Genomic DNA, 230686 nt, shown 5'->3' on the forward strand with positions numbered 1-230686 from the left:
AACCACGTGATGGTCTCGGCCGGTCAGCGGCATCGGAAACTCAATCCGTGCTTCCGCGCACCTTCTCGCCATCCTCCATCCGACCTCGGGATCCATTTCCAGCACGAAGGCACTCGCGAGGCTCTTCCCTGTCAGTTGGAGGCAGTATTTCACCAGCAAGGAAACCGTGCGGGAGGTCATGTTGTCGTTCTACCCAAAATAGCCTCGCCGCTCAATCCGGACTTTAGGGCACTCCTAAGAATGGCGTTGCCCGACATTCAATGAGCGGATTCAACAGTTTTCCGATCCTTGGTGATCCGTGGGCAAATTAGCCATCGACCCGCGCAGAGAAAGGATCGGAAACCTCTATATTTCTTGAAATCAAGAAGTAGCAATGAATCACCGCCACCTTGTTCAACTGAAAGTGCAGGGTAATTCCCCGCGACCTTTTCCGCTTCCGGGAGAGCCGGGCCTCCGATAGACCCATTCCCGTCACATGGCTCTCAAGAAATCCGACCTCTACTCCTCCATCTGGGCCTCCTGCGACGCGTTGCGCGGAGGCATGGATGCCAGCCAATACAAGGACTACGTCCTCTTCCTGCTGTTCATCAAATACATCACCGACAAATACGGGAACAGTGACGACTTCGCGCCTGCGGTGGTGATCCCCAAGGGGGCAATACCAAGGGCAAGACCAGCGCTTACGATCCCACCTGCGGCTCCGGGTCCCTGCTGCTGAAGGTGGCGGCGGAGGCTGGCAGGCGCATCACCCTAGAGGGCCAGGAGAAGGATGTTACCACCGCCGGTCTCGCCCGGATGAACATGATCCTGCACGACTTCCTCACCGCCACAATCCTCTCCGGCAACACGCTCGCGGACCCGAAGTTCAAGGACGGCGAGAACCTCCGTGCTTATGACTACGTGGTGGCGAATCCACCCTTCTCGGACAAGGCTTGGCTGACCGGTCTCACGCCCGCCACGGACCCCTACCAGCGCTTCGCGTGGGGCGAGCCTCCCGGGAAACAGGGAGACTATGCCTACCTCCTTCACATCCTCCGCAGCATGAAAGCCACCGGAAAGGGAGCCTGCATCCTGCCCCACGGCGTCCTCTTCCGGGGAAATGCGGAGGCTGCCATCCGCACTCACCTCGTGCGCTCCGGCATCCTCAAGGGCATCATCGGCCTGCCGGCGAATCTCTTCTACGGCACCGGCATCCCCGCCTGCATCCTCGTGCTGGACAAGGAGAACGCCGCCGCGCGCAAGGGCATCTTCATGGTGGATGCCAGCAAGGGCTTCGCCAAGGACGGGCCGAAGAACCGCCTCCGCGAGCGGGACATCCACAAGATTGTCGATGTCTTCACCCGCATGGATGAGGGGGGTGACCGCTACGCCCGCCTCGTGCCGCATGACGAGATCGCGAAGAACGACTTCAACCTTAACCTTCCTCGCTACATCGACAGCAGCGAGCCGGAAGACCTCCAGGACATCGCCGGGCACCTCTACGGCGGCATCCCCAACCGGGACATCGATGCCTTCGCAGCGGATTGGCAGGAGTATCCCGGCGTGCGCAAGGCCCTGTTCAAGCGCGGGGAGCGTTCCGGCTACTCTGCCCTGCGGGTGCCCGCAGCGGACATCGCCGCCACCATCCGACAGCACCCGGAGTTCATCACCTACCGGGACAAGGCAGTCTCCCAGTTCGACCAATGGAAAAAGGCCTTCCGCCCAAAGCTGGTGGGATTCGGCCAAGTCGATCACCCTAAGGAGCTGGCCCACCTCATCGGGGAAGGGCTGCTGCTCACCATGCAGTCCGTCTCCATCCTGGATCCTTACGCGATTTACCAGCACCTCACGGACTACTGGACCGCCACCATGCAGGATGACTGCTACCTCATCTCCGCTGATGGTTGGGTGGCGGAGCCCACCCGCATCATCGAGACGGGCAAGAACGGTAAGGTGAAGGACAAGGGCTGGACCTGCGACCTAGTGCCGAAGGCCCTCATCGTCGCCCGCTATTACGCGAAGGAACAAGCCGCCATCGAGACGCTCCAGGCAGAATTGGAATCCGCCACCGCTAGCCTCACCGATTTGGAAGAGGAGCACTGTGGCGAGGAAGGCGTGCTGGGTCAGCTTGAGAAAATCGCCAAGAGCGAGATCAACGCCCGCTTGAAGGAGATCAAGAGCGACAAGGAAGCAAAGGAAGATGCTGCCATCCTCGTTCAATGGCTCCAGCTCAATAACACCGAGTCCGAGACCAGGAAGGCCATCAGGGAAGCTGAGGCAGCGCTCGATCAACTGGCCCACGACCACTACGCGAATCTCACGCCAAAGGAGATTCATACGCTGGTCGTGGATGATAAGTGGCTGGCAACCCTTACCACCTCCGTCCACGGTGAACTTGACCGCATCTCGGAGACACTTACCGCTCGCATCCGCACCCTGGCCGAACGCTACGCCACTCCGCTCCCGGAACTGGAGGCGGAAGTCGCCACGCTTGCCGCCAAGGTGCAGAACGTCACCAAGAACGGATATTCCGTAAGTCCCAAAAAGATTTCTCCAACAACAAGCATCCAAAACTATTCTTTTGAACACTTTAAGATTTCTGATATGATGGAGTTGTGCCGAGCCCCTTGGGTCGAAGATTTGCGCCGCCAGCTAGGGGAGAAATGTCCCTTCGTCCATGGCATGCACCCTGCCCCCCCGACAAAAGACGCCCCCTTTCCGGAAGCCTCCGCCATCCACTCCTTCCATCTCATCCCCGCCACCGAGGAAGCAGCGCGCCTCTTCTGGAAGCTGGAGATCCGCGAGCAGATCCGCTCCACCCGTTCCCCGGACGGTCTCCCTCCACCCGTGTGTTTATCGGTGACAAATATATTGGAGGCTCTGATGCGCTCCGCAGCATTCTGGGGAAGGTGTCCGCACACCCACTCCTTCGGTGTTCTTTTTATGAGGCAACACGCCCGAAATACCTCGACTACCAATTATCAAATGATACGCTCCATGGATCTCCCCCAGATTGTGCAGGTTGGTTGAATCTGCCGCAAAATCCCCCCTTTATTGATGAGAATCGTAACATCATATCACGTGACCGGACATTTTGCGGCGATCTTGGTCACTGCCCATCTTGGTTGTTCGTCCGTCCACGCCGGAGCGAAAAACCCCATCAGCATGCCGGAGTCCACCAACCCGTGGAGTTTTGGTACGGGCTACGCTCCATGGTTCAATCTCAAGGCTTCCTTCTCAGGACTCGGGGGGCTGCCAGCCGCGCGCCCGTTTCCCCTGCCAGGTGCCGCCGTCCGCGAGTATGACGACGGCTTCGTCCGTCCGGACATAAGCGGCAGCGCCACCACCACCACGAACTGGAGCTACCAGAATGCCTCACAGTATGATCCGGCCGGTGGCGGCTCGCTTACCTTCTCCATCACGGATGTTCCGGGCACCGCTTCCACGCGGGAAACGGATGACGCTCTGGCCGCTTTCGAAATGTTCGCCTCACGTGACATGGGCACATTCCAACTGGGCGGCCAGGCGGTGAGCTGGGGGCTCATCGCCCGGATGAACTATGCCAATATAGGCATCCGGAGCGGCTCGACGCTGGCCCTCGATGGCCGGCGGATGACGGACACCTTCCAGCTCAATGGGGTCGTTCCGCCGCTGGCCCCCTATACCGGCAGTTTCAACGGTCCCGGCCCGCTTCTGGGAACCACTCCCGTGCAGGACACGCTGCTGGTACCGGACGGTGCGACGGTTTCCGGTTTCCGGGAGCTGGAGGCCAACCTGTTCGCCTTCAGTGCGGGACCATGGATATCATTCACCCCGTTCGAGAAATTCCACTTCCAACTGGAGGCGGGCGTGACCCTCGCCGTGATCGATGGCGATTACCGCCAGCGTTCCACCACGGCATTTGGAGGTGCCACCGCAACGTCCACCGCCCGCGGCGGGGACCGTGACGTGCTGCCCGGGTTCTATGCCGGCGGCACCGCCAGCTATGACTTCAACAGCCAGTGGTCCGGATTCGCCGGACTCCGCTACCAATACCTGGACGCCTTCGAATTGAATGCCGGTGGCTCAAGGGCATCCCTTTCGTTTTCCCAATCTTTCATCGGCGTCATCGGCGTCCGTTTCCGGTTCTGATCCCCCTTCCCTCCCATGAGACTGCTTTCCCTGATCTTTCTGCTCGCGTGGTCGTCCTGCGTCCTACAGGCGCAGAACCTGATCGCCAACGGCGACTTTGAACTCGGCAACCAGGGCTTCACCTCCGCCTACACCTATTCCGCGACCAACCTCACACCTGCGGAAACCTACGGCGTCCTGAAACTCCCGAGAGAGGCGCACTCGCTTTTCGCCAATCCCGGTGACCACACCACAGGCAACGGGTTCATGATGGTGGTGAATGGCTCCGACACCCCGCCCCAGCCCGTCGTCTGGGCCCAGGAAGTGAATGTCACTCCCGGGACGGACTACACTTTCTCCATCTGGGCCTCCAACCTCTACGGTGCGAACCCCTCCCAACTGGAGATGAGGGTCAACGGCGTGGTGCTGCCCCCCCTCGCCAATGTCCCGATCCCACTGGGCGACTGGACGAATTTCTCGCGCATCTGGAATTCGGGGGCCGCCACGACCGCCCGGCTGGAGATCGCCTTTGCCACCACCAGTTACGCGGGAAATGACACGGCGCTGGACGACTTCTCATTCTCCGCAGCTGATGGTCCCTGCCTGCAGGATGCAGATATCCCGGTCGGCTTCGAGTATCAGAAACTGTCCGCAGATGTGACGGTTCCCGGACGATCCAACCCGTTCCTCGCCGGGCATCCGGACGGCACGTACGCGAAAGCCGACAGCGCCCCGGACCATAGCCCGGTCCTCGCCACCGCGGTGACCTCCGGCGACATCCTGTCCTTTTCCGCCACAGGATCCGTCTCATATGGTGGGTCATCCAACCCCACCGCGCCCCCTGACGGAGGGGCGGTGGGGAGCAGCGCCTCGGAAGTCGGCATCGCCGGCTATACGGGAGCGAACTCGCTCCCCATCGATGCGCTGGTAGGTGTGTTCCTGACGGACGCCATCCCGGCGAATCCCGCCCCGTCCGTGATGGAGTATCCGGATGGACTGGATTTCGAGGTTCTCGCCCCTGGCAACAACCAGATCTTTTACATCGGTGATGGCCTCACCGGAAGGGGCACCGGCACGCGCCAGCAGTTCGTCGTTCCCAGCGGGGCGACGCGCCTGTTCCTCGGCACGACGGATGGCTTCGGGTGGTATAACAACAGCGGCGCGTTCGAGGTGAAGATCTGCCGCTTGCGCAATGTCGCCGCGGGATCCCGCCTGGTGCCGACGGAGATCCGTTTCGACAAACCCGCCTACACCGCCGACCAGGGCGTCCCCATCAATGGCAGCATCATCATCGATCCGGTGCCCGTGGGCGGCCTCTACAGCCAGGGCATGATCATCAATGTGAGCAACCGGGAGGGAACCGTGGCCGGTGTCATCACCCCGGTGACCAATGCGACGCTGGATCACCACGGACTCATCCTCAACTCCCCGGCGGACACCAGCACTTCCACCGGGACAGGCGGACTGAAAGGCTCCGGTCTCTTTTCCCCCGCTCTGCCCGTACTCAGCCGCAATGAGCTGGCGACCTTCACCCTGACCGGGCTACCGGCCGGACTCTACGATCTGCGGATCTCGCCGTGGAACCAACTGGGACCCACGGAGGATATCTTTGTCACAGCCTACAGTGAAACCCTGGACCCTTTCATCACCTTCGTACCTTCCACCGTGGAAATCACCGGCATGACATCCGTCCCGGAGGTCACCGTCACGGGCAACGTCACGCTCAATCCGCAGACCGGCCTGCTGGAGCAGAACCTCACGCTCACCAACACCACGGGGCAAACGCTGCACGGCTTCCGCCTGCAAGTGACCGGCCTGCCGGAAGGCGTCATCCTCTGGAACCGCCACGGCTACGAGAACGGCATCCCCTACATCGATATCTTCGGCGACATCCTTCCGGGAGCCAGCATCAACATCCTGCTGGAATACTACCGCCCCAGCCGCATCGCGGATTTCACCCCCGGATTCAACCTGTCCCCGCAGGAGGCGGAGCCCGAGCAACCCGGAGATGTCCCACCGCTCGCGCTCGACCTGCGCATCCTCCGGATCGACTCCCGCGGTCTGCTCGTGGAGTTCAAGACCCTGGCGGAGAAGCGCTACACCGTCCAATACAGCGATGATCTCAGCGTGTGGAAGGTCAGCCAGCCCTCGATCGCAGGCACCGGCGAGCGCGTCCAATGGCTCGACGCCGGGCCTCCGAAAACCGCCACCTTTCCGAACGGAACCCGCTTCTACCGCATCGTCGAATCCGACTGAGCCGCCCGTCCACCCGCCATTTTTCTGCCATGCACGCCAAATCCCTCCTCGCCTGCCTAGGCCTCACCCTCTTTCCGCTTTCCCACGGCTCAGCCCAGGATGACTCACCGCCGGCGGTCACCGCCTCCTGGATCAATGCGGGCACCCCGCAGCGTTCGATGATCCAGTCCATCGGCGTCAGGTTCGACCGGAACGTTTCCCGGATGGTCAATGCCGGCAGCCTCAAGGTGCGCAACATCGCCACCGGCAATCTGGTCGATCTTTCCGGGACCACCCTGATCTATGACCCGCGCAACAACTCCGCCAACTGGATGGTGGAGAAAGACCGCAGCGCGCTGCTTCCCGATGGCAACTACATCGCGTGGATCGAGATCGACACCATGCTGGATGGACACCGGCGGGACATGAATGCCGCCGGGGGCATCCCGGTGGATGACCATACCTTCGGCTTCCACCAATACTCCGGCGACACCGACGGGGACCGGGACGTTGATTTCCGGGATGCCTCGGTGCTGCGGGAAACCTGGCAGCAGTCGCTCGGCCAGCAGCGTTTCAAGTCATTCCTCGATTTCGACCTCACGGACTACGTCAACGAGGGTGACCGCGGCACGGTCAGCGGCAACTATTTCACGGTCCTCCCCCCCGCGCCCGCCATCCATCTTTTCCTCCGCAACGACACGGGGGACAGCACCACGGACAACAACACCGGACTCTATGCCTCCGCCTTCGGCAGCGTGGGGGCCTCGGAGGCGGTGTCCTGGCGGGCACGTCTCGGGAATGGCACTCCGGCGGATATCACCGCTCTGGTATCCATGGGGGCGGCGGCACTGGACAAAGCCTTCATCGACCAGTTGAACGGAGCCGCCCTGGTTCCCGGCTCCTACTCGCTCACCGTCGAGGCGCTCGATGCCGGAGGCGGCGTCATCGCCGCGGACACGCTGGCATTCGACTACTCCGGCCCTCCGGCTTTCCACCCCCACTTCATCACCACTCCACCTCCGGGCGTTTCGCTGGGGCAGGTCCAGGCCGCCGCGCCGCTGAACCTGTCCACCTGGAGCGTGCAACGCTGGCCGGGCAGCCAGGGAGCCGCCAACTGGGTGATCGAACCGGACGGTCTCTCCGTGGAGCAAAGGATCAACTCCGCACCATCCGCCCTCATCAGCGACCAATCGTTCCTCAACCTCCGCATCACCGGATCCTTCCGGGTGGACACCACCGGGGACGATGACTTCATGGGATTCATCTTCGGCTACCAGAACAGCAAGCAGTTCTATGTATTCGACTGGAAACAGGCGACCCAGGGATCGCTGGGCGGCACGGCGCTGCGCGGCATGTGCATCAAGCGCTTCGATGCGGGCGCCGGGAATTTCACCGAAGCGGATTTCTGGTGGTCGAATGAGAACCGCCCGAACATGACCATCCTGTCGCCTCCGAATGACATCCCGTGGGTGGACTTCCAGGAATACAGGATCACCCTGGACTTCACGCCAGGCCGCATCGTGGTGGAAGTGCGGAAAGATGACGGAACCCTGCTGGACCGCATGGAAGTGAACGACAACACGTTCACCGGCGGCAGCTTCGGCTTCTACAACTATTCCCAGGACAGTGTGATCTACAAAGGCTTCACCCAGGAAGCGCTCAACAACATCTATTTCTACGATTCCGAAGCGGTGGATCCGGATGGAGGTTCGGTCACCTATTCCATCGGCCAGGGTCCGCCGGGAGCGACCATCAATGCAACCTCCGGCTCCCTCCTGTGGCAGCCCACCACCCCCGGAACCTTTCCGTTCCGCATCGTGGCCACGGATGAAGAGGGACTCACCGGCACCCAGGAGTTCGATGTCAATGTCACGCCGGTGGACGAACCTCCCACCGTCTATATCTCAAAGACCGCGCCATCAGTCCTGCCCGGCGAGGACATTTCATTCCGGGTCATCGCCACGGATGACCAGGAAGTCCGCCGCATGCGGCTGTTCATCGACGACTTCGAAGTCCCGCTCGATGATCAGGGGGTTCACACCACCAAGTTCAGCGCCATCGGGTCCGTGGAGCTGAAGGCGGTGGCCATTGATTCCGCGGGCCAGACCTCCTCCATCACCTCCTACATCAGGGTATTGGATCCGAATGCCCCGCCGACGGAGAATCCCAATGTCGTGGTCATCTCCCCACCGGGACAGACCACCGGCAATCCATCCGATCTGCGGCCGCTGGTGTCCTTCCAGTCGCCTCTCCGCCCCGGGGACAACCCCGCCGCATTCACCGGAACCGTCACGCCGAATGGCGGCACGCTCCAGCGCTGGGTGTTCGAATGGGCCCCCGCCCGCACCGTGGATTTCTCGAACCTCAATTCGCCCGCCGTTCTCTGGCAGACGATCCAGCAAGGGACATCCCCGCTCGCGGCGCAATCCGTGGCGGTCATCACGCCTGCGAACTATCCTGACGAATTGATCGCCTTCCGCCTGCGGGCGGAAAACACCAATGGTCTGGGAGCCATGACCAGCGTGGTCCTCAACCCGCGCTCCAACAACATCTCCGGCCCCGGCAGCACCACCGGCACCGGCAACGGTGCGACGCCACTCGCCAGCTTCACCTCACCACTCTCCGTTTCCAATGATCCCACCCTCATCCGCGGGACCATCTCCGCGAATGGCGGCACCCTGCAGAGCTGGGTGCTGGACCACGCCCCGCGGAATGTGGTGGATACCGCCAATCTGCAGGACCCGGCCGTCACCTGGACCATCCTGGCGCAGGGCACCACCCCCGCCACCAACGCCCTGCTGACCACCATCGATCCCGCCAACTTCCCGAACCAGACCCAGGTGTTCCGGCTCACAGCCATCAACACCAACGGCAAAGGTCGCATCGCCACGCTGATCTACAACCCGGTGGCCAGCGGCTATGCTGGTCCGGACGGCTCCACGGGCGTGATCCCCGCGAACGCCAACCGCCCGGTGACACGCATCACCTCCCCCGTCAAAGCGGGTGATGACAGGACCACGCTGGCAGGAACCGTCAGCGCGAATGGCGGCACCCTCCTGAACTGGATCGTGGACTATGTGCCGCGCACCCTGGTCAATCCGGAGGATCTCAATGATCCCTCCGTCTCATGGACGGAACTGGCCACCGGCACCACGGAGAAAACGCAGGAAAGCCTCGCCCCACTCACCAATCCCTTGTTCCAGACCGGTCTCTGGATCATCCGCCTGCGGGCTTTCAACACGAACGGCCTGGGGTCCCTTGCCACCATCCAACTGGATACCGGTGACACCAGCATGCCCTCGGTCGCCTTCACCGCGCCCGCCGCGGAATCCAGCGTAGACTACATCACGGATGTCCGTGGCACCGTGGTGGCGGGCACCGGTAGCCTGGCATCATGGAAGCTGGAGATTGCCCCCTCCGAGGAGGTTCCCCTCACCAATCTGAACGCCAGCGCCAACTGGGTGGAGCTGGGCTCCGGGACCACGGCCACCAACGACCAGCTTCTCGGGAAGATCGATCCCACCTCCCTCCGCAACGGCTCCTACGTCCTGCGTCTGAAGGCGACGAACACGAATGGCAGGGGCATCGCGGACGGAATGATGGTCCACGTTTCCGGTGAAGCGAAGCTGGGTAACTTCCGCCTGGAGTTCGACGATCTCGTCCTTCCGCTGGCCGGCATCCCCATCCGCATCAACCGCATCTACGATACGCTGAATTCAAACCGCTCCGGCGACTTCGGCTATGGCTGGAGCCTCGGCATCGGTGACCCGGACATCCGTGAAACCGTGCCGGACACCGGAGACAGCTACTTCTTTGCCACCCCCTTCGAGATCGGCACCCGGGTATTCCTGACCACACCGGAAGGCAGGCGGGTGGGGTTCACCTTCAACGCCCGCAACCCGCGCAACCGGTTCCTGTATGTGGACTACGAGCCTTACTTCGAGCCGGATCCCGGAGTCTATGAGACGCTCACCATCGCACCCGTCGACTACGAGCGGATCGAGCTGGATGCGTCGGGCGCCGCCTACACTCCGCTCCTCCCCTTCGGATACAATCCGGAGAACTACCGGCTCACCACCAAGGACGGCCTCGTTTACGACTACAACCAGCGCACCGGACTCAAAAAGATCACCGACCGCAACAACCAGTCGGTCACGGTGTCACGGAACGCGATCACCCACAGTTCCGGCGAAAGCGTCGCCATCGCCCGCGACTCGCGCGGCAGGGTAACCTCCATCACCGCTCCCGGCGGCGCGGTCCATACCTACCGCTACGATGCCAACGGCGACCTCGTCGCCATCGACGATCCGGTCGGCGGAACCACCACCCTGACCTATCTCCGCAACCCCGCCCACTTCCTCTCCACGGTCGCCAATCCCGTGGACACGGAGCGTGGGCGCTTTACCCGCCGGGTGATCTATGAGAACGGCCGCTTCGTCCGCGTCGAAGATGCAGACGGAAATACGATCTCCAGCAACTCCGTCGCCATCAATCAGTTCGAAGGCACCCGCACCGATGCCTTGGGAAATGTCACCACCCTCCGCTATGACACCCGCGGAAATGTCGTCCAGGAAACAGACCCCGATGGCGGAACATCCTTCTTCGAATACGCCGATTCTGCGAACCCTGACAAGGAAACCGCCATCACTGACGCCAACGGCAACCGAACCGAAATCACCTACGACCCCCGTGGAAATCCGGTCTCGATTCTCGACGCCGGAGGGAACCGAAGGAACGTCGCCTACAATGATCGCAGTCAACCCACCTCGCTGACCCTGAATGACAAAGACGGGATCCAACTCTACACCATTCTCGCGGAATACGACGCGAGAGGGAACCTCGTCAAATTCGTCAACTGCTCCGGACAGACACGGACCGTCGCATACGACACCGCAGGCAGACCCATGGAAATTGTCAATTTCGATGGCTCCACCACCTTGCTCACATACGCCTCGGCCGGAGCAAGCAAACCCTCCTCGGTCATCAACGCCGAAGGGGAAACCAAACAATTCCGGTTCGATTCCGCCGGACGCATCATCGGTGCAGAAGTCGAGCCTGGCAGCGAACTCGCTTTCCGATACAATTCAAAAGGCCAACTCATCGAGCAGATCGATGGCCAGGGCGAGTCCGGCACCTTCACCTACGATGCAAACGGGAACCCCACCCGCGTCATCGACCGCTTGGGGAAAATCACCGAAATGGTTTATGACTCATCAAATCGCGTCATCAGAGAAACCAAAATCATCACCGACAACGGCAACGACTCGGACGACCTTGTCACCGCCATCGCATACGACGCCGCCGGACGCATCACCTCCGTTACCGATCCCGCCGGAAAGACCACCACCTACGACTACACCCCAGGTGGCCGCGTCTACAAAACTACCGACTCGATCGGCAGGGACACCCTCTGCTCTTACGATGGAAACGGAAATGTCACGACGATCACGGATCGCATGGGTCGCAGACGCACCTTTGAATACGATTTCCAGAATCGTGTCACCAAAGAGGAGTGGTTTGCCCCCGGAGGCACCGCGCCCATTGAAACCTTCACCTACGAATTCAATTCTTTGGGCCGTCCCCTTCGCCTCGCGGACAGCCGCACCGTCCTCAATTACGAATACAACTGCGGGAGGCTCAGCCGCCAGCACAACGCCGGCTCCATTGGGATTCCCTCGTTCGATTTTTCCCTTACCCATGGCACCGACGGACGGGTGCAAAGCATCACCGATCAGTCCGGGGCCAGCGTTTGGCGGGAATATGACTCGGAAGGCGGCTTGACCAAGCTCATCTGGTCCGGCGGCACCCTCCCCGGCAGCGCCGTTACCTACGGCCGTGACTCTCACGGATTCGTCACGGAAATCGCCCGCTTTACAGACGGACTCGCAAGCATTCCCGTATCCCGCAGCATTGTGGAGCGGGATCCTTTCGAAGGCACCGTCACCCGCATCCAGCACCTGCGCCCGGACGGAGGACTCGTCGCTCCCGGATCAAATTTCGAATTCGATCACGGTCCGGACAAACGCCTCCTGCAGCAAAACCATCAGGGGATCTCCTCCCAATACCAATATGACAACCTGGGACAACTGACCGGAGCCACCCACGGCCCTTCGGCGCTCCCGGACGAGTCCTACACCCACGACCGTCTGGGGAACCGCACGAATTCCCACAAAGGCGGCGCCACCACCGTCAACGCCCTCGGATTGGTCACCGGAAATGCATCCCGCACCTATGCCCATGATGCGGAAAACAACCTCATCACCGAGACGGACCTCACCACCGGAAACATCCGCAGATTCACCTATGATCACCGGAACCGCATCCTCTCCATCGCGTCCGAAAACAGCGGCGGCACGGTGGTTTCGTCCACCCTTTTCCGCTACGATCCCCTCGATCGCCTCATCAGCCGCACCGTCAATGGTGTGAACACCTTCACCACCTATTGGGAAAACAACCCCTGGGCGGAAACCACCCCCGACGGCACCGTCACCGCAAGGTATCTCTACGATGACACCATCGATGGCCTCCTCGCCCGCTGGACACCCGGAGAGGGCGTCGAATGGATGCTCACGGATCACCTCCGCTCCGTCCGCTACGCCACCGATGACAACGCCAACGTCACCGCCACCATCACCTACGACTCCTTCGGAAATCCGGTCACCGGAGAGGCCGATCTCATCCGCCTCCGCCACGGCTTCACCGGGCGGGAATACCTCGGTGGCGGCCTTCACCACTACCGCCGCCGGGTGCTGGACTCCTTCACCGGCCGCTTCCTCTCGGATGATCCACTCGGCTTCACCGCTCAGGATTTCAACTTCCAACGTTACGTTTTCAACGATCCCCTCGGCCTCATCGATCCCTCCGGAACGATCTCCGTATCCCTTCCCGAAGTTGGATTCGCAAGCTCCCTTCAAGTCTCGCTCGGCTCTCGAGTCCTGTTCACCATCAGCTTCAAGGCCGTCGCGGTCAACGCCGCTGTCGGTGCTGTCGCCGCACCGCTCTTGGACATCCTTTGCCTCAGCCTCACAGACGAAGGCCTCGATGGATACACCGCCGGCCGTTTCCTCAGGCAAGCCGCCATTGGAACATTCACCGGAGGAGCCGGCGGCGCATTCGGAAGCGCTATTGGCAGCGTCGCCGCCACTCCCGCGGTCTTGGGCGCTGTCAATACGATTGAAAGAATCTCCCCCACCGCCCTCAGTCTGCTTGGCAACTGGTTGATCAATATCGAATCCATGGGTGCCGCCGCCATCGCCGGACGGGTCGGCCTTCGCGCCGCCTTCACCACCCCCATGACCGTGGAAGCCGGCCTGAGTGGAGAAGGCTGCGACTCATTCTTCTACAACCTCATCGGAGGCGAATAATAACAACTCCTCACAAAACAAACAGCAAAGGTCTGGCGTGCGGCTTAAACGTCTGTAAGTGTTACGGGCTGAGCTTTCATCGTACCTCGTTGCCGAATTGTGATCGTAGGATTCCGGACGGATTTCCTCGGCCCAGCGGGTGAAGGCTTCGTTGAGCTGGCGCAGCGAGGTGATGGCGCTGAGATCGCGGACCAGGAACTGCTCGCGCACGGTGCGGAAGAACGTAAGCGTGGTCCGCAGCACCTCCTGAACACTGTTGCAGGAGCAGTATCGTTGTCGTCATAGGCATAGTGGCTATGACGACAACGAAAGAGGAAGGCGGGAAGCTGATCAGGATGGACGCCATCGGCAGGGTGAGGACCAGCGCCTCGCAGCGGGAGGCTCTGCTCGATGCTTATGGATCGAGTGGCTTGAGCGGCCCCGAGTTCGCTGCCCGGCATGGGGTCAAATACCAGACCTTCGCCACCTGGCTCCAGAAGCGGAAGCGGCGGACCGGAGGGTATCCCTCAATGGCTGCTCCTGATGGAGGATCCTTCCCCTTGCTGCTGGCGGAGGTGGAGTGCGCGGAAGGACCACCAGCATCCACCACGCCCCTTGAGGTGCGGTTGCCGGGAGGAGCCTCCATCGCCATTCATGGCGGTGCCCAGCTCGGTCTCGCCGTGGAACTCCTCCGCCAGCTCGCCCGGCCATGCTGACCTTCTCCGGCAGCCTGAAGGTATTCGTCGCCGTGGAGCCTTGTGACATGCGCCGCAGCTTCAACGGTCTGCACGACCTCGTTGCCAACAAGCTGCGGGAAGATCCGAGGAACGGAGCCATCTTCGCCTTCACCAACAAGCGCCGGACCTTGCTCAAGATCTTGTATTTCGACGGGAGCGGGCTGTGGGTTCTGGCGAAACGGCTGGAACGCGGTACGTTCTGTTGGCCGAAGGGAACCGATGTCCGCGACGGCAAACTGCGTCTCAATTCCACCGCACTGGGGTTCCTGCTGGATGGCATCGACATGCGGGACGGCTGCAAGCGCCCGTGGTATGAACTTGGATGAAGCGGATGCTTGTCATCAGCTACGACATCTGGCGTAGTAGGCGGCATCTTCATGGAACCGGACCGGGAGAAGCAGCTGCTTGATGAGATCGCCCGCAAGGACGAACAGATCGCCCTGCAGGAGCAGCGCATCATCCTTCTGGAGCAGAAGCTCGATGCCTTGGTCAAAAGGATCTTTGGCTCGAAGAGCGAGGTTCTCGACTCCGCGCAGCTCGAACTGCTGCTGGATCCCGATGCGGCAAAAAAGCCCGTGGCCGCCGAGTCCGCAGACCCAGGACCGGCGGCTGAACCAACTCCTTCCCGCCCACGGAAAGGCCCGCATTCGCCCCGCATCCCGGAGCATCTTCCCGTGGAGGAGGAGACCCTTGAGCCCGACTTCGTGCTGGCCGATCCCACCGCATGGCGGCGCATCGGCGAGGAAGTCACCGAACGGCTCGACTACCGTCCCGGCAGGTTCCTCCGCCATCGTCTGGTGCGTCCCAAATACGTCCGCAGGGGAGATCCTTTGGGGAAGCCTGTCATCGCCGCGTTGCCCCCATCCTTGCAGGACCGCTGCACCGCCACCCCGCGGCTCATCGCGGAGGTTGTCGCCAACCGCTTCGCCCACCACCTTCCGTATTACCGGCAGGCGGAGATCTTCACCCGCCAGGGAGTTGCGTTCCATCGCCGGACACTTTGCGACTGGGCGGATCTGGCGGCCCACTGGCTCGGCGGCATTTACCGGGAGATCCGGGATGAACACCGCGGAAGCGGCTACCTACAGATTGACGAAACTCCCATCAAATACCTCGTCCCCGGCCAAGGCAAGGCGGCCACCGGCTATCTCTGGACCAGCCATCTGCCCGGAGGAAGCGTCTTCTACCACTGGCGCGAGGGCCGCGACCAGGGCGGCATCACAGATGTCCTCGGGAATGATCCCGTCACGCGGATCCTCCAGTGCGATGGCTACAGCGCCTACCTCGCGTGGGCGAAGGGCAAGCCCCACATCCGGCTGATGGGCTGCCATGCCCACGTGAGGAGGAAGTTTTTCGAAGCCAAGGATCAATCGCCCAAACTCACCGCATGGCTTCTGCGCCAGCTCGGCCACCTTTACCGCATCGAGAAGGAGCTGCGGGACCAACGCGCCGGACCCGCGCTGCGCGAGGCGATCCGGGCATCCCAAAGCCGTCCCATCCACCAACGGCTCCGGCAAGCCATCGACCGGCTCTCCCGCCGCCGTTCCATCCTGCCGCAGAGCCTGCTCGGCAAGGCCATTCGCTACGCACTCAACCAGTGGGAGCACCTCATGGTGTATCTCGGCGACGGCCGGGTGGAGATCGACAACAACGGGACGGAGAACGCCATCAGGCCGACCAAGCTGGGTGCGAAGAACTGGATGTTCATCGGCAGCGGGGAAGCCGGACAAAAGACCGCGGTCCTCTACACCATCGTGGAGAACTGCCGCCGCCTGGGCATTGCTCCGGCGGACTACCTCACCGATGTCCTGGAACGGTTGCCCGGCATGACCGCCCGTGAAGGAAACCGCCTCACGCCCGCAGCCTGGCTAGCGGAATGCCTGGGGAAGCACAGGACTGCCGCGTGAAGTCGTTGTCGTCATACAACCTCTCACTATGACGACAACGATACTGCCGGAGCAACGGTGATCGCACGGTGGCAGGGAACACGCTTACGGAAGAACCGCTCGATCTTTCCCTTTGCCGCCCCATCGCGGACCGGGGTGTGGATGAGAACGGTTCCGAGGCGGGAGCAGATGGTGGCGAATTCCCCGGAGGAATAGTTCGTAAGCGGTAAATCCGGCACCCACTAGGCGGTCGTGCCTAAGTATCGTATTTTATACGGCTATGGCGTATGCGCTCCTCGCAGCACCCGTTCCATAAGCGGTCATAGAGGTGATAGGTAGGTATGAATGACCTCTATGACCGATACCGATGGTGGATCTGATTTGATCCGGGCTGATTCCAGGGGACGGGTGCTGGTGCCCGCCGCGCACCGCGAGGTCCTGCTGGACGCCTTCGAGCGGAGTGGCCAATCGGCGATGGCTTTCAGCCGCCTGCATGGAATCAAGTATCCCACCTTCGCGAACTGGGTTCAGTGCCGGCGGAAAAAAGCGGAAGGACTTCACCAGGATGATGGCCCCGCATTCGCCGAGGTCATCATGGAGGCTTTGCCGGGATCGGGCGATGCCACCCCGCTTCCGGAACCGCTTCGGATTTCCCTCGGGAATGGATTCCATGTCGACGTGGCTTCCCGCAAGCATCTTCCCTGGGTGGCCGAGCTGCTGCGCCATCTTTCCTCCTCCCGCCCATGCTGACGCTCTCCGGCAGCCTTCGCGTGTTCCTCGCGCTGGAACCCTGCGACATGCGCAAGAGCTTCGACAGCCTCCATGCACTGGTCGTCACCCATCTGGGCGAGGATCCGCGCGGAGGTGCGGTCTTCGCCTTCACCAACAAAAGCCGCACCCTCATCAAGTTGCTTCACTGGGATGGCACCGGTCTGTGGGTCCACGCCAAACGTTTGGAAAAAGGCACCTTCTCCTGGCCGAAGCCCTCCGGGGAAGGACAGACAAAGCTCAAGCTCGCCCCGGAAGTGCTGGCCATGCTCACCGATGGCATCGACCTGAAGGGTGCGAGCATGCGTCCGTGGTATGAACGGGGGTGATCCATCCTTGCCATCACTACGCCATTCATCGTAGCTCATGGTCATCAGGATGACGCCCGAACGCGAACAACAGCTGCTGGACCGCATCGCCCATCTTGAGCGCGAGAACGAACTGCTGCGCCGCAAGCTCGACCTCGTACTGCGGAAACTCTTCGGCAAAAGCAGCGAGACGCTCGATCCCGCCCAGCTCGAACTCCTGTTGGGCGGCGAAGAAGGCACGCCGCCGGGAAAATCTCCGGCCTCCCTGGACGCGGGCGCACCGGAGGAGGCCGCATCAAGCGCCGCAAACCCTGATCCGCCTGCCTGCAAGCCGAGGCGGCAGCGGCTTCCCGACCACCTTCCCATCGTCGAGGAAGTGCTTCTGCCCGAGCCAGTCAAAGCCTGTCCGGATGCCTGGCGCAGGATCGGCGAGGAACACAGCGACCGGCTCGACTACCAGCCCGGGAAGATCTTCATCCACCGGCTCGTGCGCCCTGTCTTCGTCCGCGTGGCGGATCGTGACGCCGCTCCCGTCACCGCGGCGCTTCCGCCACGGCTGCAGGATGGGCTGAGCGCCACTCCCGCGCTCATCGCCCACACCCTCGTCTCCAAATACTGCGACCATCTGCCGTTTTACCGGCAGGAGAAGATCCTCGCCAGCCGCCACGGCGTCCCCATCGGCCGCAACACCTTGTGCCGCTGGGCGGAGCTCGCCGCCTTCTGGCTCCAACCGCTCTACCAGCACATCCATCGGGACTTGCTGGCCGGGAGCTACCTCCAGGCCGACGAGACTCCCGTCAAATACCTCGCCCCCGGCACCGGCAAAACAGGCCAGGGCTACCTCTGGACCCTGCACCGCCCCGGCGGTGGAGATGTCCTCCACCAATGGCATGCCAGCCGTGGCAGCGCCTGCCTGGATGATCTGCTCGGCGGCTTCCGGGGCATCCTCCAGAGCGATGGCTACCAGGCCTACAACGTCCACGCCGCGAAGCATCCCGGCATCCAGCAGGCCGCCTGCTGGGCGCATGTGAGGAGGAAATTCCACGAAGCCCTGCAAACCGGACAGCACTCCGCTGCCGGACCGCTCAGGGCCATCGCCCGGCTTTACCTCGTCGAGAAGGATCTGCGCCAGAGCCGTGCCGGACCGGAACAGCGCACGCTCATCCGCCAGCGGGACAGCCAACCCGTCATCGAACGCCTGCGGGAGGATCTCCTCCGGCTCCGTTCGGATGTATCGGTTTTGCCGAAAAGCCCGCTGGGCCGTGCCATCGACTACACTCTGACGCTTTGGCCGAAGCTTGTAACCTACCTCATCCACGGGGAGGTCGAGATCGATACCAACCTGACGGAGAACGCCATCCGTCCGACAGCGGTGGGCAAGAAGAACTGGCTCTTCGTGGGAGGCGAAGGTACCGGGCAGACCAGCGCGATCCTCTACACGTTGCTCGAAAGCGCGAAACGGCACGGTCACGAACCCTATGCCTACCTGCGGGATGTGCTGGAACGCCTGCCCGCGATGAAGAATTTGGAGATTGATCTTCTTCTGCCCCGGAACTGGAAGCCCGCAGGAGAACCGGCCATCCTGAACCACATGGCCTGAACTCTCAACTGGGGCTGCAAGGAGCGCTTACGCTATGGCACTTACGACTACGGTCTTGAAGACCGACGCGCTGGGACGGATCACGCTGTCAAAGGAGCATCGCAAAGCCTTGCTGGATGCGTTCGATGAAAGCGGGCTCAAGGGATTGGAATTCGCCCGCCTGCACGGCGTCAACTACCAGACCTTCGCCAGCTGGGTTCAGAAGCGTCGGCGTGAACGGGGTCTCTATCCTGTGGAAAAGCCGGCCATCAACGAGACGCTGAAACTCACCCTGGCGGAGGTAGATCTGCCGGCTGCCATCGAGCCACCGGGCGCGAAAGACAGAACTCCGGCAGCCCTGGTGGAAATCCTGTTGCCCGGAGGCCTGTCCATCCGCGTCACCGGCAGCGGTTCGGTTCCGCTGGCAGTTGAACTCGCCAACGCCCTGCGGCCGTGCTGAGTTTCGCCGGCAATCTCCGTGTCTTCGTGGCGTTGGAGCCATGCGACATGCGAAAGTCATTCAACGGATTGCAATCGCTGGTGAGCGAAAGGCTTGCCGAGGATCCGATGCAGGGTGCGGTCTTCGCCTTCACCAACAAAAACCGCACCCGTCTGAAGCTGCTCTATTGGGATGGAACGGGCCTATGGGTCATGGCCAAGCGGCTTGAGAAAGGCAGCTTCAGTTGGCCGAAGGTTGCTGATCCGAAGAAATCCAAACTCAAGCTCGCCCCCGAAGCATTGTCTTTGCTCATGGATGGAATCGACATGAAAGACGGCTGCCTTCGCCCATGGTATGAACGTGCATGACGGCTGCTTCATGGCATGCCGGATGCCACCAGGATACAGCAAATGGACGGAACGACGATTGCGAGACTGCTGGAGGAAAACGCCCGGCTGCGGCAGGAGAACGAACTCCTGCGACAGAAGCTTGATCTCGTATTGAGGAAGCTCTTCGGCAGCAGCAGCGAGAAGTTCGATCCCACGCAACTGGAACTTCTGCTGGATCCCGATGCTTCAAAAAAGCCCGTGGTCGCCGGAAACGCATCGGCGGTTGAAGTTCCATCCGTCCGCACTTCCAAAGGTGTACCCCGCAAAGCGCGCCTGCCCGAACACCTTCCCGTTGAGGAAATCATCCTCGATCCCGAGCCCGTAAAAGCATGCCCCGAGGCATGGCGTTGTATTGGGGAGGAAGTCAGCGAGCAACTCGACTACCAGCCGGGGAAATTTTCGCGCCGCCGCCTCGTCCGCAGGAAATATATCCGTCTGGCCGACAAAGCCGCCGCTCCCATCATCGCCCCGCTACCCGCCCGGTTGCAGGACGGCTGCCTCGCCACTCCCGGTCTCATCGCCGAGATCCTCGTCAACAAACATGCCTGGCACCAGCCCCTCCACCGTCAGGAAGCCATGTTCCGCCAGCGTCACGGCGTCACCATCCCACGGCAGACCATGATGAACTGGGAAACTCTCGCCGCCGACCGGCTCACACCGCTCTACCAGCTCATCCGGAAAAGTCTGCTTGGGGTCGATTATCTGCAGATCGACGAAACGCCCGTCCGTTACCTCGAGCCCGGCAACGGCAAGGCGAAGACCGGCTACTACAGGGTTTACCGCAGTGCCGGAGGAACCGTGCTTTACGACTGGCGTCCCGGTCGTTCGCACGCCCACCTCCACGAAATCCTCCGGGACGGACAAAACGCCTTCCAGGGCATCCTCCAAAGCGATGGCTACGCCGCCTACGACACCTATCGCCGGAGCGCCGCCGCACAGGGCCAGGTGATCGGGCTCGCCGCCTGCTGGGCCCATGCCCGGAGAAAGTTCCATGACGCCCGGGATCAATCGCCGCGCCTTGTCGGATGGATCCTGCACCAGATCGGCCACCTCTACATCGTCGAAAGCCGCCTGAGGCAGGTTCGCGCCGGTCCCGCTTTGCGCACGGCCATTCGCTCCGCCGAAAGCCTTCCCATCTACCAGCGGCTTGGAAAAGCCTTCCGCATGCTTTTGGGACGCCATGGCATCCTTCCCAAAAGCGCGCTGGGCATCGCCCTTCGTTACACCCTCGGACTTTGGGCCCGGCTCGGCGTGTATCTTGGCCACGGACAGGTCGAGATCGACAACAACGGGGTGGAGAACGCCATCCGTCCCAGTGCCGTCGGCAAGAAGAACTGGCTGTTCATCGGCAGGGAGGACAGCGGCTGGAAGTCGGCGGTCTTCTACACCCTCATCGCCAACTGCCGCCTCCACGGCATTGATCCGCACACATGGTTCAAGGATGTCCTGGAACGGCTGCCAGCCACCACCAACCACAATCTTGGCGAACTGCTTCCGGTGAATTTGAACCGGCAAGGACAGCCCAAATGGGTTGCGGCATCATAAATGCCATAACCGATACGCCTACGGCGCTTATGACCTCAGCGGGGTGGTTCGCTTACCGCTTACTCAAGATCGCAGAGCTATTCAGAACATGGATATTTGAACGTTTCGCGCCGTATCGGCCTGGCGGACAAAGTAGGAATAGAGCCGGGATGTGTTCGGGCCGCAGGTCGTAGCAATGAAAACCGCAATGTGAATGACTTTGATTCTTGTACCACCGTTCAACCATACACCTCCGCTCCCCTGCTATGAAGGCGTGCCACTCCGTTCAGCATCACGATCCACCCATCGGTTTCCGATCACGGTGAATGACTTAGAAAGGTATCTACCACCGGGCAATCCTCCAAGACTTGGCTTTCCCGGTTGCCAATCTCAGTCCATGTGTCATTTCAACCGAATGTGAAGCGATATGCTGGACATGGACATAAATCGGCGGGATTCTTCGTGATGCCGAATCGTTATTTCACATTGAACAATGTCGTCGGCGAATTCGTGCAAATCCAGCAAGGCAACCGGACAATTTTCGGTCGGGTGATTCAGACCGGACGTATCGCTCAAGGTGGGGCGCGGAAAATTTATCTGCGCCTGATCGTCGATGACCCCATGGACCGTAGCGGATATTCAATCGCACTGGCCGGCGAATCCAATCCATGCGTGGTCACACGTAGGGTTGCCTTGGATCGAGGCCGTTATGAGACCCGAATTGAACTGTTCGTTCCTGCCGCCTTCATCAATGGAAAATAAAAGCGGAGACGTTGATTGCAGCATGTGGAACTTCCATCGGCATTGAAGCCCCACATGAATACCTAGGAACGGCGCCTGCGAAGCGTGATGCCGATGGAGGCCCCGGCCAGGAGGAGCGTGATGGAAGGCTCTGGGATGAAGGCGACGATCTCACCGGTATTCAGAATGGAGGCCCCGAAGGTGCCGGTCTGGAGGATGCCGTCCACCTCGGGATTGACGAAGAAAATCTTCGACAACTGGTCCCCGGTGATGCCGCTTTCATCGGAGCCGATGAAGAACTGGTCAGGCCCGCCGCCCGCGGCGTTGCCGTTCCAGTTGCGGATGGTAAGGGTGCTGCCCCAGACCTGGTCTGCGGAGGAAGCCATGCGGATGACGTTGGCCAGCCCGACAAGATCAAGCGTATTGTCTCCCATGAGAATGAGGCGGCCCATGTTTTCCGTCTGGTTGCCGACGGTGGTGATGACACCGTTTTCCAGCGTGATATCGGCATTGTCGTTGATGACCTCGGTGGTTCCCAGGCCGAGGGTGGAGTTGATCACATGGACGGCGGTGGTGGCAGTCAGCCCGGCACCACCTAGAAGCAGCCTGCCTCCCTCGACGCGGGTGGTGCCCTGGTAGTCGTTGATGCCTGTGAGTTCAAGGGTGCCGGAGCCGGTTTTCACGAAGCGGGAGGCGATGCCGGAGCCGGTGAGGCCGCCGGAAAGGCGGGCGTCCACATCCGCAGAGCCATCCGCCACATCGACGGTACGGGATTTGCCGTTGAGGTTGATCTTGGACTGGAAGTCGATGGTCGCATCTGACTTCGTGGAGGAAAGGCGGAAGGTGAAGTCACCGTCCCCGCCGGAGGTGTCAGTGAGGAAGTTGGCAGCCCCCCATACGACTCCATCTCCGTCCGTGACCGTCAGGGAAACGGTGCGGTCCGCGCCATGGGCGCTGAAACCAGCGTCTCCAGTGAGGCGGAAGCGCGAAGTGTTCTGGTTAAGGTCCGCCGCGGCACTACCGGAAAGGTCAGCCCCCACCTCGAACACGGCGTTGTTGATGCGGTAGATCCCGGCGAGATTCTGGTTGGTGCCGATGCGGAACAGGCCGCCGTTGAGGACGAACTCATTCGCCGCAAGGGTTGACCCGGTGAAGTTGGTGAAGCCGGTGCCGCCCACCAGGAGATAGTCGCTCGTGCCCAGAGGGTTGCTGATGTTGAGCTGGGCTCCGCCTTCCAGGTAGTTGTGCAGCCAGACGGATCCGACGATGTCCCCGCCCGCGCCGCTGAAGTTCACATCATGGGTTCCGGTGAGCAGAATGCCGCGACCGTTGCCGTTGGGACCGAGGTTGTTGCTGGTGGTGGCAAAGTTCAGGTTGATGACATCATCCGTGGAATCGAACGTCAGGCTCTGGAAGTTGAGGTTACCTGTGCCGGAAGTGGTGTAATCGCCAGCTTTGAAAAGATAGTTCGTGGTGTTGATGTTGACGTTGCTGAAGGTACCGGGGGCGATCTCGACTTGGTCGCTGAGTGTTCCGATCACTCCGGTGCCGTCGTCATAAGCGGCGAGGCCGTAAGTGCCGTCGTTCGTCCTCACCACGACATTGGCGCGGTTGGCGCCCGTCATGAGCAGGCCGCCGCTGCCAGTGGTGACAGGAGCGGTGATGGCGGTGGCGGTGAGGGAGTTCCCCGCCCCGAGGAGGTCGATGAGGATGTGTCGCTGGCTCTGGGTGGTGCTGGTCAGAGTGTTGGCGGTGAGGGCCATGCCCCCGGAAACACGGATGATGCCGAAGCCGTTCTCCGTCTCCGACAGGGCGAGGGTGCCGATGGTGGCGGAACTGGCGCCATAGAACTCCACCGTGCCATTCTGGATGGCGACGCGACCGGTGGTGTCTGAAACGGGCTTTTTCCCGTTGGAGAAGTCCAGCCCGAGGGTGCCGCCGCGCACGATCGTGCCACCGGTGTGGGTGTTGTTCCCGGAAAGGATCCACTTGCCGGAACCGCTCTTGATGACGGTGGTGGTGTTGGTGCCGCCGGTCACGTTCGCCAGGTTCACGTTCATCCGGTTGTCCGCGCCGCTGTAGCCGGTCAGAGTGAGCGTGCGGGCACCGCCTTCCGCGCCCATGGTCGCGGCCCGATCGAAGACCAGTGCGCCGGTGCCGGAGGCCTCGATGGCGGAGGTGGCGGTGAGATTGAAGAGGCGGTCCGTGGTATCCCCCGCTCCGGTGTACTGGAGGCGACCGCCAGCGAGGATGAGGCCGTTGACCACGTTCGGAGAAGCGCCCATCTGGCTGACCTCCCCGCCGTTCTTGATTTCGGAGACGGAGAGTATGCCACCTGCGATCTGGGTGCCGTAGGTGTAGGTATTCTGCGCGGTGAGGAAGAGTGTGTTGGCCTCCGCCTTGGTGAACCGCACGGGCCCGGCGTCCGGAAGAACATTTCCGTAGCTGAAGTCCCCGTGGAAGGTGCTGATGCCGAAGTAACTGGCGTTGGCGAAGGTGAGCGAGGGGGATGTGCGGAAGGCGGCAATCTCCGCTGCGGTGAAGCCGGAGCCGCCCGCTCGGACGGTGAGCGCCGCGTTGCTCTCCACGCTGATATTTCCCGTGACAAGAGAGGGTGCCGCCAGAATGAGACCACCTTCACTGATTCCCACGCCGGCGCTCGCATTGATGGTCCCGGTGAGGACAAGGTTGTTGCCGCCGGTCTTCAGCAGGCGCACGGGCGAGTCATAATTGCCATCATAGGTACCCCCTCCGCTGGAGGTATCCAGGGCGACGAACGCGCCGGTGGCGAAGTTCGCGCCAGCGATGTAAGTGTTCATCTCGGCAGAGGTCATCCCTCCATTAACCCGGAAACTCAGGATTGCATCGGTCGCCACGGAGATGGAGGAGGGCGCGACGCCCACCGCGCCAAGACGGAGGGTGCCTTCGTCGATCTGGGTGGTGCCGGAGTAGGTATTCGCGCCGTTAAGGGTCCAGACGCCGCTGCCGGTCTTCAGGAGGTTGAGGGTGCTTCCGGTCCCGTTACCTACGATGCCATTGATGTAGCTCCCCGTGTTGTTTCCGGATAGTTCAAGCGTCTGCGTGCCGAGTCCCGCCGCAAGGGTGACGCTGTTGTTGATGAAGAGGGCCTGGGCACTCCCGCTGCCGCCGCCGCGGGCGCTGTTCCATATTTGGCCAGCGGCCAGCACGACATCCACCTTCTGTCCCTCCGCACCGGAGCCGATGGTGAGGCCGCCACTGTAGTGGTTGATGCCCAGCGAACCGATGGTGAGCGTTCGGTTCACGGTATTTCCGAGCAGATTGTGGACATTGGTTGCCGCTCCCGAAAGGGTTTCCAGCCCGGCGACGGTCTGGTCTCCATCCAGCCTGACGTTGATCACGCTGGCGGACTGCGAGAAGGTCGCCACATCCCAGCTGCCGGGAACCGTTCCTCCCGCCCAGTTGGTGCCTAGGGACCAAGCCCCCTCGCTGGCACCGGTCCAGTTGATGGGATCGGCGTGGACATTCATGGCCGCCACCGAGAAAACAAGCGGCATAAGGAGGGACGGGAACAGAGGAATTCGGCAGGGTTTCATGGGATTTTGGAAAAGGCTCACCGGGCGATGCACCTTTCGCCACTACAAGAAAGTCGACGACGCTTACAAGAGAATTCCCTCAGATGAAGGGGGATCTCCGAATCGCTGGAAAGCGATACCTCTGGATTCCACCCGATTCAAGATGCTCAGGGGCAACCATCAGACTTATCCAGTTGCTCGACAACCACAGCCGAGACACCGCCGGAGCGAAGAACGACATGAGATTCGATGCAATGAGCGGTTTTCCGCCGTCGCGGCGACAATCTGCCGATTGCGATAGCCGCTTGAATTCGCCGTGAAAATAGCTTGAAGCATTTGAGCTGTGCTTGGCAGCGTGGGCGCTGTAGAACTTTCGATGCGCGATCATTCAAGCTCCCAAGAACACGAAGCGGCGCCTCTCGCCCTAACCGTACTGACAGTCATTGGAATGGTGTTGGCTATAGGAGCCTACTTGCCCTTGGGAGACTCGAGTTCCCGGTTTTTTATTATTTCGGGATCATCGCTCGTGTATCTCGCAGGAGGGTTGCCGACCGCTTGGAGGGCTCTTTCCACCTTATGGAAGGAGCGCGTCCTGGACATCGATCTTCTGATGGTGTCGGCGGCAGCGGCGGCGCTCGCGGTAGGCGCTCCTTTTGAGGGAGCGGTTCTGCTAACGCTATTCAGCATCTCGACCACCTTGGAGCAACGAGCATTGGGACGGGCACGCCGGGCCATCGAGGCTTTGATGGCGCTCCGCCCGGAAACCGCCTTGCGTAAGTTCGAAGACGGGACCATTACGGAGGTCCCGGCGGCCGATCTGCGATTGGGGGATGTGGTGGTGCTTCGCCCGGGCGCGCGGGTACCTGCGGATGGAACGATCCTGAACGGACACAGCTCGATCGACGAGGCGAGCATCACGGGCGAATCCATGCCTGTGAGCAAATCTCCCGGTGCCCCCGTTTTTGAAGCAACGGTAAACCTTGATGGGGTGCTGGATATCCAGATCACCAAGGGCTTGGCGGAAAGCACCATCGCACGGATGATCGCGCTGGTGACGGAGGCGCAGGCGACCAAGGCTCCGTCCGAGCGATTCAGCGCATGGTTCGGGCAACGCTATACCATAGGCGTTTTTATCGGGGTGGTTCTGGCCTTCGTCGGCTTCTACTGGGCGGGGCGTAATTGGGACGATGCACTTTACCGGGCTGCCACTCTTCTTGTGGCCGCAAGCCCTTGCGCGATCGTAATCTCCGTCCCGGCAGCGATTTTGTCGGCTCTCTCTGCAGCAGCCCGGGGGGGAGTCCTGTTCAAAGGGGGAGGTGCTCTGGAAACCCTGGCTGCCATCGACACCTTCGCGTTCGATAAAACTGGAACACTCACCACCGGGAAAGCTTCCGTAAAAGGCATCGTGGCGCTCGACGGGGACGAACGGCAATTTTTATCGCTTTTGGCGGGCGTTGAAGCGCAATCCGAGCATCACAGTGCCGAAGCCATACGCCGGGAGGCGGTTTCGCGCGACATTCCTTTCGCGCGAGTGGAGAACGTTAGCAACCGCCCAAGTGCAGGCATCGTCGGAACTTGGGCAAATGGACAGATATGGGCTGGCAACCCCCGACTTGCCGCGCAGATGAACGCACCGATCGATCATCCTGCTCTTGCCAGTCTATCCGACACCTCACAGACCGTTATTTATCTGGGAGTGGATCGCCGTGTATTGGGAGCCGTCAGCATCGCCGATCAACTACGCCCCACTTCCAGAGCGGCCCTTACAGCACTTCGGGAAAGTGGCGTAAAAAAGATTGTGATGATGACTGGTGACCGCCTTCCTGTCGCCCTGAGAATAGGGGAAGAACTTGGGCTGCCAACCGACGCGATCCATGCCGACATGCTACCCCAAGACAAAGTCCAAATGGTAGGGTTGCTCACCAACAACGGAAAAGTCGCGTTCGTTGGCGATGGAGTGAACGACGCAGCGGCACTCGCTCGCGCTGATGTTGGCATCGCCATGGGGGCGGCGGGTTCGGAAGTGGCACTCCAGGCAGCTGACGTCGCCCTGCTATCGGAAGACATGGAACGCCTCGCGGCAGCGCATAAACTGGCACGCAGAACGGCGACGATTATCCGCCAAAACCTTACTTTCGCGATTGGGGCGATGGTGGTTCTTGTCATCGGCGGGTTGTTTATGAATTTTCCGCTGCCCCTGGTGGTGATCGGGCATGAAGGCGGAACCGTGCTAGTGGTTCTGAATGGCTTGCGCCTGCTCGTTTCGCCGCCACGTTGAACTTGCTTGGATCAGTTTCAGCCAACGCCCACGGCAGGAAAAAACTTCTAAAAAGTCGTCTGAAATGGCGCCTAATATCCATTCCGGTCGGTTCCCATCTGTCAGGACTGCGTGCTAAAGATATGCCCTATCCCCTGAACAAATCCGAATTTCTTTCCGGTTGGCTCGCCTTCCCAGGCATTTTCGAAACCACTTCTAAACCCGATTGTCCGATGTGAACAGATACAATACCCTCCAGCGGGCAAAAGAGTTATAATTATTGATCCATGCAAATTAAAGTGAGTTCCAGCTTCCTTTCTGCTTGTATCGCGCATGCTCACCGGTCCTGTTGATCAAACCGAACTCCAGAAGCGCAGGATGAAGGCCGTCCGCCTCTTCGAAAAGGACATCTCCGCGGCAACCTCCGGCCTTTCCGCCGGGGCCATCCTCGATTTCTGGTTGGCCTACCGGACCATCAACTGATTCACGGCCTGCTTGTTCATCTGGGGAGCCCGCATCCGGCAACGGGTGCGGGCTTTTTCTTTCCATCCACCATCATGCCTTCCTCACCCACCGACATCTGCAACATGGCGCTCGCGCGGATCGCCGCGGCGCGCATCTCCATCCGGCCCTGCGCCGCGCCGAACCCCCTTATCCTCGAGCTTGGCCTCCTGCGCTTTCTTGCTTCATCGGTCGCAAAGGAATTGGCGATCCGCCTGCTCAATGAACCCCATCTGTTCGGCAACCGCCATCACGGTGCTTCACCCTCATGAGCCGCCCCATGGAAACCATCACCCTTGAGCAGATCATCCAGCCGGAGCTCATATCGGCCGCATTTGAAAGGCTCAGGCGCAACGACGGTTCGCCCGGCGAAGACGCCCTTACCATCCGCGACCTTGGAGAGGCAATGCCCACCCTCTGGCCCGCTACTGTGGAAGCGCTTCGCAACGGCACCTATCAGCCCGCCCCATTACGTCCCGTTTCCATACCCAAGCCTACCGGCGGCACCCGCAAGCTTGCCATACCTTCCGTTCTGGACCGCCTCATCCAGCACGCCATCACCGCCGCTCTGACACCCCCTTGGGAAGCCCGCTTCCCCCCTGCTCCTATGCTTACCGCCCGGGTACCGGTGCACAAGCCGGAATAGACGGCATCCTCGCATCCGCTCCCAGGTTCGCATCACCTGTCGCCCTCCGCTTCGACATCCGGGACTTTTTCAACAGCATTCCCCGTTCTGCCATAGCTGAGGTTCTGCACTCTACCCCCTGCGATCACGTCCTCACAAATCTCGTCCTCCGCTCGCTGTCGGCTCCCGTCGCTTCTCCGCTGGGTCCCATGCCGACCACAATGGGCATCCCCCAAGGCAGCCCACTTTCACCTCTCCTGTCGAATGCAGTGCTTATCCCGTTCGATCAGGTCATGTCCACCAACATCGGCCAATTCTTCCGCTATGCGGATGACATTCTCATCCTGTGTCGGGATGAAATTACAGCGGGATCATTTCTACAGTATGCCTCGGATGCGCTATCTTCTATCAGGCTCTCGATCAATCCCACGAAAACCAGCATCCAGCCTTTCGGTGACTGCTCGTTCCTGGGCTTCGGTTTCACCCATCGAAAGGAAGGATGGGTCCGAGACTTACACGTAAATACCCGGGAAGGTTGCATCTCCCATCTCCGCCGCATGGAGGATTCCGGAAAATCCCCGCCGGAGATGGCGGTATTTCTCCGTCAATGGACTGCCTACTTCCTACCCTATGCGGACGACCGGGCTCGTCACGCCGCATTCCTTTCGGAAACTGCCTCTACCTTCAGGTTGGTGCTCCCTGGCGCCACCCGCACCCGACAGCAGCGCCCACCTCCGGGATACACCTACGATGCGAAGACACCGGAATGTTCCTACCGACGCTTTCCTTGGATTCTCCGCTACTTCCTGCGGCGCGTGCGCTTTGGCCTGCACTTCCGGCGGAAAGGATTCATCCCAATTCCTTCCGGGTTCCACATTACCATCGCGGGCCATCGCATCCACCTCCGCTTCTGACCCGCCATGCTTGTTGCCGTCCACACTCCGCAGACCAGGATCCACCTGCGCCGCCGCTGTTTGTTGATCGTCCTGCCGGACGGCCAGGAAACCCGTGTTCCTCTCGAAGAAACGGAACGCCTGCTGGTCGGCTCACGGGTTTACCTCAGTTCCGCCGCACTTACCACCCTCATGGGCCGCGATGTTCCGGTGGTCATCATATCATCATCGGGACGCCATCTGGGGTCATTTGAACCTCCGTCGCCGCCACGCGGAGCGACACGCCGCCTCGTGCACCTGGCGACATCGGACGCCGGTTTCCGCGCCGTGATTGCCGGACGGATAATCATCGCCAAGATTCTTAACGGACGCCGCGCTTTACAACGCCTCAATAACCGAAGACCTGCATCCGAAAAATCCGTCCTTGCGCAATTCAAGCACTTGGCCCGTGAGGCTGAACGCGCTGCGTCTGTTGAATCTCTTCGCGGCATCGAGGGAGCCGCCGCCGCACGTTATTTCCCGTTATGGGCACGTTTCCTTCCTCCGGCATTTCCATTTGTCTCCCGATCGAAACGTCCGCCACGCAACCCAGTCAACGCCGTCCTGTCCTTCATCTCCGCATTGGTACATGGCGAGATCCTGTCCGCAACCCTCAACCGCGGGTTCGATCCTACCGTCGGCTGCCTCCATGAAACCACCGACGACCGGCACTCCCTCGTCCTCGATCTCATGGAACCCTTTCGTCCGGCCCTCATCGAGCCTCTAACCCTCCGTTTGTTTTCGCTCGGCATCCTGTCGGAGAAGCATTTTAGGCCTCACGGACACGGGATTTACCTCAATGATCAGGGCCGCTCCCTTTTGCTCGAACAATATGAAGATCGTCTATCCCGCAGGTTCACCGACCCCCGCTCAGGATACCGAACCACGCTTCGAGCCTGTCTCCATGCCGCCCCGTTGGAGTTCAAGCTCTCGTTGGCGAATCCCGCCTGCCTCAACCCCTTTCTCCTCCCATGATTTCCGCCCGCCTCCCCCCGCCCCCGGATGACGCTTGGTGGGAGGAATTCTTTCCGGACACGCCTCACCCCAAGCCTCCCGGCGACCCTCTCATGCTGCGCCTCATCGTCTATGACATCACCGCCCCCAGGCGTCTCCGCCGCGTCGCAAAGGTTTGCGAAGATTATGGAATCCGCGTCCAGAAATCCATCTTCGAATGCTGGCTGGAGAACGAACCGTTTGAGAGCTTGTGGGATGCCCTCCTGGCTGAAATTGATGAACAGACTGATTCACTCGTCGCCTATACTTTGGATCGTGCTACTGCACGCTGCCGTCGCTCCGCGGGAAACCTGACCAGAATTACGGAGAAACGCACCCGGGTCATTCTTTAAGGAATTTGACCGACCGGGAGTGCGGCAAAAACACCGGGACATCGGCCAACAATCCAAAGTGACCTACTGCCAGTCGCTTGAGATAAATCCCGTTGGTATGTCAGCTCTTCCTCCGAAGATTTTTCCCTCGATCTCAGGATGGTAGATCAAACACCTCGGCTTGCCTTTTAACTGTCAGCACCATACACTGACCGTACTCCCCCACGGGAATCCGCCGAAAGGCATTGGAGACTTCTGGGATGCGAAGACGGTCAGGGCGGTAAGGGTAAGCTCCCGCACCGGGAATCCGCCGAAAGGCATTGGAGACTCATCGACGTGCGGTGCAAGATGCGTAACGACTTCGGTAATCTCCCGCACCGGGAATCCGCCGGAAAGCATTGGAGACTTAGCCGTGGGATTGCATTCCGAAGTGCCAAAAGCGCGCCTCCCATACTGGGAGTCCGCGTCCTGCCCGAAACCGCCGAGAAATTAAAGTTGCAGACGGTGCCTTTTCGCAGGTCCACATGCATCAGGATCAACCCGCGAAATTGGATCAGCCAGCTTGTGATTCACTCAAGGAAACAATGTTGTGCAGAGCTTCTAATCCCTCCGTGTCCTATCAGTTTGTTTGACAATCTCCAGATCGATCTGCCGGTGAAGTGGCAAGTTCGCAACCTCACCCACCAGATTCTCTGTGCAGCTCTGCCCTCCCATATTTTATTGAGCCACCCATTTCGGGCCTTGGAGGCTCCCATCATCAATTTTCCGAGCTGATCTCGACCTTTCTCAGATCAAGGATCCTCGACTTGCTGAAATCCCCCATGAGGGCCTTAATGTCCGCTTGGGTGCCGATGGCCAATCCACGGTACGATTCGTCATACCACGCGATTATTCCTCCTTGAGTGGAAAGGGACGACATGTCCGCCCACACACGGTATCCCTTCGCCACATCGTTTGGGTCCATTTCCAACCACTCCGCGTCAGGTATCTTTCCAAACCCACGCAACGCCCCGACAATCTCCGGTTCGGTCCACCTGCGGGGATTCGAGACATTTCCCTCGGGATGTTTCAACAATGCGAGAGCCTTGACGGTTTCATCCCTGACCCCGGCGAACATCGTAAGTTCTGAAGTGAGGGCGAAACCGAAATACCTGAATGCGGTGTCTGTGCCCTTCGGCGGCAACAACACATAGATGAACTTGTCGTCCCCGAATTTCTCGACGAACTGTGAAATATCCGAGCCAATCGTGACCGGTGTTGATTCGGTCGTTTGAGAATTCCATTTCTTTCCACGATCCGGATCTTTGTTCCGCGCGGGGCGATCTTGCCCGCCTCCTCGTCCGGCGAAATAAGCCGTGGATATGATCCAGACCATCCCAGCCAAGAGAAACGGTGCCAGAAGCACCGCAACCAATGCGACGGGTGGGACCTTGTTAATTTTCTTCATCAAGCTCATGATATCCGGCGGCGGAATTCAGGAAGGGCGGTTCCCGGGCAGGGGCGGCGGACCGTTCTGCGGAATTGGCGGAGGCACCGGGGTTCTCATGCTTCGCGCGGCGATGTTCCGCTGCTCGACTTGTGATCTGTGGCGCGGTTTGCCCGTGATCCAGACGACGAAGCTGCAGATCGACCAGACCAGCGAGCCAAGGAATACGAGCAGGAGCAGCAGCACGATCACACCTGGGAGGCTCTGAAGGCGGGTCAGAGCCATCGCACTGACGCAGAGAACGACGTAGGGGGCTTTCATAGGGATATCGGGAAAACTAGAAATGCTCCGTTTCTGGAGCATTGAACAAATCCGCCGCAAATCCGGCAAGCTCCGATTTCGGAACAATCAAGACCTTTGGCTTCCCTGCGCAATTCCCCCACTCCCGGTGTCATAAGAATATGAAGACGACAGGTTGTCGTCCTGCGGGTCGCCCTGTGGCATTCCCGCTCCCCCACCCGGCCGGTCCTTTTTGGACCGGCCGTTTCCGTTTCAACCTCATTCCATCATGGCCATCAAACTGATCGCAAACTACAGCAAGCGCCTCGGTCTCCCCGGCTACTCGTCCCACCAGTTCTCCATCTCGGTCGAAACCGAGCTGATGACCACGGACGACATCCCGGGCGAGTCCGAGCGCCTCTACCTGCTCCTCCAGTCCAACGTGGACGAGCAGATCCAATCCACCGGCTTCGTCCCTCCCGCCGACTACGGCATAGAGGACACATCTCCGGAGGATTCCCGTCCGGCAAACTCCTCCTCCGCTACCGCCAACGTCACCCAGTGGCAGCGCGGCCCGGCGTGGAAGTGTTCCGACAAGCAGCGGGATCTCATCCTCAAGGTCGTCGATGAGCACCAACTCGACAAAGCCCATATCGAATCGCTATCCAACGAGCGCTTCGGCAAGGGCGTGCGCCTCCTCAACAAGGTGGAGGCGTCGGGCCTGATCGACGAACTGCTCGACACCCACGGCGGCGGCCAACGCCAGTCCTCCGGCCAACGCCGCAACAACGGCGCGGCTTACGGTGGAAGGAGGAACGCCGCATGATCGCTCCCGCCTCCCCCGGGCGGTTCGAGACAGGTCTCGCCCCGTATGCAGGGACGCTCCCGGACCACATCAGCCCGACCGCCGCGAAGTCCTACCTCGCCTGCTCCCTGATGTTCTGGTTCGAGCGCGTTGCCTGCCTGCGGAAGAAGACCACCGTTTCCCTCCATCTGGGGAAATCCATCCACGCCGCGCTCCAGGCATTCCACCTCGCCCGCTGGCGCGGTGGTGACGATTCCCCGGAAGCCGTCGCCGCCGCCTTCGAGGATTCCTTCCTCCGACTCGAACGGGACGAGGGACCGGTGAACTTCAAGTCGGACGACGATCGCACCAAGGCCCGCGAGGACGGGCTACGGGTGATCGCCGCCTACCTGGACAGTCCGGAAGCACTGAAGGAGAGACCGCGTGCCGTGGAAGTGATGCTCCGGGAGGAGTTGCCCGGGCTGTCCGTTCCGCTCACCGGCGCAATGGATCTGGTCGAAGGCAATTTCACGCCGGTGGACTTCAAATCGGCTGCCGCCAAGCCCGACACGGCCCATGCGGCGTTCGATCATGAAATCCAGCTCGTCTCCTACCAGCTCCTGCTGGAAGCGGCGACCGGCGAAACTCCCCCGTCGCTGGATCTGGTGTTCCTCGTGAAGACCAAAACTCCGCAGGTGATCCGGGTCAAATCCCCGCCCGCCGGCGAGCACCGGAAACGGCGGGTAACCGCACTCTTGGAAACCGCCGTCGACGGTATCGCCTCGAACCGGTTCCACCCGCAGCCAGGCATGCAATGCTCCTGGTGCCAGTTCCGCAACGGATGCGCGGCCTGGCTTCCGGAGCGGTTGGTGGAAAGGAGAATCGCCGCATGAACCGCAGCCTTCTCCTTCCGCTCGCCGCCGTCCTCTTCGCCGCTTCGTCCTGCAAGGACGAGCCGGTGAAGGTGGCACCTCCCCCGGTCACCGACGTCCGTCCCCTCGGGGACGGACTCAAGGTGATCGGTTTCGCGCTCCTCGGCGCATCCGTCGTCCTGACGTTGGGACGGCTCCTCCGTTGAACACCCCATGAACCCCAACCCGTACATCCACGTCTTCGCTCTCATCGCCATCGTCGCCCTGGGTTTCCATGTTTTCAGCGACTTCTGGCTGCCCATGGCCCTCGGTGCGGTGGCGATGTTCCTCATCGCCCTGATGCTGCGGAGATAAACCCCGAACCACTCCGGAAAACACCCGCCCCGGCATCCGTGCCCCGGCGGGTGTTTCCGTTTCCAAACCTCAATGCAAACCAACCATACATCCATGACCCCATCATCCCAGAATTCCCTCCTCGACGCCGTGTGCCGCCGGGGAGTCCTCATCGCCACCTCCGTCCGCTACTGGCGCGGGTGCAAGAAACTCGCTCCAGAGGACCTCGGACTCGATCCGGCCACCGTCAGCGACCGCCTCATCCAGCTCGGCCACAAGCGGCTCATCCCGCGCGAAGCCCTGTCGAAGTTCGCCCTGATCGAATCCCGCGCCCACTCGCTGGTCGAAGGATCGAGCTTTCCTTTCCTCGGCGGCATCGCCCGCTACGTCCCCAATCCGCGGCTGGCCGATCTCACCGACAGGCTCGAAAAGCTGCAGGACGAGTTCCGCGAGGAAACCCTCGACTTCGTCGCCAACTACGGCCCGATGCGCGAGGCAGCCCTCCTCGAATGGCGGCAGGCCGCCCGCATGCTGGGCGGACGATCCGGCCTGCTGCTCGACACCATCGAACAATCGTTCCCGCCCGCCGGGAACATCGCCGGTCGCTTCGCCTTCGAGTTCCGCCTGTTCCAGGTGGCCGCACCGGACAGCATCCGGCTGGAAGTCGTCGAGGGTGTCGAACAGATGGAAGTCGCCGAAGACCGCCGCCGCATCGCCGATGATTCGGCGCGTCGGCTGCGCGGTGACCTTGACGCCTTCATCCGTGAGAGCGTCGCCGCCCTGCGCGAGCAAACCGCTCTCCTGGCCGGTGAGGTGCTCGCCACCATCAACGGCGCGGAAAATGGCGTCCACCAGCGGACCCTCAACCGGCTCACCACCTTCATCGACGAGTTCCGTTCGCTCAACTTCGCGGGCGACCAACAGTTGGAGGCGACGCTGGAGAAGTTCCGCCGGGACCTGCTGACCCGCAGCGCGGAGGAATACCGCAACAACGCCGGGGCGATGCAGGATCTGACCACCGGTCTCGACCGCCTGCGTGAATCCGCCGTCCAGCTCGCCAAGGGGGACGCCAGGGATCTGGTCGCCCGCTTCGGCCAGATGGGCGTGCGCCGGTTCGCCGCGGTGGGTTGACAAAACAACCCTGTCCGCTCCTCTATTGGAGCATTCACCCATGCCCTACACCCGCCGCACACCCCGTCGTCCGCTCCGGCATGTCATCACGTTGCCGGAGCTGGACTCCGCCAACGGGAAGGTGACCGACGAGTTGTGGCGGCTCGGGTTCTGGGCGGGTCAGGTGCCGGAGATCGGGGTGTATCTCGTGTCCTTCTCCGCCTACGGCCTGAAGTGCTACGGCTGGTACGAGGGATCGATCCACATCCCACGGGTGTCCGGAGCGCAGTTGTTCGACCTGGTGTCCGGCCACCACACCCGGCTCACCGACATCCTGCGCCACGAGTGGGCGCACGGTGTCGCTGACGCCTTCCCCGGACTGATTGATTCGAGGAGGTTCAGGGAAGCCTTTGGCGGCCCCTATGAGGAGTCGGAACGAATCCACGATTACGATCCGGTGCTCCATGTGACCCGCTATGCCTCCACCATGCCGTGCGAGGACTTTTCCGAAGTCTTCCACCACTACCTCCGCCACAAGGGACGCATTCCCGCCCACCTCACAAAGAAGCCCGTCATCGTCCGCAAATGGGATTTCATCCGGCGCATGGCGGAGCGCACCGCGAAGAATCGTCACCACTGGTGACGCCCCCTTCATCACTCCTTCCTCCCGCACAGGCGGTCCGGTTCTCCGGACCGCCTTTTTCATTTTCCTCACCGAGCACTTCCCCACACCCCGACCGCCAGATCCGTCCCATCAGCCCGAATGCCCCAACCAACTCCACTGCCAATCCTGAAAACCGAACACTGAAAACCAACAAACTCCACACCATGTCCCACTTCACCTCCATCCGAACCGAAGTCCGCGATCTGGAGGCCCTCAACGACGCCTGCGTCGAGATGGGCCTCCGGCTGCTCAAGGAAACCCCATGCCGCGGCTACGCGGGCGCCACCCGCATGGCCGGTCATGTCATCCAGCTCAAAGGCCCCTACGACATCGCGGTCGATCCCGTCGAGGGTGGCCGCTACGGCTTCACCACCGACTGGTGGGCGGGCCATGTCGAACAGGAGGTCGGTCCCGCCTATGGACGGCTCCTCCAGTCCTACGGTGTCCACAAGACAATCCGCGCCGCCCGCTCCCGGGGGCTGCGGACGACCCGCAGGCTCCAAGCCGACGGCTCCGTCGTCCTCACCTTGGAAGGAGGCTCCCTATGAAACGCCAGATCATCGTCCAGGTCTACCCCGATGGCAGAACCACCATCGAAGCCAAGGGCTTCAGCGGCCGGAAATGCCTCGATGCCACGAAATTCCTGGAAGACGGACTGGCTGCGCCCCCCTCCGGTGTTGTCGCCCGCTCATACCGGGGGTCAATACCTGTCCCAAATCCTCAGAAACTGGGAGGTGGCCAGTGAATCACCGTCTCCGTTTCGATCCCACGGGATGGGTCGGGTGTCTCTACACCGAAGCCATCGACCTGCGGGAACTCGGGACACTTCAGATTACCCGGGCCACCTCCATCGAGTTCAACCCGGACTCCCAGCAATGGGAGGTGAGGGCCGCCGGTGAGGGCAAGCTCCTCCATTCCCATCCCTCCCGGGACGCCTGTCTCCGCTGGGAAAGGGAAAACCTCCACCCCGGCTGAGTCAGGCGTTGGTATCGCCGTGGCGGGCAACCTCCACGGCTTTCTTCACCGAAAACCCTCCCAGAAGATCCGCCAGGTCGCACTTGAGCGCCTTCGCCAGCACGATGACCTCCGCGTCGTTCACGCGCCGGAGGCCCGCCTCAATCTTGGCGAAGGTGCCCCGGGTGATGTCCCAGCCCTGTCGCTGGCATTCACCCGCCAACGCGTCCTGCGAAAGGTCGGCTGCGACCCTCAGCTTGCGGACCCGTTCGCCCACCAAATTCTGACTACCGGCTGCCATTGCTCCAAAAACAGAGCTTGACGCTAACCGGCGGAAGGAATCCGAATGCTCCCATATCGGAGCAAAACACATCATCCTCCAATACCCCTCCAAACCAATCCATGAAAACCAATCCCATCCTGATCGTCCTCCTGTCTCTCGGGCTTGTCTGCTGCGGCCCGAACGAAGCGGATCTCCGAGCGGAGCTCCAATCGATCGACGCCGAACTCGTCCAGCTGCGGACCGCTGCCTACCGTTACCAATCCCAGATGAACCAGGCGGAGTTCGCCTCGTTCATCGGCTCCTTCGCCGCCGGTTATGGAGCGACCTCAGGCGACTACGGCCTGGCTGGTGACGGCGCGGGTACCGTCATCGAGGCCGCAGGCAACCACGAAGTCGCCAGCTACTCGCTGGAACAGATCAAGCAACGGCACTCCCAGTTGATCTCCCGCCGCAACGAGGTTGTGAGACAGCTGAACTGAGCTAGTCCGGCATCATCCCCCCAACCCGCACCGCCCCGGTTCTCCCCATGGAGGACCGGGGCTTTCCACTTCCAACCCACAACACAAATCCATCATGCAACACCAGCTCACCACTTATCTCCGCGCCGGGCATCCCGGCATGGTCATCGTCACCGCCGAGGAGGCGCGGGCGGAAGCGGAAATCACCGCCGCCTGCGCCTCCCAAAACCGCCACCTGTCCGCCTGGTCCTCGTCCGACGGCCTGGTCGATACCATGGCATCCACCTCCCAGCCCTGCCCCGACCCGCTGGAAGCCCTCCAGTTCATCGAGGGGAAGTTCGGCCGGACCGATCCGCGTCATGTGGTCGTCATGCGCGATCTCCAGCTCCATCTGGACCAGAGCGACCCCATGCTCACCCGCCGGATGAAGGATCTGCTCCGCCTGGCCAAGTCCGGAGGGCATTGCCTGATCCTGCTCGGCTGTCGCTCGAAACTCCCCGCCGAACTCGAACATGAATTCGTCCGGCTCGACCTGGAACTCCCGGGCCCGGAGCAACTGGCCGCCGTTCTCGATGGGATCATCACTTCCGCCGGGAAGGAAGCTCCCGCAGCGGATGTCCGGAATGCCCTCCTCTCCTCCGCCCTCGGACTGACCACGATGGAAGCTGAGAATGCCTTCGCCCTCTCCCTGGTGGAGGCCGGTGAACTGGCTCCCGCGGTCATCGCCCGGGAAAAGGCCCGCACCCTGAAAACGAACGGCTTGGTGGAGGTCATCGAAACCGCTCCTTCGCTCGACGCGGTGGGTGGTCTCGACCAGCTCAAGCAGTGGCTCCTTTCCCGCAAGGAGGCGTTTTCGCCGGAGGCACGCGCTTTCGGCCTGCCCCTTCCAAAGGGGCTTCTCATGGCCGGCGTGCCCGGGACCGGCAAAAGCCTCACGGCCAAGGCGACCGCCATGGTCTTTGGGATGCCGCTGCTGCGTCTGGACATGGGAAAGGTCTTCGGCGGCATCGTCGGCCAGAGCGAGGCGAACCTGCGTTCCGTCATCGGGACGGCGGAGGCCATCGCTCCCTGCGTGCTATGGATCGACGAGATCGAGAAGGGATTTTCCGGCAACCAATCGTCCGGATCGGCGGATGGCGGAACATCGTCCCGGGTCTTCGGCAGTTTCCTGTCCTGGATGCAGGAGAAGGAAAAACCCGTGTTCGTCGTCGCCACCGCGAATGACGTGTCGAAGCTCCCGCCGGAGTTCCTCCGAAAGGGCCGCTTCGACGAGTTGTTCTTCGTCGATCTGCCCAACCAGGCCGAACGCGCCGCCATCTGGGACATCGTGATCCGGAAATACGGACGCTCCATCGTCCGTTTCGATCAGGTCACCCTCGCCCGTGCCACCGAACAGTACACCGGAGCTGAGATCGAGGCGATCTTCGTCGAGGCGCTGCACGAGGCGTTTTCGGGATCGCGGGATGTCACCGAGAAGGACGTTTTCGCCGCCATCGGTGACATCATCCCGATGGCGACGCTGATGGACGGAGAGATCGGACGGCTCCGCCATTGGGCGAAGGGCCGCGCCCGCGAGGCCGCCGCACCATCACCGAAACGCCCGAGGACGTCCCGGAACCTTTCGGAAAACTGAACCCCTTTTGAGGACAGGCATCGCCTGAGGCAAGCCCGGCCGCACGACACGCCCAAGCGCGGCCGGGGCAACACACGGGTCGGCCCCGCGGGAATGCGTTCCCCGCCGGGTCGGCCCGATTCCTTTTCCCCCTGAACCAACCACACAAACACCATGACCCAAACGACCCTGTATTACCGCGAAGGCTCCTCGGACAAAATCTACCAGGCCTTCATCGAAACCACTGCCGAAGGGTGCCATGTCCGCTTCGCCTATGGGCGGCGGGGATCGACACTCAACACTGGCACCAAGACAACCCACCCCGTGACGCTGGGCGAAGCGGCGAAGATCCTCGAAAAGCTGGTCCGCTCGAAGCTCGCCAAGGGCTACACCCCGGGCGAAGATGAAAAGGTCCATTCATCGTCCGGTAATGACGGCAAGGACAGCGGCATCCGCTGCCAGCTCCTCAACCCGGTGGAGGAAGGCCGCCTCGCCACCCTTCTCCGCGACGACCGCTGGTGCCTCCAGGAGAAATTCGACGGACGGAGGATGATGATCCGGAAAACCGGCGACACGGTCACCGGCATCAACCGCCGGGGGCTCGTCATTGCCGTCCCGGAACCCATCGAACGCACCGCCCGGGAAATCCCATTCGATTTCCTGATCGACGGGGAAGCCGTCGGGGATGTTCTCCACGTCTTCGATCTCCTCGGACTCCGCGGCACCGATCTGCGTCCGATGCCTTACCGCGAACGCCTCGCCCGCTTGGTCCGCTGGATAAACCCCGGCGAAGGTATCCAGCCCGTCCGCACGACCATGGACACCGCCGGCAAACAGGCGATGTTCCACGCCCTGCGGAGGGAAGGACGCGAAGGAGCGGTCATCAAGGATCTGCATGCCTCCGCCAGCGCCGGCCGCCCAGCCAGCTCTGGCAGCCAACTGAAGTTCAAGTTCACCGAAACCGCCAGCTTCATCGTAGCCTCAGTCCACCCGAAGAAACGCAGCGTCGCTCTCGAACTCGCCGATGGAAACGGAAAGCCGGTCCCCGCCGGGAACGTCACCATCCCACCGAACCACGACATCCCGGCACCCGGGACGATCATCGAAGCCCGTTACTTATACACATACGAAGAAAGCGGCTCGATCTACCAACCCGTATTCCTCGGCGTCCGGGACGACATCGCCCCCTCCGAATGCACCACCTCCCAGCTGAAGTTCAAGCGAGCTCCCCAAGAGGAGGCCGCTTGAACCAAAGCCGGATGAGGGAAAAATCCACTCCTTCACAGGTGTGGATTTTTTTACCCACCACTGCCAATCTCTGCCTGTGCGCATTCGTTTCCAGGAGAGCACGAAAAAAGGTATCCTCATCCCATAGACAGCTCAGCCCCTTTATTGTGAACGTAAAGTTCCATCCTCGGCACTGTTGTTGATTCTTAATAGGTTAGAATGGGTAGATGTCCCGAAAGACGCCCTAGCCCACCCGTTCTAATCCCCTGATACAATCTAATTCATTGATGGTAAGAGATTCCCGTAGAGTTCGTTAGCGATTCATGCGGGCGTTCTTCGTTGTAGCTGATGAGCGTGTTCCCGCACTTCGTCGAGGGAGGCGAATACGTGGGCATCGAGCACTTCGTTGAAGAAAGCGTTCGACGTATCCATTCTGCAGGGGGCGGCGTGGTTGGATATGAAGCAGTTGAGCGTGGTGCTCTTCGCACCAGTTAATGATTTTGACGGATATGAGCTAGGGGCCGTTGTTGACGCGGATCTGCTTTGGCAGCGGATGGCTGCCCTTGAGTTGTTCAAGCAGACGGATGGCCTTGCTGCCCGAGGTCAAGACGAATGGCACCTTCGCGAAGGAGTCCGGTTGAGCTTGAATGACTGCTCACTTCCGATCATCGAAGTTTGAGTGGAGTGGCGGCGCTTCTCGCTCGGGAGGGGGGAGAGACATAGAGCACCCGAGGCGGATTAGGACGCAAAATCGTGCCGACACTCCCGACAACGCCGACAACGCCGACAACGCCGACAACGCCGACAACGCCGACAACGCCGACAACGCCGACAACGCCGACAACGCCGACAACGCCGACAACGCCGACAACGCCGACAACGCCGACAACGCCGACATCGTGCCAACAGCAGGCGGAATCCGTGTGACTTTCAGGTGACATCCGGGTGACAGGGATCGGTTTCCGGAGGATAACAGCAGCCCGGATAATAAGTGCAAAATAAATACACATCACAGGGCTCCAACAAAAAATCCCGAGGCTTCTCAGCTTCGGGACTCTTTGATTTCCAACGAATGGTGCTCGAAAGAGGACTCGAACCTCCACGGGTCTCCCCACTAGATCCTTAGGCCGGTAAAAAGCGATTTTTCAATGATCGTGGATGAGTGCGGATGAGCGCGCTTAATATCTCGTAACTCTCTTATTATTAGAGTATAGTAAGGATGAAATGACCATCAAACGCAGTCATCCGAACTCATCCATGGACGCGACAACTGGCAGCAAACTGGCAGCAGAAACTCCGAAGCGGTCCTATTCAAAGAGCGATGCGCGTTACTGGCTCACTCCGGGAAGACTCTTCAAAAATCACGGTGCTGCGGACTATTCGTGCCGGATCTCGTTCAATGGTCGTCGAAGCCACGTCAGCCTCAACACCCCGAATCACCGTGATGCGGCAAAAAAAGCTGCGGAGCTCTATTCGAAGATCGTCAGCGAGGGTTGGGAGGTCGGGTTAGCCGACTATCGTCCCGAAGCGAATCCGGGAAGTTCAACCTGCGCCACCGTCGGCGAACTGATCGGAGCGGTTTCCCGACTTTCCTCCGTGCGTCCCCAAACGCTCAAAGTCTATGCCCAAGCATTCCGCTGCCTCGTGGCAGAAATCCACAAGATCACTTCCCCCAACAAAAATGATTTCGGAAAAGGTGGAAACGAGGCGTGGCGGCAGGAGGTGGATGCCGTAAAATTGGATTCCTTCACTGCTGCGGACATCGTTGCTTGGAAGATTGAACGTATCCGCACCAAGGGAGAAGACCCTCTCACAAAGAAGAACGCGACGACAACGGCGAATTCCATCATCCGCAATGCCAGAGGTTTGTTCGGCAGGAAGATCCTTCCTTTTCTCAGCCAAAGCATCACCCTGCCTCATCCGCTGCCATTTGAAGGCATCACACTGGAGAAATCAGGGTCAACCCGCTACATCTCAAAAATTGATCCGTTCGCCATCCTAGGCAGGGCCAAAGAGGAACTCGCAGTATCCGAGCCGGAGGCCTTCAAAATCCTTGTTTTGGCCCTCGTCTGCGGACTCAGGCGCGGCGAAATCGACAGCCTTCTATGGAGGGCGCTGGATTTCGGCAACTCCGTGTTGAAAATAGAGACGTCGGAATATCACCAGTTGAAAAGCGAGGACAGCTCGGGAGTCATCGACCTTGACGCTGACACAAAAGCTCTCTTCCAACGGTATCGCAACGAGAACCCTACCGCATTGTTCGTCATCAACAGCCCAGTTGACCCCGGGCAGGTGGGAACCGGGAAAGGCCCGCGCTATCGGTGCAATCGCGAGTTTGCGGTCTTGATCAAGTGGTTGAAGCAGCAAGGAGTGACCACCCAGAAGCCCATCCATACTCTCAGGAAGGAGATCGGAAGCATCATCGCCTCGGAACATGGAATCTTCGCGGCCAGCCGCTACCTTCGTCATTCGGACATTCAAATTACGGCCGCCGTCTATGCGGATAAGAAAGCAGTGGTGACGCCAAAATCGCTAGGAAGCATTCTTGGTAACGGAAGAACGTCCCCGATGCCCCAAGATGAAATCCGCCCGATCAGCACGGAGAAAGCGGGCGAGTCTCCCTTCAAGTTCACAATCTCCCTCGGCTGATGGACAGCCAAGGGATCGCTACGACTCAGACACTTCGGTGAGCGCCCCTTTTCCCCTCCCCTCTTTTATTGGAATGATCCACCGCATCGGCCATTTTACGCAGCGTTTCCGCGTCCACCTGGGTAGGCGGATAGACTACTGGTAGGCGCTCGGGCGTCCCACACTCGATTTCATCGAAACGGCGGAATTCGCCGGATGCTCGAAGAATTTCCCGCAAGACCGGTTCCACTTCTGGGCCTAGGATGAGTCGGGCGGAAATCGCCACAGCGAGAGCTTCCGCGAGCCGTGGATCTAGACCTGAACAAGCGTCACCCAAATTGACCAGATGACTGCATGTGTAGAGGCTCCACAAGATGTGCCTGACGCGGGTTCCCTGCCCAGTGCTCCAGTGGAGCGTCAGCGTTTCCACAAGGAAGGGCGCGACCTTTGTAAGCGCTTCGCCGATATGTCCTTCGAACGGCGGGCCTCCGATCAGGCCATTTGAGAATAAGGTGGTTAGATCGAGATCGCCTCCGCATGCGGCGTGAATGTTAGAATTAGACATGGTGTTCAGGTTCTAGTTGCCGTGCATGCTGGATGGCTCGTCCCCTAATCCTGTTCCCATATGGGTGCGTCTTTTAGAGTGACTGATAATCAGAAACTACGTGCTTTTTGCGGATGTTTGAGCTATTGTTCCCAATGAATCTAATCGGAAATTTATTCGGACCGATTCCCGGAGTTCTAATCCGGTCGCCGACCCGCTTTCCCCACGGGTTGAATAAAGTTCGCGTAATCAATCAGGCCAGACCGGTGGGCCATCGTGCATGGAGTCCACGGCAGCCAGCCAGACAGGTAGCGGGCCAAGCCGTCCCCACGGATCAAAGCTACCGGGATCTTGCACCCAAAACAGAACAGGAAGCCCCCCTAAATAACATACCACTCATGATGAACGGCCCCCGTCATGAGACATCTCAATCTCATAGGACCCCAAGTGAGGAAACTGCGCAGCCAACGGGGCTGGACGCAGGAAGACTTGGCGGGTGCCTTGCAGAGGGCCGGGCTGGATATTTCCCGGAGTGGACTGGCCAAGGTCGAGTCCCGGATGATCCTGGTGCGGGACCACCACCTGCACTTTTTCATGAAGGCGCTGCGAGCGTCACTCGACGACCTGTATCCCCCGATCAACACGGACGACCCGAACATGTATGACGTGATGAACAAGTTGATGGAGAGCCGATTCTAACCAGAAAAGAAAACAACGGTTTTTCGGTAACGAAAAAACCGATACCGGCAAATCTTCCCAAGGCGGAGCGGGGGCAAGGAGAAAACGGAATAAGTGCCGAAGGCCGAGCGGTGCGTCTAGCAACGCGAGTTATGCCGGATTTCTCCTTGCCGCCGCGAGCACATGGGGAAACGCGACCTCCCACCCCGGCGGGCGGTCAGGGGCGGATGGCGCGGGGCTTGGCATTCACCTTCTTCCGCACCGCAACCGTTTCGGTATCGGCGATTTCATCAACCTGCGCGGCCGCCTGATTTTTGGTGATGTCGAGAGCCTCGACGATTTCCCGCTGGCGGTTAAGAGTGGTGACGAGTTTCTCCTCATGCTCGAAAGGTTGCTGAGCTTGCGTTTCGAGTTGCTGGCGCTGCTTCTGAAATCGAGGCAAACTTTCCCGAGCTTCCTCCAGATGTTTTTCGAGACCTCCCAAGGCGTGTTCGATGGAGGCTATCGATCCCTGAGGGCTGTCTGTAACGGTCGCTTCGTAATCGTTTCTGCCGTGGATCTGCAATTGGATCCGCGCCCCGACGTTTCGTACGGAGATATTGAATCCGGCGATGGAGCCGATTTTCTTGCTGTCTTCGTATATTTTCAGGGCGGCACCTATGAAAACCAATTTCCGGCCCGCGTCGATGCGGTCCGTGAAAGTTTCTTTCCCGATGGTGATGGAAAACAGATCCCCACGGGTCGGCCTGCGAGTGGAAATATCGTGCTCAAGGTTTTCGATGTATCGAAGGGTTCGCTTTGCCTGATCGTCGATTCCCCGGATACGTGAGCGGATGGAGTGGGAGCTGTCCATGTGCTGGCGTTTGAGCCGGGTGAGGCGGATCACCTCCGCGTCCACTTGTGCTTTTTCAAGCACCATCGGATTGCCGGAGGCGATGGCCTTCACCTCCGCATAGCTCAATGCCGTCGAGTCCACGTCCTCGGCCTTCCGCATCGTTGCATCCCCCACCATGACCTGGGAGATGAACCGCGCCTTGGTTTCGAGGGTCTGCCACATGTACGCGTCGAAGGAGCCTTCCGTGACGTAACGGAAGATGTTGACGTATTCGTTGGTATTACCCTGCCGGAGAATGCGGCCCTCGCGCTGCTCGATGTCGGAGGGACGCCATGGAGCATCCAGATGGTGAAGGGCAACCAGCCGTTCCTGAACATTGGTGCCTTCGCCCATTTTGAGCGTGCTTCCCAGCAGGACCCTGACCCGCCCCTCGCGGACGGCCTTGAACAGGGCGGCCTTTGCCGTGTCGGTGTCATGGCTCTGGATGAAGGCAATTTGATCGACAGGTATCCCCCGTTCGGTGAGTTTGTCGCGGATGTCGTGATAAACGGAAAAGCCGCCGCCCTTGCCTTTCCGCGGAGTGGAAAGATCGCAGAAAACAAGCTGAGCGCCGCGGTGCGGAGTGGAATCCTTCCAAATGTGGTGAATCCGATCAACGGCAAGATTGACCTTGGAATCCGGGTGATCACCGGATGCACCTCTCATGAGACGCATGTCCAAGGCGGCAAGCCGTCCCTCCGACGTGATCTTGAGCATGTTGTCCAGCTTTGGATCAACACGAGTGCCTTTCAGCTTCGCCGCACGCTCCACAAGGTGCGCTACGAAATCCTTGAGCATGGGAGTACACGGGGCGCTTACGGTGATGGGCTTGCCGGTTTCAAGTTTCGGAATCGGAAGCTTGAGCATTTCAGCGGTTTGAACGTCGGCGCTCCGGCGAAACTCCTGCATCAATTCGGGGACGTTGACGAAGCGGGCGAAGCGGTGGTTAAGGCGATAGCCCGCGCCATCGGGGCTTAGTTCCATCGCGGTAACGGTTTCACCAAAGGTTCCGGCCCATGAGTCGAAGTGCTGGAGTCCGTGGCGGCGGAGCGAGTTCATTTGCAGGTAACGCTGCATGGTGAACATCTCGGCCATCGTGTTGGAGATTGGCGTACCTGTGGCAAAGACCACTCCTCCGCCATCGTTGAGGTTCTGAATGTGCTGGACCTTTAGAAACAGATCAAAGGCACGTTCGGATGCGGTTTGCGGGAGGCCAGCCACTCGGGTCATTTTGGTGACGTAGAAGAGGTTTTTGAACTTGTGGGCTTCATCCACAAACAACCTATCCACGCCAAGTTCCTCGAATGTCAGTGTCGCATCTTTCTTGTCGCTGGCCGAAAGGGTTTCCAGCTTCACCTCCAACCGCTTCTGGACCCTCTCCAGTTCCTTGACCAGCCGCGTTCCGCTCCTGTCGCCTTTCTGCTCGCGGATAGCGTCTTTGATCTCCTGGATCTGATCTTCGATGAAGGCTTTGCGGGTGTCTGAATCCAGAGAGATTTTCTCAAAGGAGGAATGGGTGACAATCACCGCATCCCAATTTCCGGTTGCGATCCGGCTGAACAGCTCGGAACGCCGATCCTTCGCAAAGTCGGCTTTTCCTGCGGCGAGAATATTGGCATTGGGATAGAGCGCGAGAAGCTCGGTGGCGAACTGGTCGAGCATGTGGTTGGGGACGACGAACATGGGTTTCTTCGCCAGCCCGAGACGTTTCATTTCGATACCCGCCGCGACCATCGTGTAGGTCTTTCCCGCACCGACGGCATGGGCGAGCAGGGTATTCTTGCTCTGGATAATGCGCCAGACGGCGGCTTTCTGATGGGGCCGGAGGGTGATCTGTCGGCTGCTGCCGGGGAGGGTCAGGTGATCGCCGTTGAAGGCGGGGAGACGGACGGAATTGAAATCGTCGTTGTATTTGCGGGCGAGGCGTTCCCGGCGTTCGTCGTCTTCCCAGATCCACGACTTGAACCGCTCCTTGATTTTCTCCTGCCGTTCGCGGGCACCTTCGGTCTCGGTGACGTTGACGTACGGATTTCCATTTTCGTCCCGGTTATAGACGGTTGGCGTTTTGAGGTTGAGGGAATCCTGGACGAGATCGAGGGCGGAATAACGGTTGGTACCCCATTCGTCGGTGTTGGCGACGGATGACTTGGCGCGTTCGCTGGCGCGGACAAACCAAGTTCCGACCGCCGGAGAGTGGCTGACTTCGACCTGTTCGCCGCCTAGCAACGCGGAAGCGAACGCGGAGACATCGCCGGCGGGAATCCACGCAGCTCCCAAACGGGCTTCAATCTCCGATGGCCGGAGGTCGTCCGGTTGGACGGCTTCGAGAGCATCGACGTTTTCCTGAAAGCGTGGATCTTTGGCGGCGGCTTGTCGTGCTGCCGCGAGTTTTTCGCGCACCTCACCGAAAAGATACCGGTCTTCGGTTTCCCACCGAAGGTTCTCGGGATTGAAGTAGAGCAACCCTTTCAATTCGGGGAGGAAATTCTCTTCAGTCCGTTGGAGGAGTTCCGCCATCCGGGGCAAATCCACCACGCCACGCTCATTGAGCGTCACCACGAGGGCATCCTTGGGCGATTCGGCGTGGCGAACGGGTGTGGCGGAATGAATCGTGCGCTCACGGAAGATTGCAGTCTTGGATGCCCGTTTGGTGTCGTGGCGGTAGTCCTCCAGCGAGCAAAGCAACGGAAAGTCGGGATCGCTCCGGAATGCCCTGCGGTTGGCGGTGGCATTGATGGGTCCGGAACGGGAAACGAAGCGATCGTAGCAAAGGTTGAGTCGCTGCCGTGCGGCGACAATGGCGGGTTCGCCGAGTTCCTCCAGTTGGGTGCGGATGGTTTCGCGGGCGGCATCCCGGACTTCGATAAGGCCACGGATGCGGCGGGAGGCTTCGCCGGAGAGTTTTTTTACGAGGATCAATTCGGCTTTCTGGCAACGGGCGATCTGGCTTTCATGCAAGACGAAAGATCCTTCCTTGGTGTCCTGCGGGGCGGCGATGATGTCCGGCTCGTCGTGTTCCGCCGGATGATCCAGGCGGACGGAGCGAAAGACGCCCTGCGGGAGTGCATTGACGGCTTGGCGGAGGGCGTCCGCCAAATCCCGGTTGTCTGGTATCAATGCGGGTTCACCCTGACTGTACATGCTGTTTTCCGAAGCCATCGTGCCGCACATCATCTCCGGTCGGTGGGCGAAATACCGGTTGATCCGGAACTTTTCCCCGTCGGGGTTGACATGCTCCGCCAGCTCGCGCCAGACATGGCCGCAAGGCTGCTCGCCGACTTCAAGCCGTCGTAGAAAGATAACGTCAGTCGTGACTTCGGTGTTCGCACTCCGCTTGAAGGCGGTATTCGGCAGTCGGATGGCCCCGAGCAATTCAGCCCGTTCGCCAAGGTAGTTGCGCAAGCGGCTGTCCGTCTTGTCCATCGTGCCCATCGAGGTGACGAAGGCCACCAGTCCACCGGGTCGCACCTTGTCCAGCGCCTTGGCAAAGAAGTAATCGTGGATCAGGAAATGGTGCCGGTTGAATGCGGGATCGAATACGGTGTAGTTTCCGAACGGGACGTTGGAAATCGCCAGGTCGAAATGTCCATCGGGAAATGTGGTGTTCTCAAATCCCTGCTGGCTGATTTGAGTATCAGGATAAAGCGCCCGCGCAATGGCGGCGGATATTGGATCGAGCTCCACTCCGGCAAGCGTGGAGTCCGTCCGCATTTCTTCGGGCATCAGGCCGAAGAAATGTCCGATGCCAAGGGCTGGTTCTAAAATTCGTCCGTGGGTGAATCCGAGGCGCTGCACGCCGTGGTAGATCGCGGAAATGACGGTGGGCGAAGTGTAGTGCGCGTTGAGCGTGGATGCTTGGGCAGCGCGGATCTCCTCGGAACCTAGCAACTCGCGGAGGCGGTCGCGTTCCGCCTGCCAGTTTGGATCGTCATGGGCGGCGAAAACCTGCGGCAAGCCGCCCCATCCGACATAACGGACCAAGATGCTTTGTTCTTCAGGCGTCGCCGGGCGGTGTTCCGTCTGCAGCCGTTGAATCAGTTCGATGGCGGCGAAGTTCGCCCGGCATTTGTCCTTGAGCGAACCACTTCCAAGATTGTCTCCGGCATGAATGCGGAAATCGCCGCCGATTATTCGTGATCTTCCTCGGGCAGGAGGATATAGCGTTCCCGGACGATCTCCCATGCTTGATCGTGGGCCTGCTGGACCGTCAGCCCCTGCTCCGTTTCCAGCCGTTCCGTGATGGCCTCCATTTCGTCCAAGGTCCGTTCCTGGGCGTCGTATAGCATCTCCTCCAGTTTGCCCTGTGCCTCCAGTTCGCGGACCATTTTCGGGCGATGTTCCCTCCAATGGCTTTCCGCCATCATGCCGTAGCCGGTGATCGAGTATTCTTCCGTCTTCATGGGATTCAAAGAGGTCAAAGAAGCTGAGTTGTTCGGCGGGTGGTTTCGAAGGAGGTCTGCCGTTTCGTTTGATCATACCATTTTTGGGCAGGATCGTAAAACCAAAGATGGATTGCCCTTGCTCCGGTTCCGGTGCGAACGGCATCGGACATGCGAGAACTCAAATGACTCTGCTCTTTTCATGTTCGGGCAGAAAAGCCGGCAAATTCCTCTGCGGTCCGCTCATTGTATTGGCAGGTGCCTGACAGGGCATTGCCTCCCTGAAATCAGCTCCCCCAGAACCCCCACTCCCGACCCTCCCCGAATGCGCCTGATAGACGTCCCCGTCACCGAAAAATCCTTGCCGAATCAACGCTTTAGGACCCAGACTCTAGAAAAGTGGGCGGTGGATATCGCCTCCTGACCCGCTACCTATTCAACTGTTGTGCCAAAAATGTTCATTCTCTACATTCTCGGAGTCCTGCTTTGCTTCATTGTCGTTTCGTCGCTGCTTGCCGTCACACGTGCCGGAACCCGGGCAGAGATCGGGGCGCGTGGTTTCGCGAAGGAGAATTAACATGGTATTCCAGACCTTAAAGAGCTTCGACAAGCCCGCGCTGGTGGAAGTCCGGGACAACGATCAACTGCGCATATCCGAGCGGATCTTGATCCTTATGATCAAGGCTTTCGAGAAGCCGATCCTTTGGGCAGCATGGATTGCTCTTAAGATCCGATGGAGTGACTTTCAGGAGACCCAGCAGGCCGATCCTTTTTCCAGATGTTCCAGAGTTCGTATCCATCTCGACGAACATCATTCAGCGCTCGGACACTGGGGTTTCTCATTGGGCTGGGATCCAGATCATGATGACTATGGCGGCATGGAGATTGAATACACCTACTTCTTGGTTTTCCCCATCTCCTGTGAACCTGTTTTCTAGCAACCGAACGAATTGCATATATCCGAAGCCAGCCAAGCCGCCATGCCTATCGGGTAACCTTGACGAAGTTCGGATTTCAGAAGCTCCAATTGTTCAATTTTAGCCTGAGTCACATATTGACAAGATATATCCAGCTCCTCGTCTCAGCGAGGGTCCTCGTCCTTCTCATAATCAAGAAGGGTTTCACACGCCTTTGTGAATTCCACGGTCCTGTAAGTGGAGCAAACCGCAGCCGCCATCAATGCTCCCTAATCCCGTGTCGATGCGCCGTCGATCACCGCATCGGCCACCCTTTGGAGTGTCCTGGCCCAGCAATAGATCGGGGGATGCAGCTCACAATCCCAATCGGGTTCCTTTAGCTCACGCTCGTGTTCCTCCGCGGTCATTCCTTTTGGGGTGGTTGGGCGAATCATAATCATTTGATGGAAAAAATCAGACGCGGCCACCGGCGAGTTTTCCCGGTGGCGGCGTCGAGGCAGGGTGGAGGAACCAAGTCTTCGGCCCGGTTAGCGGAGGTGTGCGAAGCGAAAACCGCAGCGGTCCGGGCCGATGTCTTGGGCGGCAGGGCGGTCAGACTTTCAGGCTCCCTTGAGCGGGTGCCTGCTGTTGCCTGGAGTTGATTCCACCCATCGTGCGGGCGATGCTGACTATGGCTTTTTCCCGCTCGTTCTCGGGCAAGTGGGAAACAAGGTTTTCGTAGGTTTTCTTGAGTTCTGGATCGGCTTCCAGTTTCTTCATCACACCGTTTGCCATCTTCTGCTGGCGTTCGGCTTTCTGAACGTCGCTGAGAATCACGGCTCGCTCCAGCCGCTCTCTGGGCATGGCTCGGACGTATTCCCAACGCTTGGGATTTTTCGCAATATGGTCGTCGATCTTGGCGTTGATCTCCGCGTTGTCGCGATAGGCGGGAGCCTGGGTGTCACCGGCGTTGGCGGTGCCATCGTTTGCTTTCTGTTTTTTTATCATCGTTTTGGGGGTTCCTGATCGGAACGGTTTGTTGTTTTGGTTTCTGATATCGGGCAACTGGTCATGGTGGTTCACCACGGCTCGTCATCCGACAACGAAGGGATTTCAGGAGCGGCGGGCTCGTTGACCTTTTTCTCCAGTGATTCGAGTCGCTCGCGGGTGGTTTTGAGTTCATGGCGGATACCGCTGTTCTGTTCCGCCAACGCCTGCTGGTTCTTGTGAAGTGAAGTCGCGAGGTCGGTCAGCTTCGACGAAACGTCCTGTCCGCTCCGCATCACGGCTTTGGTGGCTTCGCGCTGGCGGGTGAGTTCCACCAGCAACTCGTTCCGGGAAAGATCTGCCGATGGCGGATGCTGCGGGACGGGAACGGATGGTTTCCCCTGTCGGGCGAGATTCCATTTCGGAGTGGTTTCGACCCTGTAGATAGTATGGGCTTCGTGCATCACGCCGCGATGATGTGGGTCCACATAGCGGCCCAACGGATACGCTTTGAGCGATTCGGGAACGCGGACGCCACGAGCTTCCTCGCGGCTGAGGTTTCGACCCGGCGGGCCGGGTTCGACTTTGACGACCGGGGGCGTCTTGCTCGCGCAAGACATGACTAAAACTGAAAGAAGCAGAGGAAGTGGTTTCATGGACGATAGCGGGTTGAATATTCAGGGTGACGATGGATTCGGGGCTGGCGTTGGGATCGCAGAGCCGCCAAGGGATGCCTTGGCGACATCGACGGTTTCGGTGACGTAGAGATAAAATTGCTTGCCCGCCGGAACCCGAACGAAGAAGCCTTCGCGCTCGATGGTGTCCATGATCTGCTTGGCATAAGTGTTGAGAACCTGCTGGGTGCCGGTGAGAGCCGCATTCTGTGCCGAAGCCATCGGTTGCGATCCGAGCAAGGTGGCTTCGCGTTGGGTGAACGCGCCCGCCGCCCCGCTAAGGAAGGTGGCGGCGAACAGCTTCACTTCGGCGTAGTCGTCGCTTTTGAGAAGCTGGCCGCGCAGTCCCGCACTGCCATCGGTAATGGCCCATCCGGTACCGTCGGATTCTTTCTCGCGATCCAGAGCAATACCCGAAACGCGAAGTTCCCTGCCGTCCTGCCAGACAAGTGTCCAATTTCCCTGGCTTGCGATGCGCTCACGCATGCGGTCCGATTGGGCGGAGCCATGGACTTCGGTACCGGCGGGTATGATCAGACGGCCATCGTGCCAAATGTCTTCCGTGACCAATCCTACGACTGGAGTATCCAGACTGGAGGAATCGACGGTGATCACCAACTGGCAGGAAATGAGCCGACCGAACGGTGCGTAGTCTGCGCTCAAGGGGCTATCGGTGGATGGCGAAGCCGGTGCCTGGGCAAACAGGGTCAAGGGTGGCAATGGCTTGGGCGCGGGCGGAGCTTCCTTGGGCGCGGGCGGTTCAGCGGCTGGTGGCCGCTCTTTCGCCGGACGGAATGGAGTCATGTCGCGCGTGACGGATTGCACCGTCTGCGGCTGCGGAGCCGTTGGGACAGGCTCGGAGGACTTGGCCGTCGTTCCGAAGCCGACTGGCTGAAATCCCCGGACAAGGATGTAACCAACCACACACAAGACGGCGAAGATTAGGAATGCGCCGGTGCGCGTTTTGAAGAACTGGACTGCCTGACGCGGATTCATTTTGAGCCTCCTTTAAATGGTGATTCGAGTTCCGGCAGCACTCCGGGAGAATCCATCTCCTCAAGGACGATGACGAAATCGTTCTCTAGCGACAGGTCGTTGCGTCCGCCTGTGGGTGTGCCGGTAACGGCAAAGTAAGCGGCGGCATCCTGCTTGGCCGGGATGATTCCACTCGCATCAGTGATTGATGCGTCAAAACGGTTCTGGCCAACCCGCAGCACGAAGCCGCCCGCGTTGTATTGCAATTCCTGATCCGTGGCGTTTCGCAGGACCACGCGGAACACCAGCGTGTCCTGGGCATCGAAGCGAAACGCTTCTTCCAGACGAATCTGGAAATCACCATGATCCATGACGGGCGGTTCGGCGCGGAAGTCCTTGTAGCCGATTTCTTCCACCACATCAGACTTCGCCTCTTTCAGCACCGGATAGGCTTTGGCCAGGTCAAGCGCACTGAGCAATGTCACCGCAGTGACGGGGGCCTGCCTTTTGGCTGCGGCAAGCCGGGGATCGGGCGGAGATTGGAAGATGAGCGACAGGACAGGAGCGGGGCTGTCTTGTAGTTCCAATACATAGGTCTTGTTGTTGAAGCGGACGTTGACGTTCGTGGAAACATTCTTATCGAGGCTTCGGACGGAGAAGAACGAGGTTCCGGGCTGGTGCGCCAACTGGAACAGCCCTTGGGTCTCGTCGTCGGTGGAGACGAGCGCGGCGTCAATGGCGGCGATGGGTCCCGGAAACGAGATGGTCGAAACACGGGCGACGGAGACGGGAACGGAGTACACCCGGTGTTCATCGAGCTGGATCTCATGGATGGCTTTCGGCGCTTCACTGTCTTCTGCAACCGCCATTGCGGACAGCGGAAGAACAAAGGCGAAGCCATGTCTGGTGATGATGTTATTGAGCGGGTTCATATTTGAAGTCGGTTACTGCGGTTGGAAATCTGCCGTTCTGCACCATGTCGGGATTGCGGCGCATTTTGAGGGCGAGCTTGAAAGGGATGGCTTCGTTAAATGTTCTTCCCTCGAACACACCAGTACGGATCAACTGGCCGGTGACCTGGGTGAGGATGAAATCCTCGCGGGTTTCGAGGATGTCGATGCGGGCTATCTCCGGCTTCTGGTGTTGGCGCTTCGCGGTGAACTCCGGGGCTTCGGCGGCGATCTGCCGCTGCGCCTTGTCGTTGGCAGGTTTGAGGAGAAGCTGATTGAGAAGCTCGGGATGGTCCGGCCCCTTCGGATTGCGGTTGAGGAATGCCATCACGACCAACGTGCTTTGCTGCGCGTGGAATTCGCGCGCGTCCTGAAAGCGCAAAAGCGGGGCGACATGATACGTGCCAGCGGGATCGAGGATCACCACGCGCTCACTTTCCTTGAGTTTGCGGATGAGGAAATGCGGCTGGATTACCGCCACCGCGACGGCGGCGGAGGCAACGCAGAACCAAAGGAACGCGGTGCGGTCCTTGTCCACGAAGATGCGGGTTGGCTGGAGCGGTCGTTTCGGAAGCCGGATGCGTTCGCCCGGCACGGGAGTTTCTCGTAATGATTCAGTGGAGGTCATGTTTTAGTTGCGGTTGGATCTGCGTGATTTGCCAATGGCGGCGCTTGCCTGCCGGTCATTGGCCGGATCGGATGAATTGAAAGTGGATTTGCCCCAGTGGGCGGCATTGGACGCCAAACCGCCGATACTGGAATGTGGGGATCCCGATACCGAAGACGAAGCGGCGGCCATCGCACTGGCTGCTGCGGCTCCGGCGGCTGCCATTGGCGCTCCCACACCGGTTCCGGCTATAGCGGCTCCGGCTGTGGCTGCGCTTTGGATGCCAGCCTTCGCGGCATTGTATCCTCCCTGAAGAAAGGCGGCTCCGGCGTTGGTGCCTTCGGTGATCATTTTCTGGATGACCAGTGGAGCGGCAATGGTGCTGAACACGATCCACAAGCCAGCGGCTGCCACGGCGAGAAGGTTTTCCATTCCTTCCATGCCGGAGGCGGCAACAAAGCTCTCTTCGGCCATCACGTCGAGAAAGGTATCGGTGACGAGCGATGCGAAACCCCAGCCCAGCGGCCAGAGGAGAATGCCGACGGTGCCGAGCATGAATCTCATGCCGACGCTGTTGAGCGAGCGCACACTTAGAAAGCCGATGAAGATCGGGCTGGCCGCGATGGCGAAAGCCAGCACGACCTTGTAAATGACATAGGCGATGAAAACAACGAGCTTGGCGATGAACTGGGCGATCCAGAGAACGGCGGCGACGAATGCCTTGAAAAGTCCGTCTTCGGAAAAAATCCTGTGCCAGAATCCGCCGCTCGCCTCATCCGAGGACGAGGCGGTCATGGATTTGTATTTCTCGTAAACCTCGTCGGGTCTCGCTTGGAGCGTATCGCGGACGAGCGAGTCAACGATCCGCTCGCCCATCGAGAGCCACTCCGAGAATTGCGAGAGCAATGCCACTACGACAATCGCATGGACCAGAGCACGAAGATACATCGTGGCGGAGCGGTTGCCGTTGCTGACGCTGCTCCACAAGGACAGAACGATCAGCACGAAGGCGATGGGTGCCAGGATCGTGAACAGCAGTTCGGCCTTTTCATAGAGCCGTGTGTAGAACTCATTCATCTTCGTGTATTCCTTGGATCGTCAGCGGGCGGTGCTGCTGGGAATCGTCAGCACCTTATCGAACTCCTTGTTGGTGACTCCCCATTCGGCGGCGTCCTTTTCCCGCCGCGCCTCTTCCTGCTTCAGGGCGTCGTTGCGGTTCATGGCATCCTGAACCAGCACTTGGGTTGCGGCGTTCTGGACATCTCCTTGAAGAGAGGCGAGCTGGGCGTTCTGACTGGCCAGCGTGCCCTGAAGTTTCTGCACCTCGGCATCCGTGGTGGCCGTTTGGAGGGCGGCGGTGGTTTCGCTGATGTTTTCCTTGAGCGTGACGATGCGTTCGGCGGATTCTTCGTGTACGGTCTGATAGTTAGCGGTGGTATTCTCAAGCGCTCCGTATTTTCGATAGAGTTCGTCGTTACGCGGAACCTCGACTCCGCTGAACGAGATGCTTTCAATCGGACGGAAAAGACCGTTGGCGTGGTTGGTTAGCGATGTCGCCCCTGATGCTGATTGCTGGAGATTCCCGAGAAGCTGACCGCTTGAGGGAAGTTTGAGCTGGTTGATGACCTGATCGGCACCGGTGATGTTCAGGAGCGATGAGGGATCTCCGAAGGCGTCGGTGTAGGCGGTGACCTGCTCCAATTGCGAAGTCAGCAAACCGATCTGCTCGACCTGGTTGCTGACCATTTCGACGTACTGCGCGAGTTCGGTGGCATGTTGCACCGCTCCCTGGGCTACGGCGATGGGATCGTTGACGATGAATTGGGCGTGCGCGGAAAACGGCACGATCGCCGCTCCGAAGATAATGGTATGTACTGCTTTCATAGTATTTGTTATGGTTGATGTGGGATGGTGTTTTAGGGTAGGTTGAACCGGCGTTGTTGTTCCTGCAAAAGGCGAAGGCGTTCATCCTCCTGCCTGCGTATGCGTTCCTGTTCCTGTTGGCGGACTTGCTGCTGTTGTTGGCGAAGCTGTTCTTCGCGTTCCCGGCGCATCTGCTCCGAGTCGTTGATCCGGTCCAGATGCGGTTCGTAAGGATTGTAGGGATTTGACATGGCGTTATTGGTCGATGCGAAGGGTTCGGGTTGCTCCGTGATGAAAAAGGGTTCCATCCGGCATTTGATCGGGCAGCGGAAAGTCGAAGAGGCCGACATCAGCGCCCATCGGACCGGCATCGATGCGCTGGCGATCCACAAGCAGCCAGTATTGCTGTTTCACCGCGTCGCTGCGGCCTTTGTTGTAGCCTTCGTCATGGATTTTCCGGGCCTCCTTGTCCTGCGCGTGATTGAGGGCTTCTCCGGCGAGCAAGCCCCCCGCCGCTCCAGCGGCGGTCATCAAAGGGTCTCCGTCGCTAAGTCCATGGCCGAGGGCGGCACCGCCGGCCGCTCCGAAGGCATTGTTGAAGAGACGGGACGACGACGCGCAATTTGTTAGAAGCAGCGCCAGGGCAATGGATGGGAATGTGAATTTCATGATGGTTCTGGTTTGGATTGGGCGTGAAACGCGATGCCCTCGATGATGTTGCCGTGGCCTTTGAGTTCCTGTGCCCGGCGCTCGAAGTGATCGCCGCTGGAACTGCTGCAATACAGCATCTCGGGAGATGCGATGTTGTGGACCGTGCCGCAGACGGGTCGGGGCGTATCGAGGTGAAAGTAGGTGAACGCGGAAAACTTCTGACCCGGTTGCTGGTCGGGTAACGGATAGTTCATGATCCGCTGCCTGGTGATATCCGGCAGCTCGATGTCCTGGGAAATGTCTTCCAGATCGGCGCGATCATTCTGACGCATCAGGATGAACTGGCGGCTGTTACCGAACACCGTGGAGCGAATCCTGCTTTCCTTGAACCGCGAGTATTGCTGCACAATGGAAACCGCCCAACAGTTGAACTTGCGCATCTGCGCGTAGGTCTCCCGAACGATCTTTTCGCCTTCGGGAATGTCGAGGAAGCGGGCCACCTCCTCATACACGATTCGCTTCCGCTGAGACCGGGGCAATGTAACGAGATGCTGCCGGGTGTAGTGGGAGATGAGGAATCCCGCTGCCGCCTTGAGTTCCGGCGCGGATTCTGGGATGCAACCCAGCTCGAAGTGGGCGATCCGTCCGGTAAGGGAAAGATTGGTTTCGCCGTCGAAAAGCGGGCCGTAAAGCCCGTTGCGGCACCATGGCAGCAACAGGGTGGCGATCTGGCGGATGGAATCCTTTTCCGGCCCGTGCGACTCCAAATGCATCAGCTCCTGAAGCATCTGGTGGGTCGGTTGCTCCGCTGGCGTGAAATAGGAAAAGGCGAGATTGCGTACTTCGCGGCTTGTCTTGGGGTCTTTAAGAAACCGGAGGATGTCCCCCTCCCCCATTGTGCTAATGTAATCGCTGGATTCGTCCGGATTGGCTTTCGACCAATCGCGGAAATCCGCGAACCCTTCCAGAAAAGAAGCACCCGGCGGCATTCGATTCCTTCGGTAGTCAGCCAAGGCGAAGGCATGTCGCGCCACTTCCACGATCTTGTCGGGATGGCGTTGCATCCAGTCGCTGAAGGCGTCTTCGTAAAGCTGGTTGAGGTAGCGCGAGATTTGCGCCTGTTGCAGGCGTTGCCGGTCTTCGTCGGACGGAAGACCGGCCATCCGTGCCACCAGCGCGGTGGCGGTGGAAAGGTGCAGCGGAGTGAGGGGCAGGCCGGTCGTATCCAGATAGTTCAGCGTGTGCGTGCCATCTGGCTGGAGAATGATCGGCTCCGCTCCGGGTTCCACGGTTCTCGTATAGATGCCGTAGGAAAGCCCTTCCTCGATCAGGACCGTGTAATCGTAGTAGAGTTCGGTCTGGGAAAGCAGGTCGCACATTGTAACCGACTTTCCCGCCCCGCTCATGCCCAGCAATACCGCGTGCTGCGGCGTTCCTCCGATGAACGTGCGAAGCCCGACGAGATTGTCGGCACCTCCATCGTAGAGGGCTTCCGCTCCGTTCAAGTGTCCGGTGAACGTGGCGCTGATCGGAAGCATGTCGGCGAGATAAGCGTGCTCCGCATAGAGATTGCGGCACTCGTAGCGGCTCCAGAGCCACCCTGGCCAGGTTTGGAAGAACAGCTTGCGCGTCGTACCCGGCAGGCTGCTCTCGACATACTGAGCGCCGTTCATGGAATTGATGGCGTTCTTGATCGCGGTCGTTTTGGCGGAGAGTCCGGCTTGGGTTTTATCCCAAGCCCGGATGACGAACAGGGCTTGGAACGGTAGCGTGTGTCCTTCGGATAGCGCGGCGATCTTGCGTTCCTTCTTCTGCAACGCTGTCAGCAGAGAAACTTTCTTTTCACTCGCATAGTCTCCTGCGATCCGGTCGTGGGCTTTTTCCTCACGGGTGATCTCATTACGGACGGAAAGCGGAGCGACGTTGACGGTGATGGAATAATCCAGAAGCCGCAAATGGGTCAGGCGGTGCGTGATGCCGGGAAACGTCGCTCTCGGCCAACGACTGATCGTGAGTATCGAATGGTAATGCCCGTCCATCCAAAATCCGGAATCGGACAACCCGTTGCCTTCGCTGTGCCAGCAATTTTCCTGTATGGATCGCTGGGGATCGAAGGTTTCCAGCGGATCATAGTCGAAGCGATCCGCGAACGAGGGATTGAGGAAGCGGGCGTAGTGGCGATAGTGGTCTGCATCGGTCATTGGGAGGAGACGTGCCCCCTGACCTGCGAAAATTCCGCCCAACATCTCCCGCACTTGGACAAACTCCTGTTCAAGCTGGTCGAGCATGTGATCGTAATGCCTGGCAAGCGAGGAGCTGGTCGAAGCGGGTGGCGGCGAAACGTCGATGCGCCGTGAAATCCAAAGCACCAGCCGTTGCCTTCTGAGCTTGCGGTTCGCCATCGCCTCCCAATATCGCGTGAAGCGTTCGTTGCGAACCCGGCGGGTCCAGATGTTGTCGGCCTTCTGCGTTTCGTCGTGATAGGCCAGCAACTCGTGGCGGTAGTCGGAATCGCAAAACCACTGGACTTGCAGCCGCTGGTGGTCACCGAGCGAAGCAAGCAAAACCGTGAGCTGATTCTGAAAAGTATTGAGGTCGGAGATGGCCGCATTGGCCAAATCGGGAGGCTCGAAGATGAAGCCCTTAGCAACCGAATCGCCCGCACGCAGACCGCCGAAGACGATCATGTCGCGGATGAAATGGCCGTTGGGCGCGGTTTCGGAAAGAATGTCAAACAGTGCCATGGTGATGAAGCGGGTGCTCAGGTTGGTGTTCAGGGTTGGGGGCGAAGCCGGTGCCGTTGATCCAGCCGTCCAGCAGGTCGCGGTCGTAGCCTGGCGGTTTTCCCTGCCGGAAACCGAAGACGTAGGTGAGGGAGAGCGTCAGCGGGATGGCCGCCAAGAAGGCCGATGTCGCGAAGCTCCAGCGCAACGCGCTGAAGCAAAGTAGAAGGGTGAGGACCGCGACGAATACTCCGGCCACGACGTGCCAGAACAGGTTCCCTTCCAATCCCCACGTGCGCCCGGAAGAATCCTCGGCGCTATTGGTCTCGGTCAGGCGAAGGTCTGAAGAGGTGTCGTTCATCAGAATGCACCGGGGTCAACGGTTGAGCCGTCCAGACCGAAGGCAGCGAACAGCGCCTTCACGATGGCGGGTGCTCCCGCGATGATGAGCCCGCCGATGATGGAGAGCTTTCCTGCATCGGTGTCGCCACGCCGGATGGCGAAACCGCCACCGACAACGCAGATGGTTCCAAAAATGAAACCTATCAGCATGACGATTCCCATTGCCTGGCTTGCCCCTTCGGACAGGCCGTTGATTTGCGCCAGGTAAGGCACGGACTTGGAGACGAGATATGTGTTATTCATGACGCCGATGGATTTACCAAGGGCATCGCCGTTTCTTGTTCAGGTTTGGGTGCAGGATTCACCGGGAAGCCTGAAAGGCTGGAAATCAATCTAGCCATGAACACATCAACCGATTCTCCGGGTATGCCGGATCACAGCCGCGCCCTTCTCCAGAACCTCGAAAGTCATTTGAAAGCCACGATTCGCGGGCAGGACTTGACATTGGAGCGGATGGCATCCGTTCTCCGCCGTGGCGAGCTTGGTTTGAGCGCGCCCAACCGTCCGAAGGGAAGTTTTCTGCTGCTCGGACCCACCGGAGTTGGAAAGACGGAATCGATCGTGGTCTTCACCCGCTATCTGGCGGGAGACGAGCGGCTGTTCCGCTTCGACATGTCGGAATACCAGACGCAGGAGAGCCTTGGGTTGCTGCTGGGAACGAAATCCGGCGAACGGGGAAATCTAGGGCAGGCGGCGGCGCGGGCGTCCGGAGGCACGCTGCTTTTCGATGAGATCGAAAAAGCGCATCCCCGCATCATGGACGTGTTCCTTCAAATTCTGGATGCCGCCCGCCTCACCGTCGCCGACGGCACGACGCTGGATCTGAGCGGATTTTATGTGGTCTTCACCTCCAACATCGCATCTGGCGAACTGCTGGACTGGCAACATTCCTCGTTCGCCACGATGGAGCGCCACGTGCTCGCCCGCGCGCAACAGTGGCTGCGACCCGAACTTTACGCCCGGATCACCGAAAAGCTGGTGTTCCAACGTTTGGACTATGACACCCAAGTGGAGATCGCCCGGCTCATGCTTGAGCGTCAGCTTTCCGAACTGGCGGCTAAAGGCCATCACCTCACTGCGGACCCGGAATTACTGCCTTTTCTGGTACGGATGGGTTTTCATCCAAAGCTTGGGGCGCGACCGTTGCGGGATGCACTTGAAAAACTTATCGGAGACGCGGTGGCCCGCAAAATACTGATGGATGGCGACTGCGAAGGCATTCTGGTTGTGTCGAAGAACATTGTCGAAATTGAAGCGAGGTATTCTCCCATCCATTCTTCGACGGCGGCGCTGAAGGAAGTGCACATTCCGAACAATTGAAGGGAGCCTGAGCCGGCAACCAAGCACGCATAAAATCGGCCGATGATAGGATCGCCAGTTACAAGCGGTCGGTGACATAGACCATCGCGCAGAGCATAGCGACAATTACGATCAGGATCACTAGCAGTTTCATCAACGACCGGATCAAGCGACTTCGCCTGAGCTGGCGTCGCTGCTCCAGGGTGATCCTGCCTTCGCCCTCACAGAAATGGCATTCTGTCTCCCACGTCGTGACTGGCTTGCCACGGCAATCACGACATGCATGGATCTCCCGATGTAAAATGGTTTTTTCTTGGCTTCCACGGCCTCCGCAGCCCAAGCAGGATTCGCCGTAAGGTCCCAATGCGCGACCGCTGCCACCGCATCCTCCACAAGCCGCTTGGACCCGTTCATGGGTCACGGTTTCGAGGGTTCCTCTACCGTAACATTTGCTGCAATCCGAGCGATGACCAATGCTGCCGCTTCCCCGGCAGAACGGACACTTCACCAATGAACCGCGGGCAGTCACCATTATAGGAACAATACAAAAAATCATTCGTTGTTCAAGGGTTCAACGATCAGAAGAATTTTCGCCGAAACCAAGGCGACACCTTTCCATCCGGTTCCAGGGGCGGAAGCAGGGTGCGCTTGAATCCCTGGTTGCCGTGGACAAGCACCGCCGTGTGCTTCGGCAGTTCGCGAAGGAGGTGCGCCTTGATCTTGTGCTCCTCCTGCTCGGTAAAGTTTCGCGACATCCTCCCGCCGGAGTATCCCCACGATTTCTTGACCACCCTCTTCTTTCCGAGGAAATCCGCGCTCTCGTTCGCCCCTTCTTCGTCGGCGGCGCGGAAGATCATCCGGTTTCGGAGGTTCAGAGAGAGTACTCGGGCCTTCTCACGTCCCAGCGGCGGGATGAACGAACTGGAGGATTGCGCAGCGGCAACGATGGTCGCTCGTGCCTCGCGGATCACATCAACACAGTTGTAATCGCTCATTCCGTCCTCACTGGCGGTGACGAAGCGCTGTGCCTCGTCCGCCCACATGATTAGAAGGTTGTCGTCCTTCCTCTCTTCCTTAGACTTGTCAAACCGGCGTAAAACGTGGGTGTAGAAGAGCATCTTGAGGAAGGTGCAGGCATACCGGCGTTCGGTCTGAAATTTCTGTGGCATCGCCACACAGATAATCTTGCCACGGTCGATGTCCGCGAAGTCGAAGGTGTTTTCGGTTGGGCAGAATACTTCCGCAATCTCTGGCGTGAGAAAGTATTGAAGGTAGTTGGCGATGGTCTCCTTAACCCCGCCGATCTGTTCGGGCGGCTGGGAAAGGAAGCGGTGGCGGAAATGCTCGTCCAGCAATCGGCGACGTTCCGTGGGTTCCGCTTCGGCGATTTCATCCAAGGCTTCCTCCATGTCCGTCTGGTTGAGGAGGAAGTGATAGACGTTTTCCAGCGTCACGTCCGCACCGATCTCGTAAAGAAGTTCAAGCCCGGCGGCGATGTGGGTCTGTGCCTGGTTCTTGAAAAAACCCTTGTCACCCTGCTGACCGAGGCTTGATGCAGTGTCCACGACGAACTTGGCATAGGTTCCGAACGGAATGCCCCGGTCGGAAGTGAGGTTGAAGGTATGAGTAGGCGTCCAGCCGGAGGTCGGTGAGTCGGGGCGGACCTGCAACAAAATCAGGTCGTTCTCCCGGTTGAAGTGACGGGCCATTTCCGAGAGAGTTTCCCAATAGAGACCTTTGTCGTCGATGCAAAGGCCACCCCAGCCGGGCGAGTTCTTGAAGACCTGATAAAGAAGCGGCGTGATGCCGCTGCGAGTCTTGCCGGAGCCTGTGTCGCCTGTAATCAACCAGCCACGGCAGAAGTCTTCTATCGTCCATGTCATGCCACCGAGCTTGGCGACGACCGGTGAACGCCGGTCTTTCGTGGCGGAGGTCGTCAGAATGACCGCAAGCGCAATGGCCACTCCCCCGCCGACGGCGGCAAGGTTCCACGGCTCCGACAGGACGGTATAACCGTACCAGCCTGCGGCGACTACGAAGGCGGCGATAAGCGGGCGGAGGATCACCATACAAAGATCCCGGTGAGGAGTCCGACGGCGAAGGTTGCAATGGCGGTCAACACTACGGAAAGCAGACTGACTCGGCGCAGTTGCCGTTGCGCTTGCGTTGCTTGACGAAGCTCCTGGATCAGCTCGGAAGCGTGCTTGGCAAAGCCTTTGCTGCGGCTATCCAGCAATTCCATTGTCGAGCGGAATTCTTCGAAGCGAAGCGGCGGGCCGTCCGGAGTGCGTTGGCGGAGGGATGAGACGTACAGATCAAAGAGTTCCAGACAGGCCAGTGCCGGATCGCCGTCGGCGATGTGGTACTTCTTCTGCCATCGGGCGATGTCAGCGCGGAGGTCGGTATCCGGTGGATCTTCACTCATCCTGTGCGACCGGTTCGGTGGGAGCTAGGAGCACGTCTCGATGTTCATCCACTTGTGTGAAAAACATCTTTTGCCAATTCTTCAACCGCTGCCGGTCCACGATGTTGAATGCCTCGTGCTTCAAGGCGTCGGTGGCAGTGAGGTTGTGCTGGTTCAACGAAGCAACAAGCCAGTCATACATGCGCGGCATGACCATTTCCCCGGCTTTCAATTCGTCGTTCAGGCGGCTGCGTGTCCGGCTTTTCTCGTAAATGGAGAAGTGCTCGCTGTGCGCCTGATTCTTGACGATGAGGTATTGGCAGCGGTCGCCGAGTGTGTCGGAAATCAGCTTTGCCTGGGTGACGCTGTCCGCCTCGTGATTGATCGGGATGGCGAGAGTGAGGCTGCCATCCATCCCTTCCAACAGTTCGAAGGCCGACACTTCGGCGAAGTAGTCCAATATCAGGTCGGTGGACGCCGCCCGGCCATCCATGACAACCAGCGGGGATTCTGCCACGGCGGCGAACAGGATATCAAGCCCCCGGGGATCGTTCAGGTCGACGAAATCCGCCTCCCGGTGGTATCGCTTCAAAGTGGAGTTCTCGTTGTCGGTGTCGATGGCATGATGTGGGTGCTGCCGGTCCTTGAGGTATTGGACGAAATTGGTGGCAAAGAAGCTTTTTCCGACGCCTCCCTTGCCGTTGAGAATAATGACGAGTCGCTTGGACATGGGGCTGGTGTTTGTGAGGATTCAGCGCGGGATCAGATATTGTCGGGATCGGCGATGCGTGGGCCTTTGCCGCGTGGCGTAGCTACCGATTCCGCTACCTTCGCAGTCTTGGCGGAGGCCGGAATGTCCTGCACTACAGGAGGCGGTGCGGGTTCGGACAGCGGAGCTTCCGCGCGCCTGGATGCTGGCTGGATGCCGGAGCGTCGGCGGCTCCCGCGTTCGGGCTTGTGTTCGATGGTTTCCCGGCAGAACCGCGAGAGGGTGTCGAGCGAAACACGGATGTCCACCTTCCCGAGAATCTTTACGATTGCCCGATAGGACGCTCCCTTGCTTCGGAGTGTGGCAATGCTTTCACGGTGCGGCATCAGCATCGTATGGCTTTGCGGTTCCGGCGGTGTGTAGCTCGCGGCTTCTTCCGCGATGACACGTTGTTGTTCGGCGGTAGTCGGATCGGTGTTCATGGCTTGTTTTGTCGCTGTCTGATGCGGAGCTTTTTCCAAACGCCAGTTCGGGGTAGGGCGTCTGTGATTGAAAGCGATGCCTACGTTGCATCGCTTCCCCCGATTTAGAGTTCCCGAATGGGTGCAAACTTTCAGGCCAATGAGCTGATGCGATTTTCCCTTCGATGCGAATTTTCGGATGATCATTCGGTTCGCTGGGACCAACCAAGCGGGATGGTTCTCCGTGTGGAGTCGCTTCAAGCAAGGTTGTTGCTCGAGCGCTTCACGACCTTCGCGGGGACTTCGATGCCGCAAGTCCGCCCGGCGCAACGTCCACGAACAAACTTGTAATTCCGGCTTGCTACGTTATTGACGGTCGCTAGCCTTTCTGGTGAAGGCGCGTGGGAGTGGCTCCAGTCTCCCCGAACCTTGTGAAAAAGGAATGAAATCCATCTTACAGAGTCTCCTCGCCATCGTCGTAGCGTTCGTCTACGGGGCTGGTCCTAATTTGACTTTCGAGATGGAGCACACGCACGAAGTGACCGATCACCACGGACACCAGCATTCGGGACATGATCATGATCATTCCCATCATCCTTGTGATGAAGATTCTGTTCCGTCCTCGGAAAGTCCGGATCCACCGGATTCGGACGGAAGCAGCCACTCGCACACGCACATTGTTTCCTTAGGCGCGGATACTCCTTTCGCCCCTGTCTCGCACAGGAGTGCCTTCATGGCAAACCCGATGGGTTACTGCCATCTTGTGGCCGTCTCGGATTTCGTCCCCGACGGGCCGTGCTTTGCTTTGATCAAGCCTCCCCAATTGGGTTGAGGCTCCTTGCGCTGACGGATTGCCCGCTCTGAGTTGAGCGGTTTTCTCGCTCAATTCTCGATTCGGGAATCCCGTCACGCGTCATTTGTGACCCATCGCGGATCGGGCACATGCCTGCTTGGAACCGCATTCCCCATTCTTTCAAGGGGGAAGTAGTCCCCGCTCATTTGGACGCGGAGAGTCATCCGGGTCATTTCAAATCAACTTTCCACCGTCATTTTCCATGCTTTCATTTTCCAACGATACTTCACCTGAAAACGTCTGTCGCCTTTTGCGAACGGGCGCAAACTTCATCATTTCCGCATCGGTGGCAGCGCTCACCGGTTGCCAGTTCTATCAACCCTCACCCCTTGACGCTTCCGGCCAAGCAGGAGCTTGGCGGCAGCGCGGCCCGGCGGACGAAAAAGTCCGCGACTTCGCACGGCAGCTCGAAACCAGTGCGCCCCGGACGGTTATTTTCGATCCCAGCGATGGTCTGACTATGGCTGAGGGCGAGGTCGTCGCCCTCGTTTACAATCCCGATCTGCGCGTCGCCCGCCTCAGGGCCGGGGTCGCCCAGGCCACCGCCGAACACGCGGGACGCTGGGACGATCCCGAACTCAGCATCGACGTGCTCAAGGTCACCCGAAGCGTGCCCAGCCCGTGGATCGTCGGCTCCGCCTTGTCGCTGACCATCCCGATCTCGGGCCGCCTGGCGGTGGAGAAATCCCGTGCCAATGCCGAGCACCACGCCGCTCTCGCCCGCGTCGCCGAAGAGGAATGGAGAACTCTGCGCGAACTGCGCAAGGCATGGTTCACATGGTCGGCGGATCGGCTACGGCTTGAGCAGGCGGAACGCATCGTCGGTTCGCTGGATTCGGTCGTCGAAACCACCGGCAAGCTGGCGGAGGCGGGAGAACTCCCGCGCACCGAATCCGCGCTCTTCAAGATCGAGCAGGAAAGCCGCAAGGCCGACATCGCCCGACTTCGCGGACGGGTGAAGGAGGGCGAGCAGGAAATTCGCTCGCTGATGGGAATTTCTCCAAACGCGGCAGCTTCAATCACACCGACGCTCGCCGCGCCCGGCGGGAAAGACCTTGGAAATCTTTCGGAAAGCAACCCTTCACTCATCCGTTTCCGCAGCGAATACGAAGTGTCCGAACTCACCTTGCTCCGGGAAATCCGCAAGCAATACCCCGACCTCGAACTGGGCCCTAATTTCGAGGACGACCAAGGCCAGTCGAAGATCGGCGTGATCGGCGCAATTCCGATTCCCATTTTCAACTCGAACAAGGGAGGCATTGCCGCGGCCCGCGCCGAACGCGAGGTCGCCCGAGCCGCTTATGAAACGGAGCTGGAGCGAACCGAAGGCCGATTGGCCGCCATGCGCGCCCGTCTCGGAGGTGCCCGCTCCCGCCGCCAGTCACTCGACTCGAACGTCGTGCCGCTTGTGGATCGCCAGATCGAAGACGCTGGCAAGGTGCTTGAACTCGGCGAAGGCGACAGCCTCGTGCTGTTGGAAAGTCTCGTCCGCGCGCACGAAGCCAAGCTCGACCTGATCGAAGCCCGTCTCGAAGAGAGCGATACCCAAAATGAAATCCGTTATCTGCTAGGCCCCGACCGCATCGCAGCCAGCACCAAATGATTCACAACCGCCCCATTTTCCAACAGATATGAAATCACCAATTTACCGATGGATTCCGCTCGCCGCCTTGATCGCGGCATCCACCTCGTGCGACAGCGGGAAGAAAGCCGAAAAAGCCCCAGCCATGGAGGAAGGCGAGGCCGCCACCAACCGCATTGAAATCCCGGCCACTGTCCGCAGCAATCTGGGCATCACCTTTGCCAAGGTCGAGCGCCGTCAAGTGGCCGACACCCTGCGCGTTCCTGGCTCGTTCGAACTCAAGCCCCTCGCCAAACACGAATACCGGATGTCACTGCCCGGGCACGTGCGTTTCGAAATCGACCAGTTTGCCGAAGTGAAACCCGGAACCTTGCTTTACCGCTTCCAGTCGCCCCAGTGGCTGGATCTCCAGTCGCGAATCGATCAAGCCGTCGCAGCTTACAACCAGGCCACGCTGAAGAGCGCGGCTATGGATGACCGGCTGGAAGCTCTTGAGAATGCGGACTTCAAACGTGCCGATCTCAAAACCGAGGCTTCCGATCTCCATGCCGAGCTGTTCGGTCGTAAAGCGGAACTTGATGCCGCACTCAGCAGTGCGCTGAACGTCGTCAATGCCCCCAGCGGCCCGGAGGAAACCGCGCTGAGCGCCGACGATCTGCTCGCACCCGTCCAACGGGAGGGAAGTTCGGTTCCCCGCTACCGCAGTATCTCCTGGATCGAAGTGAGAGCCATCAAGGCGGGCATCGTCAAATCTCTCTCCGTCACCGACGGCGGATTTGTGGATGGAACCACCCTGGTTCTCACCACCATCGACCCGACACAGGTTCGGTTCCGCGCACTTGCCCTGCAAAGCGATCTCGCAAAGCTTGCGAAAGCACCCGCCGCGAACATTGTCCCGCATCAAGGCAGCGGCGGTGATTTGAATGATTCTTTGCCCGCCGAGCTGACCATCGGCATCAATGGCGATCCCAGCCAGCGCACCATCCCGCTATATGCCAACCCAAAGGAGCTGCGCCCATGGTCCAGCCCGGGGGTTTCCGCGTTCCTTGAAGTGGTGACCGCCACAACCGGCGGCCCGGCACTCGCCATCCCTCGCTCCGCCGTGGTCAAAGACGGGATTGTTCATGTTTTCTTCAAACGCGATCCGCTGGACCCCAACAAAGCGATCCGCATCGAGGCCGACCTCGGGGTTGATGACGGACGCTGGGTCGAAATCAAAAGCGACCTCGGCCCCAACGACGAGGTGGTGCTCGAAGGAGCCTATGAACTCAAGCTCTCCTCCTCCCAAAGTGGAACGAGCCAAAAAGGCGGACACTTCCACGCGGACGGAACCTATCACGGGGAACATTAAGACCATGTTATCACGTCTCATCAAATTTTCGCTCGACCATGCCTCGCTGGTCTTGCTCGCCGCAGGACTGATGCTGGCCATCGTCGCCGTGCGTATTTCGGAAACCTCGGTCGATGTGTTTCCTGAACTCAACGCCCCGACCGTCGTCATCATGACCGAAGCTCCCGGCCTCGCCGCGGACGAGGTCGAGCAATATGTCACCTTCCCCATTGAAAGCTCGGTCAACGGCATGCCGGGTGTGCGCCGCGTGCGCACCTCCAGCGCCATCGGTTTGTCCATCGCCTATGTCGAGTTCGACTGGGAAATGGATATCATGACCGCCCGCCAGCTCGTGTCCGAGCGGATCGATTCGGTCCGCGAGGACCTGCCGCCGGATGCCCATGCGGAGATGACGCCCATCACTTCGATCACCGGAGAAATCATGCTGCTTGCTGCTTCTTCACCCGGCGGGGAACTCAGCGACATGGAACTACGCGCCTACGCCGAGTATGACCTTCGCAACAAGCTGCTCGCTCTCCCGGGCGTTTCCCAAATCTCAGTGATCGGTGGCGAGTTACCCGAATACCAGGTGCTCGTCCGGCAGGAAGACCTGCGTCTCTATGATCTAACCATTGAAGATGTGGCCACGGCCGCAGGCGCATCGCACAGCACGCTGAGCGCGGGCTACCTTGCCAACGTTGATTCGCTGGAACTGCCGGTCCGCCAAAGCGGGCGGGTGCGTTCCGTCGCAGACATCGCCGGCACGGTCATCAAATACCACGACCAGTTCCCCGTCACCATTGGCAACGTGGCAGAAGTCCGCATGGGGCCAGCTCCGAAGCGTGGCACCGGCGCGGATGGTGGCCTGCCTGCGGTCGTCATGACCGTCCAGAAGGCACCCGGCACCAACACGCTCGCGATCACCGAGCAGATCGACGCGATGCTTGATGAGCTGGAACCGACCCTTCCCGAAGGACTCAAAATCAATCGCCAGATCTTTCGCCAGGCAGACTTCATCGACCTATCTGTCGGCAACGTCGTCACTGCCCTGCGCGATGCCGCGATCATCGTCGCGGTCATCCTCATTCTGTTCCTGCTCAATGTCCGCACCACCATCATTACCCTAACCGCCATTCCGCTCTCGCTCGCGGCAGGCATCCTAGTGCTCGAATGGTTGAACGTTTCGATCAACGTCATGTCCCTCGGCGGACTCGCCATCGCCGTCGGCAGTCTTGTCGATGACGCGATCATCGACGTGGAAAACGTTTTCCGAAGGCTCAATGAAAACTCAGCGAAACCAACCGCGGAGCGACGACCGCGCCTCGACGTAATTCTCGATGCCAGCAACGAAATTCGTCCGGCGATGGTCTTCGCGACCGTCATCATCGTTCTGGTGTTTCTTCCGCTGATGTTCATGGAAGGCATCGAAGGCCGCTTTTTCCGTCCACTTGGAATTGCCTTCGGAGTCTCGATCATCGCCTCGCTGGTGGTCGCTCTAACAGTAACCCCCGCAATGTGCCGTTTCCTGATGAAAGGCAAAGCCGAAGGAGCCGAGGAAAAGGATACCCCGGTCGTCCGCTGGCTGAAAGGTTTCTACGTGCCAGCAGTGCGCCATGCGGTGCGGTATCGCAAAATTGTCGTCGGAGCCGCACTCGTCGCGACGCTGATGTCGCTATGGCTGGCATCCAGCTTCGGTCGATCTTTCCTCCCGGAGTTCAACGAAGGCACCTTTACCGTCGGCCTTTTTGCTCCGCCCGGAACTTCCTTGGAAGCCAGCGACCGCATGGCCAGCGCGATTGAAAAACAACTGCTCGCTCTCGAAGGAGTACGCAGCGTAACCCGCCGCACCGGACGCGCCGAACGCGACGAACACGCCGAGCCGGTCAGCAACTCAGAGATCGACGTAACGCTCAAAACCGGCTTCGACAAAGACGAAGTGCGGACGCAAGTCAGCGAAATCCTTGAAAGGGTGCCGGGCATCACCACCAACATCGGTCAGCCCATCGAGCACCGCCTCAGCCACATTCTCTCGGGAACACCTGCGGCCATCGCCATCAACGTCTATGGAGACGATCTCTCAACACTCCGCATCATTTCCAAGGAAATCGAAGGCGCGCTCAGGCCCTTGCCCGGCACACGTGATGTCGCCGCCAACCGCGAGGTGATGATCCAGTCCCTGCCTGTTGATTATCGCCCTGCCGATCTCGCCGCCTACGGCCTCACTCCCCAAAGTGCGGCCAAACAGGTGCGCGACTCGATCTATGGCGTGTCAGTTGCGGAGATTAACGAAGGATTGAAACGCTACGACCTTTCCGTCAGGCTTGCCGATGAAGAACGCGACGATCTGCGAGATCTCAAAAACCTCGTCCTCCGTGGCAAAGACGGCGCCCTTGTGCGCCTTCACGAAGTCGCCGACATCGGCCCCGAGATGACCTCCAACCTGATCGCCCGGGAAAACGCACAGCGCAAAGGAGTGGTCACGCTCAACGTGGCGGAAGGCTATAACCTCGGCGACCTTGTCGAGGAAGTCCGCCTGCTCGTCGATCCCATCGTGCAAAAGCATGGCTACACCGTGACTTATGGCGGCCAGTTCGAGGCGCAGCAATCCGCCAGCCGCACGATCCTCGTTTTCAGCGGCCTGGTGGTCATCATCATGCTCATCCTTCTCCAACTCGCCATCGGCTCGCTCCGTGTCGCGCTGCTGGTGATGGTGAACCTGCCCCTTGCCCTCATCGGCGGGATCGTCGCGATCTATCTCGCGGAATCACCCGGCGTGTTCAGCAACACCTGGGCCTTGTTCGGCCTCGGAGGGCACTACACCGCGCCGGTCATCTCGATTGCCAGCATGGTAGGTTTCATCACCCTTTTCGGCATCGCCGTGCGCAACGGAATCCTGCTGGTGAACCACTACCAACACCTTGTCCAACACGAGGGATACACCATGTTCGACGCGATCATCCAAGGATCGGCCGAACGCCTCGTCCCCATCCTGATGACAGCCCTCACCGCCGCGCTCGCAGTCGTTCCCATCATCTTGCACGGCGACCAGCCGGGCAACGAGATCCTGGCTCCATTGTCCGTAGTCATCCTCGGAGGCCTGCTATCCTCTACCTTCCTCAATCTTGTCGTCGTCCCCGCCGGGTATGCACTGCTGCACCGCGTGTCCGCCAAGAACCCCAATCCCCAAACCTAAACAACAAATAATAAAAGTATGAAAATGAGATACCTAATGATACCCGCCATCGCCCTCTCCACACTCGCCGCTAGCGGCCAGATGGAAGCGCAGGCGAAACCAAAAACGGAACAAAAAGCCCAAGGAGGCCACGACCACGACGAAGTCTCACTCGGCAAATTCAAAGCCGGTGATATGGAAATCGAGGTCTCCCAAGGTCACGGCAAAGTGAAGGCAGGCAAGGAAAGCCACTTGGTCATCAAGCTTCCCTACAAGGACAAAGGAGCCACCATCGTCCGCGCTTGGCTCGGCACGGAGGACCGTACCCTGTCTACTGTCGGCAAAGGCGCGTATACGGCATCGCACGACGATTATGACATCCATGCGACGGCACCCGACCCGCTGCCCAAAGGCACCAAGTGGTGGGTTGAGATCGAGAAACCAGACGGCACCAAAGTTGTTGGCTCCATTGAACCCAAGATGTGACCTTCATCGCCGCGAGCGTGGAGACTCCGCGCTCGCGACCGATTGAGCCGCCTCTCGGAATTTTCTCCCTGAGAACCTTAATTCTGAAACACATGCTAACATGAGAAAAATATACATAATGATACCCGTCATCGCCTTGCTGGTCAGCTGCGGTGAAAAGAAAACAACAGCCGGAGACGACCACGGCCATCCCCACGATGAAGGAGAAGCCCACGGTCATCCTCACGACAATGAACCAGACGATGACCACACTCACGATGAAGTGGCGCTTGGCAGTTTCAAGGCAGGCGAACTGGAAATTGAGGCCGCCCAGGGTCACGGCATTGTTGAGGCCGGAAAGGAAGGGCATCTCGTTATCAAACTGCCTTACAAGGACGACGGGGCCACGATTGTCCGGGCATGGATTGGCACCGAGGATCGGACGCTTTCAGCCGTCGGCAAAGGAGACTACGCTGCGTCGCACGATGACTATGACATTCATGCAACGGCACCATCCCCACTCCCGGCGGATGTGAAATGGTGGGTTGAAATCGAAAAACCGGATGGTACCAAGCTAGTCGGATACATCGCGCCGAAGATGTGACCTTCATGGCCGCGGGCGCGAAAATTTTCGCGACCCGCGGTCAGCTCCCGCGCCCCCTCAAACGCCTCTTTCACGGCATTTTCCGGGAACGACCCGGCTTCAACTCATGACTCACCGCACTCCGGCCAAGTGCAACGCAAGCCCGACCGCCGCGCCCAAACCGACGACGGTGAGAACGTCCCATTTCATCTTCCGCAGGAGGAAAAGGAACACCGCGCCGAGCGCGAGCGGGACCCAATCGAAGGCCCCCGGCTCCGGGCGGATGACGTGCCAAGAAAACCAAACCGCGAGGTTCAAGATCACGCCCGCCACTGCGGCGGTCACCGCGGAAAGCGCCGTTTCGAAACTCAGATTTCCCCGGCTGCGCTCCATAAAGGGCGCACCGACGAAAATGAAGAGATAGCCCGGAATAAACGTCACCCACGTCGTCATCCCGGAGGCGAGCGCCGCCATCGCCAGCGGTGACAGCCCGCCCGGATCATTCCACCCGCCGACGAATCCGACGAATTGCAGCACCAGAATCAGCGGCCCCGGCGTCGTTTCCGCGAGGCCTAGCCCGTCCATCATCTGCGTCGCGCTGAGCCAGCCTTGAACTTCCACCGCTTGCTGGGCGACATACGGCAGCACCGCGTAAGCTCCGCCGAAGGTTACCATCGCTGCCTTCCCGAAAAACAAGCCTTCCTCCGTCAACACATGCCCGCGTCCCAACAGGCCGAGGCAAAACACGACGGGCAGAATCCACAGTACCAGCCAGAAAGCCGTCTTCAGCAGCGTGCGGCCCAGCGTCGGGATGCCGATCCGGTCGGGAACGCTGTCGGAAATCACATAATGCGCCGTAGTTTCCGCCGCCGCGCCGTGGCCGCCACCGGTTTTGAAATACTGGGGAAACCGCCGCCCCAGTGTCAGCCCGAGCACCAGCGCCGAAATGATGATCAGCGGAAACGGAACGCCAAACTGGAAAATCGCAATGAAGGAAACCGCCGCGATCGCCCACATCACCGGATTTTTGAGCACCTTCCCGCCGATCCGCCACACCGCCGCCGCAACGATGGCCATGACCGCCGCTTTCAGCCCGTAGAAAATTGCCTCAAACCACGGCACTTGGCCGAACATCATGTAAGCCACGCTGATCCCCAGCATGAACAGCGCCCCCGGCAGCACGAAAAGCGCTCCCGCCACAAGTCCGCCTCGCACCCCGTGCAGCAGCCAGCCGGTGTAGACCGCCAGTTGCTGGGCTTCCGGCCCGGGCAGCAGCATGCAGTAATTCAACGCGTGCAGGAACCGCTTGTCGCTCACCCATTTCCGCCGGTCCACCAGCTCCCGGTGCATCAACGCGATCTGCCCTGCGGGGCCGCCAAAACTCAGCAGGCCGATTTTCACCCACACCAGAAGCGCTTGGAGAAAGGTCGGGTGGGCGGGCGGCGCGGGAGTCGGCGAGGTCGTATCCATTTTCATTTCAATCATTTGAAGGAGTCTTGAAGACGGCATACAGCGCGTCGAAACACGGGAAACCGCGGGCGAAAATCTCATCATCCGCCACACCCAGCTTGGCCCAGCCTTTGAAAATCCGGTCCAGCCCGAACGCTTCCACCGTCTGGAATTTCCCGTCCTCCAGGTCCGCGTCGTGGACCCTCTCGGCGAGCTTTCGCAGGCCGGGATCCACAAGGCCGAAGCGCTTCAACAGCGTTTCAAATGTGCAGTCATCGCCGTGGTGGGTGAACTCGACGCCCATCATGTCGTAAGGAATCGCCGCGGGCTGGCTGCCCGGATCATTCGCGAAAACGAACTCCGCTTGAGGATCGATGAAGTTCCGGATCAACCACGCGGAACCCACCCGGTCGATCGCGGGCTGCGGCCGGGTCAGCCAGGTTTTCGAGGAAAATTCTTTGGTCGAAAAGACCTGTAAAGCCGCTTCCGGATCGCGGTTTCCGATCAAAGAAGCGGCGCGGTCGAGCTGAATTTCGATGTTCCCGCCCTGCGCGGAATCGAAAAAATCCACTTGGCGGATCTCGCGGTAGCGCCGCCGCAGTTTCTCAACTTCCGCCTGCACCGCGTCATCCGCCGATTCCCGCTGGCGGGAGACCAGTGCGCTGAGGGCCGTCGAGAGCGGCTCGTAATCGGCAGCGCGGGCCTCGTTGAACTGGCGAATCATGTCTTCCCGGCTCAATCCCTCCAACTCGGAGACGATGGCCAAGGTCGCTTCTCCGCCGGCCTCGTTCACCTCCTGCGCCAGCCACTGAAAACGTTCCAGCAACTCCGGGCGGTTGGGTAACAGGTAGGCCGATGTCTTGAATGGCAGGGCGCCGGATTTCCTCAACTTCCGCCATACCGCAACCCGCGCACTGCCACGGCCGGTCGGCAGGCTGTAAAGAAGCAGGATCCACGGGCTCTCGGACATCTGTCATAGATATTACATTTGTGAACTTCCTGTTTCAAGAAATCATTTGCGCGCACCTGCGCGTGTGCCATTCTTAATCCGTGATGAAAGCCTTCCAACTCATTCCCGCACTGCTCGCCTGCCTGCCGCTGTCTCTCGCCGCGCTGGACAATCCGAAGATCGAGGAACTCACCGGTCTCAAAGGCACCTTCAACGAAGACGAACAAGTCTTCAAAGTTACGTGGCCGCGCGGCGACCTCGGAATCACCGTGGACGGGTGGAAAATGCCCGCATTCATGGGACTCACCACTTGGGCAGCCTTCACGGAGGGGAAAAAGGAATCCGCCATGGTGATGGGCGATCTGGTGCTGCTTCAGGACGAGGTCAACCCGGTGATGAGCGCGCTCCTGGATGCGGGGCTGGACGTCACCGCGCTGCACAACCACTTTTTCCATGACGATCCCAAAGTTTATTTCATGCACATCGCGGGCGAGGGCAGCGTGGACAAACTCGCGACGGGAGTCCGCGCCGGACTCGATAAGGTGAAGGAAATTCGTGCCGCCTCGGCCCAGCCCGCCACCTCGTTCGGCGGGGGTATTCCACAGGAAAGCGCGATCACCGCCGCGCCGCTGGCTGAAATCATGGGCAGCCAGCCGCAGGAGAAGGACGGCATGGTGAAATTCGTGATCGGCCGCACCGCGAAAATGGACTGTGGCTGTGAGATCGGGAAAGAGATGGGGGTCAACACCTGGGCCGCCTTCGCCGGAAACGATGACAACGCGGTGGTTGACGGGGATTTCGCCTGCCTCGAAAGCGAGCTTCAAGGCGTTCTCAAATCCCTTCGCAGCGGTGGCATCCACATCGTCGCCATTCACCATCACATGACCTCGGAAAATCCCCGCTACATTTTCCTCCACTACTGGGGCCGTGGGAAAGCCACCGATCTTGCCGCCAAACTCAAATTGGCTCTCGACACACAAAGCAAATGAAGTGGATCACCCGTCCGGGCTCCGCTCTCCCTTTCCTCCATCACGCGTAGTGTCCTCGGACGTGATGGGTTGCAGTGTGCTCATCGGGTTCTATTTCGCGGATGAGGTCTGGCAGATGTATGCACTCGCCGGCTGATGATCTCCGTTCCGTAATTTTCACGCCGATCGATCGCGCCGTGATCCCGCCCGAAAGGCCGATTCCTCGCCGAATTTCGTCGACCCCTGATGCATAACGCCACCTGAGCAAACTGATTGCGTTTATTCTCTATCATGTTGCTGCACCCGATTGGGAACAGCGACGAAACGGAGCGGTGCCATGCTCCGCGAATGTTGACGTTGAAACACCACTTTCCTTCTGCGGCCACATCGACTTTATTCGAGAACCATTTGCCTACCGCCGCCTCCGATGGTTGCCGGTGGTTTGGAATCGGCATCAAAACCCTGTCCCTCAAGAATCGTGTCACGGTGGAGGCGCTTCGGACGCTCCTCGCAAACCGTCATCCGATCGGCAACGAACTGTTGGCAACCTATCCAGAGGCAGCAATTGAGAAGCCTTTGCCGTTGTTGACCGAGGTCATGATGACAATGCCCCGAAAGCTCAGTAAGCTTGTTGCGACGGATGAAAGGATCTTCGCCGCGCATTGCCGGGCTTCCTCTGCTGCCATGAGGGATCTCGAATTGTTTGCTGCGACTCCCGTGTGGGACGGCAGGTTTCCACTTTGCGAAGTTACTTTCAACGTCGTGGCTGCGGCGTTCGATTATTCCTTCATCCACCTCGGTACGGAGATTCTGCAAAGCCGTTACCTTCTGTTCAATCTCACGTTCCACGAGAACGAGGAGGAATGGAGGTTCCTGGATACGGCTGAAATGGTCGATGTCAGTTGGCGCGTTAACGAAAACTACCTCTCGTATCTTGCCGCCGAATTGCGTGGCCTGGGACACGAGGTTACCGAAAAAATTCTTTACGCGTTCGAGTCTTCCGACCGGAGCCTCATCAAGCGTCTGAGCTGATTTCGATTCGTGTCATGCTCGCCCCTCAACACCATACGAATGTCCGGAAGGCTGAGGAGTATTTCGAGGAACATCTTGCCGTCGGCGACTACTACAGCGAGGGGCAAGCGGTTCGCGGCGAGTGGCTCGGTGAAGGAGCAAACTTGCTCGGCTTGTCCGGCGTGGTTCAGAAAAAAAACTTCCTCGCGCTCTGCGAGAACCTTCATCCGTCTACCGGAGAGCGGCTGACGGCCCGCACGAAAACCAAACGACGCAAAGACCCCGAGAACGAAGCGAACTCAAAGGTAGCGAACCGGCGGTTGTTCTACGATTTCACGATCTCACCGCCAAAGTCGGTTTCCATCGCGGCGCTCGTAGCCGGAGATAATCGCCTTGTCGATGCCCATGACCGGGCGGTGCGTATCGCAATGGGCGAACTGGAGCGTTTCGCCGCGACGCGGGTGCGCCGGGGTGGTAGGAATGACGACCGGCCTACGGGCAACACCGTCACCGCCGTCTTCAGGCATGACAGTTCGCGTGCGCTTGATCCCCATCTGCACAGCCATTGCCTCGTTTTCAACGCCACTTTCGATGCGGCGGAGAACCGCTGGAAGGCCCTGCAAACCTTCGAGATGTTTCAGGCGGGAAAATACGTGGAGAACGTCTATTACCACGAACTTGCACGCGACCTGCGCCGTTTGGGATATCGCATCAGGAACCTGGCGCGGGGCGATTTCGAGCTGGAAGGAGTGTCGGCGGCACTGGATAGCAAGTTTTCCAAACGGCACCGGCAGATTGCCGAGCAAGTCCGCGAGCTGCTGGCACAATCCCCGCAACTGGCCACAAAAAATCTCGCAGCGGTGCGCGAGCACGTCGCGCATACCCAGCGCCCTTGGAAATCCCCCGAGGTGAACCGGGACCGGCTGCGGCAATGGTGGGATGAACAACTGAGCGGCGATGAAAGGCAGGGATTGGAAAAACTTTCTACGGGAGCTACGGCAACGGTGGATCCGCTCGAAGCCGATCCGGTGCGGAAAGTGGATGCCGCTTTGCGCTGGGCGGAGGAGCATCTGTTCGAGCGCAAATCGCTCGTCAGGGAACATGAATTGTGGCGATTCGCGTTGGAAAGGGGGCGCGGAGAATCCTTCACGCTCGATCAGCTCCATGAGGCGACCGGACGGACGGATTACGTGCGGGACAAGGTCAATCCGAAGCGACTGACATCCCATTCCGTGATTCAACGCGAGTGGGACATTGTCTGTTTGGCCCGTGCGGGAGTGAACAAGCACGCTTCCCTCATTCCCGGATGGGAAGGAAACGCCGCATTGGATGAGGGGCAGCAAGTTGCAGCCCGTAGCATGATGAGCTGCTTGGACTGGCTGATTCTGTTCCGGGGCGGTGCGGGCACCGGCAAAAGTTTCACCCTGCGTGCGGTGCATGACGCCTTAAAGGAACGTGGCAGAAAAGTGCAGGTTCTCGCCCCCCAGCGCCAGCAGGTCGAGGGCTTGACATCGGACGGCATGACCGGCTCTCAGACCGTCAGCTCGTTTCTCACGCGGCAAAAAATGGAACCTGGCACGGTGGTGATCGTCGATGAGGCGGGCCAAATCGGTGCGAAGGACATGCTCGATCTGATGACGTTGGTTTGGAACCGCAAGGGTCGCCTGATTCTCTCAGGCGACACCCGCCAGCATGGGGCGGTACAGGCGTCGGACGCCTTGTGGGCCATTGAAAAATATGCAGGTCTGAAATTGGCCGAACTCAACGAAATCAGGAGGCAGAATCCGGCCAAGGGTCGCAACAAGGCGGAACGGAAATGGATTGGTGAATACAAGAAAGCGGTCGAGGAAGCGGCTCAGGGCAGGATCGAGGAATCGTTTGACCGGCTGGATCAAGCCGGCGCTCTGGTGGAATGCACTCCAACCGATCAACAGGAAAGGCTTGCCGGATGTTATCTGGAATTGTCGAAATCCGGCCAGTCTACGCTCGTTGTTTCACCGACATGGGACGAGATCGACCGCGTCAATGACGAGGTGCGCCGTGGTTTACAGCTTGAAAGGCTGATTGGCGGCGAGGACTGGAAGGTCTCCACCCTACAGGCGCGTGACTTGTCCAACGCCCAGAAGCGAGATCCCCGCTACCACACCGCCGATACGGTGATTGTCTTCAACCAAACGGCGCGGGGCGCTCCGAAGGGAACCACCGGCAACTTGGTCGCCATTGTTGATGACAGCCTGATCGTGGAGGCGGCTGACAAGATCCGCTCCATTCCCTTCAAGTATCTGGACAAGCTCACGCTCTGCCAGCCGAAGGAATTGCTTCTTTCCCGTGGCGACAGACTTCAGCTCAAAAGCAATGCAAAGGCCGTCACGGGTGAACGTCTCGACAATGGTGAACTTGTCACCGTGAAACGGGTCAAAGCGAATGGCTGCATCCAACTGGAAGACGGGCGCGAACTGCCCCCGAGCTACCGGCAATTCGTGCGCGGATACGCCGTCACCTCGTATGCTTCCCAAGGCAAGACCGTGGATCAGGTTTTGTTCTCGGACTCGTGCATCAAAGCGGCCATCAATGCGCGCCAGTGGTATGTGACCATCTCACGGGGTGCGCGGGGAGTGAGGATTTTCACCACGGACAAGAAGCAGTTGCGCGAGAACGTCAAACGGTCGGGCACACGCGAACTAGCGTTGGATCTGACGGGTGGGACGCTCCCCGATGCAGCCACACAATCCATCGCCCCGCCATCCCTGCGGAAAAAGACGCTGATGGACCGGATTCTGGAAATGGGCCGCTCGTTCACAACCTTCGTCGGAATCCGCGACCGAACCGGCAACAGCCGTCAAATTCAACACCACCAAATGACACCATGATCAAATCCGAAGAAACCACCGCCGCTGACCGCACTGGAACCAGAATCTCCAAGTGCTACCTCCGCAATCCCGACGCCCGAACAATCAAGTTTGAGCCGCTGAACGCTGACACCTTTGTTTTTCCATACCAACATCTGATCTACGCTTCGCTGGGTTCTGCCGATGAAACCGAGGTCCTCACGGTGGTGTTCGTCTCCCATGAGGTGACAATCCGCGGGAGACAGCTCCAGTCGTTGCTGAAAGTCTTCCAGGAACTGGCAGTGGAATCGGTCTGCGTTATTCCAGCCCGCTACTCGGAGACGCATCAGGAAAGTTCCGCCACGATTGAACAGATCGCGATTCGTTCCAAGGAAGAGCCACAAGGCATCGAGACATGATCTCAGGCTGTTCTTGGAACGTCGGCCTCAACTGGTCGAATTCGAATCCAATCAAGTTCGTTTTTGCAGATTCTGAAGTGTTTCGCAAATTTTAGTGGACGTTTTACAGAAAACGCAATACACAGTTGCGCGTGACTCCACTTCCACCTTCTCCAGACGAGGCCCTGAAAATCGTTCCCCCGCTGATTCAGGCATCACTCGTTCAGTGCATTCGAACCGCCTACTCAATCACCGAGCAAATCGCAGCGGACTTCCCGATTCTAAATGGACCTTTGGAAGCAACAATTTTAGGTCAGATCCGCTATGGGCTAGTCAACAACGTCGTAGCGAAAAGCGTCGAAGATGGCTTGGTCATGGGTGGGGCCAACTGGCATCCTATTGCCAACGGTTCAGGGTTCTTCATGGAGTATGCGTTCGGGATTGCCCGTATAACGTTCGCCTCTTCGCACGCGATGTATAAATGCCCAAAGAAATCGAACTTCCGGTTGAGCAGAGCGAATGAAAACCAGCTCAGCCTTTTCCCTTCTGATGTCAGCGATAAAAGCGACGAGGGACCAGCCCTCCTGATGTTGCACGGTTACAAATCGTTGAATTTTGCTCAGTTGATGGTTCCTGGAGATCGCGATGGCACCATAGTTGGCCTCGCTTGGTCACCCAATATTATTTCACCCGGCGCTGAGGGCGAGGGCTTCGGTGATGATCCTACTACGTGTCCAGTCGATCCTATTCCCGCAGAACCACTGGCAGAGATAGCACTTCGACTGAGGTCGACTGAAATTGAAAAGCTCAAAAATTCCGAGCACTGATGAATGAAGCTCCTATTTTTCATCCCCGCAGATTGACTGAAGCGCGCATCGCAAAAGGGCTGACCATGTCAGCGCTAGCAGCCCATTCCAATCTATCGCCGCAAATGGTGTCGGCTCTCGAGAATGGAACTCGCAAACCGACAGCCGAAGCGCTCTCGGCACTGGCACAAGTTCTTGGTATTAAAATTGCCTACCTCAAAGAAGAACGGCCATTTCCCGTAACTGCGGATAGCGCTGTATTTTTTCGATCTTCAGCTTCGGCACGCAATCGACGAAATCAAGAAATGAGAAAGCAGCAGGCGACGTGGGCTTACGAGATTGCAGCTTGGTTAGACCAATATGTGACCCTTCCGTCGTTTGATGCCGCAAATTTCTGGAACGAATCTTCCGAACCTCAGGAACATACTGAAGAATCAATTGAGGAGGCAGCAAGCAATCTCCGATCTGCATGGTTGATGGGAACAGGCCCTATTCCGGACATGGTGGCATTGCTCGAAAGCAAAGGTATCCGCGTTATAAGGCAGTCCAGTGGATCGGCCAAGCTCGATGCATTCTCGCGAGTAGTGAACGCGCAACCCATGATTTTTCTCTCAAGCGACAAGGCGTCGGGAACTCGATCCAGATTCGATGCCGCCCATGAGTTGGGACATTTGCTTTTGCACCCCCATTTATCATCGGAAGAGATCACAGATCCGGTTACATTGAAGAGAATTGAGAACGAGGCCAATCTCTTTGCCGGAGCATTTCTTTTACCTGAAACTTCATTTAGCCGAGAAATACATGGAGTTACTCTGGGGTCATTCTTAGCGATGAAGCTTCGTTGGAAAGTTTCCGCTCAGGCTCTGATCCGAAGAACGTTTAACCTAGGGGCGATTGATGCATTCCAATACCAAAGATTGGCGGTAGACATATCGGCACGAGGGATGAGGAGAAAGGAACCCCACGATGATGCAATTCAAGTAGAAAATCCCGTCGTGCTTCGGCGCTCCTGGGAGCTTCTCATCAAGCATGAAGTGATTAGTCGTCATCAAATTTCTGACGAACTGCTGCTTCCCCCAGATTTCATCTCGGCCACTTTGGGTATTCCACCTGGCTCTTTCGACACTGATAACATTATTAATCTTCAATTTCGGGACACGCGGAACCCAGCGGGCAGCTAGGCTCCCCTTCCCTATGAACATCGCAGAAAAAATCGCAAATCTTCAAGTCGATATCGCCCGTGCAAGCGGCGAGCATTTCAGGCTGGTTTGGTTGGCGGGCGGGACGCCTTCGGAGCGCTCCGCCTTGCTACGCGGGTTAGCCGAGGCGGAAGACGGCGTCGTCGTCGATGTCGGCAAAATACTGTCGAGTTCCTTTATCGAAGTTCCGGTGTCGCTCCGCAGCGCGTCAGTCGAGGACTGCTTTACCGCATGCTTGGGCGAATCGCCTTCTGCTCTCACCTGTCTCGATCATCTTGAAATCCTTTTCGAGCCCAGCCTGCGGGTCAACCCGGTCGCGCTGATCAAAGGAGCATCGCGGCACGCCGTCTTGGTGGCGTCATGGCCTGGCACGACATCCACCGGTCACCTATTCTTTGGTGCCGCTGATCATCCTTCACACATGGATATGTCTGAACACGAACTTGAGTCGGTGCTTCATCTCCTATAACACTCATCAATCACCCCATGCGATACGCCGACCTCATCCAATTTGATCCCATCGAGTCCATCGTCCAGCTTCGCGAGAGCGACAAGCGGGACAAAGCTCTGGAACTGGTGCGCTCCTACGTCATTTCTAAGGATATGGCACAACGGCTTTCGAGTGTCTTTTTCCCAAACCTCGCCTTGGAGGGAAACCCGGATACCAAGGGTGTGATGGTCGTCGGTAACTATGGTTCGGGTAAAAGTCACTTGATGTCGGTGGTTTCCGCGTTGGCGGAAGATGCCTCCGCGTTGGACAGCCTGGAGAATACCGACGTGCGCAAGGCCGCGGCTGTCTTCGCCGGACGTTTCAAGGTCATCCGCATGGAAATCGGTTCCACGACGATGGGGCTGAGGGAGATTCTAACTACTTCGTTGACGAAAGGACTCGCGGCACTCGGGATCGAGTATGTCTTTCCCGAAGCGCATGTGATTACCGAAAACAAAACCTCGCTGGAGGACATGATGTCCGCCTTTCACGCAAAATATCCTAACCTCGGACTGCTTCTGGTCGTTGACGAGTTGCTAGACTACCTCCGCAGTCGCAAGGAGCAGGCTCTCGTCTTGGATCTTGGCTTCCTGCGGGAAGTCGGTGAGGTCTGCAAGGGCCTGCGCTTCCGCTTTATGGCCGGGGTGCAGGAAGCGATCTTCGATTCCGGACGCTTCCAATTCGCGGCGGACAGCCTAGGTCGCGTTAAGGATCGCTTCGAGCAGGTCCACATCGCCACCTCCGACGTGAAGTTTGTCGTCGCCAATCGCCTTCTCAGAAAAACACCAGCCCAGAAGCAGCAGATTCGCGCCTATCTGGAAGGCTTCGCCAAGTTCTATGGCGACTGGAACGAGCGCATGGATGATCTCGTCGATTTGTTCCCGGTTCATCCCGAGTACATAGAAACTTTCCAGAAAGTCCCCATCGTGGAAAAGCGCGGTGTGCTCCAGGTGCTTTCCAGGACGATTTCGGCCATGGCCGCATCCGATGTTCCCGAAGACGTGCCTGGCATACTCGCGTTTGACGGCTTTTGGGCACACCTGATGGACAACCCCGCTTTCCGCGCCATTCCAGAGGTGAAGACGGTCATGGAATGCACGAATGTCCTGGAGGATAAGGTGAAAAGCGCTTTCCCTAAGAAGCAATACAAGGCATTGGCGATCCGCATCATCGAAGGCCTATCAGTCCACCGCCTGACCACGAATGACGTCCATCTGCCGCTCGGCCTAACACCCGAGGAGCTGCGGGACAAATTGTGCCTCTTCCACCCGATGGCCGCGCAACTTGGCGGCGCTCCCGCCGACGATCTTCTCGGCTTGATCGAAGTGACCTTGAAGGAAATTCGGACGACGGTCAGTGGTCAGTTCGTCTCCCAGAACATCGACAACCGGCAGGTCTATCTCGATCTCAAGAAAACCGACGACTACGATGCCTTGGTCGAAAAGAAGGCAGAAACCCTGTCGAAGGATTCACTCGACCGCGCCTATTACCAAGCGTTGGTTGAAATTCTTGGATGCAGCGATCCTTCGAGTTACGGCGGATTCCGCATCTGGGAACGCTCAATCCAGTGGACGGAACGGAAAGTTTCCAAACTGGGTTGGCTGTTTTTCGGAACGCCAAGCGAGCGTTCGACGGCACAACCGCCACGCGACTTCTATCTGTTTTTCCCACAGCCGTTCGATGCCCCGAACTACATCGACGAGAAGAAGGCCGATGAAGTGTTCTTCAAATTGGACTCCCGCGACGTGGCGTTCACGGAACCGCTCAAACTCTACGCCGCAGCGTTGGATTTAGCCAACACCTCCACTGGGCAGAAAAAACAGGCATATGGCGACAAGGCGAATATTCACTTCAAGACCCTGACCAAGTGGCTCAGAGAAAAATTTCTAACTGCCCTTGAGGTGATTCATGAGGGAAAGAAAAAAAGTCTTGGCCAAGCATTGGCCGGAGCCAACGCAGGCGGCATGACGCCGGCCGAGCAGGTTTTCACTGCGGCATCCCGCCAGCTCAGCGGTCATTTCGCCAGTGTATGCGGCGATTACCCGACGTTCTCCCGCCTGATCACCTTCGGGCGGGATGGAAATGCCATCGCCGCCACCCAGGATGCCCTCCGTGGGCTTTCGGCGAATGCCACCCAGACGGGGATCGCTGTTCTCGACGGTCTCGGACTGATGAACGGTGAGAAAATCGACCCATACGTCAGCCCATACGCCAGGTATGTTCTCGATCTGCTCAACCAGAAGGGCCACGGGCAAGTGCTCAACCGCTCGGAACTCGTGCAGGACATCTACGGAGTGCCCTACTTTTCCGCTCCGGGCAAATTCCGTCTGGAGCCTGAGCTTCTTGTCGTGGTTTTGGGTGCCTTGGTGCATTCCGGCGACATCATGTTCTGCCTTCCCGGCAAGGAGTTCGCCGCCACCGATCTCAAAGAAATGGCGACCCGATCCTTGGACGATTTGGTCGAGTTCAAACACATCAAGAAACCAAAGGACTGGAATCTCCCGGCCATTAAGGCGCTGTTTGATCTTCTGGGGCTACCGTCGGGGTTGGCTGTCCAAGTCACACAGAATGATCCCGAGCCTGTTACTCAACTCTATTCGGAAGTGGTGAAGCGTGTCGAGAAACTGGTCGTTTCGAAACAGGAGTTCGGGCACGGCATCCCATTTTGGGGCCAACGCCTTCTGCCCGACGACGAAATCACCCGTCTGGTGAAGGACATCGACCAGGCCAAGGAATTCCTCGAAAGCCTGCAAGCCTACAAGACTCCGGGGCAGATCAAGAATTTCCGTTATTCCGTGGACGAGGTGAAAGCGCTGGAGCCGGTTCTCGCGAGCGTCAGGGAAGTCACCGAGTTGAAGGTCTTTGCGGACACACTTTCGGAATACACCGCTTATCTAACATCGGCGGAGTCCATTCTCCCCGATTCCCATCCGTGGCGGGTGAAATGCCAGGACACAAAGAAACAACTCCGGATCGACGTGATGGCCACGGCAAACCGGAACTCGGAGCCCTTCCGGAAAAAGGCCATCCAGTCGCTCAAGGAACTCAAGACATCCTATGTCGCCGCCTATCTTGAACTCTATCGACGGGCGCGGCTCGACACCAAACAGGACAAGAAGAAGGCGGAACTTCTCGGCGACTACCGGATGAACCACCTCAACCAGTTGGCCGGCATCCCCAGCATCAACCGCAGTCAACTCCTGGAAATCCAGGAAGAGTTCGGCCAGCTCAAGACCGGAGAGACCATCACCGCAGCCGACTTGGAAGCCAATCCCACGACCGGCGATTTCTTCCCGGCCATGGAACGCTCCCCGGAAATCTCCGCCGAACAGCGTCTTGCCAATCTGGCGCAGAGGCTGGATCAGACCTATCAGACGTGGGTCTCCGCGTTGCTAACCGATCTCGACGACCCGGTGGTAGAAGAACACCTCGGTCTTCTTAAACCCGCGGAGAGGAAACTGGTGGACACATTCCGCGAGGAAAAATCCCTTCCCGATCCGCTTTCAGCAAAACTGGTAACCGCCCTCCAGCAGGCGTTGAGCGGCTTGACTCGCGTCCCCTTGGTTCCCGGAAAGCTCTTTGCCGCCATCTTCCCCGGTGGTGCCCCCGCGACGGTCGAAGAGGTGAAGGAACGCTTCGCCCAATTCACGGACGATCTCACCAAGGGACAGGACCGCAACAAGGTGCGCATCGTCCTTGAAACCGAGTCCACCAATCCCGAAAGCTGAAACCGATGACCCTCGACGATCTCAAGGCACGCCTGAATGGGCTGGAATGGAACGACATTGAGTTCAAGGAAGCCGCCGGTGGGATTCCCCAGAAGATTTGGCGATCCGTCTCGGCTTTTTCGAACACTCGCGGCGGCTGGATCGTCTTTGGCGTTCGGGAATCGGGTGGCGGCTACACGATCCAAGGCATCGTGAATGCCGACGAGGTGCAGAACGGCTTCATCGGGACACTGCGGCAAAGGGGCAAGTTCAGTTGCGGGATCGCGTTCCAAGAGACCCTCCTGGATGCCGAGGGGCAGAACATCTTGGTATTTTACATTCCTGAAGTCTCCCGCACCGACAAGCCCGTTCACATTGACGGTGACCTTGGCGAATCGTATGTCCGGCGCGGAGGAACGACCCAGAAATGCAATCGGGCGGAGTTGGAGGCATTCCTGCGGGACGCTTCCGGCAGCCACTACGAGGACGAAGTGATTGATAGCCTCGATCCCGCGACTTGTTTCGATGCCGATTCGCTCCGTTGGTATCGCGGCCTATTCGCCCAAAAGAATCCGGGCCATGAAACCGAAGGAGCCACCGACACAGGTTTCTTGGAACACTTCGGTCTGATTGTGCCGCAGGGGGGCGTGCCTCATCCGACGCGTGCCGCCATCCTGCTCTTTGGGACCGCAGCGGCCTACCATCGCGCGTTCTCCCGGCAACAGGTCGATTTCTTCCGCTTCCTCACCCGGAAGGAAGATTGCCTGCCGGAAACCCGCTGGGACGACCGGATCGAGACGCTCAACGAAGGGAACCTGATTCGCTCATGGCGCAGGATCATCGAGTATTTCCGGGAAAACTTCCACTCCGGGGGAAGATTTGAGCTGGATGCCACCACCATGGAGCGGACTGGCAGTCCACCGGATTACTTGGCCTTCCGTGAGGCGGTGCTCAATCTCCTCATCCACCAAGACTATGGCGATCAGAGCCGCAAGGCCACCATTCACGCATATACCGACACCTTTGAGTTCTGGAATCCGGGTTCATCTTTCGTCTGCGGCGACGAGTTCTTCCGGGCGGGCGACAAGCCGGTGCGGAATACCAAACTGCGGAACATGCTCACGCGGGTCGGCATCGGCGAGCAGGCCAATACAGGCATCAAGAATATGTTCGCCCACCAACGCAGCCTGGGCAGGGTGGCCCCCGAAATCGAGAATGATCCGGCGGATCACTCGTTCCACTTGGTACTGTCGAAGGAACAGAGTCTCAGCGAGCGGCAGCAGGCATTGCTGACCCGGTTAAGCGTACGGCTCACCGATTCCCAGGCTACCATCTTCTTGCACTGCTGGTCCCGCGAAACCGTCACCTTGCTCGAAGCACAGGCCGTCACAGGCACTGGTATCGCCGAAACCAGCCGGGATCTCGTCCACTTGGAAACCCAAGTTCTGCTTCAAAAAGTGGAGCCCCACCCCGGCCACGCCGTTTACAGGATTCCGGATCACCTCCGGGAGGCTCACCCCGTCGCGGACTTGATTCCCACGATCACCCGGCAAGTCACCCGGCAAGTCACCCCGCAAGTCACCCCGCAAGTCACCCCGCAAGTCACCCCGCAAGTCACCCCGCAAGTCACCCCGCAAGTCACCCCGGAAGTCACCCCGGAAGTCACCCCGGAAGTCGCTCGCTTGATCCGCGCCTTTCGCGGCACGCATTCCAGGCGCGAACTACAGGACTTTATGGCACTTCGGGATGATGATCACATGCGGGTCGCCTACATGCAGCCCGCCCTGGAAGGTGAATGGATTGAAATGACCATCCCCGACAAACCAAAAAGCCGCCTTCAAAAATATCGCCTTACCGCCAAGGCCCACCTCTTCCTCGACCCAGAATCCATTCCGCCTTCAACAACAATCTAACCAATATGTCCATGACTCTCCGCGAAGCAAAAGCTGCATCTGATCTGGCAAGGCTGTTTTACAACTTCCTGCCCGGTTCTGGCGGACGCTCGTGGAAGGGCCATGTGACCTTCGAGACAGTCGCGATCCGGACAGGCGTTGGCGATTTGTGGCTGGGCGGAAGCAAAGAGCCGACACTTGCGCGATTGCTAGAACAAACGCTGAAGTCCAGGCGGGATCGATTCGAGCCTCTGGTTCTGGCGATTGTTTCCGAAGGGATCAAGTACCGCAGGAGCAAAAGCAATGAGGTCGTAGAGTCTGAGATACTTGCCATCAATCGAATCATTAAAGAAATCGGCTTCAAGTTCCCCGATCTCTGGGATCCAGCCTTTCTTGCATCTTTGGGAAGAGATCCTTTCCCAATACCCGTGGAAAAATCTACAACCCAAAGCTTCGCGCCAACTCCGATTGGGATCATACAATCCGAGCTTCCATCCCTGCGCGCCGAGTTCTATCGACTGGCGACCTTACCTGACAGACAGGCCGCTGGCTTCGCATTCGAACGCCTGTTGAATCGCTTGTTCGACCTGTTCGGATTGAAGCCACGAACTTCATACCGGATACAGGGAGAGCAGATCGATGGCTCTTTTGAGCTGGATAGCGAGACCTATCTTCTGGAGGCGAAATGGGTGTCCACTCCAGTGAACGAAGCCCCGTTGCTTGCGTTTCGCGGAAAGATTGAAGGCAAGTCGGTTTTCACTCGTGGTCTTTTTCTTTCCGCAAATGGTTTTACCCCTGACGCATTAGCCGCGATTACTCGCGGCAAACAACCCACCTTTATCTTGGCCGACGGATACGATCTCAGCCAGGTGTTCGAACAAGCGATTCGTCTCGACGATCTGCTCCGCAAAAAAGTGAGAAGCCTGGCAGAATGCGGCGAGATGCTTACCAGATCACAACCATTTTGATTATGTCCACCCAATCCAGCCTCAACCTCAAATCCAAGGAATCTGGCCCGGTCGAATGCCTCGGGCAGACGTTTGCCTCCGACGAAGCCCGCCGTGAGCATTATCTGAATCTGCTGGCCGAGAAGCTCAAGGATCCGGAGTTCCGGCAGGCCGAAGGTTTTCCAATCGGTGAGGACGAGGACATTCTGGCGCTTTCTGATCCACCCTACTATACCGCTTGCCCGAATCCGTGGGTCGGCGACTTCATCAATCACTATGGTCGGCCATACGACAATAAGGAAAAATACCACCGAGAGCCCTTTGCCGCCGATGTGAGCGAGGGGAAAAACCACCCGATTTACAACGCCCACTCCTACCACACCAAGGTGCCGCATCGCGCCATCATGCGATACATCCTGCATTACACGGAGCCGGGTGACATGGTGTTCGATGGATTCTGTGGGACAGGAATGACCGGCGTGGCGGCCCAACTATGCGGCGACCGAAGGGAAGTCCAGGAACTCGGCTACCGGGTGGATGCCAGCGGTGTGATCTTCGATGAGAGCGGGAAAGCCGTTTCGAAACTGGGAGCGCGACGGGCAATCATTAACGATTTGTCTCCAGCCGCAACTTTCATCGCTTGCAACTACAACCTTCCCGTTGATGCGCACCGCTTTCAACAAGCTGCCGAAACCATTCTCAAGCAGCTTAAAGAGGAAATCGGCTGGATGTATCAGACCCGCCACACCGACGGCTCGAAGAAGTTTATCGACTACACGGTCTGGAGCGAGGTTTACACCTGCCCTGAATGTGGCGGTGAAATCAATTTCTTGGAAGAGGCACTGGACAAGGACACCAAAACCGTCAGGGATGAATTTCCTTGCCCCCATTGTTCCTTGACGTTGACGAAGCGCAAGGTGGAACGGGTTTTTGAGTCCAGCATTGATCCCAAATTGGGAACTGTTTGGAAGCGGGTAAAATTCATGCCGTGCTTGATTCAATACCGCGTAGGAAAAACCAAATGCGAAAAAGTGCCTGATGCCGAAGACCTTGAAGTATTGAAAAAGATCGAAAGCATGGAATGGCCGGATTCGATCCCGTCGAATGCTTGGCCTATCGGCAAAATGACACATGGATCGAGGATAGAGCCGAAAGGTTTCACTCATACTCACCAATTTTTCCTTTCGCGGCCCGCGATGGCAATGGGCAGACTCTGGGAGTTAGCACATCAGGAATCAGATTTTCGGATTCGTTCGATGCTTTTATTTTTCGCAGAACAGGCAGTACTGGGGTTATCTCGGATGAATCGATATAGCCCAACCCATTTTTCCCAAGTAAACCGTATGCTCTCCGGCGTATACTATATCGCGGCTCAGCATTCTGAATGCAGCCCGTGGTATAATCTTGGGGGGAAGCTGGCACGTCTGACGAAAGCGTTCGAGATGAATTGGGGGCAGGAGGGAATGTCAATGTTGACAACAGATTCCGTTAGCAACGTTCCGCTTCTTGATGATTCATTGGACTACGTCTTTACTGATCCTCCATTCGGTGCCAATATTCCGTATGCTGACCTAAATCTTGTCATCGAGTCGTGGCATAAGGTGCGAACAGATACTGATCCAGAGGCTATTATTGATATAAAGAAGAAAAAAGGACTTGGAGAATATCAGCAACTCATGCTCCAAAGTTTCCAAACCTATTTTCGGGCGCTGAAACCGGGTCGATGGATCACGGTCGAATTTTCAAACTCTCAAGCCTCGGTATGGAACGCGATTCAATCGACGATGCAACAGGCAGGTTTTGTCGTGGCGAATGTGGCGGCTTTGGACAAGATCCAGCGCAGTTTCCGGTCCGTCACCAGTCCAACAGCCGTCAAACAAGATCTTGTCATCAGCGCCTACAAACCCAATGGGGGCTTGGAGGAACGCTTCAGCAAAACCGGCACCACCCCAGAGGGGATTTGGGACTTCATGCGCACACACCTTCGCAACCTCCCGGTGGTCAAGCCCCGTGCCGGAGAACTTGAGTTCATCGCCGAGCGCGATCCTCGCATTCTCCACGACAGGATGGTGGCGTTCTACATCGGCCACGGTGTTCCCGTCCCGCTGAGTTCAGCCGAGTTTCAAGCGGATCTGGCCGAGAAGTTTCCCGAGCGAGAAGGCATGTTCTTCCTATCCGAGCAAGTCGCCGAGTGGGACAAGAAACGTGCCCAGATGCAGGGTGTCGGCCAGATGAGTATCTTTGTCGAAGACGAGAAGAGCGCCATCGACTGGCTGCGGAACCATCTCAAGTCCCGTCCCTCAAGCTATCAGGATATTCAGCCTGCGTTCTTGCAGCAACTTGGCGCGAGTTGGAAGAAATTCGAGACCCGTCCCGAACTCAACCTGCTTCTGGAACAGAACTTCCTGAAATACGAAGGCAAAGGGCAGGTACCCAGCCAGATCCACAGCTACCTCTCGACCCAAAACAAGGATTTGCGAAATCTGCCTAAAGACGATTCCAGGCTCCAGTTTCGGGCTAAGGACCGTTGGTATGTCCCGGACCCGAGCAAGGCAATGGACGTCGAGAAGATCCGGAACAAGCGGCTTATCCAGGAATTCTGGGAACTTTGCGACCAGGCTGGCATCGCCCGCCCCAAACCGGGCGATCCGAACCAGCCAAGCCTGCCGATTTCAACCCCGGTCACCGCCAAAAAGACCGGTCGCAAGAAGCTCAAGGAAGTCCGCTCCGAAGCGGTGCGTCTTGGCTTCAGGGAATGCTTCGCCGCCAAGGACTACGGCACCATCCTCGCCATCGCCCACCACCTGCCGGACAATGTCATCGAAGAAGACGAACAACTCCAGATGATGCACGATATGGCCGTCATGCGGACGGAGGGATGATCCTTACTCCATCTATGCAATCATGACACTCGAAGAACTCAGAAACTACGTCGCCAGACATCCGGGAGAAAATCTCCCGACGGTGGCCAGCCTTACGACATTCAAGGTTTCTGAAAAGGGAAACGCTTTTGTCTTTGCACTCACAAGCGGAAAGGCGCGCAATGAGTCCTTCGAGTGGATCAGAACGAGCCTTGAAATCTTCAATCGCACCGGATCGCTCAGCGTGAGGGACTATGGCCATAGCCAGAACACTTCCTACGTGCTGGGGCTCATCAAGGCGGTCGGCAAGGTCACCCGGGAAAGCGAACTGTTGGACGATCTTGACGCGATCAACCGTGAGTCCGGCCACACCCCAACCACCAAACAAGCACTCGTCGATGCGCGGATCGGGCAAGGTCAATTTCGAACCATTCTCCTCTCCACATGGGAGAGCGGTTGTGCGGTGACGGGTGCCACAACGCTACACGCAATTCGCGCATCTCACATCAAACCCTGGAGACTGAGTTCGCACAGTGAAAGGCTGGATTCTGCCAACGGTCTTCCTCTGATTGCGAATCTCGATGCGCTCTTTGACTCCGGGCTGATCACATTTTCCGACGACGGCGCCTTGATGACTTCTCCGTGCATGCCTGAGAATGAAAAAGCGATCTTCGGACTGCACGGGCTTCGACTTCGCAAGCCTCCATTGGAGAGAACTGCCGCTTATCTGGACTTCCACAGATCCCACTTGTTCCTCGATCACGAATCCACCCTCCCCCAGGAGGGTGCCGCCTAGCCATATCCTTCATGAAACTTTTCATCAGCCACGCATCCGAGGACAAAGCCGATTTCGTCGAGCCGCTGGTCGAGGCCCTTGGCTCCGCTGGTTTCGAGGTTTGGTATGACAAATACGAACTCACCTTGGGTGACAGCCTGCTGCAAAAAATCAGCCAAGGGCTGCGGGAATGCGATTATGGAGTGGTGGTGTTGAGTCCGGATTTTTTCCTGAAAAAGTGGACTAAGGCGGAGCTGGACGGCTTGTTCGCGATCGAATCGAACGAACGAAAAGTGATCCTTCCGATCTGGAAGGACGTTACCGTCGAAGATGTGACGGCATTCTCGCCCATTCTTGCCGGACGCTTGGGTGCCCCAACTTCGGGTGGAGTTGATACAGTAGTGGCCGAAATTCAACGCGCCGTGCAGGCGGCGGAGAGGATGGCGACGTTTTCGAGCGTCGATAATGCCATTTCCCTCTTCAAGGCACTTGATGACGAGGTGGGAGGAACCAAGCGAGCGGTCGCTCTGGCTGCTAGTGAAGAAGGCTTGCGTGTGGCGGAAGAATCTGCCGCCAATCTGGTCAATTCTCTGCGGGGCAGTTTTGAAAAACTCGCTTCGGTCTCAAAGCATCTCGGGATCAGAATCGACAAGGAAGAACAACATGTAGTCGGTTTCACAGGACCCTATTCGCTTCGGTTTGTTCTGGGTTTCTACAAAACATTCACGAACTCAATTCAGGGTTCGGCGCTGCGCTTGATGATTTACAGGAATACCGACCCTTGGGGACAGGATCAAAAAAAGAGAGAAACCTTCGTGCAGGAAGACTTCGTTCCCGTATTCCACCACACCGGGAAGTTGCTGTGGAAATCCGAAAAATCGTCCCGGCAATTCACCAGCGAGCAACTTGATGTCCGAATGGTTGAGGATGCAGTAGGTGCCATGAAGAAGCTTCACGAACGGCAAGCCAAACGGAATTCATAAATGTGCGATGCGCCTCCAAATTCCTGGATCTGGTCCCGGACGCATCACGCGCCTGGACGGATCATTGAGGTGGACGAACTTTGGGGACAGCAGCGATACCGGGTTTGGATACCTTCGCTGAATTCCGTGCTGCTTCACCGACCGGAGGAGATCGACACCGCGGATACCACCACCCGCTCCGACAACAATGCCGGAGCACGGGTGAAATTTGCGGCGGTGGCCGGACGCGTGCTCGACCTTCTCAACGACGACAAGCTGCTCTCCCCTCTCGACGCGGCGGTGATTCCGCTGCCTCACCAGATCCGGGCCTTGCGCCGAGTGGTAGCGAATCCCGGGAAGGTGCGTTACCTGATGGCCGATGAAGTGGGCCTTGGAAAAACCATCGAAGCCGGTCTGGCGATTCGTGAGTTAAAACTCAGGGGAATGATCAAGCGGGTGTTGGTGGTAGCTCCGAAGGGGCTGATTCCTCAATGGATCGTGGAAATGAGAGACCGCTTCGGTGAGGATTTTCGCCACTTCGATCCCGGTCAATTCGACGCCTATCGGCAAATCTCGCAAGAGGAAAACGTGTGGCGCAGCCACGACCGGGTGATTTGTTCGATGGATGGAGTGAAGCCGCTCGACACCCGCAAAGGGTGGGACCAGGAGCGGATCAATGCCTTCAACCGCGACCGTATCCTCGGACTGGCATCCGCCGGTTGGGACATGATCGTGATCGACGAAGCCCATCGCGTGGCCGGCAGTTCCGACACTGTGGCACGCCACGCCATGGCCCGCATGATGGCAGAGGCCGCTCCCTATCTGCTCCTGCTCTCCGCCACACCTCACCAGGGAAAGACGGATGCGTTCCAACGCCTGATGTCATTACTCGATGCAGAGGCATTCCCGGACGCTGCATCCGTGAGTCGTGACCGGGTGGCACCCTTCATCGTCCGCACGGAGAAACGGCAAGCCATCAACCATGACGGGAGCGCCTTGTTCAAACCCCGCATCACGAAACTGGTTGGCGTGTCATGGGATGGCCATGAAGCGCAGCGGGAACTTTACGACGCAGTCACGGAATACGTGCGCCAAGGCTACAACCAGGCGATGCTAGAAAAGAAGACCTACATCGGCTTCCTGATGGTGCTGATGCAGCGTTTGGTTAGCAGCTCGACCCGCGCCATTGCTGCGACCTTGGAGCGCAGGCTTGCGGTCCTGAATGAACCGACCGAACAGATGGAGTTTTTCCCGGAGGTGGCCGAGTGGAATGAAATGGACGGTCAGGAGCAGCTCGACACGGTCTTGCGCCAGCGCATGAAGGCGATGGACAATGAAAAGGATGAGGTGCGGCTCCTGCTCGACGCGGCGCGCAAGGTGGAAGCCAATGGCCCGGATGCGAAAGCCCGGACTCTGTTGGAATGGATCTATCGACTGCAGGAAGAGGAGCAGGACCCGCAACTCAAAGTGCTCATCTTCACCGAGTTCGTTCCCTCCCAGTCGATGTTGGCAGAATTCCTCCAAGCGCGGGGGATGTCCGTGGTATGCCTGAATGGCAGTATGGGATTGGAAGAGCGGAAGACGGTGCAGAAGCGTTTCTTGGAAGATGTGCGCATCATGATTTCCACCGATGCCGGTGGCGAAGGACTCAACCTCCAGTTCTGCCACGTCATCATCAACTTCGATCTCGGTTGGCGACCGATGGCGTTGGAACAACGGATCGGCAGGCTCGACCGCATCGGCCAGAAGCATATCGTCAAAGCGCTGAATTTTCTGTTGGAAGACTCGGTAGAGTTCCGGATTCAGGAAGTGCTGGAAGCGAAGTTGCAAACGATTCTGGAAGAGTTCGGAGTCGATAAAACCAGCGACCTCCTCGATTCCGTGGAGGGCAATCGCATGTTCGACCGCTTGTTTATCGAAGCTCTGCTTCACCCCGAACGTGTGAACGAAGAAGCCGACATCATCGCCGATTCCCTGCGGAAGGAATCCGACGAACACCACCACGGGCGGGTGCTTCAGGCGGACGGGGAAATCTCCGGCGCTGAGATTGGCGCGATTTCAAGTCAGCCGGTGGGTGACCTTCTGGAAATGCTCGTGCGATTCCACGTCGAATCGTCTGGGGGCGAGTTCCGGCGAGGAAGCGGAGGCGAAACGCTGGTCCGCTGGCCGGACGAAGATCAGGTCGAGCAGGTGAGGTTTCCAGGTGCTCGCGAGGAGGCTGACGGTATCCTCCTCACACTGGATCATCCACGGATTCGCGGGCTTCTCGGTCGTGCTCCGATCCACGGCAAGGGCGAGCCGATACCCCGTATGAATCTTGCCGCACTACCGCGAACCATCGACGGCTTTTGGTCGCTCTGGGTATTGAAAATGACATCGTTCGACTTCCGGCGTGCAAAGGTTTTTCCCGTATTCATCAGCCGGGATGGCCGCACTTTCGCGCAAACCGCACGCCACGTCTGGGAACGACTCGCTTCGCTGGACGTCTCACAAACCGGATGGATCACTGGAACGGATGCCATGGCCTTCCATGACCACTGCTACCGCGCGGCATCCGAGGAGGGAAAATCTCTCTGGCAGGAGATGGAGCGCCAACACCGGCAACGATGGGAAGACGAAAAAAACCGTGCCCAATATCACTTCATTGCCCGCCGCCGAATGCTCGGCCAGGTCGGGCTGGCGGAAGTCCGCGGCTACCGCCTGCGACAACTGGAAGCTGAGGAAACCGCACGCATGGCGCAGATCGAAAGCCAGCGGATTCTGCTCCCCGAGCTTGAGCCTTTGACCATTCTATCCATTGAACCGACGTGAGTAGTTTTGAGGAATATCTGATAGCGAAGATCCACCCCGAGGTTTCCCCCTTGTGGGCGGTGGCTGATGGTGACGGATTGTTCCGGAACGACGAGGTGGATCGCCTGCTGGTTCACCGCGGGGCTGAAGTCATTGTCTATGATGACCCGATGGCGTTCCGCTTCCGCTACGAGCACCAGATTCGCCCGCGGCTGGAATCCGGCGATCCCGGCTGTCATGTGATCGTGGTTGATCCCGGAACCGATGGCCTGCGTTGCCTGCCAGCCGACATCTACTCTGCCACCCGACACATCGAGATCGCGCTCGGGGATGTTTTTCCAACTCTTTCCCGCAAGGTGTTGCGGGAACTCGAACCGGCGGTTCTATCAAACCTTTGGGAAAAGAAAGCGCAGTTTCCCAGCACCGTTCTCGGTGACCGCGATACTGCGGACCTGGTTCTGCGAATCGCCTACCGCATTGAAACAACTTTCCTCAGCAGTTTTCAGGATTTGGTTCAAGTCCTGGTGATCCTTCACTTTGAAGGGAAACGGATTCCAGAAAGTCTCGCCGCACGCCTCGAACAAGCTGCGGGGCCGTTATACGCCAATCCATCCGGCCTGCACGATTTGATCCGAAACCCTGGGGTGTTCTGGCAGTTCATGCAATCACGATGGGAGGGATGGCTCATGCCACGGCCCGACAGTCATGTCGAGGATTTGGCGACGGCGGACTTCACCTTCGAAGATCAGCGGCTTCGCGTTTGGATGGATAACCTTTTCCTCGAAGGATTTATGATACCTGTTCCGGCAACAGGGGAGAAACTACCACAAGCATGGTGCAAGGTGGGAGTGGCGTCCGGGAAGCGGGAAATCGAGACATCGGAATTGGAGAATCAACGGAGAAAATTGTTCGCGGAGATGCCGCAGCAGGATGCCGGTTATCAGGATTGGCTCCGCTTTGCGATGCGCTATTCGACGCACATTGCCTCAACCTTCTCCAGAGACAACACTGTTGAAGAAGCATCAGCATTTTGGAATGAGTTTTGGGAACCTGTGGACGGTCGATTCAGCGAGTTTATCCATTCCAGACTTGAGAGCCTTTGCAATCTTCCCCCATCGCGACCTGTGCTGGCGCATCATGTCGCCCAGTTCCTTGCTCGTCGTGTCAAAGCGGGCAAGAAAGTTGCCTTGCTTATTCTCGACGGCTTATCGTTGGCTCAATGGAAAATCCTTCGCCGTGAGATCGAACTCACGGTACCGGATCTCTGTTTTTCGGACGACGCCTGTTTCACAATGATTCCCAGCGTCACGAACGTCGGGCGGCAGACTCTTCACGCTGGGGAGCTGCCCGTGTTTTTTCAATCGACCATCGACAGGACAGATCTCGACGCAAAGCGTTGGAAGACTTTCTGGGACGGCGCATGTAGCCGGCCGATGCGCTCAGCGCATTTGAATATTGAGGGTAGCGACTCCGATTTGGCGGCTGCGGTGGATGTAATCGAAAGCGGAGCCGTGGCGGTTGCAATCACCGTGAGGATGCCTGACGACATCGTCCATGGCGCAACTATTGGCTGGAGGGGAATCACCGAACAACTCAAAATCTGGAGCCGCCAGCAGTTCTTGATCAAAACCATCCAAACGATACTCGATTCCGGCTACGAACTCCATCTGACATCCGATCACGGAAATCTTGAGGCACGCGGCGAGGGATCACTGTCTCAGGGCGTGCTGGTGGATCGTTCCGGGCAACGAGTGAGAATCTACAGAGATGCGACGATATTTTCACATTCCGCCGCCCAGCTCGTTGGCAGGACGCAAGCGATTCACACCAACATGCTGCCACCTGATTACTTGCCATTGCTTCACACCGGGCGCGGTGCTTTCGTTCCTGTCGGCCAGACCATCGTTTGCCACGGTGGCACAAGCTTAGATGAAATGGTCATACCGTTCATTGAAATCTCACGCACGAAAACCTCATGAGCCTGCCATCCGCCCGCCCCATAGCTTTCAATCGACGGCTTCGAGCATCTTGGCTCGAAGAGGGCCTGCGCTTGCGTTCCGATGGTTTGGACGGCCCGGTATGGGTCGAGAGGATGGAAGAACTGATCAAAGTCGATATTTCAGGCAAGGACAGCATCGCCAAGTCAATGCGCTACCTGCGACACGTTTGGGCAGATTCCGGCGAAGACGAAGCGATGAGGTCAGAAGCAATCGCGATTTTCCGATCCAGCCCCACAAGTGAAACGGCGATTATTCTATCTTGGGGCATGGTTATCGCGACCTATCCTTTTCTCAACGACGTCGCCGCCACTGTCGGCAGGATGATCCGTGTGCAACCGGAAGTGAAGTTGGAGCAAATTCTAAGAAAATTGTCCGAGACGTATGGAGAGAGGGAAACCGTGCGCCGATCCGGTCGCTACGCATTGGGGCTAATTACGGATTTTGGTTTCGTAAAACGAGCATCGTCGCCCGGGTGTTACGTCCTCGGAAATCCAATCAAGATCGATCCAACGCTATCTGGGTGGTTCGTCCGCTCTTGGTTCAAGGCGCTGGGAAGCACTGGAGTGATTGACCGTGTGGGGATGGCTGGAGCTCCTAGTCTGGTATTTTTCGATTCCGCTTCCCTGATCTCGGATGCCATCGAACGCCGTATTCTAGTGCCAGAGCGGCTCTCTTTCTCTCAAGAAGTTCTCCGGCTCAATTAATCTGTAGTTGGAAAATCGAATAACCACGAGGGAAACTCAACCGGCTACTGAAAGCGAACGGTGAGTTCGCAAAGTTGGATATTTCTCCTCGAAAGTAAGCGAGGAAACGTGCCACCCATGGGGTCGCGTACACTGAAAGAAGAATGCCTCGCAACGCACGAAATCGGATCACCCATTCAAGCCGATGTAACGAATGCCGACCACAGTGGAATCGACTGTCAGCACCCCGCCCTATTCCGTGCGGCTACTGAAGCGGTCTGGCTGGAAGCGCTTACCTCAGGATAAGAACCGCGTGGATGGGGAAAATACTTCCATTCATTTGGAAGACGGGTTTGCACCCAAACTGGAACACGTGGCTGGCTGCGATGTGAAAGGCTGATCACATGCAATCACCAGACGCTTCGCCAAAGGGCCACCTGAATACGTCGGCGGAAAATCCAGAGGAACCGTGGATCAATTCCTACGATGCGTGCCACCATCTCGGGATCTCCATTGCCACCCTCCATCGTTGGGTGAAAAGCGGAAGGCTAAAACCCAAGCGGACACCCGGGGGGGTGTATCGCTTCCGGCGGTCGGACCTGAACGCCCTCCTACGGTGAATCTCCGATTTCCAATCCGGGAAAGAACGCGCCCCGTGAGCACGGATGAAATCGGCTGCCAGCGAAAGCCTGTCGACGCGGAGGTGAGGTTCAAAACTGGCAGCAAACTGGCAGCGGACCTAAAAAAGCCTTCTTCAGAGCAAGAAAAAAGGAGGCTTTAAAAGCCTCCTAATTCCTTTATTCCCAACGAAAAGTGCTCGAAAGAGGACTCGAACCTCCACAGGTTTCCCTACTAGATCCTTAGTCTAGCGCGTCTACCAATTCCGCCATCCGAGCGTTTCCGGTTGGGTGGGCGGGCACTTGGTAAGTGCCTGCCGGAGCCTTTGCAAGAGAATCTTTGGGTTATTTCCGAAAAAATTCCGATCCTGATTTGGCACCGTTACGGCTTGCTTACCAACGCTTCTGCGGAAGCATGGTCCCACCCTTGTATCCATGGACTCCATCCGCGCTGAATCCATCGTAAAAACCTTCGGAAAGGTGCAGGCCCTTGATGGCGTCAGCCTCACGGTCCGGCCGGGCGAGCTGTTTTTCCTTCTGGGAGCCTCCGGTTGTGGGAAGACCACCCTTCTCCGCTGCATCGCCGGTCTGGAAACACCCACCAGCGGAAGGATCTTCTTCGGCGACCGGGAGGTCACGACGATGCCACCACACAAGCGGGAGGCGGCCCTCGTTTTCCAATCCTACGCATTGTGGCCGCATCTCACCGTGGCCCAGAACATCGCCTTCGGGCTGGAGGAGAGGAAGGTGCCGAAGGCGGAGATCAAACGGCGGGTGGAGGAAGCACTGGAAATGGTGAAGCTGCCGGGCTTTGGCGGGCGTTCCATCGACCAGATGTCTGGTGGGCAGCAGCAGCGGGTGTCCCTCGCCCGTGCGTTGGTGGTGAAACCCAAATGCCTGTTGCTTGATGAGCCATTATCGAATCTGGATGCCCAGCTCCGGATCGAGATGCGGCGCGAGATCCGCAGGATCGTGAAAGAGAATGGCCTGACCGGGATCTATGTCACACACGATCAGGAAGAGGCACTGGCGATGGCGGACCGGATGGCGGTGCTGGACCACGGGAGGATCTGCCAGATTGGCACGCCGGAAGAGATCTACCGCTCACCCCATACGGCCCATGTCGCGGGTTTCATCGGTGAGACGAATATCATCGACGGAGTGGTGGTGGAACAGCGGGCCGGCCACTGCATCGCGAAGACGGATGGCGGGGCCTTGATCGGCAGGATGGGAGATGCCTCATGGAGTCCCGCCACGGGTGACAGGGTGAGCATTTCCATCCGTCCGGAAGCCTGGCGGCTGAAGCAGGCGGAAGGGGAAAACGTGCTCGCAGGCACGGTGATCGACCGGACCTATCTGGGCCAGCGCATCCAATACCTGATCGGCACGGCCGTGGGACGGCAAGAGGTGGTGGAGATGAATCCGCAGGTCATGCATGAACCTGGCGCGAATGTCTCCATCTCCTGCCGCCATGCGGATGTGATGATCCTGAAACCCTGATGTCACCACGGTGAAAACGCGCGCGCTGCTGATCCTGGGCCTGCTGGCGGTCATCGTGGCCCTGCCGGTGGTCATGCGACGCGAGACAGCGACGGTATCCCCTGCCGAGGCGGATGACCGGCTGGTGATCATCACCCCGCACCATGAGTCCATCCGCCTGGAGTTCGAGGAAGCGTTCGCCGCATGGTGGAAGCGCTCCACCGGGAGGACGATCTATCTGGACTGGCGGAAGCCGGGCGGCACCTCGGAAATCAGGATGGTGCTGGACGCCGGATTCGAGGCGGCGGCGGACGGAAGGCGCGAGGGTATTGGCATCGATATCTTTTTCGGCGGCGGCGAGCCGGATTTCTCAGGCCAGGCAAGGCTCGGACGGCTGGCACCGCTCGATGTTTTCACGAAGCATCCGGAATGGTTCGGTGAAGGCGGCGTGATCCCGGAAACCTTCACCGGGGAGCGATACTACGCCGCCGACCACACCTGGGTGGCCACATGCATGTCCCAGTTCGGCATTTGCTACAATCCGGACGCGATCAAACGCATGGGCCTGCCTGAGCCGGCACAGTGGGATGACTTGGGCGATCCAGGCTATGCGGGTTCGCTGGCACTAGCGGACCCCACCAAAAGCGGCTCCGTTGCGCGTGCGTTCGAACTGATCCTGCAAACCCATATGCAGCGCGAGCCGGCATCCTCACAGGGAGACGCGGATGCGGCGATTGCCAGAGGATGGGACAACGGGCTCCGGCTCATCCAGCGGATGGCGGCGAATGCCCGTTATTTCACGGACAGCGCACCGAAGCCCCCGCAGGATGTGGTCCAGGGAAATGCCGCGGCGGGTATGTGCATCGACTTTTACGGCAGATCCTATGAGGGCGAATTCACCACCGCCGATGGCCGCCCGCGCCTGAAGTGGATCGCCCCCCATGCGGGCACCACGCTGAGCGGGGATCCCATTGCCGTATTGAAAGGCGCGCCCCATCCGGAGATCGCGCAGGCGTTCGTCGAATTCTGCCTGACACCGGAGGCCCAGCGGATCTGGTTCGGAAAACCGGGCACACCCCACGGCCCCATCGCCCGTTCGCTGCACCGCATGCCGGTGAGAAAGGACGTCTATACGCCGGAGAATCTGGCAGCCTCCAGCATGCCCGGCGTCCACCCTTACACGGATGAGGGGAACTTCACCTACCGTCCGGAACTCACCGGCAGCAAGGCCTTCAACACCATCCGGAATCTGGTGAAGGTGATGTGCATCGACTCCCATGAGGAAATGAAGGATGCCTGGCAGGCACTCCGCGATGCCGGCATGCCGGCGGATGCCCTGGCCGTGTTCGCTGATGTGTCCATGGTCCCCTACTCCGCAGTGGGCAAGGGAGATGCCCGGCTGGATTCCAAAGACCCCATGGTGGCCGCCGCACGGGCAGCGGAGTTGGGCGAATGGTTCCGGGAAAACTACCGCCGCGCCGCCGCCATGGCGCGGGCGAAAACCACCACCGCCCGATGAAACGGGGCACCGCCATCTTCCTCACGGCCATCGTCACGCTGCTGTTCGCGGTGTTCTTCCTCTATCCGGCGGGGATGGTGGTGAAGCAGGCCTTCGAGTTGAAGGGGCCGGATGGCTCCACCCGCTACACGCTCGAGTTCATCATCGCCGTGTTCCGGAACCCGATCTACCGGGAGGGCCTGTGGAATGCCTTTGCCCTCGGCATCACCAGCACCATCGCCACGCTGGCGATCGCCTTTCCCCTCGCCCTCATCGGGCACCGCTATGATTTCATGGGGCGAAGGGTGCTCGGCGTGCTGGTGCTGGCCCCACTGATCGTCCCGCCCTTCGTCGGAGCGGTGGGGGTGAAGCAGATGCTGGGGGTGAATGGAGCGCTGAACGCCCTGCTCATCGACCTGGGGATGATGGACCCGGCATTGCCCTACGACTGGCTAGCGCACGGACGGTTCACAGGCATCGTCGTGATGAACGCGCTGCATCTCTACCCCATCCTCTACATGAACATCGCCGCCGCGTTGTCCAATCTGGATCCGGCGATGGAACAAGCGGCGGAAAACCTGGGCTGCCCGCCATGGAAACGGTTCCTCCGCATCACCCTGCCACTCTCCATGCCCGGTGTTTTCGCGGGTTCCTCCATCGTCTTCATCTGGGCCTTCACGGAGCTGGGGGTGCCGCTGGTCTTCGACTACTCCAGGGTGGCCCCGGTGCAGATCTTCGATGGCATCAAGGGGCTGGACAAAAACCCCACCCCCTATGCCCTCACGGCCATCCTCCTGGTCGTCGCAGCGGTGGTGTTTTCCCTTTCGAAGTTGGTGATGGGGCGTTCCCCCCTGGGCACCGCACCGCGCCCGAAGGGACGGTCCGACCTGAAACGCATCGGCGGCATCCGCTCGGCCGCGTGCGCCCTGTTGTTCCTCGGGGTGTTCCTCCTCGCCTCAGTCCCGCATCTCGGGGTGATCCTCCTTTCGCTGGCCGGTCGATGGTATGGCACGGTGGTGCCGGATGAATTCACCGCCCGGCACTACACCGAAGCGCTGGGGAACGGTCTGGTCGTTCCGTCGATCCAGAACAGCCTCATGTATGCCGGGTGTGCCACGTTGGTCGCGCTCGCCATCGGACTGGCGGTGGCGTGGGTGGTGGTCCGGTCAAATCTGCGGTCACGCGGGTGGTTGGACGCCCTGGTGATGCTGCCGCTCGCGGTGCCCGGGCTGGTGATGGCCTTCGGCTATCTCGCCCTATCCCAGGAGGACAAGCCGTTCCACTTCCTCATCGGCGCGGACGGGAGTCCTTTCCTCCTGCTGGTGATCGCCTACGCCTTCCGCCGACTGCCCTACGTCGTCAGGTCCGCGGTGGCGGGCCTCCAGCAAAGCAACCCGGCGCTGGAGGAAGCCGCCCGCTCGCTGGGCGCCACACCGTCACGCACCCTGCGGAGGATCGCCATCCCGCTCATCGGGGCGAATCTCATGGCCGGGTCCATCTTCGCCTTCGCCTTTGCGATGCTGGAGGTGAGCGACAGTCTCATCCTTGCCCAGCAAACCCAGCACTACCCCATCACCAAGGCGATCTACACCCTGCTCAGCACACTGGGCAACGGGACCGAGCTGGCCGCCGCACTGGGCGTATGGGCGATGGTATTCCTTTCCGTAGCCATCATGGGTGCGGCCATCCTGGCGGGAAAACGCGGAGGACTGTTCCGGGTCTGAACCGCGGATTTGCCTCGCCAAAGCCCCCGCCCCGATTTCCAGTGTCGGGCAAAGCCATGAGACGCGCCTCGTTCCTCCGCCTGCTTGCCCTTTCCATCCTCTCCGCCATGTCCTCCACCGCGGCTGAAAGTTCCACCAACACCTGCTTCGAACTCCGCACCTACTATGCCGCGGAAGGAAAACTGGACGCGCTGAACTCGCGCTTCCGCGACCATACCACCAAGCTTTTCGCCAAGCATGGAATGACCAACGTCGGCTATTGGGTGCCACTGGAAAACACGGAGAACAAGCTGGTCTACCTGCTTTCCTATCCGGACAAGGCCTCCCGTGACAAATCATGGGCCGCTTTCCAGGCGGATCCGGAATGGGTGGCCGCCAAGGCGAAATCCGAAGAAGGGGGAAAGCTGGTCGCCAAGGCCGACAACCGCTTCCTCTCCCCCACGGATTTCTCCACCATCACCTACGCCGCGGCTGACGCACCGCAGACCTTCGAACTGCGGACCTACACGACCGGCCCGGGAAATCTGGATCACCTGCTGAAACGCTTCCGCGAGCACACCGTCGCGCTGTTCACGAAACATGGCATGCGCCACTTCCACTACTTCACCCCATCGAAAGGTGAGCCGGGCGCGGAAAACACCCTCATCTACTTCCTCGCCCACGCGTCTCCTGAAGCGGGCAAGGCATCTTTCACCGCCTTCCGCGCGGACCCGGAGTGGATCAAGGCACGCGCCGCCTCCGAAGCCGCCGCGGGTGGCTCACTGACCGTGGAGGACGGCGTGAAATCCGAGCTTCTCAAGGCAACGGATTATTCCCCGGTGAAATGATGGCGGACTGTTGTCCGTCCGGTGCCACCATATTCCAATCCCGTCACACGAATTCCGGTTGACCATGGCCGGAGCGCGTCTATTGCACCCATCCGCGTGCATCGTTCCATGAAGCTCCTCATCCTTTCCCGCAACCCGCAGCTCTACAGCACCGATGCGCTCGTCAAGGCCGCCGAAAAGCGCGGCCACGATGTCCGGGTGGTGGACTACCTGCGCTGCTACATGAACATCACCTCCCGCAAGCCGCGCATCTACGTGGACGGGGAGGAACTCCAGGCGGACGCCGTCATTCCCCGCATCGCGGCGAGGCACACGTTCTACGGCAACGCCGTCGTCCGCCAGTTCGAGATGATGAACGTCTTCACCCTCAACGATTCCGTCGCCATCGCCCGCTCCCGGGACAAGCTGCGCTCGATGCAGATCCTCGCGAAACGCGGCGTCGGCCTGCCGGTCACCGGCTTCGCCCACCACACGGACGCCACCGGGAAACTCATCGAAATGTGCGGCGGCGCACCACTGGTCATCAAACTGCTGGAAGGCACGCAGGGCGTCGGCGTCGTGCTGGCTGAAACGGCGAACGCCGCCAGCTCCGTGATCGAGGCGTTCAAGGACCTGAACGCGAACATTCTGGTGCAGGAATTCATCAAGGAAGCGAAAGGTTCCGACATCCGCTGCATCGTGGTCGGAGGAAAGGTCGTCGCCTCCATGAAACGTCAGGCTCCCGAGGGCGAGTTCCGCTCGAACCTCCATCGCGGCGGCTCCGCCGAAAAGGTGAAAATCACCCCGGAGGAACGCGCCACCGCCATCCGTGCGGCGAAGGCCATGGGACTCAACGTCGCCGGTGTCGATCTGCTCCGCTCGAACCACGGCCCCGTGGTCATGGAGGTGAACTCCTCCCCCGGTCTGGAAGGCATCGAGCAATCATCCAAAAAGGACGTGGCGGGCGGCATCATCGAGTTCATCGAGCGGACCCTTGCTAACCCCGCCAAGGCCTCCAAGTCAGGTGACAAGTAAGATCCGGCGGCTGGAGCCATAACTCCTTGCCGCCAGGATGATTCCCGGAGCATGCTTATCAGCGATGATTGCTCGTATCCTGGTGTCCCTCATAATTTTTTCCGGATTCACGGCAGCATCAGCGGAAGTTCTCTTCCCCCCTGGCACCACAGGCTGGCATCGGCTGGGTGACTCCCTGTCAGCGGATGGTGACCACATGGCCGTCAGTGCTTCCGGCAACGGGCAGGTGATCATCAGGATCCGGCATGAGGAGGGATGGAGAACATCGAAAGTCATTCCGGCGGTGGATGATGTGGAGTCCGTCCACCTGTCAGGCAGCCACCTATGTATCAGATCCGCCCAATCCATCCGGATGTATGGCCGGAACAGCGGAGGGACGGATAACTGGGGACTCACCGCGGAGATGGCGATGAGATCCGGGGGAGTCGCCCTTTCCGGCACCCGGATGCTCATTGCCGGGAACAACCGCACCGATGAATATGGCTACAGTCCGGAAACCGGCACATGGGCCATGCTGCAGACCGTCGCCACCGGAGCAAGAACTCCGCAGGCACTCTCCGGCGATTTTGCCATCTTGGTCGCTGAAAACTCGTTCGCTTCGTTCACCGGCACTCCCCAGCTCTTCAAACGCGGTGAATCCGGAAGCTGGGAACCCGGAATGGCTCTCGCCCCGATCCATCATACGGGAGTACGTTCCGGCGTCGCCATGCATGGAGACCGGATCATCCTGGGGATTCCTGCCCGTTTCACGACGGGAAACACGGGTGAAGTCCGTGTCCTGGGACGGAACGTGGGTGGCACGGATGCCTGGGGCGAAGAGCAGATCATCCTCCCTGAAGGAACAGCCCAGGCATTCGGAGCCAGCATCTCCTTCACCGGAGATACCATCGCAGTGGGCATGGAGGGTTCCGATCAGACAATCCACCTTTACCGGCGGGCCGGGGATTCCTTCGACTTTTTCGCCCGGTTGCTTCCAGGCGGATACGCCTCCGAGGGATTCGGGCGGGAGCTGGGGTTGTCCACCGACCGCGTGGTCGCAGCGGACCTATGGGGAGGCACCCCCAACAACTACGCTGGAGCTGTGTTCAGTTTCACTATCCCCCAGGCCCCTTCTGGCTCCATTCTCCATGAGGACGAAGTCTTCAGGACTTCTCCCGAAGCCGCAGGCGATCACTTCGGCGAAAGCCTCGCCATGGATGGCGACCTCCTTGCCGTAGGTACCCCTTTCGCGGATGACCCGTATGAAAACGGCGGCATTGTCTATCTCTACCAAAAGACCCTGGAGGGTTCCTGGGAAAACGTGAAGACCATCACCCCCGGCAACGATTCACTGTATTCCCATTTCGGTTCCGCTGTCGCCCTCCGCAACGGCACACTGGCTGTCGCCGCACCCGGCTCACGCGAAATCCACCTGTTCGGCCGCGACCATGGCGGCATCGGCCAATGGGGGAAAATCCTCACCATTACGGACTGTCTCGCCCACCGCCTCTCTCTGGATGGAGACGTCCTGGCGGCCATCTCCACCTGGGACCATCTGAATGTCTTCGAACGCAATCAGGGAGGAGCCGGAAAATGGGGGAAGGTTCCCGCATCCGGCTCCGGGAATCATGTCACGGTCTCCGGAGGGATTCTGATCAGCTCAGGCAATTCCAACTGGGCTTCGGTGATGGAACGTGGAGCCAGCGGCTGGGAATATGCGTCCGGCCTCACCACGTCCAATCCATACGTCATGCTCGGAGCATGCTCCCTGTCCGGAGACACCGTAGCCATCAGCGCAGCACCAGGCTTCGGCCAGCCTCCCGGAGAATGGGTGTCGATCTTCAAAAAGAACACCGCTTCGCCAGGCGAATGGGTGGAAATATCCCGTATCCAGCCACCTGACCGACAAAACACCATCCGCTTTGGCCACAGCATCCAACTCATGGGTAACATGCTTGTCATTGGCGCTCCCGGAGACGTTACCGGAGGAGTTGAATCAGGCTCTGTCTATGTTTTCCGTGGGAACGAAGATCTGACTTCATGGACTCTCGTCCGGAAGATCCGGATGCCGGGAAACGCGGCGGAGGATGCCTACGGTTCAACTGTCGCGACCAATGGCGATGATGTCGCTGCAGGTGCTCCTGAAAAATCATCGGTCTGGCCGGAAGGTGGCGCGGTGCATGTCGATGCATCCTCCACCCACCTGGCGAAATGGGTGGATTTGCACTCCCTCGCCGGCCACGACGAACAGGAGGTATTGCTCGGTTATGCGATGGGGGTTGATCCCAGGAACCATCCGGGGCGGACCATCCGCCTGGTTGCCGGAGGAAATGGCAGCCACTCCATCTTCTATCCCCGCGCCAAGGATGCGCCGGGGGTGGATTTCAGGATGGAGTGGTCGGAAGATCTCAACTTGTGGAAAGATACCGGGACTGATCCCGGCATTTCCCGATCAGTGGATGCCGAATCCCCAGATGCGTGGGAGCACCGCCTGGTGATTCCGCCAACCACACATGGCAGGGCGTTCTTCCGTGCAAGGGCGATCCGCCGTTGAATCCCCTACTTCTCCATCTGCGAACGCCAGTAGTCCAGGCGTTCCTTGATCCGCTTCTCCATCCCCTGCTCCCCCGGTTGGTAGTAGGTGCGGCCCTCCGGCAGGTAGGCCTGCGGGATGTAGGCCCCCTCGTAGTCGTGGGAGTAAAGGTAGCGCAGATTTTCTTCGGTTTCTCCGGAGGCACTGGCGAGCTTTTTGCGGGTTCTGGTCCGGAGATGCGGAGGAACTGCCAGCGTGCGGCCACTTTCCACATCGGACATCGCCTTTCCTAGAGCGGCGTAGGCGGTGTTCGATTTCGGTGCGGTCGCCAGATAGACGGTGGCATGGGCCAGCGGGATCCTGCCCTCCGGCATGCCGACGAACTCCAGCGCGCCGTGGGCATCCAAGGCCACGCGCAGGGCACCGGAGTCCGCCAGGCCGATGTCCTCCGAAGCTGAGATCACCAGCCGCCGGGAGATGAAACGCGGATCCTCCCCGGCATGCAGCATCTTCGCCAGCCAGTAGAGCGCGGCGTCCGGATCACTGCCGCGGATGGATTTGATGAACGCGGAGGCGGTATCGTAGTGGGCGTCACCATCCGCATCATAGACCACGGCTTTCCGCTGGATGGACTCCTCCGCCACTTCCAGGGTCAGGTGGACGGAACCATCCTCGCCCGGATGGGTGGTCAGGATGGCCAGTTCCAGTGCGGTGAGCGCTTTCCTCACATCCCCATCGGACTTTTCCGCCAGATGCTGCAACGCTTCCGGATCCGCAGCCACCCGGTAGGTTCCAAGGCCGCGCTCTTCATCGGAGATGGCCCGTTCCAGAACCGCGACCACATCCTCCACGGGCACTGCCTCCAGTTGGAAGATCTGCGACCGGGAGACGAGCGGCGAGTTCACATGGAAATACGGATTGTGCGTCGTCGCGCCGATGAACCGCACCACTCCGCGCTCGATGTGCGGCAGCAAGACGTCCTGCTGCGCCTTGTTGAAGCGGTGAATTTCATCGATGAAAAGGATCGTCGTTTCCCCCCGCAGCTCCCGCCAGGTGCGGGCCTGGTCGATCTTGGCGCGGATCTCCGCCACGTTCGACTCGACGCCGTTCAGAGACTCGAAGCGTGAACCGGTCGTCCGCGCGATCACGCTGGCCAGCGTCGTCTTTCCGGTCCCCGGAGGTCCGTAAAAAATGAGGGACGTGAAGCGGTCGGACTCGATGGCCCGGCGGAGCAGTTTCCCCTCCGCGAGGATGTGTTTCTGTCCCGCGACCTCGTCGAGCGACCTGGGCCGCATCCTGGCGGCCAGCGGCTCGGAAGGGTTCGGCTTGTCTTTGAGGGCGGCGGGAGTGGTGAAAAGATCGGACACGTCTGCTTGGTGGGAGCATCCCATCACTTGCCCTCCGCCGCCAGTCGATTTAAGGAGCGCCCGCTGATGCAGAAGTCCCGGATCCTCGAAATCGTCGCCGCTTATCTTTCCCGCCATCCCGGAGAGGCGGAACGGCTGCGGGTTTTCACCGACTATCTGGCGGTGAACGAGGAGCTTTTCAGCAGGAAGAATTTCAACGGCCACATCACCACCAGCGCGATCGTCTTCAATGCGGAGCGGGACAACCTCCTGCTCATCGTCCACAAGACACTCGGCCGCGTCCTCCAGCCCGGCGGACATTTCGAGGGTGACGATTCACTAGCCGCCAGTGCCGCCCGGGAGGTTCTGGAGGAAACAGGCGTGACCGTGGAGCCACACCCAGCCGCCTCCGGAGACCACCCGGTGGACATCGATGCCCATTGGATGCCCGCTAATCCAAAGAAGCAGGAGGACGGCCACTGGCACTTCGATTTCCGCTACCTGTTCACCTCCGCCCACGCGCATGACTTCTCCCTTCAGGAAGAGGAAGTCAGCGGCTGCGGATGGCACGCGGTGGGTTCACAAGAGGCCCAGTCGTGCTTCGGGTCTTACTGCTGGCCAAAGTTGGGACAGGCCCCATAGGACGATGGTCCCTCCGCTCACACACCCTAGCTCTCCGTCGTCGCCGGCTGGGCGGGGTGTTCGATGATATGGTAGTCCACCTGGGGATAGGGCAGTGATATTTTTTCCTCATCAAAGGCTTTTTTGGCCTGTTCGCGGATGTCGCAGGAGGCTTTGAAATGATCGTTGGTGGACACCCAGAAGCGTGCCTGCAGATCCACGGTGCTGTCTCCCAGATTTTTCACCACCACCGTTGGGGCGGGATTTTCCAGCACCCTTCCGTCCTTTTTGACGAGGTCCAGCAACACCTGCCGCGCTTGGTCGATGCTGTCGTCATAACCGATGCCGAAGGTGAGATCCACCCGCCGGGTGCCGGCCGTGGTGAAGTTGAGGATCGATTCGTTCACCAGTTTTCCGTTCGGGATGAAGACGGTGAGGTTGTCCGCCGTGAGCAGGATCGTGTGGAAGATCTGGATCTCCTTCACCTTGCCCTCGAAGCTCTGGGCCTTCACGGAATCCCCCACCCGGAATGGGCGTATGATCAGCAGCACCACACCACCGGCGAAATTCTGCAACGTGCCGGAAAGGGCAAGACCCACCGCCAGACCGGCCGCACCGATGACGGCGACGAACGAAGCCGTCGGTATGCCCAGATAGTTGATCAGCGTGACCGCCAGCGCCACCTTGAACGCCGCGTCCAGCAGGCTGCCCAGGAACGGTCGGAGCGATGGATCCACCCGCTTGTTCGCCAGCAGCTTGTGCAGCCACTTGCTGAGCAGATTCGCCAGTTTCCAGCCGATCAGGCCGATCACCAGCGCGATGCCGATCTTCGGTGCGAAAGCGACGGCGGAATCCAAGGCCTTCTGGCCGTAGCGCGTCACCTGCTCCGTCCATGTCAGCGGCTCCGCAGCCACCATCTGCTCCGTCACCACTGTCTGCGCTAAAATCGTCCACATATCGCCCTAACATGCCACAATCCCCGCAATGGCAAAAAAAACATTACGGCGCATCATCGCCGGTCCGTTGCGTTCTTTGAATCATTGGAAATTCCCTCTTCCCCTTGGCTTTTCCGGCCCTTTAGACTCCCGCCGTCATGCTGGAAACCCAATCCAATCCCGGAAAACTGATGGCCGCCAACCGCGGCGAGATCGCCATCCGCATCTTCCGCGCCGCCAACGAACTTGGTCTCCGGACCGTCTCGATTTTCGCCGAAGAAGACCGCTTCTCCATCCACCGTTTCAAGGCCGACGAGGCCTACCAACTGGACTCCTCCAAGGGGCCGGTCGGTGCCTACCTGGATGTCGAGGGGATCGTGAAGCTGGCCAAGGCAAAAGGGGTCACGATGATCCATCCGGGCTATGGCTTCCTGTCTGAGAACGCCGCCTTCGCCCGCGCCTGCGCACGGGAGGGCATCACCTTCATCGGGCCGTCCCCGGAGCTGCTGGAAAACATGGGCGACAAGACCGCCGCCCGCCAGCTCGCGGAAAAATTCAACGTCCCCACCCTGCCCGGCACCGAAGAGCCGATCACCGACCCGGACCAGGCGCTGACCGTGGCCCATGAAATCGGCTTTCCCCTCATCATCAAGGCTGCCTTCGGCGGCGGTGGCCGGGGCATGCGCGTGGTGGAGAAACCTTCCCAACTTCCCGGCCTGCTCGCGGAGGCACAGAATGAGGCGCTCAACGCGTTCGGAAACGCCGCCGTCTTCCTGGAGCGGTACATTTCCCGGGCAAAGCACATCGAGGTCCAGATCCTCGGTGACCAACATGGCAACGTCGTCCACCTCTTCGAGCGGGACTGCTCCGTGCAGCGCCGTTACCAGAAGGTGGTGGAGGTGGCCCCCGCGGTGAACCTCGACCCGAAGGTCCGCAAAGAACTCTGTGATGCCGCGGTGTCGCTTGCAAAGGGCATCGGCTACAACAATGCGGGCACCGTCGAGTTCCTCTACGACATGGACAAGAACGACTGGTTCTTCATCGAGATGAACCCGCGCATCCAGGTGGAGCACACCGTGACCGAGTGCGTCACCGGCATCGACCTCGTCCGCTCGCAGATCCTCGTTTCCGCCGGAAACTCGCTGTTCGGGGATGAGATCGCCATCCCCCAGCAGGACCAGATGCCGTGCAATGGCTTTGCCATCCAGTGCCGCGTCACCACGGAAGATCCGGAGAAGAACTTCGCGCCGGACTATGGCCGCATCCTGAACTACCGCTCCGCCGCTGGCTTCGGCATCCGTCTGGACGCCGCCTCCGGCGACGCGGGTTCCGTGGTCACCCCTTACTACGACTCCATGCTGGTGAAGGTCACCGCGATGGGCCGCAGTTTCCCCATCGCCTGCCAGCGCATGGACCGCGCCCTGCGCGAGTTCCGCATCCGCGGTGTGAAGACGAACATCCCGTTCCTTGAGAACGTCATCGCGGATGAGACCTTCCGCACCGGCCAGGCGCACACGAAGCTGATCGACACGAAAACGTCCCTCTTCAACTTCAAGATCAAGCGTGACCGGGCCACCCGCACGCTTGCCTACCTCTCCGACATCACCATCAACGGGAATCCATCCGCAAAGAACTGGAGGCCGTCATCCCCTCTCCCCGCAGCGACCATCCCGGCGAAGCGCGAAAGCGGCTACCCCGTTGCGAAGCACACGAAGCATCTGCTGACGGAACTGGGACCGGAGAAATTCACCCAGTGGATCCTCGACCAGAAGCGCCTCCTCATCACGGACACGTCGATGCGGGACGCGCACCAGTCGCTCATTGCCACGCGCATGCGCGGACTGGATATGCTGCACATCGCGGAAACGTATTCGAGCAACCTGCCGCAGCTATTCTCCCTGGAGAACTGGGGTGGAGCCACGTTCGACACCGCCATGCGCTTCCTCAGCGAGGATCCGTGGGAGCGCCTGCGCCAGCTCCGCGAGAAGATGCCGAACATCCTTTTCCAGATGCTTTTCCGCGGCTCGAACGCCGTCGGTTACTCGAACTATCCGGACAACGTGGTGGCCGGGTTCGTGAAACACGCCGCCGACAGCGGCATGGACATCTTCCGCATCTTCGACTCTCTCAACTACCTGCCGAACATGAAGGTGGCCATGGAGGCCGTCCGCGAACACGGCAAGGTTCTCTGCGAAGCCGCCATCTGCTACACCGGTGACATCCTGGATGAGAAGCGGGACAAGTATTCTCTGAAATACTACGTCGCCAAGGCGAAGGAGCTGGAAGCGATGGGCGCGCACATCCTCGCCATCAAGGACATGGCGGGCCTCTGCAAGCCGCAGGCGGCCTACAATCTCGTCAAGGCGCTGAAGGGCGAGATCGGCATCCCGATCCACTTCCATACCCACGATACCTCCGGCCTCAACGCCGCCTCCGTCATCGCCGCGGCGCGTGCGGGTGTGGACATCGCGGACCTTGCCGTGGCCTCCCTTTCCGGCTCCACCTCACAGCCGAACCTCAACTCCGTCTGCGCGGCCCTCGCTAATTCCGAACAGGATCCCGGCCTGGACATCGAGGCGATCAACGAGGTTTCCGACTACTGGGAGGAAGTCCTCGGCTTCTACAAGCCCTTCGACTCCGCGCCCCGCGCAGGCACCGCGGAGGTCTATGACCATGAGATGCCCGGCGGCCAGTACACCAACCTCCGGGAGCAGGCGAACGCGATGGGTCTCGGCCACCGCTGGCGCGAGATCGCCCGCACCTATGCGGATGTGAACCAGCTTTTCGGCGACATCGTGAAGGTGACGCCATCCTCCAAAGTGGTCGGCGACATGGCCATGTTCCTCATCACCCGCGGGATCAAGTCCGCGGATGTGCCGAAGCTGAAGCCCGGGTCCATCGATTGGCCGGAAAGCGTGATCGACATGCTGTCGGGCGGCCTCGGCCAACCGGACGGCGGCTGGCCCGTGGACGTACAGAAGGTCGTGCTCGGCAACAAGAAAGCCACCACCAAGCGGCCCGGCGAACTCGCGGAACCAATCGACCTGGAAGCCACCCGCGCGGAACTCACCACGAAACTCGGCCGCGACGCCACCGATGACGATCTCTACTCCCACCTGATGTATCCGCAGGTGTTCTCCGACTTCGTCGCGTTCCGGAAGAAATACGACGACCTCAGTGGCCTGCCGACCTCGGCGTTCTTCTACGGCCTGCAGATCGGTGAGGAAATCGAGGTCGAGATCGACCCCGGGAAAATCCTCATCATCAAGCTCATCTCCATCGGTGAGCCGGACAGCGAGGGCCGCCGCGCCTTGTTCTACGAACTCAACGGCATGCCCCGCGAATCCGTCGTCGCGGACAAGTCGCTCGTTTCCGTCTCGAAAGCCAGCCGCCCGAAGGGCGATCCGTCATCACCGGTGCAAGCCTGTGCACCGATGCCCGGCATGGTCACGGAAGTGGCCGTCTCCGCCGGTCAGGAAGTGAAGGCGGGGGACAAGCTCATCGTCCTGGAGGCGATGAAGATGCTCACCACCGTCTCCGCCAACGCAGATGGCACCGTGAAGGAGATCCTCGTCAAGAAAGGCGATCAAGTGGACAGCGACGACCTGCTGGCGAGGCTGGAGTGACGGATGGGGTTCCGTGGGATGGGCTGCCATCCCACGGCCATCAACCTGCACCCACCCCGTTTTTCCTTGAAGCGCCAAGAACAGCAGGGATTCTTGTCATTCGATGAAAGCCTTCTCCATTCTGCTGACGCTTGTCCTTTCGGCTGCCCCATGCCTTGCGCAGGGAACGCCGGAGGCGCTCGCCGTCTTGCAGGGTGCGTATGAAAGGGAGAGCCTGGCGGTGCTGGACCCATTGAAGAAGCGCTATGTGGACAGCCTCCACTCCCTGAAGCTGAAATACACCCAGTCCGGAGATCTGGACGGAGCGCTCGCCGTTGATGGCGAAATCAAACGGATGGCGGACACCGGCGACGGCAAGCCCCCTTCAAACGGGGAACCGCTCCCGGAAGATCTCGCCGCCCTCCGGAACATCTACACCGACGCCGCTGCCAAGGCCGTTGATCCGCTCATGGGCAGATACATCGCATCCCTTGAAGCGATGAAGCTGAAGTTCACCCAGCTCGGCAAACTCGATGAAGCCGTCGCGGTGGACAAGGAACTCAAGCTCCGGAGCGCACTCGCGGAAGCCGCGTCTCCCAAAAGCTCCGCGACGAAAATCGACACTGCAAAACTGGCGGAACTGAAATGGCGCATGCCGGAGAAGCTTCTCCCCGGTGGTGAGTCGAACCGCCAGTGGGTCCAGTTCGCCCCCAACGGCCGGCTCGTCTGCGGGTGGAACACCGCCAACTTCAACTGGAAGCTGTCCGGGGATGGCCACGTTCTCTTTTATCCATTCAAGAACCGGCAGAAGGCGGTGAAATTCGAGTGGGACAACGAGTCCCCCACCGCCACGATCAGCACCGAGGACAGCTCCCACAAGGTCACCCAGTTCAGGCGTTGACCCGGCGGGACATCGCCGCCATCTCCCCGGCACTTTTGGGATGACAGGATCTCCCGGTTGATGGAGCATCCGAAGATCCATGAAGACATCCCTCATTGCGTTCGCATTGGCTGTCTGCGCCGCGCTTCCGGCCAACGCGCAAGGCCCGGCTCCCGATGAGTTGGCCACCCTGAGGGTTTCCTACGAGCGGGCTTTGGAAGAGGCCGTTTCACCGTTGCGGACCAAATACATCGACGCCCTTCATTCGCTGAAGTTGAAGTATTCCCAAACCGGCGATCTCGAAGCCGCGTTGGCGACCGATGCCGAGATCAGATCCATTACACGCGGGAGCAACTCCGCATCAAAGCAACCGATTCCCGCTGACCTATCAGCGTTGAAGCGGGGCTATCTGGAGTCCTCAGCACGGGTGAACGGTCCGCTTTCCGGCAAATACGCGGAGGCGCTGGAGGCGCTGAAACTGAAACACACCCGGCTTGGACAACTGGATATGGCTGTCGCGGTGGATCGGGAGATCAAGAAGATCGATGAGGCGAGAAATGCTGCGGCTGCCGGCACCATCACCGCGCCCCCCATCGATGTCGGAAAACTCGCGGACACCCGCTGGAAGCTTCCCTCCGCGTTGTTTTCCGAAAACCCCGACCAATCGAGATGGATCAGGTTCAGGCCGGATGGCGTTCTGAAATGCAGTTGGAGCCAATCGAATTTCAACTGGAGGGTATCTGAACAAGGCCCAGTCGAACTGCGGCCCTTCATGGACAAATCCGTTATCCTGAGATTCATCTGGAACGGCAAATCCCGCTCCGCCGAATTGATCGGCAATGATGGCACCAGCCATAAGATCGAAAGGATCGACTGAATCTCCCGAAGCAATGGGACACCCCACCGGGGCCCAGCTTATCGGAAAAAACTCCGCGGGACTCCCGCGATCACGGAATGGTGGAAATCCGGAAACCATGGGAATCTGTCTCCGTTAGCCCCCCCTCCCCCTTTCCACCCCCAAATGAAACGCCCCCTCGGCCTCACGGCCGCGTTTGCCCTGATGGCAGCATCCATCGGCACCGCACTCGCCCAGAACTCCCTTCTCATCACCTACGCGGAGAATCCGGGCAGTGTGAATTCCACGCTCTCCCACACGAGCGTTTTCGACTTCAACAACCTCTCCACCGGAAACCTGACCAATGTCAGTTGGGATGGTGTCGGCACCTATGACCGGCTGACCATCAAGAACGCCGATGTCTATGGCGGCGCGGGAACGGACGGTTCCCGCTACGCCGTGCAGGGTGCCGGTGGAGTGGAGACCTCCACCCTCAGCTTCAACGACAACCACGCCTACTTCGGCATGTGGTGGTCCGCCGGTGACAACCAGAACGAGCTTTCCTTCTACAGTGGTGACACGTTGATCGCCCGCTTCAGCACTGAGACCCTGCTCTCACGCCTCGCCACTTCGAGGGAATACCACGGCAACCCCAACGAGGGTGATTTCCAAGGCGGGAACGCCGGAGAACCCTATGCCTTCGTGAACTTCTTCGGCGAAGGCGACACCACCTGGGACCGCATCGTCTTCAGCAACACCTCCGGCAGTGGATTCGAAACCGACAACCACACCGACCGCGTGCAGAAGTGGGGTTCCTTTGCCGAGGAAGAGAACAAGCCGATGCCGGGAGTCGTGCTCGCCCGTGCGTCCGGAGACACGGTGGCCATGATCCCGGAGCCGTCTTCCCTGGCGTTGTTCGCAGGCCTCACCGGACTGCTGGCTTTCCGCCGCAGGCGCTGATCCTCCGCCGTTCAGGGAGCCACCGCCACCACCTGCAGCCAGCGCCCCACCGTATCAGCCTCCTCGGGCGTGGTGAGCCTGTCATTCACGTGGGTGATGGTGAAACCCGCCTCCTGCAGGAGGGCGACGTAGTTGTGCGACAGGGAAAGCTCCCAGCCGTAGGGATACGTGCCGGGCTCACGCGCCAGGTCATGGTCCGCGGCGATGCTTTCCGTCAGCGAGACCACACAGTTCCCCCACTCCCGGCCCATGCGTCCGAAAAGCCCCTGCAACTCCGGCCTGGTGAAATATTCCAGCACCCCGCCATTGGTGACCAACACGGTGCCGCGTCCGCCGTTCTGTTCCAGCCAGCGCAGACCGTCCGAGTGATGGAACCACATCCGTCCGCTTTCCGCATGGATGCGGCGGTTGTTCTCCACCTGCGGCAGATTGACATCCACGCCATGGAACTCCGCCAGATCCGGGAGACAGCGGCGGAAATGATCCAGGATCTTCCCATCGCCGGAACCGATCTCCACCATCCGGCGGAGGGGCGCGGGCATATCCGCCATCACCCGGCGGGTTTCATCCACGATCGAGGAATGGTAGGCCAGGAAAAGCGTTTCGTAGCGATGCGACAGCCCTTCATAGAACTCATCCGAAGCTCCCGAGGACCAATAGTCCCGCAGGAAGTCACGGATCATCGCGTGGTCCTCGTCGCCGACCGCTTTCATGAAGTGGCCGTTCCGGATGAGCCGTCCGCTGAGCGGCGGATGGTTTGAGAACGGCTTGTTCCTGATCTCGTTGGAGAGATCCGGCCTTACGGACATGAGCATCCGTCCGGCGGTTCCTTTCAAAAGACGGTGCAGAGGAAGATCGGAGATCTTCCGGTAGGCTTTCAGCAGTTTCATGAGTAAATGGGGGGAAGTTACTCGGTCAGGCGCCACTGGTGGCCCGGTGAACCCGCATGATTACCTGCGGAATTTCCCCACAACAAGTGCCAAATCCTTGAAGAATGCTTGGTTTCAAAGGCCCATTGGTAGATGGGAAACATTGATTGTCCGGCACCAGTTCCCGCCCCATGCGCCCGCGCATGTCACAAGACTGTCGCTTATCGGGGGATGCCCTGCCCCTGTTCGGGGGCAGACTGTGTCCAGCTTTCCAGCCTTGCGGCTTGCGAACTACCTGATGAAAACGGCCACCGACCCATCCACCGATCTCACCCCGGACCAAGATGGTTCCGGCATTCTCCTGAAACCTGCGAAAGGGAGCTTCCTCCGCAAGCTGGGGGCCGGATCGCTCGCCATCTCACTGCTCGTCCACGCGGTCATCGTGGCCATCGGCATTTTCCTGGTCATCGCCGTCATTCCGCCCGAACCGGAGAAGACCGTCGATTTCAAACCAAGCGGAGGCGGTGGAGGTGCCCCAGCCTCCTCCCCCAGCCAGAAAAAGATGCAGGCGAGCATCGCAAAGCCGAATACCGCCCGCGTCGCAGCGGCAAATGTGGCCAGCGCCTTCACTCTTCCGGAGCCAACATCCTCCAGCAGCATGAGCTCGCTGGGCGCGCTCGGCGGCAGTATGGGGACCGGAGGAATGGGTGGTGCGGGCAGCGGAGGAGGCTCCGGAAATGGAACCGGCATGGGCACCGGCGACGGAATGGGTATGGGGAACGGGATGGCCGGCGGAAAGGGTCTCATCGTTTTCGGCACCACGCTCAACGTCCGCTCCATCGGTGTGGTGCTGGACGTCTCCGGATCCATGACCAAGCACCTTCCGAAGGTCATCCACGAACTGGACCGCGTGGCGAAAGGCAGTCCCGTCGTGCTGCATGTCGGCTGCGGGATCAGCGGGGGCAAAACCCGCCCCAACATCGACGCGGTGGTCTCCCATATGCGCCGCGGCGGCAGCGAGGATTCCTTCAAACGCTTCTGGTACCTCTATCAGGATCCTTTCTACCGGGATGAAAAGAAGGACTCCCGAACGAAGGTGGACTTCAGCCGTCCCCTCCCCGTGCCGGAGGTTTATGAGGTCTTCGCCGATCGCCAGAACACCTACTACAACGACCCGGAGGGGCCGAAATCCACCGCCGACGCCATCCTTGCCCGCGAGTTCGACAAGGTGGACGCGATCTACTGGTTCGCCGACTTCCAGGATCGCATCGACGAGGAACAGGCCGGGGAAATCCTGAAAACCCTGAAGCGCAGGAAGCAGAAGCTCTACATGCACGCCTCCGCCCAAGGGCAATACATCGATGTGGCGCGGAATCTCATCTGCATCCCCTCCGGCGGCAAGGAGATCCAGCCGGACGCCGACCCGTCGAAGTCCGCGAAGAAGTGACGCCGGGATCTCCAATTCCGTCATCGACTTTCACCGAACCTCGCGGATCATCCTGCCAACATGGCCGCAGGCAGCCTCCTCACCCTTCTAGACGACATAGCGTCGATCCTTGATGACGTCTCCATCCTCACCAAGAAGGCCGCTGCGAAAACGGCAGGCGTGCTGGGGGATGATCTGGCCCTGAACGCCCAGCAGGTCAGCGGTGTGGTTTCCAATCGGGAACTGCCCGTGGTGTGGGCGGTGGCGAAGGGCTCTTTCGTCAACAAGCTCATCCTCGTCCCGCTGGCCCTGCTCATCAGCGCCTTCGCGCCATGGGCCATCACCCCGCTGCTGATGATCGGCGGACTCTACCTTTGCTTCGAGGGTGTCGAAAAACTCCATCATGCGCTCCAGAAACGCGGGAAAAAGACCGCGGAGGAAGCAGGACAGAACCTTTCCGAACTGGCAGCCACCACACCACAAGAGAAGGTGGAAACAGAGGCGGATAAGATCAAGGGTGCCATCCGCACGGACTTCGTGCTCTCCGCGGAGATCATCGCCATCACGCTGGGAGTCGTGGAAAAGGAGAATCTCGTCCGCCAGGCGCTTTCACTCTCCTCCATCGCCCTGATCATGACCGTCGGCGTGTATGGACTCGTCGCCGGCATCGTGAAGCTCGACGACGCCGGACTCTACCTCACCCAGCGCGAAGGAGCGGCTCCGAAAGCGGTTGGCCGCGGCATCCTCTGGGCCGCGCCACTCCTGATGAAGCTGCTCTCCATCCTGGGAACCGCCGCCATGTTCCTGGTGGGCGGCGGCATTGTCGTCCATGGAATCCATTGGCTTTATCTCCAGATCGAGTATCTGGCGGCCGCGACCGGCGGCTTTTTCGCCCCCATCGTTTCGTCCTTGCTCAACGGCATCTGCGGTCTCATCGCGGGTATCCTCGTGCTGCTGCTGGTGAACGGCATCCGCAAGCTGCGCGGGAAGCCCGCGCATTGACAGATCCAAGGAGTAGCGAAGATCGTGAGACCTTCGGTTGGGCAATCTTTCCTCCACCCTCGGAACTCCGCCGCTCTAACGGTTTCCGGATGCGCCCTCCATCGCGCTCCACCGGCGGTGAATACGCCGGGATCCCACCAGTCCTCCCCGCCGAAGCTCTCACGAGCTTCGCTACCCACAAAAAGAAAGCCCGGTCACATGACCGGGCTTCCTTATTGGAATCAAGCTTGCGGAAGGATCACTTCGCGGCGGCGACAACGGCGTCCTTGGTGATGCCGAGTTCCTTGAACACGGTATTGCCAGGAGCGCTGATGCCAAAGCGGTCGATGGCGATGACCTTGCCTTCGTCGCCGACGTATTTCCACCACAGGCCGGAAACACCCGCCTCGATGGCGACGCGCTTCTTCACGGCCTTCGGCAGGATGCTTTCCTTGTACTCCGGGCTCTGGCGCTCGAAACGCTCGAGGCATGGCAGGGAAACGACGCGGACTCCATCGCCCAGCTCGGCGGCGGCGGCAACGGCGTGCTGCACTTCCGATCCGGTGGCGAGGAGGATGGTGGTGAGTTCACCCTTTTCCTTCACGGCGATGTAGCCGCCGCGCACGGTGCCGTCCCGGCGCTCCTGCACCGGCACGTCGTTCATGAGCGGGATGGCCTGGCGGCTGAGGATGAGGGCGGTCGGGCCATCCGTGCGGTTGAGCGCGGCGATGAAGGCACCGGCGGTTTCCTCCGCATCACCCGGGCGGATCACATCCAGGTTCGGGATCACGCGCAGGCCGCTGACGGTTTCCACCGGTTGGTGGGTCGGGCCGTCCTCACCGACACCGACGGAGTCGTGGGTGAAGATGAAGGTCACCGGCAGACCGGCAAGCGCGGCGAGACGGATGGAGCCGCGCATGTAGTCCGCGAAGGCGAGGAAGGTGGCGCCGCTGATGCGGAACAGGCCGTCATAGGCGATGCCGTTGCAGATGGCGCCCATGGCGTGCTCCCGGATGCCGAACCAGATGTTGCGGCCGGTCGGGTTGGTGGCGGAGAAATCACCGCCGCCATTGATGTAGTTCTTCGTGGAGCCGAAGAGGTCGGCGCTGCCGGTGATGACCTGCGGGATCGCCTTTGCCACCGCGTTGAGGACGGTGCCACCCGCGGAACGGGTCGCGTCCTTGTAGTCCGCGGCGAAGGCCGGGATCTTGTCGCTGAGATCGGCTGGAACGGACTGGGCGACACCGGCGGTGAGTTCCGCGGCAAGGTCCGGGTTCACCTTCGACCACGCGTCATAGGTGGCCTGCCATGCGTCGAACGCGGCCTTCTGGCCGACCTTGCGCTCGGAGAAGAAGTTGCGGGTTTCCTCGGAAACATAGAAGTGGGAGCCTTCCGGCAGGCCGAGGCCCAGCTTGGCGGCATCCACGAACTTCGCGCCACCTTCACCGTGGCCCTTCGCGGTGCCCTGCACTTCGGCGATGCCCTTGCCGATGATGGTCTTCGCGATGATGACCTTCGGCTTTCCGTTCTTGTCGTTGCGGGCGTGGTCGAGCGCCTTGGCGATCGCGGCGAAATCGTGGCCGTCGATGGTCACGGCGTCAAAGCCCTGGGAGGTGAAATATTGCTCGGCGTTCTCGCTCTGCGTCACGTCCGCCATGGCGTCCAGCGTCACGTCGTTGGAGTCATAGATGAGCACCAGGTTATCCAGCTTGTTGTGGCCGGCGAAGGCGATCGCCTCCTTGGCCACGCCTTCCTGGAGGCAGCCGTCGCCGAGGAGGGCGAACACGCTGTGGTCGAAGAGGGTGTGCTCCGCGGTGTTGAAGCGTGCGGCGGCGCGCTTGCCGGAGAGGGCATAGCCCACGGCATTGCCCACGCCTTGGCCGAGCGGGCCGGTGGTGGCCTCCACGCCCGGGGTTTCATGGAACTCCGGGTGGCCGGGGGTGATGGAGTGGAGCTGGCGGAAGTTCTTCACGTCATCCAGCGGCACCGCGTATCCGGCCAGGTGCAGCCAGCCGTAGATGAACATGGAGCCGTGGCCGGCGGAGAGGATGAAACGGTCCCGGTTCAGCCACTTCGGCGCGTCCGGGTTGTAGCGGAGGGTTTCGCCGAACAGCACCGCGCCGATGTCCGCGCAGCCGAGTGGCAGGCCGAGGTGGCCGGAGGAACAGGCGTGGACGGCATCCATGGCGAGGCCACGGGCTTCATTGGCAGCGGTTGCGAGCAGGGTCGTGTTCATGACAAAGAGATTTCCGGTGAATGATTGGGATCAACCGGAGGCGGAAAAGACTAGGAATCCTCCCCCTCTTGACAAGCCGCAACCATGCCTCCGTCACTTTGTTGCGTGGAATTTCATGCATCCCCGGCATGAATCAGAAAAATCACTCAGAAAAATCTTGCGCAACCCGGGCCTCTGTCGTTTCTTTCGCCCCGCACCGCGACAACGACCCGTTCGTCTATCGGTTAGGACTCCAGATTTTCATTCTGGCAAGAAGGGTTCGACTCCCTTACGGGTCGCCAATTTTTCCAAAATTGGCTCGAAGCAGAAAACCGCCGCTCTCCTCAGGGAAGCGGCGGTTTCGCTTTTCCGGCCATCCCGTTCCGTCCCGGCACCAGTGCTTGACGGAGCACCGGCCGGGCATTGCATAACCGGGGATGGCAGCGCGCCTCATCCGCCGGTTTCCTCTGGTCGCCTTTTTCTTCCTGGCTTTCTCCATCTCATGGGGTTCATGCATCCCATTTCTGCTGGCCGGTCCGGTGACCCTCCCCATTCTCTTCATCGTGGGAGCCAGCGGCCCCACCGTCGCCGCCCTCATCGTGGTGGGTGTCACCGGAGGAAAACCCGGTATCCTAGATCTGCTCTCCGGACTCCTCCGCTGGCGGGTCCCTTTCCGCTGGTGGGCCGTCGCGCTGGCGGGTCCACCTCTGCTGATGGCCGCTTCCATCGGCATCCAGGCCGCCACGGGCTTTCCTCCCAAGCCGCCGCATGTCCCCGTTCCCGCTCTTCCTCTGCCAATCGCCATCTTCCTGGCTGTCCTGCCGTTGGCCGCCGTGTTTGAGGAAATCGGGTGGCGCGGCTACGCCCAGACGCGGCTGGAGAGCCGGCATGGTCCTGTCCTTGCCGCCGTCATCCTCGGTATCCTGTGGGCCTGCTGGCACCTCCCGCTGTTCCTCATCCCCGGCCTGAGCCATGAACATATGTCATTCGGCCCCTACCTGGCTTTCGCGGTGGTGCTCTGCCTCTGGTTCGGCTGGCTCTATCGCCGGACCCGCAGCATCCTGCTGGCTTCCGTTTTCCACACTTCCATCAATCTCTCCGGCATCCTCGGCGGGGGCAGTCCCGGTGCGGAACTCATCTTCGGTGCGCTGGTTGTTCTTCTTACGCTGGCGATCCTGCTCCCATGTTCCAGCCGCCCGCGGACAGGAAAGTCTCCTGTCCAGCAGGATCCGTGAAGCGGTGTACATCGCCCACGCCCGCCACCCCGTCTCCGCGCTTGAACACCCGGCCTTGTCCGCCTAAACATCCCGCCCGCCGCCAGTGGCGGCATTTCCACTCCATCCAGTCATGCCCGATTCCAAAGAAATCCGCGTCTTCGCCCCGGCCACGGTGGCGAATGTCGCCTGTGGCTACGACGTCCTCGGCTTCGCGATCAACGCACCGGGTGACGAAGTGGTCGTCCGTCATTCAGACAAACCCGGGCTGCACATCACCAAGATTACCGGCGACAACGGCAAGCTGCCGAAAAACCCCGCCCAGAACACCGCCGGAGTGGCCGCGCTGGACCTGCTGAAGCACCTCGGCATGATGGACCGCGGAATCGAGATGGAGATCCACAAGAAGATGCCCTTCGGCTCCGGTCTCGGCTCCTCCGCCGCTTCCGCGGTGGCGGGTGCCTACGCCGTGAACAAGCTGATCGGCTCACCGCTCAGCCGCAAGCAACTCCTCCCCTTCACCATGGCCGGTGAGGCCTTCGCCGACGGCGCATGGCACGCGGACAACGTCGGCCCCTGCCTCATGGGCGGCATCGTCTTCATCCGCTCCAACGCGGAGCTGGACATCGCCCAGCTCCCCGCGCCGAAGAACCTGTGGGCGGCCGTCGTCCACCCGGACATCGAGATCCTCACCAAGGTCGCCCGCGAGATCCTGCCGAAGGAAATCCCGCTCGAAAACGCCACCCAGCAGATCGGCAACCTCGGCGGCCTCATCTGCGGCCTGATCCAGGAAGACTACGGCATGATCTCCCGCTCCATCCACGATGTGATCGCGGAGCCACGCCGCCAGAAGCTGATCCCGGATTTCTACAAGGCGAAACGCGCCGCACTCGCTGCCGGTGCTCTCGGTTTCTCCATTTCCGGTGCCGGTCCGTCCGTCTTCGCGCTCTGCGAGGGAGAGGAAACCGCCCGCAAGGTGGCGGACGCCGTCTCCAAGGTGTTCTCCGCCGTCCCGCTCACCAACCAAGCCTACGTCTCGCCCATCAACACGACGGGTGTGCACGTGATTTCCTGAGCCACCGGCATTGCGGGAAAGCGGGTTTTCCCTCGCTTTCCCGGCCCCGCGGCCCTAGAATAGCCCCCCGATGTCCAAGGAATCATGTGTCCGGGAAGAAATGCGCCAAGCTCGCTTGAAGATGCCGCAGCGCACCTCAGAGGAAGCGTGGGCTCAACACGACGCGGCGGAGAAAGCCTCCATTCAGTTCGCTCAGCGGAGCGCGACGTCCTCCGCAAGTGGGCAAAGCACCAAGGCCGTCTCTTCGGTGAAGACCCGACGCTGAAGCTTTCTCGACGGAGCTCTCACGGGGAACACACCGTTTCCTTCGACGAAAGGGAGCTGTGTTGGTGGAAAATCACTCATCCAGGAAAAGCCGGCGTGGGAGCGGAGTTCGACTTTGAATCACTACCGCCCTTTCAGATCAGCCGCGTGTTCGCGCGGGAACTGTTGCCGTCTGAATACATCGAACGGATGATCCTTCATAATCGGGAGTTCGGAGATGATGTCCGTTTGGAGGGGTATCTTGATTTACCCGAACCCAGTTTGATCATCTCGCAGCCAGACATCGCTGGAACGCCCGCGACCGAAGAAGAAATGTGTCACCAGATGGAGGCATTCGGCTACCGCTCGCTTGGCAGGCTCCAGATCGGAAAGGCTGGATCCATTTCCTTCTACCATCCGGAACGCCGGATCGCCCTCTTTGACGCCCACCCCGGGAATTTTTTCCGTACAGAAACACTTGCGATTCCGATTGATGGGCTCATGTCGGAAATCTCCAATCCGGCGGAGCATCAGTGGTTGAAGGACCAGATTCAGCCCTGACAGACTCTCACAAAATCCAACCGAGGCTTGGCATTCTCTTCCCGACCTCCGAAACTTCCACCCCCGCCGTGCTTTACCACTCCACCAACAATCCCGCCCACCGTGTTGACCTGAAGGAAGCGATCCTCCGCTCCCTGCCACCGGACAACGGACTCTACATGCCGGACAAACTGCCGGTGCTGGGCGAGGATTTCTGGAAAATCTGGCGCTACCTTTCCTTCCAGGAGATCGGCTACGCGGTGGCGGAGGCCTTCTTCGGCGAGGACGTGCCGCACGACGCGCTGAAGGACATCGTGGAAGGAACACTGACCTTTGATGCGCCATTGGTGACACTGGCACCCGGCGACCACATCCTCGAGCTGTTCCACGGCCCTACCCTCGCCTTCAAGGACTTTGGTGCACGCTTCATGGCCCGCCTGATGGGCTGGCTGACCCGCGACGAGGACCAGGAACTGACGGTTCTGGTCGCCACTTCCGGCGACACCGGCGGCGCGGTCGCATCCGCGTTCCACAACGTCCCCGGGACCCGCGTGATCATCCTCTATCCGGAGGGCAAGGTCTCCGGCCTCCAGGAGAAGCAGCTCACCGCTCTGGGCGGCAACATCACCGCGCTGGAAATCGCCGGCTCGTTCGATGATTGCCAGGCGCTGGTGAAGTCCGCCTTCCTGAACCAGGAGCTGTCCGCGAAGCTGAACCTCACCTCCGCGAACTCCATCAACCTTTCCCGCCTGGTCCCGCAGAGCTTCTACTACATCCACAGTGCCCGCCAGCTTCCGGAAGGGGTGAAGCCCGTGTTCGTGGTGCCATCCGGCAACTTCGGCAACCTCACCGCCGGACTGCTGGCCGCACAGCTCGGCCTGCCGGTGGACCACTTCATCGCCGCGACCAACCGCAATGACGTGGTGCCCGCCTACCTTTCCTCCGGCGACTATCAGCCGCGCCCGAGCGTGGCCACCATCTCGAACGCGATGGATGTCGGCGCACCGTCTAACTTTGTCCGCATGCAGGCGCTCTTCGGTGGTTCATGGGACTCCATGAAGGCGAAGATCCACGGCGTCATGTTCAGCGACGACCAGACCCGCGCGGCCATCCGCGAGGTGAAGTCGATCCACGGTTACGACATCGACCCACACGGCGCGGTCGCATGGCTGGCCGCCCGCCAATGGCGCGCCGGTCACCCCGGCACCGCCACCATCAGCCTGGAAACCGCCCATCCGTCGAAGTTCCCGGACGTCATGGAAGCGGAACTCGGCAAAGGCGTCATCGAGATCCCCGAACGCCTCGCCGTTCTGGCGGACAAGCCGAAGGTCGCCACAAAGCTCGGCACTAATACCGCCGCGTTCCATGACTACCTGCGCTCAATCTGAGGCGAGAGGGTCGCAAGGCGTTCAGCGAGGGAGAGCTACATTACCAATCCTCCCCCCCGGGAAAGCCGCGGGGGGCGGCACCTTCCCTTGCGCCATCATTTGACAACTGCTCCAACAGCCGTTTGTTGGCGGTCTAACCAAACCAACATCATGAGCAACGCCAAAGATCTGTCCAAGGAAGCCCCCACCAGCCCACGAGTCCGCATCGGTGGCTACGCCATCCTGTCCCGCATGGCGGACAAGGGGCGTGCGGATATCGCCGGAACGCTGGGTGATTTCCACTTCGACTGCCCCCTCGACAACATGCTCTTCGGTTTCAAGGGTGTGAAGGGGGCGGACGTCCGCAAGGAGCTCGAGAAGGGAGCGTCCGACACGGAGATCGCCGCGTGGCTCGATGCAAACGGCACGCCGAAGACCGAGGACGAGAAGAATGCCTGGTCCAATGAGATCGAGGCCTATCACCCTTACGAAAACCCGGAGAAGAGGGATTGGTTCATCGGTGTCTGCGGCGAGGTCGGCATCGATCCACAGACCAGCACGTTGTTCGACTACCTGGAGACAGACGATCGGGTGAGCTACAAGATCGGTTGAGGCCCCGCGTTGGGATCACCCTCTCGCGGCGTTCACCTGATCCAGGATTTCCCGGAATGGAATGTCCGCGAGCATCCCGAAGGCGTCGTGGCGGGTCAGTCCCGCACGAGTTGCCGCCGGGCTGGTCATGCCTGAGAGAAACCGGGCGAGCTGCCGCGGGGTGGCGAGGGCCGGATGCCGTTCATCGATCAGGCCTTTCATCACCGCCCATTCCCCATCCTCGGCCTTTCTCACCTGCGGGCGACGGATCGATTCCGGCTTCAATCCCCGGCAACGGTCACAGTGGCCGCATGGCTCCGGCAGGAACTCCCCGAAATATCCGGTCAGGCAACCGGTGAGGCATTCTCCGCGACCAGGCAGATCGGAAACCATCCCGAGCCTATCCAGATCCGCCGTTTCCCGGCGGGAGAATTTTTCCGCGAAACGCTCGGCGATCTCACGAGGATTGCCCTCCTTGAGCATGCGGTAGCCCTGCCTCACGCCGGAGATTTCCAGGGCCACGTCCCCTGCCCGCTCCAGTTCGGAAAGGGCGGCCACCACGCGCTCCCGCGTCACCTCCAGTGTCGCCGCTGCGGCAGATGGATCGAAGTATCTCCATGTCCGCTTTTCCTCCCCCAGCTTCCAGAGCTTCCGCAGGAAATCGGCCTCCTCCGGCGGACGTCCGCTGAAGATCCGTTCCTGCGGTTGCAGTAGCTTCACCCGGTAGGTGGAGTAGAACGTGCCGGTGGCCGTGATGTGTCCATCCGTCTCCAGGTAGGTCATCACCGTGGCCACGACCTGCGTCCGGATATCGCACGACACCGAGAGGTCATAGACGGAAACATCAAAGGTCGTGCCCAGCCGGAGCACCCGGTCCAGGAGATTGGCCAGCGCCCGCTTCGTGGGAGTGTCCGCGTGGATGAAATTCTCCAGCGTCACCAGATCCTCACCACATGCGAGCATCTCGCACACCGCCGGCTTTCCATCACGGCCCGCCCGGCCGATCTCCTGGCTGTAGTTCTCCAGGCTCTTCGGCAGGTTGTAATGGTACACCGCACGGATGTCCGCCTTGTCGATGCCCATGCCGAACGCGATGGTGGCGACAATGACACGCACCGTCCCGTCCATGAAGGCGATCTGCGCCGCCGCCCTCGTCTCCGGCGGCAGCCCCGCATGGTAGGCCTGCGCGGAAACCCCGTTGCGGGCCAGATAGGTGCCGATCTCTTCGGCCGTTTCCTGCCGCGTGACATAGACCACCGCGGCACCATCCGTCCCGCGGATGCGTTCCAGCAGCAACGCCTTTCTCTCCCTCACCCCGCAGACCGTGGTTCTCAGATCCAGATTCGTGCGGTGGAAGCTGAGCTGGATGTGATCCTCCCGGGCGATGCCGAAGCGTCCCCGGATATCTTCCGCAACGGATGGCGTGGCCGTCGCCGTCAGGGCGAGGATCCGTTTCACGCCCAGGTCCTTCAGGATCATCGCCAGCTTCAGGTAGTCAGGGCGGAAATTGTGCCCCCATTCCGAAATGCAGTGTGCCTCATCGATGGCCGCCATGGCGATCGGCAGGCGTTCCAGCCGCTGCCGGAACCGCTCGTTCGTTAGGCGCTCAGGGGCCACGTAGAGCAGTTTGAGTTCCCCGGCATCCAGCCGCCGGTTGATCTCCATCACCTCCGCCGCGTCCAGCGTGGAGTCCAGCCGCGCCGCGGAAATCCCCCGCGCCGTCAGGCGGTCCACCTGATCCTTCATCAGCGCGATCAGAGGGGAAATCACGAGGGTCACACCATCCAGCAGCAGCGCGGGAAGTTGGTAGCAGAGGGATTTCCCTCCGCCCGTTGGAAAAACCGCCAGAGCGGACCGCCCTTCCATCAGGGCGTTGATCACCGGCTCCTGCCCCTCCCGGAAAACGTCGAAACCAAAGTGTTCTTCCAGAGTCCGCAGCACGTCCGACTTTCCCGGAGGTTTGCCCCCCTTGACAAGCTTCGCTTTGACAAGTGCCGGAAGCGCCCCAACCTTACCATCGGACCCATGGAAGTTGCGACGGATAATTTTGCGATCACCCGGATGGAACGGGCTGAAAGCAGCACCTTCGGCTGGCAGGTGCGCCTGCAGCGGCGGGGTACGCGGTATGCGAAGTATTTTGCGGACCGCCGCTACGGTGGCATCGACGCATCACTGGCAGCGGCCAGAAAGTGGCGAGACGACCTTCTCAAAACTTTCGCCGAAGACGAAAGAGCCCGTGTCTGCTCGAAGTCTTCCCGCAACTCCTCCGGTGTCGTGGGTGTCTCGAAAGTGACGATCTCCGGTGCCAACGGGGTGACGTATTACTTCTGGCAGGCGACTTGGTCCCCTTCCCCGGGCCAGCGGCGCAGCATCCGCTTCTCCGTGAAAAAGCATGGGGAGGAAGAGGCGTTCCGGCTCGCCGTGGAAGCACGCCAGAACGGCACCTACGGCTGATCCGGCAGATTCCTTTTCTTGGGGCTTGGCAATCCGCCCCAATGGGTCAGAACAGCACCATGTTCAGCGCCAGTAAACTCACCCCGGAACAGAAAGACTCCCTCCATGCCTGGGCAGCGGAAGGCGCCACCATCTCCGACCTCCAGAAACGGCTGAAGGATGAGTTCGACATCTCCATCAGCTACATGGATGCCCGTTTCCTTGTTCTGGATCTGGAGATCAAGCTTCAGGAGCAGAAGAAGGAAGAGGAGAAAAAGCCGGAAGCCGAAGCTCCCGTTGCGACCGGTACCGTGACAGTGACGATGGATCATGTGGCCCTGCCGGGTTCGCTGGTCAGCGGCCGGGTGACCTTCAGCGATGGCGAAACCGGCATCTGGATGCTCGACCAGAACGGCCGCCCCGGCCTCGACGCGGATACCCCCGGCTACCGTCCGTCCCAGGAGGATGTGATGGAATTCCAGACCCAGCTCCGGGACCTGATCCAGCAGAGCGGGCTTTGATCCGGATACTGCCGGATTCCATTAAATGGTAGTGTAGGAGGCATAGACAAGACGCCGTTCCTTATCGATGATGAGTGAACGGAAGGATGACCTCCTCTGCCCTTCGTGGCGTTCGCTCCCTTTCCATCGCTGAAGATCCGGGGTGTCCGGGAATGGCCAGTTACCTGGGAAAGATCGGGAATCTTCCGGCGACCAGACCCACTTGCTGTCGAGATCCATTTCATCAATCAATTTCTCCACCGCCTCCGGAGTGGTCTCAAAGCACCAGACTGTCGTCCTGTCGGTGATGCCACCTCCCCAGGAGTGGTAACGAAGGTTCTGCGATTTATCGGGGAAAGGCGCTTTCATGGCCTGCCGGAAGGCGTTCTCCGCCGTGGGTGGATTCATCACCAGGGATACCACTACGGAGCCGAACATCAGAATCGGCGGAAACAGCAGCAGAAGCTTCCGCCATGGTTTCCAGCGCTTCCTCGAAGCAACACAGACCAGAGCGCACCAAATCAGATAGAGGATGCTGACTCCTGTTCCTATAAGGACACCGTTGATCAGTCCCACCTGCAATCCCTCCCTGAGGTTCGTATGACTGGCAGCAATGGGAATTCCATAAGCGAGGATCACCAAGAAGATCCCTAGGCTGATGATCCACAGGATGGTGCCATTGCATCCGGCAGGTTTCTGAATCTGGTCTTCAGCGGTGGCCATCAGGGAGGAAGCCTAGTCAGGTCGATGCCGGAGGGGCAAGGAGCAGATCAGCGGACTAGCTGGATCTTCCGAATGTGGCTGGGCCATCTTGGCCCAGGCCGTTGCCGGGGCATCCTGCCCCGTCTTTTTGTGCGGGGGTGAACATGGAAGGATCGGACCTGGTTCTCACTCATCCGGAGTGCCTGAAGACCGGAGTGGGACGCTCCGGCAACGGCCTGGGGCGGGACGCCCCAGCCACTTCTACATGAAAAACCCCGCCGCGGCGAACCGGGCGGGGTTTGAAATTTCGTCTTTGCTGAAACGGATCAGGCGTCCTTCTTCTCCTCTTCGGAAGCAGGCTCTGCATCGACCGCTTCGGCGACCTGATGCTCGACAGCTTCGACGATGACTTCCGGTGCACCGACGGCCTCGACGTTCTCAACCGCGGCTTCCACGATCTCAGCAGGAGTCGGATCCTGGAGATGGGTCACGGTTTCGACGACTTCCGTAGCCGCCGCAGCGGCGGGGATGACGGGAGCCTCGACCACGTGGCCGCCGGCTTGCGCGGCATTCCGTGGCTCGCGTGGGGCACGCTCAGGGCGTTCTTCACGCTCCTCGCGGTCTTCGCGCTCGTCCTGGCCCTTCGATTTCGCTCCGGAGACGGTCAGCTTGCGGCCCATGAACGGTTGGTCATGCAGCACCTCGACGGAGCGCTTGGCCTCATCGACATGGAGCATTTCGACGAATCCATAGCCCTTCGAGCGGTGGGTGGTGCGGTTGTAGACGATCTCCACGTTGCGGACGCCGCCGATGCCCTTGAAAAGCTCGATCAGGTCGCTTTCGGAAACGTCATAGGACAGGTTTCCGACATAGACGCGGGAGGACTCCACGCTGCTGGCGTCGCCGCCACGGCTGCGGTTGTTGTCGCGGTTACGGCCACCGCGCTCTCCGCGTTCACCACGCTCGCGCTTTTCGCCTTGGGCACCCTGGCCTTCGGCGGTGCGTGCGACGCGGGTGTTGGACTTCACCTTGCTTTCGCCACCTTGTGGCTTGGACACATCCGGCTTGCGCTCAGGGCGCGGCGGACGGACAGGCTCCTTGTAGAGGCCGATGGCCTTCAGGATCTTCTGCCAGAACGTCAGCTTCGGCGGACTGTATTTCCGGGCAGGGCGGTTGCCTTGCGGGCGGAATTCCTCGGCCCGTGGTGGCTTGTTGCCATCCCGTGAGCCGCGGTCACCGCGATCTCCACCGCGTTCGCCGCGGTTATCGTTGTTCCTTCTGTTACGGCCACCGCGTGAGCGGCGGCGCTTATCTCCCGAGTTCCGGGAATCGTGTGTTGCGTTCGACATGTTTTCGCATGGGTCTTGGGGTTACGGGCGGTCCTTGGCGCGGCGGGCTGGAGTGCCCCGCAATGTTGGAGGATAGGACCCCGGTGTTGGCCGACATGGGCTCCGAAAACCGGCCTTTTGTTACCGGGGGAAAGCACCGCTGCATGCGGAGGTCGCTTTGCCATGTTTCGGAGCCGGTCGGGTTGCGCCGCCGCCCGTGTGCAGCTCTCCCTCATTTCCTGCCGCCAGCCGGATTCCAACGCCCTCGGTAAAAGGAGAATTGAACCGGCAGGTCGCGTTTGACCGGCTGCGGACATCGGAGGATTTCGGGAGAAATCTGCTCGCCCCCGACCCTAAGAGGAATCACGGGCTTGGCAAGACCGGAACCATCCGGAGCTTATTTTGATCAACTCCCTGAAAGGACACCCTTCCAGCGGAGAATCTCCGCACGGACGTTCTGGATCGAGGGAGCGCCCGGGTTTGTCCGCGAGACCAACGCTCTTTCCAAGGAAAAGACGTCCTTCGCATCAGGTCCATAGGCGGGATCAATCGCGGCCAGATCCAGTTGGTCCAGCGGAGTCCCGGTGGCGACCGCCTCCGCGACGGCTTTTCCGACCAATTCATGGGCGTGGCGGAATGGCACGCCCTTCTTCACCAGATAATCGGCGAGGTCCGTGGCCAGCAGCATCGGGTCGGAAGCGGCGGCACGGCAGTTTTTCTCCCGCAGTTCCATGGCGGCGATCATCTCCGTGTTCACGGCCAGGATAAGATTCAAAGTATCAACGGAATCGAAAAGCGGCGGCTTGTCCTCCTGGAGGTCCCGGTTGTAGGTCAGCGGCAGACCCTTGATGGCCACCAGCAGGTTCATCAGGTTGCCCACCAGGCGTCCGGTCTTTCCCCGGGTCAGTTCGCAGACGTCCGGATTCTTCTTCTGCGGCATCAGGGAGGAGCCGGTGGTGTGGGCGTCCGACAGGGCTGCAAAGCCGAACTCGCTGCTGCACCAGAGAATGAGATCCTCACTGAGCCGGGAAAGGTGCGCCCCGCAGAGCGAAATGACGAACAGCAGTTCCGCGATGTAGTCGCGGTCCGCGATGGCATCCATGGAGTTTTTCGTAATCCCATCGAAACCAAGCTCCTTTGCAATCTGCTCCCGATCCAGATTGATGGTCGAACCTGCCAAGGCACCGGATCCCAGCGGCGAAATGTTCAGCCGCTTCCGGCAGTCGGTCAGCCGGGATTTGTCCCGCTCCAGCATCTCGACGTAGGCGAGGAAATGGTGCCCCGCCGTCACCGGCTGGCCGCGCTGGAGGTGGGTGTAGCCTGGAATGACGGATTCCGCATAACGCTCCGCCTGCCCCAACAACGCGTTCTGTAGATCCGTCACCGCACGGATGAGTCCGTCGATCTCCGTCCGCGAATAGAGCCGGGTGTCCGTGGCGACCTGGTCATTGCGGGAGCGCGCGGTGTGAAGCTTCGCCCCCGCCGGGCCGATCCGCCGGGTCAGCTCCGACTCGATGTTCATGTGGATGTCCTCGAGGGACGTCTTGAACTCGAAATTCCCCGCCTTGATGTCCTCCAGGATGGCCAGCAGCCCGTCACGGATCTGGGAAAACTCCTCCTCTGTCAGGATGCCCGCCTTCACCTGCGCGCGGGCATGGGCGATCGATCCCGCGATGTCATGCGGGTAAAGCCTCCAGTCGTAGGAGATGGACTCTCCGAACTGTTGGACGAGCGACGAAGTATCTTGGGAGAAGCGGCCTTTCCACATGGCGGTTATCGGTGCGCCAAAGTGGCCGGGTTGTCCGCAGATGGAAACGGAAATTTCGAAAAATCCCCCACTCCGTCCTTCACGTATGGGGAGATTCCCTAACAAACGGATTTGCCAACTGCCGCGAATTGGCCGAAGGGTGGAGGGTCGCGGTCAACAACCGTTCGCGCGATCCAACAAATCCAAGATATCCCCATGTCCCAGATCATCCCGCTCATCAGTTCCGGCACCGCAGGCCCTCTCGGTGTGCTCCACCTGCCCCGTCTCTGGCTCAAGGCGTCCCTCGGAGCCGCTGGCAAGCTCCACCCGGACTATCCAGCCTGCGGAAAAGGCTACGACCAGATGGTGCTCGACGGCCTCGGCATCGCCAATGCGGACTTCGACGCGTTCATCGCGGAGAAAAAGCCGACCTACCCGCAGTTCGAAGCATGGATCCTCGAACAATCCGGCGGTTCCCTCGACGCCACCGCCGTGAAGAAGCTCAACGACTCGATCACCGGCTACCACCACGGTGACGACATCCGGAAGGACATCCTCTCCGCGAACGGCATCCCGGATGACGGTTCCCTGCCGGACGCCGTGAACCTCAACAACCTGGACGACTGGCTGACCTTCCACCGCGAGGTGCTTTCCTGACCATCATCCGCCCTTCCAAAGGCGTGGTTCTCCAAGCGAGGACCGCGCCTTTTCTTATTGCAACCCCTTCTCAAAAGGTGACGCTCAACGCGGATGTCCATCCGCCCCGCAGACGCCCCCGGCTCCGCCGATGCCAAGACCCTCAACGAGGTCGAGGCAGGCCATGACTTCCGGATCAGCGGCATCAACGGCCCTTCGTCCGACCGGCTGCGGGATCTCGGTTTCCGGGAAGATACCCGGGTCCGGAAAGTTTCCGGAGGGCGGAATCTGGTTTGCTCCATCTCCGGTACGCGTCTGGCCATCAGCAAGGAACTGGCCGCCCAAGTGTTCGTCTCCCCCGCTTTCTGAATTCGCACGTCTTTCCCATGTCGTCGTCTGATCCCGAATCTCCCGCACTCATCGCCCTTGTCGGAAATCCCAATGTCGGCAAGACGACGTTGTTCAACGCCCTGACCGGCACGAACCAGCATGTGGGCAACTACGCGGGGGTGACCGTCTCCGTGAAGCGCGGTGAGACCTTCACCCCACACGGGAAAAAGGTCACGGTGCTCGACCTTCCCGGTTGCTACTCGCTGCGGGCCGCGTCTCCGGACGAGCAGGTCGCCATCGACGCACTGTCCGGCAATCTCTCCGGTGAGAAGACTCCGGACCTGGTGGTGTGCGTGGTGGATGCCTCCGCGTTGGAACGCCAGCTCCCCTTCGTCCTGCAGATCATCGAGCAAGGCCACCCGGTGGTGGTGGCGCTGAACATGGTGGATGTGGCGGAGAGATCCGGCCTACGGTTGGACCCGGTGAAGATGTCCGAAGAGCTGCGGGTGCCTGTCGTCCCCATGCAGGCGAATGCGAAGAAAGGCATCATCGACCTGAAGCAGACCTTCCGCGCCCCCTTCCCTCCGCCAGCACCGACGCCGTGGCTCCATGGCAACGACGACACGGACGTCAGCCGGAAAAAATTCACCGACCGCGTCTGCGAGATCGCCGCGCGCCGTCCTGACGCCCACCAGCAGACCTTCTCCGACAAGCTGGATCGTTTTCTCCTCCATCCCTTCTTCGGCTGGGTGGCATTCGCCGCGATCATGTTCGCCATCTTCTGGACGATCTTCTCCTGGGCGTCGGTGCCGATGGATTTCATCGAAGGCCTGTTCGGCAGCCTCGGCGAATGGGTGGGCGGAAAGATGCCGGACGGCGATCTGAAATCCCTCATCGTTGATGGTGTCATCGCGGGTCTGAGCGGCACGCTCGTCTTCCTGCCGCAGATCGTCCTGCTATTCCTGTTCATCGGTCTGCTGGAAAGCTCCGGCTACATGGCGCGCGCCGCCTACATGATGGACGGGGTGATGTCGATCGCCGGACTCAGCGGGAAGTCCTTCCTGCCGCTGTTCAGCTCCTTCGCATGCGCCATTCCAGGCGTCATGGCCACCCGCACCATCGATTCCCCGAAGGAACGGCTGGTGGCGATCTTCGTCGCGCCATGGATGAGTTGCTCCGCGCGCATTCCCGTCTATTTCCTTCTGATCCCGCTGGTGCTTTCCAAGACAGCACCCGCCTGGCAGCAGGCGCTGATCCTTTTCGCGGTGTATTCGGTGGGTGTCATCACCGCTTTCATCGTGGCCCGCGTGGTCCGCGGCCGCCTGGGTCCTGACAAGACGACGAACCACTTCCTGCTGGAACTGCCACCCTATCGCCTGCCGCAGTGGTCCTACATCCTGCGCCACGTGTTCGACCGCGGATGGGCCTTTGTCGCCCGTGCGGGCACCATCATCCTGGGTCTCTGCATCCTGCTCTGGGCGCTCCAGACCTATCCGAAAAAGGAAGGCACCGAGGACGCCGCGGAGCTGATGGAATACAGCGCCATGGGCAGGATCGGCGATGTGATCGAGCCGGTCGTGAAGCCGCTGGGCTTCGATGGCCGGGTGGGTACCGCCATCCTGACCTCCTTCGCCGCGCGTGAGGTCTTCAACAGCACGCTCGGCATCCTCTTCCACGCGGAGGAGGCGGAGGACGACGATGCGACGACGAACCTGATCCGGGACAAGGTGGCCGCCGCGACATGGCCGGATGGGCGTGCGCTTTTCACCCCGCTCACCGCGGTGTCGCTGCTGGTGTTCTTCATCTATGCGCTCCAGTGCCTGCCCACCAGCGCGGTGGTGGCGCGGGAGTCCGGATCGCTGAAATGGGCTGTCGGACAGTTCTTTTTCATGTCCGGCTTCGCCTATGTGGCATCTTTGCTTGTATTCCAGGCAGGAAGGCTGATGGGTTTCTGAATGATGCAACTCGAATGGCAGACCGTCGCCGCGCTCGTGATCGTGGCGACCACCCTCACCATCTTCCTCGTCCGGTTGGCAAAGCCGAAGGCGAAGGGCGGGAACTGCGGCCATAGCTGCGGTTGTGGTAAAAAGGCCCCGTCGGACCATTCACACTGAGTTTCCGGAATTTTTCCGGCCCGGGCTGTAACATTTCCGGACCCGTTTCCGATTTTCCATCCATATCACCCATCCGTCATCCCATGAAATGGTCCTCTCCCCTGCTGCTGTCCCTCGCCTGTCTCATCCCGTTCGCCTCTCCGCTGGTCTCCGCAAAGGAAGCCGCGCTGCCGCAGGAACTCTCCACCTACGTGGCCAGGGCGGAACCTGACAGCGGCTGGAAATTGGTCACCAAGAGCGAATTCGGCGAGTGCGACTATTGGCACCTCAACCTGAAGTCCCAGGTCTGGCAGGACATCCCGTGGGAGCATGATCTCGTCATCTTCAAGCCGAAGAATGTCACCTCCGAAGGGAAAATGGTGCTGCTGAACGAGGGTGGCAGCTTCAAGCCGGACAAGGCGATGTATGGCGCTTTCCTCGCCAACAAGATGAAGGCCCCGGTGGCCATCGTGCTCGGCGTGCCGAAGCAGCCGCTTTACGATGGCAAGCGCGAGGACGATCTCATCGCGGAAACTTTCATTCGCTACCTGGATACGCAGGACGCCACCTGGCCGCTGCTGTTCCCGATGGTGAAGACGGTGGTGAAGGCGATGGATGCCGTGGGCGAGTTCACCGGCCAGGAATGGGGCGTGAAAACGGACAAATTCCTCATCACCGGTGCCTCGAAGCGCGGCTGGACCACCTGGCTCACCGCCGCATCGGACCCACGGGTCATCGCCATCGCACCGATGGTCATCGACATGCTGAACATCCCCGCCCAGCTTCCGCTGCAGGTGGACCGCTTCGGCAAGCCGAGCGACCAGATCTCCCCCTACACGAAGCGCGGCCTCATCCCGCTGGGTGATACCGCCGCCGCCAAACGGCTGTGGAGCATCGTCGATCCCTACACCTACCGGGCGAAATACACCATGCCGAAGCTGATCCTGCTCGGCAACAACGACCCCTACTGGAGTCCGGACGCGCTCAATCTCTACTGGGATGAAACCCCCGGTGAGAAATACATCTCCTACACCCCGAACGCCGGCCACAACCTGATGGAAGTGGACGCTGCGGGCGTGCGCCAGCCACTGCCCATCCGAGCGCTGGACAACATCACCGCCTTCGTCCGCGCCCAGTTCACCGGCACCGCCCTCCCGAAGATCGGCTGGAAACATGGCGAAGCGACCGACGGCAAGCTCAGCCTCCACGTCACCGCCGACCAACCGGCAAAGGAAGCCCGCCTGTGGATCGCGAAGTCCGACACCAAGGATTTCCGCAAGGCCCGCTGGGAATCGCAGCCGCTCGAAACCGGCGATGGCAAATCCATCACCGCCACCGTGGCGAAGCCGGAAAGCGGCTACATGGCTTACTACGCGGATCTGAACTACGAAGTGGACGGCGGCCCGATGTGGCTCTGCACCCAGCTCCGGCTGGTGGGCGAGGGTCTGTGAATGGCACCGTGGTCAATCACGGCAGATCGCCCGGATTTCATCCAGGACCGCTTGCATCGGCAGTGACTCCTGCTCGAACTCCCCTTTCACGCCCGCGGCAAGCATGCTCCGGAGGTCGGCGAGACTCTCCTGTGGAAGGTGCGTTGAGGTAAGCAGGCGGACGATGACCTTCCGCTCGCCATCCGTCAGCGGTTGGCTGTCCCTGTCGTCCCTGAACCGCATCATCAACGGCCTGAACGTCCGGCCGGTTCTCTCACAGAGATCATGCAGGATAGCGAAGCCCGCCGGATCACTGTCGCCGAAGTGATGGAACTCCACCTCATCAGGCAGCCGTTGGAGCAGGAGCCGGGTTGCAGCTCCGGGAAAGCTGGTATGGATCAGCAGCACGCCGGTCTTCGCCGCAGCGAGTTCATGGAACACGCATTCATTCTCCACCGTCACGCAGGTTCGCGTCCGGCACCGGATGGATGATGCGGCCTCAAGATCGATGGCGGATAGCGCGCAGGGTGCGGCCAGCAGACCAACGTCGATCTTACCATCCGCGAACTCCAGTTCCAGTGGTCCGTGGACCCACGCGGAACGGGGTGCATCCACGATGCCGAAGTCAGCGAGGGAAGTCTTCTCTCCCGAAGTGATCGCCTCCAAAGAAGTTTCCAGCTTCGCACGCCAACGGCCCAGTTGCTTCGAGTCGCCGGTGATCCGCGAGCTGGCACGCTGGAGCAGAGATTCTTCCCGCCAGTTCAGGACAGCCGCAAGGGTGTCGAGGAATCGCACATTCCCCGCAGGATCATCCCGCTTGAACGGTGAGAGGGCATCTCCTGCGGAAGCGCATGCGGCCAGCCCGCCACACCACGACAGCCAGCCATCCTGATAAATGTCCGGAACGGTGGCTTCCGAAGCCTCACGGAAAAACTCCGCCAATCGGTCGCGCTCATCCGATGGAGAGGAGCACCCGGTCACTTCGAACAACCATTTCTCTCCCCCATCAAGTTTCAGCTTCAGGAATTTCTCATGACGCAGCCGGTCCCTCTCGATGACCAGCATCCCACCCGATCGCCTTTCCGCAGTGTGGAGGTCATTCACGGCGATCTCCCGTTCATCCCCATCATGCACTCCCGCAAGACGGAGGAACTTCTCCCAGTCGATCGTGTAGTCCCTCTTCCCTCCCCGCTTCGCAGCAGAGGAACGGAGGTAGATTTCCGCGAACGCCCTGAGAGTGTGGTTCATGTTTCCGTGCCCTGCTGGTCGCTGTCCGAGATCCACTTCCTCCCTTCCGGGGAGTCCCGATAAAGGATCACCGGCACGTTACGCACGCCGATCCGCGAGCCCCGCCGCTCGTCCTTCCGGGAGATGACGATCAGCTCGTCACACTGGCTGAACGCGTAGGGGATGTTGCCGCTCGACATGGAGAACATGCCCTGCAGATCCAGCTCGCTCATGGCCTCGATGCAGTTCTGGATGCGCTCGCCGGAGAGTTTGGAGAAGGCCTCGTCGATGGGCACCAGCGCCAGCGATGGGTCTTTCCGCCTGCTCTCATGGCGGTTGTAGGCGTGGAGGTAGCTGGCGAGGATGGCCACGAAATACGGACTCTGGTTCTCACCACCGCTCATCTTGCCGCCCTGCTTGTCCACATCGATGGGCGGACGCTCGGGATCGCGGATGTCGGAGACGAACAGCTTGTAGTCGAAATACTGGCGGTAGTCGAGAAGCCGCGCCGCTTCCGGGCTGTTCGCGCTCTGGACCAGCAGGCGGAGGAAATTCTGGAGCGCGTCCTGCAGCTCGCCGCCCATCTGGGAGAAGAACAGCTCGTCCTCATGGTGGACCGCGTTCATGTCGATGAGGTCGCGGTAGATCTTGTACTCCGGATTCGGCCTGCGCTCGATCCGGTAGCGGTCATGCCCGATGGGCCGCTTGAGCTGGCTGTTGAGCATGGCAATGATATTCTCCACGTTCTTCAGCGCCTGCTGCATGCGGCTCAGCACCTGGGTGCGGAACAGCGTTTCCCAGCGCTTCCTTTCGGTGCCGGATTTCTTCTCGTATTCCGGGATATTGGCATCCTGGATCTGGGCGAGCCGGGCTTCGTAGGGAGCTGTGTCGCTGCCATCCTCCGGCAGGTCATCGAACTTCGGCGAGAAGGTCTTCTTGAACTCCAGCATCGCGACTTTCAGATCGCCTACGGTCGCGGTGGTCTTCACCTCCGCGGCTGCAGCTGCTTTCCGGAACTCGTTCGCGAGGACATCCGGCGCTGGCGTGTAGTCGGAGGCTTCCTTCTTCCACGTAGTGTAACGATCAAGGTGGCGGTGGATATCCACAGACAGCTTGACCCGGGCGAAGTCATCCTCACGGCGGGCGGCGGTTTCCTCCAGTTGCTTGAGTAGCTTCTCCGTGTCCTGGATCTCGCGGATCCGCCCCTTTTTCAGGATGGCGGTGTTCTCCGCGTGGTAGCCTTTTACCTGCTCCGCCAGCTCCTCGATCTCCTCATGGATGCGGTCGAACTCATCGGTCGCGATCGCCTGGATCTGCGACATCAGCTCGTCATGTTCCTCCTGCTTCTTCGGCAGGTCTTCCACGCGGATCAGTTCACGGATGACATCCTCATGTTCCGGCACGGCGGCGGACCGCTCACGGATGAGGCGTTCCACCTCATTTTCCAACGGCTCCAGCCTCCGCAGCGCGGCATCGATTTCCGCCACCCGGGCATTCTTGATCTCAAGCTGGCGGCGCAGGCCTTCCTTACCGATGAACGGGGTTCCGTTGTAGGGCACCGGACGGGCGAGCATGCCGTCACGTTTGTAAAGACCATCCGGAGTCACCGACGACGCGTGCTTGTCCAGTTGGGAAGCATGCGGAACACGGATCATCTCTCCGAACAGGGAATCGATGCAGGCGCGGGCGTCGTCATCCTCCGTGGACAACATCTCCGCGAGGGAGCCTTTCTTCACCGTCGTCTTCGACATCTTGCCGGCCGAAGCGCTGATGAGTCGCTGCATGCCCCCGACCGCAAGATCGGAAGCCGGGAGCTGGGCCAGGATCGCCGCTGCCTGTTCATAGTGCCCGCCGGAAACAAGCACGGCGAATTTCTCGTCAAACACGACTTCGGCGGCAGCCCGCCATGACTCATCAGTCACCTCGCAGATCTCCCGCAGGGCGCGGGGCGGTGCCTCCCCCGGCAGCAGGGGGAGCTGTGCTTTCAACGCTGAAAGCAGCGGCTGCGGTCCCGGCGAAACGCCGCGCTGCAACAGGTCGATCTGTGCCTTCAGTTCCGCCTTCTCGTTCCGCAGGACACGCAGTTCCTCACGCTCCGGCTCGAACCGTGAGCGGATGCCCTTCACGGTTTCATTCGCGGCTTCCGCCAGCAACGACAACGACGACGCGGTCTGTTCCCGCTCGCAGTCCTCCAGGAACCGGATGGCGCTTCCGAGACGGGTGGTGTCCACGAAAGGATGCAGCGGTGCCTTCGCTACCTGCTCCATCCACGACTTCGCGGACTTGATGCGCTTGCCCAGGCCGTTGCCGAGGCGGCTGGCGATGTCCCGGAGCTTTTCTATCTCCTGCTCCAGCTTGCCGATGTCATCGGACAGTTTCTTGTAGAGGCGTCCGTCGGAGGATTCGTTGAGAAGCGTGGACAAGGACTCACGGCGGCGGTTGCCGGCCTCGATCGACTCCGCCAGTTCCTCCAGCCGTGCCTCATCCTTTTCGTTCGCCTTTCTGAGATCCCCCAGACGGCGTGATGCCTGCTCCATCTCGGTCGAAGCGTGGAGGTGGGCGAACTCCGCCGCGAGATAGGTGGCCACCGCCTGATCCCGCTCCGCCTCGCGCAGGGTGGTTGAAAGGTCGCGGATGCGCACCAACCGGTCGAGCTGCGCCTTCAGCGACGCCAGTTCCCTTTCATAGGACTGGAAGTCGCGGAAAGAGGAAACCACATCCTCCACCGGCACGGCCTCCGCCGGCAGCACGAACTGGCGGCAGAAATCATCGAAGCTCTTGAGGTTGGTGAAGGACATCGCGCTGGGTAGCAGGCGCTGGAGCACGTCCTTGTTGAAGTTGAGGTGCTGCGGGTTCGACATGTCCCGCAGGTATTCGCGCGGGGAGGAGAACAGACGTCCGCCCTTTGAGTCGATCATCCGCTTGAACGCACCCAGCGCGCTCGGCCTCGGCTTGCCATCCTCCGCCTCCGTCAGGAAGTCGGACTTCTCCAGCGCCGCCTCGCAGAAGAACGGCGTGGTGGTGCCGTCGTTCTCGGCGGCGGAGCGGAACTCGAACCGGAGGCCCCAGGTCTCGACCCTCTTGACATCCGGCCAGGTGAACTCCGCGGCGATGTAGGTGGTGATGCCCTTGTCGTGGAAATACTGCGGCTGTCCGTTCTCCTCGCGCTTCGTGTCGAGCAGGCAGTAGCTCTTGATCGTCCGGTCGCTCTTGTTGCCGGTGGCGGAACGGTTGAAGTGGTGGTGCGCTCTCTCCGGCCCCACCAGGACCAGCATCAGCAGATCCATGAGGATGGACTTGCCGGAACCGGTCACACCGGCCAGCACGAGATTCCCACGCACGGGCAGAGAGTCCCGGTAGCCATACCAGTTCAGCGCGTGCAGTTTTGTCAGTCGGATGGCCCGGCTCATGAAAGTTCCTCCTCTTCCTGGAATGCGGCTTCTTCACCCTCCTCGTCCGCGGGATCACTGCGGAAGTGGGCGGCGGTTTCCTGCCATGCGGCCAGCTCGCGGAATGGAAGGACGCGGCGGATGGCGGGCAGCACCTCGATCCCGGTATCCTCGAACGCTTCCGCGGCGGTCAGCTTGATCAGGTTCAGCCGCGCGGCCTGGCGCAGGATTTCCCGCAGCCTTCCTTTCGGAATCTGTCCGGTGACGTCCGGCAGCAACTGGTCGCGCAGCAGGTCGCCGAGTTCCGCGACGGAAAGGAATGCCTGGTCAGCGCCCTCGTCACGCCACCTGACGTCGCCCGCATACCACAGGGCGAGCCACACCAGCGTCGCATCCTGCGTCAACCGCAGCCGAAGGGATGCCACCTTTGGCACCGCCTGGATGAGGCGTTCCTCATGGTGCACCGCGACATCCAGGCCATTGAGCGAGGCGATTTCCTTCACCCAGTCATCATGCTGGCGCGCCCAGTGGTAGAGAGCGGTGCGGGACGCCTCCAGGCCGTTGATCGAACCTCCGGCGAGCAGTTCCTGGAGGACTTCGGCAAGCCGCTCGCGGTCGCTCTCCGAGAGCGATAGCAAGGTCGGAGCCGCGTCGATGGCGAAAGCGTTCGGTTCTTCGGCGCTCATTTCTTGATGATGGCGAAATGTTCTACCCTCACCCCGTGGAGCTCATCGGTGGGAGGGCTGGAAAATTCATCGGTGACACGGCTGACCTCCAGCCGGTAGCGGGCCTCCGGGGCCTCGGCATGGAGCAGCAGCGCGACAAGGTCCGGTGCCTTCAGCTCGTCCCCCAGGTCCAGATCGTTGCTTTCGATCCGTTCGCCCTTGCCGCCGGGCAGTGCCTGGATGAAGCGGTTCGCCCTCGCGACGGAAAGCGACTCGCGGATTGTCCTCTGCATGTCGTGCAGGCCGGACTCACGGTCGGTGTCCGACACGGCATCCTCAAATGCGTCCTGCTCCAGCGGGGGCCGGCGGTTCGGAGGAGAGTAAAGTGAATCCAAACCGGCGGGCAGCTTCACGGCTGGCAGCAACAGGTCCGGCAGATCCGGCAAGGAAGCGTTCACCCGCTGGAGTTTCTTTCCCGCCATGAGGCGGTTCGCGACCTCGAAGAGGCTCTTGATCTCGGTGCGCCGCTCACCGGTCACATCCTGCAGGTAGCGGAAACGTGCGAGCGACCGGCGGGTGAAATCCGCCGTGCGACGGTCGATTTCATCCGCCATCGGCAACACGCGCTCCAGCATCCCGATCAGCTCCTCCAGCTCTCCGGCGACCTTTGCCCGCGCGCTTTCAGCCGTGAGTCTGGGATCCCGTTTCAGGACCTCGATCTGCATGTCCGCCAGCGACGGCGGATCATCCCCCAGCCTCTCCGCGATCCGTCGCACCGTGTCCGGCAAACGCGTGGGCAGACGCGCCCTGACGAGCGCCGCATAGCAGGAACGGGAAATCTGTTCCGAATAGTCATCGAAAACGACGCCGAGGTTTCCGCGCAGCGTCTCTTCCTCAAGCTGCTTGCGGGTGAAACGCTGGACGGACTTCTGCATCGAGCGAAGTTCGTTCAGTCCCTCGCGCACGCTGGAAAGGCAGTTCTCGATGGTCTGCCATGGCCGCTCCGCCAGCTCCACCTCGTCCGCCAGCATCGCGCAAACGCCGGTCAGCTTGTCGGTGAACACCGCCGCATCCGGCCAAGCCACTTTCCGCAGGGCGGTCAGGATGGTGGCACCGTGGGCGTCGAAGTGGATCTTCCGCCGCCAGTCACGCCGCGGTGGTTCCTCCAGCCAATGGCATTTCAGAAGATACTCAAGCAACGCACGCGCCTTCTCCCGCAGATCGGCCGGCATCTCGCCCTCTTCGTCCTCAAACTCGATGTTGGGATGGCGTTCCAGCGTTTCCACGATCAACGCCACCGCTTCCTCCCGGCCGATGCCGTCCGAACGGTCCGAGGTCTCCACCTCCAGGGCGTCCAGCACATCCACGTAGAACGGCGCGTTTTTCCCCGCCAGCACCCGGAAAAATCCAGCCCCCCGCGTTTCGCGGAAAAGGGCGGTGGAAAGGTGTTCGGGCATGGCGGGTCAACGGGGGGCGGCATTCAACGGGATTTCCCGGGCCGTGACAACCAGAGGTTGGCGGGAAATCACATCCACTCAAGCAATCGCCGAAGCTCCGGATTCTCCAGAAACTACCTTTTCAAGATTATCTCCAATAAATCGGGACCCGCATCAGCCAGAACCACATCGAACGGAAACAAACCCTCCGTGTTGATAAAACAGTTCCGCGGCTCCGCATCCACCGCGACGAGATTGAAATCCGGCTGGTAGAACGCCGCTCGGACCGCCCTCCTTGTCACATCCCTCCAACCTTTCCTGACGAAGAATTCCATGATCTCGGATTCGGATGCCTTCCTGCCGTGGTACTGAGGTTGGGTGATTCCAACGGAAAGTGCCCCGTCCGCCCATCTGATCAGTGAAGACAACCTCACATCATCTCCAAACACCTGGTTCGAGTAAGCCCATCGCAGGAGGTATTTGGAGAGCGAACTCCCTACCAATTCAATTTGACGCTGCGTTTCGATCAGCCTGCCTGAGGGCAACGGAAGCCCCTGTCTTTCAACGAGCGTCGGATACAATCCGAACGCAGGTGGCCGCGTGATCTTCGAGACTCTCGAATCAACCGTATCAAGCTCGACGACATGCTCCGTACCAAGAAAGATTCCGCTCTGGGAGATCAGTTCCTGGAAGGTGTAATCCGGCCGCTCGAGGATGCCGAGCGAGTCAGCGATAGCACAGATCTGTTCGGTATGGCTTTCTTCCCAGCCTCCGGACCGAGGTTCATCGCCTCCACCGTCGCTTTCACAAAGGTTGGATAATCGCTCTTGGAACGTTTCGAGGAAATCCCCCATGTTTCGCTTTTTGGCGGTGCCTTCCTGTTCTCGTTGTCGGCGGCCATGGGTGGATCATAATCTCCACATCATTCCCGGTCAACTCCACCTTCGACACTGATCTGGCATGCCGTCGTGATGAAAAAAGGCACCACCCTCGCGGATGGCGCCTTTTTGAAATCAAACGATCAACTCACTTCGCCTGGCGCGCGCTGGCCTTGAGGCGCAGGGCGTTGAGGGCGATGAAGCCGGTGGCGTCGTCCTGGTTGTAGGCCGCTTCCTGACCGCCTTCCATGGTGGCGACGGCTTCGGAGTAGAGGCTGTGCGGGGACTTCCGGCCGGCGTTCATGACGTTGCCCTTGTAGAGCTTCACACGCACCTCGCCGGAGACGGTCTGCTGGGTGTAGGTGACCAAGGCCTGGATCGCCTCGCGCTCCGGTGCGAACCAAAAGCCGTTATAGACGAGCTGGGCGTACTTCGGAATGAGGGAGTCACGGATGTGCATCGCCTCACGGTCCACGACGAGGGTCTCGAGGTCGCGGTGGGCGGCGAGCAGGATGGTGCCGCCGGGGGTTTCATAGATGCCCCGGGACTTCATGCCGACGAAGCGGTTCTCGACGATGTCCACGCGGCCGACGCCGTGCTTGCCCCCAAGGAAGTTGAGCACGCGCATGATGCCATACGGGGTCAGGAGGGTGTAGCCGTCCTTTTCGCCCAGCACCTTGAAGTCGCCCAGGTTGGAGATGATCTCCGCGAGGCCGTCCGCCTGGAGGCCGATGGCGTTACCCTTGTCGAAGAGGATCTGGACATACTCCGCCTTGTCAGGAGCGTCTTCCGGAGAGGTGGAGAGAACATACATCTCACGGTCAGCGGCGGTGGTGCCGTCATACCATGGATCCTCGAGCATCCCCGCCTCGAACGAGATGTGGAGGAGGTTCCGGTCCATCGAGTAAGGCTTCTTCATGGAGGCCTTGATCGGGATGTTGTTCGCCTCGGCATAGGCGATCATCTCGGCACGGCCCGGGAACTCCTTGCGGAAGGAGGCGTCGCGCCATGGGGCGATGCACTTGATCTGCGGGGCCAGTGAAGCGGCGGAAAGCTCGAAGCGGACCTGGTCGTTGCCCTTTCCGGTGGCACCGTGGGCGATGGCGTCCGCACCTTCCGCGATGGCGACGTCCAGCATGCCCTTTGTGATGCACGGGCGGGCGATGGAGGTGCCCAGCAGGTAGCGGCCCTCATAGATCGCGTTCGCCTGGATCATCGGGAAAATGTAGTCGGCGGCGAACTCCTCCTTCAGGTCGCCGAGGAAATATTTCGACGCGCCGGTGCTGAGCGCCTTCTCCTCCAGGCCGTCCAGTTCATCCGCCTGGCCGACATCCGCACAATAAGCGATGATCTCAGCGGAGTACTTTTCCTTGAGCCACTTGAGCAGGACGGAGGTATCGAGACCACCGGAGTAGGCGACGAGAATTTTCATGAGGCGGGGAGGCAAGCATGATACCGGGTGCCGGGCAAGCGGGAAGCGGTGGTGGTTTTTACAAGATGAATGGTTGAAATTTCCCCCACGCTTCCTAACCTTGGGGAACGATGGCAACCGCCACGGAAACCCACATTGAAACCCGGAAATCCCCGACGCGAAAGACGCGGGGGCCATTTCCCCGTGAACGCGGCCTCCGGTGGAGAGCGGCTTGAGCGGATGTCTTCCTGATTCATGCAAGAACGCTACCAAATCCGCGGAAAACTCGGCCAAGGAGGTCTCGGTTCGGTCTATCGGGGCTATGACACCCGGATGAACCGGGAAGTCGCCATCAAGAGAATTTCGGCTGACGGAGATCCCGGATTACAGAAGGAGGCCACCCAGCAGCTCCAGAAAGAAGCCGGTTCCCTGGCCTCCCTCCAGCATCCCAACATTGTCACCGTGTATGATGTGGATCAGGATGCGGACGGCCCCTATGTGGTGATGGAACTCATCACCGGCAAGACACTGGATGAGCTGGTCGAGGGCGCCCCCCTCACCTTCGAGGATTTCAAGGAACTGGCGAAGCAGACGCAGGAAGGCCTGATCGCCGCGCAGGAACTGGAGCTGGTCCACCGGGACATCAAGCCGGGCAACCTGATGCTCAACTGGCTGCCTTCCGGAAAGTTCCAGGTGAAGATCGTGGACTTCGGCCTGGCGAAGCTGATGCCCGCCCCCACCCGCCAGGAGATCGACCAAAACGACTCCGTGATGGGGTCCATCTTCTTCATGGCACCGGAGCAGTTCGAGCGCGCGCCGCTGGACCGCCGGGTGGACATGTATGCGATGGGGTGTGTGTATTATCACGCGCTGACCGGCGAGTATCCTTTCAACGGGGAAAGCGGCCTGGATGTGATGACCGCCCACCTCCACCACACGGTGGTGCCTCTTTCGGAACTCCGGCCCGACCTTCCCATCTGGCTGTGCGACTGGGTGATGTGGCAGATGAACCGCCTGCCGGATGACCGTCCGCAGGACGCCCGCCGTTCCCTGCACGTCTTCCTCCAGAATGAGAGCGCCCCTCCGCCTCCTCCGCCGAAGGAAAAGCCACCAGGCCCACAGGCTCCGGGCGTGAAACGTCCGGGTGCCCCCGCCGCGAAACAGATCCCCACGGGGCCGGTCAAAAACAGCACACCCGTCGCCAAGACCCAGAGCGCGCCACGGACGCTGACGCCTCCGGAAGGTTTCAAGCCGAGCGTCCACACGTCTTCCGTTTTTGTCGGTGACAGCTTGGTTCCGGCACCGGACACCACCCTGCCGCCGCGGCCCACGACCTCCATGGTGGAGGTGAAGAAAGCCTCCGCCGCCCCAACGTCCCGCATGGCATCCCCTGCCAAGGTGACGCCCACCGCTCCTGCATCCCGGCCTGCCGCCACGCCTGCCAAGGTGACCCCGACCGCTCCCGCAGCCCGGCCTGCCGCCACCGCGGCAAAAGTCACACCGACCGCCCCAACGGTCCGCGGGGGTTCCGCCCCACAGGCCACCGCCGCCGCCCCTACTGTCCGCGCCGCTCCGACCGCCGCCGGCCCCGGCACCCGTCCGGCCGCCTACGTGCCGGTCCCCGCGAAGCCAAAGAAGCAGATGAAGCAGAGCGAGAAGACGGCCCTCTGGATCGCCGCGGGACTCATCGCCGCCTTCATCGCCTTCCTCATTTTCAAGTTCGGCGGGTGACCGCGCCTCAAGGCGTGTAGACCTGCACTGGCCCCACTCCCAGCCCTTGGACACGCCGGAGTTTCTCCACGGCCTTCTTGAGAGCTGTGGCAGCCGCCATCGCCTCCTCCATGGTATTGAGGAGGGAAAAACTGATGCGGAGACTGCTTTTCGCGAGTTCTTCGGGGATGCCCATCGCCAGTTGGACATGGGATGGCTTTTGCTTGCCGGTCATGCAGGCGGAACCGGCCGAACAGGCCACACCCGCGTCATCCAGCAGAATGAGCAACCCCGCCGCCTCGCAGCCATCGAAGGAAAGGTGACACGTGTTCGGCAGGCGATGCTCCCGCGTACCGTTGGGTGTCACGCCGTGGATCTCTTCCAGAACCTTTGCTTCGAAAGCATCGCGGATTTCTTCCACCCGCCCCAAAGTCCCGTCTTCCGCAGCCCGTTTCATCGCCACGGCGGCAGCTCCCATGCCCACGATCCCCGGGACATTCTCCGTTCCGCTGCGTCTGCCCGCTTCCTGTCCTCCACCGGACAGCAGGGGGGTGAATCTCAGGCCTTTCCTGATCCATAGCGCACCGACGCCCTTCGGACCGTGGAATTTGTGCGCGGAGATGGAAAGCATGTCCGCCCCCATGGCGGCCAATCCCGGCCCGGTCTTGCCAGCAGCCTGGATGGCATCCGAGTGGAATGGCACCCCTTTTTCCTTGGCCAACCGCACCAATCCGGCGAGCGGCTGGATCACGCCCGTTTCGTTGTTCGCCGCCATCACGGAGGCGAAAGCGGCACCATCCAGCAGCGCGGAAAATTTCTCCGGGATCACCCGGCCTCCGGCATCCACCGGTGCCAGCCTCACCTCACGAGCCAGCGTTTCAACGAATCTCAGCACCGCGCTGTGTTCGATGGCTGAAACAACCACCGCCCCCTCCCCGGTCAGCCGGTGCAGGGACCATAGTGCGGTGTTCACACTCTCCGTCCCACCGCCGGTGAAGACGATCTCCTCCGCATCCGCACCCAGCAGATCCGCCACCTGTCCACGGGCCAGATCAATGGCCTTCCGGGCCTGTTTCGCCCCTGCATACGCGCCGGATGGATTCGGGAAACCATCGCGCAGCCACGGCAGCATCGCGTCCAGCACCTCCGGCAGAAGTGGCGTCGTCGCGTTGGCGTCCAGATAGATCACCCCCGCAGCTTCCATCCACGGGCGATCTTTTCAAGCCAAGCCCGCTCAGAATTTTCCGTAGGTCCGCAACTCCTGCAGCAGGCCCTCGACCGCCCTCACCATCACATCCCCCCACACGGCGGCATGCCGCAGCCATTCCCGCCCGAAGCCCTTGAAGCTCTCCCATGGTGCGGCGGATGCCACACACATCAGCCCCACCAGCACCAGCAGGTTTCCGAAAAAAATCACCACCAGGGAAAGGAACGTGCCGTTCTCCTTCAGGTCCGGCTGGTCGCGCGGGATCATCCACAGGGTCCAGACGATGTGGAAGGTCCATGTCAGCCCCATCACCCCATAAAAGGAGAGATCCCATGGCCGCGTCAGGTCGAAGAACAGCCGCAGCAATACGAAAACAACCGCCGCCACCACCGACCACAGCGGCACGAAATACGGGGACAGCGCGATGACCAGGTTGGTTTTGTTCGTGGTGATGTAGCCGCCCGAGGTGCTCACGTGGAAGCCGGTGACCTTTCCCCGGAAAAGATAGACGAACGCCGCATGGGTCAGTTCATGTCCCAGCACGTAAAGGTAGAGGAAAAACGGCTGGAAAAGCCGCGACCAGAACCACCCGATCATGGAAACCACACCGAGCGCGAAGTAGAAGAACTCCGCGTTCCTCCAGAAATCATGCTCCATCGTCAGCGTGGAAAACTGCTGGAGAAAGGTCCAGGCCGTCACCCAGCACGGTGGCAGCAGGGCGATGGCAGCGATCCACCGCAACGTCCGCCTGGCCACGCCGGGTTGGAAATCCTCCTCCAGCGGCGCACTGCCGGCAATCGCCGCCCGAACGGATTTCATCCCCCGCCGCCCGCTGCGCTGGTTGGCATGCTCGTGGGCGCGCCGGTTCACGTCCTGCAGAGCCACCAGGAATGCCGGTCCCCTGCGTCGCTGGTTGGACCGGGACGCGGTGGAGGAGCGGGCTTTGGTGCGGGGCTTTGCCATGGACAACGGGGGCCACGAGATTATTTCGGACACCTTAACAAATCAAGCGGGATCATCCCCCCACCACAGGTTCCCGTATCCTTCCGGGAGTTTGCAGCGAGAATGTTTGTCACGCACAATAAATTGTGCAATATGTCGCACATGGCAACCAACATCCAGCTCGATGAGAAGCTGATCTCCGAGGCCCAGAAACTTGGCAAGCACCCCTCTAAACGGGCAACTATCGAAGATGCCCTGCGTGAATACGTGCAGCGGAGGAAGCAGTTGGAGATCCTTAACCTCTTCGGGCAGATCGATTACGACGAAAACCACGATTACAAAGCCGCAAGGGTCCGCAAATGAGGGTGATCGTCGACACTTCGGTTTGGTCACTGGCGCTTCGGCGCAAGGTTGTCATGGAGTCCGCCCATGTAGGCCTGCTCAAAGATCTCATCCAGGACGGGAGGGTCGTCCTGCTGGGGGCAATCCGCCAGGAACTTCTCTCCGGTATCCGGCATCCGGAGCAGTTTGAGCACTTGCGCTCCCAGCTGCGATCCTTCCCGGAAGCGCCGGTCGAAATCGAAGATCATGAAGCGGCGGCCGGTCACTTCAATGCCTGCATGGCTGCGGGGATCCAGGGAAGTTCCATCGACTACCTGATATGTGCCTACGCAACACGGCGGAACTTCCAGATCCTGACCACCGATCCGGATTTCAGACACTTCTCCAAACATATTCCCATTTCTTTGCTCGATCCGTGAACCACACGGAGACCGTTTGCGATCGCGCAAGGCAGCGGTCGCAGCGCCATGTGAAAACATACGGGTGAAGCTCTCACCCCGCCCTTGCCAGCCGCCTCTGAGTTGCTTGGAATGTTGCCGTGACCAAAGACGACAAGGATTTCCTCTTCACCCTTCTTTCCACCCCCAGCCCCACAGGATTCGAGATGCCGGGGCAGAGGGTCTGGGCCTCCTACATCCGGAAACACGCGGCCTCCGTGGAGTGCGACGCCTACGGCTCCACCTGGGCGACACTGCCAGGCAAATCAAAGAAGATCATCATGCTGGAGGCCCATGCCGATGAGATCGGCTACATGGTGAAACACATCGACGAGCGGGGTTTCCTGCGGATCGACCGCGTCGGAGGATCTGACGCGGCCACCGCACGGGGACGCCGCCTGAATATCCTGGGCGACAAGGGTCCGGTGCCCGCCATCATCGGCAACACCGCCATCCACCTCCGTCGTGATGACGCGGGCCATGAAAAAGCGCCTCTCGTCCATGACCTGTGGGTGGATGTGGGAGCGTGCAGCCCGCTGGAAGTCGCCGCGCTGGGCATCCGTCCCGGCCACCCGGCCGTCTATCAGGATGAGCCGATGCAGATGACGGAGAAGCGCTTGGTCAGCCGTGCACTGGATAACCGCATCGGCGGCTACATCATCGCCCAGGTGATGAAAAAGATCGCAGCCGGGAAGAAGAAGCCCGCCTTCACCCTGCTCTGCCTGAATGCCGTGCAGGAGGAGATCGGCGGTCATGGCGCAATGATGGCCAGCTACCGCCTGAAGCCGGACGCCTGCGTCTGCCTGGACGTGACCCACGCGACCGACACCCCGGGAATCGACCATACCAAACACGGCCACGTGAAGCTCGGTCACGGCCCATCCCTCACCCACGGCACCTCGAACCACCCGCATGTGGTGAAACGTCTGATCGAAACGGCGGAGTCGAAACACATCCCCGTCCAGCACGAGGCCAGCAGCCGCTTCACCGGCACGGACACGGACAAGATCTTCCATAGCCGCGAGGGCATCCCCAGCGCCCTCGTCTCCCTGCCGCTTCGCTGCATGCACTCCGTGGTGGAGACGGCGGACATGGAGGACATCGCCAACACCATTGCGTTGCTCACCGGCTTCGTTCTTTCCCTTTCGGAGAAAGATACCTTCCACCAAGCTCTCTGACCCCCCCTAAAAGAACCATACCCGGAGCCTTGCCACTCCCCACGCCGGTCGATAAAGAGATTAAAACCCATGAAATCTCAACTCTTCCGGCGATATCTGCTCTCGCTTCTGCCCCTTGCCTGCTCGCTTTCCGAGACCCGGGCGGCGCTTCTGCTCTACGAAGGCTTCGAAGGATACAGCACATCCGGCTTCCTCAACGGCCAGCTGGTCAGCAGCTCGACCATCGGTTTCTCGGGCACCTGGGGAGGGAACACGGCCTCCTTAAGCGCCGGCAACATCAACGCCAACAGCCTCAGTTTCAACAGTCTTCTACCCACCAGCGGCGGCTCTTACGTCAACACGGGTGGCACTGTCGTCCTCGGCTCCACGCTTGCCTTGGGGTCATCCCTCTCCGGCACCATCTGGATGAGCCACCTCATCCGCTTCAACGGAAACCACAGCACTTCGAGCAGCTCCGGCTTCGAAGTCCGCATCGGTGACACCGCTGGAGGGTCGGATGTCGTACGCTTCCGTACCTTCGCCGACACCCGCACCGGAACCAGCAACGTGATTGGCACCGATTACAACACCGGCAGCCTGACGGCCATCGGGGATTCCACCGATGCTCCACTCGCGACCAATACCACCTACATCATGATCAGTTCCTTTACCAACGTGGCGGGAACTTCGGGCAGCGGCACCGCCACAGTATGGGCGCTCACCTCGGCCCAGTTCCAGACCATGATGGAATCCCCCCTCGGTGCGGAGACCTATCTGACAGATGCCACAGCCGGGCAATATGCGGCAAAAGCCACCAACACCGACGCTGTCAAATCCACCGACCAGATCGAGTCGGGTGACTTCCTCCAGATCGTCAACGTTGGCAATAACATCCAGCTCGATGAAATCCGTCTGGGCACCACCCTCGCGGATGTCATCCCCGAACCCAGCTCCGCCCTGCTCGCCTTCTCCGGCATCGCCCTCCTCATCCGGCGATCCCGCAGATCCTGACAAGTCCGGCTGAAATCTTTCCCTCTCCTTCCGCTCTGCCAACCTCCCTGATCCATCCGGCGTGAAATCCATCTTCCTCTCCCTTCTCCTCACCACCTTCCTTCCCGCCGCCACCATCGAAACCGTCGCCGGAAACGGCAGGGAGGGCTATGATGGTGACGGTGCCTCCGCGAAAAGCGCGACGCTGAACCAGCCGTTCGGCGTCATCGTGGGCCCGGACAAGGACATCTGGTTCACAGACACGAACAACCACGTGATCCGCCGCATTTCCCACAAGGATGGAAAGATCAGCACGGTGGTGGGCACCGGGCAAAAGGGCTACACGGGAGATGGCGGCCCGGCGGACAAGGCAACGCTCAATGAACCTTATGAAGTCCGCTTCGACCGGGAGGGGAATCTCTTCTGGGTGGAGCGCCTGAACCACATCGTCCGGAAGATGGATGCGAAATCCGGGAAGGTCACCACCATCGCCGGCACCGGCAAGGCGGGCTTCTCCGGGGATGGCGGTCCCGCTGACAAGGCGCAGATGAACCAGCCGCACTCCATCCAGTTCGACAAGGACTTCGCGAACCTCCTGATCTGCGACATCTCCAACAACCGCATCCGCGCCGTGGACATGAAGACCGGCACCATCTCCACCTGGTGCGGCAACGGCAAAAAGGACGCCACTCCGGACGGGGCGAAGGTCGGTCCGGAGGTACCGCTCAAGGGACCGCGTGCCCTCGACATCGCCCCGAACGGTGATCTCTGGCTGGCCCTCCGCGAGGGTAACGCCGTCTACCGCATCGATGCGAACTCACTGCATCTGGAGCATGTCGCTGGCACCGGCAAGTCCGGTTTCACCGGCAACGGCGGCCCCGCGAAGGAAGCCACGCTTTCCGGACCGAAGGGCGTCGCCATTTCTCCGGATGGAAAGATGATCTATCTGGCGGACACGGAGTCACACACCGTCCGTGCCATCAACCTCAACAACTCCCCCGCCACGCTGGAACTCATCGCCGGAGACGGCAAGAAAGGCGACGGCCCGGACTCCCCGGACCCACTGAAGTGCCGCATGGCCCGGCTGCACGGCATCGGCATCGATCCCGCAAACGGCGATCTCTATATCGGCGACAGCGAGACGCACAAGGTGCGCGTGGTGAGATTCGGGAAGTGAGCCACCGGAGACCTTCAGTGGGTCTGCTTATCTTTCGGAAGCATTCTTCGATGTTCTTCCGTCGTCCGGTGCTTCCGCTGGAAGACATGATTGAACGGGCTGGTATCGGCGTCATATCCAACCCTTACGTTCCGCCATGCTTTCCCAGATCCCATGTTCCCCCAAGCTGGCCCTGCTGCCGCTCTGCGCCATCTTCTCCCCCATCTGTTCCGCACAGATCGGCGACGCGCAGGACAAGGTCGGCGAGATCCAGAAGTCATTGGTCCCGGCCGACCAGATCCCGCCCGCCCCGCCGCTCTCCCCACAGGATGCGCTGAAGTCGCTGAAGATCGCGCCGGGTTACCGGGTGGAGCTGGCCGCATCCGAGCCCCAGGTGCAGGAGCCGGTGGCGGTGGCGTTCACGCCGGATGGCCGCATGTGGGTGGCGGAAATGCGCGGCTACATGCCTGACGTGGACGGCAACGGTGAGGATCTGCCCACCGGTCGTGTCGTGGTCCTGACGGATGGCGATGGGGATGGTTTTTTCGAAGATTCCAGGGTGTTCGCGGACGGTCTGGTCATGCCCCGGGCCATCCTGCCGGTGGCGGACGGCATCCTGGTGGGTACCCCTCCCTTGCTGGAGTTCCTCCGTGATACGGATGGGGACGGCAAAGCTGACAAGCGCGAAACCGTGGCCGGTGACTATGGGGTGAAGGTCGATCCGAAACGCCCCCATCTGGCGAATCCGGAGCGCGCGCCCAACAGCCTGCTGTGGGGCCATGACAACTGGATCTACAGCTCCGCCTACACGCGGAAGTTCCGTTTCACCCCGGGCGGCCAGTGGAGGATGGAGCCCACCAGCTTCCGCGGCCAATGGGGTCTCACCCAGGATGCCTACGGAAGGCTCTACCACTGCTCGAACAGCGACCACGTGCGCGTGGATCTCATCCCTTCCCACTATCTTTCCAGAAACACGAACTATCCCGCCCTTTCCGGAACGAACGTGAATGCCGCCGCCGACCAATTCGTTTGGCCCGCCCGGGTGAATCCCGGCATCAACCGCGGCTACCGGCCTGAGATGCTGCGGAATGGCAGACTCAAGGAATTCACCGCCGCGGGTGGTAACTGGATCTATGATGGCGACCTGCTGCCCGACCTGAAGGGCAACTACTTCATCCCTGAACCGGCGGGAAATTTCGTCCGCCGCAGCACGATGTCCCATGCCAACGGTGCGGTCAGCGCCGCCAACGCCTATTCCTCCGACGAGTTCCTCACCTCCACCGACGAACGGTTCCGCCCGGTGAGCGTGACCACCGGCCCGGACGGCGCGCTTTACATCGCGGATTTCTACCGGGGCATCCTTCAGCACCGCATCTCCCTCACCAGCTATCTCCGCAACCAGATCCTGGACCGCCAGTTGGACAAACACCTCAATCTCGGACGCATCTATCGCATCGTCCCGGAAAGCCCGGCGTCCCCGATTCCGCGCCGCATCACCACTCCGGCGGGCGGCGAATGGTTGGCGCGGCTCTCCCATCCGAATCATTGGTGGCGGGAGGAAGCCCAACGCCATCTGGTGACACAGGGTGGGACGGATCAAATCCCCGCGCTGCGAAAACTGGCCGTTGACGGCACCATCATGGGCCGCGTCCACGCCCTCTGCACGCTTGAGGGACTGGGCGGCGGTGCACTGGATGCGGACACGCTTGCCCCAGCACTTGGCAGTGAGGATCCGGTCCTGCTGGTACATGCCATCCGGCTCTCGGAACCATTCATCAAGGAAGGCAAAGACACACGCCTGCTGCCACTGGTGGTGAAGGCAGCCACCGGAGGTCCTCCGGAAGCGATGCTTCAGGCGGTTCTTTCGTTGGGAGAACTCCGGAATCCGGAACTGGACCTGCAGCTCGCGGAAGCGGTCCGGAACCACCCGGAGAACAAGCACCTGCTGGATGCCTTCCTGAGCGGGTTGGAGAACAGGGAGTTCCAGTTCCTGGCCAAGCTCTCATCCCTCCCCGCTTGGCAGGAAGATCTGCCAGCCAGCCACCGCATGTTCACCCAACTCGCACGCGGGGTGATGGGGTCCCGCCAGCCGGAACACTGCGGCAAGGTCGCGGAACTTGCGGCGGAGGCCCTTCAGGGCGGACATACCAAACGGGCGGTGGCACTGTTGGACGGCCTGCTTCCCGTTTCCGGTTCATCCCGCAGGCCACTGGAATTGGCGGCGGAGCCTGCTGGCTGGAAGGCACTGATGGAACACCCTGCGACCAAGCCAAAAACCACCGCGCTCGCCAATGTCATCGTCTGGCCCGGGAAAGCGGGTGTCACCGCCGCCCTGAAGCCGGAACCGTTGACAACGGAGCAGCAGTCACGCTTCGAGGCGGGCAGGCAACTCTACGCTGCCGTCTGCGCCGCGTGCCACCAAACGAACGGCCGAGGTCTGGAAGGACTTGCCCCGCCGCTTCTCGATTCCGAATGGGTGCTGGGGCCAGCCGGCCGCCCCATCCGCATTGTCCTCCATGGTGTGCGCGGCCCCATCACGGTGCTGGGCAAGGTCCACACCGGCGACATGCCGCCCATGGGAGCGGCGCTGGACGATGTGCAGCTCGCCTCTCTCCTCACCTACCTCCGGCGGGAATGGGGGCACACCGCCACGCCTGTGGAACCGGAGGAAGTCACCACCGTGCGCAAGGCGACCGCCAACCATACCGATGCGTGGAGTCCCGAAGAGCTCATGAAGATCAAGTGAGAGTGGCAGTGGAACGCGGATTCCTGCCTGTCTGACTCTGTTGCTCCCTCAATATCGTTCGGCCTTACCAAATGGGCGCAGCGGAGTGCGCCCCTCCATCACCTTGACCGGAAGCGATCCTTCTGATTGGATCTCCACGTGATCTCCGATGCCCATCACCTCCTCCGAATATGATGCTCCGCGCATCATATCCGGGGGTGTAGCTCAGTGGTTAGAGCGGGTTCTTTATAAGGGCCGGGCCGAGGGTTCAAATCCCTCCACCCCTACCAGTTGATCAAAAGGCTGACTGCGTGTCTCCATGAATGCTTCGGTTGTCGAAGAGCCCGATTCCCTCTTTGCGCTGCTTTGCGTCTGTGCGGTGAATCTATCCTTCTTCGCCATTGCAGCCGGAGGACAGGAGTGTCCTCCCTCCTTACAGCAGATCCGGCCGGTTGGCTTTTGTGCGCTCCAGCGCCTTTTCCTTTTTCCACGCCAGGATGTTGCCATGGTGGCCGGAGATGAGGACATCCGGCACCCGCATGCCGCGGAACTCAATGGGCCGGGTGTAGGATGGTGCCTCCAGCAGATTCGGATCGGAAAAGGACTCCTCCACATGGGAGCGTTCATCCCCCAGCGCCCCGGGGAGCAGGCGGATCACCGCATCACACACCACGGCGGCGGCGATTGCTCCGTTGGTAAGCACGTAGTCACCGATGGAAAGCTCGACATCAACAAGGGCGTCGATCACCCGGTGATCCACCCCTTCGTAGTGGCCGCAAAGGATCAGCAGATGGGATGTCCTTGAAAGTTCCTGCGCCACAGCCTGCCTGAATGGCCTGCCCTGCGGCGTCATCAGCACCACCAGCGTGTCCTCACGTTTCAGCGCCTCCACCGCCGCGAACAGCGGCTCCGGCTTCAACAACATGCCCTGGCCACCGCCGCAAAGGGTGTCGTCCACCCGCTTGTGCTTGTCCACGGACCAGTCCCGCAGTTGATGCGCATGCACCTCCACCAGACCCGCCGCGCGGGCCCGCTGGATGATCGAGTCGCTCAGCGGTGCGAGAGCAACCTCGGGGAAAAGCGTGACGATATCGATCCGCATCCCCGGAGGAAATCAGGCGGCGGATGAATCTTCAACCGTAACGGAGGACTCCGCGCTCGGCTCCGGCAGCTTGCGGAAATGGACCTGTCCCACACGGCGTCCATCCGTGCTGGTGACTTTCGCCTCGTAGCCGAGCACCTCGACGGTTTCGCCCACTTCCGGGAACCGGCCGAGCTGCTGCGTCAGGTAGCCGCCCACCGTGGTGACTTCCCCACTCTCCAGATACAGCTCTTCGACGTAGCCCTCGAGGTCGTTGAGCGTCATCGAGCCTTCGACGATGAATTCGTCATCATTGATGCGGCTGAACTGGGAGCGGTCGTTGTCGAACTCGTCCTGGATCTCCCCGACGAGTTCTTCGATCACGTTGTCGAGGAAAACGATGCCGGCGGGCGTGCCGAACTCATCCACCACCAGCGCGAGGTGCGCGTGTTCCTTAAGGAAGAACTTTAGCAGCATGTCCAGCGGCATGGTGTCCGGGACGATCTTCAGGTCGCGCTTGATGCGGGTCAGGCTCGGATCCGGTTCACGCATCGCCTTGAACAGATCCTTGATGTGGATCAAGCCCACCGCCTGGTCGAGGTGCCCCTTCACCAGCGGGAAGCGCGTGTGCTTGCTCCGCATCGCAGTATCGAGCGCATCCGAGAACGGGGAATCCGCATCCAGGACAATGACCTTGTTCCGCGGCGTCATCACGTCACGCACCCAGAGTTCGTTCAGGCCGAGGGCATTGATGAGGATCTCGCGCTCGGTCTCGGTGACCTCCTGGGATTTCTCGCTCTGGGCGACCAGCAGGGCCAGCTCTTCCGCGGAGTGCGTGTGGTCCCCCTCACTGATTGGCTCGATGTTGAAGAGCTTTTTCAGCAGCCAGTTGGCGGTACCGTTCAGCACCAGGATGGCCCAGTGAGCGGTCTTGTAGAAAGCATGCAGCGGCGCTGCGAGGTTCATCGTCACACCGACCGAACGGCTGATGGCGATGGACTTCGGCATCAGTTCGCCGATGACCACGTGGAGGAACGTGAACGAGATGATGGCCAAGGCGAAGGAAATGCCTTTCACCCACCACACGGACATGCCCGTCTGCATCAGCAGCGGTGAAACCATCGCCGCGACGAACGGCTCACCGAGGAAACCGAGTGCCAGCGAGGCGATGGTGATGCCGAGCTGGTTGGCGGAAAGATAGCCGTCGAGGTTGTTGACCACCTTCAGGGCCGTCGCGGCCTTCACCGGATTGTCCTTCAGTTCGCCTTCGAGCTGGCTGGGGCGGACCTTCACGATCGCGAACTCGGACGCGACGAAGAACGCGTTCAGCAGCAGGAAGAAAACGATCCCCGCGATGTAGAGCATCGCCTTGCCCGTGGATGGGAACTCGGTGGCGGGTTCCGGCGCGACGCTGGCGAGGAACTGGAAATGGGAAATGAGGTCGATCATCGCATTACGAGGTCAGAGTTTCTCGTAAACGCCCTGATCGCGCTTCTGGAGGATCGTGAAGCCGGCCTTTTTGGCATCGGTCACCGACATAGGCTTCGAAACCACCGGTGAATTCACACGGGAAATCACCTTCTTGACCGGGTTCTTGCAGAGCGGGCAAACCTCCAACGGAGCCCGGTCCACCGGTCGTCTCAACTCAAAGCCTTTGGCGCAGATTCGGCACGAATGCTCGGGATCTTCGGAGGCTTCGGAGACGTATTCGTATATTGGCATAAAAGAGACGCGGAATGGGAAATTTCCATTCCGCGTCGGAAAATAGCGTATCCCGTGCCAGCTTACCAGCTCGACTTGGTCACACCGGGAATCATGCCTGCGGAGGCAAGTTCACGGAAAGTGATCCGGGAGAGACGGAAGCGGCGGAGGAAAGCGCGGCGGCGGCCGGTGATCTCACAACGGTTCACCAGGCGGGTCGGGCTCGCATTGCGAGGCAGCATCGACAGTCCGACATAATCCTTCTCCTTCTTGAGTTTCAAGCGGAGTTCAGCGTACTTCTTGACGGTTGCTGCTTTGCGCTCGTTGCGTGCGATCCAACTTTTCTTTGCCATAATTGAGAATTCGGGACGCGGGAAATATCCCTACCCCCCAGGCAGCGCAAGCCTAAAGTCGTCTTTTTCTTTGATTTCCCGCCGAGGCGACCGTGCCACCCCGGTTTTCAGACCCATCCGGGGACAACGAGTTGGAACTCCGGAATGCGCGTGAAAACCCACTCTCCGGTCGCCGTTTCGCCGAAGAAAGCTCCCGCCGCCTCCGCGTTCCCGGCCACGACGTGGTAGCTGTTGTAGGAGAAATGATCTCCCGGCTGGATGACCGGCTTCTGCCCGACCACGCCATCCCCCTCCACCACCACGACCTCACCGCTGCTCTCTTTCACCACCCATTTGCGTCCCTTGATAGTCACGGGAACCGGAGAATCATTATGGATTGATATGAAATAGACGAAGGGATGCGGCTTGTCCGTGGGCGCATCCAGACTGGGCATATAGACGACATCGTCCACCTTCACCCGTAGGCCTTCGAATTCGCGGATCGCACCTGCCATGGACGGATGCTTCCGCCCGGGCGGCACCCTGCCAAGCACGAATCGTGGCGGCGATCACCGGTCGCCGTCTATCTTTGCGGAGACGGCGACCAATGATCGCCGCCACATTGGAAACGCCATGACCTGCGCCCTCATTCTTTCATCATTGCCCGGCCTCCCGGCTCCGTTCTCAATCCGCGCATGCCCACGCCGCCTGTCGCCCTCACCATCGCCGGATCCGACTGTTCTTCCGGAGCGGGCATCCAGGCAGATCTGAAGACATTCCAGCACTTCCACGTCCACGGCCTCACCGCGGTGACCTGCATCGTCTCGGAAACGGCGAACATCGTCCGCGCCGTCCATCCTGTCCCGCTGGACATTGTGACCGACCAGGTGGAGCTGATGTTCGACGCCTTTCCCATCGCGGCGCTGAAGACCGGCATGCTGCTGTCCACGCCCTACATCGAGGCGATGACCCGCATTTTCAGCCAACGGACGCCCGCCGCGCTGGTGGTGGATCCCGTGATGATCGCCTCCACCGGCGACACCCTCCTCGATCCCACCGCCGTCACCGCCTACAAGGAACAGCTTTTCCCGTTGGCCCGCGTGATCACGCCCAACCTGCCGGAGGCTGAAACCCTGCTGGGTGAAAAGATCCCGGACGCCGCGTCCCTGGAACCCGCCGCGCGCAAACTGGCCATCCTCTACCGGACGAACGTCCTGCTGAAAGGCGGTCACCTCGATTCCCCGGACTGCCTCGACCTCCTGATTGAGAACGGGAAGGTCCATCGTTTCTCCACCCCGCGGCTCGACGTCCCCGGCTCCCATGGCACCGGCTGCACCCTTTCCGCCGCCATCGCCGCCCGCCTCGCCCTCGGGGATGACCTGCCCGCCGCCGTCGCCGCAGCGAAGGACTACCTCACGGAAACGCTCCGGTCTTCCTACCAATATGGCTCGCCTTCCGGTGAAATCGTCCATGCCCTGAACCAGGGAACCGTCTGAAGAGATACAGGTTTCAGGATGCAGTATCCGACATGCCCGGACGCTCACACGCCCATCATGGCAATGACGAGGAAGTGGTAGAGGAATCCGCAGGCTGCCAGAAGCAACAGCCCCATGATGATCTTTGTCGCAGGTGACCGGAATATCGCTGCCACGGCACCTGCCAGCACCCCGAGGATGAGGCCATCCTTGAAATACGGCCAAAAGCTCACCCCAGGTCCGATGTGGGAACGGGCGACGGACCAGACGAGAATGCCTCCGATCAGGCTGCACGCCAGCATGACCGGCAGAAACCTGACCGCCTCGGATTTCAAGACTCTGTCATGTGGGATCTCACTCATCTACTCTCCAGCGTTCCAGCGGCACGAAGCAGGACGGACCATAACATCCATATCACCGTGATCTTTCCAGACGAAAGATGCGGGTTGAATTCGCCCCATGGGAACCGCCAGGCTCGCATCCCTCACCCCATCTTGAATCTTGCATCCTGAATCCCGCATCCCACTCTTCCCCCATGCGCACCGCCGTCTATGCCGGTTCCTTTGATCCCCCCACCAACGGCCATCTGTGGATGATCGAACGTGGGCTTGAACTCTTCGACCGACTCATCGTCGCCATCGGTGAGAACCCGTCGAAGACCTACACCTTCACGGTCCCCCATCGCATCGAGCTGCTGCGTGCCTCCATCCCGCCGCATGAGCGGCTTTCCATCGAGCATTTCGACAACCGTTATCTGGTGGACTACGCGAAGAAGATGGACGCGAAGTACATCATCCGCGGCATCCGCTCCTCACACGACTACGAATACGAGCGGGTGATGAAGCACCTCAACGCGGACATGGCCCCGGACATCACCACCGTGTTCCTGATGCCTCCGCGCGACATCGCGGAGGTTTCCTCCAGCATGATCAAGTCCCTCACCGGCCCGGTCGGCTGGGAGGATACGGTGAAACGCTACGTGCCGGGACCGGTGTTCGAGGCGCTGGCGAAACGGGGGGCGTAAGGGGGAGTAAGGAGGGTGGACACTCTTGTCCACCGGCGGCATTGGCGAATCACATAGAATCAACCGCAAAGTCGCAAAGGGCGCGAAGTGAAGAATAAATCTCTTTAAGATTCGCTAGATTCGCGATCAGCTTTCTTTTCTTCCCTGAAAACTGAACACTGAAAGCTTCTCCTCCTTGGCTCGCCATTGCAGCCGGTGGACAAGAGTGTCCACCCTCCTTACTCAGGCGACTTTGTCCTTCCGGCCAGCGGAACGTTTCCCGAAAATCGGCATCGGCACGCCCATCACCAGCGACAGCACCGCGACCACGGGCCAGCCGATCACTTCCTCCTCCGGTTCCGGAGAGAGTGCCGCCAGGTATTCCTCCTTCAGGATCTCGGCATCCTCACGATCGCCATCATCCTCGAGAATGACACGCACTCCGCCGGTGGCGAAGCGGTAGTTCCAGAAAAGCTGCGACACGTATTCATCCAGCACCGCCGCGCCGATACCACGGGACGCCAGGAAAGAACGGAACAGGTAGGCCTCCTCCGGTGAATCAAAACGCGCGATGGGTTTCATACCCGCGCACTATCAGAAAAGATGATCCATTACAACAAAAACGCGGTCCCACCCGCAGGGGACCGCGCTTCCGTAGAGTGCAGGATCAGCCCCGCGTCGCGGCGTCCGCCTCGATCCATTTCCAGAGACCGGCGAGGCCGTCGCCGACCGCCTGCTTGGCCACGTCCAGATCACCGCCGGGAGCGGCTTTGCCGAAGAGGTAGAACTTGATCTTCGGCTCCGTGCCAGATGGGCGCACCGCGAACGAACGGCCATCCTCCAGATCCACGAAGAGCATCTTTTCCTTCGGGATCAGGTCGCCTTCTTGGTCATAGAGATCCTGTTTCGAGAAATCCCGCACTCGCAGGACCGGCGAGCCGTCCACCACTTCCGGCGGATTGCTGGCGTAGGAGTTCGCCAGTGACTGGATCTTCGCCGCTCCATCCGCACCCTCCAGCGTGAGGGACTTGCCGATTTCCAAGTGATAACCGAACTCGGAGTAGATGTCATCCATCAGCTCCGGCAGCGTCTTGCCGACGGACTTCGCATAGGCGGCGACCTCGGCGAACATGACGGCAGCGCCGTTCGCGTCCTTGTCGCGGATCGCGTCGGAGCCGAGGTAGCCGTAGCTTTCCTCCCCGCCGAAGACGAAGAAGCGGGAGTATTCCAGCCGCAGCGCGCGCGTCTGTTCCTCGCTGAGCGTGCGGTAGCCGGCGCCCTTCTTATCCGCCGGGATGGCGTCCTCGTATTTCCTCAACTTCTCGGCGATATATTTGAAGCCCGTCAGGGTATCGACGATGCTGACGCCGAAGCCATCCGCGATGGCGTGCTGCAGCTCCGTGGTTACGAAGGTTTTCACCAGCACCGCACGGGTGCGGTTCGAGGGGGTGAGCCAGCCGATCTCGAACGCGGTCTTGAGACGATACCATGCCATCAGCGAGCCGATCTGGTTGCCGGTCAGCAGCACCATCTTCCCTTCCCGGTCGCGCACGGCAACGCCCATCCGGTCCGCGTCCGGATCCGTGCCGATGACGATCTCAGCACCGGTGGCCTCCGCGAGGTCGATACCCATCTTCAAAGCGGGAGCGTTTTCCGGATTCGGGGACTCCACGGTCGGGAAACGTCCGTCCTGCACATCCTGCTCCGGCACGGTTTCCACGCCGAAGCCGAAGTCCCGCAGCATCGGCACGACGATGTGGCCGCCAGTGCCGTGGAGGTTCGTCAACACCACCTTCGCCGAGCCATTTTCCAGAAGCGATGGCTTCAGCAGCAGGGTTTTCAGCCGCGCCTTGTAACGCTCATCCATGTCGATGCCGAGGATGGTGACGGTCCCGCGCTCCGCCTCATCCACCGGGGAGTAGTGCTCGCTGGTGACGGCGTTGACTTCGTTGATGATGCCCGTTGCATGCGGATCCACGATCTGCGCGCCGGCGTTGAAGTAGGCCTTGAAGCCGTTGTCGTGGGGAGGGTTGTGGCTGGCGGTGAGCACCACGCCCGCATCCGCACCGAGCTCGCGCACGGTAAAGGAAAGCTGCGGCGTGGAGCGCGGCCCTTCGAAGAGATAGGCATCGCAGCCGAGGTCCGCGCAGACCTTGGCGCAATACTCCGCGAACTCGTGGGAGAAATGGCGCGTGTCATGGGCGAAGACGATCAGCGGCCTGCGGTCCGGTCCCACGAAACCCTTCGTGTAGGCGATGAGTCCGCGGACAGCGCGGTTCACGTTGAAATAGTTCATCGTCGCTGTACCCACGCACGGATACTGGGGACGTCCATCCGGACCGCCCACGCCCTGCTCCGCCGCGGTGATCTTCCGGCCGATGGTGCGGCCGCGCAGACCGCCGGTGCCGAAGGCCAGCGTTTTGAAAAAGCGGTCGTTCAGCTCGTCCCAGCTTCCGGAATAAACCAGTTCCTCCACCGACTTCTGCGCGACCTCCCCGGTGCTACCATTCAGCAGGTTCTCGATGTTGGTGCGGGCGGATTCCAGAAGCTTGCCTTCCGCTGCCGCGGAAACGAGGAGATCGGTCAATGGGGTCATTTCAGGCAGAATGTTAGGTGCTTTTGCCCTGCTGGCAATGCGACTGTGGTCTAAATTCGGGGTATCCACTCGCTGTCCGGGCAGCTCCGGCTCCGACTTTGGCCGGAGGCATCCCCTCCCGGCAATTTCGGAGGAAATGACACTGGATCGCGGAGCGGATCCGGGCGATGGAGGGACCGTTCCCCGTGTCCTGGCTCTACCTCAGCATCCTGTCCGCGCTCCTGCTGGGCGTCTATGATCTCTTCAAGAAGCTGGCCGTTCAGGACAACGCGGTGCTGCCGGTACTGTTCCTGAGCATCTGCACCGGCGCGGCGGTGTGGCTGCCTTTCATGGTGTGGTCCGCTGTCGCCCCCGCCACCCTGCCCTCCCCTTTCTTCCGGGTGGATGGCCTGTCCGCCCGGGAGCACCTGATGATCCTGGCAAAGGCGGCGCTGGTGGTGACGTCATGGATCTGCGGATTCAATGGCATCAAGCGGCTGCCCATGTCCGTGGCGGGTCCCATCCGCGCAAGCGCGCCGCTGTGGACGGTGCTGTTCGCCGTGCTGATCTACCATGAGTCACCCAGTGGCCGCCAGTGGAGCGGGGTGGCGGTCATCCTGGTTTCATTCTTCGCTTTCTCCCTGGTGGGGCGGAGGGAGGGCATCCATTTCCACCGGGACCGAGGAGTGTGGTGGATGGTGGGTTCCATGCTGCTGGGGGCGGCGTCCGCGCTGTACGACAAGTTCTTGCTGCAGAACGCGGGACTTTCCCCCTCCACCGTCCAGGCATGGTTCAGCGTGGACATGGGTCTGATCCTGCTGCCCGCCGTCGTCATCTGGTTCTTCCGGAAAAAAGGCCCGCCGTTCCACTGGCACTGGGCCATCCCTGCCATCGGCCTTTCGCTGCTGGCGGCTGACATCCTTTATTTCACCGCCGTCGCGCAACCGGATGCCCTCATCTCCGTGATCTCTCCGGTGCGCCGCGGGGCGGTGGTCATTTCCCTGCTAATCGGTATCATCGGCTTCAAGGAGAAGCAGTTCCGGGCAAAGGCGCTTTGCGTCGCAGGGATCATCTGCGGCATCCTGATGCTTTCCTGAAATCACGGGAATTTATCTTTATCTGTGTTTATCTGCGTTCATCTGTGGTTGAAACCTCCATTCTTCATCAGCCGGAAATTTCTCCGATTCCGCCCCGCATCAGGGCTTGCATCTGACACCGGTTCCCCCATTTTCGCGGCCCCATGAGTCGCTTAGTAGGAAAAGTTCTCGTCGCGCAAGGCGGCGGCCCAACCCCTGTCATCAACCAGAGCGTCGTCGGCGTCGCCCTCGAAGCCCGCAAATTCAGCCAGGTGACCTCCATCTACGGAGCCGTCCACGGTGTGCGCGGCATCATCGATGAGGATTTCGTCGATCTGACCCGCGAAACGACCCACAATCTCGAGCAAGTCGCCGGCACCCCATCCTCCGGCCTCCTCTCCACCCGCGACAAGCCGGACGAGGAATATTGCGCCCGCATGTTCAAGGTGATGCAGGCCCACGACATCCGCTATTTCTTCTACGTCGGCGGCAACGATTCGTCCGACACCGTGCGCATCGTCAACGAGCAGGCGAAGGCCGCCAACTACGATCTCCGTGCGATCCACATCCCGAAGACGATCGACAACGACCTTGAGGAAAACGACCACTGCCCGGGCTTCGGCTCCGCCGCACGCTTCGTCAGCCAGGCGTTCCAGGGCGTGAACCTGGACAACCGCGCGCTGCGCGGCGTCTACATCGGCGTCGTGATGGGCCGCCACGCAGGCTTCCTCACCGCTTCCTCCGCCCTTGCCCGCAAGTATGTGGATGACGGCCCGCACCTCATCTACCTGCCGGAGCGCGCATTCGACACTGACAAGTTCCTCGCCGATGTGGACCGCGTCTACAAGGAGCACGGCTTGGTCACCATCGCCGTTTCCGAAGGCATCTCCGACGCTTCCGGCACCGCCATGATCACCAAGCTGCTCGGCCACGAGGAGCGCGACGCCCACGGCAACATCCAGCTTTCCGGCACAGGCGCCCTCGGCGACCTGCTTTCCAATGAGATCCGCAAGGGACTCGGCATCAAGCGCGTCCGGTCCGATACCTTCGGCTACCTCCAGCGTTCCTTCATGGGCGTGGTCTCCGACCGCGACGCCCGCGAAGCCCGCGAGGTGGGTGAAAAGGCCGTCCAGTTCGCCATGTGGGACGACGTCGATGGTTCCGTCGCCATCAAGCGCCCAGTGCTCGACTACAGCGTGGACTACAAGCTGGTGGACATCAAGAATGTCGCGGGCAAGACCAAGCACATGCCGGACGAGTTCATCAACGAGGAAGGCAACGGCGTCACCCAGGCCTTCCACGCCTACTGCCGTCCGCTGCTGGGCAACGGCGTGCCGGAGTCCCACCGCCTCCGCGCCCCATCCGTGGCGAAAATCCTCCACAAGTAAGCTCTCCTTCCATCTTTCCAAGAGACCGGCCGAAACGCCGGTCTCTTTTTTTGTTCACCGGAGGTATCCGGCCGCACAGGCGATGGAAACACACCCCTTGCATTCCACAGCGCCTTTTCACGATGATGCGACCATGAAAACTGCAGCCAGGATTCTGATCTTCCTGCTCGCTGCCATTTTCATCATTGGTGGAATCGCCTCCTTTGAAATCGTCCCCCGCGAGTGGATGGACGATGGCCCCCAGTGGATCAAATGGACCGTGGGGGCATGCTTCCTGCTTTTCTCCCTGTTGGTGGCAATCGGCTACGTGTTGGACAGTGGGGTCATCCGGAGAATGCTCGGGAGCAAACAGAAATGATCTATTCCGGCCTGCCGGACCAGTGACCCGCAGTCCTGAGAACGGAGGGTCCTCGCGGAACCGGTTCCTCGCGGATCTCATGCAGGCGGAACATGAAACAGAACGCCAGCGCGGCACATGCCACATTCCCCATCAGCGTGATCGACAACAGGCCGCGGCAGGGTTCCCGACGTTCACGGGCGGCAAAGCAGAGGAAGATCCCGGCGATGGCCGCGGCGGCGAAGGCGAGGCACGAATGCCCGCCGAGGATGATGGCCGGAAGGATCAGCCCGTCGATGCCATACAGGATGAAGATCAGCGGCACCGGCAGCAGCGCGGTGATGGTGAATGCGCGGGATTTCCACGATGTGCCCGGCGGCGGCGGCGCGTGGCGGGGAGCGGAGGTGCGGGGGAAAGGATACGGTGCGTTCACGGACACCACTCCGCCATCACCCGGGTGAAGGGATGATGCGGTGAACGTGAAAAAGCGATGAAGCGGACGGGCTCACACGGTATCACCCGTGGCCTGGCTGCCACTGACCAGCGCGGCCTGGCGGCGATATACATTGAGAACCAAAATGATGGCGGCAACCGCAGAGGCGACACCAAATCCGTTGGAGATCAGGGAAGCAATGGTGGATGTCTTGATCTGATCAATGGTTTCGGCAGCCAACCCGAGCCGGGAGGAGATATTGGAGGAAATGTTGCTCAGCAGCCACAGTGTCCACCAGATGCCCACCACCGGTCCGGCCTTGCGATGCGTCCAGCCGATGGGATCTCCGCTGACTTTCCATATCTCCGCCATGGACTGGCAAGGCTTCACCAGGTTGGCGAAGGGGATGAAGTACCACCCGACCGCCCACCCCGGGGTGAACTGCATGCCCTGTGCCCCGAAGCCGCGCGAGTTCCTGTTCGCCCGGTGGACCCACATGCAGAAGCAGATGATCGTGGCGATGTAGATGATGAGAGCAGCGATCCCGCCCATGCTCTGCCTGGAGTCATTGGCCGTCGCTTCCGCTTCGGTGAACTGGCGTGACAGCATCACATGCTGGGAGAAATCGAGCAGCATTACGATCGCATCGACGAGAAGGCTGAGGCCCAGCAGGACGATCAGCACCGTTGTGATGCCACGTGGATCTTTTACGAAAGCGAACACCCCGGACTGTGGGGCGGCGACCGTCTCCGCCACCGTGGGTGTGGCGTAGGGGTTCGGCTGCGACTCCGCCTGGGCCGGTGACAACTCGGTGACAGGGCGCCAGTCAGCCATGCCGCCCTGCCAGTAGAGCGTTCCCGCCGGCCATCCTTTGCGGGAGGATATCTCCCGGGCTTCGCCCTCGGATACGGTGCGCTGGGCCTCTCCGGGGACGGCGATGTGGATGTCTGGCATCCCTGATCGTGCGCAGGTCGGCCCAACGCCCGCAAGACGGAACAAGGAATTCAGGACGAACAACTCCCCCGCTTCCGTCGTTGCGCCGCTCCCATCCCCCGTTAGAGTATCGGCCACATGCCGGAACCCATCCTCGCAGTCAGCCACATCGCCAAATCCTTCGGCGATTTCAGGGCGGTGAAGGATGTTTCATTCACGGTGAATCCGGGCGAGGTGGTGGGCCTGCTGGGCGTGAACGGCGCGGGCAAGACGACGGTGATGAGCATGCTGCTGGGCCTCATCACCCCGGACTCCGGTAACATCCATGTCTTTGGGAAGAATTTCGCGAAGCACCGGTTGGATATCCTGCGGCGGACGAATTTCTGCACGACTTACGCCGCCTTGCCGTCGAACCTGAAGGTGAAGCACAACCTCCGCATCTTCGCCCGGCTCTATGGGGTGGCAAAGCCGAACCAGAAGGTGGACGAGCTGCTGGAACTGCTGGAGATCACGCGGCTGGCGGACTCCATCACCGGACGGCTGAGCGCCGGTGAATCCACCCGTGTGAACCTGGCGAAGGCACTGCTCAACGATCCGGACCTGTTGATGCTGGACGAGCCGACCGCCTCGCTGGATCCGGACATCGCCGACAAGGTGCGAAAGCTGGTGCGCCGCATCCAGAAGGAGCGCAGCCCGGCCATCCTCTACACGTCCCACAACATGCGCGACATCGAGGAGGTGTGTGACCGGGTGCTTTTCCTTCACAAGGGCGAGATCCTCACGGAGGGGACGCCGGAACAGATCGTGGCGCACTTCGACGAGGAGGATCTGGAGAACGTCTTCATCAAGGTGGCGCGCGGCCATGAGAACCCCGCGGAGAATCCTCCGGCATGAACCCGAACATCATCTACGCCCTGGTCTCCCGCTACGTGCTGCTCTACACGCGCAATCCGGTGCGGCTGGTGGAGCTGTTTTTCTGGCCCATCGTCCAGCTCCTGGTGTGGGGTTTCCTCACCAGCTACCTGCAGGGACAAGGCGGCGGGAATTTCCCGAAAGTGATCACCTTCCTCATCGGCGGCATCATCCTGTGGGACGCTCTGTTCCGTTCCCAGCAGGGCGTGGCCATCTCCTTTCTGGAGGATGTGTGGACGCGGAACCTGCTGAACGTCTTCGCCGCACCGGTGAGGATGACGGAGTATCTGGCGGCAACCTGCGTGGTGGGCGTGCTGCGGGTTATCGTGACCACGGTGGTGATGATCGTCATCGCGCGGGTGGCGTATGCTTTCAACCTGTTCCAGTTCGAGGTGAGCCTGGTGCTGTTCTACGTGAACCTGATGCTGTTCGGCTGGTGCCTGGGCGTGCTGGTGACGGCGTTGATCCTGCGCTACGGACATGGCGCGGAGTCGCTGGCCTGGGCCATCCCGTTCATGATCCAGCCGGTGGCGGCGGTGTTCTATCCCGTCTCCGCCCTGCCCTCCTGGCTGCAACCGGTGGCCCACGCGCTGCCGCCGTCCCATGTGTTCGAGGGCATGCGGCACATCCTCACCCATGGCGGCGCGGACTGGCGGTCGATGGCGGTCGCCTTCGGCCTGAACGTGCTCTATCTGACGCTGGCCGGATTTGTTTTTTCCCTCTCCCTGCGCACGGCGAAGAAGCGCGGGCTGCTGGTGAAGGTGAGTTCGTCGTGAAAGGGCAGGGACGGTTCTCCGAACCGTCAGGCTGGGAATACGCGCCCTCACCTGCCGGTTCCTTTCCGCCAACGGGTCCGCTGGAGGGCATATGGGGTTTTCCAGTTAGATAATCCATCTTGGGATCTTTCCGGCTATCCCCAGCCGGATCGCATGGAATGCGGTCCCTGCCAACCTGGTTGAAGATACGTTTCCGCTTGAATCATCATGCCCTGCCGGAGAGCTTGGCAGGATGAGCAATGCGCCGGGATTGGTCCGTTCGTGGCCGTGGATGGTGGTGGTGGCCGTGGCCTTCGCCGGTGGATTCGCACTCAGTGGCGCGATCAATGCCAGCCGCCAGAAGCAGGTTGAGGCGGAAAGCAAGGACCGCCAGAGGAAGGGAGCCTGGGCATCTCTGGACGAGGACGCGGGAACGCCCGGACGATCCATGAGCAGTTGGAGATCCAAGGCGGATGACGGCGGCAGCGGGCGGGTTTCCCTCGAAGCGAGGATCGCCAAAACCATTCGTATGAAGAACCCCTCCGACCGCATTTCCGCGTGGGTGCGGGAGGTGGACGGAATGACGGCGGAGAACGCGCTGGCCTACCTGAACGCACTGGATGCCTCCGACCCGCAGGCTAAGAAGTCGCTGGAGTGGCAGATCCTGATCCGGAAATGGATGGAGGTGGACCCCGCGGGATGCGCCAGCCACATCGCTTCCCTTCCCGTGGAGACGAAGACGCAGTTCGCCATCGACGTTGCGATGAACAAATGGACGGAGACGGACCTGGGGGCCGCCGCCGCTTTCATCGAGACGCTGAAAGGAACGGCACTGTATGACAGCGCCCTGCACAGCCACATCGGCCGGATCGGCACGTCGGACCTGCAGAGCGCGATGTCGATGGCGGACCGCGCGTGGAAGGAGAATCCGGAGAAATACAACTGGATGATGGAGCGCCTGCACGGTGAGTTCCGGTTCGCCAACCAAGGCGGGGATTCGCGCGAGTTTTTCGACTCCATCCCCACTGCGGAGGGAAAGGCAGCCGCGTTCGGCCACGTGTTCTACCGGCTCTGGAACAACTCCGCGGATGAGGCGGCGGACTGGCTGGTGACCCAGCCCGACTTCGCCTCCGGGGCGGCGGTCCGCCGGATCGTGAACCTGAAGAACGCCACGGCGGCGGGAAGCGGCGATAACTGGAAGGCGGAGCATTTCCCCCAGGTGGACATCACTGGCGGCTGAGGGGCACCAAGGGGCCGGGATTCCGCCCTTATTCCGGCTTGAACATTGCTGGTGGGGCCACAAACTGCCCCTTCATGTCAGCCGCCGTCCAGCATACCCTCGCAGGCTCCGCCACTCTCGAAGGAACCTCCCTCCACACCGGGGAGAAAGTCACCCTCACCCTGAAACCCGCTCCGGAAGGCCATGGCTTCAAGTTCCGCCGCATCGACCTGCCGGACCAGCCGTTCATCAACGCGGATGTGGACAAGGTGCAGACCGTCGAGCGCGCCACCACCCTCGCGGAAGGCTCCGTGAAGGTCCACACCGTGGAGCACGTGATCTCCGCCCTCACCGGCATGGGCGTGGACAACGCCCTCATCGAGATGGACGCGAACGAGCCACCCATCGGTGACGGCTCGTCACTTCCTTTCGTGGAGTTGATCAAGAAGGCTGGCATCGTCCCGCAGAACGCCCTCCGCAAGATCTGGGAAATCCGCGAGCCGATCCACCTGGAAACCGGCGACGGCACGCTCATCACCATCGTCCCCAGCAAGACGTTCCGCGTCTCCGTGACCAACGTCGGCCCGGAAGGCCGCTTCACCCAATATTTCTCCACCGAGATCAACCCGGCGACCTATGAGAAGGAAATCTGCGCCGCACGGACCTTCGTCTATTACGAGGACGTGAAGCCGCTGCTCGAAAAGGGCCTCATCAAGGGCGGCTCGCTCGAAAGCGCCGTGGTCATCCGTGGCAACGAGGTGATGTCCAAGGAAGCCCTCCGCTTCAACAACGAGTTCGCCCGCCACAAGGCGCTCGACCTCATCGGCGACCTCATGCTTTCCGGCAAGCGGATCCTCGGCCATGTCATCGCCGTGAAGCCGGGCCACGGCCCGAACACGCAGATGGCCGCGAAGCTGAAGACGGAATACGCGCGCATGCGCTCCATGGTGCCAACCGCCGTCACCATCCCGGATGCGGAGAGCGTCCTGGACATCAACGAGGTGCTCAACATCCTGCCTCACCGCTATCCTTTCCTGATGGTGGACCGCGTGGTGGACTTCGAGGAGAACAAGTGTGTGGCGATCAAGAATGTCACCATCAACGAGCCGTTTTTCCAAGGCCACTTCCCGGGCCACCCGATCATGCCCGGCGTGCTCCAACTGGAGGCGATGGCCCAGGTTTCCTCCATCCTCATGCTCCGCAAGCCGGAGAACGCCGGCAAGATCGGCTACTTCATGAGCGCGGACAGCGTGAAATGGCGCCGCCCGGTGATGCCCGGCGACACGGTGGTCATCGAGAGCGACATCATGAAGATCCGCGGTGCGATCGGCCAGACGAAGTGCCGCTGCCTTGTGAACGGCGAGGTCGTCTCCGAAGCGGAGCTGAAGTTCGCGCTGATGGACCGGTGAGCGCGGCGGCGTGGGGAGGAGTGTGCCGACCCGGGCGGAAGCAAGGTGCCGGTCTGAAGACCGGCGCTCCCAGCGGCTCCCCTCACTTCCCTCCCAAGCCTTGATTCTTTGCCCAACTGTCGTAGGAGCGCTGGGCGGCGGCTTTTGCCTCCGGGTCGGTCATGCGTTCGACGGCCCATTGGAAGAGCGCCTCGTCATTGCGGGCGTAGATCGCATTCTGGGTATAGGCGAAAAGCACGCGGTCCTTCCGTGGATCCTGGTCGGGCAATGATTCGATCCATGCCCTCGCTCCGGCATTGTCCCGGTTGATGAGCGGATCGACCGTGCGGCGGAAGAGGTAGTCCGCCTCCGGGCGGTCCGGCAGCTTCATCCCCCACTCCGCGAGCTGACGCGTATCCTGCAGATTGCGGCTGTAGTCGGCCAGTTGCTGGCCCGCGCCGGCCACCCGGTCCCACTGGTCCGTGGCCATGAGCATGTCCAGCACTGCGGGGGCGTTCTTCGTCCCCTGCGGCCCGTTGAGAAAGGCAACCGCCGCGCGCTTCCGCATCTCCGGATCCAGCTTCGCCCACTCCGCGCCGAGGGTGGCGGCTCCGGCATCACGGAGGGTGGCGCTGAATTCGTGCAGCAACACCGTCTTCGCGCGGTCGTCCGTGGCGGCGGCCAGGCGCCCCCTCACTTCGGCGGCATTTCCTTCCGCCGCAGGCAGTGAGTTGAAGGCGGCTGCGATCAGGCCGTTCGTGCCGGATTGATCCGGCATCATGATGAGCTTTCGCACCACCTGCTCCTTGAGTTCCGGGTTTCCACCTGCCGTCCGCATCGCGCTCTGCACCGCCGTCATGGAGTGGGGAAATGGAATCCGGTGGGCCACGGAAACGACGAAGACCGGTTCCGTCTTTGACGCACTTTCGATCCACTGCCTGCGAAAAAGCGCCGTGCCCAGCCCCAGCTTTCCGGACTGGAAAAGATCCCACGCGTCCATCGGCCTGGCTTGGAAAGCTTCATCAAACGCCACCATCAATGGGCTGATACCGCCCTTCTGCGTGCCACCGTCCCAGGCATTGTCCAGAGCCGCGCGCATGGCTCCCTCCATGTCCACCATGGACCACTCCCGCAGCACGCCGATCTGCATTTCCAGCCGCTGGCTGACGGTGAGGTCACGCGAGGCGATAGCGTCCCACGCTCCGCGGAAATCATTGCTGCCAGACGCCTTTGTCTCCGTGGCTCCCTTTGAAAGCGTCCCTGCTCCTACCGGTCTGCCGGGCCGGTCGGGGATGGCATACCCTTTCCCACCATGCGCGGAAGTTCCGCCGTCTGCCGGGGTATCGTGATCGCCGCTGGACGCCGCCTGTTTCAACGAAACGGCTGCCACCAGCCCGATGCCCAGGCACGCGGCATGGGTCAGCGCCTTGCGTTGCCACGTTCTCATTGGCCCACCTCCATCATCTGCTTGAGCTTCGGGTCCTTGATCTGGCTGATGAGCCTCTCCTTCAGTTCCGGGTTCCCGGATCGCATCCGCTTCACCAGCGCGAAGGACGCCATTTCGCGGTCGATGCCTTCCGGCAGGCTGCCCACCCACTCGTCATATTGCGTGGCTCCCAGCCGCTCGCGGTATCTCTGGGTCTTGTCCTCCCAGACGCGCAGCCGCGTGTCCCAGAGCGCCGGGTTCCCGGTGTCCGCCGGGATGGTGCGGATGAAGTCATGGAAATCCTGGGGGTTCCCCTCCACGAACTGCCACTGCGGGGCCTTCATCACCATTTCCCACTTCTTGTCCGCAGGCAGACCGTCCAGCAGGCTGGTCGCCTTCGGCCCGCCGAACTCCGAGAGTTCCTTGAAAAGCTGGAGCTTCAGGGACTCCGGAGACTTCGCCGCCAGTTCCGGCAGAGCTTTCGCCATTTCCCGGTAGATTTCCTCCGCCGTGGCCGTCCCGTGGCGGAAGGCGAACCGCCAGTCCCGCCCCGCGTCCAGGGCCGTCACGACGTCCCGGCCGCCCAGCTCCAGCCGGATCTGCTCCTCGGGCAAGCCCGGCTGGAACCCGGCGACCACTTCCACCCGTTTCCCGAAGTCGTAGTCCGGACTGAGATACATAAGCGCGTGGTAGTCGTGATGCTTCAGCAAGCTGCCTTGGAAAGCGGGGTCCGTCCCAGCAGAGGCCAGGTGCCGCTGCAACCATGCCATGCCTTCCTTTCCCTGCTGCTTCGCATAAAGTAGCACGGTGAGCGGCGCGCGTTCCCCCTCCGCCAAGCCGAAAAGATCGTCCGCCCGTGACATCGGCCAGGTGTCGATCAGGGAAAGCCGGATGTTGTTCCACTGCTGCTGGTCGATCCCGGCTTTCAACCCGGCAAGCTGGCTGAGATCCGCAGCGGCACCGGCATGGTCCGCGATGCTGCGCGTGAGCTCCGTATCCAACCGCGAGTTCACGCCGATCCATTTCCCAGCTTCCACGATGCCCGCGCCGGGGACCATCACATCGAGCGAATTACGGAGATAGGCCACCATCTCGCCAAGGTCTTCCTTTGACTTCCCTGCGAACCAGGTGAGCGCCGCCTTCGGGTCGGCGTCCATCCAGTGGAGCAGGCGCACCTCCAGTTCCTGTGCCTCCTCCGGGGTGATGGATTGGCCGGTGCGGACTTTCGCGAGATGAGCTTCCAGCTTTTCCGAGGCCGCCGCGGCGGGATCTCCGGCCACCGGCACTGCGGCAGCGCGTTTCTTCAGCTCCTCCGCTTGCACCAGGCGGAGTTGGAACGCTTCCGCCCGCTTCATCTTCGCGGGGAGTTTCGTCTTTCCAGCGGCGATGCGGTCAAGGATCTCGTTCGCGGTCCCACCGGGCGGACGAGCGGCGCGTTCGTGGCTGCGGAATTTCAGCGAACGCCCGCCATCCCCCGCTGCGGCGACCACACGGTCCCCCGCCACCGTCCACAGCCCCCACCCGGCGAGAACCGCCAGCAGATGGCTCCCCACCCAGATCCCCGAAGTCCACGCCGGTTTTTTCACAGACCCGTCCCCTATCCGGAAAGCCTATGACTGGCAATGAAATCCGCGTCTTGCGGCGAGATGTGTCCGGACTGGGACCCGGGATTCATCCCGCTTGGTTTCGCAAAGGCTGGATTCTCCGGGGCGGGATGAATCCCGCGGTCCCAGTGGCCATCCATCCGCTCCGCCCCCTTTGGCAAGCTGGAAATCCCCTGTGGGACCTGAATTTTCCGCACGCCGCCTTTCGCTTGCCCCACCCCGGCGGGAGGCCTCATTTTCCTCTCCGTCCCATGACCCACCTCGAAACCATCGCCCGCGAAACGGGCATCTCACTTTCCTCCGTCACCGCCACCTCGAAGCTCATCGCCGAAGGCGGCACCGTCCCTTTCATCTCCCGCTACCGGAAGGAGCAGACCGGCTCTCTGGACGAGGTCCAGATCACCACCATCCGCGACCGCATGCTGCAACTGGCGGAACTGGACAGCCGCCGCACCGCCGTCCTGAAGTCCCTGGAGGAGCGCAACCTGCTGACGGACGAGCTGAAAAAGAAGCTCAACGCCGCCACCACCCTCACCAGTGTGGAGGACATCTTCGCCCCCTTCCGCCCGAAGCGCCAGACCCGCGCCACCAAGGCCATCGAGCGCGGCCTGACCCCGCTCGCCGACTGGCTGCTGGAAAACCAGTCCGCCGATCCCGCCGAAGAGGCCGCGAAGTTCGTCGATGCGGAGAAGGAAGTCCCCACCGCGGCCGATGCGCTGGCCGGTGCCCGCGACATCATCGCGGAGCGGGTGGCGGATGACGCCGCCCTCCGTGGCCGCGTGCGTAAGATCTACGAAGAGGAGGCCACCGTTTCCTCCAAGATCATGTATGGAAAGGAAGAGGAGGCGGACGCCCAGAAGTTCCGCGACTACTTCGAGTGGTCGGAGCCGTTCAAGGCCATCCCGTCCCACCGGATGCTGGCCATCCGTCGTGGCGAGAAGGAGGGCTTCCTCCTCATGCGTGTGGAGGTTCCACTGGACCGTGTGTCCGCCCAGGCGCTCCCGGATTGGGTGAAAGGCTCCGGCGAAGGCTCGAAGAACGTCGCCCAGGCCGTCGAGGATGGCTGCAAGCGCCTGCTCATGCCGTCCATGGAAACGGAAGCCCGCCTGCTCGCCAAAAAGCGCGCGGATGAAACCGCCATCGCCGTCTTCGCAGAAAACCTCCGCGAGCTGCTACTGGCCTCCGCTCTCGGAGAAAAGCGACTGCTCGCCATCGACCCCGGCTTCCGCACCGGCTGCAAGACCGTCGTACTGGACCGCTCCGGAAAGCTCCTGCATCACACCGTGCTCCACTGCACCGCGGGCTCCAACCACCAGCTCTACGAGGCCGCCAACGAGCTGGTCACGCTGCTGAAGAAATACGACGTCGAGGCCATCGCCATCGGCAACGGCACCGCCAGCCGCGAGGCCGAGGCCTTCGTGAAAAAGCTGAAGGTCACCCAGCCGATCATCATCGTGAATGAGAGCGGTGCTTCCATTTACTCCGCATCCGATGTGGCGCGGGAGGAGTTCCCGAACGAGGACGTCACCGTGCGCGGGGCCGTCTCCATCGGCCGCCGCCTGATGGACCCGCTGGCGGAGCTGGTGAAGATCGACCCGAAATCCATCGGCGTCGGCCAATACCAGCACGACGTGGACCAGCGCCAGCTCAACGCCTCGCTCGATGATACCGTCATTTCCTGCGTGAACGCCGTGGGCGTGGAGATCAACACGGCTTCCAAGAAGCTGCTCTCCTATGTCTCCGGCCTCAATGCGTCCCTGGCGGAGAACATCGTCGCCTTCCGGAATGAGAACGGTGCCTTCACCTCCCGTGAGCAACTGAAGAAGGTGCCGCGCCTTGGTGAGAAAGCCTTTGAGCAAGCGGCGGGATTCCTCCGCGTGCGTGGTGGCGAGCACCCGCTCGATTCCTCCGCCGTCCACCCGGAACGCTACCCGCTGGTGGAGCGCATGGCTGCGGAAGCAGGATGCGAGGTGGTCGAACTGCTCACCAACGAGGCTGCCCGCAAGAAGATCGACCTCAAGAAATATGTCAGCGAGGAAGTGGGTCTGCCGACGCTCCAGGACATTCTCAACGAGCTGGCCAAGCCGGGCCGCGACCCGCGGAAGCAGTTCGAGCTATTCTCTTTTACGGATGGTGTGGAAAAACCTTCCGACCTGCAGGTGGGCATGAAGCTCCCCGGCATCGTCACCAACGTGACTGCCTTCGGTGCCTTCGTGGATGTGGGCGTCCACCAGGACGGACTCGTCCACGTTTCCCAGCTCGCGGATCATTTCGTCCGTGACGCGTCCGAAGTCGTGAAGGTCGGACAGAAGGTTCAGATCACCGTCATGGAGGTGGACCTGAAGCGCAACCGCATCGCCCTTTCCATGAAGTCGAAGCCGGACATGGAGGGCGGCCGCCGCTCGGACGGCGGTGACCGGGATTCCCGTCCCGGCGGCAACCGTCCGCGCCAGCAAGGCGGCGGTGGTGGTGGCAACGGCAACTTCCGCCCCAACAGCGCCCCGGGCAACGACTGGTTCTCCCAGGCGTTGAACCAGGCGAAGAAGAAGTGATTTTCACGGGGTGGCCGAAGTCGTGAGACTTCTGGCTGCGAGACTCTACGGAGCGCGGATTTCAGTCCGCTTGGCTTCGCATGGATCGATTCTCTGGGGCGGACTGAAGTCCGCGCTCCAACAGGTCCAAGCGATGCCTCTCCGTCAGTTGCCGTCCACCACGCCGAATCTCTCACGAGATTCGCTACCCACCCACTACCCTTCCTTCTTCTCCCACTTCTTCTTCCAGGCCGGTTCCTTCGGCTTGTAGGTGGATGCCGCGAGCTGGTCGTCGAACTCGAACCTCTGGATGCCCTTCATCAGGGCGCTGATTTCCTTCGCTTCCTCCAGAAGCTGGGTCAGCCGCTCCGCGGACAGCCCCGGCTCGCGCATCGCCGCTTTCACCGCAGCATCGCGCTTCTGGATCACGATGGAGGAAAGGGCGGTCAGCGCATGCTCCGCGCTCTGGATGCCATTCTCATCCCCCGCCTCCCAGCGGCTTGCCTCTTTCGCCAATGCAAACCGGTCCGGCTCCGGCAGGCCCAGCATGAAGGTGTTCAATGCGGACGGTGATGCGGGATCCGGCGCTGAGGCGAGGATGCGTTCCAGCAGCGGGATGCCCTCCACCCAGCGGTCCGCCTCATGCAGCGTCTCGAACTGCTCCGCCAGGAAATGCTGCGCCATCCCGGAGGACAGCGCCAGATGGCAGAGCGCGCTGACGATGCTGTGGAGCGGCGTGGCCACCGTGACCGGCTTGTCCGCTTCCTTCTGGAGACCTTCCCTTTTCGGGAACTTCTTCACCCGGGCAATGGACTCCCGCAGCGCTGCCGCGGAGATACCCAGATGCGTCGCCACCACGTTGATCTGGTGGTCCCGTGCGGCGTGGTCGCTCATGGCTGCCAGAGCCTCCACGCTCTGGTTCGTGACCGCCGTCCTCTGCGCCGCCGTGTCCAGCGTTCCCTGTGATTTCGCCCGGCCCAGCTTGGAATCGAAAAAGTCCTTCGCCTCCGTGATCAGCTTCCGGAAAGCATCCGCACCATGGGCCTTGATGTAGGAGTCCGGATCATCCCCCGGTGGCATCTCCACCACCTTCGCGCCCATGCCGGCGGCCACCAGTTCTTTGAACGCCTTTTCCGAGGCCTCGATGCCCGCGCCGTCCGCGTCATAGCAGAGCACCACGTTGCTGATGTAGCGTTTCAGGATCCGCGCGTGCTGCGTGGTGAGGGCGGTTCCCTGGGTGGCGATGGCATTGTCGATGCCCGCCTCATGGCAGCAGATCGTGTCGAGCTGACCTTCGCAGAGCACCGCGAATTTTTCCTTCAGGATGGATTTCTTCGCCCGGTCCAGCGCGAACAGGACGCTGGATTTCTTGAAAATGGCCGTCTCCGGGGAGTTCTGGTACTTCCCCCCCTGCTGGTCCTCGCGCAGCTTCCGCCCGCTGAAACCGATCACGTCGCCGATCTCATTGCAGATCGGGAACATGAGCCGGTCCGTGAAGCGGATGTAGAGGCCCGCCCGCGGGTTTTCTTCGTCCTTCAACCCGGCGAGGCCCGCCGCGACCAGTTCCTGGCCGGTGTATTTCCGCGCCTTCACCCACTCCTTGAAAACCCTGCTGTCACGCGGCATCCAGCCCACCTGCCAACGCACCGCCATTTCCTTTCCGAAGCCCCGGGACTTCATGTAGGCGCGCGCATGTTGTGCCTCCGGATCGGTCAGCAGCCGCTCGTGCATGAACGCCGCCGCCTCCCGGTGCAGGTCCATCAGCCGTCCCTTTGACCGGCGGTCCGCATCCGCCTGCGGATCGAACGTCTCCACGATGGGCACGTTCGCCTTCCCCGCCAGTTTCTTGAGGGCGTCCAGGAAAGGCAGGTTTTCATACTCCATCACGAAGCCGATGGCGCTGCCATGCTTGCCACAGCCGAAGCAATGGAAGCTCTGCCGCGTGGGGCTGACGGTGAATGACGGCGTCTTTTCATGGTGGAACGGGCAGTTCGCCTTGAACGCCGATCCCATCCGCTTGAGCGGGATATAGGAATTGATCAGATCGACGATGTCCGTCGAATCCAGCACCTTCTGAACTGTCTCATTGGGGATCTGCGCCACGTTCCGGGGGCAGAGTATGACCGTCATCCCCCGGCCCGGAAATCGAAAAAACGATCCACCTGCGGAATGACGGGAAAGAACGATGGAACAGGCCAGCCAGCCTTGTTTCCGATGCAGCCTCTCTTCTCTGCATTGACCTCAGCAACCTGCTGGAGGTTAAGGTGGTGGCCCAACTCGGATTCGAACCAAGGACACGTAAATTTTCAATCTACTGCTCTACCAACTGAGCTATTGGGCCTTACCTTTCCTGCCCTCGCGGGCGGGCCGCGAAACTAAGAGGCACCCCACGGTTTTGACAACCGGAAAATGAAAAGAATTTCAGATTTCTTCCGCATGGCGGATACCCACTTCTAACAGGCGGATGGAACGGCGTCCGCCACCCGCTTTAAATCAGGTTGATCCACCGCCATCCGGCGTTCAGCCTGCGGCATGTCTGACATCAAAATCACGCTCCACACGACCGCCGGTGACATCGACGCCACCCTCTACGGCTCGAAGGCACCGATGACCGTTTCCAATTTCCTGAACCTCGGCAAGCGGGGCTACTATGACAACGTGGCCTTCCACCGCGTGATCGAGGGCTTCATGCTCCAGGGTGGCGACCCGACCGAAAGCGGCCGCGGCGGCCCGGGCTACAAGTTCGGCGATGAGTTCCACCCGGAACTGCGCCACCGCGCGCCGGGCGTGTTCTCCATGGCGAACGCAGGACCAGGGACCAACGGCTCCCAGTTCTTCATCACCACCACCCCCACCCCGTTCCTGGACAACCGCCACTCCGTCTTCGGCCAGGTGACCAACGGCATGGACGTGGTCGGCAAGATCACCGGCAAGAACAACACCGGCGAGCGCGGCTGCAAGTTCAACGGCGTGGGCGACAAGATCACCGGCGTCACCATCCACGACGACACCACCTCCCTGTTCGAGTCCCAGAAGGACAACCTGGAGCATTGGAACTCGATCCTGGACAAGGCGAAGTAAGGTTCACCCACCTCATTCAACGAAAGCCCGGCGGGATCACTCCTTCCGGGCTTTTTTCCATTCAGGGAGCATGCGTGGGGCCGTTCACGAAAAAGCCGCCGTCCCACGAGGGAACGGCGGCAGATTCATTCGGCCCGGGTCCTACTATTGGGGAGCAGGAGCTGGAACGGGGGCCGGCTCGGGAGCTGGTGCCGGCTCAGGGGCAGGCTCGGGAGCTGGTGCCGGCTCAGGGGCAGGCTCGGGAGCTGGTGGTGCCGGTGGCGGGCTGACGGCTTCCTCCACCTTGGCGGCGGCTTCCTTGGTCGCTTCGACAGCCTTGTCGGCAGCTTCCTTGGTGGCATCGACAGCCTTGTCAGCGGCTTCCTTGGCAGCATCGACCGCGTCGCTGCCTGCTTCCTTGGTCGCTTCGGCGGCCTTCTCAGCGGTGTCCTTCGCCGCGTCCACCGCCTTGTCGGCGGCTTCCTTGGTTTCTTCGACAGCGGCCTTCGCTTCTTCGCTCAGTTCGGCTTTTTTCTCACAGGAGGCGAAAAGGAGCGGCAGCGCGAGGGCTGGAATCCAGAGTTTCAGTTTCATGGTATTATTTATATTTTGTTGGTTGGGAGGCCCGGAGATCCGGGGACCGTCACCAAAGTAGCTCCCTATACGGAGGTCGTCAAAGAAAGTTGCACAACTTTCTCCCCGGAACCTTCGGACTTGCACAAGCGGGAGGCGGGAGCCATGGAAAGGGCATGGAGCGCTGGATGCTGCTGGCCGCCACCCTTCTCGCATTGGCGGGCGGGGTGTGGGGCATTGTGTCAGTCCGGCATGGCGACCGGAACCGGTGGACGGTGCTGTGGATGATCGGGGCGTTCCTTTTCCAACTCGGGTTCCTTTCACTCCGCGGGCAGATGCGCGGTGCCTGCCCGCTGGGGGACTGGGGTGAGCGTCTGGCCTACCTGTCCTGGTCCCTCACGCTTTTCTACATCCTCGTCGGACCTGCCTACCGGATCTCCCTGCTGGGGGTCTTCACCGCGCCCGTGGTGGTCATTTTCCAGAGCATCGCCCTGATCCCCGGCATGCTCCATCCCTCCCCCACCCGTGTGCTGAACACGACCGCCTGGGGGGAGACGCACTCCGCCACCTCCGTCCTCAGCTACGGGGCGTTCGCGCTGGCCGCAGTGGCTGGGATCATGTTCCTGGTGCTGGACCGCCAGTTGAAGGAACAGCACCTGAAGGGCGGGCTGTTCAGGAACCTGCCTCCGGTGAGGGAGTTGCTGGTGTCCGTGGAGCGCCTGCTCTGGCTGGGACTCGGACTGTTGACCATCGGCATCATCGCCGGGCTGCTCATGCCCCACAAGGGGTTGAACGCCCATTTCATCGTGGCGCTCGCGGTCTGGGGCGCGTATGCCGCCCTGTTGGTAATGAAAAGGGTGCGCGGGCTGACAGGACGAAGGATTTCCTCCGCGTCGGTGGTATTGTTCGTCATGTCACTGCTGGTATTCGCATTCGTCTGATGGAACTCGCCTGCCTGGGACTGAATCACCGGACCGCCCCCGTAGAGGTGCGTGAACGCTTCGCCGTGGGCACGACCAAGCTGGGCGAGGCGGCCGACGAGTTGACCCGCATCGCGCAGGTCGCGGAAGGAGTCGTGATCTCCACCTGCAACCGCACAGAGTTCTACGTCGCGGCGGACAGCGGACGGACCGCCCTCCAGCGGCTGGAGGCCGGACTGGCCACCCGGCAGAACCTCGCTCCGGACGATCTCACCCATTTCTACCGCCTGGAGAAGCACGATGCGGTGAAGCACCTCTGCCACGTCGTCAGCGGCCTGGACTCCATGGTTCTCGGTGAGACGGAAATCTTCGGCCAGGTGAAGCAGTCCTATGATGCCGCGCTGAAGGCCGGCACCACCGGCGGCATCCTCAACCGGGTCTTCCAGCGCGCCTTCGGCATCGGAAAGAAAGTCCGCACCCAGACCTCCATCCAGGAAGGCTCGACCTCCATCGGGAATGTCGCCGTGGATCTGGCGGAGAAAATCTTCGGCCACCTGCAGGACAGCCAGGTCATGATCCTGGGCGCTGGGGAAATGAGCCGCCTCACCGCACAGGCGCTCGTTTCGCGCGGCGCGCGCTCGATCTTCGTGACGAACCGCTCCTACGAACGGGCGGAAGAACTGGCCATGGAGATGGGGGGCCGCGCGGTCCGCTTTGACGACTGGCACCGCGTGCTGGCGGATGTGGACGTGGTCATCTCCTCCACCGGCGCGCCCCATGCCATCATCCACCGGGCGGATGTGGAGAAGATCCGCCGCGCGCGGAAGTTCCGCCCCCTCTTCTTCATCGACATCGCCGTCCCGCGGGACATCGAGCCTTCCGTCGGTGAAATCGAGGAAGTCTATCTTTACGACATCGACACGCTCGAACAACTGGCGGAAGAAGCACGCGTGCGCCGCCGCCGCCAGATCGAGGAATGCGAACGCATCATCGAAGCGGAACTCAACAAACTCAATCTCCCAGGCACCTGAAATGAGTGACCACTCCCCTGACCACACCCTCATCATCGGCACCCGCGGCAGCGAACTGGCGCTCGTGCAGGCCACGACCACCGAGCAACTGCTGGCGGAAGCCTTCCAGGGACTGTCCCTGCGCCGCGAGGTGATCCGCACCACCGGCGACCGCCGCACCGACCTTTCCCTGAGCGAGGTGGCGAAGGCGGAGGGCACCTTTGACAAGGGCGTCTTCATCAAGGAACTGGAGGAAGCGCTGGACCGCGGCGACGTGGATGTGGCCGTGCACAGCCTGAAGGACATGCCCACCGTGCTGGAAGACCGGTTCACCATCGCCGCCGTGCTCGAGCGCGCGCCCATCCGTGACGTGCTGGTGAGCCGGAAGCCCGGCGGACTGGACGCCATCCCGCTGAATGGCCGCGTGGGCACCAGCAGCGTGCGCCGCGCGAAGCAAATCCAGTGGCTGCGGCCGGACCTGGAGATCGTCGATCTCCGTGGCAACGTCCCCACCCGCCTGAAGAAGGCCGCCACCGAACGGCTCTATGACGCCATCCTGCTCGCGGAGGCCGGCCTGCTGCGGCTGGGCTACCTCCAACAGGAACCCCTCCTGCCGAACAGTGAGACCGTCATCGGCATCCCCGGCCTGCACGCCGTCCGTCTGCCGGAGGACGAGTTCTATCCCGCCGCGGGCCAAGGTGCCATCGCACTGGAAATCCGCGCCACGGATGCACCCAGCCGCATTTTCTGCGAAGGCATCAACCATCCGGAGACGATGACCCGCATCGCTGCGGAGCGGGAGTTCCTCCGCCTGCTGGACGGCGGCTGCCATACCCCCGTCGGTGTTTTCTCCAAGCTGGAGAACGGCCAGCTCACACTCAAGGCGCGCGTCTTCCCCGATGCGGGCGGCGAGCCGAAAACCGGCGGCATCACCGGCCCGGCGGACAACCCCATCGCCCTCGCGGCACAACTCTTCAACTCCCTCTCATGAGCAAATCCGGAACCTGTTATCTCGTAGGCGCCGGCCCCGGCGACCTTGGCCTTGTCACCCTCCGGGCAAAGGAGCTCATCGAATCCGCGGACGTGCTGGTCTATGACGCCCTCAGCAGTCCCCAGCTCCTCCGCTGGACAAAGGCGGGATGCGAGAAGATCTACGTAGGCAAACGTGCGAAGGACCACGCCGTGCCACAGGACCAGATCAACGGCATCATCGTCGAGAAGACCAAGGAGGGTAAGAACGTCGTAAGGCTGAAGGGCGGCGACCCGATGATCTTCGGCCGCGGCGGTGAGGAAGCAGCCGAACTTGCCGCCGCCGGTGTGGCGTTTGAGATCGTCCCCGGCATCAGCTCCGCCATCGCCGGTCCGGCCTACGCGGGCATCCCCGTCACCCACCGCGACCACAACACGCAGCTCACCATCTTCACCGGCCACGAGGACCCGACGAAGGGCTACACTTCCGTTGACTACGCCCAGCTTGCGAAGACCCCGGGAACGAAGGTGTTCCTGATGGGCGTGGCCCGCCTGCGGGAGATCACCTCATCCTTCATCGAACACGGGGCGGCTCCGGAAACCCCCATCGCCCTCACCCGCTGGGCAACCACCGGCTCCCAGTCCACCATCGAGGGCACCCTCGCGGACATTGCCGACATCGCGGAGGCCGCGAACTTTTCCTCCCCTGCCGTCGCCGTGATCGGGGATGTGGTGAAGGAGCGGTCAAAGATCAACTGGTTCGAGAAACGCCCGCTGTTCGGGAAAAAGATCGTCGTCACCCGCACCCGCGAGCAGGCCGGTGAACTCAGCAAGTCGCTGGCGGACCTGGGCGCGGATGTGATCGAGCTTCCCACCATCCGCATCGAGCATCCGGACGACCGCCTCGGCTTCGCCGAAATGGTCACCCATGCCCATGAATACGACTGGCTCGTCTTCACCAGCCCGAACGGCGTGGAGCGGTTTTTCGATGCCTTCTTCGCCACCTTCGAAGACGCCCGCAGCCTCGGCAACCCGCGCATCGCCGCCATCGGTGCTGGCACCGCCGCGAAGATCCGCGAATACCGCTTTGCCGTCGATCTGATCCCGGAGCGCTTCGTCGCGGAAGGGCTGATCGAGGCATTCAAGAAGGAGTCCGTGGAGAACCTGACCATGCTGTGGGTGAAAGCCGCTGAGACCCGTGACGTGGTCGGCAAGGGGCTGGAGGAACTCGGCGCGATCGTCGATGAATGCATCGCCTACAAGACGGTGCCGGAAACCGAGGATCCCACCGGTGCCCGCGCCCGCATCGAGGAAGAAGGCGCGGATCTCATCACCTTCACCTCCAGCTCCACTGTGGATCATTTCTTCGACCTTGGCATCGCCTGGCCGGACGGCTGCGTCGCCGGAAGCATCGGCCCCGTCACCAGCGACACACTGCGGAAAAAGGACATGAAGCCCGCCTTCGAAGCCACCCCACACGACATCCCCGGCCTTGTGGCTGCGATCGTGAGGTATTTCAGGAGGTGAGATACCTCTGGGAGCGGAGGCACCTCCTCTCACAGAGTTTTTTCAACCACAGATGAACGCGGATGAACGCAGATAAGAAGAGGATTGAGATGGGATTCTTCAATCTGTGTCCATCCGCGTTCATCTGCGGTTTGATTTCTTCCCTTTTTCCCGGCTCCCCGAGGCAGCCGGAGGATTGTCTTGATGGAATCCCGTGGTTCGGTCCGTAATGGCTGCATCATGAAAAAAGCCCTTCTCCTTTCCCTGTTGTTCGCTCCCATCCTCCACGCGGAAGTCGGTGTGGGAGCAAAGCCCATCGAGGGCGCGGAAGTCATCATCGACGGCACGCAGAAGACGCTTGAGGACAAGTGGATCTACTGGGAGGGACCGGGCTTCAAGTCCTCCATGCCGATCAAGTGGAAGATCGTGGAAGATCCGGTCGATGCCGGGAAGCACGCGCTGCAGACGGATGATCCCGCCGCTGCCGGTGGCAAGTATGGCGCGGCGGACATCGTGACGAAGAAGGAATACCGCGACTTCCGGCTGCACATCGAATTCTGCGTCATGAAGCCCGGCGGCAACAGCGGCGTCTATCTCCAGAACCGCTACGAGATCCAGATCAAGGACGGTGACAAGACCAAGCACGGCCTCGGTGCGGTCATCAACGAGACCGAGTCCCCCTACGACATCTACCACGGCCTCGGAAAATGGAACAGCTATGACATCGTTTTCCGCGCCGCACGCTTCCAGGACGGCAAGCGCGTGGAACCGGCGATGGTGACCATGTATTTCAACGGCAAGAAGGTCCACTCGAACCAGACCATCAACCAGGTGTGGGGCGGTCCCCGCTCCGGCATCGATGGCGGCAACGACGGAGGCAAGGGCATCACCGACACCCCCGGCGGCCTCAAACTCCAGTGCGAAGGCCACGACGTCCGCTACCGCAACGCCTGGATCAAGGAACTGGATCTGGAGAAGGCGGATACGGATTTCAAGGAGTAAGCCTTCTCCACAAACCGGTGGCGGTCGGCGGTTCCCTCGCCACATTGCGGGCATGCAACGCCTTTCCCGACAAGCCACCGTCCTCCTCTGTGCCACGTTACCGGTGCTGCTCGCCAGTTGCTCGATGCTGCCCGGAGGCGGTCGCCCCGGTGCGCCGTCCCCTTCCGGATCGATCGCCAAGGAGGACACGCTGAGGACGCAGATCTTCCTCGATGCGAAAGGCTTCGGCCCGGGCGTGGTGGATGGACGCTCCGGTGAGTTCACGGGCAAGGCACTGGCCCGCTACCAGCAGGCGAACGGGCTGTCCCCGGACTGGCGGCCGGACATTTCGAACATCACCACGCTATCCAGCTACACCATCACGGAGAAGGACCTCTCCGCGCTGGGCACGATGGCGGATGAGCCTGAGGACCAGGCGAAGCAGCCGAAGATGCCCTACACCACGCTCATCGAGCTGTTGTCGGAACGCTTCCACACCACGCAGAAGTTCCTCCGCACGCTGAACCCGGGCGTGGACCTCAACAGCATCCCACCCGGCACCACAGTGACGGTGCCAGCGGTGGCGCGTCCCTTCCGCTTCGACGCCTTTCCGTCCACCTATCCTGCCCCGTCCTCCGGCACCGCCTCCTCCCGCCGGGTTCTGGTGGATCTACGGGAGAAAATGCTGGAGGTGCGGGAAGGAAGCCGCCTGATCGCCGCCTTTCCCATCACCCCCGGCTCGACGGAACACCCGGCGCCTGCCGGCGAATGGCGTATCACCGGCTCCGTGCCGTGGCCATGGTACCGGTATGATGAAGGGGTGTTGAAGCGCGGGGAACGCACGGAGAACTTCTTCAACCTGCCGCCCGGGCCGAACAACCCGGTCGGCATCCTGTGGGCGGGCCTGAACCGCCCGGGAATCGGCATCCATGGCACGCCCGTACCGGACACCATCGGGCGGGCGGGCAGCCACGGCTGCATCCGCCTTTCCAACTGGGACGCGGCGAAGTTCCACTCCCTCGTCGGAAAAGGAACGCCGGTGACGATCCGGTGAGCCAACGCGGCTCAGCCCTCGTCCGGGATCTCCGCCTCCACCAGTTGCGCCAGCAAGGTGAGCGATTCCTGCCAGCCGAGGTAGCAGCCGTCCACCGGGATCATCTCCGGGATGCCCTCCTGGGTGATGTGGACCTCCGTGCCGCACGAAACGGGCCTGATGAGGATGGTGTTCTTCATCTCGCCCGGCAGGTTCGGATCCTCGAAACGGTCGGAATACACCAGCCTCTCTCCGGGAACGATCTCCAGGTAGGTGCCACCGAAATGATGCTCACTGCCGGTGCTGAAGTTCCTGAAGGACATGCGGTAGGTGCCGCCCACCTTCAGGTCCAGATGGTGGATCTTTCCGACGAAGCCGTGCGGAGGAAGCCATTTCACCTTCGCGTCCGGATCAGTGAAGGCACGGAAGATGCGGTCCGGTGTGGCGCGGAGGACGCGGTGGAGAACGACGGTGTTCGGGGCGGTGGTGGTGCTCATGGTCTTGTGGAGGTTGGTTTCATAAGCTCGACGAACGGCGGCGGCGCACAAGGACACACTGCGGGCGGAAAGTTGGACTTTCTCCGGTGGCGGCATCCGCTAGCGTGCGGCCATGATTCTGGAGAAACTGCAGCAACTCTTCGGTGGCGGGGCGGAACCCGTGTTCGAGGACGAGTGGATCGCCGTGCTTGAGGGGAACGTCCCGCTTTACAAGCGGCTGCCGGAGGAGCTGAGGCAGCGGCTTCACGAACGGATCGCCCGTTTCGTGGAGTCCGTGCGTTTCGAGGGTTGCAACGGGCTGGATGTCACGGATGACATGATCCTGACCGTGGCGGCGCAGGCCTGCCTGCTGGTCATCCACCGCGACGGCGTCCCCTACCCCGGCCTACGGACGGTCTATCTCTACCCCAGCACCTTCAGTTCCATCCACAAAAGCGTGGACGCCATGGGTGTGGTCACGGAAGGACGCGTCCACCGCCTGGGAGAATCATGGGAAACCGGCACCATCGTCCTGTCATGGGATTCCATCGAGCAAGGTGCGCGCGACATCCATGATGGGAGCAACGTCACCTTCCATGAATTCGCCCACCAGCTCGACCACGAGGACGGTCCCACCGATGGCGCGCCCGGTCTGGGCAGCCGCGCGGCCTACCGCTCATGGGCGCGTGTTTTTTCCGAGAACTACGCCGACTTTCTGGAACTCACCGAACGTGGCAGGAGAACCGTGATCGATGCCTATGGAGCCACCAACCCCGCGGAATTCTTCGCGGTGGCCACGGAGACGTTCTTCGAGAAACCCCGGCAGCTTTCCGAAAAGCGGCCTGAACTCTATCAGGAACTGATGGACTACTATGGGCTGGATCCGCGGGAGTGGTTTCCCTGAGAGGCCTCGTCCGCTTTCTCCGGTTCTACGGAGAAGGCTCCTTCCTGGTGGCAGGATGAAGGCCCGGCCGTTTTCGGCGGTGAGCCTCCCGATGGTGACTTCGGTGCGCCCGGAAAGGCATGGAGGATCAATTTCCGCGTCGCGGATCCGGATGCGATGGCCGCCCAAGCTCCTCTCCGCGGACATCGGGGTTGACCGTCGATCCGGAGACCTACCCCAACGGGTGTTTCGCTCCATTTCCACGATCCGGACGGAAACCCGATCAAACTCCGGCAAAGCGGCGGCACGGATGCACGCGACCGGCATCTGAATAGCCATGCCGCTCCATAACCCAACACCATCAAGCCTCCCCCGATCTAACAGTTAGATAAAACAGGTCGGAAAATGTTGGAAAATCCCCGAAAATTGATTTACGGGGGGCGGAGATGCACGATGTCGCCCTCATTTCAAATCTCATTTCCGCCTCCAGCTTCCTCGGCGCGGCGATCCACAATCTCGACCTGATCCTGACGATCACAGGAGGCCTGGGCGCCGCATTGCTCCTCGGTTATCTTTCCCACCGCATCGGGCTTTCCCCCATCGTCGGCTATCTGCTGGCAGGCATCGTGGTGAGTCCGCACACCCCCGGTTTCGTGGCGAACGAAGGGATGGCGAAGCAGTTGGCGGAGATCGGTGTGATCCTGCTGATGTTCGGGGTGGGCCTCCATTTCCACTTCAAGGAACTGCTGGCGGTGAAGCGGATCGCCATTCCCGGTGCGGTCGTACAGAGCGCGGCCGCCACCCTGCTGAGCATGTTCATCATGCACGCGTGGGGCATGACGTGGACGCAGGGCGCGGTCTTCGGCATGGCCATCGCGGTGGCCAGTACGGTGGTCCTCACCCGCATCCTGGTCGATAACAACCACCTGCACACCCCCATCGGCCATGTGGCGATCGGCTGGCTGGTGGTGGAGGATATTTTCACGGTGTTCGTGCTGGTACTCATCCCCGCCATCTTCGGCGGTGAGGCCGGGGCGGAGCTGAGTGCCGGGGCCGTGGCCATGGCGCTGGTCTGGACAACGGTGAAAATCGTAGCCCTGGTCGCCGTTGTCTTCTTCGTCGGTGGCTGGGCCGTGCCACGGATCCTGACGCTCATCGCGCGCACGCGCTCCCGGGAGCTTTTCACCCTGGGCGTGCTGGTGCTGGCGCTGGGCATCGCCGTGGGTTCCGCCAAGCTTTTCGGGGTCTCCATGGAACTGGGTGCGTTCCTCGCCGGCATGGTGGTGGGGCGTTCCGACTTCAGCAGCCGCGCCGCCACCGACGCGCTGCCGATGAAGGATGCCTTCGCGGTCCTTTTCTTCGTCTCGGTCGGCATGCTTTTCGACTATCACATCCTCGTCCAGAGCCCGTGGATGGTGCTGGCGACCGTCGCCATCGTCATGGTTGGCAAGCCGGTGGCCGCCATCGTCATCACCGTGCTGCTGCGCTATCCGTCGCGCACCGCGCTGGCGGTGGGCGCGGTGCTGGCCCAGATCGGCGAATTTTCCTTCATCGTCGGCACCATGGCCATGATGTATGGTCTGATCGATGACCGGGCGTTCAACGTCCTGGTGGCGACCGCCATCATCTCCATCACGCTGGCCCCCATCCTTTACCGCACGGTGGATCCCATCGAGCGCGCCTTGGCAAAGAACCCGAAGCTTTGGGCGATGCTGAACCGGAATCCCGCCGTCGGCAAGAAGCCCAAGTTCGATCCGGAGCATGACTCGCTTCGCAAGGCCATCGTCGTCGGCTACGGACCGGTCGGACAGACCGTGGTGCGCCTGCTGAACGACAACGGCTTCTCCCCGGTGGTGGTGGAGATGAACGTGGATACCGTGCAACGTCTCAGGACGGAGGGCATCGCGGCGGTGTATGGAGACGCCGGCCATGCGGAAACGCTCAAGACCGCAGGCGCGGATGAGGCGCAGATCCTCATCCTCAGCGCATCCAGCGTGCAGGCCGCCAAGGAACTCATCCGCGAGGCCCGCCGTCTCAATCCCAAGATCCGCGTGATCGCCCGCACCGCTTACCTGCGTGAGGCGGAGGCACTTGCCGCCGTAGGTGCGGACAGCGTCTTCACCGGCGAGGGTGAGGTGGCGCTCTCCATGACCGAAAACATCCTCGAGAGCTTCGGCGCCACGCCGGAGCAGATCGACCGCGAGCGTGAACGCATCCGCCGGGAGTTCTCCCGCGACGAATTGGCGGATGCCGGGCCGATGCCAACGCATTGACGCGGCCATCGTGCTGTGCGTTCTGCAACGGGGAGCGCACAGGTTGCAGCGGAGCGGAGCACGCCGCTTCAGACCCGACTCCAAGCGAATCATTGGATGACAATGGATTGCGTCTGAATATCATCCTTGGCCCATGCCTTGCGATGGGGATCTCCACAATGATCCGAGATCGCGCCATGGAACTACTGGGCTGGATGGCCGCTGCCATCATCATCGCCACCATCGCCTGGTTCCAGAGAGCGCAGGCCGGGTTCTGAATCCCATCATCAGACGACCATGAACCATATCCACTTCCTCACCGACCTGGAACTGACTCCTGACGAGCAGTCCCGTGCACTCAAAGGACACATCCTCCGTACGGCGGCCGCGAACTGCCGGGACGGGGTGCGCAAGCTGCCAATGGAGATGGTGCGCATCGAAAAGATGCTGGAGGATCGCAGTATCTTCCACCTCATCCCGGTGAATGATGAAGCGGTTCTGGAAAGACGGGAATTTTCCTCGGCGAAGACCGGATTACGCCGCTCCGGTTCGTAAAACCCACGTTACCCGGAGACACGAAATCGATGGCGGACCTTTTCAAGAGGGTCCGCCATTTCCATTTTCGGTTACATCCATTTTCCAGCTTAACTCTCTCAAGGTCTGGATACTATGGCAAATCGCACCAACAAAAGCCTTAATTTTGCGCATTGTTTCATAATTCACCTTCATAGAGCTATTTATAAGCATTATTTGCGTTAGACGGGCGCGATTGCGATGCGATCAAGTCCCTTACCATGAACAAGTTGATCCTACCCATTACCGTATCCGCTCTGGCCCTCACCGTCATTCCGGCATCCGCTGGCGAACCGAGCCAACCCTATCAACCTTACCAACCCGCCCCGGTCGAACAGTCCCCGATGTGGCAATGGTTCGTGGGTGGCTCCGTGAGCTATCTCTTCGAATACGACGAACCCATGTACGCGCTGAATGTCGGAGCGAAATCCCCGTGGAGTCCGCTCGGATTCGCCACCAGTTTCTATCTGGAGGGCGGCTTCGTGGAGGATGACAATGAATCCCGCATCCCGCTGGGTGTCGGTGGCATTGACTCCGACCTGGAGATCATCCCGGTGACCCTCAACGTGCAGTTCGAGAAAGCGCTCAATGACTGGATCGGCCTCTACTTCGGTGTCGGTGCGGGTGCTTCCTTCACCGATCTCAAGGTCGCCGGTGTGGGCCACGACCACGACACGGTCTTCACTGCGCAGGCTTTCGCCGGGGTGAACTTCCGGGTGGGAGCCAACTCCGAGATCTACACCGGTGGACGCTATATCCGCTTCGACGATGCGGATAACTACGACCTGGATAACACCTGGGCCGCGGAAGCAGGCTACCGCTGGAAGTTCTGAACGGATTCCATTTCCACCTTTGGAAATGCGGGCCGTCCGGATGATCTCCGGACGGCCCTTTTTCCGTTCATGGACGATTCGTTCACATGGGGTGGATTGACAGGTGCCGTCCATCCCGTCTTGCTTGTCCACAACCCGCTTTCCATGAACCCCATCAAACTCCTTTCCCCGATCCTGCTCGCCGTTTCCCTCCTCCACACGGCCAGCGCGGAGGAGAAGGCCAGGCCTTTCCACTTCGCCCACCGTGGCGGCGCGTTCGAGTTCGAGGAAAACACCCTCTCCGCCTTCCGCGGCAGCTATGAGGCCGGCATCCGCGGCTGTGAGCTGGACATCCGCATGACCAAGGACGGGGAGCTGGTCATCCTCCATGACGATTCCCTGCAGCGCACCCACCAGGGCGAGGGGCCGGTCGAGCATCTCACCGCGGAGGAGGCGCGGAAGATCGTCAGCCGCAAGCAGGGGGAACCGATGCTCTTCCTGGCGGATTTCCTCAAATACTTCTCCGACAAGCCGGGGATGTACATCGAGTTCGAGATGAAGACCAGGAATGCCGGCCTCTATCCTGACAGCCGGATCACGGAGTATGCGGAGAAGATCCATGCCGCGGTCACGGCAAAGGTTCCGCAGGGCAGCACCTATGTTTTCACCTCCTTCGATCCCCGCCCTCTGAAGGCCGTGAAGAAGATCGATCCCGCGGCGGAGATCATGTTCATCAAAGGAGGTCCGCTCACTCCGGAAATCCTGCTCGCTGCGAAGGAGATCGGCGCGAAGCGGGTTGCCTGCAAGATGGAAGGCACCACCCGGCTCGCGGTGAAGGATGCTCAGAAACAGGGCTTCATCGTCACCGGCTGGCCGGGTCACACGCTGGAGGACTACTTCCTGGGACTGGGCCTCGGTGTGGATGCCATCTGTACCGACATCCCGGTTGCCGTGCAGAAACACATCGAGCGTAGCGGCCTCTGACGGAATGTATCAGCCATCAAGCCGGATCCGTCACGCGATCACGTGATATCCGGATGACCGGTTTCGTGACATGGTTCTTCCGTCAGCGCGAAGGACTCCCCCCGACCGGAACGGTGACAAATTTCCCCCCAAAAAGAGATCGGCAGGTGATTCCCCCCACGGCGTCATCTGCCGATTTGGTTTTCCGGGGATGATGGCGGGAGACCATGAGTGCAACTTTCACGCCGCTGTTTCCGTATTCCCGGGAACCCATGAAGATCCACCCATTGGCCGCGTTGCTGCCGACCCTGGTTTTTTCCTGCATCGCCGCCGGCGAGCCTCTGGTGATCAATGGCAGGGATGAGCTGAAAGCCGCCCTCCCGAACCTGAAGGAGAATACCGTGATCCGCATCGCCCCCGGTGACTACGGGTCCGGCTACCAGGTGAGGAACATCCCGAACCTGACGGTGGAGGCGCTCGATCCATCCTCGCCACCTGTATTCCGTGGCGGAAATGAAGGCTGGCATTTCAGCCAATGCAGCGGACTGACCCTGCGGAACCTGACCATCACCGGACAGTCGTCGAACGGGATCAACATCGACGACGAAGGTGAGCGTGAGCGTCCGGTGAAGGGCATCACCCTCGAAGGACTGGGCATCACCGATATCGGTCCTGCCGGAAATCATGATGCGATCAAACTTTCCGGTCTCACCGGTGTCACCATCCGCAACTGCCGGATCGAGGGCTGGGGCGGCCAAGCCATCGACATGGTTGGCTGCCACGCCTCCCTCATCACCGGGTGCACCATGACGGGGAAGGAGGGCTTCACCCAGGCCACCGGCATCCAGACAAAGGGAGGCTCCTCATCCATCATCATCGAGAAATGCCGGTTCACGAACACGGGGCAGCGGCCCCTGAACGTCGGTGGTTCCACCGGCATGCCCTATTTCCGCCCGTCCGGCGCGAAACATGAAGCCAGGGACATAACGGTCCGTGACTGCGTGATCGAAGGCGGGGACTGCGCCGCGGCATTCGTCGGGGTGGATGGCGGATCTTTCACGGGCAATACCATCATCCATCCGGAAAAATGGATCTTCCGCATCCTCCAGGAGACGAAGGCGGAGGGCTTCGTCCCCTGCCGCAACGTCACCATCAGCGGCAACCGCATCGTCTTCCGGAGATCCGGGGTGAAGACGGACATCAACATCGGCTCCGGTACGGAGGCAGGCACCTTCATCTTCAGGGACAACAGTTGGTTCGCCGAGGATGCGCCGGAAAATTCAAAACCCGCCCTTCCATCGCCCGAACAGGGTGGAACCTACGGGACCGATCCCCGGAAGTCCTGACCCGGCCTCACTCCGCCGATACGGTGGACAGTCCGTAGAGGGTCTCCGCCGCGATGAAGAGCCAGTTGTCCTCGATGGACTCCACGACCGCCGGGCCAATGTCCGTGACGAGGTGTGCACGGGCGCGGCGCACCCGCACGACCTGCGCCTTCGGACGCGGATCGGACTTTTCCATCTTCAGCCAGCCGTCCATCGCCACCAGCGCCCACGGATACCACAGGAACCGGTAGGCTTCCTTCCGCTGGACGCTGTGCCCGCCGATCATCACGTCACTCTCAAACTCGCCGCTCGCCACCGGGAAGGCGGCACTACGGGAAACGCAGTCGATGAGCTGCCGCTCCATCGCGCGCAGGATGGGATCCGGGATGGGAATGCCCGCCTCATTCCTCGCACGCAACAGGGTGGCGTGGATCTGGAGGGTGAGTCCGTCAAAAACCTCGTATCGGTTCTCCCCGGTGCCGCGCCATCCGGCCACCTTGCCGCTTTCATGGAAATTGTCCCGCAACCAAGCCGCCGTGGACGCCAGCAGCTGGTCCCGCTTTTCGATGCTGCCCAGCCATGGCAGGCCCGCCTTCCGGCACTCCAGCAAGGATAGCAGGGCCAACGAGGCGGAATAGGAATTCGGCGGAGCCGTCTGGTCCTTGCCCGGGAACATCCACCAGCCACCGGACTCCACCCGATAGCCTTCCAGCACCTGCTGGGCCTCCAGCAGATTCTTTTCCACCGCAGGTTTCATGCTTTCCGGCATGAGGCCATCCCTGCTGTGGGACGCCGCCAGCAGATTCACGAACCAGAACGCACCGCAACTGTCGAACGGCTTCATCGTCGGTACGGGCGGCGCGTAGAATTCCTGAAACCCGGAGATGGCTGCACCCGGCTGCGGTTCATAGGGCATCCGCGCGCACTTCAGCAACAGGTCGTTCCCCCACGGCCCGCGTTCCTGCATCCGGCAGAGCGCGAACATGGCCTGAGAATGGCTGAAGGGGTCATCCGGCAGCTCGTCATCCTCCCCCTCACGGAGCGTCTGGCTGATCCAGCCGCTGTCCTCCTTCGCCCGGTGGATCGCGTTCGCCAGATTCAGGCGCAGGCTCTTCGCCACCGACATGACCTCCGCATCGGATGGCACCGCCCGCATCACTGAAAGTTCCCGCTTGTCCAGCTCCAGCTGGATACTGTCACGCCCCGGCAGGCCCACCCCCTGGTCCGCCAACAGCAGGTAGCCTGCGGTGCCAAATACCAGCCCGCACGCGCCGCCCACATACCACTGGATGCGGCGCATCTTCCTCCGCCGGGCCTCGCGCTGCTTCAACCGGTCGAAGCCGATGTCCAGGATCCCCGCCACCAGCTTCAGGAATGCATGCGCCTTCCCGTCCTTGCCCGGTCTCACATCCGCCGCAAGCGGCTCCGCCGGTTCAGCGGAAATCCCGCCTTCCCCGTCGAGCTGGAAGCGGATCGCCTGCGGAAAGCACTCCCCCAACCCCTTTCCCGGATCTTCACCCGCGTAGGGCTCTCCGGAAACGATCAGGCACAGGACACGGTCTTCCCGTCCGAGCGATTTGAAATAACGGACTTCCTCATTCACCCACTTGCTCGCGGCTGACTTCTCGGAGCAGATGACGATGAGCGTGCGGGAATCCCGCAACGAACGCCTCAGCTTTCCGCCGAGGTCCGCCCCACCCGCCAGCTCGTCCCGGTCCCGGAACACCGGCCGCAGATGGTTCGGCACCTTTTCACCCCTGAAATCCGATCCCGCCACGCCGCGTGGCAGCCGGTAGCCCTCCAGCGAGCGGTGGATCCACGTCGCCCATGCCTCATCCTGATGGTTGTAGCTGATGAACGCCCAGTATTTGAAATCGACGTCGTCATCGATGGAGGCCGGACCATTCGTAGCTGCCATGATTCTGGTGCGCGGACCTCTGGAACCGCTCCATTTCGTTGGAGCATTCCCCCCGATCCGTCAATGCGGATGTAGGAGGGAAGCACATTGGCTCAATGCCGGCATATCCCCTCCCTCACGAAAAAACCGCCGCCCGGACGAACCGGACGGCGGTGCTGAATGTTTCGTTCAGGAGTATCAGGCGCTCTTCGCGGCGGACGCTTTGTCCTCCAGAGCCTTCTTCACTTGCGCGACGATGGCGGAGAAAGCGGCGGCATCCGTGATCGCGAGGTCCGAGAGGATCTTGCGGTCAGCTTCGATACCGGCAGCCTTCAGGCCTTCGATGAAGCGCGAGTAGGTCAGACCCTCGGCGCGCACAGCGGCATTGATCCGTTGCGTCCAGAGACGGCGGAACTGGCCTTTGCGGCGCTTGCGGTCGCGATACTCATAGGTCATCGCCTTGCGGACGGCGTCCTTGGCGTAACGGAAGAGCTTCGAGCGGAATCCGCGGAAGCCCTTGGCACGGAGCAGCGTCCGCTTGCGGCGGGCGCGGCTGGCCGGTGAGTTGGTGGCACGTGGCATTTCTTATTTTCAGTTTGAACAGACCGTTGTTATTCTTCCTTCCGCAGTCTCGACTGTTCTTGTATCCCTCGCGGGATCAGGCTGCGTGAAGGCCGTCCGAAACGCGGACGGGGGCGTAGTTTCGTTGCTTCGTATCTTCAGTGGCTGAAGGGAAGATTCTCACGAACATTGCGGTAGTCCGCAGCGGCAAGCTCGGTGGCTTGTCCAAGGCGGCGTTTGCGCTTGCTGTTCTTGCATTGCAGAAGGTGGCGGGCACCTTGCTTGCGACGCATGATCTTCCCGGTACCAGTCACTTTGAAACGCTTGGCAACGGCCTTCCGTGTCTTTGCTTTTCCTCCGACTCTTGGCATGGGGCGGGCAACCTATGGGACCACCGGCCCGTGACAAGCCAAAAGTGGTTCGATTTTCTGAAATTTCACTCCAAAAGCGCTGAAAGCGCGTTGAACCACTTCACCGCCATCTTTTCCGCCCCCGCCTGGCTAGGGTGGACCTGATCGTGGATCGCATCCGTCTGGGTGTTCCAGCCCTCCGCCTGATTCACGATGATGACGGGACTGGACGCCGTGTCGAGTTCCGCCGCCACTTCCGCGAGACGGAGGTTGAGCACGGGTATATAGCCATACTTCACGACCGCCGGATTCTTCTCGGAAATCTTCGGGCTCGTGATCACCTGGGCGAGCAGGATCTTCACGCCCGGGTTCACCGAGCGACAGGTGGAGATCATCGCACGGGTCGCGTTCTCCACCCTGGTGATGATCGTGGATTCGGAAAAATCGGCCAGGTCGAAATTATGGCCGGAGTGGATGAGGACGATGTCCGCGGGATTTCCCGGGAAGGCCGCCGCGAGGTTGTTCCTCACTGCCTCCGCATTCGCGCCGCCCTGCCCCAGATGGTTGAGCGTGACCGGCCCATACAGCGGACTGGTGTAGGCCCTCTCCTGCGTCCGGGTCCCCACGAACCCGAAATGAAATCCGGCGGCCCTCAGCTTGTCGTACAGCGGGCCGCGGTAACTGTAAAACGAGCCGGTCGATCCCTCGGTGATGGAGTCCCCCACCGGCATGATCCGGGCGACAGGGTGGGTGATTCCCTCCGTCACCACGAAAAATTGCCGAGGAACAGAGATGATCGGGCCCATGTTGAAAGTCCTCACCCCTCCGATGGATTGCCCGACCGACGCCCTGATGCCCCATCGTTTCCGGTAAAGGGGGCCGGTCAGATCGCCGGATGCCAGCACGGAATAGTCACCACCCACGTCCGTATCGAATGAAATGGAGGCATCCCCATCCACCACCCTGAAGTCCGTGACCTTCAGCGCTCCGGCGGCCGGGGCCGTGGCATCGGTGAAATTGAGCGTCAGGTTGTCCAGGTCCGTGTAGGCGGCGGCACCGCCGGTATCCACCCACGGAAAGTAGAAGGTCACCGTCCGGTCGGTCAGATTCACGAAATCCCCCGCCGTGATGTTTCCCCCGACCGTGGTGTTCGACGCGGGATTGGTGAAACTCAGGACATTCGTCCCGGACGAAGAGGCATTCTGGGTTTTACCGATGATCCCGATGGTGTCGGCCGTCACATCGTCGTAACCGTCGATCGAGCTATAGACGCGGGCATTCGAATAGCTGGCCGCCACGACCGTGCTGTTGTAATCCGCCGTCAGTGACACCAGATTGATCGCTGTTCCCGCAGCAATGGTGATGCTGAAGGAAAGATATTTCCCGTCGGCGAGCGCCGTGCCGGTCAGGTTCTGGGTATCACCGCCCTCGAAGCGCAGGGCGTCCGGATTCCCGCTGAGATCGAGGCCGCCGCCGATGTTCAGATCGGAAACGGTGACCCCCGCAGGGAGGTCCGTGAGAACAGGAGAGAGGGAACCTTCCGTGAACGCGAAGCGGGCGGTTCCGCCGGAAGCTTCCGGCAGAACGCCGGCCGCAAGGGCGGCGCAAATCGCCAGCCGGGGAAAATACGATGAACACATGATGTTCCGGTCGAAAAATCCTTTCCCGTCAGGCCGGCCGGCGGCGGCGCAACAGCGGGATCAGCCCCAATCCGCCGAGGAGGACATGGGACGGCTCCGGAACGACATCAAAGGTAAGCGTGAGATTGTCCAGATCGGTGTAGGCGGTGCCGCCGCCGTTATCGACCCAAGGGATATAGAACGTCACCGTCCGGTTGGTCAGATTCATGAAATCCCCCGCTGCCACCGCCATGTTTGCCCCTACCGTCGAGTTCGAGGCGGGATTGGTGAAACTCAGGACATTCGTCCCGGACGAAGAGGCATTCTGGGGTTTGCCCAGGATTCCGATGGTGTCAGCGGTCACATCGCCATATCCGTGGATCGAACTATAGACGCGGGCATTCGAGTAACTGCCAGCCGCGACCGTGCTGATGTAATCCGAGGTCAGCGAAACCAGATTGATCGCCGTTCCGGATGCGATGGTGATGCTGAAGGAAAGATACTGGCCGTTGGTGAGCGCCGTACCCGTCGCGGTTCCGGTATCGTTCCCTTCAAAGCGCAGGGCATCCGGGTTTCCGCTGAGATTGAGCCCGCCGCCGATGCTCAAATTGGAAACCGTCACTTCCGGAGGGACATTTGTCAGGACCGGAACGAGACTGCCTGCCGTGAACGGAAAAGCGATGCTGGCGGCCTCCGAACGGAACGGGATCAGCAAAAATGACGCCGACAACAGGGAAAGACTCAACGGGCTTTTCATGGGTATCCGGGTTTAGCCCCCAACTTGCCTACCGGGGGAACTGCCTAGTCACAAAGCTATTCCACGCATTTATGCAAGAACATTAAACCTCGTTTCATCCGGGGACAGAGATTGCCCGGAGCCCGCTATTGTCATCCGTCCTCTTCCCGGCTTCCATCTCCGCCCCGCCGATGGCTTCCGCTTTTTCCTTCGATTCCCTCAACCTCGCCCAACGCCAAGCTGTCGGCGCGCTGGATGGCCCCGTGCTCATCCTTGCTGGTGCCGGGACGGGGAAAACCCGCACGGTGACGTGCCGCATCGCCCACATGCTGGAGCGGAAGATCCCCGCTGATGAGATCCTCGCGGTGACCTTCACCAACAAAGCGGCCAGCGAGATGCGCGAGCGGATCGGCGGCATGGTGTCGAAGAAGGCGGCGAACGCGATGACCGTCTGCACCTTCCACTCCCTCTGTGTGCGCATTCTCCGCGGCGGCATCGACAAGCTGGGCTACAAGAAGAACTTCTCGATCTGCTCCCATTCGGACCAGGTCGGCATCATGAAACAGTTGCTCGTCCGCATGGGCGGCACCGATGAAAAGGTGAAGCCGGACGCGGTGCTATCCGCCATTTCCAACGCGAAGAACAAGGGTCTCGATCCGGCAGACCTGCAGGATGATTTCTTCGCCAGTCTCGCCGTCGCCTACAACAACGAGCTGCGCGCCCAGAACGCCGTCGATTTCGACGACCTCCTGCTCCTGGCCGAGCAGATCCTGCGCGAGCACGAGGACGTCCGCTCCCACTTCCGCCGGACCTACACCCGTGTCACGGTCGATGAGTTCCAGGACACCAACGCGCTCCAGATGCAGCTCCTCCAGCAGCTCGTCGGAGATCCCTACCATGTCTGCGTGGTGGGTGACGACGACCAGTCCATCTATGGCTTCCGGGGCGCGGAGTCCGCGAACATCCTCCAGTTCGAGAGATTCTTCCCGGACCCGAAGATCATCCGCCTGGAGGAAAACTACCGCTCCAGCCACGCCATCCTCCACACCGCGAACAGCCTGATCCGGCACAACACGGGCCGGCGTGAGAAGATCCTCCGCTCCACCCGTATGGGCGGGGACAATGTGCGCGTGGTAGCCATGCCCGGAGACGAGGAGGAGGCGGAGTTCATCGCCGAGGAAATCCTTGCCGGGAAAGGCGCGGTCGGACGGAACTGGGAGGACTTCGCCGTCCTCTTCCGCACCAACAGCCAGAGCCGGAAGCTGGAACTGGCCCTCCGCGAGCGGAAGATCCCCTACCGGATGGTGGGAGCGCAGAGTTTCTACGACCGCCGGGAGGTGCGCGATGTGCTCGCCTACGTGCAGTTGCTTGCCTCACCGGATGCGGATGTGCCGCTGCTGCGGGTCATCAACTCGCCGAACCGGGGCATCGGCCAGACCACCGCCGTGCTCGCCACGGACTGGAGCCGCGAGAACAACCAGTCCGTCTGGCAGGCGCTGTGCGATCCGTATTTCCTCGATACCCTCGGCCCGAAGTCACGCACCGCCATCCAGGAATTCGTCGCCCTCATCGCGGGCGCGAAGAACCGGATCGAAATCGCCAAGGAGCCACCCTCAGTGGTGCTGGAGGGCATGCTCAAGGAAATGGAATATCTCCAGTGGATCGAGCGCGGCTGCAAGACGGAGAGCGAACGCCAGCAGCGCGGGGAAGGCATTTTCAATGTCATCGACAGCCTCCGCAAACACACGGAGAAGGGCAAGAAACTGCAGGCTTTCCTCGATGAATCCGCCCTCGCCTCCGAACGTGAGGATGACGATCTGGAGAAGAAGCAGGGGGCGACCCTCATCACCATGCACGCCTCGAAAGGGCTGGAGTTCCCCATCGTGTTCCTCGTCGGTCTGGAGGAAGGCTTCCTCCCCCACTCCCGGAGCATCGTGGAAGGCACGAAGGACGAGGAACGCCGTCTGCTCTACGTGGGCATCACCCGCGCCCAGGACAATCTCACCATGACCTACTGCTCCAAGCGGATGAAATACGGTCAGGAGACCCACTGTCAGGTCAGTTCCTTCATCCCCGAACTGGACGATGACTTCCTCGATCACACCAGCTACGACGACATCCTCGGCGCGGAAGCCAGCACCGAAGAGTTGGACAATTTCTTCGGGAACCTGAAGGGGATGCTGGGGGATCTGTGAGCAATCCCGGCATGGCACCCCGCCAGCCGGGTTCACTCCGCCGTCACGCCCCTCGCCGGAAACCGTGGTAGCCTCGTCTCACTTCTGATCGGATTCAACGAACGATCATGGTAGGTCGTCACCAACGCCCCATCGTCTCTCAGTTTTGAGGAGGTGATTTCCTGTTCTTTCAGCGCTTTCGCGACCTCGCCGAAAGCAGGCCATTTCCAATCCCAACGGGTCGTTCCATCCTCAATGCTCACAAAGCGGGTGAACAACAGGCTGGGATAAGCTTTCAGCAACGGCGTTTCCGCTCCCCCCTCTTTCTGTGCCAGCAAGTGGATGGTGGACACGTTGTTCTCGTCGGTTTCGTAGCGGCAGAATATCTCGGCGGGAGGATGTCCGGTGCCATAGAGAATAATTCTGCCATCCCGATAATCCGAGAAGTGGATGGAATCACACATACAAGCGGGACCTTGTCGGTAGATCCCCTCCAGGCTCCCCGGCAGCAGGGCGATTCCCAGAAACAAGGCAGACGCTCCGACCAAACCAAAGGTCGCCTTCAAGATGAAGGTGCGCGACATGCCGGGTTCCATAGGAACCAATCATCCATCACATCGGCGGCCCGCCCGTCCAGAGGAAACTCCACTTGGTTTGCTTACAACCAGATGCGGGATGCCGGGATGATGGGGATCTTCCCCGCCGGACGCCATGGAATGGCATCCCTGTCATTCGGATCACTCCACCGTCACGCTCTTCGCCAGGTTCCGCGGCTGGTCAATCTCGCAGCCGCGGTGTTTCGCGACGAAGTAGGAGAACAACTGCAGCGCCACCACGGCGGGCACCGTGGAGACCAGCGGATGGGTGCGTGGGATGGCGATGTAGTCGTCCATGGCCTCTGCGGTTTCATGGTCGCCTTCGCTGATGATGCCGAGAATCTTCGCACCGCGCGCGCGGCACTCCTCGACGTTGCCAAGGGTTTTGTCCTTGCCGGGGATGTCCACTGCCAGCGCGATCACCGGAGTGCCTTCCTGGAGGAGGGCGATCGGTCCGTGCTTGAGCTCCGCCGCGTGGTAACCCTCCGCGTGGATGTAGGAGATTTCCTTGAGCTTCAGCGCGCCTTCCAGCGCCACCGGATACATCGGGCCACGGCCGATGAAGAAAGCATGCTCGTTCGCGCTGTATTCCTTGGCAATCGCCTCGATGCGGTCGCTCTGCGCGATGACCTTGCTGACGAGCGACGGGATCGACTCGATCTCACGGGCGAAGCGGATGCCTTCGTCACGGGAAACGCGGCGACCACGGCCAAGCTTGAGCGCCATCATCAGCAGCACCGCCACCTGGGAGGTGAATGCCTTGGTCGATGCCACGGAGATTTCCGGACCGGCGTGGAGATACACCCCGCGCCCCGTCTCACGGGCGATGGTGGAGCCCACCACGTTGCAGAGGCTCATCACGAACGCGCCTTTCTGGCGTGCCTCGCGCACCGCCGCCAGCGTGTCCGCGGTTTCCCCGGATTGGGAAATGGCCACCACGAAGTCGCGGCTGCCCAGCAGCGGGTTCCGGTAGCGGAATTCCGCCGCCTGCTCCACTTCGGCATGCACATCCGCCATGTCCTCGAAGGCATATTCGCCGACCAGACCGGCGTGCAGGGAGGTGCCGCAGCCGACGAGCACCACGCGGCTCAGCTCCGCCAGTTCACGCGGCGAGGTTGCCATGCCGGAAAGCACGGCCGAGCCGATGTCCAGATCCAGGCGTCCGCGGATGGTGTTGGAGAGCGCGTCCGGTTGCTCGTGGATTTCCTTGAGCATGAAATGTTCGAAACCGCCCTTCTCCGCCGCTGCGGCGTCGATGCCCAGTTCCGCGATCTCCCGCGTCACCGGCACGTTGTTGAGGTCACGGATCTCCACGGAGTCTCCGGTGACGATGGCGATGTCATTGTCATCCAGGTAGATCACCCGCTTGGTGTGGGCGACGATGGCGGAGGCGTCCGACGCGATGATCGTCTCGCCATCACCCACGCCAATCACGATCGGGCTGCCACGGCGGGCGGTGATGATGCGGTCCGGCTCCCGGGCCGACAGCACGGCGATGCCGAAGGTCCCCTCCACCTGGTGGAGCGCGTCCGTCACGGCCTGGAACAGGTCGCCCTTGTCACAGTCGCCGATGAGATGTGCCAGCACCTCGGTGTCCGTCTCCGAGTAGAAATGGTGCCCCTTCCCCTCCAGGCGGGCACGCAACGCGCGGTAGTTCTCGATGATGCCGTTGTGGACCAGTGCGATTTCCTCCGACTGGTCGAGGTGCGGGTGGGCGTTGGCCTCGGTGGGCGGGCCGTGGGTCGCCCAGCGGGTGTGGGCGATACCGATGCTCGCGCGCTGCATCAGTTCCGGCGTCCATGAGATACGGGTCTTGTCCTTGAGGATGGCGACCTTGCCCGGAGCCTTGGTGACCATCACCCGGTCGTCGTCCAGGATCGCCAGACCGGCGGAGTCATAGCCACGGTATTCCAGACGGCGCAGGCCGTTGATGAGGACGGAGGCGGCGTCCGCCTTTCCGATGTATCCGACAATGCCACACATGATGAGAAATGGTTCAGAATAAGGATTTCAGCACATCCTTGCGGACGATCTCGCCCGGAAGCGTGCTGGTTTTCGGCCAAAGTTTCCGGCCAGGATAGATGGAAGTGTTGATGCCGGTGTGCACACCGTCGCCCACGATGGTACCGAATTTCCGGCGGCCGGTATCGACCATTTTGCCGTCCACGCGGGAGGTATGGTTGCCTCCGTCATGACGGAGGTTGGAGGTGGTGGTGCCGGCACCGAAGTTGACACTCTCCCCGAGTACGGAGTCCCCGACATAGGAAAGGTGCCCGACATTCGTCTTTGAAAGGATCAAGCAGTTCTTGATCTCCACGGATTGGCCGATGTGGCACTTGTCACCGACGGAGGTGTTGCCGCGCAGGTAGCAGTTCGGGCCGACCTTGCAGTTCTCGCCGATGATCACGTTGCCCTCGATGAAGACGCCCGGTAGGATCCGGCTGCCCTTGCCGAGTTGGATCCGTCCTTCGATGACCGCGAGCGGGTGGACCTCGCCTTCAATGCGGTCTTCGCAAAGCGCGCCGACAAATTGCTCGTTCGCGCGCAGCAGGTCCCACGGATAGCGGATCAGGAAAGAGGCTGCGCCCTGCAAGGCGGAGTGCATGTCAGGCTCAGCACCGATCCAGGCCAGCGCTTCGCCGGCCTCATCGCACAAGGTGGTGCGGTGGGATTCGGCGAGCTGGGTGAGATCCGCCGCGGAAAGCCAAGCGTGTGGATGGACGGTAAGTTTTCCCTCCAGCCCGGCGGCAGTCAGTGCGTCCGCCTGGTGCCGCTTCAGCGGGATGTTGCCGATGGGATATTCCTCGATCTCCCTGGTCAGGGAAAGTGGTGCACACGTTCCGCCGCTCATCCGATCTCCTCCTTGATCGCGTCCGTGAACCTGGAAACCCAGCGCTCCACCTGCTCCGCGTCGCGGTGCTCCACAAGCACGCGGATCTTGTTTTCCGTTCCGGAGTAGCGGATGAGGTGGCGTCCCTGGTCACCGAAGTCCCCCGTGGCCTCATCCATCAGAGCGTTGAGTTTTTTGAGCGAACCGATGGCGGGCTTCGCCTTGGTCGGCAGGTTCACCAGTTGGGTCGGATACTCGGTCATCACCGAGGAAAGCTGGGCCATGGTCGCGTTGCGCTCCTTCATCAGGCGGATGATCTGCAGCGCGCTCATGATGCCGTCACCGGTCGTCGAGTGATCCGCGAAAATCAAGTGGCCCGAGTTCTCGCCGCCGAACGAATAACCGTTCTTCCGGATGCACTCGATGACGTTGCGGTCACCCACCGCGGTGGTCTCCACCTTGATGCCCTGCTTCTTCATCGCCTCGATCAGACCGAGGTTGCTCATCACCGTGGCGACGAGGGTATCTTTCTTCAGGCGTCCTTGTTCCTTGAGGCCGATCGCGCACAGCGCCAGCACCCGGTCACCGGTCACCACCTGCCCGTTCGCGTCCGTGAAGATGACGCGGTCCGCATCCCCGTCGAAGGACACACCGAGGTCGGCGTTGTGCAGTCGGACCAGGTCGCCGGCGGTTCCGGGATAAAGGGCGCCGCAGCCGTCGTTGATGTTGAGACCGTCCGGGTCGATGCCGGTGGTGATCACCTCCGCCCCGAGTTCCCGGAAAATCAGCGGCGCGATCGAGTAGGCCGCGCCGTTTCCGCAATCGAGCACGATCTTCATGCCGTGCAGGGAGATGTTGTCCGCGGTGTGCTTGGCGAACTCGATGTAGCGGCCGCGGGCGTCGTCGATGCGCTTCGCCTTGCCGATCTGGGCGGCGGGCAACGGGCTCGCCTCCGGCTCGTCGCCGAGAATGTGGCGCTCGATGATGGCCTCCAGCTCGTCGGAAAGCTTGTAGCCGTCCGGCCCGAAAATCTTCAACCCGTTGTCCTCGTAGGGATTGTGGGAGGCCGTGAGCATGATGCCCGCGGTCGCGCCCATCGACTTGATCAGGTGGGCCACCGCCGGGGTAGGCAGCGGACCGACCAGCAGCACGTCCATCCCCATGGAAACCAGCCCGCTGGTGAGGGCGGTTTCCAGCATGTAGCCGGAGATGCGGGTGTCCTTGCCCACCAGCACCCGGTTGCGGTTCGTCCCGGACGTCCGCATCACCCGCGCCACGGCCTTGCCCACGCGCAGGGCCACTTCCGCCGTGATCGGGAATTCATTTGCCCTGCCACGGATGCCATCGGTTCCAAAAAGTTTCATATAAGGGGTCGGGGCGCGGAGTAGCTCAGATTCCGAGGCTTTAAACAAGAGCGAATCGGTTACGGACCCAAGACCGCGCGGTGGATCCGGCCAGGCGATTTCTTCAGGAATTGACGCGCGAGATCTTCGAACTGCTCGGAAAGGTCGGTCAGGTGGAGTTCCAGGCTTCCCTCCCGTTCGCGGGAGGCCAGCAGTTCCAGCCGCGTCAGCTCCTGCTTCAGATGCTCCGCACAGGTGGTGGCGGAATCGACCAGCCTCACATCCCCCGGGAGGAGGTCTTTCAACACGGGGATCAGCAGCGGATAATGCGTGCAGGCCAACATGAGCGTGTCGATGCCGCGGTCGATCAGCGGGTTCAGGTAGGTTTTCAGCACCTCGCGGGTCGCCGGATGGTCGATCCAGTTTTCCTCGACCAGCGGGACCAGCAGCGGGGCCGCCTGCCCATGGATCAGCAGGCCGGTGCGTTTCTGCGCCAGCGCATGCTGGTAGGCGTGGGAGCGGATGGTGCCACGGGTGGCGATGATCCCGATCCGGGCCGCCCCATCGTCCTCCAGAACCGCCTCCACCCCCGGCTGGATCACGCCGATGATGGGCACACGGTATTGCTGGTGCAGTTGCGGCAGCGCGTGGGCCGTCGCCGTGTTGCAGGCCACCACCACCGCCTTCACCCCCTTGCTGATCAGGAAGCGGACATCCTCATCCGCGAACTGGCGGATGGTTTCGGGACTTTTCGATCCATAGGGCAGGCGCGCCGTATCCCCCAGATAGAGAATATCTTCCGAAGGAAGAAGCTCCTGGACGGCCCGCACGACCGTCAATCCGCCGACGCCGGAATCGAAAATGCCAAGGGGTGCCGAATTCACTGCCCCGAGTGTGCCCATGACGGCCCGGGGAGCAAGCGGCAAGCTTGTTCGTCTCCACGTTCCACGGAACGCAAAAACGCCCCGAACCTCGAAAGGTCCGGGGCGTGGGAAGGACAGCGTCAGATCACGCCAGATCGAAGCGATCCAGTTCCATCACCTTTGCCCAGGCGGCGACGAAGTCTTTGACGAACTTCTCCTGCGCATCGGCGGTGGCATAGACCTCCGCCAGCGCCCGCAGCACGGCGTGGGAACCGAAGACCAGATCGACACGGGTGCCGGTCCATTTCGGTGCGCCGGTTTTACGGTCGCGGCCATGGAAGGTGTCCTCATCAGGGCTGGTCGGACTCCAGGCCGTGGCCATGTCGAGCAGATTGACGAAGAAGTCGTTGGTGAGGGCACCCGGCCTGTCAGTGAAAACACCATTGGCATCCCCCGGAGCATTCGCACCGAGAACGCGAAGACCTCCGATGAGCACGGTCAGCTCCGGAGCGGTGAGGGTCAGGAGTTGCGCGCGGTCGATCAGCAGTTCCTCGGCGGAGACGGCGTATTTCTGCTTCTGATAGTTGCGGAAACCATCGGCATACGGCTCCAGAACCTCGAACGATTCGACATCGGTCTGCTCCTGCGTGGCATCACCACGACCGGGCGTGAAAGGCACGGTGACCTCATGACCGGCGGCCTGCGCGGCTTTCTCCACGCCGACATTTCCAGCCAGCACGATGAGGTCCGCGAGCGAGACAGACTTTCCTCCGGCGCTGAAGTCACTCCGGATCCCCTCCAGCACACCGAGCACCTTGGAAAGCTGCTCCGGTTGGTTGACCGCCCAGTCCTTCTGCGGGGAAAGACAGATGCGGGCACCGTTGGCACCGCCGCGTTTGTCCGATCCGCGGAAAGTCGAGGCGGAGGCCCAAGCGGTGGATACCAACTCCGAAACGGTGAGGCCGGAGTCCGCGATCTTCGCTTTCAGCGCGGCGATGTCTTTGTCCCCGACCAAAGGCTCAGCAGCAGCCGGAATGGGGTCCTGCCAGATGAGTTCCTCCGCGGGAACCTCCGGACCCAGGTAGCGGGAACGTGGTCCCATGTCCCGGTGGGTGAGCTTGAACCAGGCGCGGGCGAAGGCGTCCGCGAACTGGTCCGGATTCTCCAGGAAGCGTCGGGAGATTTTCTCGTATTCCGGATCGAAGCGCAGGGCGAGGTCCGTGGTGAGCATCATCGGCACCAGCTTTTTGGACGGATCATGCGCGTGCGGAATGGTGGCGCCCGCCCCTTTGGCGACCCACTGCTGCGCGCCCGCAGGACTCTTCGTCAGCTCCCATTCGTAGCCGAAGAGGTTCCAGAAGAAGTTGTTGCTCCACTTCGTCGGGGTGCTGGTCCAGGTGACCTCCAGACCGGAGGTGATGGTATCCCCGCCCTTGCCCGTGCCGAAGCTGTTCTTCCAGCCGAAGCCCTGGTCCGCGAGGCTGGCCGCCTCCGGCTCCGCGCCGACATTGTCCGCCGGACCGGCACCGTGGGTCTTGCCGAAGGTGTGGCCACCGGCGATGAGTGCCACCGTCTCCTCGTCATTCATGGCCATGCGGCCGAAAGTGTCACGGATGTCGTAGGCGGCCTTCACCGGGTCCGGGTTGCCGTCCGGGCCTTCCGGGTTCACGTAGATGAGGCCCATCTGCACCGCAGCGAGCGGGTTCTCCAGTTTGCGGGAGTGAATGTCGCCGTCCGCATCGTCATCGGAAACGAGCACGCCGCCTTCCTTTTCCACGCCTTCGGAACCGTGGGCATAGCGCTTGTCGCCGCCAAGCCAGGTGGTTTCGCGGCCCCAATAGACGTCCTGGTCCGGTTCCCAGGTATCCGCACGGCCACCGGCGAAGCCGAAGGTTTTGAAGCCCATGGTTTCCAGCGCCACGTTGCCGGTGAGGATATAGAGGTCCGCCCAGGAAATCTTGCGGCCGTATTTCTGCTTGATCGGCCAGAGAAGGCGGCGGGCCTTGTCGAGGCTGACGTTGTCCGGCCAACTGTTGAGCGGGGCGAAGCGCTGCTGCCCGCGGCCACCACCGCCACGGCCGTCGCCGGTACGGTACGTTCCCGCGCTGTGCCACGCCATGCGGATGAAGAGGCCGCCGTAGTGGCCGAAGTCCGCGGGCCACCAGTCCTGGGAATCCGTCATCAGCGCCGCGAGATCCGCTTTCAGCGCGGCGTAGTCCAGCTTCTTGAACTCCTCCGCATAGTCGAAGTCTCCGCCCATGGGATCGGACTTCGCCGAATGCTGGTTGAGGAGGTCGAGGCGGAGGGAATTCGGCCACCAGTCGCGGTTGGAGGTACCCTTGGAGGGCGAATGGCTGAAAGGGCATTTGCCCTTCGGGGCGGCAGCGGCGGAATGGTCAACGGGACAGCGTGAGGCTTCTTCTGACATGGGATCTCTTGGTGCTTATGGGTTGCAAAGCGGGTGGGATGGCTCCTCCCGGCATGCGCCGCGTGGAGACGGCTGACACATACACGGAAATCCACAGGAGTCCATCCACCGCTGAACCGCGGGAAGCCGGAAATGGCCTCCGGAGGCACTTGCCACAGGGGGAACAAAGCCACCCGGATCGCGGCAAACCCGCTCAACAACAGGAAATCTTATCCTATCCCGGATCCTCGATCCATAGGAATGGCCTATGCTTCATATTTCATCCGCAATGCGGGGCGCATGAGACGAAAACAAACAGGCAGGGTCAAAGAATGTACATGCGCCCGGAGCAGGAGAGCAAGGAGGGGCGACATTGCGGCAGGGCCGCTATGTCCGCTGCGCTCCCATTCCTGCCCCCCGGCGGTATTGCGATGCGGAAGAGGCGAATCTTCCCTGAATCGCCTTTGCTGCGGGTTCCTGTTGCAGCCGGAGGACAGGAGTGTCCTCCCTCCTTACGGCGGGTCCGGAGACCCGCCGCTTGCCGGGTGAGGGCTTCAGTATTGGAAGGTGCCGCGGCAGTTCCAGCAGCGGAACCACTGGCGGTAGTTGGTTTCCTCGACGATGTCGTTGAGGGCGTAGCAATACGGGCAGGACACGCGGGTCCAGCGCCGGTAGCGGCCGCCGACTTCATCTTCGCCGGGTTTCACAAGATCGGTGATCTCCGCATCTCCGGGTGCCTCGCCGGCGACGCCGACGCCGATCTCTTCTTTTTTCCGTTCGTCTGACATGGTTGGTTGGTGTTCTGGTTGTCTGGTTGGGTGCCCGTCCCTCGCGGGGTTGGGGGCTGAGAGTTTCAGGGATCAGATGGGCATGGCCATGGCGGCACCGCCTCCTTCCGGCGGCCCACCGGGAGGCTCATGGGGTGCCTGCGGCACCGCAGGCTGGGCCGCGGCACCGGATGCCTCTTCGTAGAGCTGGCGGAACAGGCCGGGCTGGGCGAGCAGCTCCTCCGCGGTGCCGGACTGGATGATGCAGCCTTCGTTGAGGACGTGGAAATAGTCGCAGAAGCGGGATTGCCATACGATGTCATGGTCGACCACGACCACGGTCCTCCCCTCCAGGGAGCGGCGCATGGTCCCGATGAGCGGGAATTTCTCCATCGGCCCCATGCCGGTGGTCGGTTCGTCCAGGAAAAGCACGGAGGGCTTCCGCAGCAGGCAGCGGGTGAGGGCGAAGAGTTTCTTCTGGCCGCCGGAAAGCCCGCTGCCCGCCGCGAACGGCCGGTCCAGCGCGCCGGGCCCCATGGATTTTTCCAGCACGGCATCCAGCCCCGTCAGACGCATGGCGGCGGTGATCTCCGCATCATCCGCATCTGGCACGGCCACGCGCATGTTCTCCCGCACCGTATCATAGAAGAAGGCGGGGAACTGGGACATCAGCACCAGATGGCGGCGGACCTCGGACAGGGGCAGTTCCCGGATCGGCCTCCCACCGAGCAACACCTCGCCGGACTGCCAGTCATAGAACCGCAGCGCGAGACGGAAAAAAGTGGTCTTCCCCTGCCCGGGCCGGGCGACAAATCCGGTGACCTTTCCCGGAGCGATCAGGAATGAGGCCCCTTCCAGCACGTTCGGCCGCTCGCCCGGCGCGTAACTGAAGACGAGATCGCGCGCTTCCAGCGATGGCACGATGGAGGAATCACCTGCCTGCTTCGCGGGTTCCTGTTTCTCCGGAGCGGAGGACAGGATGTCATCGATCATCTCCATCGGCGGCCAGCTCATGCGCAGGGTGATGCCGAAGCCGGAAAGCTGCTGCACGGCGGCCATCAGCAGCGGGGTGAGCATGGCCACCTGGACGATGGTGCCCGGCTGGCCGCCCACGCCGCGCATTTCCAGGAAGATCGCCAGGCCGAGGAACCCGGCCAGCACGACGGTGCCGGGCAGACGCCCGAAGGTGTTCACCTTTTCCATGGTGACGGTCTGCGACATCATCAGGGAAAGCGAGCGGTCCAGCAGGCCGGAGAGCTTCCTTTCGAAGACCGGCTCCGCCCGCATCGCCTGGATCTCCTCCGGTGCCTTCAGCGCACCGCCGATGAGCGTGGCCAGACCCAGGCTCTGGTTCTGCACCGCCGCCGCATCGCGCTGGAGGAACTCCCCCATCCGATTGACGATCCAAGGAGAACTGAGCGCGAACAGCAGGATGGCACCGAACATGACCCACACACCGTTCACCCCGAAGACGGTCCACACCACCGGCCCGCTGGCCAGCCCCATGAGGGATTGGTAGATCGTGAAGCCGATCACCCCGATCGCCACCACCTGGAGCACCGGCTCCACCAGCAGCCGCCGGATGCTGCCGGAGATCTGGTTCGAGTATTGGTTCACGATCATCGTCAATCGATCCGAATCGTTCTGGTGGAAGAACTTCGGCGGCTGCCGCAGGAGCGCGGAAAAGAGATCCGCCTTCACCGCATTGGATATCTTCCCGTCCAGCCGCGCCACCAGCCACTGGAAGCCGAAGCCGCCAACAAGCAGCACCACCGTGAAGCCGATCCAATGCCAATAGGTCGCCAGCAGCCCGCCATCGAACGGAACCGGAGCGGCTCCTTTCGCTCCGCCCTGGGAGAAATGATTCGTCAGTTTCCCCAGATAAACCGCCACCTGTTGCGGGAGGATCGTCTGGATCAGCAGGTGCCCCACGATGTAGAGGGAAACCATCCCCATATGACAGCCGAGGTATTTCCTGCCGAATTTCCAGAGGACGGAAAAGCGGAACGGACTCACGGGTTCATCGGTCGGCCCAGCTCCTCCGGGGGACATCCCGGCCGGGGCGGCGACCGCCACGGCGGGCGCTCCTCCCCCACTCTTCACCGGTATGGCTGATTTCGGTTCCATTTGATCGGGGGTGTACCGGCAGGTTCAGGAAAACGGGAAACGCACACGGGTTTCAAACAAATCAATGACTATCTAACTGCCGGTTTCGGCCCCGGAGTTCAATGGTAATCTCCACTTCACCTCACCAACGCCACAGCGCGTGGATTCTTAGGCTCCGCCATAAATTCGCAGGAGGAAGTTTGATCAAATGAAATCTCCGGATCCAGCAACCGGGACTTCATGGGTAAAATTTCAATATTTCCTGATCTTCAATCTTTCCAAATACCCATTCCTCGTTCATGGGAGACAAGGCTGGCGGCGGAAATGCGCCTTCCGGCGACGGATTGGGGAGCTTATCCGCTTGCCAACCCGCGTTTTCCAAGCCTAGTCCCTCCGGCGAACCGCCGAGCCAGCTTTCGATCCACCATGGGAAAAACACTCATCATCGCCGAAAAACCCAGCGTCATGACCGACCTTGCCCGGGTGCTGGCGAAGCCCCTCGGAAAGTTCGAGAAACATGGGTCCGGCCGTGACAACTACTTCGAAAGTGACGAAGCCGTCATCACTTCCGCCGTCGGCCACCTGGTGGAGCTGCGGATGCCCATGGGGCCTAACGGCAAGAAACTGCCGTGGAAATTCGACGTCCTGCCCGCCATTCCGGAACGATTCGAACTGGATCCCATCGCGGATTCCGAGGCCCGGCTGAAACAAGTGCTGAAGCTGGCGAAGCGCAAGGACATCGACCTGATCGTGAATGCCTGCGACGCCGGCCGCGAAGGTGAGCTCATTTTCCAATACATCATGGAGATCGGCGGCATCCAGAAGCCGGTGAAGCGGCTGTGGATGCAGTCCATGACGAACAACTCCATCCTGGAAGCATGGGAAAATCTCCGCTCCGGCGAGCAGATGCGCCCGCTGCGGGACGCCGCGAAATGCCGCTCCGAGTCCGACTGGCTGGTGGGCCTGAACGCCACGCGGGCGCTGACCTGCTTCAACTCCCGCCACGGCGGATTCAACATCACCGCCGCCGGGCGCGTGCAGACCCCCACCCTGGCCATCCTGGCGCAGCGGGAGGCGGAGATCCGCGCTTTCCAGCCGACCGCTTACTTCGAAGTCCACGCGGATTTCGCCGCCAAGGCGGGCAACTACCTGGGCAAGTGGATCGATGAGACCTGGAAGAAGGACGAATCGAACCCCCATGGCCGCGCCGAACGGATCTGGGACCAGAAGCTGGCCGACACCATCAAGGAACGCTGCGACGGCAAGACCGGCGTGGTGACGGAGGAGAAGAAGGCGCAGACCCAGATCTCACCGCAGCTCTATGACCTGACCACGCTCCAGCGCGAGGCTCCTTTCTCCGCAAAGGGCACGCTCCAGATCGCCCAGGCGCTGTATGAGAAGCACAAGATGATCACCTACCCCCGGACGGATTCCCGCTACCTTCCGGAGGACTATTTCCAGAACGTCCGCGAAACGCTCCAGGATGTGGGCAACAGCGATCTCGACGTGGCCCGCTACGCGAAGGCGGTCCTCAAGGGCGGTGCGGATGGCGGCCCGCGCCTCCATCAGTCGAAGCGCGTTTTCGACAGCAAGAAGGTCTCGGATCACTTCGCCATCATCCCTACCGGCAAGATCGCCAAGTTGAGCGACACCGAAGCGAAGGTGTACGACATGATCGTGAAGCGGTTCATCGCCGTCTTTTATCCGTCCGCGGAGTTCGAGCAGACCACCCGCCTGACACGCATCGACCACGGCGGCGTGAAGGACACTTTCAGGACCGATGGCCGCATCCTGGTGAAACCCGGCTGGCTGGAGGTCTATGGCCGCCAGCCCGGCGTTGCATCCGGCAAGGACGAACTGGTTCCCGTGGATGCCGGTGAGAAAACCAAGGTGGATGGCATCGAGGTGATCCACGAAATGACCAAGCCCCCTGCCCGTTTCACCGAGTCCACCCTGCTCTCCGCCATGGAAGGCGCGGGCAAGCTGGTGGATGACGAGGCGCTGCGCGAGGCGATGGCCGAACGCGGGCTGGGCACACCCGCCACCCGAGCCGCCACCATTGAAGGTCTCATCGCCCAGAAATATCTCGCGCGGGATGGTCGTGACCTGCACGTCACCGGCTCCGGCATGCGTCTCATCGACCTGGTCCATGACATGGAGATCGAGGGCCTTTACTCGCCCAAGATGACGGGGGACTGGGAGTACAAGCTGCGCCAGATGGAGCAGGGACTCCTGCAACGCCCGGTCTTCATGAAGGAGATCATCGCCTATACGAAGGACATCGTGGACAAGGCGCACCAACGTGCGGAGGAGGCGAAGAACCAGGCCTTCCCGGATGTGGAGGTCCACCACCCGGTCCACGGCGACTTCTCATTGAAACAGACGGATGCCACCTACGAGTCGCGCGAGCCATCCGCCCCGTTCAAGATCAAGAAACACATCGCCGGACGCAGCATCACCGAGGACGAACTGCGGGAGCTGTTCGCAAAGGGCAAGACCCAGGTGCTGAGCGGCTTCAAATCGAAATTCAACAAGCCGTTCGAAGCGGCGCTGGCACTGGACGACAAATTCAAGGTCAACTTCGCCTTCGAGAACGAGGACAAGGAAGCCGCCGTGGAGCTGACGGAGGAGCAGGTCATCGGCGAGGCGACCACCCCGGATGGCAGGACCGTGAAGGTCTATGCCTCCGAGAAGGCCTATCACATCCCGCAGATCACCACGAAAAAGGATCCGAACGGCATCCGCATCGGCAAGTCCATCCTCCAGCGGGAGATCCCGGAGGATCAGGCCCTGAAGCTCATCTCAACCGGCAAGACCGACCTGCTGAAAGGCTTCATCTCGAACCGCACGAAGCGCGCCTTCGACGCCCACCTCACCTTCGACGTGAAGGACGGCAAGATCGGCTTCGACTTCCCGCCGCGCCCGGCCAAGAAGGCGGCGGCGAAGAAGACCACGGCGAAGAAAGCGGCGAAGGAGGCTTGAGATAACGGCGGGCCCTCCGCCGCTTTGAGGGAGGAACATCACCTGCCGGACGATGTGGTGGAAATCACCACGCTCCAACTTGCGGATGGTATCTTCACTTGGGGAACGTCATGACTGCGACTGATAGCGGCAGAAGACCGCCGCACTCCATGACGCTGCCGCGCTCACCTCAGCTCACTTCCCGGAGACCAATGATCTCCCTTTTCCCCCGGCTGCGGCAGGACGCCGCAGCCACATCCCTTTTATCGCATCACTTCTTCACCAGCAGGCTGGTTCCTGTCATTTCAGCCGGTTGCTTGAGACCGAGCATCTGGAGCAGCGTGGGAGCGAAGTCGGCGAGGATGCCGTCGCGCACGGTGAATTGGTCGGCATCATCCGCGACGTAGATGGCATGGACGAGGTTGGTGGTGTGCGCGGTGTTCGGCGAGCCGTCCGGGTTGCGCATGTATTCGCAGTTGCCGTGGTCCGCGGTGAGGATGAGCTTGCCGCCGAGGCGCAGCGTTTCCTCCACGATCTGGCGGCAGTCGTCGTCGATGGTCTGCACGGCCTTGATGGCCGCCTCCACCACGCCGGTATGGCCGACCATGTCCGGATTGGCGAAGTTGAGGATCACCAGGTCATAATCCTTCAGCTTCTCCACCACGGTGGCGGTGACGAGCGGAGCGCTCATTTCCGGCTTGAAGTCGTAGGTCGGCACATCCTTCGGGGAAGGGATGATGAAGCGGTCCTCGCCCGCGTAGGGCAGTTCCACACCACCGTTGAAGAAATACGTCACATGCGGGTATTTCTCCGTCTCCGCGATGCGCATCTGGTTCAGGCCGGCGGCGGCGACCGTCTCACCCAAACCCATCTCCAGCGTCTGTGAGCCGAAGACGACCGGGCAGCCATACTTCGCGTCATACTCCGTGAGGGTCACGTAGTGGACCTTCGGGATGACGCCGCGGTCGAAGCCCGCGAAGTCCGGGAAGACGAATGCCTCGGAAAGCTCGCGCGCGCGGTCGGCGCGGAAGTTGAAGAACAGGATCACATCCCCGTCACGCACGCGCTGCGTTCCCGCTTCCGTGAAGATCATCGGCGGCATGAACTCGTCCGTCTTGTCGTCCCGGTAGTAGTCGGCAACCGCCTCGCTGGCGAGCACCTCGCGGGTTTCCCCCTGGCCGCGGACGATGGCGTCCCAGGCGAGCTTCACACGGTCCCAGCGCTTGTCCCGGTCCATGGCGAAATAACGGCCCACCACCGTGGCGATCCGCGCGCCGGATTTCGCGGCCTCGTCCTCCACCTTGGCGATGTAGGCGGCACCGCCGGTGGGCGAGGTGTCACGGCCGTCGGTGATGGCGTGGATCATGATATCCTTCACACCCGCATCACCCGCCATTTTCACCATGGCATTGAGCTGGTCCTGGTGGCTGTGGACCCCACCGTCGGAAATCAAACCGATGAAATGGAGACGGCTTGCTTTCGCCTTTTCGAAGGCATCCACCAGCACCGGATTGGCGGCGAGCGTGCCCTCGACTATGGCCTTGTTGATGCGTGTCAGATCCTGATAGACGATGCGGCCCGCGCCGAGGTTGAGGTGGCCCACCTCGGAGTTGCCCATCTGGCCTTCCGGCAGGCCGACGTCCAGACCGGAGGCACTGACGAGACCCTTGGGATATTTCTCGAAAAGCTCGTCATGAAAGGGGGTTTTCGCCAGCAGCGTGGCGTTCCCGTCCTGGATCGCCGTTTGTTTTCCTCCGGGGTTCACACCCCAGCCATCGCGAATAATCAACACCACCGGTTTCTTGGCCATAACGGGGCGGATTTACTCCCCCACCCCCTGCCCCGGCAAGCGCCGAAACCCAGTTCCCCACCGATATTTGGCAACAATTCCGTGGCGGCATGGTTTTATCCACCGGAGGTGATCCCCATAACTCCCGGCCCATGAATCCCAAAACCCGCAACCTCGTCCTGCTGGTGCTCATCTGCGCCCTGCTCGGGTGGTGGCTGGGCCACGGGATGCGGCAGGATGCGCCGGAGCGCGGGGCTGAGGCTGCGGAGCCGCCCGCCCACTCGCCGCGCTACCGTCCGCTGGCGCGGGAAAAGCCCGCCGAACCGCTTTCAGACGAAACCCCGTCCCCGGACCAATTTCCAGACGGCACCACCATCGAGATTTTCGCCAGCAGCCAGCCGGACCAGATCATCCTGCGTTTCCCATCGGCGGATACCTACGGCTCGTTCCTCACCGCCGTGCGGTCCAGCAAGGTGCGGCTGGCAGGAAAGGAGGACCGGCTGCGGGCGATGCGCGTGGCCTTCGACAACTTCGCCGATCTGGACGCCCTGCTGGATGACGAGAACGTGACGCACTACACGTCGCTGCCGGATTTCCCCTCTCCTCCCGCCCACCAGGCAGTGCAGCGTGGGCTGCTGGGCTTCGGCGACCAAGGCCCGGCGTGGCTGGGGGTGACGGGAGACAACTCGCGCTGGGGGGCGGGCGTGCGCGTCGCCATCATCGACGGTGGCATCGTCGGGCATCCGGGACTGCCCAGGATCGCGGAGACCGTGGATGTCACCCCGGAGTCCGGGAATCCCAGCGAGCCGGTGGACCATGGTACCGCGGTGGCATCGATCATTTCAGGGACGAATCCCCGCGGCCCCGGCATCGCCCCCGCAGCCTCCCTCATTTCCATCCGGGTGGTGGATGGCACACTGCGCTCGGACTCGCTTTCATTCGCCTCCGGCCTGCTGGCGGCGGTGGACCACCGGGCGCATCTGGTGAACGTGTCGATGGGCACCTCCGAGGACAATCCGCTGATCCGGGAAGCGGTGGAGATCGTCCAGCGGAGCGGGGCTGTCATCATCGCCGCGGCCGGAAATTCGGCGCAGGAGCAGGCCGCCTATCCGGCGGCCTACCCGGGGGTGATCAGTGTGGGTGCGGTGGACGCGAGCGGCATGCAGGTGGAGTTCTCCAACCATGCGGACATGCTCTCCATCACCGCGCCCGGCTACGCGGTGAATACCGCCGCACCCGGCGGAAACTACGTGCGGATGAGCGGGACGTCCGCCAGCGCGCCCTTTGTCACCGGAGCCATCGCGGCGACCATCAGCACCTCCCCCACCATGCTCACCCCCCGGCAGGCGGCGGAGATCGTGATGGGCCATGCGGATGAGGCCGGCATCCCCGGGCCGGATTCCCAATATGGGGACGGCATCCTCAACCTCCGCCGCATCATGAACCGCAACCTGCCTGGCATCGTCGATGTGGCGATCACTCACCAATCGTTTTCAGCGGACTCTTCAAAGCTTGGCGTCACCCTACAGAACCGCGGGACAAAGCCGCTGGTCAATCTGCTGCTGGAAACCACCTCCGGCGGTGGCGGCAACCGGATGAACATCGACTCCCTGGCTCCGAACGAGGTAAGAACCTTCACCCTGCCCATCGCGCCGGGCTGGCAGTCCCCGTTCCAGGTGACGACCACCGTGGACACCAGCGCGAACGGAGTGGATGTGAAACCCGCCGACAATACCGCAGCCGCAACCTTCCGGCTGAGGTGAGCCACCCCCCCCTTTGACAAGGCATACGGATCGAAACAAGATCGGGCATGCACCGCTGGAACCTCATCGCCCTGATTGCGGTCGTTGTGGCGTGTTTTCCCCGGGGCATCACCCTCCGGCTCTCCTGCGCGCATCCTCTTTCCGGATGAACCAAAACCTCCGCACCCGATCCCGAGATGACCGGGGAGGTGAATGGGCGTTGCGAAGGCCGTGCCGGACAGGATCGCCTTTCTCGCAGCGGGCAGGATCATCGATACGGCCACGCCGCCGCATTCTTCGGCGCACCATCCTCTCCGCAAGGACGGCGTTTCCTTTCCCGGGTAATGAAGTATTGAAAACCCCGGCCACGCCATGCCACACCGCCGCCGCATGAACACCGTCACCCTGCCCAGCACCAACGGAAAGTACAACCGCAAGGCATGGTTCATGCCCGCGGACGGTATCCCTGTGAAGGTCGCTGTTTTCCTGGATGCGGAATACTACCTCGACCACATGGACGCCCCGGCGGTGATCGCGGAGATGGCGGAGCGCGGCATCATCCCTCCCCTCGCCTGTCTCTTCGTCTCGAACAAGGACGCGGAGGCACGGCACCACGATTTCACCTGCAGCGATCCGTTTTCCGACTACATTGCCAACGATGCGCTGCCATGGGCGGTGAGGAAAGCGGGGCTGTCCAGCCGTTCCGGCCACCTCATCGCCGGACTCAGTCTGAGCGGACTGCAGGCCGCCTACATGGCACTGGGTTATCCCGGCACGTTCTCCCATGCGCTCAGCCAATCCGGCTCCTTCTGGTGGGAGGACGAATGGCTGGCGAAGCACCTCCGCGAGTTCATCCCTTCCGAGGGAAAATTCTGGCTCAGTGTGGGATCGGAAGAAAAAGGGGCCGGCATGATCCATGCCCCCACCGATCTCTGCCAGAACACCGACCAGGACGTGGCCGTCGCCAACATGGCCGCAGGCCTGCAATCGCATGGCCACACGATCCGGCACCATGTTTTCCAAGGTGGCCATGCCACCCGTTGCTGGAAGGAAGAGTTGCCCCAGGCGCTGGAGTGGCTGCTTTCCAAAGACCGTTGACCGGCGGGTGCCGCGAAATTTCAGACCGCAATCTGATTGGGCATCCCGCATTGCGGAAAGGACTGCGGTGGCTCGCATGAACCACCTTTCGCACTGACAACCAAGGCACTATGATACCGGCATGGTTTTTGCGTTGGGGAGACATGGAACCCGAACCACGCCAACAGCCATGATCAACAACCTCCAGCAACTTTATCACGACCAGCTCCGCGATCTCCATAGCGCGGAAACCCAGCTTATTTCCGCCCTGCCGGAAATGGCTTCAAACGCAACCGACCCGGACTTGCGGGAGGCATTTTCGAAACATCTGGATGAAACCCACGAACACAAGAGGCGGCTTGAAACCATCTGCGCCGGCATGGGCATCGACCCTGCCGGAGAAGACTGTGACGCCATGCGCGGTCTGATCAAGGAAGCGAAAAAACACATGGCAGGCACCACCCCCGGCGATGTGCGGGATGCCGCCCTCATCGCCTGCGCCAACCGGGTGGAGCATTACGAGATCGCCGCCTACGGGGTGGCCAAGGCATTCGCCGACGCGCTGGGCTATGATGAAGCGTTCAGGCTGCTGGGCGACACTCTCCAGGAGGAGGGAGACGCGGACAAGGTGCTGACAAAGATCGCCACCGGGGGGCTGTTCAGCCGCGGGGTCAACCAGGAAGCCATCCACTGAAATGATCGCCATCCCATTCCTGGCAGCCCCTACCTGCTGCGCCTGGCTTTTCAACCTGCCGGAGGATCCGAAGATCCCCCGCGATGAAACAAAGCCAACCCCGGATCATGAAGCTCCCGCCGCGCGCAGCACGGCGAGAAGAAGATAAGGAGCGGGCTTCAGGGTTCCCAATGCTCCATACCTAGCCACGCGCCAGCCCCGGGCCGGCAGCGTGGCCATCCATGCTTCCACCCTTCCGGCCTCTTCACTCCCGCCGTCGTGACCGGGATAGCACACGACGGACAGAACCCCACCGCCACGGATCAATCTGGCGGCGGCTTCCAGGGCTGTGAGCGTATCATCACCGGTCGCCACCGAGTGGTCCGCACCGGGCAGGTAACCGAGATTGAACATGATGGCCGCCACAGATCCTGCGTCCGCATGGTCCGCCATGGTGGAATGGGATTGGAGGAAAAATTCAACACGATCCGCATACCCTGCCTCCGTGATTCTCGCCCGTGACGAAACCACGGCCGCCTCCTGCACATCGAACGCAAGCACACGCCCTTCCGGCCCCACCGCCTCCGCGAGAAACAGGGTGTCATGCCCATTGCCCGCGGTGGCATCGATGGCGATATCACCAGCGGAAATGATCCCGCGGAGGATCTGCTGCGCGAGATCGGTTGGTCGTGGCGGCAAATGGGACATCACCGGCCCATCCTTCATTCCGGAAGGGTGACTTGCAACCGGAAGAAGCGGGGCACTTTCCAAGCCCGAACTCCTATTGCTTCCTCCCGCCGATCCACACTGCCTCGATCTTCTCCGTGTTCCGGATGTCCACCGTGGGATCGCCGCCGAGGATGAGGAAATCCGCCTGCTTGCCGGCCTCCAGGGTGCCCGTGCGGGCTTCATCGCCGATGATCTCCGCGCTGTTGCCGGTGGCGATGCGGATGACCTCCGCAGGAGCCAGTCCGGCGGCGACGAGGAGCTGGAGTTCGCGGTGTTCGCCGAAGCCCTGGACGCGCAACGGCTGTGCGCCGGAATCGGTCCCAAGCCCCACCTTGATGCCCGCCTCATGCAGGCGCTTCACGTTTTCCATGGCGCGGCCCAAGGTTTCCCTCGCACCGGGCCGTTCCTTGAAGGAGGCGAACATCTCCTCCACACCCGGTTCCAGCGCGTTGCGGAAAAACTCCGTCTCCATCCACTCCGGCTTGTCCGCATAGATGAAAAACGCCTCGTCCAGGAACAGGGTGGGTATGTAGGTGGTGCCACGCTGTTTCATCGCCGTGATGATCTCCTCATCCACCACCTTGTCCCGGATGCTGTGGGCGAGGATATCGACCCCTTCGGCCACCAGTTCCTTCGCGTCCGCCAGGTAATAGACATGAGCCGCCACCTTGATGCCGTGGCGGTGGGCTTCGTCGATGATCGCACGGCGCACCTCACGGGTCATGCGGACCGGGAGGTTCCCGCCCGCGTCATCGATCCAGATCTTGACGAAATCCGGCTTGAGCCGCGCCAACGCGGCCACCTGCTTCCGCGCCTCGTCCGCCGTGGCCGGGCGGTGGACCCGCTCCAGTCCGGATCCCATCGGCGGCACCCCACCCGCAGCCCCGAAGCCGAGGCCGGCGGTCAGCACCGCAGGACCGTCAGATGGTTTCCCCCGGCGGGCCTCCCGCAACTTGTAGATGAACTCCCCGTCCGCCCCCAGTGAGACCACGGTGCCGATCCCATACCTTCCATAAACGCCCAGTTGCCGCAGCACATTCTCCTCCGTGACATTCGCGCTGTCCGGCTTCGTTCCCTTCAGCACGCCGAGATGCGAGTGCGCGGCGATGAGTGCGGGCATGATGGTCTTTCCCTCCACATCGATGACCTCCGCCTTTCCGGGAATGGCGACCCCCGCTCCAACCGCGATGATTTTCCCATCCCGGATCACCAGCACCCCATCCTCCACCGGCGGATTGTCCGTGCCATCGACGAGGCGGACGTTCCTGAATGCGATCGCTCCCTCCCCGGATGCTTGCTTGAACTGCATGGATATCACGACTCCGGCGATGACGAACGCGATGCAGATGAGGATGAAAGGATAGCGGTTCATGACAGACGGGACTTCGGGACGTCCTGTTCATCCTCGGCCACACCGCCGGAATATCCAGAAACGATTCACGCCAAGTTCTCGCCTTCCGGAATCATTCCGGTAGATTGCCGGGAATGAACCGGCGTCAATGGCTCCGCCTCACCGTCACTGGCACCCTCTCCGGCGTCACCGGCTGTGCCTCCATGGGAGGCGGCGCTGGCGGCGGCGGCACTTTCCAGATCTCCACCGCCACGAAACGCCGGCTATCCTCCGCAGGAGCGGCGGGCTACGGCGTATGGCAGGGTGGCAGGATGATCGAAAGCCTGAATCCAGGTGCGGAACTCGGCGCGCTCAGCCTCACGAAATCCATCGCCGCGCTGGCCGTGGCACGTGCCGTCTCCGATGGCTGGCTGTCGCTGGACGGGAGCCTCACCGACATCATCCCGGAGTGGCGGAACGACGCGGCGAAGTCCCGCGTCACCATCCGCATGCTGGTGAACCAGAGCGCGGGCTTCGCGCCATCCGCGGGGCCGCTCTACCGTGGAAAGATCCAGGACAAGGGGAAAGTCGCCGTTTCCCTGCCCTTGGTGGATGCCCCGGGCACCCGCTTCCGTTATGGTCCGGCCTGTTGGGAAATCCTGGCGGAGGTGCTGCATCGCAAGCTTTCAGCGGATGGGAGCACCCTGGAAAAGTTCATCGACCGGGTGACCGGACGCATCGGCCTGCGCAGCCGTGACTGGCGGAAGGACGGGAAGGGCCGCTACTACCTTTCCACCGGAGCGGAGTATGGTGTGCGGGAATTGGGGAAGCTGGGCCGCACGCTCGGACGTCTGGCCCGTGGCGAGAACGACGCCGGACTGGATGGCGGTATTTTCCGCGACCTGGCATCCCCGCGCGGAGCGAACCCGATGTTCGGCGCCGGGATCTGGTGGAACCGCAACGCCCCGAAGGCAGGTGCCGCCGCCATCGAGCCGGAGCGCATGCTGGACGGCGTGCATGATCCAGCCTTCTGGAACCGCGCCTGCCTCTCCGCCCGGGCCGCTGCCGGATGGCTGGCCGTCATAGGATCAGGCGGGAAAAGGGTCTATGTGCTGCCGGAAAAGGACATCGTCATCGCCCGGCTCGGACGCGCCTATGGCTGGAATGACGGTGCGTTGCTGGATGGCCTGGAGGTGTGAACGCTCACGCCAGGAATGGGTTTCCACGCTTCTCTTCACCAACCGTGGTGGGAGGACCATGTCCGGGCAGGATCACGGTATGATCCTCAAGGGAAGCAAGCGCCGCTTTGATCCGCAGGATGGCATCATGGTAGTGTTCCGGATCGCAGCCCCCGATGGAGCCGGCGAAGATGGCATCCCCCGCGACCAGAACCGGCTGTGAAAGCCCCTCGATGATGTAGCCCAGCGAAGGACTGAAGTGCCCGGAAAGATCCACCGCCCGGATGGTGACCTCATCCAGCGTGAGGTGGGCACCCGTATCCACATGGATGGCACCGTCGATGAGCGGCCCGTACTTCTGGACGGAAAAGGCATCCATTCCGGAAATGTGGTCCGGGTGGCCGTGGGTGAGGAACACCGCGGAAGGCTCCACTTTCATACGGGCGAGTTCCGCAGCGGCGGAGTCCGGATCATCCCCGGTGTCGAAAAGCAGATACCGCCCGCCTTTGGAAACCAACCAGGCATTCACATGATCGCCGTTGAACGGCAGGATCAGCCGCTGGATGTCCG

The 230686-nt window shown here is 60.8% G+C and carries 195 protein-coding genes, 4 tRNA genes and 1 pseudogene (2 of these 200 cut by a window edge); 125 read left to right on the forward strand and 75 right to left on the reverse strand.

Translation table 11 applies throughout. The features are described 5' to 3' along the window. A protein-coding gene (locus KF712_16140) for a hypothetical protein (protein ID MBX3742518.1) crosses the window boundary here: on the reverse strand, positions 1-180 show its 5' portion. 915 nt of this gene lie to the left of the window's left edge; only the first 180 of its 1095 coding nucleotides appear in the window; the start codon lies at positions 178-180; its stop codon lies off the left edge, out of view. Between the two features lie 295 nt (positions 181-475). Between KF712_16140 and KF712_16145 the strand changes: the two genes are divergently transcribed. The 5 genes and pseudogenes from KF712_16145 (at position 476) to KF712_16165 (ending at position 13688) form a co-directional block, all read left to right on the forward strand. Further along, positions 476-718, forward strand: a complete 243-nt coding sequence (locus KF712_16145) for a type I restriction-modification system subunit M N-terminal domain-containing protein (protein MBX3742519.1) — start codon at positions 476-478, stop codon at positions 716-718. Beyond that, positions 661-3009: pseudogene (locus KF712_16150) on the forward strand (N-6 DNA methylase). Before KF712_16145 ends, KF712_16150 begins: the two are co-directional and overlap by 58 nt. Before the next feature lie 51 nt (positions 3010-3060). After that, positions 3061-4110, forward strand: a complete 1050-nt coding sequence (locus KF712_16155; GenBank protein MBX3742520.1) for a hypothetical protein — start codon at positions 3061-3063, stop codon at positions 4108-4110. Between the two features lie 15 nt (positions 4111-4125). After that, entirely contained in the window at positions 4126-6345 is a 2220-nt protein-coding gene (locus KF712_16160) for a hypothetical protein (GenBank protein ID MBX3742521.1), read from the forward strand. A 29-nt stretch (positions 6346-6374) separates the two neighbouring features. Continuing rightward, entirely contained in the window at positions 6375-13688 is a 7314-nt protein-coding gene (locus KF712_16165; protein ID MBX3742522.1) for a hypothetical protein, read from the forward strand. Here KF712_16165 and KF712_16170 read toward each other — a convergent pair. Next, the gene (locus KF712_16170; protein MBX3742523.1) at positions 13656-13931 is read right to left on the reverse strand and encodes a hypothetical protein; all 276 of its coding nucleotides are present in this window, start codon (positions 13929-13931) and stop codon (positions 13656-13658) included. The genes KF712_16165 and KF712_16170 overlap by 33 nt on opposite strands. A gap of 53 nt (positions 13932-13984) precedes the next feature. On the opposite strand from KF712_16170, the gene KF712_16175 reads away from it, so the two are divergent. The 10 genes from KF712_16175 to KF712_16220 all read left to right on the forward strand — a co-directional run bounded on the left by KF712_16175 (position 13985) and on the right by KF712_16220 (position 22059). After that, complete coding sequence (locus KF712_16175) at positions 13985-14383, forward strand: hypothetical protein (GenBank protein ID MBX3742524.1); 399 nt, start codon at positions 13985-13987, stop codon at positions 14381-14383. Further along, positions 14377-14730, forward strand: a complete 354-nt coding sequence (gene tnpB, locus KF712_16180; protein MBX3742525.1) for an IS66 family insertion sequence element accessory protein TnpB — start codon at positions 14377-14379, stop codon at positions 14728-14730. Before KF712_16175 ends, tnpB (KF712_16180) begins: the two co-directional genes overlap by 7 nt. Positions 14731-14781: 51 nt before the next feature. After that, positions 14782-16311, forward strand: coding sequence for an IS66 family transposase (locus KF712_16185; GenBank protein ID MBX3742526.1), 1530 nt, complete (start codon positions 14782-14784; stop codon positions 16309-16311). Between the two features lie 333 nt (positions 16312-16644). Beyond that, the gene (locus tag KF712_16190) at positions 16645-17040 is read left to right on the forward strand and encodes a hypothetical protein (protein ID MBX3742527.1); all 396 of its coding nucleotides are present in this window, start codon (positions 16645-16647) and stop codon (positions 17038-17040) included. Then, on the forward strand, positions 17034-17387 hold the full coding sequence (gene tnpB / locus KF712_16195) for an IS66 family insertion sequence element accessory protein TnpB (protein ID MBX3742528.1): 354 nt from the start codon (positions 17034-17036) through the stop codon (positions 17385-17387). Before KF712_16190 ends, tnpB (KF712_16195) begins: the two co-directional genes overlap by 7 nt. 49 nt (positions 17388-17436) lie before the next feature. Further along, positions 17437-18966, forward strand: coding sequence for an IS66 family transposase (locus tag KF712_16200; GenBank protein ID MBX3742529.1), 1530 nt, complete (start codon positions 17437-17439; stop codon positions 18964-18966). 55 nt (positions 18967-19021) lie between these two features. Further along, positions 19022-19405 (forward strand): hypothetical protein, encoded by a 384-nt coding sequence (locus tag KF712_16205; GenBank protein MBX3742530.1) that lies wholly within the window; start codon positions 19022-19024, stop codon positions 19403-19405. Then, positions 19399-19752 (forward strand): IS66 family insertion sequence element accessory protein TnpB, encoded by a 354-nt coding sequence (gene tnpB / locus KF712_16210; protein ID MBX3742531.1) that lies wholly within the window; start codon positions 19399-19401, stop codon positions 19750-19752. The genes KF712_16205 and tnpB (KF712_16210) overlap by 7 nt, the downstream gene beginning before the upstream one ends. 42 nt (positions 19753-19794) lie before the next feature. Beyond that, complete coding sequence (locus KF712_16215) at positions 19795-21318, forward strand: IS66 family transposase (GenBank protein ID MBX3742532.1); 1524 nt, start codon at positions 19795-19797, stop codon at positions 21316-21318. A gap of 378 nt (positions 21319-21696) precedes the next feature. Next, on the forward strand, positions 21697-22059 hold the full coding sequence (locus KF712_16220) for a hypothetical protein (protein MBX3742533.1): 363 nt from the start codon (positions 21697-21699) through the stop codon (positions 22057-22059). Positions 22060-22121: 62 nt separating this feature from the next. Here KF712_16220 and KF712_16225 read toward each other — a convergent pair whose 3' ends face one another. Beyond that, a complete protein-coding gene (locus tag KF712_16225) occupies positions 22122-25613 on the reverse strand; it encodes an autotransporter-associated beta strand repeat-containing protein (protein MBX3742534.1) in 3492 nt (1163 codons plus the stop codon). 355 nt (positions 25614-25968) lie between these two features. Between KF712_16225 and KF712_16230 the strand changes: the two genes are divergently transcribed. The 7 genes from KF712_16230 to cas2 all read left to right on the forward strand — a co-directional run bounded on the left by KF712_16230 (position 25969) and on the right by cas2 (position 31253). Further along, complete coding sequence (locus KF712_16230; protein ID MBX3742535.1) at positions 25969-27870, forward strand: cation-translocating P-type ATPase; 1902 nt, start codon at positions 25969-25971, stop codon at positions 27868-27870. A 312-nt stretch (positions 27871-28182) separates the two neighbouring features. After that, positions 28183-28332, forward strand: coding sequence for a hypothetical protein (locus KF712_16235; protein ID MBX3742536.1), 150 nt, complete (start codon positions 28183-28185; stop codon positions 28330-28332). A 74-nt stretch (positions 28333-28406) separates the two neighbouring features. After that, positions 28407-28622, forward strand: a complete 216-nt coding sequence (locus tag KF712_16240; protein ID MBX3742537.1) for a hypothetical protein — start codon at positions 28407-28409, stop codon at positions 28620-28622. An 8-nt stretch (positions 28623-28630) separates the two neighbouring features. After that, on the forward strand, positions 28631-28996 hold the full coding sequence (locus tag KF712_16245; protein ID MBX3742538.1) for a hypothetical protein: 366 nt from the start codon (positions 28631-28633) through the stop codon (positions 28994-28996). Beyond that, positions 28930-29889 carry a group II intron reverse transcriptase domain-containing protein gene (locus tag KF712_16250; protein MBX3742539.1) on the forward strand — a complete coding sequence of 320 codons (960 nt, stop codon included), beginning with the start codon at positions 28930-28932 and terminating at the stop codon, positions 29887-29889. Before KF712_16245 ends, KF712_16250 begins: the two co-directional genes overlap by 67 nt. Before the next feature lie 6 nt (positions 29890-29895). Next, entirely contained in the window at positions 29896-30882 is a 987-nt protein-coding gene (cas1, locus tag KF712_16255; protein ID MBX3742540.1) for a CRISPR-associated endonuclease Cas1, read from the forward strand. Between the two features lie 92 nt (positions 30883-30974). Beyond that, on the forward strand, positions 30975-31253 hold the full coding sequence (gene cas2 / locus KF712_16260; GenBank protein MBX3742541.1) for a CRISPR-associated endonuclease Cas2: 279 nt from the start codon (positions 30975-30977) through the stop codon (positions 31251-31253). Between the two features lie 736 nt (positions 31254-31989). Here cas2 and KF712_16265 read toward each other — a convergent pair. Together KF712_16265 and KF712_16270 are read right to left on the reverse strand one after the other, a co-directional pair. Next, a complete protein-coding gene (locus KF712_16265; GenBank protein ID MBX3742542.1) occupies positions 31990-32688 on the reverse strand; it encodes a hypothetical protein in 699 nt (232 codons plus the stop codon). Positions 32689-32706: 18 nt separating this feature from the next. Then, entirely contained in the window at positions 32707-32979 is a 273-nt protein-coding gene (locus tag KF712_16270) for a hypothetical protein (GenBank protein ID MBX3742543.1), read from the reverse strand. 247 nt (positions 32980-33226) lie between these two features. Between KF712_16270 and KF712_16275 the strand changes: the two genes are divergently transcribed. From KF712_16275 to KF712_16315, 9 genes are all read left to right on the forward strand, one after another. Beyond that, positions 33227-33763: a hypothetical protein gene (locus KF712_16275; GenBank protein ID MBX3742544.1), complete on the forward strand. Its 537-nt coding sequence runs from the start codon at positions 33227-33229 to the stop codon at positions 33761-33763. Beyond that, positions 33760-34614 carry a PD-(D/E)XK nuclease family protein gene (locus KF712_16280; protein MBX3742545.1) on the forward strand — a complete coding sequence of 285 codons (855 nt, stop codon included), beginning with the start codon at positions 33760-33762 and terminating at the stop codon, positions 34612-34614. Before KF712_16275 ends, KF712_16280 begins: the two co-directional genes overlap by 4 nt. Then, positions 34611-34799, forward strand: a complete 189-nt coding sequence (locus KF712_16285) for a hypothetical protein (GenBank protein ID MBX3742546.1) — start codon at positions 34611-34613, stop codon at positions 34797-34799. Before KF712_16280 ends, KF712_16285 begins: the two co-directional genes overlap by 4 nt. Before the next feature lie 7 nt (positions 34800-34806). Further along, complete coding sequence (locus tag KF712_16290; GenBank protein ID MBX3742547.1) at positions 34807-34947, forward strand: hypothetical protein; 141 nt, start codon at positions 34807-34809, stop codon at positions 34945-34947. Between the two features lie 93 nt (positions 34948-35040). Further along, positions 35041-36057, forward strand: coding sequence for a hypothetical protein (locus KF712_16295; protein MBX3742548.1), 1017 nt, complete (start codon positions 35041-35043; stop codon positions 36055-36057). A 40-nt stretch (positions 36058-36097) separates the two neighbouring features. Next, on the forward strand, positions 36098-36679 hold the full coding sequence (locus tag KF712_16300; GenBank protein ID MBX3742549.1) for a hypothetical protein: 582 nt from the start codon (positions 36098-36100) through the stop codon (positions 36677-36679). A gap of 185 nt (positions 36680-36864) precedes the next feature. Then, positions 36865-37248 carry a DUF1257 domain-containing protein gene (locus KF712_16305; protein MBX3742550.1) on the forward strand — a complete coding sequence of 128 codons (384 nt, stop codon included), beginning with the start codon at positions 36865-36867 and terminating at the stop codon, positions 37246-37248. Next, positions 37245-37445: a DUF2997 domain-containing protein gene (locus KF712_16310; GenBank protein ID MBX3742551.1), complete on the forward strand. Its 201-nt coding sequence runs from the start codon at positions 37245-37247 to the stop codon at positions 37443-37445. Before KF712_16305 ends, KF712_16310 begins: the two co-directional genes overlap by 4 nt. Further along, a complete protein-coding gene (locus tag KF712_16315; GenBank protein ID MBX3742552.1) occupies positions 37442-37675 on the forward strand; it encodes a hypothetical protein in 234 nt (77 codons plus the stop codon). The genes KF712_16310 and KF712_16315 overlap by 4 nt, the downstream gene beginning before the upstream one ends. A 1-nt stretch (position 37676) precedes the next feature. On the opposite strand, the gene KF712_16320 is transcribed toward KF712_16315, so the two are convergent. After that, positions 37677-37955, reverse strand: a complete 279-nt coding sequence (locus KF712_16320; protein MBX3742553.1) for a helix-turn-helix transcriptional regulator — start codon at positions 37953-37955, stop codon at positions 37677-37679. A gap of 101 nt (positions 37956-38056) precedes the next feature. Between KF712_16320 and KF712_16325 the strand changes: the two genes are divergently transcribed. From KF712_16325 to KF712_16350, 6 genes are all read left to right on the forward strand, one after another. Next, complete coding sequence (locus KF712_16325) at positions 38057-38416, forward strand: hypothetical protein (protein MBX3742554.1); 360 nt, start codon at positions 38057-38059, stop codon at positions 38414-38416. A 94-nt stretch (positions 38417-38510) separates the two neighbouring features. Continuing rightward, complete coding sequence (locus KF712_16330; protein MBX3742555.1) at positions 38511-40028, forward strand: AAA family ATPase; 1518 nt, start codon at positions 38511-38513, stop codon at positions 40026-40028. 153 nt (positions 40029-40181) lie between these two features. After that, positions 40182-41255, forward strand: coding sequence for a WGR domain-containing protein (locus KF712_16335; GenBank protein MBX3742556.1), 1074 nt, complete (start codon positions 40182-40184; stop codon positions 41253-41255). Positions 41256-41881: 626 nt separating this feature from the next. Further along, a complete protein-coding gene (locus KF712_16340; protein MBX3742557.1) occupies positions 41882-42172 on the forward strand; it encodes a hypothetical protein in 291 nt (96 codons plus the stop codon). 286 nt (positions 42173-42458) lie between these two features. Then, positions 42459-43883 (forward strand): tyrosine-type recombinase/integrase, encoded by a 1425-nt coding sequence (locus tag KF712_16345; protein MBX3742558.1) that lies wholly within the window; start codon positions 42459-42461, stop codon positions 43881-43883. Between the two features lie 940 nt (positions 43884-44823). Next, on the forward strand, positions 44824-45105 hold the full coding sequence (locus KF712_16350; GenBank protein MBX3742559.1) for a helix-turn-helix transcriptional regulator: 282 nt from the start codon (positions 44824-44826) through the stop codon (positions 45103-45105). A gap of 196 nt (positions 45106-45301) precedes the next feature. Here KF712_16350 and KF712_16355 read toward each other — a convergent pair whose 3' ends face one another. Continuing rightward, positions 45302-50140 carry a DEAD/DEAH box helicase family protein gene (locus KF712_16355; protein ID MBX3742560.1) on the reverse strand — a complete coding sequence of 1613 codons (4839 nt, stop codon included), beginning with the start codon at positions 50138-50140 and terminating at the stop codon, positions 45302-45304. Next, on the reverse strand, positions 50086-50358 hold the full coding sequence (locus tag KF712_16360; protein MBX3742561.1) for a TnpV protein: 273 nt from the start codon (positions 50356-50358) through the stop codon (positions 50086-50088). Before KF712_16360 ends, KF712_16355 begins: the two co-directional genes overlap by 55 nt. A gap of 557 nt (positions 50359-50915) precedes the next feature. Here KF712_16360 and KF712_16365 point away from each other — a divergent pair. Further along, positions 50916-51275: a hypothetical protein gene (locus KF712_16365; protein ID MBX3742562.1), complete on the forward strand. Its 360-nt coding sequence runs from the start codon at positions 50916-50918 to the stop codon at positions 51273-51275. 570 nt (positions 51276-51845) lie between these two features. Here KF712_16365 and KF712_16370 read toward each other — a convergent pair. From KF712_16370 to KF712_16400, 7 genes are all read right to left on the reverse strand, one after another. Continuing rightward, the gene (locus KF712_16370; protein MBX3742563.1) at positions 51846-52241 is read right to left on the reverse strand and encodes a hypothetical protein; all 396 of its coding nucleotides are present in this window, start codon (positions 52239-52241) and stop codon (positions 51846-51848) included. A 71-nt stretch (positions 52242-52312) separates the two neighbouring features. Further along, the gene (locus tag KF712_16375) at positions 52313-52840 is read right to left on the reverse strand and encodes a hypothetical protein (protein ID MBX3742564.1); all 528 of its coding nucleotides are present in this window, start codon (positions 52838-52840) and stop codon (positions 52313-52315) included. 57 nt (positions 52841-52897) lie between these two features. Then, entirely contained in the window at positions 52898-53890 is a 993-nt protein-coding gene (locus KF712_16380) for a TrbI/VirB10 family protein (GenBank protein MBX3742565.1), read from the reverse strand. Continuing rightward, positions 53887-54801: a hypothetical protein gene (locus KF712_16385; protein MBX3742566.1), complete on the reverse strand. Its 915-nt coding sequence runs from the start codon at positions 54799-54801 to the stop codon at positions 53887-53889. The genes KF712_16380 and KF712_16385 overlap by 4 nt, the downstream gene beginning before the upstream one ends. After that, positions 54785-55447 carry a hypothetical protein gene (locus KF712_16390; GenBank protein ID MBX3742567.1) on the reverse strand — a complete coding sequence of 221 codons (663 nt, stop codon included), beginning with the start codon at positions 55445-55447 and terminating at the stop codon, positions 54785-54787. Before KF712_16390 ends, KF712_16385 begins: the two co-directional genes overlap by 17 nt. 3 nt (positions 55448-55450) lie before the next feature. Further along, the gene (locus tag KF712_16395; GenBank protein ID MBX3742568.1) at positions 55451-56503 is read right to left on the reverse strand and encodes a hypothetical protein; all 1053 of its coding nucleotides are present in this window, start codon (positions 56501-56503) and stop codon (positions 55451-55453) included. Between the two features lie 21 nt (positions 56504-56524). Then, entirely contained in the window at positions 56525-57310 is a 786-nt protein-coding gene (locus tag KF712_16400) for a hypothetical protein (GenBank protein ID MBX3742569.1), read from the reverse strand. Positions 57311-57363: 53 nt separating this feature from the next. Between KF712_16400 and KF712_16405 the strand changes: the two genes are divergently transcribed. Then, a complete protein-coding gene (locus KF712_16405) occupies positions 57364-57537 on the forward strand; it encodes a hypothetical protein (protein ID MBX3742570.1) in 174 nt (57 codons plus the stop codon). Between the two features lie 7 nt (positions 57538-57544). Here the strand turns inward: KF712_16405 and KF712_16410 are convergent, their stop codons facing one another. From KF712_16410 to KF712_16425, 4 genes are read right to left on the reverse strand one after another with little or no spacing between them, the layout of a single operon-like run. Continuing rightward, positions 57545-57958: a hypothetical protein gene (locus KF712_16410; GenBank protein MBX3742571.1), complete on the reverse strand. Its 414-nt coding sequence runs from the start codon at positions 57956-57958 to the stop codon at positions 57545-57547. Then, positions 57955-60684, reverse strand: coding sequence for a TraC family protein (locus tag KF712_16415; GenBank protein MBX3742572.1), 2730 nt, complete (start codon positions 60682-60684; stop codon positions 57955-57957). The genes KF712_16410 and KF712_16415 overlap by 4 nt, the downstream gene beginning before the upstream one ends. Then, complete coding sequence (locus tag KF712_16420; GenBank protein ID MBX3742573.1) at positions 60671-61024, reverse strand: hypothetical protein; 354 nt, start codon at positions 61022-61024, stop codon at positions 60671-60673. The genes KF712_16415 and KF712_16420 overlap by 14 nt, the downstream gene beginning before the upstream one ends. Further along, positions 61024-61308: a hypothetical protein gene (locus tag KF712_16425; GenBank protein MBX3742574.1), complete on the reverse strand. Its 285-nt coding sequence runs from the start codon at positions 61306-61308 to the stop codon at positions 61024-61026. The genes KF712_16420 and KF712_16425 overlap by 1 nt, the downstream gene beginning before the upstream one ends. A 96-nt stretch (positions 61309-61404) precedes the next feature. Here KF712_16425 and KF712_16430 point away from each other — a divergent pair, with 96 nt between their 5' ends. Then, on the forward strand, positions 61405-62385 hold the full coding sequence (locus KF712_16430; protein MBX3742575.1) for an ATP-dependent Clp protease ATP-binding subunit: 981 nt from the start codon (positions 61405-61407) through the stop codon (positions 62383-62385). A gap of 557 nt (positions 62386-62942) precedes the next feature. On the opposite strand, the gene KF712_16435 is transcribed toward KF712_16430, so the two are convergent. From KF712_16435 to KF712_16450, 4 genes are read right to left on the reverse strand one after another with little or no spacing between them, the layout of a single operon-like run. Continuing rightward, the gene (locus tag KF712_16435; GenBank protein ID MBX3742576.1) at positions 62943-64433 is read right to left on the reverse strand and encodes a type IV secretory system conjugative DNA transfer family protein; all 1491 of its coding nucleotides are present in this window, start codon (positions 64431-64433) and stop codon (positions 62943-62945) included. Further along, complete coding sequence (locus tag KF712_16440) at positions 64427-64789, reverse strand: hypothetical protein (GenBank protein ID MBX3742577.1); 363 nt, start codon at positions 64787-64789, stop codon at positions 64427-64429. The genes KF712_16435 and KF712_16440 overlap by 7 nt, the downstream gene beginning before the upstream one ends. Beyond that, on the reverse strand, positions 64782-65498 hold the full coding sequence (locus KF712_16445) for a hypothetical protein (protein ID MBX3742578.1): 717 nt from the start codon (positions 65496-65498) through the stop codon (positions 64782-64784). Before KF712_16445 ends, KF712_16440 begins: the two co-directional genes overlap by 8 nt. Before the next feature lie 32 nt (positions 65499-65530). Further along, a complete protein-coding gene (locus KF712_16450) occupies positions 65531-65959 on the reverse strand; it encodes a hypothetical protein (GenBank protein MBX3742579.1) in 429 nt (142 codons plus the stop codon). A 1034-nt stretch (positions 65960-66993) separates the two neighbouring features. On the opposite strand from KF712_16450, the gene KF712_16455 reads away from it, so the two are divergent. The 5 genes from KF712_16455 to KF712_16475 all read left to right on the forward strand — a co-directional run bounded on the left by KF712_16455 (position 66994) and on the right by KF712_16475 (position 73944). Continuing rightward, a complete protein-coding gene (locus KF712_16455) occupies positions 66994-68394 on the forward strand; it encodes a TolC family protein (GenBank protein ID MBX3742580.1) in 1401 nt (466 codons plus the stop codon). Positions 68395-68422: 28 nt separating this feature from the next. After that, on the forward strand, positions 68423-69724 hold the full coding sequence (locus KF712_16460; protein ID MBX3742581.1) for a hypothetical protein: 1302 nt from the start codon (positions 68423-68425) through the stop codon (positions 69722-69724). A 4-nt stretch (positions 69725-69728) separates the two neighbouring features. Continuing rightward, positions 69729-72896: an efflux RND transporter permease subunit gene (locus tag KF712_16465; GenBank protein MBX3742582.1), complete on the forward strand. Its 3168-nt coding sequence runs from the start codon at positions 69729-69731 to the stop codon at positions 72894-72896. 36 nt (positions 72897-72932) lie between these two features. Then, positions 72933-73361 carry a hypothetical protein gene (locus tag KF712_16470; GenBank protein MBX3742583.1) on the forward strand — a complete coding sequence of 143 codons (429 nt, stop codon included), beginning with the start codon at positions 72933-72935 and terminating at the stop codon, positions 73359-73361. 118 nt (positions 73362-73479) lie between these two features. Then, on the forward strand, positions 73480-73944 hold the full coding sequence (locus tag KF712_16475; GenBank protein ID MBX3742584.1) for a hypothetical protein: 465 nt from the start codon (positions 73480-73482) through the stop codon (positions 73942-73944). A 111-nt stretch (positions 73945-74055) separates the two neighbouring features. Here the strand turns inward: KF712_16475 and chrA are convergent, their stop codons facing one another. Together chrA and KF712_16485 are read right to left on the reverse strand one after the other, a co-directional pair. Beyond that, positions 74056-75408 carry a chromate efflux transporter gene (gene chrA, locus KF712_16480; protein ID MBX3742585.1) on the reverse strand — a complete coding sequence of 451 codons (1353 nt, stop codon included), beginning with the start codon at positions 75406-75408 and terminating at the stop codon, positions 74056-74058. Continuing rightward, complete coding sequence (locus KF712_16485) at positions 75401-76342, reverse strand: chromate resistance protein (GenBank protein MBX3742586.1); 942 nt, start codon at positions 76340-76342, stop codon at positions 75401-75403. Before KF712_16485 ends, chrA begins: the two co-directional genes overlap by 8 nt. 83 nt (positions 76343-76425) lie before the next feature. Between KF712_16485 and KF712_16490 the strand changes: the two genes are divergently transcribed. The 17 genes from KF712_16490 to KF712_16570 all read left to right on the forward strand — a co-directional run bounded on the left by KF712_16490 (position 76426) and on the right by KF712_16570 (position 101258). Further along, positions 76426-77310, forward strand: coding sequence for a DUF1259 domain-containing protein (locus KF712_16490; GenBank protein MBX3742587.1), 885 nt, complete (start codon positions 76426-76428; stop codon positions 77308-77310). Positions 77311-77637: 327 nt separating this feature from the next. Continuing rightward, on the forward strand, positions 77638-78321 hold the full coding sequence (locus KF712_16495; GenBank protein ID MBX3742588.1) for a relaxase domain-containing protein: 684 nt from the start codon (positions 77638-77640) through the stop codon (positions 78319-78321). 14 nt (positions 78322-78335) lie between these two features. Further along, positions 78336-81170: a relaxase domain-containing protein gene (locus tag KF712_16500; GenBank protein MBX3742589.1), complete on the forward strand. Its 2835-nt coding sequence runs from the start codon at positions 78336-78338 to the stop codon at positions 81168-81170. Continuing rightward, on the forward strand, positions 81167-81547 hold the full coding sequence (locus KF712_16505) for a hypothetical protein (GenBank protein MBX3742590.1): 381 nt from the start codon (positions 81167-81169) through the stop codon (positions 81545-81547). The genes KF712_16500 and KF712_16505 overlap by 4 nt, the downstream gene beginning before the upstream one ends. Positions 81548-81678: 131 nt before the next feature. Next, positions 81679-82353: a hypothetical protein gene (locus KF712_16510; GenBank protein ID MBX3742591.1), complete on the forward strand. Its 675-nt coding sequence runs from the start codon at positions 81679-81681 to the stop codon at positions 82351-82353. After that, a complete protein-coding gene (locus tag KF712_16515) occupies positions 82353-83513 on the forward strand; it encodes an ImmA/IrrE family metallo-endopeptidase (protein ID MBX3742592.1) in 1161 nt (386 codons plus the stop codon). The genes KF712_16510 and KF712_16515 overlap by 1 nt, the downstream gene beginning before the upstream one ends. A gap of 13 nt (positions 83514-83526) precedes the next feature. Further along, positions 83527-84000, forward strand: coding sequence for a BREX-3 system P-loop-containing protein BrxF (brxF, locus tag KF712_16520; protein MBX3742593.1), 474 nt, complete (start codon positions 83527-83529; stop codon positions 83998-84000). 17 nt (positions 84001-84017) lie between these two features. Then, complete coding sequence (locus KF712_16525; protein MBX3742594.1) at positions 84018-87749, forward strand: hypothetical protein; 3732 nt, start codon at positions 84018-84020, stop codon at positions 87747-87749. 5 nt (positions 87750-87754) lie between these two features. Beyond that, positions 87755-89641, forward strand: coding sequence for a putative DNA binding domain-containing protein (locus tag KF712_16530; protein ID MBX3742595.1), 1887 nt, complete (start codon positions 87755-87757; stop codon positions 89639-89641). 11 nt (positions 89642-89652) lie between these two features. Then, entirely contained in the window at positions 89653-90588 is a 936-nt protein-coding gene (locus KF712_16535; GenBank protein ID MBX3742596.1) for a restriction endonuclease, read from the forward strand. Between the two features lie 2 nt (positions 90589-90590). Further along, a complete protein-coding gene (locus KF712_16540) occupies positions 90591-93449 on the forward strand; it encodes a hypothetical protein (GenBank protein MBX3742597.1) in 2859 nt (952 codons plus the stop codon). Between the two features lie 22 nt (positions 93450-93471). After that, positions 93472-94224: an HNH endonuclease gene (locus tag KF712_16545; GenBank protein MBX3742598.1), complete on the forward strand. Its 753-nt coding sequence runs from the start codon at positions 93472-93474 to the stop codon at positions 94222-94224. Positions 94225-94235: 11 nt separating this feature from the next. Then, positions 94236-95186: a toll/interleukin-1 receptor domain-containing protein gene (locus tag KF712_16550; protein ID MBX3742599.1), complete on the forward strand. Its 951-nt coding sequence runs from the start codon at positions 94236-94238 to the stop codon at positions 95184-95186. 126 nt (positions 95187-95312) lie between these two features. Then, complete coding sequence (locus tag KF712_16555) at positions 95313-97976, forward strand: DEAD/DEAH box helicase family protein (protein ID MBX3742600.1); 2664 nt, start codon at positions 95313-95315, stop codon at positions 97974-97976. Next, entirely contained in the window at positions 97973-99934 is a 1962-nt protein-coding gene (pglZ, locus tag KF712_16560) for a BREX-3 system phosphatase PglZ (protein ID MBX3742601.1), read from the forward strand. The genes KF712_16555 and pglZ overlap by 4 nt, the downstream gene beginning before the upstream one ends. Further along, a complete protein-coding gene (locus KF712_16565; GenBank protein MBX3742602.1) occupies positions 99931-100659 on the forward strand; it encodes a hypothetical protein in 729 nt (242 codons plus the stop codon). Before pglZ ends, KF712_16565 begins: the two co-directional genes overlap by 4 nt. A 383-nt stretch (positions 100660-101042) precedes the next feature. After that, positions 101043-101258 carry a helix-turn-helix domain-containing protein gene (locus tag KF712_16570; protein MBX3742603.1) on the forward strand — a complete coding sequence of 72 codons (216 nt, stop codon included), beginning with the start codon at positions 101043-101045 and terminating at the stop codon, positions 101256-101258. 194 nt (positions 101259-101452) lie between these two features. Here KF712_16570 and KF712_16575 read toward each other — a convergent pair. After that, positions 101453-101534: transfer RNA gene (locus KF712_16575), tRNA-Leu, on the reverse strand. A 156-nt stretch (positions 101535-101690) separates the two neighbouring features. Between KF712_16575 and KF712_16580 the strand changes: the two genes are divergently transcribed. From KF712_16580 to KF712_16605, 6 genes are all read left to right on the forward strand, one after another. Then, a complete protein-coding gene (locus tag KF712_16580) occupies positions 101691-102755 on the forward strand; it encodes an ABC transporter ATP-binding protein (GenBank protein MBX3742604.1) in 1065 nt (354 codons plus the stop codon). A 10-nt stretch (positions 102756-102765) separates the two neighbouring features. Next, positions 102766-104253: an extracellular solute-binding protein gene (locus tag KF712_16585; GenBank protein MBX3742605.1), complete on the forward strand. Its 1488-nt coding sequence runs from the start codon at positions 102766-102768 to the stop codon at positions 104251-104253. Beyond that, positions 104250-105956, forward strand: coding sequence for an iron ABC transporter permease (locus KF712_16590; protein ID MBX3742606.1), 1707 nt, complete (start codon positions 104250-104252; stop codon positions 105954-105956). Before KF712_16585 ends, KF712_16590 begins: the two co-directional genes overlap by 4 nt. A gap of 56 nt (positions 105957-106012) precedes the next feature. Next, a complete protein-coding gene (locus KF712_16595) occupies positions 106013-106783 on the forward strand; it encodes an NIPSNAP family protein (protein ID MBX3742607.1) in 771 nt (256 codons plus the stop codon). Positions 106784-106891: 108 nt separating this feature from the next. Continuing rightward, positions 106892-107797 carry a 30S ribosomal protein S6--L-glutamate ligase gene (gene rimK, locus KF712_16600; protein ID MBX3742608.1) on the forward strand — a complete coding sequence of 302 codons (906 nt, stop codon included), beginning with the start codon at positions 106892-106894 and terminating at the stop codon, positions 107795-107797. A 196-nt stretch (positions 107798-107993) separates the two neighbouring features. Beyond that, positions 107994-110330, forward strand: coding sequence for an FG-GAP repeat protein (locus KF712_16605; protein ID MBX3742609.1), 2337 nt, complete (start codon positions 107994-107996; stop codon positions 110328-110330). A 5-nt stretch (positions 110331-110335) separates the two neighbouring features. Here the strand turns inward: KF712_16605 and KF712_16610 are convergent, their stop codons facing one another. Then, positions 110336-111700, reverse strand: coding sequence for a replication-associated recombination protein A (locus tag KF712_16610; protein MBX3742610.1), 1365 nt, complete (start codon positions 111698-111700; stop codon positions 110336-110338). Between the two features lie 42 nt (positions 111701-111742). Between KF712_16610 and KF712_16615 the strand changes: the two genes are divergently transcribed. Beyond that, positions 111743-112297: an NUDIX domain-containing protein gene (locus KF712_16615; GenBank protein MBX3742611.1), complete on the forward strand. Its 555-nt coding sequence runs from the start codon at positions 111743-111745 to the stop codon at positions 112295-112297. Positions 112298-112323: 26 nt separating this feature from the next. Here KF712_16615 and KF712_16620 read toward each other — a convergent pair whose 3' ends face one another. Further along, a complete protein-coding gene (locus tag KF712_16620; protein MBX3742612.1) occupies positions 112324-113232 on the reverse strand; it encodes a mechanosensitive ion channel in 909 nt (302 codons plus the stop codon). Between the two features lie 137 nt (positions 113233-113369). On the opposite strand from KF712_16620, the gene KF712_16625 reads away from it, so the two are divergent. The 4 genes from KF712_16625 (at position 113370) to KF712_16640 (ending at position 119491) form a co-directional block, all read left to right on the forward strand. Next, complete coding sequence (locus tag KF712_16625) at positions 113370-116837, forward strand: pyruvate carboxylase (protein ID MBX3742613.1); 3468 nt, start codon at positions 113370-113372, stop codon at positions 116835-116837. Between the two features lie 103 nt (positions 116838-116940). Next, the gene (locus KF712_16630; GenBank protein ID MBX3742614.1) at positions 116941-117717 is read left to right on the forward strand and encodes a hypothetical protein; all 777 of its coding nucleotides are present in this window, start codon (positions 116941-116943) and stop codon (positions 117715-117717) included. A 79-nt stretch (positions 117718-117796) separates the two neighbouring features. Next, entirely contained in the window at positions 117797-118573 is a 777-nt protein-coding gene (locus KF712_16635; protein MBX3742615.1) for a hypothetical protein, read from the forward strand. Positions 118574-118717: 144 nt separating this feature from the next. Then, on the forward strand, positions 118718-119491 hold the full coding sequence (locus KF712_16640) for a PEP-CTERM sorting domain-containing protein (protein ID MBX3742616.1): 774 nt from the start codon (positions 118718-118720) through the stop codon (positions 119489-119491). A gap of 11 nt (positions 119492-119502) precedes the next feature. Here the strand turns inward: KF712_16640 and KF712_16645 are convergent, their stop codons facing one another. After that, the gene (locus KF712_16645) at positions 119503-120381 is read right to left on the reverse strand and encodes a class I SAM-dependent methyltransferase (GenBank protein ID MBX3742617.1); all 879 of its coding nucleotides are present in this window, start codon (positions 120379-120381) and stop codon (positions 119503-119505) included. Between the two features lie 277 nt (positions 120382-120658). On the opposite strand from KF712_16645, the gene KF712_16650 reads away from it, so the two are divergent. Both KF712_16650 and KF712_16655 read left to right on the forward strand, forming a co-directional pair. Further along, positions 120659-121807, forward strand: coding sequence for a hypothetical protein (locus KF712_16650; protein ID MBX3742618.1), 1149 nt, complete (start codon positions 120659-120661; stop codon positions 121805-121807). A 60-nt stretch (positions 121808-121867) separates the two neighbouring features. Beyond that, positions 121868-122788, forward strand: coding sequence for a DUF808 domain-containing protein (locus tag KF712_16655; GenBank protein ID MBX3742619.1), 921 nt, complete (start codon positions 121868-121870; stop codon positions 122786-122788). Between the two features lie 238 nt (positions 122789-123026). On the opposite strand, the gene tkt is transcribed toward KF712_16655, so the two are convergent. Beyond that, a complete protein-coding gene (tkt, locus tag KF712_16660) occupies positions 123027-125003 on the reverse strand; it encodes a transketolase (GenBank protein MBX3742620.1) in 1977 nt (658 codons plus the stop codon). Between the two features lie 206 nt (positions 125004-125209). Between tkt and KF712_16665 the strand changes: the two genes are divergently transcribed. The 6 genes from KF712_16665 to KF712_16690 all read left to right on the forward strand — a co-directional run bounded on the left by KF712_16665 (position 125210) and on the right by KF712_16690 (position 130033). Next, a tRNA-Glu gene (locus KF712_16665) sits at positions 125210-125284 on the forward strand. Positions 125285-125419: 135 nt separating this feature from the next. Then, positions 125420-126217, forward strand: coding sequence for a CPBP family intramembrane metalloprotease (locus KF712_16670; protein MBX3742621.1), 798 nt, complete (start codon positions 125420-125422; stop codon positions 126215-126217). 112 nt (positions 126218-126329) lie between these two features. Then, on the forward strand, positions 126330-127271 hold the full coding sequence (locus tag KF712_16675; protein MBX3742622.1) for a homoserine kinase: 942 nt from the start codon (positions 126330-126332) through the stop codon (positions 127269-127271). Between the two features lie 84 nt (positions 127272-127355). Then, positions 127356-128075 carry a hypothetical protein gene (locus KF712_16680; GenBank protein MBX3742623.1) on the forward strand — a complete coding sequence of 240 codons (720 nt, stop codon included), beginning with the start codon at positions 127356-127358 and terminating at the stop codon, positions 128073-128075. 68 nt (positions 128076-128143) lie between these two features. Then, complete coding sequence (gene thrC / locus KF712_16685) at positions 128144-129442, forward strand: threonine synthase (protein MBX3742624.1); 1299 nt, start codon at positions 128144-128146, stop codon at positions 129440-129442. A 150-nt stretch (positions 129443-129592) separates the two neighbouring features. Beyond that, positions 129593-130033 (forward strand): DUF5069 domain-containing protein, encoded by a 441-nt coding sequence (locus KF712_16690; GenBank protein MBX3742625.1) that lies wholly within the window; start codon positions 129593-129595, stop codon positions 130031-130033. A 15-nt stretch (positions 130034-130048) separates the two neighbouring features. Here KF712_16690 and KF712_16695 read toward each other — a convergent pair whose 3' ends face one another. Further along, complete coding sequence (locus KF712_16695) at positions 130049-131953, reverse strand: RecQ family ATP-dependent DNA helicase (GenBank protein ID MBX3742626.1); 1905 nt, start codon at positions 131951-131953, stop codon at positions 130049-130051. Between the two features lie 84 nt (positions 131954-132037). Here KF712_16695 and KF712_16700 point away from each other — a divergent pair, with 84 nt between their 5' ends. Beyond that, positions 132038-132466: an AP2 domain-containing protein gene (locus KF712_16700; protein ID MBX3742627.1), complete on the forward strand. Its 429-nt coding sequence runs from the start codon at positions 132038-132040 to the stop codon at positions 132464-132466. 59 nt (positions 132467-132525) lie between these two features. Next, the gene (locus KF712_16705; GenBank protein ID MBX3742628.1) at positions 132526-132966 is read left to right on the forward strand and encodes a hypothetical protein; all 441 of its coding nucleotides are present in this window, start codon (positions 132526-132528) and stop codon (positions 132964-132966) included. A gap of 21 nt (positions 132967-132987) precedes the next feature. Here KF712_16705 and KF712_16710 read toward each other — a convergent pair whose 3' ends face one another. The 3 genes from KF712_16710 to argH all read right to left on the reverse strand — a co-directional run bounded on the left by KF712_16710 (position 132988) and on the right by argH (position 136743). Further along, positions 132988-133668 carry a hypothetical protein gene (locus KF712_16710; GenBank protein MBX3742629.1) on the reverse strand — a complete coding sequence of 227 codons (681 nt, stop codon included), beginning with the start codon at positions 133666-133668 and terminating at the stop codon, positions 132988-132990. 305 nt (positions 133669-133973) lie between these two features. Beyond that, on the reverse strand, positions 133974-134996 hold the full coding sequence (locus KF712_16715) for a hypothetical protein (protein MBX3742630.1): 1023 nt from the start codon (positions 134994-134996) through the stop codon (positions 133974-133976). 385 nt (positions 134997-135381) lie between these two features. Continuing rightward, positions 135382-136743 carry an argininosuccinate lyase gene (gene argH / locus KF712_16720; protein MBX3742631.1) on the reverse strand — a complete coding sequence of 454 codons (1362 nt, stop codon included), beginning with the start codon at positions 136741-136743 and terminating at the stop codon, positions 135382-135384. Positions 136744-136938: 195 nt separating this feature from the next. On the opposite strand from argH, the gene KF712_16725 reads away from it, so the two are divergent. From KF712_16725 to KF712_16745, 5 genes are all read left to right on the forward strand, one after another. Continuing rightward, complete coding sequence (locus KF712_16725) at positions 136939-137379, forward strand: DUF5069 domain-containing protein (GenBank protein MBX3742632.1); 441 nt, start codon at positions 136939-136941, stop codon at positions 137377-137379. Positions 137380-137472: 93 nt separating this feature from the next. Beyond that, positions 137473-137727, forward strand: a complete 255-nt coding sequence (locus tag KF712_16730) for a ferrous iron transport protein A (protein MBX3742633.1) — start codon at positions 137473-137475, stop codon at positions 137725-137727. Positions 137728-137744: 17 nt separating this feature from the next. After that, on the forward strand, positions 137745-139643 hold the full coding sequence (locus KF712_16735) for a ferrous iron transporter B (GenBank protein ID MBX3742634.1): 1899 nt from the start codon (positions 137745-137747) through the stop codon (positions 139641-139643). Beyond that, on the forward strand, positions 139644-139802 hold the full coding sequence (locus KF712_16740; GenBank protein MBX3742635.1) for a hypothetical protein: 159 nt from the start codon (positions 139644-139646) through the stop codon (positions 139800-139802). Between the two features lie 83 nt (positions 139803-139885). Next, entirely contained in the window at positions 139886-141232 is a 1347-nt protein-coding gene (locus tag KF712_16745) for a PhoPQ-activated pathogenicity-like protein PqaA type (GenBank protein MBX3742636.1), read from the forward strand. Between the two features lie 12 nt (positions 141233-141244). Here the strand turns inward: KF712_16745 and KF712_16750 are convergent, their stop codons facing one another. From KF712_16750 to KF712_16775, 6 genes are all read right to left on the reverse strand, one after another. Beyond that, positions 141245-142459, reverse strand: coding sequence for a hypothetical protein (locus tag KF712_16750; GenBank protein ID MBX3742637.1), 1215 nt, complete (start codon positions 142457-142459; stop codon positions 141245-141247). Further along, positions 142456-145848, reverse strand: coding sequence for a hypothetical protein (locus tag KF712_16755; protein MBX3742638.1), 3393 nt, complete (start codon positions 145846-145848; stop codon positions 142456-142458). The genes KF712_16750 and KF712_16755 overlap by 4 nt, the downstream gene beginning before the upstream one ends. Then, positions 145845-146513 carry a DUF4194 domain-containing protein gene (locus tag KF712_16760; protein MBX3742639.1) on the reverse strand — a complete coding sequence of 223 codons (669 nt, stop codon included), beginning with the start codon at positions 146511-146513 and terminating at the stop codon, positions 145845-145847. The genes KF712_16755 and KF712_16760 overlap by 4 nt, the downstream gene beginning before the upstream one ends. Further along, positions 146510-147949, reverse strand: coding sequence for a hypothetical protein (locus tag KF712_16765; GenBank protein MBX3742640.1), 1440 nt, complete (start codon positions 147947-147949; stop codon positions 146510-146512). Before KF712_16765 ends, KF712_16760 begins: the two co-directional genes overlap by 4 nt. Positions 147950-148062: 113 nt before the next feature. Continuing rightward, on the reverse strand, positions 148063-148782 hold the full coding sequence (locus tag KF712_16770; GenBank protein MBX3742641.1) for a hypothetical protein: 720 nt from the start codon (positions 148780-148782) through the stop codon (positions 148063-148065). Positions 148783-148954: 172 nt separating this feature from the next. After that, entirely contained in the window at positions 148955-150238 is a 1284-nt protein-coding gene (locus KF712_16775; protein MBX3742642.1) for an argininosuccinate synthase, read from the reverse strand. 234 nt (positions 150239-150472) lie between these two features. On the opposite strand from KF712_16775, the gene KF712_16780 reads away from it, so the two are divergent. After that, on the forward strand, positions 150473-151948 hold the full coding sequence (locus KF712_16780; GenBank protein ID MBX3742643.1) for a protein kinase: 1476 nt from the start codon (positions 150473-150475) through the stop codon (positions 151946-151948). Between the two features lie 7 nt (positions 151949-151955). Here KF712_16780 and KF712_16785 read toward each other — a convergent pair whose 3' ends face one another. Next, the gene (locus KF712_16785) at positions 151956-153131 is read right to left on the reverse strand and encodes a cysteine desulfurase (GenBank protein MBX3742644.1); all 1176 of its coding nucleotides are present in this window, start codon (positions 153129-153131) and stop codon (positions 151956-151958) included. Between the two features lie 30 nt (positions 153132-153161). After that, positions 153162-154097, reverse strand: a complete 936-nt coding sequence (locus KF712_16790) for a hypothetical protein (GenBank protein MBX3742645.1) — start codon at positions 154095-154097, stop codon at positions 153162-153164. A gap of 141 nt (positions 154098-154238) precedes the next feature. Between KF712_16790 and KF712_16795 the strand changes: the two genes are divergently transcribed. The 7 genes from KF712_16795 (at position 154239) to KF712_16825 (ending at position 161173) form a co-directional block, all read left to right on the forward strand. Then, positions 154239-154439 carry a type II toxin-antitoxin system VapB family antitoxin gene (locus KF712_16795; GenBank protein ID MBX3742646.1) on the forward strand — a complete coding sequence of 67 codons (201 nt, stop codon included), beginning with the start codon at positions 154239-154241 and terminating at the stop codon, positions 154437-154439. Continuing rightward, positions 154436-154837 carry a PIN domain-containing protein gene (locus tag KF712_16800; GenBank protein MBX3742647.1) on the forward strand — a complete coding sequence of 134 codons (402 nt, stop codon included), beginning with the start codon at positions 154436-154438 and terminating at the stop codon, positions 154835-154837. The genes KF712_16795 and KF712_16800 overlap by 4 nt, the downstream gene beginning before the upstream one ends. A gap of 185 nt (positions 154838-155022) precedes the next feature. Next, positions 155023-156033 carry a M20/M25/M40 family metallo-hydrolase gene (locus KF712_16805; GenBank protein MBX3742648.1) on the forward strand — a complete coding sequence of 337 codons (1011 nt, stop codon included), beginning with the start codon at positions 155023-155025 and terminating at the stop codon, positions 156031-156033. Between the two features lie 69 nt (positions 156034-156102). After that, positions 156103-157023, forward strand: coding sequence for a hypothetical protein (locus KF712_16810; GenBank protein MBX3742649.1), 921 nt, complete (start codon positions 156103-156105; stop codon positions 157021-157023). A 61-nt stretch (positions 157024-157084) separates the two neighbouring features. Beyond that, on the forward strand, positions 157085-158179 hold the full coding sequence (locus tag KF712_16815) for a hypothetical protein (GenBank protein MBX3742650.1): 1095 nt from the start codon (positions 157085-157087) through the stop codon (positions 158177-158179). Positions 158180-158315: 136 nt separating this feature from the next. After that, positions 158316-160904, forward strand: a complete 2589-nt coding sequence (locus KF712_16820) for a c-type cytochrome (protein ID MBX3742651.1) — start codon at positions 158316-158318, stop codon at positions 160902-160904. A gap of 193 nt (positions 160905-161097) precedes the next feature. Next, positions 161098-161173 (forward strand) — tRNA-Ile (locus KF712_16825). A gap of 143 nt (positions 161174-161316) precedes the next feature. Here the strand turns inward: KF712_16825 and trmD are convergent. The 5 genes from trmD to KF712_16850 form a co-directional block, all read right to left on the reverse strand. Next, entirely contained in the window at positions 161317-161985 is a 669-nt protein-coding gene (gene trmD / locus KF712_16830; GenBank protein MBX3742652.1) for a tRNA (guanosine(37)-N1)-methyltransferase TrmD, read from the reverse strand. 12 nt (positions 161986-161997) lie between these two features. Beyond that, positions 161998-163413 (reverse strand): HlyC/CorC family transporter, encoded by a 1416-nt coding sequence (locus KF712_16835; protein MBX3742653.1) that lies wholly within the window; start codon positions 163411-163413, stop codon positions 161998-162000. Positions 163414-163425: 12 nt separating this feature from the next. Beyond that, a complete protein-coding gene (locus tag KF712_16840; protein MBX3742654.1) occupies positions 163426-163686 on the reverse strand; it encodes a zinc ribbon domain-containing protein in 261 nt (86 codons plus the stop codon). Between the two features lie 62 nt (positions 163687-163748). After that, complete coding sequence (rpsN, locus tag KF712_16845) at positions 163749-164018, reverse strand: 30S ribosomal protein S14 (GenBank protein ID MBX3742655.1); 270 nt, start codon at positions 164016-164018, stop codon at positions 163749-163751. A 107-nt stretch (positions 164019-164125) separates the two neighbouring features. Then, positions 164126-164512 carry an ApaG domain gene (locus KF712_16850; GenBank protein ID MBX3742656.1) on the reverse strand — a complete coding sequence of 129 codons (387 nt, stop codon included), beginning with the start codon at positions 164510-164512 and terminating at the stop codon, positions 164126-164128. Between the two features lie 180 nt (positions 164513-164692). On the opposite strand from KF712_16850, the gene thiD reads away from it, so the two are divergent. Continuing rightward, positions 164693-165493, forward strand: a complete 801-nt coding sequence (thiD, locus tag KF712_16855; protein ID MBX3742657.1) for a bifunctional hydroxymethylpyrimidine kinase/phosphomethylpyrimidine kinase — start codon at positions 164693-164695, stop codon at positions 165491-165493. Positions 165494-165537: 44 nt separating this feature from the next. On the opposite strand, the gene KF712_16860 is transcribed toward thiD, so the two are convergent. Beyond that, positions 165538-165807 carry a hypothetical protein gene (locus tag KF712_16860; GenBank protein MBX3742658.1) on the reverse strand — a complete coding sequence of 90 codons (270 nt, stop codon included), beginning with the start codon at positions 165805-165807 and terminating at the stop codon, positions 165538-165540. A 200-nt stretch (positions 165808-166007) separates the two neighbouring features. On the opposite strand from KF712_16860, the gene coaD reads away from it, so the two are divergent. Next, positions 166008-166496 carry a pantetheine-phosphate adenylyltransferase gene (gene coaD / locus KF712_16865; GenBank protein ID MBX3742659.1) on the forward strand — a complete coding sequence of 163 codons (489 nt, stop codon included), beginning with the start codon at positions 166008-166010 and terminating at the stop codon, positions 166494-166496. Between the two features lie 222 nt (positions 166497-166718). Here the strand turns inward: coaD and KF712_16870 are convergent, their stop codons facing one another. Both KF712_16870 and KF712_16875 read right to left on the reverse strand, forming a co-directional pair. Further along, positions 166719-167057, reverse strand: coding sequence for a hypothetical protein (locus tag KF712_16870; protein ID MBX3742660.1), 339 nt, complete (start codon positions 167055-167057; stop codon positions 166719-166721). A gap of 85 nt (positions 167058-167142) precedes the next feature. Further along, positions 167143-169071, reverse strand: a complete 1929-nt coding sequence (locus tag KF712_16875) for a phospho-sugar mutase (protein MBX3742661.1) — start codon at positions 169069-169071, stop codon at positions 167143-167145. A 185-nt stretch (positions 169072-169256) separates the two neighbouring features. Here KF712_16875 and KF712_16880 point away from each other — a divergent pair, with 185 nt between their 5' ends. The 3 genes from KF712_16880 (at position 169257) to KF712_16890 (ending at position 171872) form a co-directional block, all read left to right on the forward strand. Then, positions 169257-170147: a DMT family transporter gene (locus tag KF712_16880; GenBank protein MBX3742662.1), complete on the forward strand. Its 891-nt coding sequence runs from the start codon at positions 169257-169259 to the stop codon at positions 170145-170147. 143 nt (positions 170148-170290) lie between these two features. Next, complete coding sequence (locus tag KF712_16885) at positions 170291-171514, forward strand: 6-phosphofructokinase (protein MBX3742663.1); 1224 nt, start codon at positions 170291-170293, stop codon at positions 171512-171514. 133 nt (positions 171515-171647) lie between these two features. After that, positions 171648-171872 carry a hypothetical protein gene (locus KF712_16890; GenBank protein ID MBX3742664.1) on the forward strand — a complete coding sequence of 75 codons (225 nt, stop codon included), beginning with the start codon at positions 171648-171650 and terminating at the stop codon, positions 171870-171872. Between the two features lies 1 nt (position 171873). On the opposite strand, the gene KF712_16895 is transcribed toward KF712_16890, so the two are convergent. Together KF712_16895 and KF712_16900 are read right to left on the reverse strand one after the other, a co-directional pair. After that, complete coding sequence (locus tag KF712_16895) at positions 171874-172284, reverse strand: hypothetical protein (protein ID MBX3742665.1); 411 nt, start codon at positions 172282-172284, stop codon at positions 171874-171876. A gap of 72 nt (positions 172285-172356) precedes the next feature. Beyond that, complete coding sequence (locus KF712_16900) at positions 172357-173238, reverse strand: DUF4328 domain-containing protein (GenBank protein ID MBX3742666.1); 882 nt, start codon at positions 173236-173238, stop codon at positions 172357-172359. 117 nt (positions 173239-173355) lie between these two features. Between KF712_16900 and KF712_16905 the strand changes: the two genes are divergently transcribed. The 4 genes from KF712_16905 to KF712_16920 all read left to right on the forward strand — a co-directional run bounded on the left by KF712_16905 (position 173356) and on the right by KF712_16920 (position 177512). Further along, entirely contained in the window at positions 173356-174111 is a 756-nt protein-coding gene (locus tag KF712_16905; GenBank protein MBX3742667.1) for an ABC transporter ATP-binding protein, read from the forward strand. Further along, entirely contained in the window at positions 174108-174905 is a 798-nt protein-coding gene (locus KF712_16910; protein MBX3742668.1) for an ABC transporter permease, read from the forward strand. Before KF712_16905 ends, KF712_16910 begins: the two co-directional genes overlap by 4 nt. 232 nt (positions 174906-175137) lie before the next feature. Beyond that, positions 175138-176124 (forward strand): hypothetical protein, encoded by a 987-nt coding sequence (locus KF712_16915; protein MBX3742669.1) that lies wholly within the window; start codon positions 175138-175140, stop codon positions 176122-176124. A gap of 74 nt (positions 176125-176198) precedes the next feature. Next, entirely contained in the window at positions 176199-177512 is a 1314-nt protein-coding gene (locus KF712_16920) for a bifunctional UDP-3-O-[3-hydroxymyristoyl] N-acetylglucosamine deacetylase/3-hydroxyacyl-ACP dehydratase (protein ID MBX3742670.1), read from the forward strand. A gap of 82 nt (positions 177513-177594) precedes the next feature. On the opposite strand, the gene KF712_16925 is transcribed toward KF712_16920, so the two are convergent. Continuing rightward, positions 177595-178938 (reverse strand): hypothetical protein, encoded by a 1344-nt coding sequence (locus tag KF712_16925; protein MBX3742671.1) that lies wholly within the window; start codon positions 178936-178938, stop codon positions 177595-177597. Next, on the reverse strand, positions 178935-180503 hold the full coding sequence (locus KF712_16930; protein ID MBX3742672.1) for a hypothetical protein: 1569 nt from the start codon (positions 180501-180503) through the stop codon (positions 178935-178937). The genes KF712_16925 and KF712_16930 overlap by 4 nt, the downstream gene beginning before the upstream one ends. Before the next feature lie 269 nt (positions 180504-180772). Between KF712_16930 and KF712_16935 the strand changes: the two genes are divergently transcribed. After that, the gene (locus tag KF712_16935) at positions 180773-183073 is read left to right on the forward strand and encodes an RNA-binding transcriptional accessory protein (protein ID MBX3742673.1); all 2301 of its coding nucleotides are present in this window, start codon (positions 180773-180775) and stop codon (positions 183071-183073) included. 195 nt (positions 183074-183268) lie between these two features. Here the strand turns inward: KF712_16935 and dnaG are convergent, their stop codons facing one another. Continuing rightward, positions 183269-185182: a DNA primase gene (gene dnaG / locus KF712_16940; protein MBX3742674.1), complete on the reverse strand. Its 1914-nt coding sequence runs from the start codon at positions 185180-185182 to the stop codon at positions 183269-183271. 135 nt (positions 185183-185317) lie between these two features. Further along, positions 185318-185393, reverse strand: a tRNA-Phe gene (locus tag KF712_16945). Between the two features lie 191 nt (positions 185394-185584). On the opposite strand from KF712_16945, the gene KF712_16950 reads away from it, so the two are divergent. Continuing rightward, positions 185585-186133 carry a peptidylprolyl isomerase gene (locus tag KF712_16950; protein ID MBX3742675.1) on the forward strand — a complete coding sequence of 183 codons (549 nt, stop codon included), beginning with the start codon at positions 185585-185587 and terminating at the stop codon, positions 186131-186133. A 144-nt stretch (positions 186134-186277) separates the two neighbouring features. On the opposite strand, the gene KF712_16955 is transcribed toward KF712_16950, so the two are convergent. Beyond that, the gene (locus tag KF712_16955; protein MBX3742676.1) at positions 186278-186706 is read right to left on the reverse strand and encodes a hypothetical protein; all 429 of its coding nucleotides are present in this window, start codon (positions 186704-186706) and stop codon (positions 186278-186280) included. 155 nt (positions 186707-186861) lie between these two features. Here KF712_16955 and ccsA point away from each other — a divergent pair, with 155 nt between their 5' ends. The 6 genes from ccsA to KF712_16985 all read left to right on the forward strand — a co-directional run bounded on the left by ccsA (position 186862) and on the right by KF712_16985 (position 193125). Beyond that, the gene (gene ccsA / locus KF712_16960) at positions 186862-187626 is read left to right on the forward strand and encodes a cytochrome c biogenesis protein CcsA (GenBank protein MBX3742677.1); all 765 of its coding nucleotides are present in this window, start codon (positions 186862-186864) and stop codon (positions 187624-187626) included. Continuing rightward, a complete protein-coding gene (gene hemA, locus KF712_16965; protein ID MBX3742678.1) occupies positions 187626-188636 on the forward strand; it encodes a glutamyl-tRNA reductase in 1011 nt (336 codons plus the stop codon). Before ccsA ends, hemA begins: the two co-directional genes overlap by 1 nt. 1 nt (position 188637) lies before the next feature. Then, positions 188638-189606: a hydroxymethylbilane synthase gene (gene hemC / locus KF712_16970; protein ID MBX3742679.1), complete on the forward strand. Its 969-nt coding sequence runs from the start codon at positions 188638-188640 to the stop codon at positions 189604-189606. Then, the gene (gene cobA / locus KF712_16975; GenBank protein MBX3742680.1) at positions 189603-191111 is read left to right on the forward strand and encodes a uroporphyrinogen-III C-methyltransferase; all 1509 of its coding nucleotides are present in this window, start codon (positions 189603-189605) and stop codon (positions 191109-191111) included. The genes hemC and cobA overlap by 4 nt, the downstream gene beginning before the upstream one ends. A 219-nt stretch (positions 191112-191330) precedes the next feature. Then, positions 191331-192092, forward strand: a complete 762-nt coding sequence (locus KF712_16980) for a DUF1080 domain-containing protein (GenBank protein MBX3742681.1) — start codon at positions 191331-191333, stop codon at positions 192090-192092. A gap of 52 nt (positions 192093-192144) precedes the next feature. After that, a complete protein-coding gene (locus tag KF712_16985; GenBank protein ID MBX3742682.1) occupies positions 192145-193125 on the forward strand; it encodes a murein L,D-transpeptidase in 981 nt (326 codons plus the stop codon). 11 nt (positions 193126-193136) lie between these two features. On the opposite strand, the gene KF712_16990 is transcribed toward KF712_16985, so the two are convergent. Continuing rightward, positions 193137-193601 (reverse strand): SRPBCC family protein, encoded by a 465-nt coding sequence (locus KF712_16990; protein ID MBX3742683.1) that lies wholly within the window; start codon positions 193599-193601, stop codon positions 193137-193139. Positions 193602-193713: 112 nt separating this feature from the next. Here KF712_16990 and KF712_16995 point away from each other — a divergent pair, with 112 nt between their 5' ends. The 6 genes from KF712_16995 to KF712_17020 all read left to right on the forward strand — a co-directional run bounded on the left by KF712_16995 (position 193714) and on the right by KF712_17020 (position 200409). Next, on the forward strand, positions 193714-194484 hold the full coding sequence (locus tag KF712_16995; protein MBX3742684.1) for a zinc-dependent peptidase: 771 nt from the start codon (positions 193714-193716) through the stop codon (positions 194482-194484). Between the two features lie 425 nt (positions 194485-194909). Continuing rightward, a complete protein-coding gene (locus tag KF712_17000; GenBank protein ID MBX3742685.1) occupies positions 194910-196736 on the forward strand; it encodes a cation:proton antiporter in 1827 nt (608 codons plus the stop codon). A 276-nt stretch (positions 196737-197012) separates the two neighbouring features. Further along, positions 197013-197270, forward strand: coding sequence for a hypothetical protein (locus KF712_17005; GenBank protein MBX3742686.1), 258 nt, complete (start codon positions 197013-197015; stop codon positions 197268-197270). A gap of 239 nt (positions 197271-197509) precedes the next feature. After that, positions 197510-198121 carry an outer membrane beta-barrel protein gene (locus KF712_17010; protein ID MBX3742687.1) on the forward strand — a complete coding sequence of 204 codons (612 nt, stop codon included), beginning with the start codon at positions 197510-197512 and terminating at the stop codon, positions 198119-198121. A 144-nt stretch (positions 198122-198265) separates the two neighbouring features. After that, a complete protein-coding gene (locus KF712_17015; GenBank protein MBX3742688.1) occupies positions 198266-199084 on the forward strand; it encodes a glycerophosphodiester phosphodiesterase in 819 nt (272 codons plus the stop codon). 251 nt (positions 199085-199335) lie between these two features. After that, positions 199336-200409, forward strand: coding sequence for a right-handed parallel beta-helix repeat-containing protein (locus KF712_17020; GenBank protein MBX3742689.1), 1074 nt, complete (start codon positions 199336-199338; stop codon positions 200407-200409). A gap of 7 nt (positions 200410-200416) precedes the next feature. Here KF712_17020 and KF712_17025 read toward each other — a convergent pair whose 3' ends face one another. From KF712_17025 to KF712_17045, 5 genes are all read right to left on the reverse strand, one after another. Continuing rightward, positions 200417-202306: a toll/interleukin-1 receptor domain-containing protein gene (locus KF712_17025; GenBank protein MBX3742690.1), complete on the reverse strand. Its 1890-nt coding sequence runs from the start codon at positions 202304-202306 to the stop codon at positions 200417-200419. Between the two features lie 177 nt (positions 202307-202483). Further along, positions 202484-202867, reverse strand: a complete 384-nt coding sequence (rplT, locus tag KF712_17030; protein MBX3742691.1) for a 50S ribosomal protein L20 — start codon at positions 202865-202867, stop codon at positions 202484-202486. Between the two features lie 137 nt (positions 202868-203004). After that, complete coding sequence (rpmI, locus tag KF712_17035) at positions 203005-203217, reverse strand: 50S ribosomal protein L35 (protein MBX3742692.1); 213 nt, start codon at positions 203215-203217, stop codon at positions 203005-203007. Positions 203218-203282: 65 nt separating this feature from the next. Next, positions 203283-204836 (reverse strand): hypothetical protein, encoded by a 1554-nt coding sequence (locus tag KF712_17040; protein MBX3742693.1) that lies wholly within the window; start codon positions 204834-204836, stop codon positions 203283-203285. Between the two features lie 28 nt (positions 204837-204864). Beyond that, entirely contained in the window at positions 204865-205572 is a 708-nt protein-coding gene (locus KF712_17045) for a hypothetical protein (GenBank protein MBX3742694.1), read from the reverse strand. A 170-nt stretch (positions 205573-205742) separates the two neighbouring features. Between KF712_17045 and KF712_17050 the strand changes: the two genes are divergently transcribed. Then, positions 205743-207746, forward strand: coding sequence for a UvrD-helicase domain-containing protein (locus tag KF712_17050; protein ID MBX3742695.1), 2004 nt, complete (start codon positions 205743-205745; stop codon positions 207744-207746). Positions 207747-207778: 32 nt separating this feature from the next. Here the strand turns inward: KF712_17050 and KF712_17055 are convergent, their stop codons facing one another. From KF712_17055 to KF712_17090, 8 genes are all read right to left on the reverse strand, one after another. Beyond that, positions 207779-208309: a hypothetical protein gene (locus KF712_17055; protein ID MBX3742696.1), complete on the reverse strand. Its 531-nt coding sequence runs from the start codon at positions 208307-208309 to the stop codon at positions 207779-207781. A gap of 153 nt (positions 208310-208462) precedes the next feature. Next, complete coding sequence (gene glmS / locus KF712_17060) at positions 208463-210304, reverse strand: glutamine--fructose-6-phosphate transaminase (isomerizing) (GenBank protein MBX3742697.1); 1842 nt, start codon at positions 210302-210304, stop codon at positions 208463-208465. Between the two features lie 13 nt (positions 210305-210317). Next, positions 210318-211172: a hypothetical protein gene (locus tag KF712_17065; protein ID MBX3742698.1), complete on the reverse strand. Its 855-nt coding sequence runs from the start codon at positions 211170-211172 to the stop codon at positions 210318-210320. Beyond that, complete coding sequence (locus tag KF712_17070) at positions 211169-212515, reverse strand: phosphoglucosamine mutase (protein ID MBX3742699.1); 1347 nt, start codon at positions 212513-212515, stop codon at positions 211169-211171. The genes KF712_17065 and KF712_17070 overlap by 4 nt, the downstream gene beginning before the upstream one ends. A gap of 59 nt (positions 212516-212574) precedes the next feature. Continuing rightward, complete coding sequence (locus KF712_17075; GenBank protein MBX3742700.1) at positions 212575-213396, reverse strand: glutamate racemase; 822 nt, start codon at positions 213394-213396, stop codon at positions 212575-212577. Between the two features lie 106 nt (positions 213397-213502). After that, the gene (katG, locus tag KF712_17080) at positions 213503-215785 is read right to left on the reverse strand and encodes a catalase/peroxidase HPI (GenBank protein ID MBX3742701.1); all 2283 of its coding nucleotides are present in this window, start codon (positions 215783-215785) and stop codon (positions 213503-213505) included. A 533-nt stretch (positions 215786-216318) separates the two neighbouring features. Next, positions 216319-216552 (reverse strand): hypothetical protein, encoded by a 234-nt coding sequence (locus tag KF712_17085; protein ID MBX3742702.1) that lies wholly within the window; start codon positions 216550-216552, stop codon positions 216319-216321. Between the two features lie 72 nt (positions 216553-216624). Next, positions 216625-218547: an ABC transporter ATP-binding protein gene (locus KF712_17090; protein ID MBX3742703.1), complete on the reverse strand. Its 1923-nt coding sequence runs from the start codon at positions 218545-218547 to the stop codon at positions 216625-216627. Between the two features lie 516 nt (positions 218548-219063). Here KF712_17090 and topB point away from each other — a divergent pair. Beyond that, on the forward strand, positions 219064-221619 hold the full coding sequence (topB, locus tag KF712_17095) for a DNA topoisomerase III (GenBank protein MBX3742704.1): 2556 nt from the start codon (positions 219064-219066) through the stop codon (positions 221617-221619). A 250-nt stretch (positions 221620-221869) separates the two neighbouring features. Here the strand turns inward: topB and gpmI are convergent, their stop codons facing one another. Beyond that, positions 221870-223408: a 2,3-bisphosphoglycerate-independent phosphoglycerate mutase gene (gpmI, locus tag KF712_17100; protein ID MBX3742705.1), complete on the reverse strand. Its 1539-nt coding sequence runs from the start codon at positions 223406-223408 to the stop codon at positions 221870-221872. A 131-nt stretch (positions 223409-223539) separates the two neighbouring features. On the opposite strand from gpmI, the gene KF712_17105 reads away from it, so the two are divergent. From KF712_17105 to KF712_17115, 3 genes are all read left to right on the forward strand, one after another. Then, the gene (locus KF712_17105) at positions 223540-225150 is read left to right on the forward strand and encodes a S8 family serine peptidase (protein MBX3742706.1); all 1611 of its coding nucleotides are present in this window, start codon (positions 223540-223542) and stop codon (positions 225148-225150) included. A gap of 351 nt (positions 225151-225501) precedes the next feature. Continuing rightward, a complete protein-coding gene (locus tag KF712_17110) occupies positions 225502-226227 on the forward strand; it encodes an esterase family protein (protein ID MBX3742707.1) in 726 nt (241 codons plus the stop codon). Between the two features lie 169 nt (positions 226228-226396). Further along, positions 226397-226900: a ferritin-like domain-containing protein gene (locus tag KF712_17115; protein MBX3742708.1), complete on the forward strand. Its 504-nt coding sequence runs from the start codon at positions 226397-226399 to the stop codon at positions 226898-226900. A gap of 105 nt (positions 226901-227005) precedes the next feature. On the opposite strand, the gene KF712_17120 is transcribed toward KF712_17115, so the two are convergent. Together KF712_17120 and KF712_17125 are read right to left on the reverse strand one after the other, a co-directional pair. Continuing rightward, entirely contained in the window at positions 227006-227578 is a 573-nt protein-coding gene (locus KF712_17120; protein ID MBX3742709.1) for a methyltransferase domain-containing protein, read from the reverse strand. A gap of 82 nt (positions 227579-227660) precedes the next feature. Next, positions 227661-228980, reverse strand: a complete 1320-nt coding sequence (locus KF712_17125; GenBank protein ID MBX3742710.1) for an amidohydrolase family protein — start codon at positions 228978-228980, stop codon at positions 227661-227663. Between the two features lie 113 nt (positions 228981-229093). Between KF712_17125 and KF712_17130 the strand changes: the two genes are divergently transcribed. Further along, the gene (locus tag KF712_17130) at positions 229094-230137 is read left to right on the forward strand and encodes a beta-lactamase family protein (protein ID MBX3742711.1); all 1044 of its coding nucleotides are present in this window, start codon (positions 229094-229096) and stop codon (positions 230135-230137) included. Between the two features lie 4 nt (positions 230138-230141). Here the strand turns inward: KF712_17130 and KF712_17135 are convergent, their stop codons facing one another. Further along, positions 230142-230686: the 3' portion of an MBL fold metallo-hydrolase gene (locus KF712_17135; protein ID MBX3742712.1), read on the reverse strand. It continues 226 nt past the right edge of the window; 545 of the gene's 771 nt are visible here — the last part of the coding sequence; the start codon falls outside the window, past its right edge — the gene reads right to left on this strand; its stop codon occupies positions 230142-230144.

The sequence above is a fragment of the Akkermansiaceae bacterium genome, assembly GCA_019634595.1.
Taxonomy (GTDB): domain Bacteria; phylum Verrucomicrobiota; class Verrucomicrobiia; order Verrucomicrobiales; family Akkermansiaceae; genus Luteolibacter.

Excerpts from the sequence above, each read along its gene's own strand:
- KF712_16145 (MBX3742519.1), top strand. The coding sequence starts at position 476 with ATGGCTCTCAAGAAATCCGACCTCTACTCCTCCATCTGGGCCTCCTGC.
- KF712_16160 (MBX3742521.1), top strand. The coding sequence starts at position 4,126 with ATGAGACTGCTTTCCCTGATCTTTCTGCTCGCGTGGTCGTCCTGCGTC.
- KF712_16165 (MBX3742522.1), top strand. The coding sequence starts at position 6,375 with ATGCACGCCAAATCCCTCCTCGCCTGCCTAGGCCTCACCCTCTTTCCG.
- KF712_16175 (MBX3742524.1), top strand. The coding sequence starts at position 13,985 with ATGACGACAACGAAAGAGGAAGGCGGGAAGCTGATCAGGATGGACGCC.
- tnpB (MBX3742525.1), top strand. The coding sequence starts at position 14,377 with ATGCTGACCTTCTCCGGCAGCCTGAAGGTATTCGTCGCCGTGGAGCCT.
- KF712_16185 (MBX3742526.1), top strand. The coding sequence starts at position 14,782 with ATGGAACCGGACCGGGAGAAGCAGCTGCTTGATGAGATCGCCCGCAAG.
- KF712_16190 (MBX3742527.1), top strand. The coding sequence starts at position 16,645 with ATGACCGATACCGATGGTGGATCTGATTTGATCCGGGCTGATTCCAGG.
- tnpB (MBX3742528.1), top strand. The coding sequence starts at position 17,034 with ATGCTGACGCTCTCCGGCAGCCTTCGCGTGTTCCTCGCGCTGGAACCC.
- KF712_16200 (MBX3742529.1), top strand. The coding sequence starts at position 17,437 with ATGACGCCCGAACGCGAACAACAGCTGCTGGACCGCATCGCCCATCTT.
- KF712_16215 (MBX3742532.1), top strand. The coding sequence starts at position 19,795 with ATGGACGGAACGACGATTGCGAGACTGCTGGAGGAAAACGCCCGGCTG.
- KF712_16225 (MBX3742534.1), bottom strand. The coding sequence starts at position 25,613 with ATGAAACCCTGCCGAATTCCTCTGTTCCCGTCCCTCCTTATGCCGCTT.
- KF712_16230 (MBX3742535.1), top strand. The coding sequence starts at position 25,969 with ATGCGCGATCATTCAAGCTCCCAAGAACACGAAGCGGCGCCTCTCGCC.
- KF712_16235 (MBX3742536.1), top strand. The coding sequence starts at position 28,183 with ATGCTCACCGGTCCTGTTGATCAAACCGAACTCCAGAAGCGCAGGATG.
- KF712_16240 (MBX3742537.1), top strand. The coding sequence starts at position 28,407 with ATGCCTTCCTCACCCACCGACATCTGCAACATGGCGCTCGCGCGGATC.
- KF712_16245 (MBX3742538.1), top strand. The coding sequence starts at position 28,631 with ATGGAAACCATCACCCTTGAGCAGATCATCCAGCCGGAGCTCATATCG.
- cas1 (MBX3742540.1), top strand. The coding sequence starts at position 29,896 with ATGCTTGTTGCCGTCCACACTCCGCAGACCAGGATCCACCTGCGCCGC.
- cas2 (MBX3742541.1), top strand. The coding sequence starts at position 30,975 with ATGCTGCGCCTCATCGTCTATGACATCACCGCCCCCAGGCGTCTCCGC.
- KF712_16265 (MBX3742542.1), bottom strand. The coding sequence starts at position 32,688 with ATGAGCTTGATGAAGAAAATTAACAAGGTCCCACCCGTCGCATTGGTT.
- KF712_16270 (MBX3742543.1), bottom strand. The coding sequence starts at position 32,979 with ATGAAAGCCCCCTACGTCGTTCTCTGCGTCAGTGCGATGGCTCTGACC.
- KF712_16275 (MBX3742544.1), top strand. The coding sequence starts at position 33,227 with ATGGCCATCAAACTGATCGCAAACTACAGCAAGCGCCTCGGTCTCCCC.
- KF712_16280 (MBX3742545.1), top strand. The coding sequence starts at position 33,760 with ATGATCGCTCCCGCCTCCCCCGGGCGGTTCGAGACAGGTCTCGCCCCG.
- KF712_16285 (MBX3742546.1), top strand. The coding sequence starts at position 34,611 with ATGAACCGCAGCCTTCTCCTTCCGCTCGCCGCCGTCCTCTTCGCCGCT.
- KF712_16290 (MBX3742547.1), top strand. The coding sequence starts at position 34,807 with ATGAACCCCAACCCGTACATCCACGTCTTCGCTCTCATCGCCATCGTC.
- KF712_16295 (MBX3742548.1), top strand. The coding sequence starts at position 35,041 with ATGACCCCATCATCCCAGAATTCCCTCCTCGACGCCGTGTGCCGCCGG.
- KF712_16300 (MBX3742549.1), top strand. The coding sequence starts at position 36,098 with ATGCCCTACACCCGCCGCACACCCCGTCGTCCGCTCCGGCATGTCATC.
- KF712_16305 (MBX3742550.1), top strand. The coding sequence starts at position 36,865 with ATGTCCCACTTCACCTCCATCCGAACCGAAGTCCGCGATCTGGAGGCC.
- KF712_16310 (MBX3742551.1), top strand. The coding sequence starts at position 37,245 with ATGAAACGCCAGATCATCGTCCAGGTCTACCCCGATGGCAGAACCACC.
- KF712_16320 (MBX3742553.1), bottom strand. The coding sequence starts at position 37,955 with ATGGCAGCCGGTAGTCAGAATTTGGTGGGCGAACGGGTCCGCAAGCTG.
- KF712_16325 (MBX3742554.1), top strand. The coding sequence starts at position 38,057 with ATGAAAACCAATCCCATCCTGATCGTCCTCCTGTCTCTCGGGCTTGTC.
- KF712_16330 (MBX3742555.1), top strand. The coding sequence starts at position 38,511 with ATGCAACACCAGCTCACCACTTATCTCCGCGCCGGGCATCCCGGCATG.
- KF712_16335 (MBX3742556.1), top strand. The coding sequence starts at position 40,182 with ATGACCCAAACGACCCTGTATTACCGCGAAGGCTCCTCGGACAAAATC.
- KF712_16340 (MBX3742557.1), top strand. The coding sequence starts at position 41,882 with ATGACTGCTCACTTCCGATCATCGAAGTTTGAGTGGAGTGGCGGCGCT.
- KF712_16345 (MBX3742558.1), top strand. The coding sequence starts at position 42,459 with ATGACCATCAAACGCAGTCATCCGAACTCATCCATGGACGCGACAACT.
- KF712_16350 (MBX3742559.1), top strand. The coding sequence starts at position 44,824 with ATGAGACATCTCAATCTCATAGGACCCCAAGTGAGGAAACTGCGCAGC.
- KF712_16355 (MBX3742560.1), bottom strand. The coding sequence starts at position 50,140 with ATGGGAGATCGTCCGGGAACGCTATATCCTCCTGCCCGAGGAAGATCA.
- KF712_16360 (MBX3742561.1), bottom strand. The coding sequence starts at position 50,358 with ATGAAGACGGAAGAATACTCGATCACCGGCTACGGCATGATGGCGGAA.
- KF712_16365 (MBX3742562.1), top strand. The coding sequence starts at position 50,916 with ATGGTATTCCAGACCTTAAAGAGCTTCGACAAGCCCGCGCTGGTGGAA.
- KF712_16370 (MBX3742563.1), bottom strand. The coding sequence starts at position 52,241 with ATGATAAAAAAACAGAAAGCAAACGATGGCACCGCCAACGCCGGTGAC.
- KF712_16375 (MBX3742564.1), bottom strand. The coding sequence starts at position 52,840 with ATGTCTTGCGCGAGCAAGACGCCCCCGGTCGTCAAAGTCGAACCCGGC.
- KF712_16380 (MBX3742565.1), bottom strand. The coding sequence starts at position 53,890 with ATGAATCCGCGTCAGGCAGTCCAGTTCTTCAAAACGCGCACCGGCGCA.
- KF712_16385 (MBX3742566.1), bottom strand. The coding sequence starts at position 54,801 with ATGAACCCGCTCAATAACATCATCACCAGACATGGCTTCGCCTTTGTT.
- KF712_16390 (MBX3742567.1), bottom strand. The coding sequence starts at position 55,447 with ATGACCTCCACTGAATCATTACGAGAAACTCCCGTGCCGGGCGAACGC.
- KF712_16395 (MBX3742568.1), bottom strand. The coding sequence starts at position 56,503 with ATGAATGAGTTCTACACACGGCTCTATGAAAAGGCCGAACTGCTGTTC.
- KF712_16400 (MBX3742569.1), bottom strand. The coding sequence starts at position 57,310 with ATGAAAGCAGTACATACCATTATCTTCGGAGCGGCGATCGTGCCGTTT.
- KF712_16410 (MBX3742571.1), bottom strand. The coding sequence starts at position 57,958 with ATGAAATTCACATTCCCATCCATTGCCCTGGCGCTGCTTCTAACAAAT.
- KF712_16415 (MBX3742572.1), bottom strand. The coding sequence starts at position 60,684 with ATGGCACTGTTTGACATTCTTTCCGAAACCGCGCCCAACGGCCATTTC.
- KF712_16420 (MBX3742573.1), bottom strand. The coding sequence starts at position 61,024 with ATGAACGACACCTCTTCAGACCTTCGCCTGACCGAGACCAATAGCGCC.
- KF712_16425 (MBX3742574.1), bottom strand. The coding sequence starts at position 61,308 with ATGAATAACACATATCTCGTCTCCAAGTCCGTGCCTTACCTGGCGCAA.
- KF712_16430 (MBX3742575.1), top strand. The coding sequence starts at position 61,405 with ATGAACACATCAACCGATTCTCCGGGTATGCCGGATCACAGCCGCGCC.
- KF712_16435 (MBX3742576.1), bottom strand. The coding sequence starts at position 64,433 with ATGGTGATCCTCCGCCCGCTTATCGCCGCCTTCGTAGTCGCCGCAGGC.
- KF712_16440 (MBX3742577.1), bottom strand. The coding sequence starts at position 64,789 with ATGAGTGAAGATCCACCGGATACCGACCTCCGCGCTGACATCGCCCGA.
- KF712_16445 (MBX3742578.1), bottom strand. The coding sequence starts at position 65,498 with ATGTCCAAGCGACTCGTCATTATTCTCAACGGCAAGGGAGGCGTCGGA.
- KF712_16450 (MBX3742579.1), bottom strand. The coding sequence starts at position 65,959 with ATGAACACCGATCCGACTACCGCCGAACAACAACGTGTCATCGCGGAA.
- KF712_16455 (MBX3742580.1), top strand. The coding sequence starts at position 66,994 with ATGCTTTCATTTTCCAACGATACTTCACCTGAAAACGTCTGTCGCCTT.
- KF712_16460 (MBX3742581.1), top strand. The coding sequence starts at position 68,423 with ATGAAATCACCAATTTACCGATGGATTCCGCTCGCCGCCTTGATCGCG.
- KF712_16465 (MBX3742582.1), top strand. The coding sequence starts at position 69,729 with ATGTTATCACGTCTCATCAAATTTTCGCTCGACCATGCCTCGCTGGTC.
- KF712_16470 (MBX3742583.1), top strand. The coding sequence starts at position 72,933 with ATGATACCCGCCATCGCCCTCTCCACACTCGCCGCTAGCGGCCAGATG.
- KF712_16475 (MBX3742584.1), top strand. The coding sequence starts at position 73,480 with ATGATACCCGTCATCGCCTTGCTGGTCAGCTGCGGTGAAAAGAAAACA.
- chrA (MBX3742585.1), bottom strand. The coding sequence starts at position 75,408 with ATGATTGAAATGAAAATGGATACGACCTCGCCGACTCCCGCGCCGCCC.
- KF712_16485 (MBX3742586.1), bottom strand. The coding sequence starts at position 76,342 with ATGTCCGAGAGCCCGTGGATCCTGCTTCTTTACAGCCTGCCGACCGGC.
- KF712_16490 (MBX3742587.1), top strand. The coding sequence starts at position 76,426 with ATGAAAGCCTTCCAACTCATTCCCGCACTGCTCGCCTGCCTGCCGCTG.
- KF712_16495 (MBX3742588.1), top strand. The coding sequence starts at position 77,638 with ATGTTGACGTTGAAACACCACTTTCCTTCTGCGGCCACATCGACTTTA.
- KF712_16500 (MBX3742589.1), top strand. The coding sequence starts at position 78,336 with ATGCTCGCCCCTCAACACCATACGAATGTCCGGAAGGCTGAGGAGTAT.
- KF712_16505 (MBX3742590.1), top strand. The coding sequence starts at position 81,167 with ATGATCAAATCCGAAGAAACCACCGCCGCTGACCGCACTGGAACCAGA.
- KF712_16515 (MBX3742592.1), top strand. The coding sequence starts at position 82,353 with ATGAATGAAGCTCCTATTTTTCATCCCCGCAGATTGACTGAAGCGCGC.
- brxF (MBX3742593.1), top strand. The coding sequence starts at position 83,527 with ATGAACATCGCAGAAAAAATCGCAAATCTTCAAGTCGATATCGCCCGT.
- KF712_16525 (MBX3742594.1), top strand. The coding sequence starts at position 84,018 with ATGCGATACGCCGACCTCATCCAATTTGATCCCATCGAGTCCATCGTC.
- KF712_16530 (MBX3742595.1), top strand. The coding sequence starts at position 87,755 with ATGACCCTCGACGATCTCAAGGCACGCCTGAATGGGCTGGAATGGAAC.
- KF712_16535 (MBX3742596.1), top strand. The coding sequence starts at position 89,653 with ATGACTCTCCGCGAAGCAAAAGCTGCATCTGATCTGGCAAGGCTGTTT.
- KF712_16540 (MBX3742597.1), top strand. The coding sequence starts at position 90,591 with ATGTCCACCCAATCCAGCCTCAACCTCAAATCCAAGGAATCTGGCCCG.
- KF712_16545 (MBX3742598.1), top strand. The coding sequence starts at position 93,472 with ATGACACTCGAAGAACTCAGAAACTACGTCGCCAGACATCCGGGAGAA.
- KF712_16550 (MBX3742599.1), top strand. The coding sequence starts at position 94,236 with ATGAAACTTTTCATCAGCCACGCATCCGAGGACAAAGCCGATTTCGTC.
- KF712_16565 (MBX3742602.1), top strand. The coding sequence starts at position 99,931 with ATGAGCCTGCCATCCGCCCGCCCCATAGCTTTCAATCGACGGCTTCGA.
- KF712_16570 (MBX3742603.1), top strand. The coding sequence starts at position 101,043 with ATGCAATCACCAGACGCTTCGCCAAAGGGCCACCTGAATACGTCGGCG.
- KF712_16580 (MBX3742604.1), top strand. The coding sequence starts at position 101,691 with ATGGACTCCATCCGCGCTGAATCCATCGTAAAAACCTTCGGAAAGGTG.
- KF712_16590 (MBX3742606.1), top strand. The coding sequence starts at position 104,250 with ATGAAACGGGGCACCGCCATCTTCCTCACGGCCATCGTCACGCTGCTG.
- KF712_16595 (MBX3742607.1), top strand. The coding sequence starts at position 106,013 with ATGAGACGCGCCTCGTTCCTCCGCCTGCTTGCCCTTTCCATCCTCTCC.
- rimK (MBX3742608.1), top strand. The coding sequence starts at position 106,892 with ATGAAGCTCCTCATCCTTTCCCGCAACCCGCAGCTCTACAGCACCGAT.
- KF712_16605 (MBX3742609.1), top strand. The coding sequence starts at position 107,994 with ATGGCCGTCAGTGCTTCCGGCAACGGGCAGGTGATCATCAGGATCCGG.
- KF712_16610 (MBX3742610.1), bottom strand. The coding sequence starts at position 111,700 with ATGGGATGCTCCCACCAAGCAGACGTGTCCGATCTTTTCACCACTCCC.
- KF712_16615 (MBX3742611.1), top strand. The coding sequence starts at position 111,743 with ATGCAGAAGTCCCGGATCCTCGAAATCGTCGCCGCTTATCTTTCCCGC.
- KF712_16620 (MBX3742612.1), bottom strand. The coding sequence starts at position 113,232 with ATGTGGACGATTTTAGCGCAGACAGTGGTGACGGAGCAGATGGTGGCT.
- KF712_16625 (MBX3742613.1), top strand. The coding sequence starts at position 113,370 with ATGCTGGAAACCCAATCCAATCCCGGAAAACTGATGGCCGCCAACCGC.
- KF712_16630 (MBX3742614.1), top strand. The coding sequence starts at position 116,941 with ATGAAAGCCTTCTCCATTCTGCTGACGCTTGTCCTTTCGGCTGCCCCA.
- KF712_16635 (MBX3742615.1), top strand. The coding sequence starts at position 117,797 with ATGAAGACATCCCTCATTGCGTTCGCATTGGCTGTCTGCGCCGCGCTT.
- KF712_16640 (MBX3742616.1), top strand. The coding sequence starts at position 118,718 with ATGAAACGCCCCCTCGGCCTCACGGCCGCGTTTGCCCTGATGGCAGCA.
- KF712_16645 (MBX3742617.1), bottom strand. The coding sequence starts at position 120,381 with ATGAAACTGCTGAAAGCCTACCGGAAGATCTCCGATCTTCCTCTGCAC.
- KF712_16650 (MBX3742618.1), top strand. The coding sequence starts at position 120,659 with ATGAAAACGGCCACCGACCCATCCACCGATCTCACCCCGGACCAAGAT.
- KF712_16655 (MBX3742619.1), top strand. The coding sequence starts at position 121,868 with ATGGCCGCAGGCAGCCTCCTCACCCTTCTAGACGACATAGCGTCGATC.
- tkt (MBX3742620.1), bottom strand. The coding sequence starts at position 125,003 with ATGAACACGACCCTGCTCGCAACCGCTGCCAATGAAGCCCGTGGCCTC.
- KF712_16670 (MBX3742621.1), top strand. The coding sequence starts at position 125,420 with ATGGCAGCGCGCCTCATCCGCCGGTTTCCTCTGGTCGCCTTTTTCTTC.
- KF712_16675 (MBX3742622.1), top strand. The coding sequence starts at position 126,330 with ATGCCCGATTCCAAAGAAATCCGCGTCTTCGCCCCGGCCACGGTGGCG.
- KF712_16680 (MBX3742623.1), top strand. The coding sequence starts at position 127,356 with ATGTGTCCGGGAAGAAATGCGCCAAGCTCGCTTGAAGATGCCGCAGCG.
- KF712_16690 (MBX3742625.1), top strand. The coding sequence starts at position 129,593 with ATGAGCAACGCCAAAGATCTGTCCAAGGAAGCCCCCACCAGCCCACGA.
- KF712_16700 (MBX3742627.1), top strand. The coding sequence starts at position 132,038 with ATGGAAGTTGCGACGGATAATTTTGCGATCACCCGGATGGAACGGGCT.
- KF712_16705 (MBX3742628.1), top strand. The coding sequence starts at position 132,526 with ATGTTCAGCGCCAGTAAACTCACCCCGGAACAGAAAGACTCCCTCCAT.
- KF712_16710 (MBX3742629.1), bottom strand. The coding sequence starts at position 133,668 with ATGGCCACCGCTGAAGACCAGATTCAGAAACCTGCCGGATGCAATGGC.
- KF712_16715 (MBX3742630.1), bottom strand. The coding sequence starts at position 134,996 with ATGTCGAACGCAACACACGATTCCCGGAACTCGGGAGATAAGCGCCGC.
- argH (MBX3742631.1), bottom strand. The coding sequence starts at position 136,743 with ATGTGGAAAGGCCGCTTCTCCCAAGATACTTCGTCGCTCGTCCAACAG.
- KF712_16725 (MBX3742632.1), top strand. The coding sequence starts at position 136,939 with ATGTCCCAGATCATCCCGCTCATCAGTTCCGGCACCGCAGGCCCTCTC.
- KF712_16730 (MBX3742633.1), top strand. The coding sequence starts at position 137,473 with ATGTCCATCCGCCCCGCAGACGCCCCCGGCTCCGCCGATGCCAAGACC.
- KF712_16735 (MBX3742634.1), top strand. The coding sequence starts at position 137,745 with ATGTCGTCGTCTGATCCCGAATCTCCCGCACTCATCGCCCTTGTCGGA.
- KF712_16740 (MBX3742635.1), top strand. The coding sequence starts at position 139,644 with ATGATGCAACTCGAATGGCAGACCGTCGCCGCGCTCGTGATCGTGGCG.
- KF712_16745 (MBX3742636.1), top strand. The coding sequence starts at position 139,886 with ATGAAATGGTCCTCTCCCCTGCTGCTGTCCCTCGCCTGTCTCATCCCG.
- KF712_16750 (MBX3742637.1), bottom strand. The coding sequence starts at position 142,459 with ATGAACCACACTCTCAGGGCGTTCGCGGAAATCTACCTCCGTTCCTCT.
- KF712_16755 (MBX3742638.1), bottom strand. The coding sequence starts at position 145,848 with ATGAGCCGGGCCATCCGACTGACAAAACTGCACGCGCTGAACTGGTAT.
- KF712_16760 (MBX3742639.1), bottom strand. The coding sequence starts at position 146,513 with ATGAGCGCCGAAGAACCGAACGCTTTCGCCATCGACGCGGCTCCGACC.
- KF712_16765 (MBX3742640.1), bottom strand. The coding sequence starts at position 147,949 with ATGCCCGAACACCTTTCCACCGCCCTTTTCCGCGAAACGCGGGGGGCT.
- KF712_16770 (MBX3742641.1), bottom strand. The coding sequence starts at position 148,782 with ATGGGGGATTTCCTCGAAACGTTCCAAGAGCGATTATCCAACCTTTGT.
- KF712_16775 (MBX3742642.1), bottom strand. The coding sequence starts at position 150,238 with ATGAAAATTCTCGTCGCCTACTCCGGTGGTCTCGATACCTCCGTCCTG.
- KF712_16780 (MBX3742643.1), top strand. The coding sequence starts at position 150,473 with ATGCAAGAACGCTACCAAATCCGCGGAAAACTCGGCCAAGGAGGTCTC.
- KF712_16785 (MBX3742644.1), bottom strand. The coding sequence starts at position 153,131 with ATGGAAGCTGCGGGGGTGATCTATCTGGACGCCAACGCGACGACGCCA.
- KF712_16790 (MBX3742645.1), bottom strand. The coding sequence starts at position 154,097 with ATGGCAAAGCCCCGCACCAAAGCCCGCTCCTCCACCGCGTCCCGGTCC.
- KF712_16795 (MBX3742646.1), top strand. The coding sequence starts at position 154,239 with ATGGCAACCAACATCCAGCTCGATGAGAAGCTGATCTCCGAGGCCCAG.
- KF712_16800 (MBX3742647.1), top strand. The coding sequence starts at position 154,436 with ATGAGGGTGATCGTCGACACTTCGGTTTGGTCACTGGCGCTTCGGCGC.
- KF712_16805 (MBX3742648.1), top strand. The coding sequence starts at position 155,023 with ATGCCGGGGCAGAGGGTCTGGGCCTCCTACATCCGGAAACACGCGGCC.
- KF712_16810 (MBX3742649.1), top strand. The coding sequence starts at position 156,103 with ATGAAATCTCAACTCTTCCGGCGATATCTGCTCTCGCTTCTGCCCCTT.
- KF712_16820 (MBX3742651.1), top strand. The coding sequence starts at position 158,316 with ATGCTTTCCCAGATCCCATGTTCCCCCAAGCTGGCCCTGCTGCCGCTC.
- trmD (MBX3742652.1), bottom strand. The coding sequence starts at position 161,985 with ATGCGGATCGATATCGTCACGCTTTTCCCCGAGGTTGCTCTCGCACCG.
- KF712_16835 (MBX3742653.1), bottom strand. The coding sequence starts at position 163,413 with ATGATCGACCTCATTTCCCATTTCCAGTTCCTCGCCAGCGTCGCGCCG.
- KF712_16840 (MBX3742654.1), bottom strand. The coding sequence starts at position 163,686 with ATGCCAATATACGAATACGTCTCCGAAGCCTCCGAAGATCCCGAGCAT.
- rpsN (MBX3742655.1), bottom strand. The coding sequence starts at position 164,018 with ATGGCAAAGAAAAGTTGGATCGCACGCAACGAGCGCAAAGCAGCAACC.
- KF712_16850 (MBX3742656.1), bottom strand. The coding sequence starts at position 164,512 with ATGGCAGGTGCGATCCGCGAATTCGAAGGCCTACGGGTGAAGGTGGAC.
- thiD (MBX3742657.1), top strand. The coding sequence starts at position 164,693 with ATGCCCACGCCGCCTGTCGCCCTCACCATCGCCGGATCCGACTGTTCT.
- coaD (MBX3742659.1), top strand. The coding sequence starts at position 166,008 with ATGCGCACCGCCGTCTATGCCGGTTCCTTTGATCCCCCCACCAACGGC.
- KF712_16870 (MBX3742660.1), bottom strand. The coding sequence starts at position 167,057 with ATGAAACCCATCGCGCGTTTTGATTCACCGGAGGAGGCCTACCTGTTC.
- KF712_16875 (MBX3742661.1), bottom strand. The coding sequence starts at position 169,071 with ATGACCCCATTGACCGATCTCCTCGTTTCCGCGGCAGCGGAAGGCAAG.
- KF712_16885 (MBX3742663.1), top strand. The coding sequence starts at position 170,291 with ATGAGTCGCTTAGTAGGAAAAGTTCTCGTCGCGCAAGGCGGCGGCCCA.
- KF712_16890 (MBX3742664.1), top strand. The coding sequence starts at position 171,648 with ATGAAAACTGCAGCCAGGATTCTGATCTTCCTGCTCGCTGCCATTTTC.
- KF712_16900 (MBX3742666.1), bottom strand. The coding sequence starts at position 173,238 with ATGCCAGACATCCACATCGCCGTCCCCGGAGAGGCCCAGCGCACCGTA.
- KF712_16905 (MBX3742667.1), top strand. The coding sequence starts at position 173,356 with ATGCCGGAACCCATCCTCGCAGTCAGCCACATCGCCAAATCCTTCGGC.
- KF712_16910 (MBX3742668.1), top strand. The coding sequence starts at position 174,108 with ATGAACCCGAACATCATCTACGCCCTGGTCTCCCGCTACGTGCTGCTC.
- KF712_16915 (MBX3742669.1), top strand. The coding sequence starts at position 175,138 with ATGAGCAATGCGCCGGGATTGGTCCGTTCGTGGCCGTGGATGGTGGTG.
- KF712_16920 (MBX3742670.1), top strand. The coding sequence starts at position 176,199 with ATGTCAGCCGCCGTCCAGCATACCCTCGCAGGCTCCGCCACTCTCGAA.
- KF712_16925 (MBX3742671.1), bottom strand. The coding sequence starts at position 178,938 with ATGAGAACGTGGCAACGCAAGGCGCTGACCCATGCCGCGTGCCTGGGC.
- KF712_16935 (MBX3742673.1), top strand. The coding sequence starts at position 180,773 with ATGACCCACCTCGAAACCATCGCCCGCGAAACGGGCATCTCACTTTCC.
- dnaG (MBX3742674.1), bottom strand. The coding sequence starts at position 185,182 with ATGACGGTCATACTCTGCCCCCGGAACGTGGCGCAGATCCCCAATGAG.
- KF712_16950 (MBX3742675.1), top strand. The coding sequence starts at position 185,585 with ATGTCTGACATCAAAATCACGCTCCACACGACCGCCGGTGACATCGAC.
- KF712_16955 (MBX3742676.1), bottom strand. The coding sequence starts at position 186,706 with ATGAAACTGAAACTCTGGATTCCAGCCCTCGCGCTGCCGCTCCTTTTC.
- ccsA (MBX3742677.1), top strand. The coding sequence starts at position 186,862 with ATGGAGCGCTGGATGCTGCTGGCCGCCACCCTTCTCGCATTGGCGGGC.
- hemA (MBX3742678.1), top strand. The coding sequence starts at position 187,626 with ATGGAACTCGCCTGCCTGGGACTGAATCACCGGACCGCCCCCGTAGAG.
- hemC (MBX3742679.1), top strand. The coding sequence starts at position 188,638 with ATGAGTGACCACTCCCCTGACCACACCCTCATCATCGGCACCCGCGGC.
- cobA (MBX3742680.1), top strand. The coding sequence starts at position 189,603 with ATGAGCAAATCCGGAACCTGTTATCTCGTAGGCGCCGGCCCCGGCGAC.
- KF712_16980 (MBX3742681.1), top strand. The coding sequence starts at position 191,331 with ATGAAAAAAGCCCTTCTCCTTTCCCTGTTGTTCGCTCCCATCCTCCAC.
- KF712_16985 (MBX3742682.1), top strand. The coding sequence starts at position 192,145 with ATGCAACGCCTTTCCCGACAAGCCACCGTCCTCCTCTGTGCCACGTTA.
- KF712_16990 (MBX3742683.1), bottom strand. The coding sequence starts at position 193,601 with ATGAGCACCACCACCGCCCCGAACACCGTCGTTCTCCACCGCGTCCTC.
- KF712_16995 (MBX3742684.1), top strand. The coding sequence starts at position 193,714 with ATGATTCTGGAGAAACTGCAGCAACTCTTCGGTGGCGGGGCGGAACCC.
- KF712_17000 (MBX3742685.1), top strand. The coding sequence starts at position 194,910 with ATGCACGATGTCGCCCTCATTTCAAATCTCATTTCCGCCTCCAGCTTC.
- KF712_17005 (MBX3742686.1), top strand. The coding sequence starts at position 197,013 with ATGAACCATATCCACTTCCTCACCGACCTGGAACTGACTCCTGACGAG.
- KF712_17010 (MBX3742687.1), top strand. The coding sequence starts at position 197,510 with ATGAACAAGTTGATCCTACCCATTACCGTATCCGCTCTGGCCCTCACC.
- KF712_17015 (MBX3742688.1), top strand. The coding sequence starts at position 198,266 with ATGAACCCCATCAAACTCCTTTCCCCGATCCTGCTCGCCGTTTCCCTC.
- KF712_17020 (MBX3742689.1), top strand. The coding sequence starts at position 199,336 with ATGAAGATCCACCCATTGGCCGCGTTGCTGCCGACCCTGGTTTTTTCC.
- KF712_17025 (MBX3742690.1), bottom strand. The coding sequence starts at position 202,306 with ATGGCAGCTACGAATGGTCCGGCCTCCATCGATGACGACGTCGATTTC.
- rplT (MBX3742691.1), bottom strand. The coding sequence starts at position 202,867 with ATGCCACGTGCCACCAACTCACCGGCCAGCCGCGCCCGCCGCAAGCGG.
- rpmI (MBX3742692.1), bottom strand. The coding sequence starts at position 203,217 with ATGCCAAGAGTCGGAGGAAAAGCAAAGACACGGAAGGCCGTTGCCAAG.
- KF712_17040 (MBX3742693.1), bottom strand. The coding sequence starts at position 204,836 with ATGTGTTCATCGTATTTTCCCCGGCTGGCGATTTGCGCCGCCCTTGCG.
- KF712_17045 (MBX3742694.1), bottom strand. The coding sequence starts at position 205,572 with ATGAAAAGCCCGTTGAGTCTTTCCCTGTTGTCGGCGTCATTTTTGCTG.
- KF712_17050 (MBX3742695.1), top strand. The coding sequence starts at position 205,743 with ATGGCTTCCGCTTTTTCCTTCGATTCCCTCAACCTCGCCCAACGCCAA.
- KF712_17055 (MBX3742696.1), bottom strand. The coding sequence starts at position 208,309 with ATGTCGCGCACCTTCATCTTGAAGGCGACCTTTGGTTTGGTCGGAGCG.
- glmS (MBX3742697.1), bottom strand. The coding sequence starts at position 210,304 with ATGTGTGGCATTGTCGGATACATCGGAAAGGCGGACGCCGCCTCCGTC.
- KF712_17065 (MBX3742698.1), bottom strand. The coding sequence starts at position 211,172 with ATGAGCGGCGGAACGTGTGCACCACTTTCCCTGACCAGGGAGATCGAG.
- KF712_17070 (MBX3742699.1), bottom strand. The coding sequence starts at position 212,515 with ATGAAACTTTTTGGAACCGATGGCATCCGTGGCAGGGCAAATGAATTC.
- KF712_17075 (MBX3742700.1), bottom strand. The coding sequence starts at position 213,396 with ATGGGCACACTCGGGGCAGTGAATTCGGCACCCCTTGGCATTTTCGAT.
- katG (MBX3742701.1), bottom strand. The coding sequence starts at position 215,785 with ATGTCAGAAGAAGCCTCACGCTGTCCCGTTGACCATTCCGCCGCTGCC.
- KF712_17085 (MBX3742702.1), bottom strand. The coding sequence starts at position 216,552 with ATGTCAGACGAACGGAAAAAAGAAGAGATCGGCGTCGGCGTCGCCGGC.
- topB (MBX3742704.1), top strand. The coding sequence starts at position 219,064 with ATGGGAAAAACACTCATCATCGCCGAAAAACCCAGCGTCATGACCGAC.
- gpmI (MBX3742705.1), bottom strand. The coding sequence starts at position 223,408 with ATGGCCAAGAAACCGGTGGTGTTGATTATTCGCGATGGCTGGGGTGTG.
- KF712_17105 (MBX3742706.1), top strand. The coding sequence starts at position 223,540 with ATGAATCCCAAAACCCGCAACCTCGTCCTGCTGGTGCTCATCTGCGCC.
- KF712_17110 (MBX3742707.1), top strand. The coding sequence starts at position 225,502 with ATGCCACACCGCCGCCGCATGAACACCGTCACCCTGCCCAGCACCAAC.
- KF712_17115 (MBX3742708.1), top strand. The coding sequence starts at position 226,397 with ATGATCAACAACCTCCAGCAACTTTATCACGACCAGCTCCGCGATCTC.
- KF712_17125 (MBX3742710.1), bottom strand. The coding sequence starts at position 228,980 with ATGAACCGCTATCCTTTCATCCTCATCTGCATCGCGTTCGTCATCGCC.
- KF712_17130 (MBX3742711.1), top strand. The coding sequence starts at position 229,094 with ATGAACCGGCGTCAATGGCTCCGCCTCACCGTCACTGGCACCCTCTCC.